Source organism: Flammeovirga pacifica (assembly GCF_000807855.2).
Taxonomy (GTDB): domain Bacteria; phylum Bacteroidota; class Bacteroidia; order Cytophagales; family Flammeovirgaceae; genus Flammeovirga; species Flammeovirga pacifica.
Genome location: NZ_JRYR02000002.1, coordinates 622,770 through 853,455, shown reverse-complemented (window position 1 = coordinate 853,455; position 230,686 = coordinate 622,770). Strand labels below are relative to the sequence as shown.

The window sequence follows — 230,686 nt, the reverse complement described above, 5'->3', positions numbered from 1 at the left end:
ATCCAAAAATGTTGATATCATTATTTCTGATATTATGATGCCTAAAATGGATGGTTTTGAATTATGTAAAAAGGTGAAGACAAACGTGAAAATCAGCCATATTCCATTAATATTATTGACTGCAAAAAATGAACAAGAAGATAAAATCAAAGGAATTAATCTAGGTGCTGACGCTTACATTCAAAAACCATTTGATTTGGAATTACTTCATGTAACAATAAAACAATTATTAAAATCAAGACAAGTTCTTTTTGATCGTTTTATCGGAAAGTATCAAGAAGAAGGGTTCGATCAGTCAAACACTACCAATGTTGATAAGGAATTTTTAAAGACGGTGACAGATTACATCTATGAGAACATATCTGATCCTAATTTAAATGTAGAACAATTATCAGATGTGCTACACATGAGTAGAAGTCAGCTTTATAGAAAAATTAAAGCACTAACAGGTTTGACTGCTACGGTATTTATAAAAAGAATACGCTTAGAACAAGCAAAGAAATTAATATTATCTGGCAATAGTAATATGAGTGAAGTTGGGTATCAAACAGGATTCTCTTCTCCTTCTTATTTTTCAAAATGTTATAAAGAGTATTTTAATATTCTTCCAACACAAGAGTTAAAAGAAATAGAGAATTAAACCTTTTAGTTGAAGGTTAGGCACACAGCTTCCATTAATAGTAGAATCTAGTATAAGGTATTAGTCTTGAATTGAATTATTTTTTTAAATGATGTGAAATGACAAATTAAAGTAAGATCCAAGGGAAGGATATTACAACGACAAATGTAAAAAATGATGCAACAAATGTTGATAATGTTGCAAAATGACCTCTAAACTTCATTTTTATAAGTTTTTGCTTCAATTTTTTTATTTGTAGATAGTACAATTATTCAAATTGCAGTATGAAAAAAAAGTCAAGCGAACGTAATGTTCACTCTAGGAAATTAGCAGTACTAGAGGTCTTGGTTATTACTAGTTTAGTTGGTCTTATTGTATTAATTGTTTCATTAACATAAGCAATAGCCAACAGTTTCGACACAATTATCAGCCATTTTTTGGTATTTTTTTACTATTAGAAATTCTTCAAATATGAAAAAGACTTATACTTAAAACAACATTTCAATTCTTCTAAAATGCTAACTCTTACTAAACACTATAGTTTAATAATAAACATTATTCTGTAGTATCTGATGAATTTAACTTAGATAATGAAATGAATGATTATTTATTTAGGGTAGGTGTATCTAGGAAGGTACATTTATTAATAGCAGCTCTATTTTGCTTTCTACTGTTTCCTAAACTTCTACATGCACAGAACTCCAGAATTATAAAAGGAGTCGTCGTAGATAAAAATTCTGATGTACCTCTGCCTGGAGTGAATGTATATATTGTAGGCACCACTGTTGGTACAATTACAAATTTTGATGGTGAATATCAACTTGATGTGCCTTATGATAAAACAGAACTTGCTTTTAAATATATAGGATACATTGAGAAGATAGTTTCAATAGAAAATCAAACAGAATTAAGTGTATCACTTGATGAAGATGTAAAACAACTAGAAGAAATTGTTGTAGTTGGTTACGGTACACAAGAGAGAGCAAAAGTGACTGGTGCAATTGCAACTGTTGATTCTGAAGCAATTACTTCGACTCCTGTTTATACAGCAGATCAAGCATTGCAAGGTAGAGCAACTGGTGTTTCTGTCACCAATAATGGTTCTCCAGGTAGTGATCCAATTGTTCAGATCCGTGGTGTCATGGGAACAAGTGGTAATACCCCTTTAATTGTTGTAGATGGTATTATCGTACAAGGATTGGGAGATTTAAACCCATCTGATATTGAAACTATGACAGTTTTAAAAGACGCTTCTACCACAGCTATTTATGGTGCACAAGGTGCCAATGGTGTTGTAGTTGTTACTACGAAAAAAGGTAAAGCGGGTGAAATTAAGATTGATGTTGATGGTTACCGTGGTGTACAAATGGTTCAAAAACAACATGATGTAATGGAACGCGATGACTACATCAAATATTCAAAGATGTGGGGAAATGCAGCACAAGGTCGACTTGAGAATGAAAAATATTCAGATATAAGTAAATACAATACTAATTGGCAAGACGAGATTTTTCAACAAGGAATCATTGAAAACTACAATGTAGGTCTTTCTGGAGGTAGTGAGAATACAAATTACAGAATTAGTGGTAATTATATGAATCAAGAAGGTGTTTTAAAGAATACTGGTATCGAACGTTTCATGTTTAGAGCCAACTCTAATTACACTAAAGGTAGACTAAAAGTGGCCCAAACTTTTTCTGTATCAAGTACCGATAAAAAACCAGAACAAACATCAGCAGGACGTTCAGCTTTAGAACATGCGATTAAAATGCCTCCTTATTTAACAGCATATAATGCAAGTAATTTAGGTGGTTATCAAGGAACAGATATTCAATTGGATGGTCAGGATGCGGAAAACCCTTTGAGAGTTTTAGAACATACTGAGATTTCGAACAGAAGAGTAAATCTAATGGGTACTTTGTCAGCAGAAGTGGAATTATTTCAAGGGTTCTCTATTAAAGGACAAGGTGGTATTGACTACTTCAATTATACCAACGAATTATTTTCCCCAGCATACGACGATGGATCAGCTTTAGCTAGACCAAACAGAGCGTTAATTGAAAAAGGTTATGGATCTCATGCAATGATGACATTAATCGGACAGGCAAACTATAACAGGAAAATAGGCAAACACAATATTAATGCTGTAGCTGTTTTGGAGCGTATTGAAAAGAAAAATATGAATGCGGGCACATCTAGTTTTAATGAAATTACTAACGAGATCAAAAATACAACAAATACTGATTTAACTGGTGGTTCATTCGCTGTAGATTATGGTAAACTAGGTTATTTAGGCCGTGTAAACTATGATTATGATGGTAAATATCTATTTGCTGCTTCATATCGTCGTGATGCTTCTTCTAGATTTGGTACAAATAATAGATGGGCAGGGTTTTATTCAGTATCAGTAGGATGGAATGTTTTAGATGAAGCATTTATCCCAGATTCAGAATGGATGTCCCAATTAAAACTTAGAGCAAGTTATGGTTCTGTGGGTAATGATAATATTGGAGATTATAGATATTCAGCATCTATTGTTTCAGGAAATCATAGGTATGTATTTAGTGATGCTAATGGCGTTTATCAAGCGTTTGGTACTACTGCAGGTAATCTACCTAATCCTAATTTGAAATGGGAAACAACTTATATGACCAACGTAGGTATCGATTTAGGTTTCTTTGAAGATCGTTTAACACTATCCGCTGAATATTATAAGAATGAAAGTGATGATTTACTGATTAATGTTCGTCAAGTTTCTTCTATTGGTGGAGTGAACTCTACTCAAGCAAAGAATGCAGGATCAGCACAGGTAAGTGGTTTTGAATTTAATTTGGGAGTGAATAATCAAGAAAAAGCTTTAAAGTGGGCTGCCAATTTGAATATTAGTACCATGCAAAATAGAGTAAACGATTTAGGTGGAGAAACTTTATTTGAAGGGTATTACGAAAACAATGGTTCTATTTTGAGAAGTATTGAAGGCGAACCACTGAGACACTTTTATGGTTACCAAGCTATTGGGATTTTTAGATCATGGGAAGAAATTTACACCTCTCCAGAACAAACTTCGAATACATCCCCTGGCGATGTGAAATTTAAAGATATTTCAGGACCTAATGGAAAGCCTGATGGTGTAATTGATCATCATGATCAAACTATTATTGGTAATCCAACGCCAGATGTAGTATTTGGTTTTAACATGGACTTAAGCTACAGAAATTTTGATTTAAATGTCTTTTTCAATGGTACTTACGGTAACGAAATCTATAACACAACAAAATGGTATTTAGAAGGAGGACAACGTTTCTTCAATGCTAATCCTAAAATGTTGAATGCATGGACGCCTGAAAATAAAGACTCTAATGTTCCTAGACTAAGTGAGTCAGGTGATAACTTAAGAACTTCAGATCGTTTTGTAGAAGACGGATCTTATTTAAGACTTAAGAATGTTACTCTTGGATATACATTACCAAAGAATGTTTTATCTAAATATATATCAAGATGTAGATTTTATGTAAGTGGTCAGAACTTATTTACACTTACTAAATATTCTGGTCTTGATCCTGAAGTAGGAGCAGCTGCTGCAAGTGGAAATAACCCAGCAGAGACAGGAATAGATAGAGGAAATTATCCAACTCCTCTAACAGTAATTGGTGGCTTACAATTAAACTTCTAAACATCATGAAAAGAATTAAATATACATATCTATTAATATTAGTGGTTGTTTTTGGAAGTGGCTGTAGTACAGATTTCCTTAACATCTCTAATCCAAATGAACTTACTGAAGACACTTATTTTAAAAATAAATCTCAGTTACAATCTTCTGTAGATGCAGCTTATGTGAATTTACAATCAAAGGGACTTTATATTCGTCATTTATTTTTCATAAATGATAATATGGGACATGAGGTGGAGATAAATCCTCAACATGAGCCAGATAAACGTCAGTATTATAACTTCACTTTTGATTCAAATCATGAAGGTATTTTTACTTATTGGGATAACTGTTTCAGAGGAATCAACAAAGCAAATTTTGTAATTTCAAATAAAAATAAATTTGAAAACGTGACGCAAGATGATGTTGATAGAGCATTAGGAGAAACTCATTTCATGAGAGCCTTTTATTATCACTTACTTGTTACTCGTTTTGGAGGTGTTCCCATCTATCCAGAGTTAACAGATACACCTAAACCAAGGTCAACTAAAGAAGAAGTCTATCAATTTATTCTTGAAGATTTAGCTTTGGCAGCAGAACTTTTACCATCTCAAGCAAATTCTGATGGAGGTAGAGCAACATCTGGAGCAGCTTATGCTTTGAAAGGGAAAATGCACTTGTACAGACAAGAATGGCAAGAAGCTACAGAGGCATTTAAGAAAGTGACTGGATATGCCTTGGTAGATGATTATATGCACAACTTCTTGGAAGAAACAGAGTATAATACGGAATCAGTTTTTGAAGTAGGTTTTACTAGAGATTTTGGATGGTCTGATCAAGATACATGGTGGGTAGAAGATGCATCAGGTATGCAATTCGTCTCATTAAGAGGTCAGGAATACGGATGGAATGATTGGTTTAACTCATATCCTGGGGATGACCTTTTGGATGAGTACGAAGCAAATGATCCTCGTTATACGGCTAATTTCTATACCGATGGTGAATTGTTTAACAATGATACAGAGGTAGTTAGTCTTCCAGATCATAGAGCAGCATGGAAGAAATATCAAAACTACTATCAACGTCCTAAAGAGGAAATTGCTTCAGGTATAAATCACCGTGTAATTCGTTATTCAGATGTTCTTTTAATGAGAGCTGAAGCAGAAAATGAATTAGGTAATATCTCAACTGCAGTGAGTTTATTAAACGAGGTTCGAGATAGAGTAAATATGCCTCAATATGGATCAGCTGAAATGAACACTGATTATCCTGTAAATAGCAAAGATGATGTATTCAAAGCTATTGTGCATGAAAGAAAAGTAGAATTAGCTGGAGAACAAGTACGATTTAATGATCTATTACGTTGGAATTTGGCTTCAACTTTCTTAGCAGGAACAGGCTTCGTATCAGGAAAGTCAGAATTACTTCCTATTCCACAAAAAGAAATTGATGTGAATCCGGAAATTACTCCTGCAGACCAAAACCCTGGTTATTAATCATCTGTTTTTTGAATTGAAAATGAATGAACTATGAAAAATAAATTTATATATATATATCTTTTAGGAATACTATCTTTTTGGGGTTGTGCTTCAGAAGATTCTACTCCAACTTTAGAATTACCTAAAGCAGCATTTACAGCTTCTCCAACTAGTGAAAATCCGAATTATATCGTACTTGATAACCAATCTACCGGAACTTCAATTATGAGTTCATGGAAGTTTAAGGAGGATGGCCCTTTTGTAAGAGGATCACAAGGACTAGATACTACTTACTATCCTAATGAAGGAACGTATAAAATTACTTTATACACTGGGAATAATTCAGGGGTTGATACGGTGTCACAAGAGATCGTGATTGAACAAAGAGATCCTGATTTACCACCAATTGGTGGAGATGCCTTCTTATTGTTAGGTGATTTTGAAGATGGAAATGTTGGTGATTGGAATGCTTGGGATCAAGACGTTTCAGTGGTGAGTAATCCTGCCGCTTCAGCAGCTAATCCATCAGATTTAGTACTGAAAATGACACAAACGGAACCGTGGCAAAATAGTGCGGTAAGAAATGTTCCTCAAGTAACTCCTTTTGCTACAAAAATTGTTGTGGATGTTTATTTTGAGGTAGCAGGTGAATTAAAGCTTCAAATTGAAAGTGATTTTGCTACAGGATACTTCCAAGCAGTACCTGCTGGCGAATGGGTAACATTAGAGTATAATCTTGAAGGTGAAGTAGATCCAGCAAAAGAGTATCCTTGGATTCTATTCCAAGGAAATACAGCAGGTAGCTACTATATCGATAATATCAAATATTATGCACTTGATATAGGTGGTGATAATGGAACGGTATATGGTGATTTTGAAGATGAACAAGTGGGGGATTGGAACGCTTGGGATCAAGCAGTAACAGTGGCAGCTAACCCAGCAGCAGACGCTGTAAATTCATCTAATTTTGCTTTATTAATGACACAAACAGATCCATTCTCTGTTAACGCAGTAAGAAACGGACAATTTGTAGGTGTGGCAGCTGATAAGATAACAGTTGATGTGTATTTTGAACAAGCAGGCTCTCTAAAATTACAATTAGAAAGTGATTTTGAGACAGGTTATTTTCTCGATGTTGAAGCAGGTAAATGGGTGACACTTGAATATGATCTCAACGGTCAGATTGATGGAAGTAAAGAATATCCATGGGTGGTAATTCAAGGCAATACTGCAGGAAATTACTACATCGATAACATTACCTACTACGAACAGTAAAATTGTTTACAATCTGGGGTGAAAGCCCTGGATTGTTACTCAGCTTCAAAAAAGAAATATCATGAAAAGAATATTAATATATCTATTATCTGCATTAGTGGTAGGACTCACCGGTTGTGTAGAGAATAAAGAACAGGAATTAACACTTTCTTCGCCTACTATTTATAAAATCTCTAACCTGAAAGCCAGTAGCTTTACGGCAGATTGGAATAACATTGTGAATGCACAAAGTTATGAGTTAAATCTTGCTACTGATGAGAATTTTACAAATCTAGTGGCCCCATATGAAAGTGTTTCTACTAAAGAAGATTTCTACCATTTTGAGGAACTTGAAAATGGTCAAACATTTTATGTAAGAGTAAAAGCTTCTCTTAAGGAGAAATCTTCTGAATTTTCTTCTGCAAAATCTATCACAACTCTGCCAGCTGATGGTGTAGAGCCAGATACCCCATTAAAAGATGTTGCTACAACTTTTAGAGTTGGAATGGCCACTATTGTTGATCGTCTGAATGGTACACATGATGAGATTTACAAAAGAGAGTACAATCAGATAACGGCAGAATGGGAAATGAAAATGAATATCATGTACCCTGAAGAAGGGAGATATGATTTTACTTTGGCGGATCAATTGGTTGAATATGCACAGAACAATGGAATGGAAATTCATGGCCATTCTTTAATATGGCATGCAGCCACACCTAGTTGGGTGGAGAATTATTCTGGTACTGATGAAGAGTTTTCTGATATGGTAGAAGATTATATCAAAACAACTGTTTCACGTTACAAAGGAAAAATAATTTCATGGGATGTAGTAAATGAGGCCATTGATGATGCTGGTGGAAATTACAGAAATACAGTGTTTTTAGAGAGAATGGGTGAGGACTATATCAAAAAATGTTTTGAATGGGCTAGAGAGGCAGACCCAGATTGTTTATTATTCTATAATGATTATAATCTATGTTGGGATAGAACAAAATTAGATGGAGTGATCACTAAGATTGTAGATAATTTTCAAGAGAATAATGTACCATTGGATGGTGTAGGCTTCCAAATGCATATTGGTTATAACGGTCCTTCTAAAACTATAATTGCAGAACATACTAAACTAATTACTGATAAGGGTATTCTTATGCACTTCTCCGAGTTAGATGTAAAGATAAATCCTGATAATGATTTATCTGTCCCTACTGAGGAAAGAGAATTTGCTCAAAAGGACAAAGTGAGAGAGGTAGTAGAAGTGTATAATGCAATACCTGAAAGTAGTAAATTTGCACTGACAATTTGGGGATTAAAAGACGATGAGTCTTGGATACCAAGTGTTCAAGGTCATGAAGATTGGCCGTTATTATACGATAAAGATTTTACAATCAAAAAAGCACATACAGGCTTCTTAGAAGGCCTTCAAGAATAGAGTTAGCAATGCGAGGAAGAGGGAATCAGAGTACCTCTTTCTCCTTCTAACATCAATCAATTTATTTATCGGCTTGTCAATAAAAATAATCAACATCTATATGTTGGGGTGGTACGTTATTGCACAATTTTTTATTAGCCATATTTTACAGTGAAATGAAAATAGATGACCAAAAAGTATCGTTAAAAGAGAAAATAGGGTACAGCTTGGGAGATTGTTCTGTTAATTTTGTATTTCAAATTATGTTGGTTTTTCAACTTGGTTTTTATACAGATGTTTTCGGAATAAAAGCAACCGCTGCTGGAGCTATTCTACTATTAGCAAGAGTTATTGATGCCTTTGTGGATCCTGTGGTAGGTATCATGTCGGATAGAACCAATACAAAATGGGGGAAATATAGGCCTTGGGTACTATGGACAGCCTTACCTTTTGGATTATTCTTCTTTTTGGCGTTTACTACTCCAGATTTGACAGAAAGGTATAAAGTAATTTATGCAGGTATTACATATACTCTTTTAATGGCAATTTATTCTTTGAATAATACCCCTTATTCGGCTTTACATGGTGTAATGTCAAGTGATATTGATGAGAGAACAAATATTGGATCAGTAAGATTTGTATTGGCTATGGTAGCCTCACTTATTGTACAAGGGTTTACATTGCCATTAGTAGATAAATTAGGTCAAGGTGATGATCAAAAAGGATGGTCTATGGCCATTGGTATTTTTTCAATTATTGCCATTGTATTTTTTGTAATAACATTTCTCACAACTAAAGAAAGAATTACACCGCCTCCAACTCAAAAAACTTCTATTAAACAAGATTTTAAAGACCTAAGTAAAAATGGACCGTGGTTCTCAATGTTTATTGTCACCCTTTTCATCTTTACAACATTATCATTATGGGGAGGAGGAATGTATTATTTCTTCAGTTATTATATGCAACCTCAGGCCATTTTCTCATTCTTAGAGCAATTCAATTTAGTTCAACAAACCAATAGTCAACCATCATTAATTCATAAAGTCATGGATGCCTTTGGCTTATTGGCTTTGCCAGATCAGAGCAATGCATTTAGTGTTGGTTTTAGCTTTTTTAATATGATAGGACAGTTTTTTACCATCATTGGAGTACTAACATTGTCAGCACCACTTGCAAAAAGATTTGGAAAGAGAAATACGTTTATTGTGTGTTTATTCATGACTTCAGTTTTCACAGGTTTGTTTTTCTTTATTCCTGAAGACAAGGTTGGATGGGCTTTTACTTTAAATATCCTTAAATCAATATTCTATGCACCAACCATTCCATTATTATGGGCAATGATGGGTGATGTAGCTGATTATTCTGAATGGAAATATAAAAGAAGAGCTACAGGATTTGTCTTCTCTGGGATTGTATTTGCGTTGAAAGCGGGTCTTGGATTTGGTGGAGCGTTATGTGGATGGATTGTATCGGTTTATGGTTATATTCCTAATACCGTACAATCCACAGACGCCATTTTTGGTATCCGTTTAACCGCTTCTATAGTACCGGCTGCTACGTTTATGGTATCAGTTATTTCTCTTGTTTTTTATGTAATCACCAAAGATTTTAATATCAAAATGCAGGGTGATTTATCAAATAGAAGAGCAAAACAACAAGAAAGTGAATTTATTGAGGTCGAAAATGTGGCCTTAAATTAAGTATACATCAAAAAGTTTGATCAAATTTAATCAGCATGAGTTTAGTGAAAAATAAACCAAAATATATTGCAGATCATTTATATACTGCAGACCCTTCCGCCCATGTATTTAATGGAAAATTATATATCTATCCTTCCCATGATATTGAATCTGGTGTGGAAGAAAATGACAATGGAGATCATTTCAATATGCAAGATTACCATGTGTTTTCAATGGATAACATTAATGGAGAGGTAACAGATCATGGATGTGTTTTGAAATTAGATGATATTCCTTGGGCAGGAAGACAAATGTGGGCTCCTGATGCTGCTGAAAAAGATGGTAAGTATTATTTGTATTACCCAATGAAAGATAAAAATGACATTTTCAGAATGGGTGTAGCAGTAAGTAATAAACCTGAAGGACCTTTTGTTCCAGAACCAACACCTATGGATGGTAGTTACAGTATTGATCCAGCTGTTTTCCAAGATAATAAAGAAGATTACTATATGTACTTTGGAGGGATTTGGGGAGGTCAATTACAAAGGTACAGAGACAATAAAGCAATAGAGGTGGGACAAGAACCTGCTGATCATGAAGATGCTCTATGTCCAAAAGTTGTCAAACTATCAAAGGATATGAAAGGTTTTGCAGAAGAACCTAAAGATCTAGTGATTCTTGATGAAAATGGTGAGCCATTAAAGGCAGGAGATCATGAAAGAAGATATTTTGAAGGACCATGGATGCATAGATATAAAGACAAATATTATTTTTCATATTCTACGGGTAATACTCACAGAATATGTTATGCAGTTAGTAATTCACCGTATGGACCATTTCATTATACAGGAGTTGTTTTAACCCCTGTGGTTGGATGGACAACTCATCATTCTATTGTAGAATTCAATGGAAAATGGTATTTATTTTACCATGATAGTCAACCCTCGGGAGGTAAAACATGGCTTAGAAGCGTCAAGTTTATAGAAATCGAGTTTAATGAAGATGGAACCATTTCCACTGTAGACGGTGAAATGTAATAACAGTATCATTCATTGTTTGAAAAGCATTCTCAGTTTGAGAATGCTTTTTTTTTATGACAAATGTAGCATCAAAAAGCTTCATTTGTTATGCTACATTTTTACTATTATTTCTATTGTTTTTGACATTCTTTCTTAGCCACGTCATCTACATTTGATATTGAGATCTCAATGAAATGAATTAACTCTTCTACTTTCTATATTGTTCCGGCTACATTATAAAAGTCTGAAAGAGTACTAACTAAATCTACTATATTATTGAAATGGAAAATTATCTAAACGAAAAGGTAAATTTTAGGCACACTCATGTATTACCACCAAACTTTGTAAAAGCAATCACCCTATTATTTTTTTCACTATTATTTTTTAGAGTGGATTGTATTGCCTCTATTTCTAATTCAGAAATTACAATACAAACAGAAACAATGACTCTTGGAGGTGCTTACACAGGTACCACTAGTACTCCTTTTGATGGTATTATCTTATATGCTAATGATGATAATGCGTCCACATCAATTGTAGTTTCCAATGCACCTGGATTATTTGATATCAGTTTAAGGGGAGCATCTACAAATACTAGTGCTGCAGGAATAAGCTTAGAAATTGATGGAACTGAAGTAACTACATTTTCTTTTACAGGAACTTCAGCAAGTATTGATACCAAATCTATTAAGATAGAAGGGAATGCTGGAAATAGAATCATAAAGTTGATCTTGAAAACAGATAATGGATCAAATGATACATTATTGGATTGGATAAGCTTTACTAGAACAGGTGATATTCCACCACCACCAGCTCCTCCAACATTACCTAATCAGGGAGCATTCTATACAGGAAACTATAGAAACTTGTTCAAAGAGGCAGGGTATACACAACAACAAATTGATGATAAAGTTAACAGTGTTTATCAACAATTATTTTATGGAGATAATACATCCGAAAGAGTATATTTTCCAAAAGGATCTGATGAAGCATATATCTTAGATATCGATAATAACGATGTAAGGTCAGAAGGTATGTCTTACGGAATGATGATCGCTGTACAGATGAATAAAAAGGATGAGTTTGATCGTATGTGGAAATTTGCAAAAACACATATGCAACATGGTTCTGGAAACCGCGAAGGGTATTTTCGTTGGATAGTAGATGCAAATGGAGCGGAATTAGACCCAAATACGGCCTCAGATGGTGAAATCTATTTTATTACTGCTTTGTATTTTGCATCTGTAAGATTTGGTGATGGAAATGGTATCTATAATTATAGAGCTGAAGCTGATTATATTTTGGAACAGATTATGAATAAAGGATGGCCTCATAATCAGATAATAGGTTCAGTACCTAATATGTTTAATGACGAGAAAAAGGTCTGTTTTGTACCTTATGCTCAAGCTTCAACATATACGGACCCTTCTTACTTTTTACCATCTTTTTATGAAGTGTGGGGAATAATGGCCAAGACCAATCGTCAATACTGGAAAGATGCTGCAGATGTTGCACGTGATTTCTTTGTAGACGCAGCACATCCTGTTACAGGTTTAATGCCTGATTATTCTAATTATGATGGTTCTCCAACTGGCGGACACAAAGAAGATTTTGTGGTTGATGCATGGCGTTGTGCTATGAATATTGCAATGGATTATGCATGGTTTAAGAAAGACGAACGAGAAAAAGTTATTTCTGATAATATCCAAAACTTTTTCTATAGTGAAGGTATCTATAGTTATTCTAGTGGTTATACTTTAGATGGAAATCCACTACCGGGAACAGATTATCAGGCAGTAGGTTTAGTAGCATGTAATGCTATGACTGCTTTGACCTCAACAGATGCTAAATCATGGGAATTTATTGATGCATTATGGGATCGAGCACCAACAACAGGTCGTTATCGTTATTATGATGGTTTATTACAAATGATGTGTCTATTGCATCTATCAGGTAATTTTAAAGCGTATGTTGATGGTTCTGTTCCTCCTGTAGATCCGGATCCTGTACCTGTAACAGGAATTACTTTGTCACCAACTTCATTAAATTTAGAAATAGGAGAAACAAGTACTCTAACTGCAAATATTTTACCTGCTAATGCGGATGATAAAGGAGTAAATTATTCGTCGTCCAATACTAATATTGCTACAGTTTCATCAGAGGGTGTTGTTTTAGCATTAAATGAAGGTAGTGTTACTATCACGGTTACATCTCAAGATGGTGGTTTTACTGATCAAACTATGGTTGTAATTTCATCAATTCCAACATCAGATCAGACACCTTATTTAGGAAGTCCTCTAGGAATACCGGGTACGATTAATCCTGTGAACTTCGATAATGGTGGTCAGAATGTTGCTTATTACGATACTGATTCGGATAACAATGGGAATGGCGATCGTCAAAACACGGATGTAGATACAGAAAATAGAGTAAATGAAGGTAATATTGGTTGGATAGCTTCAGGTGAATGGTTAGAGTACACAGTAGATATAGCTACAGCTGGTAATTACATCATCTCTGCAGAAATAGCATCACCGTCATCAAATGGTAAATTTTCTATAGCATTTGATGGAATTGATAGAACTGGAATAATCAACATATCTTCAACAGGTGGATGGGGTGAGTTTACAACTGTAACCACTTCAAATGTAAGTTTAACGGCGGGAAAACAAGTCATGAGAATTGTTTTTGAAGCAGGAGGATTTAACCTCAGTAACCTTTTATTCACAGAAGATAATTCTAATGGTGGTGATAATGGAGGTAATAATGGAACATGTTCTTTCGACTTACCAAGTTCTGTTGCTTTCCCAACAACGAATACAAGTTTTACTCACGCTCATGTCTTAGGTAATGGACCTGATCTCTCTCACGTGAATAATATCTCAGTGAATTGGTCAAAAGAGGGTGGACAAATATGGGATTTTTCTATGCGTACTAATAACGGTATTCCTAATTGGTATGTTGATCTTAAAACTTCTATAACACATACTTTAGGCAGTGCTTCTCCTTCTATAAGTTTTACGAATAGCGGTGTCGATGGTCTAGATGGTGATTATTGGATTGGGAAGGATGGTGCAAATGTTGTTTTAGTTTCTAAAACGGCAGGGTTTACTATATATTTTAGTAATTCTTCTACAGCTCCAAGTTGTTCTAATGCTAGATTGACGAATGTTAGATCAGTGGAAACTATTAATCTGAAAGATGAAATAAAACTATATCCCAATCCTGCAAAAGATCAAATTACCATCTTGGGGCTTCAAGGTAATACGACTAAAATCAATATTTATACTATTAGTGGTGTACTCGTTTCCACTTCAAATTTATCTGGTGATCAAAGAAAGTTGAATGTAGATTCTTTACATAAAGGAACCTATGTAGTTCAATTGTTATCAGAAGGCAATTATCAAATTAAAAAGCTGATCATTCAGTAATATATTTGATATAAAATGCAGAATTAACTTTACCATTCAAGAGTCCAATAATCTTTTTTATCCTCGTATAACTCTAACTATTTATTGGGCTCTTGAATATATTATGAAATGAAAACTTAATTAAAATGAATCATCTACAATTCATGAATACACTTCAATTTTTAAGTGGTATTCATATTAATACACAATTAGTTCAACGTTTTTCTAAAAGTGTCTTTGCTATTTCTTTTTTCTTTTTCTTAGTATTTGATGCTAAATCTCAGACCATTTGTAATAATCAAATTGGCAATCAAGGCGGTTACACTTATGAGTATTGGAAAGACTCCGGTAATGGGTGTATGACTTTAAATAATGGAGGTAATTTTTATGTTTCTTGGAGCAATATCGGTAATCTATTAGCTAGAAAAGGTAAGAGACCAGGTGTGAAAAATCAAACAGTTACTTATGGAGCGAATTATCAACCTTCAGGCAATTCGTATTTATGTATTTATGGTTGGACAAAAAGTCCTTTAGTAGAGTATTATATAGTTGAAAGTTGGGGAAGTTGGAGACCTCCTGGAGGAAATGCTAAAGGTACAGTCACTACCGATGGAGGAACTTATGATATATATGAAACAACAAGGGTCCAACAACCATCAATAGAAGGAACAAAAACATTCCAACAGTATTGGAGTGTACGTAGATCTAAAAGAACAAGTGGTACTGTAACTTGTGCTAATCATTTTAACGCATGGGCTTCTTTGGGAATGAATATGGGTAATTTATATGAAGTTTCTTTCACTGTAGAAGGTTATCAAAGTAGCGGAACCTGTAATGTTTACAGTATGACAATGGGAACAAGTAATGGGAATTCTGGAGGAGGAAATACAGGTTCAAACACTATAAAAGTGAGAGCAAAAGGAGTAAGTGGTCAAGAAAAAATTAATGTTCGTCTTGGAAATCAAACAATTCAAACGTTATCACTCACTAATAATTTTAAAGAATTTACAGTAAATACAAATTCTAATGGTGGTGTTAATTTAGAATATTTTAATGATGCCAATGGTAGAGATGTACAAGTGGATTGGGTTGAAATAAATGGAAATAGAAAACAAGCCGAACAGCAATCTTATAATACAGCAGTTTGGCAAAATAATTCATGTGGAGGTCAATATTCTGAATGGATGCATTGTAATGGGATCATTGGTTTTGGTAATACTTCAGGAGCTAGAATAATTGATAGGGAAAGAACACAGATTTCTAAAAATTCCATTTATCCAAATCCAGTAACCAATGGTCAAATCACTATTAATAATGTTGATTTGGGAGAAGTTTATCAAATTATTATCTATGATCAGCAAGGAGCGATATCAAAAAGTTGGGAGATAAATAATGGTAAAGAATTGATCAATTTAGAAATTGATTTGCCTAAAGGTATTTATATTCTACATGCCATTGGATCTATTCAATCACTTCAAGAAAAAATTATTATTTCAAACTAATTTTTTGATGATAAGGGGAGCTAAAAAGCTCCCCTTATTTTTATAAGCTAGGTCCATATAGCTTATCATATAAATTATCTGAAGACATCAAATATGTTTCTTTTTCTAATTCTGCTTCCCATTTCTTCATTAATATTGGATTGGTTTGAATACGAGAATCTATGTATTTAAATGTAGGATTATCAAACCACATTCTATGTGCTTTCCAATTACAATTAATATATGAAATGGCTTTAACGGTCTCTGGGTTTTGATGGATAGTAGCAAAAAATGGAGTAAACCAATTGTCCCAAGCTACTCTTGCTTGATCCTGATTTGATAAAACTGTTTCTTTATTTTCTTCTAAAGCAGGGGTAGCCTCTGCAATAAATACAGGCTTTCCTTTTTGTTTCGCAAAGGCAATCATATTTTGCTTTTTCCAAGCACCGAAAAACGAGAAAGCACACCAATCGACATATTCATCGCCAGGATACCATTTTTCTAATTCTTCTAACGATGACATAAAACCACACGATTGCCACACATACGCTACATTGGTAATTTCCATTTCATCGTAGATATTTTTAATTCTTTTGTAAGCTTTTATATAATTATCTCTATCGTAGTGGTTCCAATCATGGCCATCAAATTCATAACCAATACGTAAGAAAATAGGTCTTGGGGATTGTTCTTTAATGAAATTTCCTAATTCACGAATCAATTGATCTCTTTTTCCATAGGCAACAGCAGAATCGTGATGTACCATACCTAAACCTATCGCTAAGGCCATATTTTTATAATCTTCATCTGCCAACTGAAGACTCATATTACTTTTGTTATCACCCCAATCATCTGTTGTTGTAACACCATCTAATCCTTTATGGATAAATCCAAAAGATTCAGAACCGGGAGTTAACACTGTATATGCTGTAAATCCAGCTGGCCTTTGTTGGAAATGATCTAAGTATCCATCATTATAATCATCTAAGCCGCCTATTGCATTCAGTTCTTGTCCAATAAAGACAAGACATTTTCCATCAGCAGGTTCAAACTTTGCGATTTTTCTTTCAGAATTAGGAAGGGGTTTTGTTGGAAGGCATCCATACATTAAGGAAGTACATAAAAGTCCAAATAATAGATTGTTAAATTTCTTTTTCATACTTAAAAAATTTTTGATTCAAACTCAATGTAAGAGTATTGTACATTCAACAAGTGACTTTGAGTACGTAATCACTACGTCAACAGGATCTAATCTTTTCTATGCAGCATTTCTTTTATTCAATACAACATTTGTAGTATTCTAAGAAGGTCAATTGTATAATTAAAATATTATTTTGGTCTTTATTCTTATCTTTGTTTCTCTATTTAACAAGTCAAATATGAATAAAAAAAGAAACCCTTGGTTCTCGGGTATCGCCAACTTTTTTTGCATTGGAATGGGTCAATTATATAATGGAGAACCTAGAAAAGCGTTTATTTTTTTAATGCTTTATTTTTTGATTCCTACACTATTAAAGTGGACTTCAATCCCAAATTATTTTGCTGGATATATTTTCTCCTATTTTATAATTTATAGTTTTATTATTTATGTCATTAGAGATGCCATCATTGTCTCTAAAAAACTAGTGACTTATCAATTGAAATCTATTAATAGATGGTACTATTATTTTTCTTATGCATTAATGATTATGGTTCTTGGAGGACTATTTCCTTTAACTAAATTAATAGGAGTACAGAGTTTTAAAATAGCATCAGAATCTATGGAACCCAACTTACAAACTACAGATTTTGTGCTGGCTGATTTAACTACATCTATAGATGATATTCAATACGGTGATATTATTGTTTATAAAGATGATAGTAACGAAAATGATGAATCATTGTTTATATGTAGAGTAGTAGCTTTACCAAGAGACAAGGTGATGTTGAATGATAATTTTTTAGTGATAAATAATCAAGAATTAAATCATAAACTTATTGATACATCATCAGAAATATATCATTATAGAGAAGAGTTATCTAATGGTATTAACATAGATATTTTATTAGATCAGAATGTTCCGAAAGGTCATGAGTCTGCGAATACCTATGAATTTTCGATAGCTAAGGATGCCGTTTTTGTAATTGGAGATAATAGGAATAATGCATTGGATAGTCGTTACTTAGGTGAGGTGAATTATGAAAGAATTGTGGGTAAGCTGACTGCAATATCATTTAGTTCTAACTTTAGTCGAATAGGTAATAAATTATAGTTTCTCATAATTTACAATAAAAATTTAAAAAAAAATCTCATTGTATATTTGCTATAGCGAATATTAATAATACGTAATATTACTTATTATTTGTCAATACGAATATATAGTTCTTAGAAGAACATTTGATTTTAATTTGATAGCTACTTGATTAGTGTGTTAAGTATTGGATATGTGATGTTTATGTTGGTTTTGTAGATGGTTATATCAAAATGCGATTTTGATATTAAATTGAATTGTGATTCATTTTTTTATAACAAACGCTCTATTTGTCTATCAATTTGATTAAAAAAAATACGTAGTGTAAATAAATCTATAATCAATTAATTGCAATTAGGAAGATAAAATTAAAATTTATTTGTATTTTTGCAGTACGAAAATTTAAATATGATATTTATCATATAGAATAAACAAGACAGCATTACTTACTCACATGCAGAAGGTAATCAAATAAACTTTCCTTTTTATACACTATACACTAAGAGAATTTTTATGAGCAGATATACTGAATATCTCCAAGAGATCGAAGAACGAAAAGGTCAAGGTCTACATCCAAAGCCGATTGACGATGCAGAATTAACAAGTGAAATCATTGCACAAATTAAAGATGTGAACAATGAGAATAGAAAAGATTCACTTCACTTTTTTATCTACAACACATTACCTGGTACTACTAGTGCAGCAGGCGTCAAAGCTAAGTTTTTAAAAGAAATTATTCTTGGTGAAGTTAAAGTAGAAGAAATTACTGCAGATTTTGCTTTTGAACAATTATCACACATGAAAGGTGGTCCTTCTGTTGAAGTACTTCTTGACCTTGCATTGGGTAATAATGAGTCAATTGCAAAAGCATCAGCAAAAGTATTGAAAACGCAAGTTTTCCTTTATGATGCAGACATGGAGCGTTTAGACGCTGCTTTCAAAGGTGGCAATGCAATCGCGAAAGAAATCTTAGAAAGCTATGCTCAAGCAGAATTCTTTACAAAACTTCCTGAAGTAGAAGAGGAAATTAAAATTGTTACTTTCATTGCAGGAGAAGGTGATATCTCTACAGATTTATTATCTCCTGGTGCTGATGCTCACTCAAGATCAGATCGTGAACTACATGGTCAATGTATCTTTGAACACAATAAAGAGCAGCAAAAAGCATTGACAGCTTTAAAAGAACAACATCCTGATAAACGTGTAATGCTTATTGCAGAAAAAGGCACAATGGGTGTGGGTTCTTCAAGAATGTCAGGTGTTAACAACGTAGCATTATGGACAGGTATTCCTGGTAGCCCATATGTTCCTTTTGTTAATATCGCTCCAATTATTGCTGGTACTAATGGTATCTCTCCAATTTTCTTAACTACAGTAGGTGTAACAGGCGGTATCGGTATCGACCTTCAAAACTGGGTGAAGAAAAAGGATGATAAGGGTAATACTGTTTTAAATGCAGAAGGAGAACCAGTATTAGAAAAAACATATTCTGTTGAGACTGGTACTGTTCTAACTATTAATACAAAAACAAAAAAATTATATAACGGAGACCAAGAATTGATTGATATCTCTGCTTCTTTAACTCCACAGAAAGTAGAGTTTATTAAAGCAGGTGGTTCTTATGCAGTTGTATTTGGTAAGAAATTACAATCATTCGCTGCTAAGGCTTTATCTATCGATGCTCCTGTAGTATTTGCTCCATCAAAAGAAATCTCTATTGACGGACAAGGTTTAACTGCAGTAGAAAAGATCTTTAATAAAAATGCTGTAGGAACTACTCCGGGTGTAACTTTACATTCAGGTTCTGATGTTCGTGTAGAAGTAAACATTGTAGGTTCTCAAGATACTACTGGTTTAATGACTTCTCAGGAACTAGAGTCTATGGCAGCAACCGTAATTTCTCCAATTGTAGATGGTGCTTACCAATCTGGTTGTCATACTGCATCTGTTTGGGATAAGAAAGCGCAAGCTAACATTCCTAAGTTGATGAAATTTATGAACGACTTTGGTTTGATTACTGCTCGTGACCCTAAAGGTGTATACCACGCAATGACAGACGTTATTCATAAAGTATTGAATGACATTACTGTTTCTGATTGGGATATCATTATTGGTGGTGACTCTCATACAAGAATGTCGAAAGGTGTTGCATTTGGTGCCGATTCTGGTACTGTAGCACTAGCTTTAGCTACTGGTGAGGCTACTATGCCTATTCCAGAATCTGTTAAAGTAACATTTAAAGGTGAGATGAAATCTTACATGGACTTCCGTGATGTTGTTCATGCTACTCAGCAACAAATGTTGAAGCAATTTGGTGGTGATAACGTATTCCAAGGTAGAGTAATTGAAGTACATATTGGTACTTTAACAGCTGACCAAGCATTTACTTTCACAGACTGGACTGCTGAGATGAAAGCGAAAGCATCTATCTGTATTTCAGAAGATGAGACATTAATTGAATCATTAGAAATTGCTAAGTCTAGAATCCAAATCATGATTGAGAAGGGTATGGACAATGAAAAAGCAGTTCTTCAAGGTTTAATCGATAAAGCAAACAATAGAATTCAAGAAATCAATACAGGTGTTAAACCTCCATTAACTCCAGATGCTGATGCAAAGTATTTTGCAGAAGTGGAGATAGATCTTGATGAAATTGAAGAGCCAATGATTGCCGATCCTGATGTAAATAACGATGATGTTTCTAAACGTTATACTCACGATACAATTAGACCTTTATCTTTCTATGGTGGCGACAGACAAGTAGACCTAGGTTTTATTGGTTCTTGTATGGTACACAAAGGGGATATGAAAATTTTAGCTCAAATGTTGAAAAACATTGAAGAGTTAAATGGTAAAGTTGAATTCAAAGCTCCTCTAGTAGTAGCTCCTCCAACATACAATATTGTTGATGAGTTAAAAGCGGAAGGAGATTGGGAAGTTCTTCAGAAGTATTCAGGTTTCGAATTTGACGATGATGCTCCTAAAGGTGCTGCTCGTACTAAATACGAAAAAATGCTTTACTTAGAGCGTCCTGGTTGTAACCTTTGTATGGGTAACCAAGAAAAAGCGGAACCTGGTGATACTGTAATGGCTACATCAACTCGTTTATTCCAAGGTAGAGTCGTAAAAGATTCTTCTGAGAAGAAAGGTGAGTCATTATTATCTTCTACTCCAGTAGTAGTACTTTCAACGATTCTTGGTAGAACACCAAATATCGAAGAATATCAAGCTGCAGTAAAAGGAATCAACCTAACGAAGTTCAAGCCTTCTTCTAAGTTGTTGACTTCTTAAGTTAATAAATATATCAACTACTTTTAATAGGTGGTTTTTGAAATAGATATAATCTCAGTAAATTGCGGTGACACGCTTATTTACTGAGATTTTTTTATGACAAAACTAATACTATTCCTCTCAATTATCATTTTAGGAACATCTTGTACGTTGACAACAAATGTCAATTCTGAAGCCTTATCTGCAGAATTAGATAGTATCTATTATTTAGATCAAAAGTACCGAAAACAACTCCTTAATACTTATGAAATTGATTCTTCAGAGATGAAATTTTTGTGGAGTAAGCAAAATGAATTAGATCAGAAAAATTTAAAACGTATTCAAGAAATTATTGATACTATAGGAGGTTACCCAGGGAAAAGTTTAGTAGGAAACACAAGTAGTAAAACTGCTTTTTTTGTACTTCAGCACGCTCCTGATAGTATTCAGAACGAATACTATGAAATGATTATCCAAGCCGGTAAAGATCGTGAACTAAGCCTAAATTTGGTAGCATTGTATCAAGATAGGTATTTAATGCAAACAGGTCAACCTCAAATTTATGGTTCTCAAATTCTTATGACCAAAGAAATAGATTCGGTTAGTGGGAAGATGGTGGAAGTAACTAAATTATGGCCGATAGCAGATACGACTAATATAGATTCTTTACGTTTATGGAATGGTATGGGGCCCCTAGAAGAGTATTTAAATGCTTTTGAATTATCTAGGTGGTAATTTGTATTCTAATAAATTGATAATAAACTTACTATCATCTCAAGAATTGATTAATTCATATTTTTTTCTTTTCGGAACACATTTTGAAAAGAATAAATGAATCACAACAATTTTTATGAATACTTCTGATAAACTAATTAACAAAGCAAAAATCATAGCTATACACCTACATAATTTTTTACTAAAGTATGTATATAGCGATCGTAATATCACATACATCAAAGAGTTATTGATTGATATAAAAAGGAGTTTTATTAATCTTTTAATCGCTTTGACTAAACTAAAAAATCCATCAAAAAAAGATTGGAAAATACTCATTATTGAAGAAATAATTGCCACAGGTACAGGTTGGACTGCAGGTATTTTTGCTTCTGATTGGGTGAGCAGTAACTACAAATTTAAAAGTTCCAAAAACCTATGGGGGTTAACTGGTAGAAGAGATGGAAGAGAAATGCTGAGCAGGGAAGATTATGAATTGTACGATTGGTGGGCAAGCTACCTTATTGGCTTAATCATGATGTTTATTGTAAGATATCTTGTTTTACAATTAATGCACGAGTTCGAAAAAGTGAGAGAGGCACGTCAATCTGATGAAGATGAATCACCAAACTTATCCCTATGAGAAAGTTAATTAAGATTACTGTAATATTATTCATTTCAATTTATTCTATTTCGCTTGGATGGCTTTATTTTAATCAAGAATCACTGATTTTTTTTCCTGAAAAGTTAGCTGAAGATTATCGTTATCATTTTGAAAACCAACATGAAGAAATCAATTTTACTACTAAAGATGGGCATCAAATAAATAGTCTTTTTTTCAAAAGTGATAGTTCTTTTGGATTAGTATTTTTTCTACATGGCAATTCAGGTTCCCTCAAAGATTATGGATACATGGCTCCGATTTATCTAAAGCATCAATACGATGTTTTAATGATAGATTATAGAGGGTTTGGAAAAAGTTCTGGAGAAATTATTAGCCAAGAACAACTTTTTGATGATCATCAAATGATCTATGATGAGATGAAGAAAGAGTATGATGAGAGCAAAATTATTATACTAGGTTACTCTATTGGCACTGGAATGTCCTCTTATTTGGCTTCAAAAAACAAACCGTCAAAACTAATATTACTAGCACCTTATTACGGTTTAGCAAGTATGATGCATAATTACTATCCTTATGTTCCATCATTTTTACTAAAATATAAATTAGCCACTTATGAATATTTAGAAGAGAGTGATTTTCCTATTTATATTTTTCATGGCAGAGTAGATAATGTCATTCCAATTGGACAATCAAATATGTTAAAAGAGAAGTTTCCAACTAAAATTGATTTGATCATTCTTGAAAATCAAGATCATAATAATATTAATAAAAACCCTGTGTATCAGTCTAAAGTGGATAAGATCTTAGAGGATTAATCTGTTTTAACTTTCGATATTAATTATTCTTAAATAATATTCGAACGATCGATTAGTTTGTATTTTGCGACAAACTTAAATTCATTGCAATGTACCTTGTGATACAACGAATACTGATTGTTCTATTAATAATTATTTTACCCACTAAAGTATTTGCCCAAGAAAAAGAAAAAAACTTAAGATTCTCGGCGTTGGGAGGGCCTGCTTATTCCCCTGATTATGGAGTGCTAGTAGGGGGCAGTATGTTGTTTACCTTTAAGACAAATCCTTTAGATATAGATTTAAGAAAATCTATTGTACCGGTCACTTTTTCAATAATGGAGGCTGGATATGATGTGAAAATTCACCCTCAATTATTTTTGAAAGGAGGTGATATTCGTGTTTTCTCTGATTACGAATATTTAAATAACTATGAACATTATTATGGTGTTGGATATGATGATAACAGAACGATAGTAAGAGGTGATGAAACAACGAGATATTTTCAGAATACAGTAATTATTAGAAATGATGTACTATTTAGAATTCAAGATTCCCCTTTTTTTATTGGCCCTTCTCTAGATTATACAGACCGTGAGTTAACAGATGTTGCTGCTGGTATTAGAGACGATTTTATTTATTTTCATCAAGGAGGGACCGATGAAGGAATACATTTTAGAAATGTTGGTTTTGGATTACGACTTACCTATGATACTAGAGATGTGCCTGTTAACGCCTATGAAGGGGTATTTTTTGATATGAAAGCAAGGATGTATCACAAGGAATTAGGTTCAACAAATAATTGGGGCATACTATCTTTTGAATACCGTCAGTATAAAAAAATGAGTAGATGGGGTGAACGAAAAACCCTAGCTTGGACCGCAAAAGTAAGATCCACTATTGGAGATACTCCTTTTACAGATATGTCTATTATCGGTTCCCCTTATGATCTTCGAGGGTATTATAAAGGTCAATTTAGAGATAAAACAATGGCGTATCTCATGGCGGAATACCGTTCAATGTGGAATTCTAAATCAAAGTTTTGTTCAAAATTAGGTTATACGGTATGGGGTGGTGTAGGTATGATTGGTTCTGATATTCTTACCCCCAACGGAGTGCTCCCTAATTTTGGGGTGGGATTAAGATATGAGGTCCAACCGCGAATGAATTTTCGAATTGATATAGGACACGACCCTCTTCAAAAACAGACTTTAATTTATTTTAATATGACGGAAGCTTTTTGAAAAAAATGATTGTTCTTATTTAAAATCATCAATAAATATTTTTTGAAAAAATCTTGAAAAAAAAATATAAAAAAAGATACTTATTTATAAACTAAAATTATATTTGCGCCACCCAAAATTAGCGACTAATTGTAAAGAGAGTATAAATGATAACTAAAGCTTAAAAACGATAATTACTCTAGGTGATCACCTTACTAATAATAATCTACTGACAAAAGAAAAAATATATAATAACACATTAATTTTTATAATATCTCCTTTTTTAAAACCAAAAGAATACTTCATAAGTTATTGTTTATGAGTGTGGTATGTATTCTATTTATTTCATTGATAACAACCCCAATTTCAAACTTTACCATCATTATTAATTACACTTTCGACTTATAAAAAGATGGATCTTAATAGTATTGACAAAATCGAATTGGATTATCTCAAATTCGAAGATTATTTGGAGATTAAGGACGTTATGGTGTCTGCATACTCCTCTATGCCGGATTCTTATTGGAAAGAAGATCAGATAAAAAAACTGCTTGATAAATTTCCAGAAGGACAGGTGGTGATAAAAGTGAACGGACAAATTGCAGGGACTGCGTTATCTATAATTGTGAATTATAACACTTTTGATGATAACCACACTTACCGTGATATTACGGCAGATTATACTTTCACGTCCCATGATGATGATGGAGATACTTTATATGGTATCGATGTTTTTATAAAACCTGATTATAGAGGGTTAAGATTAGGGCGAAGATTATACGATTTTAGAAAAGAACTTTGTGAGCAAAAAAATCTTAGAGGCATCGCTTTTGGAGGAAGAATTCCTAATTATCATAAATTTTCTGCAACCTTATCACCTAAAGAATATTTAGAAAAAGTAAAGCTTAAGGAAATACATGATCCTGTGCTTAACTTTCAGATATCCAATGACTTTCACCCGACTAGAATACTAAAAGGTTACTTAGAAGGAGATGCGAATTCTGGTGAATATGCTGTGCTTTTAGAATGGGATAACATTTATTATGAAAAACCAGATAAGAAAGCGGCAACCCAAAAAAAAGTTGTTCGTTTAGGATTGATACAATGGCAGATGAGACCATACAAAGACATCGATTCTTTGCTTCAGCAAGCTGAATATTTTATTGACGCGGTCTCTGGATATCGCTCTGATTTTGCGGTATTCCCAGAGTTTTTCAACGCCCCGCTCATGGCAAAATACAACGACTTGACTGGTGCAAAAGCAATACGAGAACTAGCAAAATATACAGACCAAATTATTGAGAAATTCTCTAACTATTCTATTGCATACAACATTAACATTATTGCAGGTTCCATGCCCGAAATTAAAGATGGGGATTTATTAAATGTAGGCTATTTGTGTAAAAGGGATGGGACTGTAGAACGATACGAAAAATTACATATTAACCCTGATGAAGTAAAATTATGGGGAATGCAAGGAGGAAAGCAAATCAAGACTTTTGATACAGATTGTGGAAAAATTGGAATTCTGATTTGTAATGACGTAGAGTTTCCCGAGCTCAGCAGATTGCTGGCCGACGAGGAAATGGAATTATTGTTTGTACCATTTTTAACCGATACACAAAATGGATATTCAAGAATTAGGCACTGTGCTCAGGCAAGAGCAATAGAAAATGAATGTTATGTGGCAATAACAGGAAGTGTAGGAAACCTTCCAAAAGTCCATAACATGGATATTCAATTTGCTCAGTCTGTAGTATTTACCCCATGCGACTTTGCTTTTCCAACAAGTGGAGTGAAAGCGGAAGCAACGCCAAATACGGAAATGATACTAATTGCAGATGTAGACTTAGACTTACTTAGAGAATTGCACCAACATGGTAGCGTAAGAAATTTAAAAGACAGAAGGAAAGATGTTTACACTCTAAGTAAAAATTAATTGATAAATAATATATACAACCTCAGCCACTTTAAATAAGATGAAAAACACGTATTTTGATCTAATAGAGCAAAGCTACTATTTCCCACAAGAAGGCTTTGACTTAAGAGACAACTCTCTCACATTCCATGGCGTTTCTCTGAAACACCTAATTGAAAAACACGGTACTCCTTTTCGATTCATTTATTTACCAAAAATTGGAGACCAAATTAAAAAAGCAAGAAATTTATTCAACCGAGTTATTAAAAACAATGCATACAAAGGAGAATATAACTATTGCTACTGTACAAAAGTAAATCACTTTTACCATGTGGTAAATGAAGCTGTAAAACACAATGTAGATTTAGAAACTTCTTCTTCTTTTGATATTGATTTGATCTTATCATTATATCAAAAAGGAAAAATTACAACAGACATAAAAATTATTCATAACGGATATAAAACAGAAGAGTATTTAAGAAAAATAATTGAACTACAAAAAGCGGGTTTTCATAACTCTGTAATTATCCTTGATAGTATCAACGAATACCATCGTCTAACAAGAATAAAAACAAAACATGTAGTGAAAATTGGTGTAAGAATGTCGATTAATGAAGAAGCACAATCGGCATATTATACTTCAAGATTGGGAATACCTCAGAAGGATATTTTGGAATTCTATAGAACCTATATTCATGACAACCCAAAAGTTGAATTTAAAATGTTCCACTTTTTTGTAGACTCAGGTATAAAAGATACACCTTATTACTGGGGTGAGTTCAGAAGAGCATTATCTCTTTACATTGATCTAAAAAAAGAATGTGAGTCTTTAGATTCATTGAACATGGGAGGTGGTTTTCCAATTCGAAATAGTTTAGGATTCGAATACAACTATGAGTATATGATCAATGAGATTGTGGGAACAATAAAATCTGCTTGTGTAGAAAATAAAATTCCTGAACCTCACTTATTCACTGAATATGGTAAATATACAGTGGGCGAAGCAGGGGCAATCATCTTTGAAGTTTTAGATCAGAAGCAACAAAACGATAATGAAACTTGGTACATCATCGACAATAGTTTAATGAATACTATCCCAGATGCTTGGTCAATACAAGAGAAATTCATCTTGTTGCCTGTCAATAAATGGGATCACGAATATGGTAGAGTCAATATCGGTGGTATTAGTTGTGATCATTCTGATTATTATAATTCTGATGATCTCAATCAAGAAGTATTATTACCTACCTACAAGAAAGATGAAGTGAAAGAGCCATTGTATTTAGGTTTTTTCCATACAGGTGCTTATCAAGATTCTGTGAGTGGGTACGGTGGTATCAAACACTGTTTAATTCCATCACCTAAACACGTGATTATTGATAGAGATGAGAAAGGTAATATTATAGACACTGTGTACAGAGAAGAGCAATCTGTATCTGAGATGTTTAAAATTTTAGGCTACAATGAGTAATTCATACATTTTTGCAGGGTTGGAGGAAAAATATTCTGCATTTAGAAACGCCAGTATTCTACTTCAACCTATTCCTTATGACGGGACAAGTACATGGGGAAAAGGAGCAGATAAAGGTTTAGCGGCTTTTATCGAGGCATCGGAAAATATGGAACTCTATGATATAGAAACTGATTCTGAAGTGTACAAAAAAGGAGTATACGTACTTCCTGAAATTTATGAGAAATCATCTCCAGAATTAGTGTATAAGGCGGTATATCAAAAGACAAAAGACCTTTTGGAGTTGGATAAATACCTCACCTTTTTTGGAGGTGAACATGCCATAAGCATCGGAGTTATTGATGCTTTTAAAGAAAAGTTTGAGGATTTAACAGTACTTCAAATTGATGCACATGCTGATTTAAGACCAAGCTATTTAGGTTCTGAATTTAACCATGCTTGTGCATTACATCGAGCATCAAAAAGTACAAACTTAATACAAGTGGGTATAAGAAGTATGGATGTTTCAGAGAAAGATCATATGAATTATGATCAATGTTATTTTGCCGAAGAAATTTATGGGCAAACAGAATGGATGGACAAGTCGATTGAACAAATGACTGACAACGTTTATCTCACCATTGATTTAGATGCTTTTGATCCCGGAATTATGCCTGCAACGGGAACCCCAGAACCAGGTGGTTTTGATTGGAATACTTTAATAATATACCTCAAAAAGGTATTTACAAAAAAGAATGTGGTCGGTTTTGATATCGTGGAGTTTGCTCCAATTGATGGTTTACACGGGCCAGGATTCTTGGTTTCAAAATTATATTACAAGCTATTATCATATAAATACTATGGAAAATAAAGGTCAAGTTTCTCAATTCATATTAGAGCACTTCAAACACTTTAACGCAGCAAGCTTAGTAGATGCAGCTAAAGGTTACGAAGTACAATTATCAAAAGGAAACAAAATGATGGTGACTCTAGCAGGTGCGATGAGTACTGCAGAGTTAGGTAAATCATTGGCAGAAATGATTCGTCAGGATAAGATTCAAATTATCTCTTGTACAGGTGCCAATTTGGAAGAAGATGTAATGAACTTAGTAGCTCATTCATTTTATAAAAGAATTCCAGAATATAGAGATTTAACACCTCAACAAGAAAGAGAATTGTTGGATAATGGTTTAAACAGAGTAACGGATACTTGTATTCCTGAAGAAGAAGCTTTTAGAAGATTACAAGATCATATTTATAAAATTTGGAAAACAGCAGAGGAAGCAGGTAAGCGCTTCTTTCCACACGAGTACATGTACAAAATGTTATTGTCTGGAGAGCTAGAGCAATATTATCAGATAGATCCTAAGAACAGTTGGCTTTTAGCTGCTGCAGAAAAGAATTTACCTATCGTTGTCCCAGGATGGGAAGATTCTACTATGGGAAATATCTTTGCTTCCTACTGTATAAAAGGCGAATTAAAAACGTCTACAGTAAAATCGGGTATAGAATACATGACATGGTTGGCAGATTGGTATACAGAAAATACCAAGGACAATGGTATCGGTTTCTTCCAGATCGGAGGAGGTATTGCGGGCGATTTCCCAATATGTGTAGTGCCAATGTTGTATCAAGATCTTGAAAGAACACAAACACCATTTTGGAGTTATTTCTGTCAGATTTCTGACTCTACAACAAGTTATGGTTCATATTCTGGAGCTGTTCCAAACGAGAAAATTACTTGGGGAAAATTGGACGCTGATACGCCAAAATTTATCGTTGAATCAGACGCTACTATTGTAGCACCTTTGATTTTTGCATACCTATTAGGGTATTAAGAGTTACATATTCAGATGGTTTATTAAAAGTTGATGTTTAAAAACGGACATAAGTATAACTATGGTTTATCAGTTGTATATATAAAGAGTATAATTAAAGCGAGGGGTTTTACTCCTCGTTTTTTTTGTGTCTTTTTTGATAGGTGTCGTAAGTTAAAGGTCTTGGGGAAGGTTTTTATATAAAAAGAGATGGTTTTATTATAAAATAAAACCATCTCTTTATTTTTTGAGTGCTAAGTAAGTATATAATAAACGCCTTATCTAGTTCTCATTAATATAAAATTGATCAATTACTTTGGCGAAAACCTAGTAAATCGAATTTCTTTGTTTAAACTCCTTTGAATAAAGTTACTTCTTGCTCCATTCACCAGATAAACTTCAATTCCTTTTTCGAAGCAGATCTTGGCAGCTGAGATTTTAGAAGTCATTCCTCCTGTACCTAAACCATTTTCTCTTTCTTCAATAAACTGATTAATATTCGAAAGATCATGGACGACAGGGATCAATTCGGCATCTTCATGAAGATTAGGGTTTTTAGTAAACAATCCTTCAATATCAGAAGCAATAATTAATAGATTAGCTTCTACTAAAGATGCAACTAATGCCGATAACTTATCATTATCACCTAAAATGAGTTCCTCAACAGCAACAGTATCATTTTCATTAAAAATGGGGATAAATCCATGATTTAATAATTCATCTACTGTATTTCTGGTATTCTTTCTAGACTCTTCGTTATCAAAGTCTTTGTAGGTCATTAAACATTGAGCCACTTTTAGGTCAAAATCACCAAAACACTCCGCATAAATCTGAAGTAATTTAGGTTGACCAATAGCAGATAGTGCCTGTTTAGAGTGCACCATATTGTTTTTTAAACCATTGATATTGATAAACTGTTTTGCCGTAGCTACAGCACCAGAAGAAACTAAAATGATATCATATTGATCTCTAAGAGCTAATATCTGTCGACCAATATTTTCAATTTTACCTCTTGATATTAATTTAGTACCTGCCGTAAGTGTGGAGGTACCAATTTTTACCACTATTCTTGGTTTCATATTACCCCCTTGTTTGTCCATTTCCAGAAATAAACCATTTGTTGGATACTAATTGAGCTAATCCAACAGGCCCACGGAAATGTAGTTTTTGTGTACTTATCGCTATCTCAGCACCAAATCCAAACTGACCACCATCCGTAAATCTCGAAGATGCGTTATGGTATACAGCAGCACAATCTACTTCATATTGAAACTGAGTAGCCGCCTCTTTATCATTTGTAATGATAACTGCAGAGTGACCTCCAGAATATTTATTGATTGTTTTTACAGCTGTTTCTTGATCGGGAGTAACTGTAAATAATATTTTTTCTGATAAAAACTCTTCTGGCATTAAAGCATCAACATCTGCTTTTTGTGCAATAGAAGTAGATGAAACAACTTGTTCATCACCTAAAACTTCTAAACCAATATCAGTGGCTTTTTGTGCGATCAGAGCTATTTTTTTACCTAGTTCAGGAAGGTCTTTATCGAATAATACTTTATCAATTGCATTACAAACGCTCAAACGACTTTTACCATTTAAAACGATATCGATTGCCATATCAAAATCTACATTTTTATGTATGTAGATAAAGTTATTACCACGCCCACTAATCATTAATGGTACATTAGTAGTTTGTTTAATATAATTGATAAGTCCTTCGCCACCTCTTGGAATAATTAAATCCAATTGATACGTATTTTCAGAAAGCATCTTTTGAGTAGCTACTCTGTCGATATCTAAATATTCAACATAATCTTCACTTACCTCATTTGCTTTTAAAGCTTTTTTCCATAAATCGACTAAAACCAAGTTAGAGTTTCTAGCTTCTTTACCGCCCTTTAATAAAATCTTATTTCCAGATTTAAAAGCACTAACGGCAGCTTCAATAGTAACGTCTGGACGAGATTCATAAATAATAAGAATTCTACCAAAAGGAACCACTCGGTTTTCTACCTTCATTCCGTTGGGGTGATCGTAAGCACTTAATATTTTCCCTTCGGGGTCTTCCAAACCTAAAACTTCAGCAACAGAACCTACCATACCCTTTACTTTTTTGTCATCTACCTTTAAACGGTCGACTAAAGTAGGGTCTAAGTCTCCTGCTTTTTCTAAATCCAACTGGTTGGCCTTGATAATTTCTGAAGCATGATCTTCAATCAGCATCGCCAAATCTTTTAGAACATTGTTCTTCTTCTCTGTGGAAAGTATCATCGTCTTATTAAGTTTATGTTAGTTCTCCCACAATCGCTTTGTGGTTTGGAATTAATTTTAGCAATATACGGCGATATTTTAAAAAATATGATTGAAATCTTAATAAATTATCAATATAACCGTATTTGTATTGATATTTTGGAATTTTTGTTTGCTTTTTATTTTTTACTAAATTGATAGAGCAACTAAATTAAGGATATGTATTTCGAAGGAAACATTAGTATTGACCCGTCACAATTGACTCAGATTGAGAGAGTAAAACCTACAAAAGCATTCAAAAGAATCTTTTATTACCTCACTCTTGGGAATGTATCTGATCAAATAGAAAAAGAAACATTTACAGCGGTTTCAATTTTACAACAAATTAACGATGTACTATTACATTTAGGAATTGATAATATTGTCCGTTTATCTCATGATGGTATCGATTTCTATTTAGATAAGGAAGGGAAAGAAGGAGACTTAAAAGAAGCTTTTGATAAATATGATTTAGAAATTGATCATTCTATGTCTTCTCATTACGATCAGTTAGTCATGGTCATGGAACATGAAGATTCAGGTTTCAAATATTTATTAGAAATAGTGATCAACCGTACCCATAAATTAGGGGAGTATCCTATCGAAATTAAAGTAACCGGACTTCTAAATCAATTTAAAAAGGAGGGGAAAGATAGAGAAAAACTAAGACAAGAAATGTCTTCTGTATTCGAAAATCAAGAAGCCCATAATAAGTTTAAATCTAACAAATTATATGAATTTGAACAGTTTTTAAATGAGCTAAAAATGGCCATAATAAAACTGATGAAGGTAGATGATGTTAGAGCGGAGTCTAAAACTAAAATGGTTGTTCCAAAAGCCAAAGTAACTTCTGAAGAAGATATGAGGCATGATCAATCCTACGGACAATATGGTGTACATTATGGCTATTATGGATTTAACGATTTCCTTTTCTATAGCATGTTGTGGTCTTCTATGAGCCATGATAATCATATTACCGTTTACGATACCCACCTAGAATCTGATATGGGAGAAGATATCGGTTTTTATGAAGAAGTGGATACTACAACAGATTATTTTGATGATGAAGTGGAAACTGATATCGAAGAATTAGGAGAAATGAATAACGAAGCTGACGTAACAGGTTCAGATTTTGATTCTTCTGATTATGATGATGATACCACAAAAAGTGATGGTGGTAGTTGGTTCGATTTCGGTGGAGATGATGGAGGTAGTGATTGGGGAAGCGATGATTTTGGTGATTTTGGTGGAGATGATTGGTAATTATTAAAGATTATAAATGAATTAAGGCATACTAAGTAATTAGAATGCCTTTTTTTATTATTTTTATTCATCTGAAAATACGATAGAACTAAATGAAAGCTCCAGAAACACCAGAAAATGAGTTTGATAGAATAAAGGACTTATATTCTTATAATATTTTAGATACACTAGGCGATATAGATTTTGATTATATCACCAAGATGGCTGCACAAATTTGTCAAACTAAAATTTCTGTGGTAAGCCTTATTGATAGAGATAGACAATGGTTTAAGTCAAAATATGGTCTAGATGCTCCAGAAACACCTCGTGAAGTTTCCTTTTGCGGACATGCTATTTTGGATCCCTTTAATTTATTAGAGGTAAAAGATGCAAGAAAAGATGAGCGTTTTCATGATAACCCATTAGTGACAGGAGCTCCTCATGTGATTTTTTATGCTGGTATACCTTTAATGAGTGAAAAAGGAAATGCACTTGGAACTCTTTGTGTAATTGATGATCATCCTGGAGAGTTAAGTGATGATCAAAAGGAAAGCTTAAAAATACTATCTCATCAAGTAGTTCGATTATTAGATCTAAGAAAACGTACACTTGAAATAGAAGAATCGAATAAAGAACTCACAAAATATTCAAAACATCTGAAGGAGTTTATTCAAATATCTACAGAAGACATGAATGGACCAGTTTTAAGTATGGATAGTATTATTAATATAGCCATATTAAAACAGCCTGATCCTCAAATTGAAGGCTACCTAAAAAGAATATCAAGAGAAATTGATATTTTAAAAGAAATGATGGAAGATTTTAGACGCTATGATGAAATCGTAAAATATGAAATTCATTACGATAATTATTCCATTCAAGACCTATCAGAAGAACTAAAAAGTATTTTGATGGGGTATATGCGTCAATATCCTATAGAAGTCACGTCAGAACTAGAGTGTTTAAGAATAGATAAAAAGTCTTTAATAGAGATTTTTTATCAACTATTTACTTATCTCTTAGGATATGGAGAATACCTCGATATGCAATTTAATTTACAGGTACAAGAAAGCTATTTTAATTATAATTTTTCATTAAGAATTAAAGAATTAGTGATAGCAGAACAGCATATTAAGAACATTTTTGACCCGTTCGTTAGTAAAATTATTGAGCAAAAAAATCAGAATAAATATAAAAAAGACTTATCGATTCTTCAAAAGCAAATTTCCTTATTAGGTGGAAAAATAAAAGTCGTATCCAATTCTGATATCGGTACGGAAGTACATTTCTCTATCGAAAAATAGAAGAAACCTAACAATGGTTAATCTTCCTAAAAAACCTAGAAGAGTGTTGATAATACAATAATTATTCATCACATTTGTTATGTTCAAACATATAAACATAACATGAACATAGCAATAAACCATAATTCAGCATTACCGCTTCACAAACAAATAGAAACAATCCTAAGAGATTTAATCGATTCTGGAGAATACGATAAAGGTAAACTATTTCCTAAGGAAGTTGATATTAGTAACCGTCTTGGAGTGTCTAGAAATACGGTACGTCAGGCGATCAACACTTTAGTGATGGATGGTTTATTGATTCGAAAAAAAGGAGTTGGAACAACTGTCGCTGAGAAAAAAATTCAGACTAAGCTATCTGAGTGGCATAGTTTTACTCAAGAAATGAACAGTAAAGGTATTCCATTCCAAAATTATAAAGTTCAATTATCAACAGTAAAAGCCAACGAAGAGCAAGCACTTCAACTATCTGTAGAAGAAGGGAAGGAGATTATGCAGTTGGAAAGAATTAGAGGAGACAAAGATGCTCCTTTTGTCTATTTTGTTTCTTGGTTTCACCCAAAAATTCAGTTTAGTGATCAAGAAACATTTGAGACACCACTTTATGATATTATTGAAGAACAATCCAATATTGTTTTGACCAAATCATCTGAAGAGTTGGTGGCAATGTTAGCCAACGAAGATTTGGCCATAGACCTCAAAGTGAAAGTGGGGTCACCTATTTTATTTAGAAAAAGAGCAGTTGCCGATCCAGGTGGTAGAGTGATGGAGATCAATCATGGTTATTATAGAGCCGATAGATTTACCTATCAAATAGAAATCAACCGCTAAGATTAGACTAACTGAATTGATATTACTTATGTTTTCTGAACCACAGGAATCTAAAATCATTAGAAATGAAACTACAAACTAACCATCTAAATATTTTAACTGCTGATATCGGCGGTAGCCATATTACCACTTCTATTGTAAATGTAAACGATAGAAAGGTAGTAGAGGAATCTCAGGCACATCAAAAAATTAATAGTCATGCTTCGGCAGATGTTATTTTAAATGATTGGCTTTCAACTTTCGAAAAATCCATTGCACAATCAGGAATAAAAACCATTGATGGTGTTTGCATAGCTATGCCAGGTCCTTTTGATTATGATCAAGGGATATGTTTGATGGAGAATGTAGGAAAGTACGATGCTTTATACGGGTATAACATTAGGTTAGCTGTATATGATAAACTTTCTGATTATTTAACTTCACCAGAACAAGTACAGTTTCTTAACGATGCAGATGCCTTTATTTTAGGTGCTGTTCATCAACAAAACTGGGACAATGATAAAGTAATAGGCATCACTTTAGGCACAGGTTACGGATCTGGTTTTGTCGATCAAGGACAATTGATTACTGAAGGCGATGAAGTACCTGAAGGTGGATATTTATATTGTCAGCCTTATAAAGAGGGTATTTGTGAAGATTACATCTCTACTCGATGGTTTGTCAAAGAATGGGAAACAAGAACAGGAGAAAAGGTAAATGGTGTAAAAGATATTGCTTTATCGAATCTTCCATTATCCGATCAACTATTTGATGAGTTTGGAGAGAATTTATCCAATACTTTATCTCCTTGGAAAAACGCTTTCGGTCCATCAAAATTGATTATCGGAGGGAATATTACAAAAGCATTATCACGCTTTGAAAATAAATTAAATAAAGAACTAAATATAAATGAAATAATCGCTTACCCTTCTACAGAAGAAGCTTCTATGATTGGTGCTGCGGTTCACTTTTCAAAAACTATAACAAACAAAATGACAAGAAATACCAAACAATATCTCATGCCTTCTCAGGTAGAAGGAACGGAGAAGGGAAATTACAATATCTATCCGTCTCATCAACTTACTGAGGGAGAGATTAAAGTGGGATATAACGGTTTAGCTTCTGTTTTAAAAGATAAAAATACGATTCTATTAGATGGTTATGTTGGGGTAGACTGGGAAGCAGTTACCTCTCAATTATTAGAAGAATTAAAGGCGGAGGGTGTTCAAAATGCCTCTTTCTTAACGATAGAATCAGCACTTAAACCTCAAGAAGAAATAGATCAATTAGTAACCCCATTTACAGGTGGTGATGATCCTATTTTTGGTAAGGTCTTCGAACAAGGTTTAGCCTCGTTTTTTGATACTGATAAATTAGAAAAACTTAAAAATCAAACTTCAGAATTAACCGTAATCTATGGTTGTGGAGCTTCTTTATTAAATGATGCGTCTACAACATTGGTTTATTTTGATGTACCTAAAAATGAAATTCAATTCCGTTCAAGAGCGGGTCGTGTCATTAATTTAGGAGCCAAAGAAGCAATTGCACCAAAACCTCAATACAAAAGAATGTATTTTGTAGATTGGATGGCTTTAAACGACCAAAAATCTAAGATTCTTGGTGATATCGACTTTATTGTTGACGAACAAAGAAGCAATGAAATTACTTGGACAGACGGTGATTCTTTTAGAAAAGGATTGGAAGAGATGTCTAAGAATGCTTTCCGTGTGAGACCTTGGTTTGAACCGGGTGCTTGGGGTGGTCAATGGATCAAAGAAAAAATTGGAGGGTTAAATGATGATGTTCCTAATTACGCTTGGTCTTTTGAATTGATTGTACCTGAGAACGGTATTGTTTTCGAACAAAATAAAAATTTATTAGAGGTTTCTTTCGACTTCTTGATGTATTTTAATCATCATAATGTTTTAGGAGAAGCAGCCAACCGTTTTGGTTACGAATTCCCTATTCGTTTTGATTTTCTTGATACTTACGATGGCGGTAACCTTTCGGTACAATGTCATCCAAGAGTACCTTACATGCAAGAGCATTTTGGTCATAAATTTACACAAGATGAAACATATTATATGCTTGATGCAGAAGAAGATGCAGAAGTGTATTTAGGTTTCCAAGAAGATATTCAGCCAAAAGAATTTGAGAAAGCTTTAAAACATGCAATGGATTCTGGTGAAGAAATGGATGTAAAAAAATACGTTCAGGTACACAAAGCCAATAAGCATGATTTATTCCTAATTCCTAACGGTACTATCCACTGTTCTGGTAAAAACGGAATGGTGTTAGAAATTAGTTCTACTCCTTATATTTTCACTTTCAAAATGTACGATTGGCAACGTCTAGATTTAGATGGTAAACCAAGACCAATGAACATCGAAAGAGGTATGGAGAACTTGTTCTTTGATCGTAAAGGTGATAAAGTACAAGAAGAATTGATCTCAAAACAAGTAGTTGTTGAAGAAGGAAACGATTATCAAATCGTCAATTTATCGACACATAAAGAACATTTTTATGCAGTAGATAGATTTGAGTTTGATAGCGAAATTACTGTAGAATTGAATAACCAATGCCATATCATGAGTTTGGTAGAAGGAGAGTCAATTACTGTAGTAACCAACGATAAAACTTTTGATATAAACTACGCAGAAACTTTCGTTGTTCCTGCAGCAAGTGGAAGCTATAAACTAGTAAACACTTCTGGAAAGCGAGTGAAAGTAATAAAGTCTTATGTGAAATCGGAAGAGTGCTAAGCACTTAGAATTATTACTTACTAGGGAGGCGATTTATTTTCGCCTTCCTTTTCTCAAAATTAACTTATCAAACAAAATATTCATTTCCATACGTAGAGCAGTTCTAGTGAACGACTCCAATCGATCAAAAAGGTTTTTCATCTAACTCGATAAACCTTTTAAAAATGAATAATCAACACCTAATAAATAGTCAATAGAAATGAAAAAGTTATTCGCTTTATTAATGGTCGGAGGCATGATGTCTTGTGCTTCTCAAAATGACTCTTTGAAAACTACTATTCAAGAAGACGCTCAGATTCCTCAAATCAAAGAAATGGGATTGAATCTAATTGCTTCTGGTTTTAATGCCGGAGATGGCTATGCCGAAGTTTGGATTAGAGATTTTAATACATTCATTACACAATCGGCAAAAGTGATTGATCACGATGAGATCAAGACCAATCTTTTAAACTTCTTTTACCTTCAAGAAGAAGACGGTAATATTGCTGATGGTTTTATTACAGTTAGACCAGGTTATGATTCAACGTATTACAAAAAAGGAACTTTAAAGCCTGAACTGGCTTACCATAAAAATACGGTGGAAACAGACCAAGAAACTTCTTTAGTGCAAGCAGTCTATAATTACGTGAAAGCAACCAACGATAAATCTATTTTACAAGAAAAGGTAGACGGTGTAACGGTGCTAAAGCGTATGGAGCAATCAATGGATTTCTTAATGAAAGAACGTTTTGATCAAAAATATCAATTACTATGGGGAGCAACAACCGCCGATTGGGGTGATGTTCAACCAGAGCACGATTGGGGTGTAGCCTTAGACGAAAGCTCTCACTTAACCATTGACATTTATGACAATGCAATGTTTGTGATCGCCTTAAATAATATGATTGAATTGGGTGATGCTTCTATTGATCTCCAACGTTGGAAGAAAGTAAAAGAAGATATTACAGCAAATGTAGCGAAGTATCTATGGGACGATAAAAACCAGAAATACATTCCACATATTTATTTAACGAAATCACCTTTCCCTGCCGATTTCAATGAAAATGAAATCATGTATCATGGCGGTACTGCAGTGGCAATTCAGGCAGGGTTCTTAACAAGAGAGCAAATCAAGGTTTCTTTAGATAAAATGATTCAAAATGTAAAAGAATCTGGTGCTCCTTCTATTGGTTTAACATTGTATCCGGTATATCCAGAAGGATATTTCAAAAATACAGGAATGCATCCTTATGGCTACCAAAACGGTGGTGATTGGACTTGGTTTGGTGCCCGTATGATTTCTGCTTTGATTGAAAACGGTTACGAAAAAGAGGCTTGGGAAAGTGCACAACCTATGTTTGATAGAGTACTTAAAAACAAAGGGTTCTATGAGTGGTACACTCGTGATAACCAACCGACTGGATCAGGTATGTTTAGAGGCTCAGCAGGTGTATTACTAGATGTTATCGATGCTTTTAACGAATACGCTGAACAATAGGAAGAAGATGAAAAAGACATTATTTTTTCTATTATTTAGTATTGGGTTAACTGCTTTCGGACAATACATTGATCCATTAGAAGCAGTAGATCCAAACATAGGAACCGTACATTCAAGATGGTTTTTCTACACACCCGCAGCCAATCCTTTTGGTATGGCAAAACCGGCTCCATCTACCAATGGATCTTATGGTAACGAATGGGGGTGGGAAGCTGTGGGTTACGATGGCACACACACTTCTATCGAAGGCTTTGTAAATTTCCATGAATTCCAAGTAGGAGGTATTTCTTTGATGCCTACCAATGGTGAATTAATAACAATTCCTGGGAAATTAGAAAACGTAGAAGAAGGGTACCGTTCTACTTTCCAAAAGGAAAATGAAATGGCTCAACCTGGATATTATTCTGTACTCTTGGATGATTACAACATCAAAGCAGAGCTAACGTCTACGCCTAGAGTTTCTTTCCATAAGTATACTTATCCCAAAGGAGAAAATCATTTGATATTCGACATTGGGAATACACAAGGTGAAAGTGGTCCTGTGGTAGATGCTGCAGTAAGTATGATAGATGATCATACCATAGAAGGGTATGTGATTACACATCCTGGCTACGTGAAATATTACCAACCGGGTGCTTATGTAAAAATGTATTTTGTTGCTAAGTTGGATAAAACCACAAATTCTATCCTTTCTTTTAATAAAGAGGATGTGCATTTTGGAAGTAAAACTGCTTTAGGAAAAGGGGCTGGTTTAGCTTTAACTTTTAAAGGTGATGAGGCTTATCAAGTAGAAGTAAAAATCGGTCAATCGTATACTTCTATTGAGAATGCTCGATTAAACTTGAAAGAAGAAGCCAATGATTTAACCTTTGATCAAGCCAAAGAAAAGGCACAAAATAAATGGAGAGAGATGTTAGGTAAGATCGCTGTAAAAGGTGGATCTAAGGAACATCAAACTAAATTTTATACGGGTCTTTATCATGCCTTATTGGGTAGAGGTTTGAGTAGTGATGTTAACGGTCAATACCCTTCCATCACTGGAGAAGTAGGACAGATAGCCATAGATTCATTAACGAATCAACCTAAATACAATCATTACAATACGGATGCTGTTTGGGGGGCATTTTGGAACCTTACGCAACTATGGGCTTTGGCCTATCCAGAATATTACAATGAGTTTGTACAATGTCAATTGGATATCTACAAAGATGGAGGTTGGTTAGCCGATGGTGTTGCCACCAATAAATTTGTTTCTGGTGTGGGTACCAATTACACCGGTTTACTAATTGCCAGTGCTTTTAATAGAGGAATCGATCAATACGATCATGAAGTGGCATATCAAGCCGTTCGTAAAAACGAATTAGGTTGGATGAACCGTCCTTTAGGAGCAGGAAAAGCAGATACAAAAGTCTTTGTAGAAGAAGGTTTTGTTCCTTTAACTCAGAACAATGAGTATTATTCGGCTTCCAATGCAGAAGGATCTCAATTTTCGGCATCACATACTTTAGAGTATAGTTTTTCTACCAATGCTGCCATGCAAATGGCTAAAAAGTTACATCATAATGATGACGCAAAGATGTTTGCAGCTTATGGCAAAGGATGGGAAAAACTTTTTGATGAGGAAACAGGTTTTATCCGACCAAAAACAACAGACGGTCAATTTGTAAAAGACTTTGATCCTAAAAAAGTATGGACAGGCTTCCAAGAAGGAAATGCTTGGCAATACACATTCTATGTTCCACATGATGTAGAAGGATTGTCTCAAAAAATTGGTCCGAAAGAGTTTGTAGATCGATTGGATGGTGTTTTCGAAACAGCCGCAATTACAAAATTTGGAGGTGGAGAAAAAGTGGATGCCTTTGCTGGTTTACAAAATGTATACAACCACGGAAATCAACCTTCATTACACATTTCTTGGATGTATAATTTTACGGATCAACCCCATAAAACACAATATTGGGTAAGAGAAATTTGTGATGTCTTTTACGGAACTGATGAAACACATGGTTACGGTTATGGTCAGGACGAGGATCAAGGACAATTAGGTGCATGGTATGTATTAGCGGGTATCGGTTTATTTGATGTAGCCGGCGGTACATTAGAAAACCCCACACTACAATTGAGCTTACCTCAATTTGATGAAGTAAAAATCACTCTTGATCAACAATTTTATGAAGGAGAATCTTTTGTCATTAAAACAAAAGGAGATCCAACAAAAAATAGGTATATCAAATCTTCTGCATGGAACGGACAATCTCTCGATAAGGTATTCTTACCATGGTCGGAGTATGTAAAAGGTGGAGTGTTAGAAATGAAATCTTCTGCTAAACCAACGAAATAGATTTGGTTCTCTTCCATTCTAAATCGTGAGCAAATGCGAAAGTGCCTAAAAGCATAAAAAAGGGAAGGTGACTCATTCTATATTGAGCCACCTTCCCTTTTTATTTTTGGGTGAATACTAATAAAAACGTCTAAAATTCTAACGATAAACCATTTTTAGAAAGACACCAAAAATTCTATGTGACTTTTGAAAGGAATGATACACTTTTGTGCCAATGAAGACTAAAAAGCTGTAATATATAGAATATTACGCCACCCTTAGGTAATTGTGATACACTACTTTTGTATACCACTGAATCATCTTAGTTTCTTGATGGGGTTTTGATTTGTAGACATTAAATGAAGGAGTAGATACGATGGATTTTTGCGCTACCACTTCAATCAGTGTTTGTAATAATGGGAGATCTTTGAGATAGTGGTATATTTTTTCAAATTCTAAACGGATTTTATATCGGTGATATTTTGCTCCAAAATGCCAACGTACAAAAATGTAGGACTTTCGGACAGATGGGGAATCAGAATGCCAATAAATGTATCTTCGATCGGCATACAGCTCGTATTTATTTTTTCTTTTGGGTGAGATAAAAGCGGATGTTTTATTTAAGCTACCCACTACTTTTTTACGGGCAAGTGCAAGGTTATGAGCTTTTGTAGCATTGTATTGTCCATCAATACTATTTCTTTTTATTTCTCTATATAAGGTGGAGAGATGTACCCCTAGTACTTCGGCAATGCGCTGTTTACTTCCTCCATGTTGGAGTAAATATGCTAACTGTTCTCTTTGGGCTAAAGTAAAATGGGCCATGATATTAATAATGGAAAAACCTTAAGAACAAAGGCTAACTCTATGTTCTTAAGGATGTTTGTAATTGTGGTGGAGAGGAGTGATACATTACTATTTCAACACCTACATTATAGTTATATTTAAATAACCACCTCTAAATTTTTGATTTGATAATCATTTAAAGTCCATGTATTGCTAGAAGCGTGATCTTTAATCTGATGTAAAAGTTCTAAAAGCAAAGTGGTCTCAACGTCTAACATAATGTTATCAATCTCTTGGAAATAAACTTCCATGCCGTCATTTCTTTCTAACTTTAATTCCAGTTCGCTTACATCCGCAACCAGTTTATTTTTTTCGACAATTTTCTCTTTATATTTTGAATGAGAAGCATCCATATTGCTTAACTCATTCTCAACATAAGTCAATTGATTTTTCTTCTCGTTCAATTCTGAAGTTCTACTTTCAAAACGAGTTTTCTTTTTCTCTGCAGAGATTTCCTTTAGCACGCTAGAGGAATTGTGGTAAATGTATTCTTGGTGAATACCATCAAAGGTTTTTTGGGTATCTTCTTCTGTTGTACACGAAAAAGACAGTACTCTATTGAAGAGTGCAGTTTTGTCTGCTTCTAATAACATGATGAATAGTTTCGTTAAGTCAGTGCAATGAAATAGTTAGCTTATTTACATACACTTGGTATAAAAAATATTTGCTTGCAATGTTAATACATGTAAAATTAAGTTGCAAGTTTTAGAAGATTTTTTTGAATTACACTATATTCAGATCACTATAATTTAAGCCAAAAAAATACAATAGGTATATATATATGAACCATTCTTCCCACAACAAAATCGTATCCTTTATTTGGTCGATTGCAGACGACTGTCTTAGAGATGTTTACGTTTGAGGAAAATATAGAGATGTTATCTTACCCATGACGGTTTTACGCCGTTTGGATGCGATATTGGAAGATTCTAAAGAAGAAGTATTAGAAGAACAGTATGCAGATTTTGGAAGCGAACTTTATGGAATACTTACAGGGGTTCAGTCCTAAGGTTCAAGAGATCATCAAACATTTTATGACGGTTACATTAGGGGTTGGGGGGATATTCCAGAAGAAAGCTGAGTTAGAATGCTTAACCTCAAAAAAAGAGTCACTGAACATCCCGACTTCATCAAGAAATTTTTAAAAAACCCCGATGATCAAAACAAACTTATCGCCTTCCAAAAAATCATGGATGAGGTAATGGCAGAACAACGTCGTAAGGAAATCAATATGTATAAAAGTTACATTAAAGATGACGTTTTTAAGAGTAGTTTGGTGGAGCAGATGATGAGGATTGTGGGGAGATAATTTTCTTAATTTATAATATTATTAATATATCAAAACTTATGAATACAAATACAATTTCTAAAAATGAAAAAACAGATTTTTGGTTTACTATTTTGAAAACATCTCTAAAAATTCCTGGGGCTAAAATTGAAAGAGAATATTTTTTACGTAAACAATTTTCACGGTACCTTAATGATTCTGAACTAAAAAAAGTGATTGAAACATCTCCAAGTATTGCAGGTGTGAGTAACAAAATAATTGGCAAAGTAGCCAATTCATGTATAAATTGGCAGACTGCTCAGATTACTGGACTATCTTTTTTAGCTGGAATACCTGGTGGTTGGGCAATGGCTGCAACTATTCCTGCTGATTTAACACAGTTTTATTTTCAATCTATCCAACTAATACAAAAATTAGCTTATTTGTACGGGTGGTCTGAAATTTTTGATGCGGAAGAGGATGGGACGGTTAGTGACGAATCATTGTTAGTTTTATCATTATTTTTTGGAGTTATGTTTGGCTCTTCACAAGCCAACAAAGCAATTATGGCTCTTTCTGAAAATATGGCTAAGGAAGTTGTAAAAAGATTACCTCAAAAAGCATTAACGAAGTATGGTATATATAATATATCAAAAGAAGTTGGTAAATGGATAGGTTTAAAAGTTACAAAGGATTCATTTGCTCTAAGTGTATCTAAATCTATACCAATCTTAGGAGGTGTTATATCGGGAGGAATTTCTCTGGCAACAATGAAATTGATGTCAAATAAACTTATTATACACTTAAAAGAATTACCACAAGCAACCGTTAATGAAATCGAAAATAGTATTATTATTGAAAATGTTGAAGAAGTATTAGAGGCTGATAATAAAGATTTTCTAGAGCTTGAAAAAATAAAATGTTTAATAAATTTAATGAAGGTAGATAAAGAAATACATCCCCAAGAAGAAAAATTTATTTTAAATATTATTGAAAAAAGTGAAATAGCATTTGAAAAAAAAATAACATTAATTGACGATATGAAATCAGTTCAATTTTTAAATATTGATTTTAAACTTTTAAAATCTGAATCATTTGAAAGCATTTCATTAATTACAATTTTATTGGAATTATCTAAAATTGATGGAAATTTTGATCTAAGAGAAAAATTATACATTAAAGAAATTAGTAAACAGTTAGATATTGAGAATGAAGTAAATGAACTTTTAAATTGATAATGTCACATGTATATTTAAAGACCCAATATTTTTAAATCCAAAAATAAGGAAATCTCTTCTAAATTAGAATAAGAAAACTTTGAATCAGAAGCAACTTTATAAACTTGTAGAAAAACTAAAATCAGGGAAGTCATATAAAGCCAAACAACTATGTGATTACCTAGAAATAAGTGAAAGAACATTAAGGAATTATAAAAAAGAATTATATAAAAATTATGGTCTTGAGATAAACATTGATAAAGAATATTTTTACTCAATTACTAAAGAAACAATTGAAAAAAATGACTTTTATGGTTTCATGACCAGAGGAATAGAGAAAGAAGTCTTAACTAATATTGAGAATAAAAAATTTTTGATGTTAGATTCTTCTCAAAATGATAAAAATAATAATATAGGCTATCTCCCTTTATTTTTTGATGCTTTAAAAAAGGAACAAAAGGTTGAGTTTATTTATGAAAAGTTTGATCAGTCAAATCAATTTAAAGTAATTCTACAACCTTACTTTATCAAGCAATATCAACAGCGTTGGTATTTGATAGGTATTAAAGATAATGATCCTACTAAATATGGTATAAGGTGTTATGGTGTGGATAGGGTACAATCACCAATAGCTATGGAGGAGAGCTATAAAAGAAATATCAATATAGAAAGTGAGATAATTAATTTATATGAGAATTCTATTGGAGTATTTTCAAATGGAGAAATAGAAGAAGTAATATTATCTTTTTCAACAAAGAAAACTCCTTATATAACGAAAGTCCCATTTCATAAGTCTCAAAAATTGAATACTGAAAAAACTAATGAAAAATGGACAACATTTAAGTATCAGTTAAGAATTAATGAAGACCTTATTTATAGAATTCTTTATTATGGAAAAGAAGTAAAAGTAGAGTCACCAGAATCATTAAGAAAGATGATTAATGAGCAAATAAAAAAAATATCAACATATTATTAGGGTAGGAAACATTTTTTCCTACCTCCTAGTATACCTTTGAACTATATCTACAAATTAAACTATTGAATCATGACTGTTAAAGAATTAATGCTTGCTGAAGAAGCAATCCAAAAATCAATTTTTGCTATTACACCTGATGAAGAAGGAACTGAACCTATAAGTGATGGTGTAGTCAATCCTGAATTGTATTTAAACGCTAAGTTTAAAATTTTATGGATTTTGAAGGAACCGCATGATCCCTCTGGAGGTGGATGGAGTTCAAATGAGGCGTTTAACAATTTGGAATCTTGGGCATCTCAACCTTCTACAGGAAAAAATCTTTTAAAAAAAGTTAACTATGCTACATATGGTATATTAAATAATTTTATGGAATGGGGAGATTTACCAGAAATAAATCAAAAGAATGATGTTTGGAAAGCATTGAAAAATATAGCGTACATTAATATTCGAAAACTACCAGGAGAAAGTAGTTCTGATGAAAGAGTCATTAGTACTGCCTATGCAAAACATAAAGACCTTCTTTTACATCAAATCGATACTTATCAACCTGATATAATAATAGGTGGTAATACTTTATGTCATTTTTATAATGATTTGAAGCTTGATGAAATACCTCCTGTGAAAATGGGTGAAAGAATATATTATCCTACTAAAGAAAAAATATTTATTGATGCTTATCATCCATCATATGTAATGAAAGAAGAAGAGTATGTTGATAATATAATTTTAGCAGTAAAAGATTGGTACTACAATTATAAATTAAAATAGATATTAATCTTGAACACGATTTATTATATATACCAATTCAAGGGGTATGTTCTCTTGAATTTAAAATGAATACTGTTAATTTTTATTCTTAAATATATTATTATTTAATAAAGGTGTTAGTATTATGATAAAGACAACACATCAATACATTGATCAGTTTCCCTACAGGCAAAGTAATACTTCTTTGATTTTAGGAACTATTCATCCACATAAAACTGATGATTTTAAAATCAATTTTTTCTATGGTAATAAAGTGACAATTTGGGGAATTTTAGCAGAAGCATTTCCAGACCAAAAGTTTGACAGCCGAACATCCATTGAGAAGACTTTACGAAAAAATAATGTTTGGATTTCAGATATAATCCTTAGTTGTGAAAGAGCGCATGATAGTGTAACTCAAGATGCCCTTTTAGAAAATTTAGAACTGAATTCTGAGATGATTGAAGAAGGAATCAGAAACTCTCTAATCACTGAAATCTTTTTCACAAGTGGCTTTAATAAGAATGGAGCTGCAAAACTTTTTTGTGATGTCTTTTCTATAAAGTCTGAATTAGATTCTAAAAGAGAATTTAAAATTGATGCAAAATATTTTGGTAGAGAGATAGTAGGGAAAGTATTATTTTCTCCATCAGGACAAGCAAATATTGGGATAAGTAACAACAAAGAGTTTATAAAGCAAAGAGATAAATATGTAAACTCAACTCGTGCAGTCCAAGAGTTTAAAGTAGACACATACAGAAAAGCTTTTCATAATCAATTTTCAATTCAAAAAAGTAAAAAGGTAAAATCCTCTCAGTTGTATCTTTCTAAATTATTAATAAAAGAATACCCCAAGGTATGGAATACAATTAAGAGAGTGCTAGATAAATATCAGATATCTCCTTCTTTTTTAGAGGTGACTAATGATATATGGTGTAGAGATTATATGCCAATTAAAACATCAAAAGGAGAATTAGTACAGTTTAGATACGAACCTAGTTACCTAAGAAATAACCCTCAATTACAATCTGATCCAACAGTAGTTAACACAAGTAATAATATTTCAGCAATATATTCAGGTATTAATCTTGATGGAGGTAATATTGAATTACTTGGTGATACTGCTATTTTAACAGAAAGAATCTTTAAAGAAAATCTACCTTTACCAAAGGAAGAAGTCATCAAAAACATTGAAAAGGTTTTAGGTGTAAAATCTTATTTTGTAAGAGATATGACTGAAGATATGACCGGTCATATTGATGGTTACCTTAGAATAATTCGAGAAGGTTTGTTGGTGGTAAATGAGTTGGGAAATGACTTCAAATATATCAGAGATAGCTTTCTTAAAATGAATGATCAACTTGGGTGGGATTATGTTGAAATGCCTTGGTTTGATTATAGAGGGAAAGATAAGACTCCAGAGTGTGCCATTGGTATTTATACCAATTTTTTAGTATTTGATGAGATTGTTCTTTTTCCAATTTTTGAGGTTGAAGGGAATAAAGATAATGAAGCTTTGGAAGTTATATCTAAATTATATCCAGAGAAAAAGATAGAACCTATTAATATAAATGAGGTAGTAATGCAGGGAGGTTTGATTAATTGTATTTCTTGGGTAAACTAAATCAAATTAAAAAATAAGATCAGCCCATGAATTCATCATGGGCTGATGTATTATTTAGAATAAAATTTACTCCATCCCCTCAACCCAAGCACCATTTGCTTGCATTACCATCTTTCCAATTTCATTCAATTCTTTTTTAAGAGGAGTCAATTTAGTGTTCATCCTTTTTTATATAAATGAAGTAGCTTCTAGGGAATATATTCTATTTAGAAATAATATTACTTCATATTAAACAAATCAAAAACGGAATTAAAAATTCTTTTATGAAAAATAAGATGAAATATCCATACTAGTATTAATAATAATGGGTTTAGTAGATAAAGAATTGCGGATACAATTAAAGATAAGATAAGGAATACTTGGATTTTCATGAAGTCTAAATTATCTCAGGTGTTTGCATGGCGATAATTCATATTAGATCAATTATTTTATAATATGTAATCAGTTAGATTTGACAATAAAAATTGAGATAAAAAATATTCTATAGCTCTTGAGCTATTATTTGAGTAGATCTGCTGTAATTGTTCGGTAAATAAAAGAGTTGATGGTAAGTCTTACTTTTGCTACATATGATAACGTTATTACTAAAACAAAAAGAGTACTCGAATTTTAATTATATCATCAAGATATATAAGTATTCTAATTAATTGTCGGTTAGACAATTAATACTAGATTTTTTTTTCCTTATGTAGTGCTATTTCTTTTTGATTTGACTTCTTGAAGTTGTAAATTATTAATAATTATCATTCACCTTAAAACACTCGTGTCTAAAGTCCTTTTTAACTCTACACGAATTCAATTTTCCATTTCAACTTTCTATATAAACATATGTCTTCTAGTAATAATAACGGGATAAGTGATGAATCCTATAATCAAATTTTAAAAGAAAAAGATAAGATCCTGTCACTGATTTATGATACAGTTGGGGATGTAATTTTTGCTTTGAAAGTAAATTCATCAGGTGATTATATATTCAGCTCTGTAAATCAGAGTTTTCTAAATGCCACAGGTCTATTGAAAGATCAAGTGATTGGTAAAAATGTGAAAGAAGTAATTCCAGAGCCTTCTCTTTCCTCAGTGTTAGATTACTATCAACAAGCAATTACTACAAAAACTAGTGTGAGTTGGGAAGAAGTTACACCTTATCCTACAGGTACAAAAGTAGGAGAAGTACGTATTGCTCCCGTTTTTGGTGAAGACGATAATTGTACTATGTTAATTGGTAGTGTTCACGACATTACTGAGAGTAGAAATTATGCAAAAAAATTGGAAGATTCGATGGAGAAAATTGCTCAAAAAAATTATGAATTAGAGCAATTAGGTTATGTAACATCTCATGATTTACAAGAACCACTGAACACAATTCAAAGTTTCTCCATGCTTTTAAATGAAGAATTTAAAAGGATTGACAATAGTGAAAAAATAAATAAGTATTTAAATTATATTTCAAAAGCTACAGGAAGAATGAAAATCCTATTGAAAGGGATTTTAGACTTTAATGTTGTCGGTCGAACAACGGAATTGAAAACTACCAATTTAAAAACTTTAGTAGAAGGAGTATTAAGTGATTTAGCGGGATCTATAATGCAAGAAAATGCGAAGATTACCGTCAGTGACCTACCTACTATGAATGTATATGCATCAGAATTACGTCTTTTGTTTCAGAACTTGATAAGTAATTCAATAAAATACAAAAGACCTGATTATCAACCTTTTATTGAGATAAATGGAAAAGAAAAAGAAGGAAAATGGGAGTTTGAAATAATCGATAATGGAATTGGTATTAGTGAAGAATATTTTGAAAGAATATTCCATGTTTTTCAAAGATTACACAAGAAAAATGAATATGAAGGGGCGGGTATAGGGTTATCCATATGTAAAAAAATAATCGATTTGCATGAGGGTCAAATTTGGGTTGAAAAGAATTCCCCTTATGGAACAAAGTTTTTTTTTACTTTAAGTGATAATTTAGAATGAATAAGAAAATAGATTGTATCATGTGTATTGATGATGATGAAGCTACGAATATATACCACAAAGAGATATTTAAAATGATGGATGTTGTAGATCATCTTTTAATTTTTGATGAAGCTGAAAAAGCAATTCAGTATTTATTAGAACCTTTGGATAAACTGAAAGTACCTAATATTATTCTACTAGACATTAATATGCCTAGAGTGAATGGTTGGGACTTTTTGGATAGTTTTTTAAGAAATGGCTTAGATCAAAAATTAAAGGATACAAAAATAGTAGTTCTTTCTACTTCAGAAAATCCTTTAGATATGGTGAAATTGGAATCTTATCATTGTGTGGACGGGTTTGAAAATAAAGTTCTTGATAAAGATAAAATCAATTCCATTTTGGCGAAATATTAAAAATGGCGGCCTCATAATGTAGACACATTATTAAGACCGCTTTTTGGGTAAAACTCAAAGTTATTAATCGATAATGTGAGGTAATTTATCTTACATTGGATTTGTTGACCATAAAGCGGCACTCTTAAGAAATGCTCTTCTTGGTAATTTTAATCCTGATATAATTAATTCTGCAAAATCTTCTGCTTGTAATACATGGTCGTATGATCCTTCTTTTGCTATACCTAATCCAATAGTCATTTCTGTTTCTATTGTACTAGGAGTAAGGGTAACTACTCGAATATTATTTTTCCTAACTTCTTTCATTAACGATTCTGAAAGTCCAATAACAGCAAACTTAGAGGCTGAATATGCGGATAAGTTAGGGTTGCCATTTAATCCAGCAGTGGAAGCAACATTAAAAATATCACCTTCATTTTTTTCAATTAAATGAGGGAGTACTTCTTTTGTTACATAATACATGCCCATGACATTTACTTGGATAATTTGGCTCCACTCACTCACTTCCATTTCTTCAAAAGAGCCAACACCAGCAATACCAGCATTATTGACCAATATATCTACAGTTCCAAGATCATTGATCAAACTTTTTATACCTTTTTGTACTTCTTCGTAAACACCAACATCAAAAACGGCATAGTAGGCGTTTACACCTAATTTTCTTAATTCTTCGACTACTTGCTTCAATGGTTCTTCAGATCTGCCTGTAATGCCAACATCAATACCTTCTTTAGCAAATGCAATCGCTGTAGCTTTACCTAAACCTTTACTACCGCCAGTAATGATGGCTTTTTTATTTTTTATACTCATTCTCTATAATTTATTTTGTTTTTCTGTCCAGTAATCCATCACAAACACATCTTCTATAATAGGTCCAATTGTTTTTACTAAATCTAGATGGGCAGGGTGGAATAAATATTTTTCTCTTGCAGAAGCATTATTGAATGTAAGTGTGAAACAATAGGTAAACCCTTTACTGTGTCCTTCCATGCTATCATTTTCACCCCATTCTAATGCAGTAATTTCTGGTATTTTATCTTTTAGATCTTCAAATGTTTTTAATGCGTTATCAATTTCTTCTTTTGTTGCCGATGCCTTGTACTTAAGGCTAACAACGTGTTTTAAATTTTTATTTTTGTGATCAGAACCTTTCTCCACTTTGTAACTAATCACTTTGCCTAAATCAAATCGAAATGATCCAGCGACTAAAAAAGGAACATTATTTATTTGTAGTGCATCCAATCCATAATAAATTGAAAAACCAGTTTCTAAATAATGAATTGGCTGTAAAGTACCTTCTTTGTTGAGTGTACAAAGTTGTATACTGCTATCGTCTCTTGTTCCTATTGCTAAGACAGCTTCATTATCGGTTTGTGAGACTAACTCAATTCTTGTTTGTCCTTTTAGTCGTGTATAATCAGAATCTTTTAAAACGGAATGTTGATGTAAACGCCCTTTATTGTCTATTTTAAAAACAGTTAGTGCATCACCATGATAGGTGAAATCTGTGTTTTTAATAAAGCCTTTACGTTTATAATATTTATGATGACGATGACCTACCACCACAAAATGATCTTCACCAAGTTGCACACTACACACAGGGTATGTTCCGGTTAAATATCGGTCGGTCTTATTATCACTTATATTATTGATATTCTTGAAAGAACCATTATCATATACTCTAAAACTACTTATGCCATTGTCTTGAAAACCTCCTGTATATAAATATGTTTTTCCGTTTATTTTATGAGTAGACATTCCAATGATTCCATCCGTATGAATTTTTTCATCATCTTTCATCGATTGAACATGTGATAAGCTACCGTCTTTATTTATTGCAAAACAGCTTAGACCAGGAGTTTCTTCTAAACCACCAATAAACAAGTATGATTTATTTTTCATCTTCACCACTTGTAAAGTGATAGCCACCCCAAGATAAGTATCTTCGGTATCTTCAGTTAATGCCACTCTTTCAATAGAACCATTTTTTTGAATTTGAAATGTTTCAATCACATTTCCATACTTATTGGCTACAAATAGAAAGTCATTACCCAATACGTTGGTAGCAACCATTCCTCTAGCAGGTCCTTTTTGTTTGTATAATTCATGGTTACTTACGGGAGTTAACTGTCCGTTTTCTGATAAACTAAATACATCTATATTACCGAAACCTCCTACATAAACATAATTTTTCCCATCTTTCTCGTAGTGGGTTACTGTCACTGTATTCTTGGCAGAAATATCTTTAATATCTTGTCTATTAATTACTAAATTTTCTTTCTGTTGCGAAAAAGTAAAAGACGTTTGCCCCGTCAAAAGTAGAAGTAAGAGTAGTGTGAATTTGTTTGTTAGTGTCATGATATTTTATTTTTTTAATATAGCTTTAATTCCTGCTAATGCAATGGCTCTGTCTTGTTCGATACTTCCACCACTTACTCCAATTGCCCCAATAATGACGTTATCTTTATTACGGATCGGCATACCTCCGGGAAATGACACTAAACCACCGTTGGATAATTCTATATTGTAAATGATTCCACCCGGTTGTGTTAATTCTCCAAGTGTACCTGTGTCAATATTAAAATAACGAGCAGTTTTTGCTTTTTTGATGGCAACATCAATACTACCTAAATACGATTCATCCATTCGTATGAACGCTTTAAGATGTGCACCAGCATCTGTAACAGCTATGTTAACCAATACATCTGTGGCTTCCGCTTCTTTTTTGGCGGCTAGGATAATTTTCAGTGCTTCCTCATCAGTAATATCATATGCATTTTGGGCATACAAAGAGGTCGAAAGTGAGAGAATAGAAATCAGAATAAAAAATAATGCTTTATACATTTTACAAAGTAATTAAGTAATTAGCTGCAAAATTGATAAAGCAAAAGGAATAAAAAGTTGAACTTGTTCAATTCTTTAAAAAAAGATTATTGTTTTTTGATTTTACTCAAGAATTCATGGCGTATTCCTAAATAACTTGCTAATTGTTTATCTTTTATTTTTGAAGCGATATCAGGGTAAGTCTGAATGAAATGAGTATATCGTTCTTTTGCAGTTTCACAATGGTTTCTTATCAATCTTCTTTGCCACGCTACCAATGCTTTTTGAGACATCACTCTAAATAATTTTTCTACAATGGGCATTTTTTCATAAAGCATCATTTTATCATCTCTCTTAATAAGCAATACAGTACTATCTTCTAGTGCTTGCATGTTTAATTCTGAAGGGAGTTGATTTAAAAAACTATCATTATCCATTAACCACCAATCTTTTGCAGCAAAATAGAGTGTGTTATCATTTCCTTTTTGATCATAAGAAAATATTCTGAAACACCCATCCAATACAAAGCCTTCAAATCGACAAATGTCACCTTGTTGTAAAAGAAATTTTTTTTTATCGACAGATGTAGATTGGAAATAAGGAGATAATTGATCCAATTCGTCATCAGAGATGGAGATATGTTTTCGGATGTTATCAATTAATAGTTTGTCCATGTAGTTTTTTGATGAGCAAAAAAAAAGAAATATTATAAGTTGATGAGTAGAATAGTTCCTTAAATATATGATGTTATCGTAAAGCGGACAAAAATAGAATAAGTTAATTTTAGAAGAAGGATAAACCAACTTCAATCAATTCACTTATTCTATATTCATGTCATAATTATATATGTCTAATTTTTTTTTAGAAATTCTATTGCTGTAATCTTAAGAAATCATCGTATGTTAAATATTCCAATCCTTTTCTAGTATTTGAAAGGTTATTCGCTATAGATTTACCCAGAAGATCCACTTTAATTCCTCTATATTTTCTCATGCCACCATGAAAAATGTAATCCAATTTTGGCCAGACCACTAAAAAGAAACCTTACACTATTCCATATCTATTTTGTGGTGTCATTATCATAGAAGGTTGATAAACGCTGACACTATCAAAGTTTAATTTTACTAATTCATCTACTAGTTCTCCTTTAGCTCTCATATAGTAATTCATAGATTTACTATCAATACCTATGGAGGCTAAAAGATGAAAGTGTTTTACCCCTTTTTCTCTACAATTTTTAGCAAAATTGACGACAGCAGTTTTATCAATAGCAATAAATTCTTCTTTAGATACTTTAGTTGCCTCGCCAACACCTAAAGTACAAATGGCAATGTCACAATCTTTTATATCTTCTTTATATGATTCTGGCTGATGTATATCGATTTTCACCTGTTCTAAATGTGATGGTGTGTTTTCTAATTCAACAGGTCTTCTTCCTAAAGATAAAATACGAGTTACATTATTTAATTGGAATAATTGTTTTAACGCTTGAGTACCAACGGCACCTGTTGCCCCCAAAAAGACGACTCTATAATTTTCTTCCATGGAAAGTATCTAAATTTAAAATGGATTGTATTTCAATTTACAATATGATTAAAAATTTAATTCAATTCCATTATTTATTTATTATTCCACCAATTTATATCTACCTATATGATTGGTTAAATCGCCTCCTAAATATAAATAACCATTATGTTCTTCAACAGAACTAGCTTCAGAAACGATTTCTCCAGATGGTTCATAGTATGTTTTTATTACTTTTCCCTTAGGATCAAGATGCATGATCATACCAAAAGATTCTTGTTTTGGTTGAAGCCACATAGGTGTAGCGTAGATGAGTTTTTTCATAAATGGTTTGGGTTGAAATTTATCTAATGTGTCATCTCTTCTAGTTGTAAAGCCCACCCAAAAACTACCATCAGTTCTTCGTGCTACTCCGTTAGGTAGTCCTGGTAAATTATCAATAAAAACATCTGTAGTCCCTTGTTTATCTCCTTTTAGCCAATATCTAATAATTCTATACTTTGTTAATTCAACCAATAAGACAAACTCATCATTTTGTGATAATGCTACTCCGTTAGCAAAGTAAGCACCATCAATTAAAGTTTCTACCGATTTTGTGTCGGGGTTATATTTATATAAACCACCTTCTGGTTTTACTTCAAAGATTATCTTTCGAGCGTGCTTTCTACTAAATTTTACGTTTGAAGAAGTATTTGAAAAATAGATATTCCCATCTTTGGCAATGTCAACATCATTAAGCATCAAAAAAGGGTTTCCCTTTTCATCTTTTTCAGTAAGAACGGTCATTTCCCCTTTATTATTTATACTCGCCAAACCAATATTGGGGATACAAGCAATCAAATTTTCCTCTTTATCAAATTGCAAACCTGTTACCCAATTATTTGTATTGCAAAATTCTTCGACATTTCCCGCAGTGTCAATTTTTAGAATTCGACCATCAGAAAAATCGGAAGCAGAAACATGGGCACCACAATAGATATTTCCTTCTTTATCTACCGCAATATCTTCAGGTCCGTACCATCCTTTTAAGTCTATCCATTCAGTAGAAGAGAGGAGGTCGTTTTCTTCATAACTGCCTACCAATTCTGGTTTTTTAGGGGGTGTCCATGCAGAAGGAAGAATAGAACATGCTTGAAAACTGAAATTTCCAATAAATAAAACAAATGCGAGAGATACAGAATAAATTACTTTTTTTGTGATCATTTTTTAAAGTTTTAGATGAATGATGCACAAATTAAGTCAGTACTAAATTGTCTCGCATTGACTTTTGTTAAGAAAGAGATATTTGTTTTCTTACCCTACTTAAAGATTCAGGGGCTATTCCTAAATAGGTAGCTATTTGATGTTGTGGAACACTTGTAACAATTTTTTTATCATGACTTTCAATAAAATCAAGATATTTTTGTTTAGCCGTTAAACTCTGCATTTTTCGAGTTCTTTCTATCACACAGAGGTAATTTTTTTCAGCAATTATTCTCCCTAGCTTTTCAAATTTGCTATCAAATTCGTAGAGTTCCTTCATAGTATTATAGGAAATTGAATAGACTATACTATCCTCTATAGCTTCTAAAAATTCAATACTAGGAGTTTGGGTAATAAAACTAGAATAGACAGTAATGAATTGATTTTCACAAGCAAAATAAGTATTGATTTCTTTACTATCCTGTAAATAATACGTTCGTAATAAGCCTTTTTCTATAAAATAGATATGGTTAACTACCTTTTCTTGGTTCACAATAATTGATTTTGTAGCGAAATGATGCCTGACCAATTTGTCTTCAAGAAATTGAAATTCAGTATCAGTTAGTTGAATGAGAGTAGATAACGATTTTTTAAGTGATTGCATTGTATTTAAGAAAGTGAATAAGATACTTTTTTGAAGAACGAATCTTCAAAAGTAAAAAAATATCAATTAATTCGAGACTAGCTTTAACCCAGCAATAGAAGCAATTAAAGTGGATAGAAAAAATATCCTCCAAAAGGTGGCAGGTTCATGAAAGACAAGAATACCAATAATTACCGTACCCACGGCACCTATACCAGTCCAAACAGCATAAGCTGTCCCAATGGGTAGTACTTGTGTGGCTTTCATTAAAAGTAGCATACTTATGGTTAAGCAAACACCAAAACCAATATACCAATAGACGGTTTCTGTTCCAGTAGTCTCTTTCGCTTTACCTAAACAAGTGGCAAATGCCGTTTCGAATAATCCTGCGATAATTAATATGATCCAATGCATAGTGTAGTAAAAATAGTTTTTTATTAAAGTCTATAATTTAAATGTAATTTTTAGTATTGATAACATTCATATTATCTTAATAAATATCAATCTAATCAAAATATACCTGTGTAACTTATACGCTTATATAAATACTTCTAAATTTGTAGTAACATTGATTTATTACTTATCAGAGGTTATAAATTACACCAAAAAACTAAATTAAATCTAAAATTATCAACCTACCTTTCAAACTCTAACGGTACATGAACAAACAACTATCAACTTTTAAAAACTTTTACATGAAGCATTATAGTAATCTATGTGCTTATGCATTTCAATTTCTTAAATCCAAAGATTTAAGTGAAGATGTGGTGCAAGAAGTTTTTATGCAGTTATATGAAAAAAATGAAAAATTAAATGAAATTAATTCCCCCGATCAATACATTTTTAGAGCAGTAAAATTTAAATGTTTGGATGTGGTTCGTCACAATCAATTGGTCCAACAAAAAGCCAATAAGATAGAAACTACTTATTATGGAGATCAACAATACGTGGATTCTACTTTAGAAATGAAAGAATTAAATGCACAAATAGAGAGTTGTTTACATAAAATGCCAGAACAATACAGAGAACCACTTTATCTTTCTAAATTTTTATCAAAAAAAAATAAAGAAATTAGTGAGATAATAAATAAAACACCAAAACAGGTTGAAAATGCGATATATAGAGGTTTGATACAGCTGAAAAAATGCTTGAAAGACCTCAGTTGTGAAATAATTTAAGTGTGAATTAGTGTTAAATAATTAAATGAAGTGAGTGAATTATAAGACTGAATCGATTTAAATGTGAAAATGACAAATAAAACAGAACATATCGAACAATTAATACTGAGAAGTATTCAAGGAAATGCATCGGTTTCGGAAACTCAAGAGTTGAATGAATGGAGAACAGCTGCTCCAGAAAATGAAACTTGGTACCAAGACTTGAATGATACTTGGAATTGTATGAATGATTATGTTCCTGAGTTTGACTCCCAAAAAGGTTGGGATACATTCTTAGTTAAAAAGACAAAGAAAACACCAAGAGCTATTTGGAATGTATGGCTAAAAGTAGCGGCGGTGGCAGCCTGTGTAACTATTGGTATTTTAATGTACGCCAATAATAACTTTAAAGCGCCAGCTCAAATCGAACATGATATTGTTTGGAAAACAGCAGAAGGCGAAATTATTTCTTTAGAGCAATTGAATGAAAATCCTACATCAATTAAAAATGAGGAGGTAGTGATTAATGTCAATCAATATCTCGATGCTCAAAAATCGGATAATGAAATTATTGTTCCTAAAGGGAAAAGAGTAAAGTTACTTCTCGAAGATGGTAGTATCGTTTGGTTATCTGCAGAGACAAAATTTAAATTCCCAGCTTCTTTCCATGGTGAAAATGAAAGGATAGTAGCAGTAGAAGGAGAGGCATTTTTTGATGTAAGCAGAAATGAAAAGCAACCATTTAGGGTGAAAAGTACATCCACAGAAATTGTAGTATTAGGTACGCGATTTAATGTAGATAATACTACTCGTAACATTGATCAAACTACTTTGGTGAGTGGAAAAGTAAATATAGAAATGCAAGGTGAGGTAACTGCAGAATTAACCCCTTCTGAGCAATTTACTTTTAACGGGAATGAGATGATATTAGAAAATGTAAATACTGATACCTACGTTGCTTGGACTCAGGGTAGTTTACTTTTTGATGATATCCCTTTTCCAGAACTAAAGAAGAAGTTAGAAAGATGGTATGGAGTAGTGATTACGAACAACAACACAAAACTACAAAAACAACGATTTAGTGGAGAATTTAATAAAAATGATGATATCGAAAGTGTGATGTCTTTATTAAAAATCTCTAACCAAATTAATTATTCTGTTAAGAATAATATTGTAAATATTTACTAGAAAGTGCTTGCAACACTTGCATAATGGTTTCAAAATAACTGACGTCTAACGATTGAAACCCAATTAAACTTATCTGAGCAAAAATGAGATTATTACTTATCAATTTATGCTCCTAATCATTACCTATTTAGGTATAAATCAACACTTCAGCTAATCATTAAAAAAAAGTGGTTATGAAATGGAACTTTAACAAATTTAGCCAATTCCAATCTTATTGTAGAATTGGTACTAGGAAAGCTATTACCTCAGCTTTAGTAGTTTCCTTATTGGGTGGAAGCCCACTAACAAGTTATGCTATTGGGTACGATACAGTACTAGAGCAAGGACAAACTTTAAAATCAGCTTTTAAAGAAGTCAGAGAAAAAACGGGTTATAAGATTTTTTATAATTCAAGCGATGTAGATACTGCATTACAAACAGATTTCAATTTTCAAGAGGCCTCTATTGAAGATATTATGTCTTCAGTTCTTAGAGAAACAGGGTTGTCTTTTAAAGTGATTGGAGATCAAGTATTAGTTTTTAAATCAGAGGATACGGTTTCTACCAAAGTTGTAGAACAAGAAAAAAGACAAGTTTCAGGTGTTATTACCGATGAGACTGATATGCCTTTACCAGGTGTAAACGTGAAAATTAAAGGGACAGGTCAAGGGGCTATTACAGACATGGATGGTCAATATAAATTATCTGTTACGGATGAGGATGCCTTAATTTTTAGTTTTGTTGGTTATCAAGATCAAGAAGTTGCTGTAGGTAGCCAATCAATTATTAATATCAAATTGCAACCGCAAGTAGACGAATTAGAGGAGGTTGTGGTGACAGCGTTTGGTATTGAAAAAGAAAAGAAATCTATTGGATATTCTGTTCAAGAAGTAAAATCAGATGAACTTACTGATACTAGAACAACCAATGTAGGTTCAAACCTTTCGGGTAAAATTGCAGGTGTACAAGTGAACCCCTCAGGTGGTTTAGGTGGATCTGTCTCAGTTCGTGTACGTGGTTCAAGTTCAATTTCTGGTAATAACGAACCGTTATGGGTAGTAGATGGTGTACCTATCAATAGTCAAACAATGAATCAAATTTCAAACCCTGACGATGGTCCGGAGTGGGGTGGTTCTATTGCAGATGGTGGTGTATCTGATATTAACCCAGAGGATATTGAGAGTATTTCAGTTCTAAAAGGCCCCAATGCAGCAGCCTTATATGGATCTCGTGCTCAGAACGGTGCAATCATTATCACAACTAAGAAAGGTAAATCGCAGAAAGGTGTGAAAGTGGAATACAATGCCAATGTAATGTTTGAGCAGGTACAATCTTTCTATAATATGCAAGATACGTATGGTCAGGGTACTAATGGAAACATTGATACAAACGCTATGGGTAGCTGGGGTGCTCCAATGAATGGACAAATGGTTCAATCTTGGACAGATCCTTCTAAAGAAACACCTTACTCTGTTAATAATCAGTGGGAAGACTTCTTCCAAACGGGAACATCAGTTTCTAATAACGTAGCAGTTTCTGGTGGTAATGAATTGGCTACTTTTAGAGTGTCATTCATGGACCAAAGAACCAATGGTATTTTCCCTTCTCAATCACTAGATAAAAACTCAATTGATTTTCAAGGTGGTTTAAAAACAGATAAATTTACTTTGAATGGTAAATTTAACTATATCAGCCATAGAGAAGAAGGTTCTCCAGCTCAAGGATATAATGGTACTGTAAATCAGTTTGTTCAAATGCCAAAAAGTATTCAAACAAACGACATTAAAAATAATTATATCCATCCTACATACGGTCATCAATTGAACTGGTCTGGGTTGTCATCTCAGTATATTAACCCTTACTGGCAAAATTATAATGCATCAATTAACAATGCAGAAAGAGATCGTTTTGTAACCATGCTTTCAGCTGGATATAAATTCAATGATTGGTTAAGTTTATCTGCAAAATCTGGTTTAGATTATTATGCAGAAAGAAGAGAGACTAGAGATTTGCCTTCCAACTCTACAATGGCTGATAAAAAATACATTCTTGATCAGTACAATGTAATGGAAATGAACTCAGACATCATGTTAAATGCAAATAAGCAATTCGGTGATTGGGGAGTAAGTGCTAGTATAGGTGCAAATAATATGTACCAACAACGTTCTGGTATGGGGAATGAAGGTATTGGTCAAATTGTTCCGGGTTTATGGTCAATTCCTAACTCAATGGCAGTAGTAAACAGACAATCGTTCTACGAGAAACAAATTCAATCCGTATTTGCTTTTGGTCAGTTCAGCTTTAGAAACTATGTATTCTTAGATTGGACAGCACGTAATGATTGGTCGTCTACTTTACCAGCAGAAAATAGATCATATTTCTATCCTTCGATAGCAGGTTCAGTGGTAGTAAGTGATATGCTTGAAGATCTTAATACTCAACTTCCTGATTGGATGACTTACTTAAAAGTTAGAGCAGCCGTTGCAAAAGTGGGTAACGATACAGATCCATATATGTTAGCAGGTACTTACAGAGTACAACAAGGAGCGGGTGGACCACTTGTGGAAGCACCTTTACAAATGCCATTAGAAGGCTTAATGCCGGAAGAAACAGTCTCTAAAGAAGCAGGTGCTGAAATGAGATTCTTTAATAATAAAGTGTACTTAGATTTCACGGTCTACCAATCCAACACTTTCAATCAAATCTTAACAGTTCCTATGACATCATCTTCTGGATACTCACATAAAATTATTAATGCAGGTGATGTAGAAAACAGAGGTTTTGAATTAATGATGAATGTAACGGCTATTGAGAAAGATAATTTCAAATGGGATATCGGTATGAACTTCTCTAAAAATAGAACTTATGTGAATCAATTAGCGGATGGTGTTCAAACCTACGAGATGGCATCAGTAAATGGTGTGACAATTGTAGCACAAGAAGGTCAAGATTATGGAAATATCAGATCGACAAGATCATTTGTATATGATGAAAATGGAAATAAAATGATCGGTAATGATGGTTTGCCTATCACTTCTAACGACCCTGAAGTAATTGGTAACATTCAACCTGATTTTATGGGATCAATCAATACTTCAGTACAATATAAAAATTGGTCTTTCAGAGCACAAATTGATTACAAGAAAGGTGGAGACATTTATTCTTACACAGATGCAATTGGTACGTTACAAGGTACTGGCGAGAGAACTTTGGCAGGACGTGACGGAACAATGGTTGTAGAAGGTGTAAATGCTGAAACAGGTCAGAAAAACACAACTCAAATTTCTTCTGAGCAATATTGGAACCACGTAGGTGGTGCAAATGCAGTGGGATCTGAGTTTATCTATGACGCAAGCTATGTTTCACTTAGAGAATTGTCTATTGGTTATAGCCTTCCTTCAGTTTGGTTAGATAATATGTTCTTGGATAAAGTAAGATTATCGGCTGTAGGTAGAAACTTATTCTACTTCAAAACAAACATGCCAGGTACCTCACCAGAATCTTATGCCGGTCCTACAGATGGATACAGAGGTATTGAAATGGGTGGTTATCCAATGACTAGAAACTTTGGTTTTAATGTGAATGTAGTATTCTAAGCTTAAGAAATCATGACTAAAAATATAAATAAATTAATAGTAGTTTTTCTGGGTTTACTGACCTTCTCTTGTACTCAGAAATTTGATGAAATGAACACCAATCCGGTGGAACCAACTGAGATTCCTCCTAACATGGCGATTGGTAACATGCTAGTAAATGGTAATATTGCAGAGTGGTCTAGATACCAACAAGCATTTACTTTATATTCTAGTTTGTATTCTCAATATTTTGCGAATACAACAAACTACTTCTCTTCTGGTAGATATATCATGAATTTGGGGTGGATTGATTACGGGTACTTCCGTACACAATATTGGGAGTCTACTCGTATGTATGATGATATCAAGAGTTATTCGGAAAAATATCCTGGTTATGATAATCATTATTGGATAGCAAGAATTCAATATGAATTATCATCTGCAAGAACTACCGATCAGATCGGTGATATGCCGTATACTGAAGGTGGTCGTGGTACTGATTATCCTAAGTATGACTCACAAGAATTTATCTACAATAGTGTTTTAGCAGGTTTAGATTCTGCTTATACTATGTTGGGTAATTTCACAGATCAACCTTCATATGGTTCTGAAGATGTGATTTATGGCGGAGATATCCAAAAGTGGAAACAATTGGCCAACTCACTAATGCTGCGTTATGCGATTAGAGTAAGTAAAGTGGATCCTGATTTGGGAAGAAAATACGGAACTATGGCATTACAAAGAGATCTTATTTCTTCTAACACAGACAATGCTTCTGTTCTAACAGATCCACATAGTTATATGAGAGGTCATCCTTTATTTGAAGTGGCTTGGTGGAATGAGTTTAGAATGAGTAGAACAATGCAAAAGCAATTGACAGAAACAAGTTCTAATTTAACTGACCCTAGAATGTATCTTCTTTTTGCGAAAGTAGAACACAATGATGTGAATGAAGAAACGTTACAAAGTTATATCAAATTGAATGAAGAGGGACGCTTGACGGATTTCACATACATGCAAAACCGAAATGATGAAGATTTGTATACAGTATCATTCTACAAAGGAGTTGAAAATGGTTTACCAGCCAATGAAATCCCTGCACTAGGTAATAACCCAGGTGATAATAGTAATATCGGACCAATGTTCAATAATAATTCACGTTATATAGTCATGAATTATGCAGAAGTATGTTTCCTTAAAGCAGAAGCTGCTTACTTAGGTTGGGGTGGAAATGCTGAAGCATCTTATGAAGAAGGTATTCGTGCTTCATGGGATTTCTTAACTTCTCTTAGTGAAACTCAAAACTTCTTATCAGGTGCAGATCCAGCTAAAATGGATATTGATACATATATCAGTGGATTACCGACATTTAGCGGACATGAAATTGAAAATATTCAAACTCAAAAATGGATAGCTAATTATCCTGATGGTTGTGAAGCATGGGCTGAAGTTCGTAGAACAGGTTATCCAGAATTGATGCCTGTTAAACAAAATGATTCGGGTATTAATCTAACCAACGGATTTATCAAAAAATTACCTTACACAGAATCAGAAATTACAATTAACGCTAAAAATGCACTAGACCCTAAGAATAACCAAGGTCAAGGCGATGGTATTGATGTAAGTGTTTGGTGGGATGTAGATTAATATTTATTCAATAAAAGGCCCTTTGGTTCGTGGTTTATTTATACTAGTGTTCGTTTTTTTAATGATTGACGAACTAAGATGAATTATGAATTGAAGGGCTTTTTTTATAAATGTTGTGTTAATTGATATATCGAAAAGTTAAGAAGTATGAATCATCAATTTTTCTACTTTTTTGATGTTAAATTTAGGAATGAATAGGGAGTTGATGACAACTGCTTATCGTAGCATTAAATGACTTAACCTCTAAGTTCTTTGAAGCTTGATACAAATGAAATGGTACGAGAGAATAAATAACTAAATACAATTATCAAAATGAGGTCAATAATTACTTATCTAATCTTTTTTATTAGCATATCTAATGTTGTAATAGCACAAAATCCTATTAAAATTGGGATAGCAGGCATGACTCATGGTCACGTTCATGGTTTATTAGGAGATAAAAATAATAAAGATATTATAATAGTTGGTATCGCCGAATCAGATACTGCTCTAGTCAGCCGTTATCAACAAATGTATCATTTTGATAAAAGTATAGTCTATTCTAACCTGGCAGAAATGCTAGATAAAACACAGCCTGATGCAGTACTTGGATTTGGGAATATCTACGATCATTTATCAATTGTAGAACAATGTGCACCAAGAGGAATCCATGTAATGGTAGAAAAGCCATTAGCGGTAAATAGTACTCAAGCTAAAAAAATGAAAAGTTTAGCCGATAAGTATAAGATTGAGTTACTCACCAATTATGAAACTACATGGTATGGATCTCATGAAAAATTATATGAAGAAGTACAAAAAGGCACTGTAGGTTCTATCAAAAAAGTGATGGTGAATGATGGACATAAAGGGCCAAAGAAAATTGGAGTAGAGAAAGAATTTCTAAGCTGGCTAACCGATCCTAAACTGAATGGAGGAGGAGCAATTATTGATTTCGGATGTTATGGTGCTAATCTTATTACGTGGTTAAATAAGGGAGAAAAACCTATAAGTGTTACAGCAATCACAAGTCAATTACAAAAAGAAAATAACCCTAAAGTGGATGATGAATCCATTATTATTTTAAAATATCAAGATCAAGTAGGGGTAGTTCAAGGTTCTTGGAACTGGCCTATTGGTCGAAAAGATATGGAAGTCTATGGAGAGAAAGGGGTGATTACAGCAGAAAATCATCAAAATGTGAATGTAAAAATAGCTACAGGTTACAACACATACGATCAAGAAGACTATCAAATTAAAAATAGAGAATACCCTTATAACAACCCATTTTCATACTTCGCTGCAGTAATTAATAAAACGATAGAAGTACAACCTTATAACTTATCGTCTTTAGAAAATAATATGATTGTGGTCGAGATATTAGATGCAGCTAGAAAGAGTGCACAGTCACATAAAGAAATAAAACTAAACTAAAATGAATTTACACATTATCGATATCGGAATCATTGTCGGGTATATTATCCTAACGGTAATGATTGGATATTTTATATCAAAACAAGCATCTAAAAATTTAGATAGCTACTTCTTAGGAGGTAAAACAATTCCTTGGTACATATTAGGTTTATCTAATGCTTCTGGTATGTTTGATATTACCGGAACTATGTGGATGGTATCCCTAGGGTTTATCTATGGGGTGAAGTCTGTATTTATTCCTTGGTTATGGCCAGTATGGAACCAGATATTCTTGATGGTCTTTCTAGCCATTTGGTTAAGAAGGTCCAATGTAATGACAGGTGCAGAATGGTTAAAAACTCGATTTGGAAACGGTAGAGGATCAGAGTTATCACATGTAGTAGTTGTCATTTTTGCCATAATTGCTGTGATCGGTTTTATTGCCTATGGGTTTGAAGGTATAGGTAAATTTGCTACTCTTTTCCTTCCATGGGATTTAAGTACATCGGTCTTTGGTTATGAAATTCCATCTTCAAAAATGTATGCCGCTGTAATTATGGGTTTAACCACCATATATGTAGTTAAAGGCGGAATGTATTCTGTAGTGATGACAGAGTTAATACAGTTTATTGTGATGACAATTGCTTGTATTGTGGTAGGTGTTATTGCAATGAATATGGTGTCTCATGAACAAATTATGGCAGCTGTTCCTGAAGGATGGACCTCGGCTATGTTTGAATGGAAAATGAATCTCGATTGGAGTAATATAATTCCAGCGGTGAATGATAAAATTGATGCTGATGGGTATACTTTATTTGGCCCATTAATGATGATGATGATATTCAAAGGGGTATTAGTAAGTATTGCAGGACCTGTTCCAAGTTATGATATGCAACGTATTATGGCGACAGAAAGTCCAAAAGATGCTGCAAAAATGAGTGGTATTGTTTCTCTAGCATTATTTATCCCAAGGTATTTAATGATTATGGGATTAGCCGTTATCGGATTAGTCTACTTGGCACCACAATTTGCTGCTGCAGATGGTCCTATTGATTTTGAATTAGTACTTCCTTATGCTCTACAAAACTTTATTCCTGTGGGTTTAAAAGGTTTACTTTTAGCAGGGTTAATTTCAGCATTTATGTCTACTTTTGCAGCCAATGTAAATGCTGGTCCAGCATATATAGTTAACGATATCATTAAGAAATACTTTAAACCCAATGCCACAGACAAACAATTAGTAAGAATGTCATACATCGCATCATTTGCAGTAGTTGTTGTTGGTATGATGGCGGGATTATTTGTACAAAGTATAGATGGAATTTTAAAGTGGATTGTCGCTGCATTATTTGGAGGTTATACTGCTGCTAACATGTTAAAGTGGGTATGGTGGAGATTTAATGGATTTGGTTATTTTTATGGTATGATTGCAGGAATGTTATCGGCAGTTGTTGTACCCTTAGTATTTAGTGAATTAAGTGAAATAATGGCCTTCCCAATCATTTTCTTTATATCACTTTTTGCTTCTGTTACGGCTTCATTATTAACGCCACCTGAAGATGATGAAACATTAATGAGATTCTATACGACAGTAAGACCATGGGGATTTTGGAAACCAATCATTGAAAAATGTCAAACTTTAAATCCAAATTTTAAAGCCAATAAAGACTTTAAAAGAGATATGTTTAACTGTGCAGTAGGTGCAATTTGGCAATTGAGTTTACATTTGATTCCTGTGTACATCATTATTAGAGATTTTTCTGCAGTTTCTTTCTCATTATTATTGATGTTAGGAACAATGGCTTGGTTAAAATATAAATGGTATGATAAGATGGAGGACTATCCTGAAGATATGGATGAAACTCTGTCATTATTAGACCAGAAATATACTACAGAAAAAGTGGTACATGAGGTGATTAACTAATATAGTTATCCAATTAAATAAAAGTATTATCCACCAGAGGTGATTATAAAATAAATCAATTAAATAAGATGAATAATTTTCCATGGGAAGCCCGTCCAGAAGGATCGAAAGATGTAATGTGGCGATATTCTCAAAATCCAGTGATTCCAAGAAATGCTATTGCCAATTCTAATAGTATCTTTAATAGTGCAGTGGTTGAATTCGAAGGAGCCTATGCCGGGGTTTTTCGTTGCGACGACAAATGCAGAAGAATGAATATCCATGCAGGTTTTAGTGAAGATGGAATTAATTGGAAAATTGAAGAATTACCAATAGAATGGGTGACAGGAAATACCGATATGATTCATTCGGATTACAAATACGATCCAAGAGTTGTATGGATAGAAGATCGTTATTGGGTTACTTGGTGTAATGGATATCATGGGCCAACTATTGGTATTGGTTATACATTTGATTTTAAAACATTCCATCAATGTGAAAATGCATTTTTGCCATATAACAGAAATGGAGTGATGTTCCCTAGAAAAGTGAATGATAAATACATTATGCTTTCTAGACCATCAGATACAGGACATACCCCTTTTGGCGATATTTTCATTTCACAATCACCAGATATGAAATTTTGGGGAGAACATCGTCATGTCATGTCGCCATCACCTTTTGAAGATTCAGCTTGGCAGTGTATGAAGATTGGTGCAGGTCCAATTCCTATTGAAACAAAAGAAGGTTGGTTAATGATTTATCATGGAGTCCTACGCTCTTGCAATGGTTATGTATACGCAATGGGAGCTGCCATCTTAGATATTGACGAACCTTGGAAAGTAAAGTACAGATCTCAACCTTACTTATTGACTCCAGAAACTCAATATGAATGCATGGGTGATGTACCTAATGTTGTATTCCCATGTGCTGCATTACATGATGAAGAGACGGGAAGAATTGCTGTATATTATGGAGCAGCCGATACAGTAACTGGTATGGCTTTTACAGAGAGAGATGAATTATTAGAATGGATTAAAAATAATTCCTTATAGTTTATTGCTTAATAATAATATTGTCTACAACAACCTGAAAAAGAGTGTTTTTAATAATAAAACACTCTTTTTTAATTTATTAACTCATTAGGTCTATTCTTGGAATAATTATCGATGATTTAAATAAGTACTGATTAAAATTGAACCTAATTTCAAAACTTAACGAAAACAAACAAAATGAGAGGACTAATTACCTACTTAGTCAATTGTGTTGTATTTTTAATAATTCTGCTCCCACATCAGATTTACTCGCAAACAAAAAAAGACTTTTATTTAAGTGAAAAAAAAGGAGACACAACAGATTTTATATTTACTTCACTCAAAAATTGGGAATCTCATCAATGGTATGATGATAGAGGAACCCCACTAAATACTTATCCATCCGATTTATCAACGGTAGTTTTAAGAGAATCTGAAAATTTAATCATAAATTTTAGTACTGAGAAAGACAGTTTAATCTTAACGGGAGTACGAAATACTTCCCAGAATAAACCATCATTAGTAAGTATCAATACAAATGATGAATTTACTATTAATATTGGTTCATTTATTTTCTACAATGGAAATTTACATCTTGAAGGTTATACTTTATTATCAACAAATAGTATCACATTCCCCAATAAAGTAGGCCTAGTGAAAGTAGAAAAAAATGCAGAATTAATAGTAGAAGGAAGCTATTCAGCTCAAAATCAGGGATCCAATCATTATTCTATCGAAGTAAAAGGAGAAGCAACTTTTGGAGCTTTAAATGCTCAAACAAAATTTGGAGTACTCGTAGCTGAAACAGGATATTGTGTATTAAAAAATATCATGGAATCTAAAAATAACTTGGATCTTAAAATCTGTGGAACCATGGAAATTAAAAACTTTAAAGCTAAAAATGGATTAAGTGTCGACCTCTGTGGATCCAAAGGTGCAAATTGTATGAAAGATGATGGTAATGGTGGAAGACTTTTAATTGACGGGGAATTTTCATGTAGGAATTCAATATCAGTAAATAATTGTGGTTATATCTCAGCAAACGATTCTAATTGTGATTGTATTATTTGTGATGGTGACATTGATTTACCTGTAGAATTAATATATTTTAAAGGTCAGATTACTCCTACAGGACATTTATTATTATGGGAAACTGTATCTGAACATAATTCATCTCATTTTAATATTCAAGTATCAGATGATAGAAGAAATTGGAGAACTATAGGAACGGTTCAAGGAGCAGGTTATAGTCAAGTTAATCTGAAATATGAATATCATAATGAGAATAACCTTGGAGAATATTATCGTTTAGAACAGGTCGATTTCGATAGTGAAAAAGAATATTTTGGTATTGTTTCTTTTAATAATGTTGGAGAGGAATTTACTGCAAAAGTTTATCCTACAGTAGTTCAACCCTCCCAACAGGTAAATATAGAAATGAGAAATATTAATACAAATTTCCCTGTTGTGGCGGTACTTTATGATGTCGAAGGTGTTGTTATGGATCAGAAAATATTAGTGGATGAACCTTCAAATCATTTGACATCTTTTTATGAAATACCCAAGATTGTAAATTCTGGTGTATACTTATTATTGATATCCAATGCTAGAAAATCTGTTACTGAAAAAATTGTAATTCCCTAACATTACCAATTCACATAAAATACACTTTATAATAAAAAATGTATTTTATGTGAACGTCTTAAAATGTTAACATATTCCTATAAATACTATTACTCAATTATTTAAGCCATACCTTAGAAAATTATTAATCCTTATTTTTAAACCAGGTTTACTAACAAATGAACTTTCAACTTAAGTTAATTATTACTTGCTATTTTTTAGCAGGTTTATTTTTGCATACGAATGCAACTACGTATTACCCAGTCAAATCAAAATTTAATTCCATAAATGAATGGAAAAATCCTGGAAATTGGCGTGTTAATAATTGGGAGCCTAACACGGGATATCCACAAGGGACAGATCAAATTACATTTTCTTGGAATTCAAATATTAGAACCTTAGAAATCAATTTTGACCTTGATACAATATCAGATCAATTAACTTTATACCCTGCTTTAGGGGGGACCAGTCTATTTTTAGAGATTGGTACATTAGGAAATGCTCAGTTATCATTTAAAGAATCTTCCTCTAGTATTTTCACGATAAAAACCCATGAGAACTCTTATTTAAAGATTAAATCAGATTTAACTTTTGGTCAACCTGGTGCTAATAATTATGATTTATTAGATATAAGTGGAACTGTAGATTTAGAAGGTACGCTAAAAGGAACTAACTCTAAACAAGTCATCCAAATAAGAAAACAAGGGATACTAAATGTGAAAAAACATACATTACATACAAATAATGAATTGAAATTTATTGTTTGTGGTATTTTAAATATCGATGGAAATCTAGCCACAGATCAAGGGTTAAAAATTGAACTTTGTGATGGTGGTCAAATAAATGTTGGAGGTGATATGGAGTATAGCTGTACTGGCGAAAGTTGGATTATCGGAGATGGTTCTGTAAGTGTGGGAGGCAGTTGTAAGGTTTGTCCTAACAATAATAATATATGTGATGATGTAGATCTTCCTGTAGAATTAATTTACTTTAAAGGTCAGATAAATCCACAAGGTAATTTATTAATATGGGAAACAGCTTCTGAGTTTAATGCATCACATTTTGATGTTGAAGTATCTTCTGATAGAAAAAATTGGCATGTTCTAGGAACAGTTAATGCAGCAGGAAATAGTACCGTGCCTATCAAATATCAATTCCTAGATAAAAATAGTTTTGGTAAGTATTATCGACTTGCACAATATGATTTTGATGAAAGAATAGAATATTATGGTGTAGTTTCATTTACTGATAAGGACGATCTTTTTTCAGCTAAAGTATATCCAACAGAAGTATTCTCTAATAAAGAATTAAAAGTAGAAGTGAGTAATGCAAATGTAGCTTATCCTATAGTTGGCGTTTTATATAACCAAAATGGAGTAGTTCTCGATCATGAAATAATATTGAATGAACCAGAGCAGTTTAATTCGGCTATTTATACAACTCCAAACGAGTTAACTACGGGGGTATATATATTGATGATATCAAACGGAAGGAATAGTGAAAGCACAAAGTTATTAGTCAGATAACACTAAACACTTTTCTTAGGTCATTGAATGAGATACTTGTCAGTGTTTTATGGGGACTAACGTTCATCTTACGTAAGTTTTTTATTTATTTTATTGGATTAAATATCACAATATCAACAATATGCGCATTTATTAGAATTGGAATTTTTTCTTGTGATTTAAATGTTTTTATATTTGATCAACCAATTTTTAAATGGAAACTTAATTTTTAACCCATGAAACTATTAGCAAGATTAGCTACTTTAATGCTTTTATCAGTGTGTCTATTTTCGTGTAATGATGATGATGATGCAGATCCGAGAGATGTAAATGCAATTTATTTTGAAACCGACTCAATATCATTTGGTGACGTTGGATTTAATAATACCAATTTACAGGTTCAGTTTAATACTGCTTCCAATTCAATAGAAGTAGTTGTTAGAGGCACTTTAGATCTCCCTTCAGGAACAAGAGCAGAAACAACAGTAAGTGTTGTGGTAGAGCATACTCAAACTACTACATCTTATACCAGAAATGGAGATAATTACACTATTCAAATTGATTCTGCATCTAGTTACGATAGAGCATTAAAAGAAGATGCTACTTGTACGGTTATTAATCTAGGCGATGCAGGTTTTACGAATGGTAGAACTGGAGCAGATGTAACATTTGAAGATATTTTAGTTTGGGATAATTCTCAACAAAAGTATTATATGCCTTCTGAAAAGGTAGGAGAACTAATAGGTCTGATAATTGATCCTGGTTTTGGAAATGATGATGGTGCAGGAGGTAACGTTGTCTATCCTAAAATTTGGTCAAGTAGCGGAACAATTAAAAAATGTGGAGAATTCCCTACATTACTCCCTAACTAAAATATCTATCTAAGTTAGACAAAAAGTGATCATCATTTTTTTGATGATCACTTTTTTGTTTTATGTCGATATAGTACACAAAATACACGTTCTAGTTCACAACTTTTTTTTGATAAAAATATCTCCTACTACCTATCTTTGTAATATCGAAAAATAAACGAGGATAGTACACTTAAATAGTAATAGTATTCTTTTTAATATTGGATTTAATGAATGGGATAATAACTAAAATACAACGACTTTCTTTACATGATGGACCTGGAATCCGTTCTGTCATTTTTATGAAAGGCTGTAATATGCGTTGTAAATGGTGTCATAACCCTGAAACTTTCCATAGGAATAAAGAAATCGAAAGAATAGAAAATAAGTGTATACAATGTAAAGCATGTATTGAAGTTTGTGATACTAATGCATTAAATGTTAATAACGGTAAAGTACACTTTAATGTAAATAAATGTAATCATTGTTTAAAGTGTTCTGAAGAATGTTATTCAGGTGCAATGCATGTAGTCGGGGAGGATATGACGAAAGAGAAACTCTTTCAAACTATTGAACAGGATATTCCTTTCTTTAAATCTTCTAATGGAGGAATAACCTTTTCAGGAGGTGAGCCTTTATTACAACATCAATTTATTATTGATGCCGTAAAATACTTGAAGGATAAAGGGCTACATATTACAATAGAGTCCAATTTTTCAATTTCATGGAATATTATCAAAAGAATCATTCCTTTTGTTGATTATTGGATGATCGATTTAAAATTAATGGATGAAGATAATCACCGAATGTGGACCTCAATAGGTAACAAAAAGATAATAAATAATATCCTAGAATTAGATAAAGAAGGGGTGAGTTACGAGTTAAGGACTACATTAGTTCCTTCTGTAAATGATAATGATAAAGAACTAAGTGAATTAAAAAAGTTCTTGAAATCCCTTAAGAATATAAAATCCCATAAGTTGAATCCTTATCATCAATTGGGAGAACAAAAGTATAGAAGTTTGGGCTGGGATTATCCCCTCCAAAATATTAATGAAATGTCTCAGGAAGATATAGAGGTTTACTCTAAGATACTTCAGTAAAGAATATGAAAATGAACGAAACTTACTTACAACGATTAACTGAACTAAAAAGTCGCAAATCTGAACAGACAAAAGAAAAAATTGCCACAGAAGGTCTTTTGGATGAAGATGATTACGGACGAATTGCAGTACCAGAAAATGGTTGGAAAATTATTCCAAATCATTCTGATGGTTCTTTTTATGGTACACAAGGTTGGACTAATAATTTTTGTGATTTGATGGATAATCATCCAACTTATGTAGATGCTAATGATGCCTTTGCAGGAAGATGGATGTATTTTATGTCTAAGATGAGACCGAGTAAATGGAATCCTGATTATCCATATCATCATTTAGAAGAAAATCAGCAGAAATACGATATTATTCATGGTATTGGTGATGATGCCCATTTTGCTCCTGATTTTAATTTAGGATTGCAACTAGGATGGGACGGCTTATTAAATAAGATAAAAATGAGTAATGCCATCAATAATTCTGATGAGCAAAATGAATTTTATGAAGCCCATCATAGAGCCATAATTAGTATTCAAGGTTGGATCCAAAGACATATAATTCAAATTCAACTTCAAATTGAGGAAGAAAATGACATTTCTTTAAAAGAAAATTTAAAAGAAATGCTCTGGACTAACCAAGCTATTCTTCATCATCCTCCTAAAACATTGAGACAGGCTTGTCAGTGGATCATTTGGTATCATTTAGCTTCTAGAACCTACAATAGAGACGGTGCTGGCGGACAAATAGACACATTACTTCAACCATTTTATGAAAATGATATTCGTAATGGAATTATCACTAAAGAGGATGCGATTTATTATTTAGGATGTTTCCTTATTAATGATCCCATTTATTGGCAATTAGGTGGTCCTGATGGTAAGGGTGGTGACGTTGCTTCAGAGGTCTCTTTTTTGATCTTAGAAGCGGCAGATAAAATCAATACTTCTTTAAATATAACAGTAAGAGTTCATGATCATATGAATGAAGAACTCTTTCAAGAATCTTTAAAGTACTTAATTAAGAATAAAAATGCATGGCCTCGTTTCTCTGGTGATAAAGGGCTGATTGCAGGATTTATGAAAAATGGTTACTCAGAAGATTTAGCTAGAAAACGTATTGCTGTGGGTTGTAATTGGATGTCACTTCCTGGATTGGAATACACAATGAACGATCTGGTTAAAGTAAATATGGCTAAGGTTTTTGAAGTAGCTTTTGAGGAAATGCTATCATCAGCAGAAGGAAATTCTACGTCAAACTTGTGGAATAAATTTACTTACCATTTAAGTGAAGCCGTTCAAACTGCAGTTGATGGAATTATTCATCATTTGACGTATCAAAAATACAATGAACCAGAATTGATACTGAACCTTTTATCTTACGGTCCTTTAGAAAAAGGAAAAGATGTAAGTGATGGAGGTGCAATGTATTATAACTTATCAATTGATGGTGCAGGTATAGCAATTGTAGCAGATTCATTTGCCGCTATTCAACAAAGAATTGAGGAGGAAAATCGTTTAGACTGGATGGAATTAAAGCATCATATTACTACAAATTTTGAAGATGAAAATGGTGAACGTATTCGTTTGTTGCTTCAAAATAGTGAGAGATATGGACAGGGTAATACGAAAGGAGATGATTGGGCAAAACAAATCAGTCAATTCTTTAGCGAAGAAGTGAAATCAAAATCTGATGAAGAAAAAAGATATTGTTTTATTCCTGGTTTGTTCTCTTGGGCCAATACAGTAGGTTTGGGTAAAGCTGTAAAAGCTACTCCAAACGGACGTAAATCTGCTGAACCTATTAATCATGGAGCTAATCCAACGCCAGGTTTTGTAGTTGATGGTGGATCTTTAGCTTTGGCTAGAGCAGTTGCTGATGTACAGCCTGCTTATGGAAACACTGCCCCAATGCAATGGGAGTTAGACCCTACTTTAGCAAAACAGGAACATGCAGATGTGATAGGGGCAATTATTAAAACTCACTTCGAAATGGGTGGTACACTCATTAATGTCAATATCATGGACAAAGCTCAAGTTCTAGCAGCCCATGAAAATCCTGAATTATATCCTGATTTAGTGGTTAGAATAACAGGTTTTACGGCCTACTTTGCAATGCTAACTAAGGAATTCAGACAATTAGTAGTGGATAGAATTTTAGAAAATTAAGCCATGGAAATTACAGAGAGATATACACATCAAGCAGAGGGGTACAATCCTTTTTTAATTAGAGAAGGGTGGCAAGTGGCACAACTTAATTTTGAGGAGGCTAGTTTACCAGAAAATATCAAAAGACTTGATATTCATTACCAAACAGACGAAGCTTTTTTATTAATTTCGGGCAAAGCTATTTTAGTTTCTGCTATTATCAATAATGATGAAATTTCTTATGATATGGAAGAAATGAAAGAGGGAGTGACGTATAATATCCCTGTTAATGTTTGGCATACTATCGCTCTAAAAGAGGGAGCGAAAGTTTTGATCATTGAAAAAGATAAAACTCATCTTGGAGATTTTGAATTTTTTGATTTCAATCAAAGTCAACATCAACAATTTCTAAATGAAATTAATCAAATCTGGAAATAAATTACTTATAAATTAACTTAGGAGACAATCCTTTAACTATAAATGAAAATGAGAAAAATAACATTACAATCAATTACTGCATTTATTTTAATTGCCTTTACATCGGTGATATTTGCATCGTGTAGTACTAATGCAAAACAAGATAATACAGAAAAAAAAGAGGATATTTCAACGGAAGAAAAATTGGAATATCAAGGAAGAGTAAAAGCGGCATTCGTCAAAGGATGGAGAGCATATATGGATTATGCTAAAGGTTTGGATGCTGTAAATCCTATTTCACAAAAAGGGCATAACTGGTATGCTGAATCTTTATTAATGACACCGGTAGATGCATTTTCTACGATGTATTTAATGGGCTTAGATAAGGAAATGAAAGAATGTAAAGAGTTAATCTTTACTGAATTAGATTTTGATAAAGACCTTGATGTTCAACAATTTGAAATTGCAATTCGTATTTTAGGTGGCTTGATTTCTTCTTATCAATTAGATGGTGATCAAAGATTTTTAGATCTAGCTATAGATTTGGCAGATAGAATGTTACCTGTATTCGAATCACCAACAGGTATTCCTTATCGTTTGGTTAATCTAAAAACAGGTGCTGTTAGTGGTCAAGGTACTAACCCATGTGAGATTGGTTCAATGATGCTGGAGTATGGTACATTATCAAAAATCACTGGAAATAATAAATACTATGACCTTTGTAAAAGAGGTATTAAAGCTGCTTACGACAGAAGAGGAAAAACAGGTCTTCAAGGTTCTTGGATTGACCAAGATACAGGTAAGTGGGAAGATACAAGAGCGCACATTTCTGGTGGTATCGATGCTTATTATGAGTACCTTTTAAAAGGTTATTTATTATTTGGTGATGAAGACTTCTTAGAGTGGTATAATGTATCAAGAGATGCGGTAAATAAATACTTAGTAGATACTACTTCAGTACCAGGTGAGTATTGGATTGGTTGGGCTGATATGAATACAGGTGAAAGACATTCAACTAGATTTGGAGCATTAGATTGTTTCTGGAACTTATGTTATGTTTTAGACGGATCAACTGATAGAGCAGAAAAATTACAAGCGTCTATTAGTAAAATGTGGTTTAAAAATGGTATAGAGCCAGAAGCGGTAGATTACACTACCATGGAACCATTCTATGAAGGAGCTGAATACTATATGATGCGTCCTGAAGCGATAGAATCGACTTACTATGTATGGAGAGCAACAGGAAATAAAAAATATTACGATCAAGGAAAGAAAATGTTCGAAAGCATCGAGAAATATTGCCAAGTTGAAAATGGTTATGTTCAATTAAAGGATGTGAGAACTAAAGAAAAATGGGATACATTAGAAAGTTTCTTCTTTGCAGAAACAATGAAGTATTGTTATTTATTCTTTGCACCTGCAGAAGTATTTGACTTAGAGAAGTATGTGTTAAATACTGAAGCACATCCTTTGAAAAACACTTGGGATAAAGGTTGGAAAGGAAATAAAATTGGTTTGAAATAAATTGATTTTATAAAAAATATTAAAAGAGGTGAATGTTTTGCATTCATCTCTTTTTTTGTAGTTTTAATATTCATTCGTTTTACTTTCTATTCAATTATAATATGATAATCTCTAGAGCTGTTCCTTTCAAAAATGTGATTCGTTGGTCAGGTGGACATTTAATATGGCTTACTTTACTCATGTCTACTTTTGCATTTTTATATTATAAAGAATACATTACTCTAACTATCCCATGGTTACCAGTATCAATAATAGGTACTTCTGTAGCTTTTTATGTAGGTTTTAAAAATAACCAAGCCTATAATAGAATGTGGGAAGCTAGAAAAATATGGGGAGGGATTATTAATGAAAGTCGCACTTGGGGAATGCACGTTGATAGCTTTATTACCAATTTTTTTTCAGATCAAAAAGTATCTGATCAAGAGATAAAAGCAGTTAAGAAAAGATTGATTTATAGACATATTGGCTGGTTATATGCCCATCGAAGTCAATTATTAACTCCAACACCTTGGGAACATATCAGTCAAAAAGGGGCAATTGGAAGAACAGCGAAGTTTTATCAAGAAAACTTTGGGTTGGGACTCATTTCTGATCAAATGACAAAATCAGAGTTAAGTTATTACTTACCACCGAATGAACATGATCGTTTGGTTGCTTATCAAAATACGGCTACACAAATTATTAATGAGCAATCAAGAGATCTTCATACTTTAAGAGAGAAGGGATTATTAGATGATTTTAGGCACATGGAATTATCTAAACTATTACAAAGTTTCTATGCACTCCAAGGGAAAAATGAACGAATTAAAAAATTCCCATTGCCTCGACAATATGCTAACATGAGTAGATACTTTATTGGAATTTTTATTGTTTTGATGCCATTTAGTATGATGCCATCATTAATGAATTCTGGAGAATGGGGTATGATTATTTCCATTCCCATCACTGTTTTATTAAGTTGGATGTATATCATGATGGAATTAATAGGTGATTATACAGAAAACCCTTTTCAAGGGATGGCTAATGATATACCAATGTTATCTCTTTGTAGAACCATTGAAATTGATTTAAAGGAAATGCTAAATGAAACAGAACTTCCTCCAAATGTAACACCGAATAAAGGCATCTTAATGTAGTATTGTACTCATTCTAAAAACTTGAATTATCATCCCTTGATTTACGTTTAAGAGCTTTTCTACTACATTATAAAGATTTACTAAAGTATGATTTAGCAGTCAACCTGTTATTTTATAAATTGATTCTTATGGCAGAACCGTTAAAAAATATCTATTCTACTGCATTTGTTGATTTAGTAGCCGATTCATTAGAAGAAATAACAACATCCTTTGATAGAACTTCATTTATTACCGAAGTATTTGATACACATTGGGAGAAAAAAGAATTAAAAGAACGTACCTCGCATATGGCAGTTATTGTAAGAGGGCGTTTGGATGAAAATTTTAAAAAGTGTGTCGATCAACTGATAATGATGATTGAATATTATCAAAAAGTAGGTTATCAAGAATTAATGTACGCAAGTCTCGGTTTTATTTTTATTCCTGAAATAATTGAAAAGTACGGTTTAGACGATTTCCCAACATCCATCCAAGCTTTTCCTAAAATCACACCTTTTACCTCTTGTGAGTTTGCCGTTCGACCGTTTATTATTAAAAATCAACAAAAGATGTTAGAGGTGGCTTTTGAATGGTCAAAACATGAAAATGAACATGTCAGAAGACTTTCTTCAGAAGGCACCCGTCCTAGGTTACCTTGGGGGGTTGCATTTCCTGCATTAAAAAAGGACCCTTTACCTCTTATGGCAATTTTAGAGAATTTGAAAAATGATTCATCTGAATATGTAAGAAGAAGTGTTGCCAATAATTTAAATGATATATCAAAAGATCATCCCCAATTCATGATTGATATTGCAAATAAATGGATGGGGGAAACTATAGAAACAGATGCATTGATTAAGCATGCCTGTAGAACGTTACTAAAAGAAGGCAGGTGCGAAGTACTTCAACTTTTTGGATATGCATCACCTAAAACATTTGAAATTAAAGACTTTACAATATTATCGCCCAAAGTAAAATTTGGAGGTGCTTTAGACTTTCAATTTGAAATAATAAATACATCATCAAAGTTAGAAAAGGTAAGAATTGAATATGGTCTCTACTTTTTAAAAAAGAATGGTACCCATTCGAAAAAAGTTTTCAAAATAAGTGAAGGAGAATACAAAGGGAAAAAAACTAGAATAATCCAGCGTCAACAATCCTTTAGACGAATTACGACACGTACTTATTATGCAGGAATACATCAGGTTAGCTTAATCATTAATGGTCAAGAATCTGAAAAATTATCTTTTGAATTATGCGATTAAACTTGACATTTTTTACAATGATTTAAATAATGAGTACATTAGAAAAAACTAACCGAAAATTGATATGTCTACTATTATTAGAGAAATTAAATACATTTCAGCTTACTTAATACCTTTATGTTGCTTGATAGGTTTACATTTCGGAGGGGCTTTATCATGGTTAACGGTAGTTTTTGCCTTTGTAGTTGTACCAATTTTAGACCTTGTATTACCCAAAAGTAAGGAAGTATCGGAGGTAAATAATAAAACCTACAATAGATTATATGATTGGTTTTTATATTTCAATATTGCTTGGGTGTATGGACTTTTAATATATGCTGGAGTACAATGGTCAACCAACGATTATTCTACTTCTGAATTAATAGGTATGCTTATTAGTTTAGGTTTTGTAATGGGAGTGAATGGTATTAATGTCGCTCATGAATTAGGACACAGAAATAAGAAGTTTGAACAAGTATTTGCTCAAATACTTTTACTCCCAGAATTCTATATGCATTTTTATATAGAGCATAATCATGGTCATCATAGAAATGTAGCTACACCTTTAGATCCTGCATCTGCAAAGAAAGGAGATTTCTTATATATATTCTGGTTGAAGAGTGTCATCTTATCTTATGTTGATGCATGGAAAATTCAATCCAAAATTCTTCAAGGTAAACTTATGAGCGTTAAGAATAACATGTTATGGTATGTAGTATTTACAGCTATTTATCTGTCGCTTCTATTCTTCTTTTTTGATGTGAAAACAATGTTATTTATTTCTCTATCTGGAGTAGTAGGCATGTTACTTTTAGAAACCATCAATTACATCGAACATTATGGCCTTTCTAGAAACAAATTGGATAACGGACGTTATGAAAGGGTATCACCAAAACATTCTTGGAATGCGAATTATACTTTTGGAAGAATCATATTATTTGAATTAACAAGACATTCTGATCATCACTATAGAGCGTCAAAAAAGTATCATACATTAGAACATAAAGAAGAGGCGCCTGAGTTGCCATTTGGGTATCCTGCAGCTATTATATGTTCACTTTTTCCATGGATTTGGTTTTCAATTATGCATAAAAGGCTAAGTAAATAATGTATAACGGATTTTATTTTTTTGGAGGTAAGACCTATATGGTTTTATTGTTATTATTTGTACTCATATCCTTACTACTTCATTCATATGTCAAGAATTCAAGACTTCGTCTGTTATTTGGTTTAATCTCTTCAAGTTTTATTATTGCACAAGGGTTTTCTCTATTTTTTACTCAAGGTTTTATAGGGTATCAATATTATGTTCATTTTACATTAAGAGGTATTTTTGATGTAGGGGCATTATTTTGGATTGAAGTTATTATTGCCACAGTTTCTTTTGTGTTATTAAATGTCATCTTTTTTTATTCTTATTCATTCAATAAATTCCTTGAGAAGAAAAATAATAATGAAAGAGGTCAGCAGTTTTTACAATATTCAAAAATAGTTTTACTCTTATTAGCCTCTTCAATTATATTATTTCAAGGAAATTTTTTAAGGGATTCTAAGACATTAGCACAATTATTTTTACCTAAAGGTGCACAAAAGTTTGATGAAGTTTTAGAGGAAAATAATATGGCTGATTATGTTAGGCCTTCATCAATTGTAGCTAAAAAGGGAAAAAATATTCTGATAATTTCAATGGAATCATTGGAAAGAGGACTTTTATCTAAAAAATATGAACATTTGACTCCCAACTTAAATCGTTTAAAAAAGAAATGGAATGCGATTGACATTTATCAAAATGAAGGAAGCTCTTGGACCAGTGGCTCTTTATATACAATGATGACAGGATTTCCTGCTTTTTTTGGTTTAGACCCAAATGAAAGTTTCAATGATAGTTATTATTCTAATATTTCAAGTTTAGGACATGTATTCAAACTGTGTGGTTATCAATCCTCTTTTATTATTGGAATGGCAGATTTTTCAGGAACACTAGATATGGTGAATTCTTTTAAAATTGATGAAGTTTATGATATCAGAAATACAAAAAGAACTGGTTATGAAAGTTGGTTTGGTTTAAGAGATAAAGACCTATTTGACATTGCTAAAAGAGAGTTAAAGAAAGTTCATGATGAAAGTTTCGCAATGATCATATCTACTTCTGACACCCATTTTCCAGATGGTTTTTATGATGATAGAATGGAAGGAAAAGTGGCTAAAAGAGAAAATAAGTTAGAGTTTATGATTTCTGCTCTAGATTATCAAGTAGGTTCTTTAGTGACTTTTCTAGAGGAGAATAATTTATTAAAGTCAACGACTGTATATATTTTACCTGATCATCTAAAAATGGGTGATCCTAGTATGTTTGAGGGAACCGGTGAGAGAAAGTTATTTGTAATCACTAATGGTGAAATAGATGAAAGGACTGATAAATTATATCAAATTGATTTACCTAAAATTATCCTTGAAGGAGCAAAAATAGAACATAATCTAATTTTCCTAACAGATTATATTAATGGAGATGCTCAAAAATTCATTAATAATCATATCAACGAAATAACTGAAATTAATACCCATGGATTAAGAAATAAGAATATACCTATACATACTAAATAAGGTATACAATAAAACTCATTATCTTTATTTTTTCAATTATATAATATGTATGACGGATAAATAGTGATTTTTTTATAATTTATTACTTCTTTTCTAATTTAAACAAACTTTCAAAATACTATGGCATCAGGATTTTTTGCTTTATTAGACGACATCGCTGTTATCATGGACGATGTTGCTGTAACTACCAAAATAGCCACTCAAAAAGCAGGTGGAATATTGGGTGATGATTTAGCTGTAACAGCAGAAAAGGCTTCGGGTTTTCAAGCCTCAAGAGAGATTCCAGTTTTATGGGCGATATGCAAAGGCTCATTTATCAATAAGCTTATTATTTTACCGCTAGCATTTTTATTAAGTGCATTTGTGCCTTGGTCTATTATACCAATATTAGTAATAGGAGGTATTTATTTGGCATATGAAGGAGCAGAAAAAGTATATCATTATTTCTTTGATAAGGGACATGCAAAAGCGGCTCAAGCAAAAGAAAACCGTTCAGAAGAAGAACAATTAGCCCATGAGAAACAAAAAGTGAAATCGGCCATCATAGTAGATTTTATTCTTTCTGTTGAAATAGTTATTGTAGCATTAAGTGCTGTTATCGATCAAGAACTTTCTATTCAAATTGCATCGGTGTCTTTAGCAGCTATCATTGCAACATTAGGTGTTTATGGTTTGGTTGCATTGATTGTCCGTATGGATGATTTTGGGATTAAGTTAATTCAATCAGCCAATGGAAAAAATAACTTTGTAGCTAAAGTGGGCCTTTTGTTAGTCAATGCTTTGCCATGGGTGATAAAGAGTTTATCTGTCATTGGTACCCTAGCTATGTTATTAGTAGCAGGTGGTATTTTTGTACATAACATTCATCAAATACATGATGCTTTACATGCTATACCATCAATTTTAGCTGAATTTTTAGTGGGGAGTATTGTAGGTTCTTTAGCCCTGATTATCGTAAAGGTAGTGGGAAGTACAATGAAAAGAAATGCAGTGTAAGGTATAGGACCTTCGAATATTCTTAAAAAGCAAAATGAATCAGTTTAGGGGTAAAATACATTATATATACCGTTAAATAATTGATTAATTTTGTTTTTATTTTTTTATAAAACTACACGACTTACTTAACTTTTTTGAAGAATGAAATTATTACAACTTATATTTTTTATCTTTTTGATAAGCCATATTTCTATGGCTCAGAATAAGAAGACCTCGAGTACAAAAAGTAGTGCGACTTTACGTTTGGAAGAATATGCTAAAAATGGTAATTGTGATGTGTCAATACCGAATAACCCCGAATGGAATATTGCTTTTAAAAGGTCAAATTTAAAAGGTGATTTAGCGCCAAATGTAAACTACATAAGACGCGATCCAAGTTCTGTTATTAAAGTAGAAGGGAAATATTATGTATGGTATTCTTACAGTCTTACAGATGCACCGGGTAAAAAAGCACCTTGGGATTATAATGATTTATATTATGCTACATCAACAGATGGATGGACTTGGGAAGAAAAAGGTGTTGCTGTAGCAAGAGGACCAGAAGGATCTTTTGATCATCGTTCCGCTTTTACAACCGAAATTTTTTATCATGAGAAGAAATTCTACTTGGTATATCAAGCAGCCGAAGATTTAGAAGGAATATATGATAAAAATACGATTGCAATGGCTTACTCTGATTCGCCAGACGGTCCTTGGACAAAAGTACCTGAACCGTTAATAGCCCCGACAACAGATCATGACGGCCCTTTCTTTGATGATAATGCAGTTCACGATCCTTGTATTCTTCATTTTAACGGTAAGTTTTATTTGTATTACAAAGGCGAAGGATCAGACGAACCCGTTTGTGGAGTGGGTGTATGGGGTTTAAACAAACAAGTGAAATGGGGGGTAGCTATAGCAGATAATCCAACAGGTCCTTACGTAAAATCACCGCAAAACCCTATCACTAATACAGGACATGAAGTTTGTGTTTGGAATGCTGAGGATGGAATTGCATTAATGTTACATCAAGACGGACCAGAGTACGGTACAATTCAGTATGCTGCAGACGGTGTGAACTTTGAAATCAAAGGAAAAGTAAACGATTTTGTACTTCAAGATTATAGTTCTGAATATCCAGAAGCAGCTGGTTTATATAGACCAGTTACAGTGGATAAATCTCCAGTTACAGGTGTTTCATGGGGAATATGCCATACATTAACTCGTTCTCAGGGTAAATTTTGGATGTACCTACGAAGATTTGAAAACAAAGATAAAACGGTAATGGTAGATGATGCAGACAATGAAGGAATCATTTTAACAGATGAAACACCTGTTGAACCTGAAGAACCAGAAACACCCGAAGAGCCGGAAGAACCAGAAGAGCCTAACACACCTGATACTCCAGGGGAAAGCGAAACGCCAACATCTACAAATAATACGTCCTATTCTAACTTTAATATATATCCTAATCCAGTAAATAATGATTTGTATTTTAAAGGTTTAGTCGCTGGGATTTATAATTATGAAATAAGATCAATAGTAGGACAAGTTGTAAAACAAAATCTTTTTAATGCCAATAGACCAAAAGTAAATGTTTCAAATTTATCTTCAGGTTTATACTTTTTCTCATTGATAAATCAAAATACGAATGAGTTCTATAAATCTAGTTTTCTAAAAAACTAAAGAGCTTTCTAAACTGTTCAGGGTGATAAATGCGACTATCACTCTGAATAGTTTTTTATTACGTTTTTTTGTGATTTTATTCCAATCATTTTTAGGGTTTCTGTATTGTATTTCGCTATTCATTAAATGAAGTTTTGAATTATTTTGAGTAACTTAAATAGTCAAAAATTAAATAATAACTCAAATGAAATTTGCAATAACAACAGCAAGTGGTAACCTTGGTTCAACTATTATCAAACATCTTAAATCAGTCACTGATAATTCCAATATTATTGGCATTGCTAGAACACCAGAAAAAGCCGCTTTCCTTGATGTAGAAATCAGGAAAGGAGATTACAATAGTAAAGAACAATTTCTTGAAGCGTTAAAAGGAGTTGACATTTTAATTCTCATTTCTGGAATGGACCACCCCGATAAACGTATTCAACAACATAGAAATGTGATTGAAGCAGCTGTAGAAAATGGAGTAAGCAAGATTGTTTATACAAGTATTATGGGTGCCGAAAAAGGAAATGGGTTTAGTCCAGTGGTAGCAAGTAACCGACAAACGGAAGAGGATATTAAGCAATCTGGTATGCAATGGGCCATAGGAAGAAATGGTATATACCTAGAACCAGATGTCGAATATATCGAAACCTATATTAAAGAAGGAGGAATCATCAATTCAGCAGGAGAAGGGAAATGTGGGTATACTTCACGACCAGAATTGGCAGCAGCCTATTTTAATTTGGCTATTAAAGAAGAGATGAACGGTAGAACAGTCAACCTTTTTGGTACAGCTATCACACAACAAGAATTAGTGGAAGCTTTGAATAAGGCTTACAATACAAATATGACTTATACATCTATAGGTGTACAAGAATATACAGAATTAAGAAAGAAAGCATTAGGAGATTTTATAGGATCTGTTATTGGTGGTATTTACGAAGGAATTAAGTCAGGTGTATTTAGTGGGGATTCACATTATGAGGAAGTTACAGGAAGACCGCATAAAAATATTGATGAATTAATTTCATTAATGAAATAGAATAATATCTATTTAGTATTATAAAAAACTCAGGGATTGTTTGTTAGAACAGTTCCTGAGTTTTTTTGTTTTTTGAAGTCTATATAAAGCTCGTAATTAGTTCAATGTTAAACTATTTAAATTTGTAAATATGATTTAAGTTTTTTTCACGCAAATAGATGTTAAGTAACTTTGATTAAGTGAGGGTTTTACCCTTATTGCCCGACATAAATACGAAATTAAGTACTACTACCGTAACCGATTGAAAATTAAATAGAAATGAACTTGAGGAAATTCTACTCTATAGCGATTGCTTGTTTGATATCATCGATTGTATCTGCACAAGACTATACAAATTATGTCAACCCATTTATTGGGACAACAAATTATGGAGCCACTAACCCAGGAGCTATTGCTCCAAGAGGAATGGTATCAGTAGTTCCATTTAACACCTCTGGAGGTGAAACTTCTTTTGAAAAAGATAGCGGTTGGTTATCTCAAGTCTATGAGTATACCAATACCTTTTTTACAGGATTCTCTCATGTAAATTTAAGTGGTGTGGGATGTCCTGATTTGGGTGCGGTGATTGTGATGCCAACTACAGGAGATGTAAATATTCATCCTATGGAATATGGGTCATCACTTTCAGATCAAAAGGCACAGGCTGGACTATATGAAGCACATATTGATAAATATGATGTAGATGCTAAAGTGACAGCCACACAAAGAGCAGGTATCTCAAAATTCTCTTTTCCAGCAGGTAAAGCCAATCTTTTATTGAATCTAGGTCAGGCACTTTCTAATGAGAGTGGTGCTATGGTAAAAGTAGTCAATAATCAAGAAATTGAAGGGATGAGAATGGTAGGTTCATTCTGTTATAATAATCCTAAAACAGTTTATCCTGTTTACTTTGTGATGAAAGTAAACAAGAAAGCGGATCAAACGGCAGTTTGGCAACAACATAAATTAAATGAAGGACCAGAAGCCGCTTGGATGGAAGCGTATAATGGTCAACAAAGAATAATTGAAGATGCTTATTACCCAATTATTGGTGATTCTTTAGGAACGATCTTCTCTTATGATTTTGCAGAACCTACAGAGGTAGAGGTTAAAGTAGGTATCTCTTATGTGAGTATCGAAAATGCAAGAAAAAATCTAGATGCTGAAGTAGCCAATATCTCATTTGATGAGGTAGCAAAAAGAGCAAAAGATAACTGGAATGATGTTTTATCGACGATTCAAGTAGAAGGTGGAACAGAAGATGAAAAAACAGTTTTCTATACAGCTTTATATCATACAATGATTCACCCTAACATTATGAGTGATGTTAATGGTGAATATCCAGAAGCAAAAACAAGAAAAACTAGACATACAGACGGAGATCGCTATACAGTATTTTCATTATGGGATACTTATAGAAACCTTCACCAATTAATGACATTGGCTTATCCTGAGCAGCAATTAAATATGGTCAATACTATGTTGGATATTTATGATGAGACGGGATGGTTACCAAAATGGGAATTAAATGGAACAGAAACTTTTACTATGGTAGGTGATCCAGCAGCTATAGTTGTTGCAGACACTTATTTAAGAGGATTAAATCAATTTGATGAAAATAAAGCTTTTGAAGCAATCATGAAATCGGCTTACCCTGTAGAAAGTGGTAATCCTTTTAGACCAAGTATCGAGTCTTATATCGAGAATGGTTATGTAGCAGTAGATGAAGAGCTTGAAGGTAAACTTTGGGCATCGGTATCGACTTCTCAAGAATATTATGTGGCAGATTTTGGTATTGCACAGTTTGCTAAATCATTAGGTAAAGATGAAATTTATAAAGAGTTCACCAATAGAGCGAATGGTTATAAAAAATTAGTCGATCCAGAAACAAAATTCTTAAGACCAAGACACGCAGATGGTAAATGGTATGCTGATTTTAATCCTTTATCAGGTGCTAATTTTGAACATACTGTAGGTTATGCTGAAGGGAATGCCTACCAATACAATTTAATGGTAGCTCAAGATATCCCAGGTTTAATTAAATCATTTGGCGGTAAGAAAGCTTTTGTCAATCGTTTAGATGAAATCTTTGAAAAGGATCAATTTGATATGGCAAATGAACCGGATATGAATTATCCTTTTATTTATAATTATATCAAAGGGCAAGAGCACAAAGCCACAGAAAAAGTACACGAGCTAAGAAAGAAATACTTTACAAATCAACCTGACGGTATAGCAGGTAATGATGATACAGGTACTATGTCTGCTTGGGTGGTATTTTCTATGATGGGAATTTATCCAGATGCTCCTGCAGTGCCTCAATACACGATTACAGTCCCAGAATTTGATGAAGTAACAATTCACCTAGATAAAAAATTCTGGAACAATGATCAATTGGTGATTAAGAAAACAGGTGGTAAGACCAATAAAATAAAAGCGATTAAAGTAGATGGAAAAACACATAAAGGGTATTTCATCTCTCATAAAGATTTAGTGTCAGCTAAGACACTAGAAATCGTGACTTACTAATTTATAAGCATACTCAATTCACGTACATAAGTAATCAAACTTTTGTACGTGAAATGATGAACAAGCCTTTCGAACAAAGACAAAAAACATCATGAAAAATCTAAAATATATTGTTGGAATTTTATCCGTTTTATTCATCGGATGTCAAGAAAAACCAACACAAACAACCTCAGCTAAAGAAGCCATAGATTATGTAGATCCATTTATTGGAACTGGAGGGATTGTCCATACTTTCCCTGGTGCAACGACACCATTTTCAATGATTCAATTATCACCTGATGGTGATAATACTGGATGGAATTGGTGTGCAGGTTATCATTATTCAGATACCAATTTAAAAGGCTTTAGCCATACCCATTTGAGCGGTACGGGTTGGTCTGGTTTAGGTGATATTGCTGTGATGCCTACAACAGGAGAGATTAAACCTCAGGCAGGGTCGAAACAAAACCCTGATGAAGGGTGGAGATCAAGGTTTTCTCATGAAGAGGAAACAGCTACTCCGGGGTACTATCAAGTGAAATTACAAGATTACGATATTAATGTAGAGCTCACTACAGGGAAACGTGTAGGTTTTCATAAGTATACTTTTCCTGAGTCGATGGAATCACATATCATCTTTGATCCTTCGAATAAGATATTTGAGCAAGTATTGAATACTTCAGTCAACGTTGTTTCTCCTACAGAAATTGAAGGATTTTGCCAATCTAACGGTTGGGGTGGTAATCGTTATGTGTATTTCGTAGCAGAGTTATCTAGACCTTTTGATTCGTTCCAAGTATTTAAAGATCAAAAAGCGACAAAAACGTCAACTGCTGAAGGAAAAAATGTAATTGGTGTTGCTAACTTTAAAACAGTTGAAGGTGAGCAAATTGAAATGAAAGTTGCTATCTCTGCTGTATCATTAGAGGGTGCTAGAAAAAATTTAGCTTCTGAAGGAAAGCAATCATTTGATCAAGCTTTAGCCAATGCACAGACAGAATGGTCTGAAGTCTTGAATAAATTTGAGGTGAAAGGTGGAACAGAAGAACAAAAGAAAATTTTCTATACAGGAGTTTATCATAACTTTATTGCTCCAAATTTATCTATGGATGTTGATGGACAATATGTTGCTTTAGGAAAGACAATGAAAGCAGATGGCTTCACAAACTATTCTTCTTTCTCTGTATGGGATACCTTTAGAGCAACAAAACCACTTATTAGTTTCTTAGCACCGAATTATTCTACTGATTTTGCGAATTCTCTAATCAGCAGATATAGTGATGCAAATGATCATTTACCACTTTGGGAATTGTGTGGTGTAGACAATACTTGTATGATTGGTTACCCATCTGTTCCAGTAATATATGATGCTATCATCAAGAAAACGGGGAATATTGATGAAAAAGTAGCTTTAGCTGCTATGGACGATATTGCGCATACCAACAAAATCTCTAGTTCAGATGGAGATGGTGGTTTAGACGAGTATATCAAACTTGGTTATGTACCTGCCGAAATTCCGAAAAACGTTTCGAAAACGTTAGAGTATGCTTATGAAGATTGGGTGATTGCTCAATTGGCCAAAAAGCAGGGTGATGAGAAGAAATACAAAGAGTACATGAAACGCTCTGAGAATTATAAAAATCTTTTCCATCCAGAAAGAAATATGTTCTGGCCTAAAAAAGCCAACGGAGAATGGTTTGGTGATATTGAAACAGATCAATGGGAACCACTTCAAAAGCATTGGATTTCAGGTAATTTATGGGCGTATGAATATTTTGTGCCTCATGCTATGAAAGATTTCATCGAGTTGAAAGGTGGTCAGACGGCTTTCCAAAAAGATTTGGATAAGTTGTTTACTGAAGAGCTAAACATGCAAGGTGAAGAACATGTAGACATCTCTGGTTTTGTAGGAGGTTATGCACATGGTGATGAGCCAGGACATGCCAATCCATATTTATACAATTATGTTGGACAACCTTGGAAGTCTCAAGCAATGGTTCGTCGTTTGATGGATGAAATGTATTCTGATAAGCCAGATGGTATGATCAATAATGAAGATTGTGGTCAGATGTCTGCTTGGTATATATTCTCAGCAATGGGCTTCTATCCAGTATGTCCGGGAGATCAGAAATATGTGATCGGTTCACCATTATTTGAGGAAGTAACAATGAAATTAGCCAATGGTAATGCTTTAAAAGTAGTGGCTGAGAATCAATCAGAGAAAAACATTTATGTGCAATCTGTAACTTTAAATGGTAAAGCCTTAACAGATCCATTTATTACGCAAGACGCTATTAATATTGGAGGCGTATTACATTTTGTGATGGGTGATCAACCTAATAAATCATGGGGTGCAAATCCTGAAAATTTATTGAAATAATTGAATGTAAATCAAAAGGTTATCTCATCATAAATGAGGTAACCTTTTATTATATAGCACTGTTTATCACTATGTCTTATAGAATTACAAAAAAACAACTTAAGACATTCTATTATACTTTTTTACCCATTTATTCATCCTCTTCCTAGTAAGAAGAAAACTACCTAATAAACACAATTATCAAATAATAAAGTAAAATGAAACATTACATTACCATCTTATTAATGCTTCTAATTTTAGGGTGTAATAAGAAAGAAAATATAGATTATGTTGATCCAATGATTGGTACAAATGGTATTGGTCATACTTTTCCAGGAGCAACAACGCCATTTGGTATGGTGCAATTAAGTCCTAGTAACGAATTTAAAAATTGGAATTGGTGTTCAGGATATCATTATTCTGATCAGATTATCAAAGGTTTTGCTCATACACATTTTAGTGGGGCAGGGTTAGCTGGTTTGGGAGATATTTTAGTGATGCCAACTATGGGTGATCCTACTACTAATTCAGGAACAGAAGAGGCACCAGAAACAGGGTACAGGTCTCGATTTTCTCACGATAAAGAAGACGCTAAAGCAGGATATTATTCAGTGACTCTTTTAGATGATAATATTGATGTTGAATTAACAGCTTCTCCGAGAGTAGGTTTTCATAAATATACTTTTCACAATTCTGGTGAAGCAAATGTTGTTTTTGATCCTACACATCACCTAATGGAAACCATTTTCGGTACAAGTGTAGAAATTATTGGAGACAATGCAATTAGAGGGTATAAAAAAGCGAATGGAGAAGCAGGCAAAAGAACAGTTTATTTTTACGCAGAATTTTCTAAACCTTTCAATCAATATTTAATTACCAATGAGGATCAACCCAAAAAGGGGATTTCTAAATTTGAAGAGGAAAGAGCTAAAGCGGTTGTTACTTTTGATGTGAAAAGTGATGAACAATTAGAATTAAAAGTTGCCATCTCCAATGTGAGTTTCGAAGGTGCTAAAAAGAACTTTGATGCAGAAGCTAAAACAACATCTTTTGATCAGGCTTTGGTGGCTGCACAAAATGCATGGAGAGAGAAGTTAAATAAAATTGAAATCGAAACGATTGATGAAGATGATAAAGTAGTATTCATGACGGGTATGTATCATTCTTTTATCTCTCCGAACCTTCTTTCTGATGTTGACGGTAATTTTGTAGTGGAGGGTAAAAAATACCATACTGATTACCCACAATACAGTAATTATTCTACATGGGATACGTTTAGAGCACTACATCCTTTATTTACAATAATTGAAAAGGAAAAAACAGCAGAGTTTGTCAATTCATTAGTCTCTCGTAAAACGGTATCTGATGTTGAGTTACCTATTTGGGAAGCTGTAGGGCATGATAATATTTGTATGATAGGGTACAATACAGTGTCTCCGATAGCGGATGCTATATTAAAAGATATTCCGGGAATTAATCAGCAAGAAGCCTATCAGACCATGTTGTCGGCTTCAAATTACTTAGGAAAACATTCTCCAAATTATGATGTCAATGGGATGGATGATTACCTGAAGTTCTATTATGTTCCTGGTGAAATTGGCTCATCAGTCTCAAAAACAACAGAACAAAATTATTATGATTGGACGATTGCTCAGGTGGCCCATAAGTTGGGTGATTCAAAAAATGAGCAATTGTATTTAGATAGATCGAAAGGGTACAGAGCGCTATTTGATAAAAAATCAGGTTACTTATTACCTAAAATGAGTGATGGTACTGTGCCTAATGTATCCACAGATACATGGGATGATTTAGTGAAAAATTACGTTTCCGGAAATATTTGGGCTTACAGTATGTATGTGCCTCATGATGTAAAAGCTTATATGCAAATGTTTGGAGGGCCAAAGAAATTTGCACAAAAAATTGATTCAATTTTAGCCGATACAACCACCTTAGGAGGAGCACAACATGTAGATATTTCAGGATTTATTGGGAAATATGGACATGGTGATGAACCGGGACATCAGATTCCTTATTTCTATGTTTTTGCTCAAGAACCATGGAAAACACAAGAGTTGGTGCATCAAGTAATGGATGAGTTTTACCATAATGACCCCGATGGTTTAGTAAATAACGAAGACCTTGGCCAAATGTCTGCATGGTATATTTTCTCAGCCATGGGATTTTATCCAGTGACTCCGGGTGATATGAATTATATCATAGGATCACCGAAGGTAAAAGCGGCAAAAATCAAATTAGAAAATGGGAAGACATTCTCTGTCAAAGTAAATAACGCTTCTGATAAAAATGTATACATCCAATCGGTTTCATTAAATGGAAAACAATTGGATAGAGCATACATCCAACATCATGAAATAATGGATGGAGGAGAGTTAGTTTTTGAAATGCAGGCTACACCAAATAAAACTTGGGCGACATCGAATGAGGCAACTCCAGGCGAAAAGATAACCTCAGTTCCTGAAGTAGCACAAAGAGTAACGAATACTCCTTATTCATCTAATGCCGAAAACTTCTTTGGAGCATCATTACCTATCAAATTATTCTGTAATAATACGGATGCTATTATTAGATATACTTTAGATGGTTCTGAGCCTAATGCAAAGTCGAAAAAATACACAAATGGTATTCAGATTTATAAATCGACAACATTAAAGGCTAAGGCTTTTAAAGAAGGATTGATTGAGAGTAAAACATTTGAACATCAATATATTAAAACACAGTCTGCAAGGTTAGGAAAAGGATATCCTAAAATTAACCTATCACATGAGACAGAGGATTATGGTAAAACAGATGGTAGTCAGTTAATTGATCAAAAATTGGCGTCTGATGCTTTTGCTGATGGACATTGGAATGGCTTCATCAAAAACAATCTAGAAGCAGTAATTGATTTAGGTAAGACGACAAATATCAAACAAGTTAAATACAATACTCTATCGAATACTTATGTGTGGATTTTCCCTCCAAAAGCAACAACTGTTTGGGTAAGTACCAATAAGAAAAATTGGAAAAAAGTGGGTTATGCTAAATATGAAAATGTATTAGAACATGAACATAAAATCATAACAAACTCTGTAAATATTGGCCATCAAAATGCACGTTACATAAAAATTGAAATCGAAAATTATGGTGGAATGCCGAAGTGGCATGGCGGTGCAGGTCAAACACCTTTCCTAATGATTGATGAAATCTATTTGAACGAATAACGTATCGAATGATGTAAAAAATCAAAAATGAAGTAAAATCAGGTGATTATGTACTCTACATGATCACCTGTTATTATTAAAAAGAATGAGATGACATGAAAAGGCTATTATTGAAGAATCCAGTATCGATAATTTTCTTTTTGTTGAATGCTTAATATCTTTATAAGAATAATATCAATTATAAATCGAATGACAAAAATAACATTTACTTTTTTCCTTTCTTTATTGATGACAACTTGCCTTCAGGCTCAATTATTACAAGGACATTCTCACGTGTATTCAGAACAAGATACACTAAGAGGAACAATTACATCTGAAAGGGCTTGGTGGGACTTACAAAAGTACTATTTAGAAGTAGAGGTACATTCAGAAGAAAAGTTTATAAAAGGGACTAATACGGTTGTTTTTAAAGTAATTGATCAACCCCAACAACTACAAATTGACTTACAAGAGCCTATGGAGATTCTTGAAGTAAAACACCATAAAATCAATTTAAATTTTACCCGTAATGGTAATGCTTTTTTTATTGATATTCCTCAGAAATATTCAGTAGGTGAAATAGATAGTATTGAGATATTTTTTGAAGGACACCCTAAAGAAGCAGTAAATGCACCTTGGGACGGAGGGTTTACTTGGGGAAAAGATGAGGAAGGAAATGATTTTATCGCTACTTCTTGTCAAGGTCTAGGTGCATCTGTGTGGTGGCCTAACAAAGATCATATGTACGATGAGCCCGATCTAGGTATGGAAATAAAAGTGGAAGTACCAGAACACTTGATGGATGTATCTAATGGTCGTTTGGTTGGAGTGAAGAAAAATAGAAAAAAGAAAACGAAGACCTATCACTGGAAAGTAGTGAACCCAATTAATAATTATGGAGTGAACATCAATATTGGTAATTATGTCCATTTTGGCGAGCAATATAAAGGAGAAAAAGGAAAACTAGACATGAACTATTATGTCTTAGAACATAATTTAGAGAAAGCAAAGAAGCAGTTTACTCAAGCCAAAGACATGATGGAAGCGTTCGAACACTGGTTTGGTCACTATCCATTTTATGAAGATGGATTTAAGTTAGTAGAAGTACCATATTTGGGGATGGAACATCAAAGTTCTGTTACTTATGGCAATAAATTTCAGAATGGTTATTTAGGAAGTGATTTAAGTAACACCGGCTGGGGACTAAAGTTTGATTTTATCATTATACACGAAGCAGGTCACGAATGGTTTGCTAATAATATCACCGATAAAGACATTGCTGATATGTGGATTCATGAGAGTTTTACAGCTTATTCAGAATGTTTATTTGTGGAGTATTACTATGGGAAAGAGGCCGGCTTGCAATATGTTAGAGGAACAAGGTCAGCAATTCAGAATGATCGACCTATTATTGGAGAATACAATGTTAATTCTGAAGGATCAGGTGACATGTATTACAAAGGAAGTAATATGATCAATATGATCAGAAAAATCCAAGATGATGATGAAAAGTGGAGATCGTTATTGAGAGGGATGAATGAACAATATTATCATCAAACTGTAGATACAAAACAAATTGAAGACTATATAAGTAAAGAAGTAGGAATAGACCTTTCTAAAGTGTTTGATCAATACTTAAGAACAACATCAATACCTGTTATGGAATATAGAAAAGTAGATGGAGGGTTTGCTTATAGATACATTAATGTAGTTGAAGGTTTTATGATGCCCCTTGATATTCTTATTAATAATGAGACTAAACGAATAGTGCCTATACAAAAATGGCAGATGTTGGAATGTAATGAATTTGAATCACTAGAAATTGATCCTAATTATTATGTTGGGTTAATGGAAATCAAAATATAGTGATGACCTAAAAGTCATAATCATTGAGCCTATTTTCCAAAAGTTTTCATCACTGATATAAGACATTTGTAATAGTTCAAAACATAAAATATATCAATAATTATGGAAACTATTACTCTTCAAAATCCAATGAAAAAGCCGGTGGCATTACGTATCATCATGGTATCATTTTTACTAAAAGTATTTATAGCTTTTGGTTTATACTATGCTATTTCCAGTGGGAAATTAGAAATACCGAATGCTAACCCTGAATACATATTATATACAGCAGGCTTCTATATTATTAATTTGATTGGGATGATTATCACCGCTTTAAATGGAAAGTTGCAACTCTTTAGGGCAATTATACTTTTTGATTTTATGGTATCTATTCCAGCAAAAGCTGTGATTGGGTTTGTGATGGCAGTGTATTCTTTTGGATTAACGTTTCATCCGAAATTGAAAGAGTATTTTGAGTCAAAGAATTAAATATATACAATCAAAAAAGGAGACTTTATACACATATGAAGCCTCCTTTTTTATTTCTATATATAGTATCTCTATGTTAAACTAAATTCGATCATAAGAAATATAAGATCTTATCTAAATAGTTCACATTTACTATTGTCTTCTGAGAAATCAAAATTGGGTAATGTTGGAATATTATCTTTGAATCCTTCAGTTAGTTTATAAAACCCACCAATCATTAAAAAAATACTGCCTATGGTTGTACGTACACGAAACCTACCACCCGATGACATAGCCATAACTGATAAACTAAGTAATATTATACCCCCTATAACACCAAAGAAACCCATTAATTTGTCTCTATTTTTTAAAGATTTAATTCTATCTATTTCCATTTCAATAGCATTATAAACCCATTTTTTTAAATCGTTTTCAGAGTATAAATCATTGGAATATTGTTTTATGATATTATTATAGTTTTCTCCTTTAAGGACTCTTTTTTTTACCTCAGCTTTTAGTTTTAAGCCATTTTGTTTTAAGAAAGTATTCACTCCATCGTTGTACAAATCGTTAGGGTATTTATCTAAGGCCTTTTTGATGGTTTGGATATCCTTTCCATCTTCTAACATAGATTTGATCTCTGTCCTGATGTCTTTTCTAAACTCTTTTTTTGTGTTTTTTATTAGTGTTTCAGCCGCTAATGCACTTTTTTTTACTTCAAGAATTTTTTGTTTAATAAATTCATCAGGGCGACCTTCTAAAATAAGTGCCTGACATTCGGATTTAATATCTCTTTCGACTAGCATAAAAGTAATAAGTTAATTAAAAAAAATGTTTGCTTTGATATATAATTAATCAAATATAAAAAGCGATAAATGTTAAATTAAAATAGGGGGGATTTCACAGAGAAATCTATACTTCATAAAAAATGTTTGAACTACCCTCTGTAATCAAAAAGCATTTATTTATGATTTTCTTTTTCTATTTTAAGTTTTGATAGCATTAAAATCATGTCGCTTTCTAAACTATCTCCAATATGATTTAATGAATAAATAGACTTTATTTTTCCATTCTTATTGGTATAAAATAGTTTTACAAAATTTCCCATACCATAAACATCATTGGCATTTAATTTAAAATCTGAAGAGGCCAATGTATTGATATCATCTAAGTTGATCACCTCTTCTTTTCCAAAAATACGATTTGAAATAATGACATTTTCACCATCATAAGCAATAGTATTTAAAGACAAAGTAAAGAACATGAACACTGTAATTATGATGAGTATAGCACCACAAGCAAATAATGCCGCTGGTAAATTACTTATGACAGAGTACAAATCATACATTTTTAATATACTCCACAAAAACAAAATAATAAATATGAATTTTAGGAATGGAATTCTGGAGGAAGAAAAGTTTATCATAATCTATAAAGTTTACATTTGTTGTTTTCTGAAATCTCAAATTCAGGTCTCTTTGGAATCTTTTTAGTAAGTCCCATAAAGAGTTTATACAAACTACTTGCAAATAAAAATATACTCAATAAGAATAAATAGGAGCTTTTTCTAACTTTAGTACCTGTTTGTAATATAAATAAACCTGGAAGAAAAAGAAGAATAGACCCAATAATACCAAAAAAACCAAATAGAAAATTTTTCTTTTTTATAGCATTAATTCTTTGAATTTCAATGTCAAAAGAGTTTTGAATCCACTTTTTAATTTCATTTTCAGGAAATAAATCACTTGAGTATCGCTTGATAATATTTTCATTATCATCTTTCTCTTGGACATATCTATAGATCTGTGCTTTTATTTGTAGACTTTGTTTGTCTAAAAATCTACTAACTCCATCATGATACAAATCCGTTGGAAACTCTATTAAAGCACTTTTAATTGTCATAAGATCTTTTCCTTCTTCTAACATGGATTTGATCTTTAATGAAATACTATTAATGAGTTCTTTTTTAGTTTTTTTGATGAGTGAATCAGCGGCAGATGCACTTTTTTTTACTTCAAGAATTTTTTGTTTAATATATCCATCAGGGCGGCCTTCTAATATAAGTGCCTTGCATTCTGTTTGAATATCTCTTTGGACCAGCATAAAAAGTTGTTAGTTAAAAAAATAAAAAATCAGTCTAATATAATAAGATAGATCCTTAAATTGAAAATTTATCTTAAAAAATGGTTGGATGTGAGTTTTATGATGAAGGATAAAAATCTATAACTGACCAATTATTTTAAATGAAATTTCTTAATAAAAAAAGAGGTTGACCCATTTGATGATGAGACAACCTCCTTTTTTATGTATATTTTCTTTATTCATTAAATTGATGGTAATCAATAATTTTTTGTGAACCATCGTCTTTTAGTACATATAAATACTTAAGTTTTCTTTCTTTATTAAAACCTGTGATATATTTATTATCATCATTGAATGGAACAGTATATAAAATTTCAGTTTTACTCTCAATCATGATGTCACCATCTTTATAAACACATTTAAGTTCTTTTTGATCGTTATCTACTAATCTTTGATTGATTTTATACACAACACTTTGTGGTGTGGAATCATCTTTAATCTCTGTTTTTACAGGATCATTTGAATTTTCTTTTGTGATATGAAAACTCATTGATAAGATGGATAGACAAACAAACAAAACTAAAGGTGTTAATTTTTTCATAGTTCGGTAATGGTTTACTTAGTTGATGTTGCTTCTTACTGCATTTTAATATATAGACGTATTAATTCAAAGCAGGTAAAGTCAAAATTACACTTGTTAAGGGTCTTCTTAGCTAAATACAATAAAATAGTTGGATAAATTCAAGCCTTTTACATTTATTTAGGCTTTGTGTGAGGGTGAAATATAATTTTTAGAATATGTATGCTAAGAGAGTGACTTCTCTATTTTAGATAAGCCACTCTCATATAACATAACTTTTTATCTAATTGTTCCTTTCGATCTTATTTTTTAAAAGATTTCTCATTTCTTCCAAAGCATTTTTGTATTGACCTTTTTTAGCAACATTAGTCCATTCGTTAGGATCATTATCATGATCATAAAGTTCTTCAAAACCATCTTTATAAATGGTATATCTAAATTGATTCGATCGGATAGAATGCATGCCCTTATCTTTAGAAGTTATAACAGCTTTATTCATCTTTTTAGTAGGCTTTTTAAGAAGAGCAGCAATACTTTCTCCTTCATTACTAGCATTTGATGGTAAATCACACATTTCAGTAAGAGTAGGGTAAACATCCAATAATGACACCACCTCATTGACTACTTTACCACCTTTTTGTCTAGGATCTAAAATGATTAATGGAGTTTTTGCTGATCTTTCCCATAATGTGTTTTTACCCCAAAAGTCTTTTTCTCCCAAATGCCAACCATGGTCACCCATGATTACAATAATTGTATTTTTCTTGTATTTAGAATCGTACAATGCATTTAATACTTCTCCCACACATTCATCAGCAAAAGTAAGATTGGCTAAATAGGCAGCAACAGCTTCTTTCCAAAGTCCTTTTTCAACCAATTCTTTATGAAGATTTGTACCCATTTTTTTACCAAAATTACCTGTATCTTCTAAATCGTTTTCTAAAACTTTAGGAAGTTGAATATTTTCAACATCATACATGTCAAAATACTTTTTAGGAGCATACCAAGGTAAATGAGGTCTAAAGATACCACAAGCTAAAAAGAATGGTTTATCATGCTCTTCTTTTAAGAATTTAGCACAGTATTCTGCATTTTGCCAGTCATTTGTTTCTTCTAACTCATCTTCAATCGGGTACCAATCGAATGCCTTTTTGAAATTTGCTTTGATTCCTTTTTGATTGAAGTTGATTCCGTGTTGTCTTCTTAAAGAAGGGTCTGGAAATTTCGTCCCCAATTTAGAATACTTTTCTACTTGAAATGAGCCAGGGTCACTACCTGGTTTTGGTGTAGGTTTAGTACCTCTAGGACTATGAAAGATTTTTCCAGAAGCAACAGTTTGATATCCATTAGCTGAAAAATGTTGTGGAAGTGTTACAACATTTTTAAATTCTTCTTTATCTCTAAAATGTTCCGAATTCCCATAGACACCTGTAGTCGAAGGACGTAATCCAGTTAATAAACTTGTTCTTGAAGGATTACATAATGGTGCAGAACAATACGCATTTTTGAACATCACACCTTCTTTTGCTACTTGATCAATATTTGGTGTGATCGCTTGTGGATGTCCTCCGAAAGCGTTAACCCAATCATTCATATCATCCACCATAATGAATAATACATTTGGTTGCTCTGTTTGGGCAAATGTTGCTGTATTAAAGACAACACCAAGTAGAATTAATAATATTCCTTTTTTCATTTTAAAAAATTTCATTTCCGTTTGATGGTATCAAAGTTCCCATTTCTACACATTACTTTATTGGTTGTAGGTATGAATTATGTAGTCCTAAGTTATTATTGACAACTAAAAAATGAAGTAATAGTATCTATTGGTTAGTAATGTGTATCCCAAAATATCAGATACTTATCATTACTTCAATTTATTTATATCTCTATTAGCTTTAATTGTCGGATCTGATGGAGCATCTACATAATTTTTTGGTTTTTTATAGTGTATCCTTTGCGCTTTGGTTCTTTGCTTAGGCACCCATTGGTGTAAAGATTTTACTATTTTTTCATATTGAGGCTCTTCAATTAAATTGTGCCATTCCATGGGATCTTTTTGTATATCATATAACTCACTTACTCCAGAGAGGTAATGTATGTAATGCCACTCTTCAGTCATAACAGATGTACCATCAACAGAAACAGTTACTCCAGGGTATTCCCAATTGTTGGAAGGGTTCTCTAATAAACTAGAAAAATCATGACCATCAATTTCCTTTTTCTGAGGTAATCCACATAAGGCATTTAAGGTGGGGTACATATCAATTAAACTGACAGTTCTTGAGCAATAAAGCATTTCTTTTTGTTGAGGTGTGCGTACTATAAAAGGTGTTTTAGTTACTTCAGACCATAATGTACTTTTAAGGTAGCGTTGTTTCTCACCTAAATGCCAACCATGGTCACCCCAAATAACAATAATGGTATTGTCAGCATGCCCACTTTTTTCTAAAGCATCAAATATAATTCCCAAGCATGCATCAGCATATGTTAAATTGGCTAAATAAGCTCTGGTGGCTTCTTTTTCTAAACCATGTTTTTTAATCCATTGATATTCTTTAGTAGGATGAAATAAAGGTGTTCCGTCTTTTTTAGTAATATCCATTAAATCATCTTCCTTTACTTCAGGAGTTTGAATTGTATCTAAATCATATTTATCAAAAAATTCCTGAGGCACAAACCATGGTAAATGAGGTTTAATTAACCCGACCGCCATAAAGAAAGGTTGATCAAACTCTTTTTGTAATTGTTCTTTCGTCCATTGGGCTACTTTATAATCAACCGTTTCATTAAAGTCTTTTTTAGTAGGACCCCAACTTAGTTTAGCTTTACTTTTATAGGCCTCGTCTTTTACTCCATCTATTACTCCGCCTTTAGCACTGTATAGTTTCTTTTGGTTGGGTGAGTCTTTCACATATCTTCTAGCTCTAGCGTGTTCATCAAACGCCCAATGTCCAAAATCAACTCCATTTTCAGTGGCATGTTTATGGAAAATCTTACCATTAGAAAGAGTGTGATAGCCATTTTTAGAAAAATATTCTGGTAAAGTAGCATTTTCCTTCACAAGATCGGTGTAGATCATATTCGTTGCATTCCCATAAACACCTGTTCTATTCGGCATAAATCCAGATAAGTTTGCTGATCTAGACGGACCACAAATAGGGGCAGCGCATACTGCATTATTAAAAATCACAGCACCTTCATTACAAAACTTATCAATATTAGGAGTAATTGCTTGAGGATGTCCTCCTAAAGGACCAATCCAATCATTGATATCATCTATAGCAATAAAAAGAACGTTTGGTCTTTTGTCTTCTTGAGCCATTACACTAAATGGAATAATGAAAAGAAGGATAATTAAAACTAAGTGAGTGGAAAGATTATTTGTACATTTCATTTCTTAACATTTAAATATTTTATCTACTGTAAATCTTCTAAATTATTCTAATACATATGTATGGTTTAATTCATTATTTGAAGCTGTAAGTTTAGATTCTTTATTTTTGTAAATTTAAGGGTAGACATACACCATAAATACAATTGTAATATCATTTGAATTCTAGTTTAAGGTGTGCTTTTTCAGATATAAAATGAAACTATCAATACTTTTTTGGTTTGATTTATGTCAATAATTTATTTTTAACTTCTATAAACATCTTATACTATTTTTTTATTAAACAGTGATTTCATCTCAAAAAAACCTATTTAATTATCCTAAACCACATACTTCAGATTGTGAAGTACATTATTAGAACATCCTGCAACTACTTTTGTAATATCATTTAACTCCTTTTTATGATTTCTGAGGTGCACCGGATAATTAAAAAAGTGAATCATTTTACAATCTTGAAAAAGTTCAACAAATGGAATTATTAAAACTCTTTAAGACATGATTAGACATCAATAAAACTATTGAGATCAGAATTTTTTGAAATGAATTAAATCAACAATTACAATACAATGAATATGGAACAGAACAATACTGTTTTCAGAAAATTGATAAATCCCGTTTTTTCAATTTTCCTATTTTCGCTAATACTATTTCTTTCTATTGATATTAAAGCACAAACTCTTAAAATTAAAGGAACAGTAACAAGTCAGGATGATCAACTAAGTTTACCTGGAGTAAATATTAGAATACTAGGTACAACACAAGGAACCGTTACTAACTTTGACGGTAAATATGAAATATTGACTGAAGCAGGTGAAAGTCTTGAGTTTAGTTTTATAGGAATGGAAACTAAAGTAATAAAAATTACAACTCAAACAATCATTGATGTGGCGCTTAAAGGTGATGTAAAATTACTAGATGAAGTAGTTGCTATTGGTTATGGAGAACAAAAGAAAAAAGAAGTATCCGGAGCCGTTTCTCATGTAACTAGTGAAGCTTTAGAAAATTTTGTAACCAATGACGTTGGTACGGCATTACAAGGGCAAGTAGCTGGTGTGAATGTAACCACATCAGGATCTCCTGGTGCAGATGCTGTAATACAGATTAGAGGTGTGAGTACTGTTTCTGATATGGCAGGAGCAACAGAACCTTTGTATGTAGTAGATGGAATTCCTCAAAATGAAAATCCACGTTTAGCCTCTTCAGAGATTGCTTCGATGGATATTTTAAAAGATTTGGCTTCTTGTGCAATTTATGGTACTAGAGGAGCAAATGGAGTAATTTTAATAACCACCAAAAAAGGTAATGAAGGTAAACTTAGTGTTAGTCTTGATGGGTCTTTTGGTGTAAAAAATATTGTGTCAAATATCGACTTGATGAATACTCAGCAACAAGTTTATTTCGATATGGTGAAAGAAAGGAATCGTGGTGCTAATGATTGGGATAACTCCACTAACTTACCAATTCCTAGAAATCCTAGTTTTTTCGGAAACGACACAGACTTAGCTGATGTAGTTATTTTAAATAATCAACCTACTCAGAGTTATAACCTTGGTGTAAACGGTGGATCAAAAGGTTTAACTTATAACCTAACGGCAGGTTTTTATGATGATCAAGGAGCATTAATTAATTCTGGATTTACACGTTTTAATGGACGTGGAGGTATGAATTACAAAAAGGATAAATGGCATATTAGCTCTTCTATTGGTATTACTTCTGAAGAATTAGCAAGAACATCTAATAACCTTTTAACGCAAACTATTAGATATGCACCTTACAAACCTGTATTGGATTTAACTTCTGATGTAGTTGTTGATGACGGTAATTGGAATACAACCAATAATGTATTGGAAGCAATGAGACAAGAAGATGTTACCAATAGAGAAAAAGCACAAGGTAATTTAAGTTTAGCATATGAAATTATTGATGGGTTAAAAATCCAATCAAATGTGGGTTTAACTACAATAAATGAATTTAGAGTACAGTTTAAACCATTTATCGAAAACTATGACGAGAATGGTATACTTCAATCTGATCCTTCTCTTTCTTTTGTAAGTAACGAGTCGAGTAGAAGAACAAGTATATCAGCTGATGCAAGACTTTCATATGTCAAAAAGTTTGGTAATCATAAAATCTCAGCTATTCTAGGTGTTTCCAATGAATCTCATTCAAGAGAAAGTTTCAGAGCTCTTAGAACAGGTATTATTGATAATTCTATAAGAGTTCTTAATGGAGCAACTCTAGCTGCTGCGGCAACTTCTGGCTATAATTATACATATAATATAATCGGTACATTAGGTAGATTATCTTATGATTATAAGAGTAGATATATGGTATCTGTAAGTGGTAATTATAATGGTAATTCAAAGTTTGCTAGTGGTAAAAAATGGAAATTCTTTCCTTCAGCGTCTGTAGCTTGGAACGTTTCAGAAGAAGCATTCTGGGAATCGATATCTAAAGTAAATAACGGATTTAAGATCAGAGCTTCTCATGGTCAAGTGGGAGGTCAAAGTTTCCTGCCTTATACTGATAAAGCAACAATACAAAACGGAATGGATTATCCTTTTGGATCAGGAGGATTCCCAACTTTATATTATGGTGCTGCTCAACAGAGTTTTGCTAACGGAAATGTACAATGGGAAACATCTATACAAAATAACGTCGGTATTGATTTAGCCTTTTTGGGAAACAAATTTATATTGAATGCAGATCTATACCATACAGAGAAATCTGATATGTTATTCCCAGTTCAATTACCAACTTCTGGAGGAGCTGGAACAGGTGCTGATTCTAAATTGACTATGAATATTGGTAATATGGTCAATAAAGGTATTGAATTAGCAGGTACTCTTAAAGGAAGAAAAGGAGACTTTAACTGGAGTGCTACGGGTACTTTCACCAAAAACATCAATGAGATTACTAGTATGAATACTGATGAATTTATCTATACAACAGATAACGGTTTAATCTCAGGTGCTGCATCAACTTCAAAAGTGACTGTTTTTGCTGAAGGTTATGAGGCAGGTGCTTTCTTCTTGTATAAAACTGATGGTGTAGTTCAATCTGATGAACAATTAAGAGAGTATCAAAAAATTAAACCCGATGCTAGAATTGGCGATTTAATTTATATGGACACAGATAATGATGGTGTCATAACAGATCAGGATAGAGTATATATGGGTTCAGGTTTTTCAGATTTTGAAGCTGGTATTGTTTTCAGTCTTGGATGGAAAAACTTTGATTTTATGATGCATTGGTATGCTGCTATAGGTCATGAAGTTATGAATGGTTCTAAAGCTATGGCTTATTCTGAAGGTAGACATATAGATCAAGTGAATACTTGGAATAGAGCACATACAACTTCTAATATACCTGCATATAGAGGTACTACTAAAGAACATGATAATTTCAGAGGATATACTGATCTGTGGTTAGAAGATGGTAGCTATATAAGACTTAAAAATATTCAGCTTGGCTATTCGTTACCAAAATCTGTTCTTCAAAAAGTCAATATCAACAATTGTAGATTTTTTGTATCAGCTCAAAACCCACTCACATTTACTAATTACTCTGGTTATGATCCAGAAGCAGCGGGTAATGGAGTTTCTTCAAGAGGTTTAGATAAAGGAAATTATCCAATATCTGCCTTGTATTTAATGGGCTTTAAGTTGAATATCTAAACAACACTGAAATGAATATTATAACAATAAATAATTTAAAAAAGGTAGTTGTCGGGATGGTTCTTTCCTTCCTAATCATTGGTTGTGATAGTACACTACATGAAACAAACCCCAATGCAAAACCTGTAGAGGATTATTTCCAGAATCTGTCAGAATCTGAGAAAGTATTAACTGCTGCCTATTCTTCACTTTTAAATCATTACAATCTAAATGTTTTAGAAGAAGCTTGGAGGTCAGATGAAGGTTACCCATCATTTTCACAAGGTAGACCTCAAGTATATAAACAAGCAGAACCTTGGTACTTTAAAACTTTTACAAATTCACAACCTGAATTAAATAAAAAGTGGAGTGCTTTATACATTGGTATTTTCAGATGTAATCAATTAATTGAAGGCCTAACAGGTCCGTTAGCTTCTGAAGAGGAAAACCCACAATGGGTGTCACAAATGGCGCAAGTACGTTTACTTAGAGGGATATTCCATTTTTATTTGTATCAGTCTTTTAATAACGGTAGAGTTATAATTAGAGATAAGGTACCTGTAACATTAGAAGACTTTAATATTCCTGTTTCTTCTAAAGGTGAAGTTCGAGATTTTATCTTAAAAGATTTTACCTATGCATATGAGAATTTGACTGCAAATAATGATTCTGATTCTCAAAGAGAAATGAATGCAGGTAGAATGAATAAAGGTATTGCAACAATGTTCTTAGGTAATTTCTATTTATTAGAATCTCCAGCAAGAGTTGACGGTGATGAATTTGAGCCAGATTATGATATGGCTAGAAAATATTATGAAGAATTAATTTTTTCTGGTGAGTATCCATATGAGCTTGAATCGGATGTAACTAAATTCTTTACTAGAGATGGTCAATTTAACAAAGAATCAATATTTGAAATTGTTTATGATGATCATTTAAGACCTGAATTAGATAGATGGGATGAGCAATCTCCAAGTAATCGTTATGCACGTTATACAGCTCCATCATCTCAAGGTGGCCAAAGATCTTTAACTCCTACAGCTTGGTTAACCTACAAGTATAAAACAGAAGTAAAAGACACGAAAGACTTAAGAAATTTCACTGTTGTAATCGATAATGATGGTAATGAGGTATTAGAAGAAAAAACAGTTTCTTTGAGATCTTCTGCCATGATTACAATTGTAAACGATATTTACTCAAATTATTATAAGAACGAGTTAATACCAGAAGCACTGTCATTTTCTAAATACGAATTTGCTTATTATAAAAAATACACAAATCATGATATTGTAACAACAGAAAATAATTTACCAAAAGGGTCATTTTATTCTGGTAAAAATGTTTGTGTGAATAGATTGTCAGAAGCGTATATAAATTTAGCAGAGTGTTATTTAGCAATGGGTAATAACGCTAAAGCGATTGAATTATTTAATGAAATCAGACAAAGATGGGGCTTAAGATTATTAGGTACATCTAATGGAGATTCATCACATGATTATGATGAAAAAAAATACACAAATGAAGAACTTTGGAATCAATTGATGTATGTAGAAAAACCATTAGAGCTTTCTATCGAAGGACATGCAATTAGATGGATTGATTTAAGAAGATGGGGAATTGCAGCATCTAATTTTAATAGAATAGCTAATGATCCTTATGTAGCAGATGTATTCCAATTCACAAATTCACAAGGGAAAATACAAAGAAGATGGAAATCAAATTTATTTAAGTACGATCCAAATAACGAAATAAATAGTTTGATAATCATTGATTGTGAAGATGCAGCATTAAACTATAATTCGGCACTGTACGATTATCTTCCATTACCACTTGAGGAGATTATTTCTAACCCTAATCTTGGAAAATAGACATGAAACTAATAAATAAAATATCATTAATGTTTATTACTGCCTTAGTTTTAATAGGGTGTAGTAATGACATAGAAGAAAAACCAGCTTGGTCAGATGTATCTTGGTATACAGAATCTGGAGGTTTTGCCCATTATAATTTGATGAGAAGAACTGGAGAAGCCATGTCTTTTATGGATTTGTCTCAAGGTGTGTATTCTCACGAATGGGTGTTGGATAGCGGTAATTATTTTATAGAAAGTGAATATCCAAGAGGAGAAGACCTTACAAAATATATCATTCCGGAATTAGATAGATCTACTACTAATACTACAATTAATGTTTTATTTACTGAAAGTGGTCCTCAAGGTGTACGTTTAAATAATGCCTTTTATCATCCAGTAAAATATATAGGATTGGGAAGTGATAATTCTGCTGATACTATCGAATCTTATTTAAGAGAAGATGGAATGTGGGTAATTGATACTACTTTTTATGTTGATGTTTTCGCAGAACTTCAACCTGTAGTTCAAATTGAAAATGCAGGTGATGTAATTGCTAAAATCACACAAGACCTTCTTTATATTGGGGATGATACCGTAGGTATTCCTTACGATGCCACTGATAATTCAACTTGGAAAGAGGTAAATGTTCCTCTTGGTGAAGAAGTTATTTATAAGGATTTGACAACAATTGGACGTCCAGAAACTAGAACTTGGACATTCCCTGATAACGCCCAAATCATAGATTTCTATTATGATGAAGCATACACAGAAGCAGAAACTTCTTCAGAGGTTACATTAAAGTTTGTATCTACTAAAAGAGTTTCAGCAGGGGCGATTTTATCAGAAAGATTAAAGCCAGATGTAATTGCAGAAAGTAGTAATTTAAGATTGCCATTGTATTTAGTGCCTCAGGCAGCAGATGTAGAAGCAAGTTATGTAGTATATCATAATGATGTTGCAGTATTAACTATTAATGAAAAGGACATTCCTAGTGATGATCAAACTACATGGCAAGAAATTGAAGTAGAAAAAGGTGATCAACTTAAATTGGTGGATATGACTACTAAAGGAGTAGTTGATTATTCTACTATTCAAAGAGATTGGGCTTTTGATGATGGAACTTCTTCATCTGATTCAGTTGCTTATGCAGTATATAATACGTTAACTAGTGGAGAGGAGTATTTTACAGTAGGATCTTTCACCATCAACAGAGATAAAGATGGTTCTATTCCTGCAAGTAAAAGTAGTAAGTTGATCCCTTTAAAGGTTAAAGTGCAGTTAGAAAGTAGACCAACTTTTAAAGAGGGTGAAATCATTGCAGAACGCAATGAGTTGACAGAAACATCTGGGACTTATGATAAGGTGATTGCAGTATATGTTTCTGAAAACTTACAAGACATTACAGATCAAACTTTAGCAAAAAATAGCTTTACCGTAATGGTAAGTAATGCTGAGTCTGGATTAGCATCAACTTCATTCCAAATTGAAGAAGTGAAAGTGAATGAAACAGACAGAAAAAGAGTAGAAATTAGATTGACTGAAGAATTTTATAATTCTGATGAAATCACTGTAGCATACAATGGAGAAAGCAATGCTGCAATCCAATCTGAAGCGGGTGTGAGTTTAGAAAACTTTGCAGAAGAAAATATAGTATTATACAGAAAACAAAACGTATTTAATACTGATTTAGCCGGTTTTGAAGTGGGCAATGAAAGAGTAGCTCCTTTTGCCGATGGATGGTTTAATCAGAAAGTGACTACTTGGTTAAGAAATGATACTCAAGCTCACACAGGAACTCATTCACTTAGATTCTTTGCTGCAAATCAGGCAGAGTTAAATAATGCTGGTAGAGATAGAATTCAGTCTACAGACTCTCATCTTCCTTTAGGAACATCGTTTAAAAAAGGAGATCAGGTTAGAGTGAAATATTATTTATATGTTCCAAGTGCTACACTTATGACGGATGGTTTGACACTTCAATTCCAGAATCCAAATATGAACTTAACGCCTATTTCTACTGATATTACAAAAGATCAATGGGTAGAGCAAACAGTTGATATGGTTATAGGATCTGATTTTGGTAGTGCAGCAAAAGGTACAACATTTACTTTTGCATTAGTGAAAGCTTCTGTTGAAGGAGGTGAAACTTCTGATGCGATAGAATTCTTTATAGATGATATTAGTATTGAGTATTATGAGGTGAGACCTTAGTACAAATAAATTCTCTTATTTAAATCACTCTTTATGTAAAAATAAAGAGTGATTTTTTTGTTTTAAGCTTATCTACGACATTTTTAAATGTGATTACCAACTCAATTACAATGTTACAGTAAAAATTTATCCTTGGAGACACTACAGATACATGGAAATACAATTAATAAGTGTTTTTATGTCACTTTTGGCTAAGTAAATTTTATAATTAAACTACCTTAAGAACGTAGTAAACTATCAATTTAAGACTGTATGAAACTTTTTAAATTACCATTACTTATCCTTTTAAGTCTTTTAGTTGCATTAGCAAGCTGTACTAAAGATGATCAAGAGAATGTAGAGAATGAAATCCCTGAATTAACTCCAGTGTATGAGGTATATCATAATGGAGAGAGAATTTTAGAAATGAATTTAGAGGATATTTTAAATCCTTCAGATCAAGACAACTGGGAAAAAATAGAACTAGTTTATGGTGACTCTTTAACATTTAAAGATGTTACTACTGTAGGAGAACCAACCGGAAGAACATGGAACTTTAATGGTTCTGAAACAACAACATCTACTGAAAAAGAGGTAATAGTTGTATATACAGAAGAAGGAACACATACAGCAGGTGATGTTACTTTTGTACGTGAAGGAAGTGATTTTCCTGATGCAAGTATTACAAGTGAAATCCCTTTAAATATTCAAGTATCAGTACCTGAAATGAAGGCTGCTTTTAAAGTAATGAAAGGAGACGAGGTGATTCTTACTATTACTGAAGAAGATGAGATTGAAGAGGACGATAGTAAATGGACCTCTATCCAACTTAACAAAGGAGAGGTTTTGACTTTTATCGACCTTTCAAAAGAAGGAATGCCGACGGAAAGAACTTGGAGCTTAAATGGTGTTGATTTAGACGATGCCACTGTTGAAGAAGCAGCTGCAGTTTATGCTACAGTAGGAGAATTTAAAGCAGGTATGTTAAAGTTAATGCGTAGTGACACTGACTACCCAGATGCTTCATTGGAAATTACAATTCCTTTGCATGTTGAAGTAATTATACCAGAATTGAAAGCAGGTATTCATGTATTTAAAGGTGATGATCTAGATACACCAATTTATGAAATTATTGCTGGTGAAGATGGAAAAGCATCTACTTTCACTATTGAAAATGGGGAAAAGTTGACGTATAAAGTTACATCAAATGATGAAACTGTAACTTACACATGGAGCATTAATAACGGTAGTGATTTAACATCTAACGATAAAACATTCCCAGTTGTTTATGCAACTGATGGTGAATTTGAGAGCCAATCATTAACGCTTAAAAGAGATGGGCAAGATGATGAAACTGTTCTTATTCCTTTAACGATTAAGGTAGTTACCTCACCAGAAATTACTCCAATCGTAAAAGTATACTTAAATGATAAAATGGACGCTCCTGTTTATGAGTATACAGATGAAGCTACAGCAGCATCAATTATGATTGAGAAAGGTGATAAACTAACATTTAAAGAAACGTCTACAGGTGAAGTATCAGAAAGAACTTGGTCTGTTGATAATGGTGAAGAATCTTCTTCAGATGTAGCATCTTTTGAGGTAAACTTTAATACTGTTGGTGAATTCACTTCACATTCTTTAGAATTAAAAAGAATGGATCATGTAGATTATGTGGATGCAGAAGTAACTATTCAACTACCTTTAACTGTAAAAGTAATTGAAACTCCTGATTTAGCATTAGGTATTTCTGTTTACAAAAATGATGATATGGATGCAGCAGTTTATGAAGTATTCGCAGGTAATACTCCTTCTGCTCAAACTATTGAAATTAAGAATGGAGATAAATTAACTTTTGTAGATCGTTCTAATGGAGCAGCCAACGCTAGATTATGGACTTTAAATAACGGAACTGAAGTAACATCTTCTGAAGAATCATATCAAGTTAAGTATTCTACAGATGGTGAATTTACTGGAGCAATGTTAAAACTAACTCGTAGTGGTCATGTAGATTATGAAGATGCAGAAGAAACATTTGATATTCCATTAACTGTGAAAGTATCTACTGATATTGTAGAGATTTCTAAAGAGGGAGGGATTTCAGTAGAAAAAACAGTTACTGAAAAAGTGATTTCATTCTCAGTAGAAGAGGAATTAGCTGATATTGCTGATGCTGATGTAGCTAAGAGTGCCTTCACAGTAATGATAGAAAATCAAGAGTCAGGTTTAGCTGCTACATCTTTTGATGTTGCATCAGTGGTAATTAATTCATCAGATAGAAAGATTGTAGAGTTACGTTTAACGGAAGAAATCTATAATTCTGATGTGATCACAGTGGAATACAAAGGAGCCGAAGACTTTGCTCTTGTAACAGCAGAAGGAGCGAGACTTGCTAATTTTAATGCTGAAGAAGCTACAACTTATAATAGAGGAAATATTTTACAAGATGAATATACTGGGTTTGAAGTTGAGAAAACTCAAAATTTACCGTATGCAGAAGGTTGGTATAATCAACAACAAGTGACCACTTGGAATAGAACGGATGAAAATGTTAATACTGGTAATTATAGTATTAAATTTTATGCAGAAAACAAAGATATTTTACATGACCAAAGAGATAGAGTACAAACAGTAGGTACTATACAGCCAATCTCTGATAAAATAAATAAAGGAGATAAGATTAGAGTTAGTTTCTATATTTATGTTCCTACATCAAATACTATCCAAGAAGGATTAAGTATTATCTTTATTTCGCCTCAATTAAATAGTACCAAGATATCTTTGGAAAATGTTCCAAGAGATCAATGGTATCAAATCAATACAGACATTGAGATGTCGGATGATGTAACTAATGCTGATCCTAATAAACCTAGTTTTGGAATCTTTATTAATAAAAATAATGTAACAGGTGTTTCAGATACAGATCCTATAGAATTCTTTGTGGATGATGTGAAAATTGAACACTATGAAGTAAGACCATAGGTAATAATTTTATCAAAAAATCTATATTAGGAGAGAACGTAAAGTTCTCTCCTTTTTTGTTTATGTATTTCTCGGTTTTACTAAGATTTTACTTAAACTGTTAAAAAAACAATGTTTTTTAACCCCTGAATTCAATTTGTATTTACCTATAACTACATTTCTCATACTTTTGAGTACATAATAAATTCGAACCCCACATACTTTTGTATAACATCGAAACAAATAAATTATACTTAATTAGTTTCTCTATTTATTGAGGGACACAGTAAACTACATTTATTACACTTTTAGTAATAGATATACTTCTAAATATTTCTGTAGAAACAAGCTTAATAAGCATATTAATGAATGAAATGAATAGAATTTTTTCAATTTACTTATACTTACTTTTCTTCCTGATTACAATTCCAATCCAAGCACAAAAAGAGGGGATGGATTATCATTATATCAAGAGTTTTTCTATGGCGGAAGGAATGTCTCATTATGGGGTTACTTCCATATTAGAAGATCATCTAGGGAAAATATGGGTAGGTACATTCGATGGTTTAAATACCTTTGATGGTTATGATTTTAAATATTATCGTAACAATAAGCACGAAAAATTATTGACAAGTACTCGAGTGAGGTCTTTAGCTCAAGATAAATATCATTCTATATGGGTGGGCACAGATAATGGAATAAATATATTTGATTACGAACAGGAGACTATTGAAAAGTTTTTTGTGAATGAAATTGATAAAAATTTCTTTTCAGGACCTATCATAATACAAATCTTAATTTTAAATGATAGAGTTTACTGTCTATCTCAAAATGATGGAGTGTATATTTTTGATGAAAAGACAAGAGAATTATTATCTCATTTACCCTCAACTTCCAATTTAAGAATACATCATCTCTGTGAGGTAGGTAGTGAAGTTTTCGTTGGAAGTAATAAAGGGGTATATAAAATTAACGTAAAGACAAATGAACTAATTAATGTTTTCGGTAAAATAGGCTTAAGAGTTTTAGATTTCACTGCCAATAAGCAGGGAACATTATTTTGTCTTACAAATAACGGTATTACTATAATTGAAACACCCAATGGGAAGGACTATAAATTAAAAGGGAAGTATTTTATTCATCGTAAATTTTTATGTTTAGATATTAGAAATGATTCTGAACTTTGGATTGGAGACAGAGAAAGAGGTGTTTATGTAATAAATATTGATGAACTATTAAGTCATGAAACAAAATACAGTGATATTTCTATTGCAAATAAAATTGATATAAGTAGAGTAAGTTACCTATTACCAAATTCTAAAAGTGGTTCTTGGGTAGGCTCTTTTGATGATGGTCTATTTCATTTAAAAAATTATCAACAAGTATTTAAAAATGCCAGTCTCATTAGTCATGATCAACAAATAAGTTCATCAAATCAAATTTTAAATGTTAATGTATATGATAGCTCACATGTATTATTGAACGTTCATTTTAGAGGGATCATTAATTATGACATTAAAAATGAGAAGATGTGTGAACTCCCTCAATTTATTCAGAATTATAAAAACATTATTCAGTATTCGATCTTTGTTGATAAAAAAGGCGGGTCTTATGTAAAGTACAATTCTAAAGAGAACTATTATAAGTACCAATCAAAAGAAGGGAACACTTTTAAACCAGTTTTATTTAAAGATCTTCCTGAGCTTGGGAAGATGAAAATTAGAGCCTTGGCTTTAGATAAATTTGGGTATCATTGGATAGCTGCTAATGAAGGTCTTTACCGAATAAGAATAGGAAATAATGGTAAGGTGAGACAAGCGGAATTCTTAAAATCCCTAGACAATAAACATTCTTTTAAAGAACTTAGGTCAATTTATATAGACCCCAAATATAATTTTATTTGGGTGGGGTCTAAACAAGATGGATTGATTAGGATTGATAACGCACCAAAGAAAAAATTAAACGAAATGAAAATTGCTCATTTCGTACATAACGTTAATAATAATTATTCCTTACCTAGTAATTTTGTATCAAGTATAGTAAGGTTACCAAATGGAGATCTATGGCTGGGTACTGAAACAGGTGGTATTTGTAAAGTCGAAAATTCTCAATTAGCCAGTACTTTTAAATCATTTTCTGAAGAGGATGGTTTAGATAATAATTCGGTAAAATCAATCCAATATGATGAACAAAATAATTTATGGATTACTACAAATAAGGGAATAAACCAATTTGATTTAGATACTTATCAGTTTAGAAACTATTCTGAAGATGATGGTGTTCTAGCAGCTCCATTTATTTCAACAAGTGGAAAGCTTGATAATGGAACATTAGTATTTGGTGGATTAAATGGTTTGTGTTTTTTCGATCCTAAAGAAATTACTGAAGTGGTCACTTTACCTGATTTTGTATTTGGTGAGTTGAAGATATTCAATCAAGAAATTCACCCCTCAGAAGAGGTTAACGGTAAAACCATACTTCAAAAGACACTCAATCATACAGACCAAATTGAATTGGATTATGAACAGAATGTATTTTCAATCGAATTGACTTCACTTCATTTTAAGAATCCAAAGAATAACCTTATTAAATATAGACTTTTACCACAAGATACAGAGTGGGTAGTAAGAGCTTCTGATTCTAAAGAAGCATCATTCAATGGTTTGCCTCCAGGAAAATACACTTTCCAAGCAGCAGCTTCCAATTCTAAAAAAGAATGGACGCCAGTAAAAGAATTGACTATTATTATTCACCCTCCATTATGGAAAACGGTTGGAGCATATATATTCTATTTATTTGTGATTATAGTAGTAATCATAATTATCAACCGTTTTATAATTCGTTTAAATACCTTAAAGCACGATTTGCAATTAGAACATTTAGAACGTGATAGAGTGGTTGAATTAAATAAAACAAGGACTCAGATGTTCATGAATATATCACATGAATTTAGAACGCCCTTAACTTTGATTTCCGGACCATTACAATTATTAATTCGAATGTTCAAAGAGAATATTGATGCTTTTGAACATCTAAATCTTATTGATCGTCAATCGAAAAAAATGTTCCAACTGGTAAATCAAGTACAAGATTTTCAAAAAGCTGAACAAAGTTTGTTACAGCTTGATATGCAAAGTTTTGAATTTGTTGAATTGATCTCAGAAATAAAAACAGATTTTGATCAATTGGCTAGTCAGACCAATAAGAAACTAAAATTTGAAGGGGAAGCCAATCAGTTATTTATAATAGCTGATAGAAATAAACTTGAGATTATCATCAACAACCTATTGAATAATGCCTTTAAATTCACAAAAGAACGTGATGAAATCACTTTTTCATATGGTATTAGAGATGAAAAAATATTTTTCCAAGTAAAAGATTCTGGGAAAGGTATTTCTGAAGATGATATTCCAAACATATTTGATCGTTATTTCCAATCAAAAAATTACAATACCACCACTATTGGTTCAGGGATTGGTTTAGCTTTTTCGAAAAAGCTTGTTGAGTTGCATTATGGTAAAATAACTGTAGAAAGTGTTGTTAACCAAAATACAATTTTTGAAGTGATCTTACCAGTGAAGTTCAGTTTAAAAGACGAGTTTAATGAAAACCGTTATCAAGAGCTGCTGTCTGATGAAACAGACGATGACAAACAAAAAGTACTTCCTGAAGGAATTGATCTTCCTGCCCACATGAAGGATGAATCTTTAAAAAGTTTGAATGTCTTTTTTGTGGAAGATAATGATGACCTTAGAAAGTTTATCACGACTTCATTGTCAGAATATTTCAATGTTAAACAATTTGAGAACGGAAAGAAATGTCTTGATCAAATAGAAGAAGAGTGGCCTGATCTCATTATAAGTGATATTTTAATGCCTGAGGTAAATGGGTTAGAATTGGCAAATAAATTAAAAAATGATGTAAGAACGAGTCATATACCTATTATTCTATTGACCTCTCGTTCGTCTATTGATGATAGAGTGCTTGGATTAGAAACCGGAGCGGACGCCTATATTACTAAACCTTTTGATTTGAAACACTTAGTAGCTACTGCTCAAATGCTATTAAAGAATAGACAAAAATTAAGAGAGCGTTTTAGTATCGATTTCCCTATGGAAGTAGAGAAGAAATCTATAGATAAAACAGATAGAGTTTTTATGGAAAAACTCTATGAATTGATGGAGGATAACTTAGATAATGAAGATTTGGATATCAGTGATTTCATTGATGTATTGCATCTAAATAGAACACACTTCTATCAAAAAGTAAAAGCAATTACAAATCATACTCCTTATGAATTATTGAAGAAATATCGCCTTAAAAAGGCTGCAGAATTATTAGTGAAAGAGAAGTTATCTGTGTCTGAGGTCTTCTTTAAAACAGGTTTCAAGAGTAGAACTCACTTTAGTAAAATGTTTAAAGAATACTACGGTATTCCTCCTGGGAAATACGGAAAACAAGCTAAATTGGAAGATAAATAAATATGAAAGCATCCTAATATATAGGATGCTTTTTTTTGTGTCTATTCAAATTTATACCCAAACATAGAACGACAGAATTAGAACCTACCAATACACCATTTCCCTGTGTAAATAGCAATTTGCTTATGAAATGTATGGAATTTATTTTTTATGAATATGAAGACAAACTTTACAATATTATCTTTTCAACCAGTGAAGCAATTTGAATTTATCCTTATTTGGATATGTTGTTCTTTACTTTACAATTCAACAAATGCGCAATCGACATTCGAATATCAATTTGATCAAAATGAGTCTCAATGGACGTCCGATCAAAGTGAAGCTTGGTCTATAAAAAGCGACCCAAGAAATTCTAAAGATGCTTTACAGATCAATACAGTTTTTCAGCAAGAGTTTCAACATTTATACAGTATTGAAACGGGTAAAACAATACTTCTTGTTCGTGTAGCAAAAGTAGTTGATCAATCTTATATAGTAGCAAGTGACTACAATGGCATGTTGATGGGCATTGATTATAATGGCCAAATTAAATGGAAGAATGAGCTTTCAGGTTTTGTTAATCATGATGTTTGGTGTGAAGATATAACCGGAGATGGTCATGAAGAAATCTTGGTAGCTAATGCAGATGGAACTTTATATTGTGTAGATTCTTCAGGAGAATTATTGTGGACATACAAGCACTCAGAGGTTCCATTATTTTCAGTAACTGTAGTACATAACAACCGTGAACCTTATGTTGTGGTAGGAGGGTTTGAACTAAGTACTTTATATCTGGATAAAAATGGGGAACTAGTAAAAGAGATAAAGAATACCTCTTATTCTGTAGAAAAAGCATGGGGTAGTGGTGACATACCACAAGGTAGAAAACACGTGAATAACTTCATTCGTAAGTTTTATGATGCGAATGGAAACGAGAAGCTTGCAATACAAGGTGCCCATAATGGTAATTCAGCTGATGGTACTTTGTATTTATTTAATCCTTTTGAGGAACAGCCATATCAAATTATTGACCCTAAATTAAGAAAGCCTGTAGGTGGTCTTAATATAGTAAATGTAGAGGGTAGTATTAAGGTGATGATGGGTACTTCTACTGCTATAAATGATTCTCAATTAATGGTTTACGATATTGACAATGAAACGTATAGTGAAATATTTTTCCCGGATTTCGGTAGAGAAATAGACCGTTTTGGTTATCGTATAGTGACTCCAGATCTAATCACTTACAATAATAAATCAACTTATCTTTCTATGTTTGGTTCTAGATTGTTTTTATTCTCTAAAGACTATTGGAGTAATGGTGAATATAAAATCTTAGCCAATAAATATGCATATAATGATATGTGGCAAGATAAACAAAAGAATACTTTACTTCTTGCTAGTACCCAAAGTGGTGGCACATGTATACATGTAATAGATTTATCAGATGATAAATGGGTGGAAGATTTCGAGCAATTTACCCCTCCAGGTAATATGGAAAAGATATTAAGTGCATCTCAAAAGATAAAGACACAAGTAGAGGCTTTTCAGAAACCAGAATATGAAAGAACACCATTAGAAGTTTTCTTTTTATCAGAGTCTAAGGATGAAATCACACAACCTTATTTTGAAAAAATGAATGCTAATAATTATGGGACACAATTTTTTGCCAACGTTCATATGCCAAGAATAGAAAATTGGGATAGAAGTGAAATGGAAAATGATTTTTATAAGAATAAACGTGATGGTCGTAAAAACTATAGTCTTACTCAGCAAGAAGTTTTGGATATTTTGGTTCCTAATTATCAAGAAGGTATAGGGCTTAATTCTTGGGGTGGTCATGGAAATGATCCTTATTATTATAGTGTAGAAACTAAGAAAAAAATCATTGATGCAGCAAATGGTAAGAAAATCAATTTTATCTATCCTGAATTAGAAAGTACAAGTGATGAGTTTAGTTTTGTTTTAAATGATTTACTTTTCCCATTAGCTGATTATGGAAAGGATAAGAATTTAACAATTTCACTTCGTAATAAACATATATTTTGGTCGGGTGTAATCCATAAAGATATTTGGAAAAAAGTATTAAATGGAGAGTATAAATCAGTATTTGTACCTTCTATGGAAGAAACTACCGATAAAACAATGGAACTATCTGTGGCTTCAAGATTAGGACTTTGGGCTTCTGGAGTATTTGATAATTGGGGAACTAGAAGTGCACGAGATAACCCAAGTTATTTAAGACTAAGACAACGTTCACATCAAATGTTACCCAATCATTTCTTAAGACAAATGGTGTATAATATTTCTAGTGGAGCAAGGTATATTAATAATTTTGCAGTAGATCAGGAGTACATTAGTATCTTATGGGATATGGTCGAAAAAGGAGTGATTTATGTTCCCAAAAGAGAGGAAATTGTAAGTTTTTCTCCAGTTCATGTAAGTATTGTTAATCCTACAGATTATTATATCCAATCTGGAAATAAAGTAAAATGGCTAACATGGTTTGATGAAGGTAGAGGAGATGAAAGTAACATGCTTTTTGATAGACTAAATGGTTCATGGCCAGGTGCACCAACCAATGAGTGGGATTTTTCTAATTTTGCTGCAGGAGTAAAAGACAGAAGATTAAACTTCTTGCCCAATTACAAAAATGGTACAGTATTAATAACACCTCCTCAGAATGATCATTTTGTTCCTGAGAAATTACCAAGAGGGTCATTAGTAGATCATTTACATCCCATGTATAAAAATATAATGACAGAATTTATTTCAAATGGGGAAGTAATTATTTCTGCCGATGGTGCTACTACCTATAGTGCTCCCGATTATTATACCAACATAAAAGATCTTATTGAAGAAAAATCTAGATTAATCCCTTTAACTGTTGAAGGAGAGGTAGCATGGGTAGCAGCTCAATCTGCTCCTAAGCATATTCGAGTAACTCTTATTGATGGTGGTTATCTTAACCCTAGTGATAAAACAGCTATTTTGAAATTTGGGTCTGTAACTCCCAAAAAAGTAACTGATATTTTATCAGGAAAAACGATTCCTTTAACCGAGGAAGGTATCCTTGTTGATATTCCATCAGGCACATTTAAATTTTTAGACATTGAATTACAAAACGAACTATAAAATGAAACTAATAAAGAATTTGAAAGCTATTTTAGTGGTCCTTTTCTCTCTATTTGGTTTCTACAGTAAGGCAGAAATTCAAATTTATTCAGATACACTAAAAATAAAGACAAAATCCACTATAGTCAGAAGTGATAATGAACTGATTCCTTTTTTAGAAAATGGAGACTATCAAGTAACTATTGAAGTATTTATACCATCAGATAATGAGGTAGAGAAAATCTTTTTACAAATCAGTAATCCATATAAATCAATTCCATTTGTGTTAAATGATATTGATAATGGACAATGGGTGACCTTGTCTTCTGAAGTGACATTTAAAGAAAATATTACCAATGCTCATCTTGATTTTTTTATGCCTTTCAATAATAAAAATAGAGCCCATATTTACATTGGTAATATCAGTTTAAATAGAAAAGATGATGTGAATGAAATACCTAAACCTTTACAGCAAAAGATAGTAGTTTACCCTAATCCAAACAATGGGGAATTCTCAATTGAAGGTAAGGGGGTTCAAGAAATTATTTTGATGAATACAACAGGATCTACGCTTAAAAAAGTTAAGTTAAAAGAGCCAACAATAAATGTTTCTAATCTTCAAAATGGAGTTTATATTTTAAAGTGTTTAATGTCGGATCATAGTATACAAATACAGAAAATTATAATTCAAAAATAAAAAAAAGATGACCTTAAAAAGATTGAGTTTTTAAGGTCATCTTTTTTCTACCCAAAAAATATAAATAATTGAAATGTGATTTACAATTATGATCAATTTACTTATTGATACATTGGAATCTTTAAAAACACCTCTATTTCACTTAAAACGTAGGTTTATACTTGTCTCTTTAGATATACTTTATGGATACATACATCTATATGACTTAAGCAGACATAAAAAAAACAGCAATGGTCTACTTTTGTACTATCGAAATGGATCAAAAAAGTACCAAGTGTGCTTCAAAAAATTTAAATGAATTATTAAAATGAATAATAAACTTAAAACTCTATTTTTTATCCTATTCATTTGTCTGATAACTCCACTACATCTTGTAGCAGCAGACAAGGAGAATTTCAACCAAGGGTGGAAGTTTATAAAAGAAATATCACCGGTTGTTATTAATCAAAATGAGGTGATAAAACCTAATTATAATGATAAGGATTGGACTAAGGTTTCTCTACCTCATACTACCAATATTGAGGCACTGCCAGTAAACGATCAATGGCAAGGAATAGCTTGGTACCGAAAGGAATTTACTCTAGATAAATCAGAAGCTAACAAACAATTATTGATTGAATTAGAAGCAGCCATGAACTACTCTCAAGTGTGGGTCAATGGTCAATTACTAAAAGAACATCAAGGAGGTTATCTACCAGTTATTTTAGACTTTACTGCAGTAGCGAAGTTAGGAGAGAAAAATACAATTGTTGTTAGATTAGATAATACAGATAATTTAGTGACCGGCCCTAAACCGTTAAAGAGATTAGACTTTAATATGTATGGTGGTCTGTATAGAAATGCTTGGTTGATTAAGAAAAACCAAATTCATATTACCAATGCTATTCTAGAAGATAAAGTAGCTAGTGGAGGCATCTTTGTAACATACCCAGAAGCAACAGCGAAGAAAGCAAGAGTAGAAGTGAAGACGCATATACGTAATCAAAAGAATTCTACTGAAGACATATTTGTAGTTCAAGAATTAAAATTAGGAAACAAGACTGTTGCTAAGAATAAAAGTCAAGTTGTTCAATTTAAAAACGGACAAGACAAAAGTATTCAGCAATTTGTAGAGGTCAAAAAGCCTAAATTGTGGTCAACTCATTCTCCTAATTTATATCAGTTAATTACGAAAGTTTATCAGGGTAAAACTGTAGTTGATCAAGAAGTGACTACAATTGGTATCCGTAGAATGGAATTTAAAGGGACTAAATTCTATTTAAATGGAGAGCAAATGTATTTAAGAGGAGTAAACAGACATCAGGAATACCCTTATGTAGGTTATGCGTTGTCTGATAATGCTCAAGTACGTGATGCTATAAAAATCAAAAAAGCAGGCTTTGATTATGTTCGCTTGTCACATTACCCACATTCTCCAGCATTTATGGAGGCTTGTGATTCTTTAGGCTTAGTTGTATTAGATGCAATTTTAGGATGGCAGTTTTACGATGATACAGAAGCATTTAGAAATCAAATGTTTAACGCATCAAGAGACCTAGTAAGAAGAGATAGAAATCATGCTTGTGTAATGGCTTGGGAAGTTTCTTTAAACGAAACACAAATGCCATTAGAGTTTAGAGAGAAATTATCTGCAGTGGCACATGAAGAATATCCAGGTGATCAATGCTTTACAGCAGGTTGGATGGAAGATGGTTGGGATATCTTTTTACAAGCTAGACAACATAAGATCAAACATCATAATACAGGTATAACAGAAAAACCGTATTTGGTTTCTGAATATGGCGATTGGGAATATTACTCTAACAATGCTGGTTTAAACCAAGATAAAATGCCTAGGCAACAACGCTTAGAAACAAGTAGTAGACAATTGAGAGCATTTGGAGAAAAGCGTCTTATAAAACAAGCGTTTAACTTGCAAGAATCTCACAATGATAATAAAACTACTTCTGCTTTTGCTGATAGTTACTGGGTGATGTATGATTATACGAGAGGATACCATCCCGATATCGAATCGTCTGGTTTGATGGATATTTACAGGTTACCAAAATTTGGATATTACTTCTATCAAAGTCAAAGATCACCTACAAAGGCTTATCCTGCAATGGTGAAAATGGCTACCTACTGGCAAGAAGACTCTCCTTTAGATCTTAAAGTTTTTAGTAACTGCGAAGAGGTGAGTATCTATGTAAACGATAAGCTAGTAGAAACAAGAAAGCCAGATCAAGACGAAATTTCTGAACATTTAAATCACCCTCCATTCACTTTTAAATTAAATGAATTTGAAGCGGGTACAATTAAAGCTATCGGTTTGATTGATGGTAAAGAAAAAGTAGTTGAAGAAATTAAGACTCCAAAAACAGCAAAAAGAATTCAAGTTGCTTTGGATGAAAGTGGTGTAGCTGTAGCTTCAGGTCAGAATGATATTGTTTTTGTTTACTTAAAAATAGTAGATGAAATGGGCACAGTTATCGAAAAGTACTATAAGAAAGTTCAAGTAGAATTGGAAGGTGATATTCAAATTATGAATAATCAAGATATTGTTGCAGAAGCTGGTATAGCCACTGTTGTTGTTCGAGTAAATTCTTTAGATAAAGGCTTTAAAGTGAAAGCAATTTCTGAGGATAAACTTAAAGGAGAATTCAACTTAATAGAAACAAAATAAATAACTTACCCCTTTCTTATTAAAAAAGTAAGGGGTATCAATACTAGAATGATGAAAATAAAATTCAAATCTATCATTATGTTATTAGGGATTACCTTAATGACATTGACTACTCAAGCAGAAGAAGTAATTCGTTTCTCCCCCAAAAAAGGTGATAGAACACTTGAGATAAGAACTGCTATAGAAAATGCAAAAGACAAAGAAATTAAATTAGTTTTTGATAAAGGGTCTTATTTATTTAAACCTAATTCTGCTTATGAAGCTTATAATGCAATTACCAATCATGGTAACGGTCTGAAAAGAATTGCATTCCATATGGATGGTTTCAAAAAAGTAACTATCGAAGGAAATAACTCTGAATTTATTTTTCATGGTCAAATCATTCCATTTCAATTTGATAACTGTGAAAATGTAAGTGTAGATGGAGTTGTTATTGATTGGGATATTCCTTTTTCATTTCAAGGTGAAGTAGTTGCTAATAATAAAGAAGAAGGTTGGAGAGAATTACGTCCTTTTACAGAAGGTTTTTCATGGAAAGTGAAAAAAGGTAAGTTGTGTTTTCCTGTTATTGATGGTTTCGAATACCAATATATGGGATCTACATTACCGTTCAATGCGGAAACAAAGGCAGTAGCACACGCTGCATGTGATCAAACTTCAAAGCCTACAAAAGTTGAAGTGTTGCCTAATGGTAATCTTCGTTTTTATGAGAAAGCAAAATATTATGCACCTGTAGGTTCTATCTTACACTCAAAAGGACAAAAAGGAGACAACCGTTACGGTCCAGCATTCCACATTATTCGTTCTAAAGATATTGTCATTACAAATACAGTAGTTCATCATGCTTTAGGTATGGGATATTTAGCTGAAAAATCAGAAAATATCACCATAAAAAATAGTGGTGTTTACTTAAGAGAAGGAACAGATAGAGTTGTTTCAGCAACTGCAGATGCTACTCACTTTTGTAATGTAAAAGGTGATGTATTGGTAGAAGATTGTCGTTTTGAAAATATGTTAGATGATGGTACTAACGTTCATGGTACATATGTAGAAGTAGATCAAGTGATTGACGCTCATACTGTAAGAGTTAAACTTGTACATTTTCAACAAACAGGTTTTGAGTTTACAGGTAAAGGAGATGAGATTTGGTTTATCAAAGCACCATCACCAGCTCGAAAAGAGATCAATACAGTTAAAGAAGTGAAATACCTTAACTCAACTTATTCAGAAATTACTTTTGAAGAAGAGTTACCTAAAGATTTATCACCTAAAGATCTTTTAGAAAATAAAACATACAATCCTGTTTTTACAATGAGAGGTTGTGTGATCAAGAATCATAGAGCAAGAAACATCGTTTTAAAATCACCATTAAAAACAGTGATTGAAAATAACAAATTATCATCTATGATGTCTTCTATTTTATTTAGAGGAGAATCGTTTTATTGGTACGAATCAGGAGCGGTAGAAGATGTAGTTATTCAAAATAACGAATTTACTAATTGTGCTACATCAGGAAAAGAACATGCTGTAATGTGGATTACTCCTAGATTAGGAAAAGATTATTCAGTAGAAGAAGGGTATGACCATGGTATCAAATTCATTAATAATACCATCAATACTTTTGACTCAAGAATTGTTAGAGCAGATAGAGCAGTAAAACTCTTGATCAAAGGTAATGTGATTACACAGACAAAAGATATGAAACCAATTTTCCCAGATAGACCAATGTTTGATCTATTAAATTGCGAAGATGTTGAAATTTCTAATAACACCTATAAAGGTGATGAAAAAACAGGAATTGTTGCAGATGAAAAATCAGCAAAAACATTAAAAGTGAAAGGGAATAAAGGTTTTAAAAGCTCAATTTAAATTTAGCTAAAACTAACTCATTGGCCATTAGTAAAAGGAAGTAATTCTTTTTTATTAATGGCCTTTTTTTTAATTAGAATGAAATAGAATTGGAATTACATGTAAAGAATGAACATCTTTTCCATTACACTGTGCAGAACTCCAATTTCCTTCAGTGACTATTTCAAATATTTCATCTAAATTTTTAATAGATTGATTATAATTAATCATTCTTTGCCCTGTAATTTCTCCAGTTTTTGTTACTACAAAGGCAAAATAAAATTTTGGAATCTCGATTCCCAATTGTTTATAATCCATAGAAAATCGCGTTGTTTTTCCTATTTCTTTTAACTTCTCTGATAGATGTATATCTACACAAGCAGGGGTGTCAACATCAGTATATACACGTAAATTGGTGATAGAATCAATTTCGTAAATGCATAGATCATTTGGGTTTTGTGCATTTATTTCAAGAGTAAAAAATAGTAAGATTAAGGGTAGAATAGTTTTCATAAGTATTGTTTGAGTAACAGCATATTGAAGGTACGATAATTATCATAAATTTTAAAAATTTGAATAACTAATAATACTGATTCAGTAAATGTGATATCATTTTTTACTATAAAATATCTCGGTTTAATAAGTGAATGTCTTCGGTTTTTAAATAAAGTAATATTTATGATAATATTAGGTTTAGATACCCATCAGAATAGTTTTTTAATAAATATAACTACAAAATTGTTACCCACAGACCCATAATTTCATCATTATAAACGGAATTTTATATTATGATTCAATGAAAAATACAATAGACGAATTAGTCAACCAAAGAAACCTGTTTGACATACCTATTCTGTAAAGAATCAATGTTTTACCACGAATTTTTAATCTATGAATGAAATGAAAAATTATTTATTAGTGTTTTTATGTTTTTTGGGGTTCAACTCAATGGCACAAAAAGAGAAAGATTTTTATAAAGATAAAATCAATGAAGTGACTAAAACAGTTGATCTTGTAGTTGATTATAATGTAAACAATCAAGACAACGAAGACGATAGTAAAAAACTACAAAAAGCTATTAATGATTTATCGTCCTTAAAAAATGGTGGTGTAATCAATATTCCAGCGGGTCAATATTACATCAATGATATTGTATTAAAGTCAAATGTACACCTTGTTATTGATAAGGGAGTAACTCTATATGCAACTAATCCTGAGGTAAATAAAAACTTCATAATGATCTCTTTTGGAAATAATAGACACAGAGCAAAAAATGTAAGTATTAGATCAAAGGAGGGGATGTATACAGCAGATTTAAGTGTATCTCAGAATAAAAATGTGAGAGTGATTAATGTGGCAAATGCAGAAAACTTTTTGATTGAAGGGTTGAGAGTAGCAGATGATAATACCATTTTTAGTGCTATTACACTTAACTATAGTAGTTTTAAAGGTAATTATTCAATGCCAGAAAATGGTGTAATAAAGAATTGTCGTATTGAGAAGTCGCACTATGGATATGGTTTAATACAAGCTCAAGCCTCAAAAAATATTTATTATGAAAATATTTGGGGAGATGGTGGAGTCACTCTTCGTTTGGAAACTTCTTTGACTAAAATGAATGATTTACAAATAGGGGGTAATCATGATACTTTCGCCAAAAATGTGTACTGTGAAAATGGTAATGCAGCAGTGATGTTATCACCACATAATATCCAAAATGGACATGTGGAAATTGATGGTATTGAAACTGTAAATTGTGGTTTTACAGTGAGAATATCAAAAGGATATATAGCAGGGAAACAAACGGGTGAAAACTTGATGCCAGGAACATATGCCAATACTTCAAAACTTAGTAATATTAAAAGTACTTATGGAACAACAGCCCAAGTTAAGTCAAAACATTTTAAATACATGACTTGTAAAGATCGTAAGTTAATTAATGGTCATAGTCCAGATGGTATTAGCTACGTCGCTCCATCTGTTGCACCAATTATCAATACAGCAAAAGGAATTGGAGGAAAAGAAAAAGGATATTGGGAAATTAAAATTAAGAATATAAGTACTTCTGGATATGTAAATCAAAAGAAAGAAATTTTACATGAAGAAGACGCTGGGCTATGTCAATCAAAGAATAATAAATAAATATAGATCATCAACTCTTCAATAAAAAAACTGATTTTTTACCCATTATCAGTTATAAAAAAGGCTATCTTATTAATAAATAAGATAGCCTTTTTTATTTCAATATAGTTGTTGTATTAGAAGCTCATCTTCAATCCAACAGAATAGGTTCTTCCAAGACCCATGTAATATCCACTCATGCCCATATTACCTGCGTCATCAAGACCACCCTGTAGACCTTGAACAGCATAATCAGTATCAAATACGTTATTGACTCTGAAATTAAATATACCGTCGAAGCCACCCATCTTAAATCCATAGTTAAAACCAAGATCAACTAAAGTATAAGAAGGCATTTCGTAAGCTCCTTTACCTTTGTATTCTTCTGAATCTCTTCTTAGAGGATCATAATCGGCAAATAAGTTACCAAAGTAGTTCCAATCAGCTGTTAATTTTAACTTAGGGAACACTTCATATTCAACTCCTATTGCAGCTGTTGTTTGTGCAGAGTTTCCAACTTCAGCACCAGCAATATAAACGTTTACAGTATCGATAGCGTTTTGTTGGTCGTCAAAGATTTGAACATCTTCTAAGTCATTTAACCATTTCCAATCACCTAAAGAGGCCATTGCAGTCACTGTTAATTTAGGATTAATACGGTAAGTCATATCAAACTCAATACCTTTATGTAAGGCATTAACACCTAACAAGTTGGCAGTGTAAGGAACACCATCTTCCCAAACAGTTTTCACGAAAGATTTATCTTGCCAATATGTATAGTAACCGTTCACGTTCATTTTAAAACCTCTGTTACGGTAACCATATCCAACTTCACCAGACATAATTTTCTCGTTCACAGCATTAGGGTTGATATCATTTTGGTAGTTCAAGAAAACAGCATTAAAGAAAGGTTGTCTTGAGATGTATCCACCATTGATAAATACATTATGATGTGCATTAATATTATAGTTAGCACCTGCTTTAGCAGAACCACCTAAGAAACTTTGCCAATCTGTAGTTTCTGTACCAGATTCATAGCTAAAGTAATCAATTCTTTGATACGCTTGATGTGATACGGCACCTGAGAAGAAGGCTGAAAGTTTATCCTTATTATATTCAATTTGTCCAAATAGACCTTGCCATTGTACTCTACCGTCGTTATGGTAACCCACTTTGTCACCCACTTGAGTTTGACGTGCTGGCATAGATTTCATTTGGTTGTCTACATAGTAATCACCACCTAAAAGATCTTCTACTTGTTGGTAGTGTTCACCTAAATAGTAACGTAAATCTAAACCACCTGTAACAGTCCAATTATCATTCATTTGATGCGTTAAAGTAGATAAAGCACCTGTCCATAGGTGGTTATTGTATCCAGCTCTATAAGCACCTTTTGAAGAACCGTCTTCATTTCTGTTGTTAGCAACATAAGCGTCCCAATCGATGATACCACCTGTAGAATTATCTCTATAAGCACTTTCGTAGTGTCTGTCTTCAGAAATAATACCTGTTCCGCCACCTTGACCCACAGATACATAAGCTGATGTCGATAGGTCAGTTTTTTCGTTGATAGTCCAATAGTGGTTCAACGACATTTGAGGTTTGTGGTAGAAGTTTTCGTTGGTATTGAATTCTTGACCATTTCTATAACCCCAGTCTTTATTGTAACGTTTACCATTACGCTCATATTCCTCCTCAGTTAAGTAAGATCTTCTTTGACCGTGAGTTTGAGGAGCACCAAATGTAGTAAACGCTAAAGTATGTTTATCATTAATTTTCTTAGAGATGTTTAAGAAGTATGAGTAAGCCTCGAAAGCAGTACCATCTACATAACCATTACCCGTAGTTTTTGATAAGGCTGTTGACACTGCCCAACCATTATCCATCATACCTGTAGATAAAGTAACACCAGTTTTTAAGTAACCATCGTTACCCATACCCATAAATACACTACCACCTTTTTCAGCGTCTGTAGTCTTTGTTAAGATGTTGATTGTACCACCAACAGAAGGAACAGCTAATTTAGAAGCACCTAATCCTCTTTGTACTTGCATTGTCTTAGTTACATCACCAAGACCTGCCCAGTTAGACCAGTATACCTTACCATTTTCCATGTCGTTTACTGGCACACCATTAATCATAACGGCAACGTTCTCTGAATCAAAACCACGTAATGAAATACGAGAATCACCATATCCACCACCTGCATCAGAAACATAAACACCTGGAGAAGATTTTAATACTTGTGGGAATTCAGAATTACCCAATTTCATGTCAATTTTTTCGGCCGATACTGTAGATACAGCTACTGGCGTTTTTCTATCAACAGCAATAGAAGCCATTACTTCTACTTCTTGTAGACCAATTGCATCAGAAGCCATTTCCACTTGACCAATATCAATAGAATTTCCGTTAAGATTAACGTTCTGTTTGATACTTTGCATTCCTACAAATGAAATCACCAATGTTTTGTCGCCTTCACCTTTGGCTTCAAAAGCAAAATCACCGTTAAAGTCCGTGATCGCACCAACAGTTGTACCCTCAATAGATACATTCGCACCAATAACTGCTTCATTAGAAGCTTCATCGATTACTTTACCTTTAATAAGAGTTTGAGCGAATAACGTACTAGTTAGGCACATTAAGGCTATAACAAGAGACAGTAGTTTGTTAAACATCCTGTAAGATTTTTAAATTGATTAGTTTTTTTAATTGATTATGCTGCAAAACAACACTATCAATGTTAACTTATTGTTTCTATTTAACCTTGTTGTAGTTAATTACGCCCTCTTAACTTTTTAAAGAAATTATAAGACCTAATTCGGTTTTATGTTATAAAAAAATTAACACTAGTAGGTGGAAATAAAGCTGTTTTTAAAGTGTAAAAACATCGCTTATAATTCGTAATATTAATTTAATATGAACAATAATTAAATGTTGTATATTGTTAGCATCTGCCTTAACTCTTTGTTAAGGATTATATGATGAAGTGTTTAAAGAAGTTTAGATTTAAAAGTTTAAATGAGTCTACTTATTCCCACTTTACTAAGAACAACTCTACGCTTCAATGATTAAATACCATCCATTATCGTCAAAAAACACTTATATTTATGATGTATTTACAAGATAACTAACAATAATGGCTAAGGTATACACGATACATGACATCGCAATCCGCTTAAATATTTCTAAATCAACTGTTTCTAGAGCATTGAGAAATCATCCCGATGTGAGTAAGGATACGAAAGCAGCGGTTTTTGAAATGGCTGAAAAGTTGAATTACCAAAAAAATATCTTGGCATCTAATTTAGCATCAAAAAGTACAAACTTAATTGGTGTCGTTATTCCCGAAATAGCACGTCAACATTTTTTTGCACAAGCTTTAAGTGGTATTCAAAAAGTGGCTAAGGAAAAAGGCTATATTGTAATGGTTTGTCAATCTAATGAAGAACTTCAAGAAGAAATTAATCAGGTACGAGCATTAGTTAATAGTAGGGTGGCAGGGTTACTTATTTCTTTATCTAAAGAAACCGATACATTTGGTCATCTTCAAGAAGCATTAGATAGAGATATTCCTGTAGTTCTTTTCGATAGAGGAACGGATCAAATCGAAGTATCTCAAGTAACAGTAGACGACTATAAAGGAGCTTTTGACATTACCAATCACTTGATTCACGAAGGTTATGATAACTTAGCTCATTTATCAGGTCCGATGTCTTTATCCATAAGTCAAAAACGTTATCAAGGATTTATTGATGCTTTAAAAAGTAGTGGCAAAAATACTGCTGAAGCCATCGTTTATCAATGTGATAATTTGAGTCTAGATGCTTGTGAAGCTGTTGATCGATTATTATCACAAAAGAAGAAGCCTGATGCTGTTTTTTGTATGAGTGATTATATGGCGATTCAAGTGATCAAACATTTAAAAGATCGAGGAATAAAGATTCCAGAAGACATGGCGGTTGCCGGATTTGCCGGAGACCCAATCACAGAGTTGATGGACCCTCAGATATCAACCGTAGAACAGCCAGCTTATGATATTGGAGTTCAAGCAGCAAAACGTTTGATTATGGAAGCAGAATCAGATGATAGGGAAACGCTTGGATTCATTAATAGAGTATTGCCCACTGCAATTATTCCAAGATCATCTACTGTCAAAAAACATTCAAATTAATTCAAGTATGCATTATTTATCAGTTGATGAGGTCAAAGAACTTTGTCAAACGTCTACATATTCTCTTAAAAATTTCATTTCAAACCCTAAAACATTATTTCCTTATCACTTAGAAAAACTATTTGATGAGGCTGAAAAGGGACGGATTTCAAGTGATGATATACAATCTTATTTCAGATTAAATCAGACTAAAAAATCAACTATAAGTAAGGAAGTCAATCAATTAAGTAATCTATCAGAAGGTTTTCCAATAAAAATACCAAAGTTCCCTCATTTTAGAACGGCAGAACATCTCTATCAATGTTTAAAATTAGACCTTTCTAAAGGACAAGAGGTTTTTGAAAAGCAATTAATTATTATAGATCAAACATCCGGTGAGGGTGCTAAATTAATTGGAGATAGAAAGGAAGAAATGCGTTCTTATTGGTATCCTTCGTGGTTAATGAACGATTGGGAAATGAGAGATTTACCATTTAACTCTTATAAGGAAAAACATTGGGAGGCAAAAACTGAAATAGTAAATACGATGTGGTTTGTGCTATTACATAAGTTAGGCAGTAACCGAAAAGAATTTGCTAGAGTTTTATTAAAGAGTGGTGCGGTGCATCAATCACCAATTGTAGAAATAGCGAATAACAAAAGAAACCCTGATCTTTTTTGGGGAACAAAGCTTGAAAGAAACAATACTTTAAGAGGGGTAAATATGATGGGAAAACTTTTAGGAAGACTAAGAGATATGTACCGCTTGGAACTTCTTCTTAAAAAACCTTCTATGGATATCTTAAAAGTGGCTCCTCCAAAAACATATACTTTAATTGGGAGTGAGGTGGCATTTGTAGATTATAATGATTAATACTAAAATTCTGAATGTTGATTGTTTTAGAAAGGATTCAATAGTATTAATTGATAATAATACCTTGCTTTTTCGGAAAACTACTTTCTAAATGCTTAATTTCGCCGAACTATACATTTCATACTTTTAGAATGCAAGATATTAAAGTCATAGCTTTTGATGCAGATGATACTCTGTGGATCAATGAACCTTATTTTAGAGAATTCGAAGAAAATTACTTTAAAGTTTTATCACCTTATCTAAATGAAGAAGAACTGAAACATAAATTGTTTGATTTAGTGATTCATAACTTATCACTTTATGGGTATGGAACAAGAGGTTTATCTTTATCAATGATAGAAGGTGCGATTACATTCACAAATGGTCAAGTTACATCCAATGAAATTATGCAAATCATCCGTTTAGGACAGAAAATGCTTAAAAATCCTATTGAATTATTAGGAGGTGTGATTGACTCACTAGAATATCTAAAAGGAAAATATAGATTGGTTGTTGCTACTAAAGGTGATTTGTTAGAGCAAGAAAGTAAGGTGCAAAAATCTGGATTAGAGAAATATTTTCATCATATTGAGATAGTATCTGAAAAAACCACTTCCGAATACAAGAAATTAATTAAGCATTTGGATATTCAACCCTCTGAATTTCTAATGATAGGAAATTCTTTAAAATCAGATATAGTACCTGTTTTAGAATTAGGTGGAAATGCATTTCATGTTCCTTTTTATTCTACATGGGCACACGAAATGATTGATCATGAAATTGAAGCTACTGATCGTTTTAAAGTTTTAAAAACGATTGATGAAATTAAGGATATATTATAATGAAAGGCTTTTTTCGTCAGATAATAAAAAAAATATTATTACTCTTTGTTGCTGCATTTGAGACTTTCTTTATGCTTTTTTTTATGGGAAGTATGTTTGTGAGTAGTTCCTTTTATTATGTAATAAGAATAGTCACTTGGCCTTTCAGGTTTATGAAAAACATGTATTTAAAATTGACGGGCAAACCTAAAAAGTCTATATATAAAAATCAGAAAGACGTATAAATAGACACATTATCATTCCACTAATTTAAATAACCCTTCTACTAATGAAAGCATTACTTTTTCTACCTGATATTTCAGGATTCACTGACTTCATTCAAAACACAGAAATAGAACATAGTCAGCATGTGATTCAAGAATTATTGGATGTTCTGATACAATCCAATATAGAGAATATGGAACTTGCTGAAGTGGAAGGAGATGCTTTATTCTTTTACAAAGAAGAATTACCAAGCTATGAAAATCTTTTAGCACAAGTAGAACATATGTATACTGCCTTTTATTCTCATTTAGAATTACTGAGGAAAAATAGGGTATGCCCTTGTAATGCATGTTCAAAAGCACCTCAATTAGAATTAAAAATAATAATTCATTGTGGTGAAATTAAATACTTGACACTCCAAAATAAACGAAAACCTTTTGGTAAAGAAGTGATACAGTTGCATCGTTTATTAAAAAATTCGGTGGAAAGTGACAATTATGTGATTATGACTTCAAGTTTGATTGAAGCTTACCAAATAAACAAAGAGGAATCGTCTTCATTATTTGATTTTCAAGATGGGGTAGACACCTATGATAATCAAGAAATAGACTATTTATACACTAAAATTAATAAGCAAAACCTAACGCTGAAGCCTTATGCTTTTGCATATAAAGTTGACCTAAAATCTTCTCCTACATTTAAAGTTACATTACCAATTAATGCACCTTTAATTGATGTTATGGAACATATTACAAATTACAAATATAGACACGAATGGGCTGAAGGAGTAGATAAATATGAATACAACGAAGATGAAGTTACTCGTTTGGGTACAAAACATGTTTGTGTAATCAATGGAGATCATCTAAATTTTACAACGATAACAAAAGATGTCAATGAAGAAGGTGTAGAGGTATATGGAGAAATGACAGATACAGCTCCCGTGGCAAAAAAAATCTATACGTTCTACCTTTTTAAAAAATTATCTGATTTTAAGACTCATTTAACCATAGAAGTGCATTTACAACCCAAGAATTTCTTGAATAAACTAGCTATATTTTTCCTTATCAAAAGAATCTTTAAAAGAAACACCTTTAAAAACTTAGGAAAATTGAAATTGCTACTTGAGTCAATAGATAAATAGGTTATAGTTTTTCTATTTATGGTGATTTTATCTCATTTCATAAATCAATAGTAATATGATATAGACTGAAGCATAATAGTGATGAGATTGCTGTTTATTTGTTTTATACACAAAATAAAAACGCAATTATTGAAAGAATGAAGTTCACTCTTAATTTATCAGTTCTATTTTTATTCTTCCTAAGCTCATGTCAAGTTAGTAATTCCAAGCAGGAAGTTTCAGATTCTAAAAATCCTGTTTTTCCTGGTTGGTATGCTGATCCAGAAGGAGTTGTGTTTGGAAATGAATATTGGATATATCCAACCTATTCGGCCAAATACACTAACCAAGTATATTTTGATGCATTCTCTTCTAAAGATCTTGTTCACTGGACAAAACATGAACATGTATTAGACACTTCTAATGTTCAATGGGCAAAACAAGCTTTATGGGCTCCATCAATCATTCAAAAAGAGGATAAGTATTTCTTTTTTTTTTCGGCTAATGATGTTCAAAAGAAAGGAGGGCCGAATTGGAATGAAGAGAACACAATCAATCATTACGGAGGTATAGGTATTTCTGTAGCGGATTCACCAGCCGGTCCATTTAAGGATTATATAGGTCAACCTCTAATTAATGAATTTCATAACGATGCACAACCTATAGATCAATTTGTATATGAAGATAATGGAACATACTATATGTTTTATGGAGGTTGGAAGCGTTGTAATTTAGTGATTTTGAATAAGGATTTTAAAAGCCTACAGCCCTGGGAGGACGGAAGTTTATACAAAGAAGTGACACCCGAAGGTTATGTAGAAGGCCCATTTATGTTTAAAAGAAATGGGAAATATTATTTTATGTGGTCTGAAGGATTTTGGGGGCAAGATTCGTATAAAGTAGCTTATTCAATTTCTGATAAAGTAACGGGGCCTTTTAAAAGAATAGGTACCATATTATCATCTAATAAAAATATAGCAACAGGAGCGGGGCATCACTCAATAATTAATGTTCCTAACACTGATGATTGGTACATTATATACCATAGAAGACCTATACCTAATGAAGGTCGAGATCATAGGGTTACTTGTATTGATAGAATGTACTTTAATGAAGATGGAACCATTAAAAATATCAAAATGACATTTGATGGGGTGTTACCTCAGTTAATTGATTCTTCTGGAATGGAAAGCAAATAAGATTATTTTATGTCTAATACTTCTATATCAAGGTATTTTGATCTAGATACACCACCAGGATTTAATCCCGGTTCATCTTGAGGAATAGTAGTATTTAGTTGTTTAAAATAGTCAACCCATATTGGAAAGTATTCCTTTGTATCAGGATCTTTATAGGTCATAGGGTACAAATGGAATATTTCTTTATTATTATTAGCTTCTTTATAGGTCTCGTATATTAATTCAGAGCAATAATACTGATCGTTATTAATATCAAATACATCATCATAAGATTTACCTAAATATTGGAAAGCATTTTTAGCTGCAAGAGGAGCTAAGTCTGAGTATTCTGCTTTCATACGTCCTCTTACATTCCCTCCTTTACCAGTGTGTTTATTAAAAAAGTCTTTCAGTGATGTTCTTTTTACACCTTGTCCAACTGCCTCAATAATCAATAAAGAATCGGCTTCTTTTACTACAATGGCACAATGAGAAAAATCTCGTCCGTCCCAACCCTCAGTTACTTTATTTATGGCGATACAGAAATCCCCACAATCTAAATCTTGGAAGATTATATCACCTTCTTTAAGATCGTAATGAAATGAATTTTCAGCTACTCTAGAATTGCAACTACTAAATGCAAAGATTGAAATTATTAATATGATGTATTTCATATTGCAAATCTAGAAAAATTATCCTTAAAAACGTTCCTAAAAAGTAGAGAAACGTTTTTAAGGATACGACTAATATTAATGGGGTAATCTATGTTTTGTCAAGCCATATGTGAAAGTACCAAATAAGGCAAACACAAAAACAATGACCATACTATACTCACCATATCCCATTAAAATAAATAGAGGAGCAGTACAACCACCCACTAAAGCCCATCCTAAGCCAAATAAGATGCCTCCTAATAAATATCTCCAAATACTTTTTTGTTTATCGGCAAGAATAATGTCTTTACCATCAAAATCTTTAACATGTAGACGTTTAATTACCTGTACACAAATTGCACCTACAACAACTGCAGACCCAATAAAACCGTACATGTGAAAGGATTCGAAACGGAACATTTCTTGAATTCTAAACCATGATATTGCTTCACCCTTTGAAAGGGCAATACCAAAGAAAATTCCTAAAATTAAATATATAATAACTCTTTGAGGTTTCATTTTTTTATTGGTTTAGTGTTAAAGGATGTACGGTATGATTAACCAAGTCATGATTAATCCACCAATGAAATAACCAATAACGGCTATAAGTGACGGTAACTGTAAATTAGATAATCCGCTTATGGCATGTCCTGAAGTACAACCACCAGCATATCTAGAACCATATCCAATTAAAAAACCTCCAAACGAAAGCATTAAGATACCTTTTAAAGAGAAGATAGCATCAGCATTAAAAAGTTCTGTTGGTAATACGTAATGGTTATCGCTATTGATGCCTAATTCACTTAAATGTTGTGATGTTGCCTCAGAAATACCTGCTAAATGATCTCCTCCTAAATAGTTATGGCTTATGAATCCACCAATAATACAACCTACGGCAAATATTAAATTCCACGATTCTTTTTTCCAATCAAAATTGAAAAAGGAATTTTTTTTACCCGCACCACAAGCAGAACAAATGATTCTGAAATTTGATGAGAGACCTAGATTTTTACCATAAAGTAGTAAAAGAGCCATTGTGGCACCAACAATCGGACCTGTAATAAACCAAGGCCACGGTGCTATTAATTTTTCCATCTTAAAATATGTCGTTGAATGAAAGTTTGTAAGTGTGTTAATCATAGAAAGTAGAGGGAGTTTCGTGATATTCCCTCTACATAGATGGTAAGATGATTACCCATTGATTTTTTTCCAAGCAGTAAAACCGCCTGCTATATTATGTATATTATTAAAACCATTATGTGCTAATATTAAAGAAGCAAGATATCCTCTAAGTCCTTTGGCACAAGTCACATAAAGTGGTTTATTTCTATCGATTTGATCTAAATTTTCTCTTAAAGAATCTAATGGGAGATTTAAAGCCCTAGTATCAATTTTACCTGCATTTTCTAATTCCAATGGATTTCTTACGTCAAGAATAGTAATGTCCTCATTACTTTCAAAAGCAGCTTTTGCTACAGCCACATTTACTTCCTTGAATAATCCTTTTTGGGCATTCTGTGCTACAAAACCGGCCACAATCACTGGATCTTTAGCTGGAGAGAATGGGGGAGCGTATGCTAAATCTAGATTAGGTAAATCTTCAATAGTAAGTTTAGCATAAATAGCCGTTGCTAATACATCAGTGCGTTTATCAACACCTTTTTCACCAAATAACTCAGCCCCAAGAATAACATGAGTATCTTTAGTGTAGTAAATTTCAATAAACATATCTTTACCGCCAGGGTAGAATCCAGGATGAGAATTAGCAATAATAAAGGTAGATTCAAACGGAATACCTTCTCTTTCTAATACTTTAGGACCTGCTCCAGTACGTGCTATAGTATGATCAAACATTTCCATAATTGCAGTACCGTAACCACCAGGGAATACTTCATTTCCTCCAACAGCATTTGCACCAGCTACACGTCCGCCTTTATTAGAGTGAGTACCCATAGGGAACCAACCTTCTGCATTGGTTACTATATGTGGAATAGAAGCACAATCACCAGCAGCATAAATATCTGGCAAATTGGTTTCCATTTTATCATTTACTATCAAAGCACCATTAGGAAGATGAGCAGCACCTTTTGAAGTTAGCATCTCAGTAATAGGCTTAACTCCAATTGACATAATTAAAAACTCAGAGTCAATTGTTGTGTCATCACTTAAAATTAGGCTACCATCTTTATTAATTTGTTTAATAGACTTACCTAATTGTAGATTAACTCCATTTTCAGATAAGACTTTTTCACCCATTGTAGCAAACTTATCATCCCATGGTCCTAAAATATGTTGTCCTAACTCTACAATGGTCACTTTCTTACCAATTTGAACAAGGTTTTCAGCTGTTTCAAGTCCAATTAGTCCTGCACCAACAATAGTAATATTGTTAGCACTAGAAAGAATGTCAGATTTCACTATTCTATCAAAGTCCTCTATTGTCTTTGCATGGGCCCATTCTTTATATTCTGCTAAACCATCAATAGGAGGTGTTATTGCAGTACCTCCAGTTGCATAAACAAGTTTATCATATTTGTATTCACCTTTAGCAGTATATACAATATGACTTTCAGGATCTATGTTTGTAACAGGTTCTTCTAAATGAACATCTATATTAAATCTTTGGCGAAGTAAATCAGGTTTTACCACCAATAGTTTGTTTCTATCTTTTATTTTTCCGGAAAAGGCATAAGGAATACCACATGTAGCGTAACTAATGTTAGCTGTCTTCTCAAATAATATGATTTCAGCATTTTCATCAGTTCTTCTTGCTTTAGCAGCAGCTGAAGGGCCGGCAGATAATCCGCCAATTACGATGATTCTTTTTTTGTTATCCATTTCCAAATTGATGTCTATTATTTAATTGATGATACAAACATATAAGAGGAGAAATATTAAAAGTGTAACTTTTGTCACATAAACGTGCTGATCTAATTGCAAAATCGAATAATTGGTTTTTGTTAACATATCATGAAGTAAATGATACATCTTTTATGATTATTGATATTAAAACATAAAAAATTTATAATTTTTCTTGTTTAGTCCTTATATTGAACAAACAAAATAATTAGTGTTCTGATTTACTTTGACAAAATTGCTAGCACATAAAAAATATTATATACTTCTATTTTTATCATTATTACTATTGTCTTCCAATGCTTACAGTAATGAGACTAATATACACACCCAAAAAAAATTAGAAGAATATAAATCTAAGTGTAGATATTTTGCAAGAACTACTTCTGATTCAACATTAATATATGCCAATAAAATATTATTAATTGCCCAAGAAATTAAAAGTATAGAGTGGGAGAGTATGGCCTATCAGTATATGGGTTCTTATCATTTAAGAAAAGGCCATATGGATGTTGGTTTTGATTATGAAATTAAAGCCTTATCTCTTTCAGAATCTATTAATGATTGGTCTGATATTGCAAATATCTCCAATAACTTGGGTGTATTTTATTTTCGATCTAAAGAATACGAAAAGTGTATTCGTTTTTATCGAAAAGCAATCTATTCAATGAATAATCTGATTGAAGATTCAGAAAACATCACTATCAGACAAAGAAGCAATTTAGTTTCCATGATTTTTAATATGGGAGAGGTTTTTAGTGTTATGAATCAAAATGATTCTGCATTATACTATTTGGATCAAGCCTATTTAGAATCGATTAAACATAATTTTGAAGAGCAAGAAGCATATGTTATTGCTATTAGATCAAGAGTATTTTTCAATCAAAATAAACTACAACTAGCCATCAATGAAGTAAAATCTCCTATTCAATATTTTAAAACTAATAATATTATGGATGGGTGCAATGAATATAGCTTGTGGTTAATTGAGTATTATATTCGTCAAAAAGAGTTTAATAAGGCAACAAAAATTGCTTTAGATATTTATAATGGAGAAGGGTTAGGTAATACTAAATATTGGAAAAAGGAAGCTTCAAGAATGCTTCACTTGATAGAAGTTGAAAGAAAAAATTGGAAGAACGCTTATCGATATAACAATGAATACCACTTTTTAGAACAACAATTAGAAAGTACCGATATAAAAGAAAGGATTGAAAGAATAAAACAAAATTATTTATCAAAAAAGAAAGAAGCTGAAATTGTTCTCTTAAAAGAAAAGAATGAACTAGATAATAAAATACTAAAGCAACAGACTTATTTTATTTATGCAATGGTATTTTTATTTATCGCTTTAGCAATAGGAATTTATCTATTGCTCAAATTCTATTTAAGATTAAGAACTGCTTATGCTAACATTAGAGAGAAGAACAATGAAATTGAAGCACAGCAAGAAGAAATTTTAGCTCAAAAAGATCATCTTCAAAATTATGTACACCTTCTTGATGATAAAAATAAACAAGTAGAAGCAGGTATTTCATATGCTAATAGAATACAAGCAGCTACACTTCCAGTAAAGAACAAAATGGAGGCTATTTTGGGCAATATCACTCTGTTCTATCAACCTTGTGGAATGGTTTCTGGTGATTTTTATTATTGCTCTGGTAAATTATACAAGAATAACGAGAGAATTTGTATTGTTGCCACTGTAGATTGTACAGGTCATGGTGTCCCTGGTGCTTTTATGTCTTTGATAGGTAATGGTATATTAAACGAAATCATTAAAGTAAAACATATTGTTCAACCCTCGGATATTTTAGAGGGATTACATCAAAGATTACAAACAACCTTGAGTCAATATGAAGAATATGGTGTACAAGATGGGATGGATATCACTATTGCTTGTATAAACTACTCACAACAAAATGTAACTGTAAGTAGTGCTAAAAATTCTTGGGTGTATTTTCAAAACGATCAACTTAACTATATTAAAGGGGATAGAAGATCTATCGGAGGAATGGACCTTAATACTAATAGATTTGTAGATCATGAAATTGATGTATCTCGTGAGAAAGCAACTTTCTATTTTTACTCCGATGGATACCAAGATCAGTTAGGCGGTGAAAAAAATAGAAAATACTTAGTTAAAAATTTCAGGAATTTACTCTCACATATTGTTCATCTCTCTAATTGGGAACAAGAACAAGTGTTAAAGACAACCCATGAAAAATGGAAAAAACAACAAAATGAACCTCAAACAGATGATATTTTGGTATTAGGTTTTTCTGTTGGATAACGAATGATTTTTAAGATGATTCTTCCATTCTATTTCAAATAATAACATTCATATAATTACAATTTTATTGGGTTACTTTTGTGTTATTTAATTTGTATTGCAATTAAATGCGTAAATAACGCTATGTCATCTATTTTCAATCTCAACCGGTTTAACATTAAAATTTCATGTGTTTTCATTATGATGAATCATTTTCAATTACTGAAATAGTGCATTGTATTTCATAAAATTTTTAAAAATACCTAATAATGGTTATTGATAAATTAATAATTGTTCCATTAATTTGTAAACATCAAAATTGATATAAAACTTAAGTCAAATAAGTAGTTATATAATCCTCTAGTCGTAGGAGGATTCTAAAAAATCCACGTTTTACGTGGATTTTTTTATTGATACTACTTAACATGTGTAGCGAAACTAAATATTTTAAATACCCGTTGTAATTGTTGTGGTTCAAACAAATAAATATAACAATGTATAAATTATTAACGATTCTATTTTATTTATTACCCTTCTTTACTTTTGCCCAAAATATTGATGGTATTAAAATTGGTCAGAAAGATCAAAGTGATAAAATTATTCATCATGATAACTTACACTTTCAGGTAATGCCCGTTGTTTCTGAAGCTAATGGAAAATGTTATGGTGTTATGTATATGCCAATTGATAGTGAATCAAATATCCCAACAACACTTACTCAAAATGAACAAGATTCTTTTGAAAGTTATATAGAGGATAAATTTAAAGTAGAATTTGATTCAACAATTAATTATCAAAACGAATATTTAAAATTTGCTTTTGATGATGGCATAGAATATGAAATTAATGTCGAAAATATAAACGGTGAATTAGATACCTATTTTGTAGTTTGGTATGAAAAAATTGCTGTAAAGGTTGAGGACTTTTATCAAGATGTTCGTTAGATTTGTTTTTTAATCTAAAACATAAGTTATGGGTGCATTAATGAATTTTGCTATTTTCCCTATTGATAAAGGTGATCACATAGGTGAATATGTAAGTAAAGTGGTAAAACATATCAAAGAATCAGGGTTAACTTATCAGTTTGGCCCTATGGGAACAATTATAGAAGCTGAAACGGTAACTGAACTTCTTAAAATAGTAGATGAAGCCTATAAGATAATGGATCCAATTTCTGATAGAATTTATTGTGTGATGAATATGGATTACAATAAAAACAAATCAGGAATGATAAAAGCTAAAACTGAATCTGTTGAGAAACGGATTGGAAAAGTAGCAAAGTAATCAATATGATAATTAGAAGGAGTTCTTGAAGAACTCCTTTTTTGTTTAACTATTTTATTTCATTATTAAACATTTCATGCAGGAATGAGGTTGTTTGTAAAGAATAGAATAAAATAACATGAAAAATATATTGATAATTGGAGGAAGTTCTGGAATAGGTAAATCTTTAGTGGATCTACTTTCAGAAGATCCTAAAAATAAAATTTACGCAACCTATAATCATACATCACCAACTTCCCAAAACGGTGTAGTATATTATCATTACGATGTTTTATCAGATGATATCTCAAATTTAGACTTACCCAAAGAATTACATGGTTTGGTATATTGTCCAGGTAGTATCAATTTAAAGCCATTTCAAAGAATAAGTGATTCAGATTTTATAGATGATTTTCAGTTACAAGTAATTGGAGCTATCAGAATTGTACGTGAAAACATAAACGCTTTGAGAAAGGGGAAAGGATCAATTGTTTTCTTTTCAACTATAGCAGTTCAATCTGGATTTAAATTTCATGCATCAGTAGCAACATCAAAAGGTGCAATCGAAGGATTAACTAAATCATTAGCATCAGAATTTGCACCCCATATAAGAGTAAATGCAATTGCTCCTTCACTAACTGATACTCCATTAGCTGCTAAATTATTAAGTGACGATACAAAGAAAGAAGCAAATGCTAAAAATCACCCATTAAAAAAAATTGGTGAAGCAAAAGACATTGCACATATGGCTGATTTTTTACTATCAGATAAAGCACAATGGATGACAGGACAGATTATACACATAGACGGAGGATTATCAACCTTAAAATTATAACTGATATGTTTGGATTATTTAAAAAGAAATCACCCAAAGAAAAATTAGAAGCTAAGTATAAAAAACTTATTGAGGAAGCTCATAAACTATCTCATACAAATCGGAAAGAAAGCGATTTAAAAACTTATGAAGCAGATCAAGTATTAAAGGAAATTGAAAAATTATAATTATGGCATTTTATCAATTTAAAAGAGACCAAAGAATCGCAGCTAGCTTAGATGAAGTATGGGATTTTATTTCATCACCTAGAAATTTAAAAGAAATTACTCCAGACTATATGGGGTTTGACATTACTAATGGTGATCTTCCAGAAAAAATGTATGAGGGTATGATGATTACTTATAAAGTAAGCCCCTTATTAGGATTGAAAATGGATTGGATGACAGAAATTACTCATGTCCGCGATCGTGAGTATTTTGTTGACGAACAAAGAGTTGGACCTTATTCATTGTGGCATCATCAACATATTGTAAAAGAAATACATGATGGTGTACTCATGGAAGATATTGTGACATATTCACCACCTTTTGGGCCATTAGGAGCCATAGCAAATTCATTAATTATAGAGAACAAATTAAAGGAGATATTTGCATATAGAAAGAAAGTAATACAAAAAAAATGGGGAGAATTACCAGATGTTAGATCAGTTGATGGACTAGCAGGATAATTTGTAAACCTAATAAATGGGCAAGTGTAATTAAAAATGCAATTATACTTGCCCATTTTTATTTGTCTCTGCATCTTTTTGCCCATATACCAACTTTAATGTAAATGTATTTAAAGTAATATCATAATTGTACATTAACTTATCTAATTTTAGGTACAAACAAACTGCTTTTATAAATTAATGTACTACCGCATAAACAAAATATTACTATTTTTCATCTTGATTCAAGGAGGTTGTAAATCAATCGAAAATAAAAATGAGACACCTTTATTTTCGGATTATACAATTCGTCAAGAAAAACCTTTATTAAGTGATTTAGAACAAATCACTGGGATTGTAAAATCAGGTAATAAAGGTAAAGTTTGGATTCATGAGAATACTCAAAACGATCCTTATATTTATTTGTATGATATACCTACAGGGAAACAAATCAAAAAAGTCTTTGTTAGAGGTACCTCTTTTTCATGGGAAGATTTAAGATCAAGCAATAAAGATGGAGTGTATAGTATCCATATCGCTGATACTGGAAATGCTAATAAATCAAGAAACACTCTACAGGTTTATACTTTCGATGAAGATCTAGTGGAAGATGATTTTGTCGCTCCATATATTAAAAATTATAGTTTTCCAGATGAACCCAAAGATATTAGAGCTATGCTTGTTAATTCAAAATCAGAAGAATATTATTTTTTTACTTACTCGATGAAGAATGCTGAAATATTTAAAATTTCTATGCACCAACAGGAGGGAGTATTAAAAAAAGTAGGATGTTTTGGATTAAAAAATATAAAGTCTGCTGACTTATCAGAAGATAATTCATCAATAGTATTCTTAACAGACTTAGGTGTTTATGTTTATCCTTTAAGCAGGGGAAAACTAATAGAAGAATCATTGAAGAATAAAAAAACTGTTTTTGAATATCCAATTAATAATACCTTAGAAACTAAAGGGGTCTGTTATACAAATAAAAAAGAGATTTATTTAATTAGTAATGATAAACAAGCCACAACCCCAATAGTATCAATTTTTGAAAATGGAAAGATGAATACAGAATTGAACAATTAATTCATTATAGATATATAAAAAAGGCGATCTCAAAGTTATTGAGATCGCCTTTTTGCCTCTTATCGAATTTATTATTGGCCAGATCGTCTTTTTATCGGATCTAAATTTTGTTTTATTTTATTGATAAGTTTAGTATCCATTTTTTGTGATTGCAATTGATAAATAAATTGATTGGTTCTTGATAGTACACTTTTTTCTGTCCTCATTCCTATACTATTTCTTAAATAATTATAGGGAAAGAAAATATCACCCGTTTCTTGAACCTTTGGTAAATAAGACAAAGTAATCGGAATATACTCTATTGTTTCTTTGGCTTGTAATGGATGATTAATATAATATAATCCATATTCAACCCATGTTTCATTTTCTCTTTCCTTTTGTAATCCTAAATTTATAACATACCCTCTTTTTAATAATTCAATATCAGAAGTTGTAGGAAGGAGGTAAGCAAAAAGATCTTTATAATAGGTGGATGAAATACTTTCAGAAACTGTTTTTTGAATACCTTTATCTCGTAGACCTTGCATTCTTAAGTAATGAAATAAATGTACCTTTTCCTTATCACTAAGCTTAATATCTTTAGATTTCCCGGTAAGATATGGAATGAAAAAGGACAGAGTGGTCTCATTTTGTTGAAAATTACTTACCACTTTAAAATAGAAAGATTTTAAGGGTTTAGTCTTCGCTTTTGCCATCAATCGAATAAAGTCTGATTGATACTCATTGGTAAAATTAATTCTTTGCTCTTCATTAAAATAAAACCAATACACTTCTTTAAATTGTGATAGTAACATATTATGTAATAAACTATTTTGTTCTATCGAGAGCTGTTGGATAAGAAAGGGCATATAATCTTTAGGATACAGAACATTTTTATTAAGGAAATTTTCATATAATGTGCCATATGCTATTCCTCTTTCTGCATCTGTATACTTGTTGATGTTCTTTTGTATTGTTGATGTTATATCATACCCTAATTTAAAATAGCCATAACCTTTACATGACTGGTCTAAAGGAAAACTCCCTTCGGGTAAATCAATAAGAAGATCTTTATCATCTAACAAATACCATTGATTATTGATTTGTATTTTTTGTTGAAGAGCAGGGTTAAAGTATTTAATTTTGAGCATTTTATTCTCATAAGAAAAAGATACTCTTGGCATCCTCTTCTTCTTTACCCATTCATTTGCCCAACTCTTTAAATTAATATTAGAAGCTTTTGCTATTTCATCAATAAGATTATCGAAAGTGGCATTACCATAAGAGTAATTTTTAAGATAACTTCTTAAACCCATTTTCAACTGTTCTTCTCCAACCATTAATTCAAGCTGTGACATAACCACTGGAGCTTTAGAATAAATTATAGCACCATACAAAGTGCCCGCTAGATTTAGGTTATCTAAGCCTTGTTGGATGGCATGTCTTCCATCAGTTCTATCAACTACATAGGCTTTATTTTGATGAGCTAAATAGAATTGTAAGTCATGATTGATTTCAGGATACTCAGGGGCAACAGCTTTTGCGGCAATAAAATTAGCAAAGACTTCTTTTAACCAAACATCATCAAACCATTTCATAGTAACTAAATTACCAAACCACATATGAGCCACCTCATGAGCAATAAGTTTTGCTCTTTGCATTTTCTGGGTGTCATTCGCATTTTCATCAAGTATTAAAGATGATGCTCTATACTGTATGGCTCCAACGTGTTCCATTCCACCATATTGGAAAGGTGGTATTAAGGCAAAATCAAGTTTATTAAAAGGAAGAGGTATATTGGTATATTCCGTTAACCATGCTAGTGATTTTTTATGAAGATGAAAAATAGCGTCTTTATTGGCTTTAATTTTAGAGTCTTCTTCCATATGGAGCATATGAAACTCTAATCCATTTTCTTTAAAAATTTCTTCTTTAAATTCACCGGCTACAAATGAAAACAAATAGGTACTTATTTTTTTTGTCTTTCCGAATTGAATGATCTTTCTATCTTCATTTTCCACTTCTTTACCATATTCACCAGCTATTGCTTTCCAATCTTTAGGAAGGTCTAAACTTAATTGATAAGTGGCTTTTAAATCTGGCTGGTCAAAACAAGGAAATAATGTTCTTGCCCTATCAGGTACTAATAGAGTGTACATATAGTTCTCCTTTCTATTTAGAGATTGATCTCCTGCAATAAATTGATAAGAAATCTTATTCTCACCTTCTTTTAGGTGTTCCTTATCAATTATAATATGTTCATTCTTAACTGTAACTTCAATTTTTTGATTATTGACAATTACATTATTAATGCGAGGTTGATCAACTTTAAAATCTAAGATAAGAGGGTAGTTATTAGTATTCTTATGTAGTGTAATTAAAGAAGTGGCTTGTATTTCTTTGGCCTTATCTTTAGGAAGAATAAAATGTAGCTCATAATTAATATTACCTAATTCTTGGAAACGCATTTCCGCTAACTCTTTAGTAATACCATCAGAAGTTAATTGGTCCATATCATATATTTTATGCGTTGTACAGCCTACAAACAAGAGTAATACACAGATAATGCTAATGATCCTTTTCATATAGTAATGAATGATGTTACGAGTTTAAATTATTGATTATGACTTGATTAATTCATCCTTTAATTGTAATAAACGAAGGTAATCAAAAAGTATAAAAGACGATTATTGAAAAAAAATTACATCACTTTTTCAATTTTTGTTATAATATTAATCAAATTTTTGATGAGTTAGTACGCCTTCATAAGTTTCATCAAAAATAAATATAAGAAAGATAGAGATTAGGTACATCAAAGAGCTGAACGAAATTCACATTCCAAATGTTTGATAGTTAAACCCAATTTTAAATGAATTATGAAAAAGAATATTCTTTTCTTGGAGAATAATGCTTTTATGAAAAACCTTGTTAAAGCAGTATTCAAAACACAACATAATGTGATTACCTCAGATTGTATTTCAGATGCAATTCAGATATTCAGTAATGTAAGACAAGATTTAATTATTACAGATTTGAATTTAGATGGAGAAAACGGAATTGACTTTGTCAATAAAATCAAGGATTTAGATAATGATGTACCGATTATAATTTTATCAGGTGAAACAGATGCTAAGATACAATGTTATTTATTAGGAGTAGACGATTTCATTGCCAAACCATTTCTTATAAAAGAATTAGATTTGAGAGTAAATAACCTTTTAAAAAGATCACTAGAGTATTACTGTAAAGAATATAATCATTAATTATCCTTTTGTTTTTTTTTCGTCACTTTAAACGAATACAAATTCTGAGAGATATAACTGTAAATAATAGAGACAAAAATAGTTAATATCTTAGATATAGTAGGGTAGAAGTGAAGGACATCTACAAATACTTTCATTAAAATGTAATTAATAAAAATTGCTCCAATACTCACTTGCACATATCTAAAAAACTGAACACGACCTCTTAAGTCTGATTCTTGAAATGTAATATATTTTTGTAGTAAAAAACCAGATGTAAGCGTGATTGGATAAACAATAAATAACGCAGCAATATGAGAACTTAGAGTAATTATTCCTAAGTCTAAATTCTTTTGAAAAAGTACATAATGATATATCGTAAAATATAAAAGGATATCAAATACTAGATTCCCCCCTCCACAAACAGCATATCTGTAAGTTTTAAGCGGCATAAAAGGCTTGAATAACCCATAAAATAGGTCAATAAAATTAATTAACTTGTTTTTCATATTAATGCAAAAATCAAATATAATTTATTTTCGTTGGAACCCATTTTTTATAATATTAATTATACTTTTATTTAAATTTTATTAGAGATTATTGAGATTTATCTAAAAATGATTTAATTTTATATCGCTGTACAAAATAGACTAACTTTTTCTGAACCTGAAGTACATGAACAACTATATTAAGAATGTAAGATTCTCTAAAGGTCTTTCCCAAGAAACTCTATCGCAAAAATCTGCCTTACCATTATGGCATATTCAATTAATTGAGAATAATGTTATCTATCCTTCAGATAATGATTTACAAAAATTATCTATTGTATTGAATGTAGATAAAGACTCTTTAATTTATAGTAAAAGCCTTGATAGTAAACAACTCTTGATTATTTACTTTTCAATATTTACTATGTTTTTTATACCCTATGGTAATATAATAGGACCGTCTTACTATCTATCAACTCATTTCAATTTATCAAGTTTTGTGCGAAATGAAGGGAATAAATTCATAAACTTTCAATTGGGTTGGTCTATATTTTTGACAGTATTTATTGTGTTTTTAACTATTGATCATTTACATTTAGATGTTTCTTATATTCCTCCCTACTCTCTCTGGTTTTCTTTAATTGTATTAATTTTGTTTAATATTTTTTATACTATTAATAAAGTAATACGTTTATACATCAAAAAATAGCATTGATTTATACGACTGATACATTTATAGTAATATAATGACATGCAATTAAAGTCCTAACAATTTTTAACAAGATGATTTTTTTTCAACTATCAATGTTGATAAAACGTTAAAAAATAATGTAAATTTATAACAAATCAACAATCTCATGAAAGCTGTACAAATATTCACTCTAACATTATTAATATTCTCTGGTATAGTTAATGCTAATGAGCGTAATAATCACAAGAAATCAAACGATGAAAATGTGATGATAACTGATCTAATTGGTAAAGACCTTACCAATCAAAAAGAAATTAATGATGCTTTGAATGTTTATTTAGATATTGAGAAAGAGGGGGATACACAATATATTTTTAACCCTCAAAATGATCAATTGGTTATGTATTTTAAAGAAGGAGTGAAAGAACTTCAATTAACAGCCATAAAAAAGACTTCCCAATTAACCAATGTGTATTATAAAGTAAATAATGATTTCACTTTACATGTTGTCATGTATAATGGGACTAAAAATATAGTAGATGTTAGAACAAGAAAGTATTTTCCTGAATATGAAAAAAACTTTAGAGTAATAACAAGTGAAAAAAATAATTAGATGTTATCAATTATAAAGTGATGACCCTAATATGAAAAAAGGTATTGAGTGATCAATACCTTTTTTTATATTCGCATTTAATATTCAATAGAAATAATGTAACTTTTTTAAAAGTTATAAAAATAATCTTCAGATGCACCATAAAAATCCACATAAGTCAGGGTACGATATAGATAAGTTGTGTTCTCAAATGCCTCAACTTAAATCTCATATAATACTTACAAAAGGGAATACTAAAAGTATTAATTTTCATGATGCAGAATCTGTAAAATTATTAAACAAAGCATTATTAAAGGCCCACTATAAAATCAAATTTTGGGATATTCCAAAAGGCTATCTTTGTCCACCAGTTCCAGGCCGATTAGATTATTTACTTGGTATTAATGATTTAATAAAAGAAACCACCAATTTATCCTACAGAGAAATAAAGGGTTTTGATGTAGGTACAGGTGCTAATTTAATCTACCCATTACTAGGTTATAGTTTTCTTGGTTGGAAATTTTCAGCTTCAGAAATAGATGATGTAGCAATCAATAATGGTATCAATATTCTAAGAGAGAATAAGATAACACCCAAACAAATTCACATTAAGAAACAAAACGATGTGAATTCAATATTGAAGGGCTTAATCGTAGCTTCTGATAGAATTGCTTTTACTATGTGTAATCCTCCTTTTTATAAAAATGAAAAGGAAGCTTTAGATGCTTCTAGACGTAAGAATAAAAACTTGAAGCAAAAAAATGGAGAAAACAGAAATTTTGGCGGTCTTAATAATGAACTTTGGGTAGAAGGTGGTGAACTTGAATTCATCATAAAAATGATTGATGAAAGCACATCTCTTAAAAATGAGGTGATTTGGTTTACAAGTTTAGTATCCAATCAAGATCATATTTTACCACTTCAAAAAAAATTGAAAAAAGCCAAAGCTCACTATAGAATTATAGATATGGGTCAAGGACAAAAGAAAAGTAGATTTATAGCTTGGTCTTATATAAAAAAATAAGCAGGTTTTTACACCTGCTTTTTTCTTATTCTTCTTTTTGGACCATTGCTAATGGTGTTTGATACATCAAAGCAATATCTTTTAGCAATGATTTATTTTGTGCATATTGAACATCCAAACGGATTCTTCTTTCCTCTGTCATAAATGGATCTTTTGATTTCTTTATTTGCCATAAACCTGTTATACCAGCAGCTCCGGCAAATCTGCCTACAGAATAATCTTTAGTTAACTGTTCAGCTTCATAGATTGGCAGAGGCCTATTTCCAACGATAGACATATGACCTAAAAGTACATTCACAAGTTGTGGTAATTCATCTATACTTGTTTTTCTAATGAGTGCTCCAACTTTCGTTACCCTAGGATCATTTTCAAGTTTAAAGAAAGTAGACGTGGAGTTTTCATGTTTATGTTGATTTTCGCAAATTTTAAATCCATTATCTCCATGTAAGAGATTACCTTCAGGTATTGTAGTGGGATCTAATTTTTCTTCATCACCATAAGAATTTTCCACTTGAAGGTCTTTTACTAAATGATCAGCATTTACCTTCATCGATCTGAATTTCAAAAATGGTATTTCTTTATAATTTTTTCCAATTCTTCTAGAAATATAAAATATAGGTCCTTTTGATTCTAATTTGATCGCAATAGCAACTATAAGAAACACAGGTGATAGAACAGTGAGTAGTACAACACTTCCAATTATATCTATAGACCTTTTAGAAAAGAGATAAAATTTTTTTTTTAAGTCGAATTTATTTTTTGGTAAATCGACAGTTTTGGTGTTATCCTTTACTAACCATTTGTCATACTTCCTTAAAATATTTTTTACTCTAAGCATTAATTCTTTTGGTAAGAAAGGCTTCACAACATAATCATCGACACCTAACTCTAAAATTTCAAATTTCTTTTCAGAAGAATCTTCACCTGATAAGGTTATTATTGGTAAATGAGAATATTTGGGTTGTTTTTTTATTTCCTTAATAAAGCTTTCACCGCTTTCGTTACTTAAATTTAGATCAGTAATTACTAAGTGTAATTCATTTTTATCTAAAAATTCTGTTGCTTCAGTTATAGAACTAAAACAATAAACCTCATAAGTTGTAGAAAGTAGTGTTTTGACAAAATTTTGCATGAATTTGTCATCATCTAAAAGTAATATTCTTTTGGTCATATCGATTGAATGTGGGTTTGAATCCTGGTATTTGTTATCATAACAGAGATTACTAAAATTCAGTTCCTATAAAAATTAATTCTAAACAATTCGTTCCAACCATTAACAAATTATTGTATTATTATAATCTATCATGGTAATTATAGGCTGATAGTGTTTCTTTTAAAGAATTTTCTTTGGTGTATTGTTTCACCCATTCATGCCCTTTATGAGCCAATTCCTTTCTTGCACTATCATTTTCAATGTAATAACTTATCTTATCAATTAAATCCATTACATCATAATCAATTAATTGTCCTCCTTCTCCTACAATTTCGGTTAACGATCCGCCGTTGGTACTAATTACTGGTGTTTTTGTGGCCATGGCTTCAAGTGGAGTATAACCAAATCCTTCATAGAGAGATGTAAAAACAAACAAGTCAGAAGCATTGTAGAAGTTATTTAGATCATCATCCGGTATGAAACCACTAAACTCTACATTTTCAATCCCGAGATCTCTAGCCATTTCTGGATATTTCGTGTACTCTGGATGGGCTCCTGCAATCTTTAAATAAGTATGTGGATATTTTTTTTCTATTACCTTCATCGCTTGCAGAAGTAAACCTACATTTTTACGTTCTCCTAATCCTCCAGTATATATTATAGTAAAGCGGTTTTCATCTTTCGTGACATTTTTATCATAATAGAATTGATTAAAATCGATGAAACCCTTACTTACATAAATTAATTCTTCTGGATAATCAGCGTACTTAATGGTATCTAACTTCGCATTATTAGAAACCACTATAATAGGTATTTTGTTTTTCTTGAACCTATTAATTGCCCATTTATAATAACCTGTAAACCAAGCGTCTGCTTCTGAAACATGTAATAGTGAGACATCATGCATTGTTACCACTGTGGGGTTCGGTAGATAGGAACTTGCCAAACCTGAGATAAACCAATGCCCGTGAACAATCTGATCCTTTGGAGTGTTTTTAATTTTTTGATGAATAAAATAGGGAAGTATATAAGGATGTAAACCTTTAAATGATCTATAGGGAATTTTTTTTATCCAATTCTGCTCATGGTAAGTTATATCACTATGGTCTGGTTTAAATACTTTGTACAATTTTACATTTGTATTCATTTCTCTTAAACTTTCACCTAACATGTAACTATACCTACCAATCCCAGAATTAAAATGTTGGCAACAGGCTAGTGTTATATTCTTAGGAATTAACATTGAATTTTTCATGATATTTTGCGAGTTTTATCTTCCTTTTTTCTTCTATGATTCTCTGTTTTTCATTTTCTTCTTCTTGTAGCTTCTTATTTTTATCTTCAAAATACTTTTCGATGTGTTCTATTGTTCGCATTAACATAGCAATCCAAATCCACATCAAAATATTAAATGGTAAAATACCATTAACGTCTTGAGCTTGTTCAACTACTACAATTGAAGCAAGAGTAGCATATACGGATAGTAATAACACTTTTAGTTCTGTGTTATCAAGCCGCCAAAATTGAGTTCTTGTCAAAAAATAATAGATGAAAGTGATGAAAATTGTAGAATATACGATGAGCCCCAACCAACCCGCTTCTACCATAATTCTTAGGTGTCCTGAGTCTGGTGCAAAATTAGCAAGCATAGTTCCTGGTGAGAAACGTACCCCCCAAACTCCTGTACTGCCCAAGCCTCCTCCGAGTGGATGAGCAAAAATCCATGGGTACATTGCATGACGGTTTTCTTCTCTTTCTTTATAAGAGGTATCTTTTGAACCTGCAAAAGTTGATTGTATTCTTTGAATGTGATAATTATCTGTAGGTGTATTGATTAATATGATAAAGAAAACAGCAAATACGGCTCCTGCCATATAAACTTTAGTATTTCCCCATAAAGCCACAACAATAGCAACTATAACCACTACCAATGCAATACCGGACCTTGTTCCTGACCAAACTAAAGCAGGTAAACAAATGAGGGTACCAATAATAATAAAGATTTTTTTTCGCCAATTATAAAGGGGTAATAAAAACACACCCATGACAATGATAATGGCCATGAGCATACCAAAATGGGCGGGTGAAGCAAGTGTTCCAAAAACTCTCCATCGACCTGAGATATATACTAAGTGCTTCGCATCATTTGCGTATACCCAAGCCATTTCAAAAGGGAAATAGCCATTTAAATTTTGTATATCTCCCCATAAACCACTAAAATAACAACATCCAAACATAAAAAATATAAGTGATTTTAAGTCTTCAATGGTTTTGAAATAATAGTATACTATAAAATATAAAAGGGGATATAATACATAAGGACGCATCACAAAAAACCACGCCACTCTTGATGCTGCACTTGGATTACCTACTTGAATAATATTCCAACAAATCCATCCGACAATAGGATACATCATAGGAATTTGAAAAGTTGATGCATAATCTTTATTCTCACCACACTTATATAAATGTCCGAGAATGGTGAACATTATTGCAAAATCGAATCCTAATCCAATTGGTGCAGGAATATTCATTTTAAGTGGAATACCTATAAAAATACACAAGAAAATATAGAAGTAGATACTCATTCTTGTATAAAAGAAAAGAGATAATAAGAAGGGTACAGCAATACTCATGATAGCAATAGCTACCCCTAACCCCCAATTTACATTGTTAGCTAAGTGTGCTACTCCTAAAGATAGAAGTAGTGCAATTACAATACTGAATATCCCTATTAGTACACCTCTACTCATCTGAATTCTTTCTTTCTGTATGAATGAAATTTCCTTTAGCTTTCCCTTGAAAGATGCTAAATAAACTTTTTAAATTACTCCCAATTACAGCTGGTAAACGTTGTAGCAATTGAAAAAAAGCTGATGTTAGGCCATTAAAGGTTAAGAAACAAAATGCCCCAAAACCAAGACATAAAAATGCTATGGTAAATAGATATTGATTAGGTATAAAAACCAATTCTATTACACAAAGTATTGGGGTAAGAAGCATTAAAATACTTCTAGGCGGACGGAGAACTGAAATAGTATAATCAAAAGCTTCAATACTAAGTCCTAAAAATATTCTTTTTAAAAGTCTTGGTAAGAACGCAAATGCAGTCATATATTGTTCAGCAAACCACCTAGACCGTTGTTGCTGTAATACTTCTATATCATCAGTTTTCTCCTCATATACAATTGCTTCTTCGGCATAAATGCCTTTTAATTTTTGATCATCCAAAAGCCATTCAAGAAATAAGTTTTTATCCATACCTGGATTTTTTAAACATAGTTTTCTAATTCCTTTTAAAAACCATTTCATATCTACTAGAAAAGCAGAACCAGTTAATTCTGGATTCCATCCCATAGCAGATTTATAATTTCTTAGAGATACATTATTTAAGTTTTCAGAAATCAAATCATAACTAGCAACAGCATTCTGACTGTTTAAAGCAGCTCTTTTTCCTTGAATATATTCAAAACCCTCAGATCTAAATTTTAATATTTCATCAAAGAAAGTAGGAGAGACCACATTATCCTTATCTAATAAAATTATTTTATTAGGTTGGAAGGCTAAAATCTCATCATTACTTTCTATAATATCACATGTATATTTTAATGCTTGTATGTAGGTGTTACCTAAATCAGCAGAGAATGTCTTAGAAACAGAAATAATATTCAATTTTTCCGCTTTATCAATAATTTCTTGATCACAATGCTGGAATAATACCAATGTTCTAAATGGTACTTTAGGAGAGTGATTTTGAATGGCTATTAATGCATCTATTAAAGTATGATTTGCTTTGTATGCAGGAATAAAGATAAGCCACTTATCATTATTATTGATATCCCCTTCTTTTCCTTTCCTATGATAGAAAGAACCAATAATGAGTGTAATCATTAGATAAGCACAATAGAACAATAAATATGCTCCAAAGAAATAATATATATAGGATAATACTTCCATGTTATTTTACATTTGAGGTAAGAAAACCACCAAAAACATTACAATGAGTTTCCAATAAATACTCTTGATGTTTTACATCATCATCATCAAAAGTTTCATGTAATTCATAAACATAAAAAACATCAGAGGTTAGATTTAACCACTCATGCCATATAGTAGATTGATGTGTCGGAGGTGTAATTAATAATATATACTGATACTTTTGCCTTAGTTTTACTAATAACGAAAACCAATCATCTGGTAGTAGTAAATCATAAGGAGAACACTCTTCTTGAGATAAATCAAGGACACCACTATCATTTATTGTTTCTCTATCTTTAAATTCAAATCGTTTATATTCTTTTTGATTTACATCTAAAGGCGAAAACCAATCATTATATATAATTAGTGATTTGATATTTGTTTTATTAAACATTTTTTGGAGTTCAAGCAGAGTATGTAATGTTATGTGATTAGATCTAGCTCCCATAAATGTGATGATGTTTTTACCATCTTTATCCAAATCTAAAATAAGTCGTCTTAAATACTTTCTTGAATCAGTATTCCCACCCGCTACAAGTTTTCTTTTATAATTCTGTCTCCACCTTTGTAATTTACTTATAATTCTAGGTTTGAATTTGTGTTTATAATCATGCACAGGAAGGAGATAAATAGAGGCTATGATTGGAATTTTCGATTCTTTATCAATCTGAAAAGGTAAGTGATGTTTTGCATCAAAAATGATTCTTAGAACAACTATAACAAGAATTAGAATCATACTACCCATAGAGGCACCGACTATAATTAATCCTCTTTTTGAACTTTTAGGTTTGATTGGGAAATTTGCAGTTTCAATAATGAAGAAATTATTTCCAGATTCTTTTTCTAATAATTCAGCGAAATGTTTTTTCTCTAATAAATTTAGATAGTATTTTTCCTTTGTTTCAATTTGCCCCTCTAACTTTACAATATTTGAAATGACATCAATATTTTGTCTAGAACGATAGGTTAACTGATTTAACTCGTCTTCTAAAGTTGAAACTTGGGCTTCTAGCTTTACATAATTAATTTGATCCTGTATATATTTATTGACAATCGACTGTTTTGTTAAACTAGGATCGTATGTAGTACTTGATATAGATTTAGATAAATTATTTTTTATTTTATTTTCAATACTTCGAATTTTCGCATCTAGTTTGGTGGTATAATCTGAAGGTAATTTTTCTAAATTATAAGCATTATACTCACGCTCTTGTTGTAATTTTCTAAGAGAGTCTTTCAAATGCATGATACTTAAATGGATATCATCAGATTCTGATTTAAAACCAAAATCTTTTTTATTCTCAAGTGTATTTCCAAGAAAATCTATACTTGATTTATCTGAAGCCAATTCTTTTTTCCCTTTAGAAATTTCTTTTTGCAATTCTGAACTTCTATCGATGATGAATTTTTTAGTCGCATCAATATCAATGATATTATGCTTCCTTTTGAATACTTTTAGAGAATCATATAAATCGCTTAACTCAACTCTAGCTCTATCACAAGAATTTGCAATACTTTCTGATTTATCTTTATAGCGTTGTTTAATTTCATACCTATATTCTTTTATCCATGCTTTGGTTAAAATATCAATTATAAATTTTGCTGCAAATGGGTCTTTATCCTCAATAGATACATTAATATATTTACTACTACCAATTCTACTGATGGAAAAACGTTTACTGATATCTTCAATACCAAGACCATTTTTAATCATGGTATTATTGATCACTACATCAATAGGTCTTTGCATGTTTAAATTTTCAAAATTATCAAGAAGGTAATTTGCTCTATTAATTATTTCAGTTTCTGAGTATAAATCATTATCCAATTTTATATCATATAATTTATTTGTATTTAATGATTTGATTAAGATGTTTAATTGGATATTTTCTAGGACTCTTTTAATTCTAGCGATTTCTAATAAATCTGTAAACATCAATCCAATTTCGAATAATTGTAATGACTTTGATGTTAGTGATAAGCTTCCATCTGTATTTAATTCAAATTGTAGTTTAGCTTTAGATTCATACATTTTAAAATCACTCATATTAAAATATAAAATGATGCACACGATAATTGGAACACCCATCCAAAGGTGAATGTTCTTTATTGTCGTTTTTAATATGTATATAAGATTTTGCAATATGTTTATTCGTTAATAAGAAGTCCCATTTCATGTTGGGCTAATGCTGCACTCACTTCGGCTTCAATTTTGGCTACTTTTGTTTCGTGTAATCTTTGTTCCACAAGTAGGTATTCCTCAATTTTTGCTTCTCCTCTTAATAATTTGTCTTTTACAATTTGTAATAATTCTTTTTGACTGATTTCTTGTTCAGTAAATACCTTTAATTGTTCTGTTGCTTTTAAATAAGCAGAGTAAATTTGAATGTATTCTCTTTTAACAATCTTCAATTGATTTTGGTATTGCATTTCATTTTTCACTACTTCTAATTCAGCCTTTTTTATTCTATTATTCAATGAAGTTATCGTGAATAAATCTATAGAAAGTCCAACTCCTAAATCATTAAATGCCGATACCTGAGTGACCGTCCCTGTATTAGAATATCTAAAGGTACTTACCTGAAAACTGAATGTTGACATCCAGCTTTTCTTAGTTGAAGCTAAATTTTGTTTTGCAATTCCCACTTCCATCTCTTTGGCCTTTAATAAGTAGTTATTTTCTAAACCTATGACTGTAAGAGAATCTATTTGACTATCCTGATAAATAGGTTGTGTTTGTGAATGACAAACCAAGTGGGTTATGCTCAGCAAAAAGATTGTAAAAGCAATTTTTTGGATCATATTGAGCTGTTGTTTTCATTAAATTAATAAATAAGTTCTCTTATTACTTGCTTATCGTTTCCTTTTTTAAATAGTGATATAAGATTATTAGTATAGTACAATTTTCATTTTTATAGTTTCCTCAATACTTTAACTATTCAAATAAGTTGTTTAAATATTGGGTTTTATTCGAGTGTAATTAAAAATATCTGATTAAATTTTAATGAACTTAATTTATACTATGAAATCAATCGAGTGGTTGTCTTGTGTGAAAAGGGGTTGTGGAATTGGTCAGTACTCCGATTTAATTGCACAAAAACTACGAGCCAAAGACATAAATATACAATTACATAGAAAAGGAAATCCTAACGATTATGCTACGGCATTTCCACACCGTTCATTAAGAAATTTACGTGATTATGTTGCACCTTATTACTTAAAAAAACACCTAGACCAATTAGAAACATCTAGTGATATTTACCATGCAGATAACATTGATGCTTTTACTGCATTGGTTTTTTCTAAGAAGTCTGAAGTACAAAAAAAATATGTAACAATACATGATGTAATCCCTATTGCTTGTGCACATTTAAATTGGTTTCAGGATCGTTATTATCGTTTTCAATTAAAGCAAGGGATTGAGAAATCAGAAAAAATATTTACTGTATCTCATTTTTCAAAAAGGGATATTATTAAACATACAGGAGTACATGAGAAGAAGGTAAATGTAGTATATAATGGTATTAACCATAATGTTCTTTACCCTAATGATCAACAAGTAGAGAATAATATATTTACGATAAGATACATCGGTGGATTAGGTGTATCACATAAAAATGCTACTGCACTTATAGAAGTGGCTCGTATTTTAGAGGATCAAAATATCAGTTATAAAATGCAAATAGGAAGTGGTAATGCAGATTTAACACTTTTACCTGTCCTAGTTGAAAAATATAAAATTAAAAATGTTGAGTTTGTAGGTTTTGTACCTGATGATCAAAAAAGATCTTTTTTAGCTGAAGCAGATTGTTTCCTTTTCCCTTCATTATATGAAGGGTTTGGTTTTCCTCCACTTGAGGCTATGGCTTGTGGTACTGCTGTTGTAGCATCAAATTGTGCATCCTTACCCGAAGTATTAGGTGATGCAGCTTTATTGTCTGATCCTAAACCAGATGAAATGGCAAAAAATATTATCAAAATTTTGAAAAATAAAGAGCTACAGAAAGAGTTAGAAGAGAAAGGTATTAGACAGTCCCAAAAGTTTACTTGGGAAAACACAGTAAATGAATTATTAACCCATTACCAATCATAAAAAATGAAATTGCAAGTTCCTAAAGATCGATTCAGTTTAAATATAGACCCCAATTGGTCAGTATTAGAAATTGGAGGAGGTCATAACCCACACCCAAGAGCTAATCTTATTGTAGATAAATACGACAATGATAATAATGGACATAGAGCAGGGGACATTGTTGTTCGTAAAGGACAAAAATTCTTATTAGCCGATGGTGAAAATTTACCTTTTGAAGATAATGAATTTGATTATGTTATATGTTGCCATGTATTAGAACATGTGGATGACCCTGTCAAATTTATTAAGGAAATGACTAGAGTAGCTAAAAGGGGGTACCTCGAAATGCCATCTTTAATGGGGGAATATTTAGTTCCTAAAGGATCACACGAGTGGACCTTTTTAGATATTGATGATACAATTGTTGGTAAAAAGATTAAAGATATTGGTCCTATCGGAAAACATATAGATTTTGGCGATTTCTTTTTGTACTACTTATCAAGGGAAAGTGTCGCATTTAAGTTATTAATGGCTACTTATCCTGATATCTTGACAGTGAGGTACGAATGGGAAGATACTTTACCCATCGTTATGGACCCAGAAGATGAATATTATAATTCGTTTTTTGAAGGAGCATTAACTCAAGAGCAAATGTTGAAATTATTCCCAAAACGTTCTTTAAAAGAAGAGCTATCTACTTTCTTTGCCGCATTCTTTGCTTTGAGTCGATCTATGTTTTCAAAAATTCTCACTGGAAGTAGGCTAAGAAAATTAGATAAATCTATTGGTTTAAATACTCAAAAAGTCTCATAATGATTGAAGTTAGTGTTATAATACCCACTCATAATCGTGAAGATTTGGTCGTCGATTTAGCCGCTTCAATTTTACATCAAGAATTTGATGCTTCTAAATTCGAGGTCATCATTGTGTGTGATGGATGTGTAGATAACACTGTTCACATACTAAATGATAAATTTGGTAATCTTCCAAATTGGACGATCATAGAAACACAACAAGCTGGTCCTGCGAAAGCAAGAAATACAGGTGCGAATAAAGCAAAAGGAAAGTATTTTGCTTTTACCGATGATGACTGTTTAGCAGACAAAGATTGGCTATTGAATATTTACCAAACATTTGAAGAAGACAAAAATATTCTTGGTATTGAAGGGTTGACGTATACTGATAAAAAAAATGTAACCCCACTTACTCATCAGATAGAAAATTTAAATGGTAACCCTGCGTTACCTACTTGTAATGCTGCATTTAGAGCCGATATTTTTAAAGAATTAGGCGGTTTTGATGAGTCATTTCCATTTGCACATAATGAAGATGCTGATTTTGCTTGGCGACTGAAAGAAAAGGGAAAAGTTGTTTTCTTGTCTTCAATGAAAATTTACCATCCTCCTCGTCAAGAAAAGTTATCTAAACTGAAGAAAAGAATGAAAATATTGGAAAGTGAATTTCCATTATATTATAAAAATAAGCAGTTATATAAAAAACATAGAAATACCTCCCCATGGAGAACTATTTATGTGGAAGTATTTTTATACCATCAAGTTCTCTTTTTAAAACACGTATTGGGCTTTTTTAAAAGACCCAAAGTATGTATTCAAGGAGTAGCCCTGGTCTTTTCTTGGTGGATTAATTTAGTGACTTTATTTCCATCCTTTTTAAGAAAAAATCAATATTATAAAAAAACATTATCATCATGAGTAACCTCCCTATAGTAATGCAGGGATTAACACGCTTTGATGAAAAGTATGGTGCAACATCCCTGGCCTTAGCCAAAGAATGGGCTAGGGACCGAAAGGTATTTTATTTAGATCATCCTTATACGTTCAAGGACAAATATGCTAAAACGTACCAAAAAGAACTTGAGTTTAGAAAAAATGCCTTTCAAAATGGAATTCGTGTTTGTCAACCTTACAAAGAATTGCCAAACTTTATTAATGTGACCCCTAAAACAGTTTTTCCTATTAATTTTTTATCTGAAGGGGTGCTCTACGATACACTAAAAAAAATTAATCATAGTATCATTAAAGGTACTCTGTTTAAAGTCCTTTCCTATTATGATGTGTCTGACTACTATTACATTAATTCATTTAACCCCGTTTATCATTTAAATTTAAAAAAATACCCACCGTTAAAATATTTATATCATTGTGTAGACTTAATGTCTGGTGAAAGATATATAGCTAAACATGGAGTGAAAGCAGAAAAAGAAGTCTCAAAAGTGGTTGATCAAATTGTAACTACTTCAGATCAACTAAAAGAGAACCTTAAAAAAATCAACCCAAATACCGAAGTAGTTCATAATGGAGCAGACTATTCTCAGTTCCAATTGGACCATTATATAGTTCCGAAAGAATATTTAAAAATTAATGGTAAAAAAGTCGTTTATGTAGGTAATTTAGGATTAAGAATTGATTACCCATTATTGAAAAAAGTGGCTCAACAAGATAGGTCAATCCAATATATTTTTATCGGTCCTATCAATGAAAGAGAATTTGCAGGTAAAGAGCTAAGAGAAGAAGAAAATGTGTTTTTTCTTGGCCCAAAAACAGCAGAAGAGGTACCACATTATTTATTTTATGCAGATGTATGTATGATTCCTTTTGTCAAAAATGAATTGACAAAATGTATTTATCCTTTAAAAATCAATGAATATCTAACTTTAGGAAAACCTGTAATTACATCTGAGTTTACAGATCTTAGGACCTTCAAAGGTAAGGTCGTTTCTTATCAAAATAGTACAACCTTTTTACAAGGAATTCATCGAAGTTCTGCAACCGAAACAGAAATTGAAGAAAGAAGGTTATTTGCACAATCCAATGATTGGTCGCATCGTGCAAAGGATTTTATTTCAATAATAGAACAATGATTCAAACACTTAAAAATGCACTTCAAGATAATCCGGTATTAAAGAAATTTATACATGGATTAATAGTTCATCAATATCAACCTCGCTTATGGGTGAAGTTGTTGTGGAATCCTTTTGTCCATAAAGTTGCTTGGTCATCAGTTATTAGAAATGGTAGTCGAAAAGATATCTTCCCATTCAACAAGTTTGAGGTAGGAAATAAGACGATTATTGAATCTTTCGCTACTGTGAACAATGCTGTTGGCGATGTAGTCATAGGAGAGGGCTGTGTGATTGGAATAGGTGATACCCTGATTGGCCCTGTAACCATTGAGGATAAAGTAATATTAGCTCAAAACATTGTAATGTCTGGCTTGAATCATAATTATGAAGATGTTTCCAAACCTATAGTTGATCAAGGAGTTTCTGTTGCACCTATCCTTATAAAATCTAATAGTTGGATTGGTGCTAATAGTACAATTGTAGCAGGAGTGACAATAGGTAAACATTGTATTATTGGAGGAGGTTCTGTAGTAACTAAGTCTATACCTGATTATCATATTGCCATAGGTAACCCTGCAAGATTAGTAAAAAAATATAATTTTGAAACACAACAATGGGAGAAGATATAAGATGAAAATGCAAAAAGGATTGATATCGATTATTACAATTAATTTCTTTAATCTAGAAATTACACTAGATATGTTGAGGTCAATCAAAACCTTAAATCGTAATGATTTAGAAGTTATTGTAGTGGAGCTTGGAAGTGATCATTGCGACCCAAGTCGTTATCAAGAGGTCTTGCATGATGTTGTCGTTATACACAATGAAGAAAATATAGGATTTTCGGCGGGGAATAACCTTGGAATTGAAAAAGCTACGGGAGAATTTTTGTATCTTGTTAATAACGATACGGAGTTGTTAGAAACAAGTATCGATCCTTTAGTAAATGCTTTGCAAGACCATACGATAGGTATTGTAAGCCCCAAAATTAAATATTATGATCAGAAAAACATTATTCAATATGCGGGTTATACCCTAGTAAGTCCCATAACAGGTAGAAATGCAACGATTGGAAACCTAGAAGTGGATGAACATCAATATGACACATCTTATGAAACAGGATATATACATGGTGCAGCCATGATGACAAAAAGAGAACATATTGATAAAGTAGGGTTAATGCCATTAGAGTTTTTTTTATACTATGAAGAACTTGACTGGACAGCCTCTTTTCATAAACATCAACTAAAATCAATGTTTATCGGTACAGCTGAGATTTTTCATAAAGAGTCTATGAGTGTAGGAAAAGATAGTCCTTTAAAGGAATACTTTATTGCACGTAATCGTATTATATTCATGAAAAAATCTACTAGAAATCTCTACTTTTTATTATTCATTTCTTTTTGCTTATTATTCTCTTTACCAAAAAGATATGTCACGTTATTTTTTAGTTCTAATAAAAGAAATTTAATACCACCATTACTTTCGGGGTATCGTGATGCACTAAATTACATCAAGAACCCAAATACTTTAGAACCTGATAAAGGATTACAATTCAGGTAGTTTTTATATTCTTATTTCAACCTACTACTACTTTTAAAATGATTGACCTAATTGTATTAAAATATATTTTTTGGATTAGCTTATTTATTGTTTTCTATTCGGTGATTGGCTATCCAATTGTGTTGTTTTGCATTGTTAAAATCAAAAACATCATTAAAGGTAAAAGGTCTTTAGATAAAAAGACTTTATTGACCTCCAGAGTATCTTTAGTAATTCCCTGTTATAATGAAGCTGATATTCTAAAAAATAAAATTACTAATTCTTTAAACTTAGATTACCCTAAGGAATTGCTTGATATTGTGATAGTAGCAGATGGAAGTACAGATAATACTCCTCAAGTAATCAAAGCATTTCAAAAAGCAGGACATTCTATTCGACTTTTCCATAATAATGAAAGAGCGGGTAAATCCGCGGCAATCAATAGAGTTATCGATCAAATAGAAACTTCCATAACAATATGCACAGATGCAAATACTATTTTAAATGATCAAGCTATAAAACAGATTGTGTGTCAATTTTTAGACCCCAAAGTTGGATGTGTTTGCGGAGAAAAACGTGTATTGCAAGAAGATGGAGATTTAGCTTCATCAGGTGAAGGTGCTTATTGGAAATATGAATCTTTTTTAAAGAAATTAGATTCAGAACTCACTTCTGTAATGGGAGGTGCAGGAGAACTGATTGCCTTTAGAACTAAATTATACCCGAAGATTCCTCAAAATATGATTTTAGATGATTTTTATATCTCTATGAAAATTTTGATGAAAGGTTATCGTGTAGCTTATGAACCGAATGCTTATGCTTCTGAAGACTCTTCTGCTAGTGTTACAGAAGAAATGAAAAGAAAAATAAGAATAGCGGCAGGAGGTTTTCAAATCATATTTACTTTACTCCCTTTACTAAATATATTCAAGTGGGGTTGGGTGACATTCCAATATGTCTCACATCGAGTGCTTAGATGGTTATTTGTACCATTTGCGTTACCCGTAATTTATGCTATTTCTTTGTATTTATCTCTTAACGATCACCTCATATATTCCTTATTATTTATAGCCCAAAGTATATTGTATGCGATTGCAATTGGTGTTCACATCGTAAAAAAATACTGGACCCCATCAAAATTAATCATGTTACCATATTATTATGCACTAATGAACTATTGTGCTTTACTCGGTTTCTGGAGGTACCTATTTGGAAACCAATCAGCTGTTTGGGAGAAAGCAATTAGAAAATAATATGAACATGAAAAGAAATAAATATATATATATAGTAGGTATCGCCATCATCTGTTCCGTTCTAACTGGGTTTGGGATTATGGCGGCCTATACTTATAAGGTACTAGGAGATAATCCTAATGCTTCAGAATCATGGAATGATGGTGGCCGTCCAGAAGGTACTTATGTAAAAAGTACAGCCCTAATACCAATTGCAGAAACTATTGCATTACAGACTCTAGTTCAAGATACAATGGCTAATGGAGGAACATCTTTCTTGCAAGAAAATAATAATAATTTTATTGTATTGGAAGATGGTGATGTATTTGTTACGTTAATGTATGAAGATGCGGAATGGTTTAATACTTTAGGATATTATACCTACAATTATCTAAATCCACCTACATTACCTTCAGATATTGAGAGCACTAAGACAATAATTTTCCCAAAACTTGATACAGAAAATACTATAAATAACGGTTTTAAATTACACATCGGTTACTTTACGAAAGGTACCGTAATTGCTTTTTTTATCGTATCACAAGGGTGGGATCCATTTGCTGCTAATAAAATTGATGCAATAACATCAGGTCGGTATACATTACATTCAAATGAAAATTTAAATGCAAATGTAGTTTCACCTGGCGGATTGCAAATTAATTTCTTACAACATTTTGTGATATTCGATTACGATCAAACTCCTGAAAACGATTTTTTACTTTGTGTAGAAGATAATATGGAGGTGACCGATTATGATTACAATGATGCTGTATTTTATGTTAAAGCAGATCCAATACCTAATATTACAACCTGGAATGGAATAGTAAATACACCTGTTGTAGCCAATGATACTGTTATAGGAGCGAATGAAAATACAACATTACCTTTTGATCTTAGAAATTTAATTGTAGATGAAAGACCAGATGAAGTAACTTTTACGATCTTAGAAAAAACCAACAATAATTTCACTGTTGTTGAGGGTTTTCCTAATATTAATATTACCACTCCTTCATTAGTTTGGGTGATGGATACCGTTAAGTACACTGTTTGTGATACAGGTTTTCCATCTTCTTGTGATACAGCGAATATTGTTATTCAGTATTCAAATACTAATGTACCACCAATTGCAGTAGAGAATTACGCAATACCTCTTACACAAGATGTAATAGATAATGGTATTCCTATTTCAACTTTGGGTGTTGACCCTGATAATAATTTAAATCCAACAAGTATTACGATTACTTCTACACCAGATCCTGATTTAAATATTACTACAGATGGTGGAAGTATCAATGTTAATCCTACCTCTACTTGGATAGGAAGCGAAACGGTATCTTTCCAAATATGTGATACAGAAGGTTTGTGTGATCAAGGTAGTATTGTGATTAATAGAGCTGAAATTAATGAACAGATTGTAGCTAGAGATACAATAATAAATGTACAGCCCAATATTGTTTCTAATTTTCAAGTAATTGATCTCATAGAAGACGATGAAGATGTTTCAAATGTGACCATTCGTGTTGATTCCCTCTCAAACCCAAATATGTTTATTAATACATTCAACCTCCCAACCATAAAGGCAATGGGAATATTAGGGTATGTAGAGCTCGATACAATCTATTATACAGCATGTGATAATGGATCTCCTCAAACATGTGATAACGGTATAGTTGTCATAAGAACACAAACCGATAATAATAACCCACCTGTAGCGCAAGATAATCTAGAAATACCACTTACTGCTGATGTATTATTGAATGGCATACCAGTAACTACCCTGGGTACAGATCCTGATGGAAATTTAAACATCAGAAATATAGAATTACTAAATACACCAGATCCTGATCTGAATTTAGTAAATAATCTTGGCGTAATTAATTTATCACCTGATCCTGATTTTATTGGTGTAGATACAATAGAATTTAGAATTTGTGATAATGGATCACCTGCGTTATGTGATGAAGGTTCATTTATTATTGATACAAGAGAAACACCACCCACTGCCAATGGTGATCAAATGAATACCTTTCCAGGTGAGGGTGTAATTCTAGATCCTTTATTAAATGATACTGAAGGAAGTAACCCTATTCAACCGTCCACTTTAACCATTATTGAAAAACCATTATCGGACACTGCAACTGTTCGGTTAGTAGATGGTAAAATTGAAAATATACCGGATCCAGATTTTATAGGAACATATGATGTTATTTATCAGATATGTGATAATTCTATTCCTGCACTTTGTGATACATCTATTGTTACTGTAAATGTACAAGATCCTGCAGGTCCAAATACAATAACAGGGTCTAATGAACCGCCATTAGCATTAAATGATACCGTAGATGTTCCTTTTAATACAACCGTCAATATTTTGATACTACCTAATGATAGTGATTCTGACGGAACTATTGACAGTGTAAGAACTAGTTTTGTTGTGCCTCCTCAGTCAGGTACTGCTTCAATAAACTTCTTTGAAAATGCTCCGATTATTACATATACCCCTAACCAAGATTTTACAGGGTTAGATGTACTTACATATAGAATATATGATAAAGATAATCCTCAATTATCGGATATAGCACTGGTAATCATCCACGTGGAGGATCAAACAGGTGTTGTCACATCTGTAAATACAGATTTTTGGATTGATACGGTGACTGTAAACAAGGGAACAGATTATTGTATGCTCATCCAAGATAGGTTGGATGAAAGCGGTTTGAATTGGAATCCAGTGAATGGTGATCCTCTAGTGAAAGGAAAAGTAACCGGAGCTTTGACTTCTGTAGATAATACCAATGTATGTTATACTGCTCCTGATAACCTTTCCGAAAATGATACAATAGACCATGTGTATTATACAGTTTGTAATCCGAACGGTGATTGCCGAAATGGTCTTTTAGTGATCAAGTTAAATGATTGTGGAGACTGTGAAAATTTAGAAGAACCAAACTTGATTTTCTATTCAGGTTTTTCTCCTAATGGGGATGATGCCAATGAAACTTTTGTTATCGAAGGTATTAGAGAATACACCAATAATACTCTAACCATTTATAATAGATGGGGACAACCTGTATATACAAAAACAGAATATTTAAATACTTGGGACGGAAGTAATGATAGCGGCCAACCTCTACCGGACGGTACTTATTATTACATTCTAAAAGTCAGATTATCTAAAGAATATAGTTACAACGGCTTTGTAGTCATTAAAAGATAAAACCGATGAAAAAAATAATCTTTCTATACTTCATATTGGGAATGACATCTTTTTCATTTGCTCAACAGATGCCAATGTTTTCTCAGTATGCTTATAATACCTTAGCTATTAACCCTGCTTTTGCTGGCACAAAAGAAGGTATAGATTGTCTTATGCTTTTTAGAAAGCAATGGACAAATTATGAAGGAGCACCTACTACTATAAATTTTTCTGCTCACTCTCCTATAATGAAAGGAAAAATGGGAGTAGGATTAAATTTTGTGAATGATAAAATTGGCATTAGTACTAATAACACTGTTCAAGGAGCTTTTGCTTATCATCTACCAGTAAATGATAACGGCTTAACTTTATCATTTGGACTATATTTAACGATGTTAAATTTCAAGCATAATTGGGCTGATTTAAGACTACAAAATACCAATGATCCTGTATTTAATTCTGGTAATGAATCACTTTCTAAGTTTAACACAGGATTCGGATTGTATTTATATAATGATAAATACTATGTAAGTTTCTCCATTCCAACAATGCTAGAAACAGAAATGACACAAACTACTGCTAATGAAAGTCTGTATAGAAGACATATTTTTGTAAAAGCAGGTGTCCATTTCTTCTTATCTGAACATGTTGATTTTGTACCATCTGTACTATTGAAAAAGGTATCCAATGCAAATTTACAAGCTGATATCACTGCTACATTTATTTTCCAAAAAATGTTGTGGTTGGGTGCTTCTTACAGATCTGAAGATGGTATCGCATTAATGTCACAAATAGTTTTAAAAGAAAGATTCAGGATAGGATATGCTTATGATTATCCATTCACCGAAATCAGTAACCACACCTCTGGAACACATGAAATTCTGTTAGGTATTAATTTACCTACTAAAGGAAGATCTAATATTGTTACAAGTCCAAGATATTTTTAATGATGAGCACCTTAAAAAAAGAATTGTTATTTATAGCGGCATTCTGCTTTCTGTTAAGTACGCTATCTTTTGCTCAGAAAAAAGAAACCCTTTTGGCTAGAGCAGATAAGTATTACAAAAATAAAGAATATGTCTTAGCCATAGAAAATTTTGAAAAAGTGAATAGTCTCGATGTGGTAGCCAGGTTCAAGCTTGGAATGTGCTACCAACAGACAAACAAATACCGTAAAGCATTAAATGCCTATCAGGGGCTTTTAAATAAGAAATGGGAAGGAAGCGATTACGTTTATTTAAATTATGGATTAATGGCAAAATGTCTTGGTCTTTATGGTAAAGCAGGGAATGCATTTGAGAAATATTTATTTAATAATGCAGATGATGAAGATGTCAGGGATTTATTTTTATCATGCCAATCAGATTACCTTACAGCTTTACAAAAAAATAAGCATGCTTATAAGATAGATAACCTTGTCTTTAATTCTGAATTTAAAGACATGAATCCTTTGGTATTTTTTGATGGGTTGATCTTCTCTTCTTCAAGGAGAGATCATGTCAAAAATAACATTCACAATAGAGATGGTGAACAATTTTTAGATTTACATTATGTAGAGAAAAATGATTTAGGAGTATATGAAGAAAGTGAAATATTACATACCCAAGTATTAAGAGATTTTCATGTTGGACAATCTGTTCTAGATACACTCACAAATAAGATGTACATGACCGTTAACATCCCAAATCAAAATATTAGAGATGAGAATAATCAAGCAATACATCATTTACAAATTGATGAATCTATATATAATCCAGAAACACATGAATTTACTAAACCAAGTCCAATAAATATCAATAACCCCAATTATTCGGTGGGTCATCCCACATTACTCAATTATGGTCAAACAATGATTTTTGCCTCAGACAAACCAGGAGGTTATGGAGGTGTTGATTTATATAAATCAGAAATTCAAGACAATGGTTCATGGTCTGAGCCTGAAAATTTGGGAGACATCATCAATACCTCAGGTAATGATATGTTCCCTTATGTCTATGATGAGAACACATTATATTTTTCATCAGATAGGCACATTGGTTTAGGTGGATTAGATATTTTTAAAGCTGTATTAAAAGAAGGAGAAATAATAAGTATTGAAAATTTAGGGGCTCCTATAAATTCTCCAACAGATGATTTTGGAATTACATTTATACCAGAAAAAAAATCAAAAGGTTATATCGAAGGCTTTTTTACATCCAATCGATTTGGAGGTAGAGGCTCTGATGATATTTATCATTTTAAATCTCGTCCATCAGATTTTATCGTTTTTGTAATTGATAGTATAACTCGTAAACCTATTGAAAATGTTATTGTTGAATGTTATGATAAGCAGTATATGGCAATACATCAGTTTATTACAGATGAAACAGGATATGTAAAATTTAATAGTAGAGAAAAACAAGAATTACTAAGTGTGGCTGCAATGTCACAAATATATAAATACAAAGAAGTACCCGTTGGATCCATCAAAAAAACCAATAATATTATAATCATTGAATTGGTGAAAGGACAAAATTTACAATTGGTGGGTGATGTCTTAAATGCACATACAAATGAAAGAATCATGAATTCTGAAGTATTCCTTTTTGATAATGATTCTACAAGAATTCGTTCTATTGGTCAAACAGAAGGGGGGCATTATAGTATGATTCTCACAAAATTACCTGATGATAATTATTTAATTGGTAGTGCGGATGAATATGGTACAGCCAATGTAAAAATAACAAATCCTACACCAGATAGATACGGAATTATATATCAAGATATTTATCTAAGACCTAATTCAAAACAAAATATTGTCAACATAGAAAATATATATTATCCTTTCGATTCACCAAGACTTACCTCAGATGCAAAGATGACGCTAAATGAAGTCTATGATTATTTAGATCAGAATCAAAATCTTAGAGCCGAGTTACATGCCCATTGCGATATACGTGGAACCGAAGGTTATAATATGCAACTTTCCTTAAGAAGAGTGGAATCGGCTATGAATTATTTAGTACAAAGAGGAATTCATAAAGATCGACTCGTATTAGGATATTTTGGTGAAGATGACACAGCAATAGATTGTATTGAATGTACAGAGTATCAACATCAAAAAAATAGACGTACAGAAATTAGAATTTTGAAATAAGAATAATTTAACATTTTAAAACCTACAATCAGTGATTTCACTTCGATTGTAGGCTTTTTTAATTTTTATAATTCACCATAATATATACCTTTGTTGAATATATGAACATACTTTCATAAGTTTATTTATTAAATGAAAAAAGATTTAACTCAAGGACCTGTTTTAAAAGGTATTCTGGGATTATCATTACCTATAATAGGTGCATCCTTTTTACAAATAGCCAATAATGTGATTGATATGTTTTGGGTAGGAAAATTAGGAAGTGACGCTGTTGCATCTGTGGGAACAGCTGGGTTCTACCTACAATTATTTTGGGCATTAACTTCTGTATTTTATATGGGAGTAGGAATTAATACATCAAGATTAATAGGAGAGAAGAAAGAGGGAGAGGCTTTAAGATGGGGTAGAGAAGGATTATTTCTTTTACTAATAGCATCCATCATTTTATTTATTTTTGTACAGCTTTTTCAAGTTCCTCTAATTTCATTTTTCGGATTAAATGAAGAAGTACAAATTGGAGCAATATCCTATTTAACATGGATGTCACTTTCTTTTTTTATTACACCTATCATCTTTTTATTTACAGCAATTAGTCAAGCTAGGGGTGATACTAAGACACCTTTGTATTATACAGGTTTTGGTTTAGTTATTAATATTATCCTAGATCCAATTTTTATTTTGTTATTAGATTGGGGAATTGAAGGAGCAGCATGGGCAACAATTATTGCTCAAGTGGTATCTAGTCTATTATTTATTGTAAAAAGAGGAGAGGTATTTTTAGGAGGGAAAGAGCATTGGGAACTACAATTATCTCATGCAAAAAAAATTATTAATACGGGATTCCCTGCTTCTATGCAACGTATCTTGTTTACAATTGTAGGTATAATGATAGCTAAAATCATCGCCGATTGGGGAAGTGAAGCTATAGCAGCTCAAAAAATTGGGATACAAATTGAATCAATCACTTTTATGTGTATTGGTGGGTTATCAAGTGGAATGATGTCTTTTACAGGTCAAAACTTAGGTGCGAAAAGACCTGATAGAATACTCGATGGGTATACAAATGCCCTTAAAATTGGTATCAGTATAGGTATCATCAATGGAATATTTTTTATTTATGGTGGACCATTTTTGATGTCTTTGTTTGTTACAGATGCAGGCACAATAGAAATTGGTGCTAATTATCTATTTATGATGGGTATTGCTCAAGTATTTATGTGCATTGAAATGCTAACTTCAGGTATTATCAATGGATTAGGAAAAACTAAAATACCTGCGAGTATTAATATAGCATTTACGATAATAAGAATTCCAATGGCCTTATTTTTTGCTTATATTTTAGAATTAGGCATTAATGGAGTATGGTTATCCATTGCTTGTAGTATGTTTTTAAGATCAATTGCATTATCAGTTGCTTTTCAATATTTGAAAAAGAAATTTATAAATAAGTTAACCCATGAAATCATTTAAAGAATTATATCAAACAAATCCATCCAATCGTTGGTTTGATGGGGAATTCGGTTTTGAAAAAGAAAACGTAAGAATAAATCAATCGGGGAAGATGGCTACTACACCACATCCTCAAAAGTTAGGTAATAAATTAACCCATCCTTACATTACTACCGATTTTTCAGAAAGTCAGTTAGAAATGATAACGCCTGTATTACCTTCCATAAAAGAAGCGTTAGGCTTTTTAGAAACAATACACGATATAGTTTCCATTCATTTACCTAAGGATGAATTATTATGGCCTCAAAGTACTCCACCAGAATTACCTGATAATGATTGTGAGATCAATATTGCTCAATATGGTGAAGGGGGAAAAGAGAATGAAGAATATAGAGATCACCTCGCACATAAATATGGAAGAAAGAAACAGTTACTTTCAGGTATACATTTTAATTTTTCATTTGATGAAAAAACATTAAAATGGTTATATCAATTAACCTCTTCGACCATTCCATTTGATAATTTTAAAGAAGAAATCTACTTAACCATTACAAGAAACTTCCTTAAGAATAGATGGTTTTTGATTACACTTTTAGGCAACAGTCCTGCGTTTCATAATTCGTATTTAAAAGAATGCATTGATGTACTTCCAAAAGCATCAAAAGACGCTCATCATTTTGATAATGCAACGTCTATGCGTTCGAGTATTTGTGGTTATAAAAATAAAGAAGATTTAATTCTTGATTATAAAAGTCTTGATCATTATAAAAGCAGCCTTAAAGAAAAAGTTGAGCAGGGTGAGATAATCAATGAAAAAGAAAATTACAGTCCAATTCGACTTAAAGAGGTCAATGGAAAGTTGTCTTATTTAGAAATAAGATTCCTTGATTTGAACCCTAGTGTAAAATATGGCATTGATATTCATCATACTCAAATAATTCATGCTTTTCTATTGTATTGTTTATTAAAAGGTAATGATGAATTATCTCAATTAAATCAAAAAATAGCTAATACTAACCAAGAAGTGGCGGCCACTAAAGGTATGGACGGTAATGCTATACTACAGGTAGATAATGAGCCAATTGCTTTAGAAGAAGCGATTCAAATGTTAGCCAAAGATATATTGAAAATACTAGGTGATGGCTTCTTAAATAAATATCCTGAGGCATCAGAGGTGTTTCATCATTTATTAAAAAATAAAGAAAAAAGACCTGCCAATCATACGCTTAGAAGAATTCAGAATACTAATTATATAGATTGGCATTTAAATAAAGCCTTAGTTTATAAAGAGGAATCGATTCAGCAATCTTTCAAATTTTATGGTAAGGAAGATATGGAACTTTCTACTCAATTAATGTTGAGAGAAGCCGTTTTAAGAGGCGTGAAATTTGATATTATGGACAGAAATGAAAATTTTGTCCAGTTTGAAAAAGAGGGGAATACGCAATATGTCATGCAAGCCACAAAAACATCACTAGATAACTATTCAAGTATCTTGATGATGGAAAATAAAGTGATGACTAAAAAGTTACTTGAGAAGGCCAACATCAGAACACCAAAAGGGGAACAATATTCTGATAATGAAATTGCGAAAGCGGATTACGATTTCTTCAAAGGACAATCTGTTGTGATTAAACCGAAGTCAACCAATTTTGGATTAGGTATCACAATAATTAAAGAAAATAATGATGAAGCATTTTATCATAAAGCCATTGATATCGCATTTGAACATGATAATAGTATTCTTGTAGAAGAGTTTGTAGACGGTAAAGAATATCGAATTTTCATTATTGATGATGAAGTGGTAGGAATATTACACCGTGTCCCTGCAAATGTAAAAGGAGACGGTAAATCGTCTGTGAGAGAATTAGTGATCGAAAAGAATAAAGATCCGTTAAGAGGTAAAGGATATAAAACGCCTTTGGAGAAAATTGCTCTTGGTGAGGCTGAAGAAATGTTTCTATCTACTCAAGGATATACATTTGATACTGTCCCTAAAAAAGATGAAATCATTTATTTAAGAGAAAATTCGAATATATCTACTGGCGGAGATAGTATTGATGTGACCGATGATATTAAGGATTCTTATAAAGAGATTGCAGTGAAAGCGGCAAAAGCCTTAGATGTAAAAGTAACCGGATTAGATATGATGATTCCACATTTAGATCAAGATGCAAATGATACTAATTATGCAATTATCGAGATGAATTTTAATCCAGCAATTCATATTCATTGTCATCCTTATATAGGAAAAAATAGACGTCTTAACAGTAAAATGATGGACGCATTGGGATATTAATTTACGAATAAAGAAATTATTTAGAATTATTCTAAAAAAGGATGTAATATATTTGCTTGCTATTTGTAATCATTCTAAATTAGAATCATCGAGTTACAGTAATGGGAATTACTGACGTTCCATAAGATTCAAATTTGTTACACAACAAATAACAAAAAGTGTATAAAATAATTCCGAATATACAGAGGCTTTACTATGTAAGGCCTCTGTTTTTTTTAATATATTATTCGATTGGCCAATCAGAAGCTCCCCATTCTGTCCAAGAACCATCATAGATTTTCAATTCGTTTTCTATTATATCAGATGCACCTAGAAGATCAACACAAGCCGTAATGCCTGATCCACAACTAAATACAATTGGTTTATTTTTGTCTAATTGAAGCGAATCAAATACTTCTTTTCTTTCTTCTTTGGATTTATACTGTCCATCAATCAATAAGTTTTTGAAAGGAATATTCTTGGCTCCAGGGATATGCCCACTTCTCATTCCTACTCTTGGTTCTTCTATGCTACCATCAAATCGACCTTTACCTCTCGCATCTATTATTTGATGTGAAAAAGTATGAATGTCTTCACGTATAAAATCTGCATCTACAATATTTTTATCTTTCTTTTTACCTTTAAAGTCTCCTTTTTCAAATGTGTGCTGTAAACGAGCTTCAGTAGGATAACCAGCAGAAATCCAAGCATCCAATCCTCCATTTATCACTGATACTTGATCATGACTCATCACATTAAACATCCACCATGCTCTCGGTGAGGTGAAAATTCCTAGATTATCATAAATGAGGATATGATCCTTATTATTTATACCTAAGTCCTGAGCGTTTTTATTAAAATGTTCTTCAGAAGGAAACATATTTGGTAGAGGAGAGGTGGTATCACTAAAAACATCTTTAATATCAAATAGTCTAGCTCCTTCAATCATTAGGTCAGGATGTTGAGCGGTCATTCCTACTTTTGATCCGTCTTGACTAGCATCTAAAATAATGACATTATCTTTTTGACTTAATTCAAAAGCTTCCTGAACTGTTAGTATATTTTTCATTAAAATGTGAGTATAAAAGTTTATATTGATAATTGGTTTAATTTACAAGCTTTAAATAACTCACCAAAACAATCGAAATGAAAAAGAAAGATTTACCATTTATGCCAGAATATTTTGATCGTTATATTGATCTATGTGAAGATAAAGACATTGTTGATGTTTTATCAGAAACACTGGTCAACATTAATGAAGATAGCGTTGAAAAAATGAGGGCTTTAGGCACAAAAGTTTACGAAACAGGTAAATGGACAATTTCTGATATCATTCAGCACATTATAGATACAGAACGTATTTTGTCTTACAGAGCATTACGTTTCGCTAGAGAGGATAAATCCGAAATAAACGGGTTTGAGGAAAATGATTACGCTGTGACAGCACAAGGTTATCAAAGAGATTTTGATGAATTAGTAGCAGAGTTTCAAGCGGTACGAATGGGAACTATAGCCTTATTTAAAAGTTTCACAGACGAAATGAAACAACAAGAAGGGGTTGCTAGTGGATTAAAAACAAATGTATTAGCTCTTGGTTTCACCATTGCAGGTCATCAATTACACCATGCAAACGTGATTCGTGAAAGGTATTTTCCGATTTTGGAGAAGTAGGGCAAACCCTATAAAATTATAAAAAGTGACTAAATCTATAATCTTGATTTAGTCACTTTTTCTTTTCAAGTCAAAATCGTATTAAAGGCCTCAAATTCCTTATATAAACTAACTTAAATTATGTACCTTGAAATACACATTAAATGAGAATTAAAAAAACAAGGTTATTAATATTGATTATTATTTTTTTATAAATAAGACTTTACAATTTCTAATATTTGGTCTTCGTAGTTATATATTTCTGTTAAATCTGAAATTGGATTACGAGTTTCGTTTTTCTCAGAATCAAAAGTACCAATATAATTTTGTTTTGCATTAAAATGTAAACGACAAATTGGTTTTCTATTATTATCTTCAAATAAAACACCAAAATAGGATTTTGTATCTCGATATGATATCTTATCTAAATCAACAACTCTACGAACTATAGCTTGAATAATTCTATAACCTTCTAATTCTTCATCAGTTGTTATAATACCTTTCTTTTCAGCTTCTGTTAATTCAGGCTCTGCAACAACTACTTCGGCAGCAACTACATCAGTACTTGTATTAGTTGATATACTAACAGGAGATGATGAAGTTCTAATTGTTGAATCATAATCATTTCCCATTACAGACTTTAGCCTTTCATTTAGTGAATCATTAATAAAGTTTTTAGCTGCATGTTGAACTAAAACTTTAAATTGATCTTTTACTTGTTGAGTCATTCGACCTGCATATACATCATTTGCAAGTAATTTCACAAATTCCTCTGAAGGTTCTGACAGTTCTTTCTTGATAACTGATTTTAATTGTTTAGAGTATTTAAGATCTGAAGCTGCACTTAAAATATTATCAACATCGAATTTATCTTTCGTGAATTTTTTTAACTCAGCAATATCACCTTCAGTGTAATTCTCTAAATTTATGGTTAAAAAAGGAGTATCATCCATTTTATTTGGAGACTCAATATCTGTAAAGAATCTATATTCAATACCATTGGTTAATAAACCAAATTTACCTTCAGTTACATGAAAATATCTATGTAATTGGGTTTTATGGACATCTAATTTCTCTTTCCAATGTTTACACTCAATAATAATAATTGGTTTGTCCTCTTTTAGAATAGCATAGTCTACTTTTTCACCTTTTTTGGTACCTATATCAGCTGTAAACTCAGGTACTACTTCCATTGGATTGAAAACATCATATCCTAATGCTGAAATCATAGGCATGACAAATGCATTTTTAGCTGCTTCTTCAGTTTGAACAGATTCCTTCATCTTACTGATGCGGTCTGCTATTTCTTCAATTCTGTCTATTAAATCCATTGATAATAAATTAAAATACTTAAACATTAACAGTATTGTAAAAATAACACTCATTCTAATATTACCAAGAAATGATTCATTAAAAAAATTATATTTGTAACATGAAAAATCTTTTACTCAATAATAAATTTATCCTAGCATTAATTATTATAAATGCGATTGTAATTTTTTTGACAGGATTTAATTTTGAAAATCAAACACTTAAAATACTTAATTGGATTGATGTCATAATAACTGGTGTATTTGTTGCTGAAATTACAACTAAAATATCAGTGAATGGGACAAAAAAATATTTCTCATCAAGATGGAATATTTTTGATTTTACTTTAGTTATTCTTTCTTTACCAACTTTAGCAGAATTTATATTTGATGCTGATCTACATGATATATCATTCTTGTTAGTTTTTAGGGTCGCTAGAATATTTAAATCATTCAGATTCTTAAAATTTATACCTGGAATAGAGCAATTATTGAAAGGAATTGAAAGGGCATTAAGATCTTCTATTATTGTATTAATGGGGTTTGTGATTTATGTTTTCATAGTTGGGGTGTTATCTTTTCAATTTTTTGGAAACGCATCTCCTGAACATTTTGGAAACCCCTTAATATCTTTATATTCTATTTTTAAAATATTTACAGTTGAAGGGTGGTATGAAATCCCTGAATCTGTTGTTGAAAATTATACACCTTTTCAAATTTATCTAACATATTCTTATTTCATTTTTGTTGTATTAAGTGGTGGAATCTTAGGTATGTCTTTAGTTAATTCAATATTTGTTGATGCAATGGTAGCTGATAACAATGATGATCTTGAAAAGAAAGTAGAAGACTTAACTTGTGAAATTAAAGATCTAAAAAAAATCCTTTTAAATAAATGAAATTTCCTTGAATGAAAGTGATTTTAGAAGGATAATTATTCCTCTAAATCATCCTCATCTTCATCAAAATCAGTGGTACTATTATCTTCTTCGATTTCATCACTTTCTTGGTCAAAGGCAAGAATCTGATCAGCAGAAATATAGTTACCTTGTTTTTGCATAATAGCATCAGTCATTAACTGATACATACTAAGGAACTCTGGAAAATCTTTCTGGAGTTCTTTTTCATGTCTATGAATTGTTTTAACATCACCTCTTACAGCAGGTCCTGTTTGTCCATCTTTAGGCGTAGGTAAACTGAAGGCTTTGTCTACTGTTTCATTAACTAAATGTTTTAAATCATTTAATTCTAGACCAGCATTTTTAACTAATTGAGAGGATACTTCTAATAAATGATTGGTAAAATTACAGGCAAATACTGCAGATATATGTAGCTTCTTTCGCTCTTCACTATTAATATGATACACTTTTGGAGTGATCCTCACGGCTAAAGAAGCCAACACATCTAAAACACTTTTAGATGTACCATCGATACAAAGTGGAACTTGTTTAAAATCAACTTTTTTCTCCATTGAGAAAGTTTGAAGCGGATAGAATACACCGGTAAGCACATGGTAATTAGCTAAAACTTCCATAGGTGTTGCACCTGAAGTATGTACTAAAATACATCTATGCTTTGGTAAGATGATGTCTTTAGCAACCTCTTCAATGGCTGTATCACTTACAGCAATTATGAAAATTTCAGCTTCAGATTTAGAGAAATCTAGGTGATCAACGCTTACTGCATCATAGAATTTCTTTGCGAGAACTTTAGCATTTTTGAGATGACGACTGTACACTTCATGTATAATTGCCCCTTTGTCTTCTAAAGCTATCCCCAAGTGAGTTGCCACTCTTCCGGATCCAATAATAGTAACGTTTTTCATTAGATTATAAATTCATGTCCTTTTGTTGGAATGACCACATTAGGGTATCCTAAATCTTCTAAAGTATTTTTGAAAGTGACCATACTTTCCTCTTCTCCATGGTTTAAGAAAATCTGTTTGGTCTTTGTTTTATCTTGTTGTTGTATAAAACGAATTAAATCATTTTTATCGCCATGCCCACTAAATGAATCTGTTTGTTCTACTTTTATATGCACTTTATGTTCTTCTTTCCCTAAACGAAGCGTACCTTCATTATCTCTTAATCGTGCACCCATTGTCCCTTCTGCAGAATATCCTACCATAAGAACAGTGGCATAAGGATTTTCCATATTGGCTTGAATGTGATGTTGTATTCGACCACCTTCCATCATACCAGAAGACGAGATAATAATACAAGGCTCATTGTAATTTGAAATGGCTTTAGAATCCGACTGTTTTAAGACGTATTCCATGTTCTCAAAGTTAAATAAGCTATCGTAATCTTCAATAAAATCTCTAGCATCTTGATTTAGATGATTAGAAAACTGATCATAGATACGGTTACTTTGAATACCGAGTGGGCTATCAGAGAAAATTTTGATAGGGGGTAATTTACCTTCCACAAAAAGTTTATGTAATTCAAACAAAACTGCTTGAGTTCTGCCTATACTAAATGCAGGGATAATCAAACGGCCCGGAATATCTACGCAAGTACGTTTGATCACATCTAACATTTCAAGTGCAGAATCTTGAATATGTTGGTGTTCTCTATTTCCATAGGTTGTTTCACAAACAACATAATCGGCCTGTGGCACTTCTGAAGGATCTTTAAGTAAAGGATAATTTTCCCTTCCAATATCACCCGAAAACAAGAGCGTTTTTCTCTCACCGTTGTCATCGGCTTCAATGTAAACGTGTGCTGCTCCTAATAGGTGGCCTGCAGGAATAAAAGTAACCCAAAGACCTGGTTTGATATTAAATCTTCTACCGAACTGAATAGGCACTACTTCTTGCATAGTGTTAGCTACATCACCTTCAGTATAAAGGTTTTCAGGAAGAAAATTGAATTGATCTAACGAATGACCTTTTGATTTTTTCTTATTATATGTTTTCAGCTTACGCTGATTAATTCGAGCAGAATCTTCTAACAAAATTTGACTTAGAGAAGCTGTAGGAGAAGTACAAAGAATTTGTCCTTCATAACCCTCTTTATATAAATTGGGTAGTTTGCCAGAATGATCAAGATGAGCGTGTGTTAAACAAACTACATTCACTAAAGATGCATCAAAAGGAAATGATGAATTTGGGTAAATTGGGTCATCTTCTGAGAAGTTTCCCATATCCACACCACAATCAATTAATACTTGATAACCATCTTCCAAAGTCAGTAAAGCCATACTTCCAGTTACCTTCTGTGCCGCACCCCAAAACGTGAGTTTCATAAATTCAATACCTGTTGATGAAAATTGTGTCTTAAAGTTAAACAGTATTGTACTTTTATTTTATCTTTTTTAGAAAAATATTATCAAAATTATTGATGTTTAATTTCCATTCAGATACCACAATATGGTATAAACCAAAATAGAAGTTTTCTATCTCACTGTCTTTTATAATTTTACACTAAAAATAATTACAAAGAGCTAGGGTTATCATATTATTATTTTTTATTCCCAATTCTCTAAGAGTGATCTGTTATAGAATACGAAATTAATTACAGCTTCTAGGCAGTTGATATTTTTACCACATCCTATTAATTCAACTAAAAATCTGATTTAATCATTTATCCTTTTAATCTCTTGATACACTTCATCAGATTTTCTGTACCCATTTTCATCATCAAACCAATTGGGATATGAATTTCCTCCTGATTCTACCCAAGATCGAAAATGGTTAAAAACTTTTGTGATATCACTTTCTTCTTTCGGATATTCGAATTCAGGAGCTACAACTACAATCCCCCAAGGGTGATTATTTGTTGTTTTATAGAAATTGTTTTTTGAAGGATCTGTGTTATCATCCCCTTGTTTAAAGTAGTCCTCATTCACTTTCGAAGTAGGGGTATATCCTGGTAAATGTAATTCTCTACCTCTATCTCCATCAATAAAAATAAATGCATTTGGCAAATCTACAAAGTCACTATTTTCTAATGCTCCAGAAGTGAATGTTACCACCACATTAAACTCATAAGGTTCGATATAAGTCGAAAAAGGTCTGACATTAACAAGATCATCATCGTCGACAGATTGCATTAGAGAATAAGCGTCTTCAAATAAAATGATGGTAGCATTATTGTTCCCACTTTCTGTACCATTGGCATTAAGAACTACAATATTCTGATCTAAAATTTGACCTGTTACACTTTCAACTAAAGTATTATTAAATGGTAATTCAACACCAAAACCATTATGCCTGTAACCTCCAATACAGAATAATTTACCTTCCATCTCAATTTGCTTGAGGTTGTAATTAGAATCCAATATTTTTTTGTATTTCACACCAACAACCAAATCATTAAAATCATAATCGCCTTTTTCAGGCCATAAATCTTCAAAAGAATAATTAAAATAATCATCTTCTAATTGAATATAGGAATGATACGCCTTATTAGGATCATTCGGATATTGATCCATATGATCAGGAGATCCATCATTATCACTGTCTTCAACTTCTGTTAATAACGACATTTCTGCTGTATTGACACCGTTTTCTTGTGCCTCGGGGGTTAAGTAAAATAAGAGGTCATTAAAATCTTTATCGCCACTAGGTCTAGACCAATCTTCAATACCCAAAAACATAATATCTCTCTGTTCATCCCAAATAGTCACCATGTGTTGTCTATTGTTCTGATCTGTAAATGTATTAAAAGTGGAATTACTAAATTTAATATTCGGCTTGTTACCTACTTGTTGATTATAACTTTGCCAACCATTAGGAATTAAAGCAAAACCAATTGCAGTTGTCGCATTGTAACTACCTATAAAAATTTTATCGCCTTGGTGAAGGCCACCATCAACACCACTGTATGTGATATTTGGGAAAAGAATATGTAAAGAATCAATATCTGCAGTAGAAGAAGGAGGGTTTCTTATATCGTAAGTATAATAACACAAAGAATTTTTCCATCCAGCCCCTTCATGTACAAATGTTATCCATAAATCACATGGGCCATCAAAGGTAATATCGGAACTACCGTTTGTAATTAAATGTGGTGAATGCTCTAATACAGAAACCTCATTAGGTAAATAGGAATTTATATCATCCATTAAATCTTGATGTATAGTATCAGGGGTTGTTAAATAATGAGGTACACCAAGTGAGTCATAACTTCCTTTTGAAGCTGTAATTATGCCATTAAAATTAAATGTATTTGTATTAGCATTTCTTGAACTCGAACTAGTTTCTATTGGATCATTAATTTTATGATGTTCATTTAAAGTGAGATAGGAGGTATTTGCTCTAATATCAAACTCGTGGCACATTGGGGTACCAAAAGAAGAAGATTTAGTATATAACCTTTTGTATTTTTCTGGTAATGAAACGGTAGTGGTATAAGTAGTATTTTTTTTTAGAACTATTTCTCCTAAATATGAGCCACTTGAAAAACTTGAATCGGCATAAATTCCTACAGTTGTGTGTTGTACATCATATGCAAAATTGATATTTAATGTCACTTTTCTGTAGGCCTCAAAATTAAAATTATTGGGAACCTCTAAAGACAGAAAACCTTCAGATAGGTTTTTTGGTTCATTGTATGAAACTTCGTTATGTTTTTGACAAGAATAAAAAAAAATGGCTAATATGTAGAGGAACAGGAAGCGTTTCATAATACAGTGATCTTATTTTGGGTTGTCCCGTAATAACAACAACTTACCATCCTAAGTTTCATGTTATTAGTCATTTTTTTCAAACTGTTAAAATATCAAGTTTTGTATATAACTATACCATTAATTAAGTTAATTAAAGGTTTGCAATTGTATTTATTAAAGGCTAGAGATTTTTATATCTCCGGATATTTTATATATTGTTGGTGATTACAAAAAGAAGATTTGATGAAAAAATTATTGTTCATTGTTATATTAATATACACGTCTTCTTGCTCTGTTAAACCTGAAGAGAATAACTCGTTTCCTCTTGGTGTACATCAAGTAAAAGGTGTAAATGAGATTAGAGTAGAATTTACAGACAAGACAAGGTGTTATGTAGAAGAATTTATTGATGGTGTAAAGACCATGTACAAATGCGAATATGTTGTTATCTCTGATAATGATAAGATGGTGTACAAAGTAAATTTTAGACAAAAAATTATGAGTGGGTGTAGTACCGAAAAAGCCAGTAACATTATTGGTAACGTTGGGGTATTATTTCATCACTCACAGCTATCTGTTTCTGATTGGCAACTTGATTGTTCTCAAGAAACATTAACACTACTTAATAATAAATAAAAACACCTCACATTTAAAAAATGGAGGTGTCATTGTCACTAGACCTTTCTTGTCAATTCCTTTTCTTTCAATTTCATAAAAGAAAGAAGACAGTCAGCAAGTCCCTGATCAGATAATTCTTCTCTGTCAATCACCAAGTCATATTTAACAGGTACTTGTTCTGAAATGTATGCATTAAATTTCCTTCTCTTTTTGTCCTTTTGTTTTACTCTTTCTTTTGCATACCTAAAATCTAGCTGATTTGCATTGGCAAATTGTTGTACTCTAAAATCTTCAGACGCTCTTACTTTTACTTTTAGAACATTTGGAATTCCAGCAGCAAAGTGTACTGCACCTCTACCTAAAAAAATCACATTTCCTCTTTCAAAATAAGATAATATTACCGTTTTAAGTGCAGTATATAATGTATCGTCTAAAGTATTTCGATTAAAATCTAGACCATGCATTATTTGGTCAAAAAGACCTTTATATTCAATAGGTGTAAATTCATTAATTTCAGTGATTCCTACTTTTAGCTCTTTAGATAAATTATGTAGTACAGTATTATCTACTAATTTCCAAGGTCTTTTATGCATCTTATACCCAACTTCATCTTTATTGAGTTTATCAATTAAAATTTCAGCAGCTTTTCGTGTTTGGGATCCAAATTGTCTGCTTATGGTAAGAATCAGTCCGTTGGCTTTATTTGCTTCTTTTTTTCTTACCTCGGATTCAATCAAATAGTTATAAATATATTCTTCCATGATATTGAGGTTTTAGGTTATTTTTATTAATGTCAATTTAACACTTATTACATGTTTTTACGGTGATTTGTATTACCATTTTAAGATGATAAAAATCGTTATAAATAGGATTTTGTCAATGAGTTTATATGAAATAGTATAATTAAATGCTTAATTACATCTTTAATTAATTTTTAAATTATCAATTCAAAAATAGAAGAAATAAGTCTATTTAGATAGCACAATTAACATGATTGAATCAATAGCGATACTTGTATTTATTTTTCTCCTTTGGGTATTAAATCAAATGTCTAATAGAAAAATCAAATTCCATTATAGAAACATCACAGCCATTTTTCTAGGGGTATTATTGGGATGGGGCTTATATTCATTTTTACCTAAAGAATCTTATTCTGATTTAAAATTTTATATTAAAACTATTTCAAATATCTATATAAGAAGTTTGAAATTTATGATCGTACCCATTGTTTTTATTAGTATTGCTCATACGTTAGTGCATTTAAGCAAAGACAGTGATGTAGGTAAAAAATTTGGGAAAGTTATCGCTTACTTTATAGTTTCTGTTACACTTGCTGCAGGTATTGCATTAGTGATGGCAAGTATTTTTGATTTTCAAAATATTATTGATGTCACTAAAATATCAACAGAAAATATTGCTCAGGGTTATGCCAATAGGATAGATGCATTAAGTGATGCATCTCTTGGTAAAGTTATCTATGGCTTTACACAAAATATTCCAACATCTATATTCAATGCTTTTTCAGAAAATAATATCATAGGTACGCTTATTATTGCTCTTTTAATTGGAAGTTCTGTTAGAAGAATGAAAAAGAAAAAGGAAGAAGAGATGAATCTAATTATAAGAGGGTTAGATGCTGCCAAATTAGTTATAAACTCAATGACTATGACGATAATAAAGCTTACTCCTTATGGCGTATTAGCTTTAATGACGATGGCCATTGCAGAAAAAGGTCCTTCATTATTTAGTGATCTAGCCAAATTCATAATGGTAGCTTACCTCACAATGGGTGTAATAATATTGATGCACTTACTTGTACAATTTTTAAATGGGGTGAATCCCGTCAAGCATTATAATAATTTACTACCTGCGTTAATTACCGGATTTTCAACACAATCCAGTGGAGCTACTTTACCAGTAACTATTAATTCATTAGAAAAAAGAAATGGAGTAGATGCCGAAACAGCTAACATTACGGCGTCGTTAGGAACAACGATGGGTATGAATGCTTGTGGAGCGATGTGGCCTGTTTTTATGATTGTCCTTTCTGTAGGTGTTACAAATGCCTTAGGAGGTGAGATGAATTTATATTCTCCAACTGTATTAATTACAATGTTTATTTCTGTTGTAATATCGTCTTTTGGTATCGCAGGTCTACCAGGCACTGCATCATTTGCTGCAATTACTGCAATGACTATAATGGGAATATCAGCAGAAGTAATGGGTATTGTGCTTACGTTTGTATTGTCTGTAGATTCTTTAATTGATATGGGGAGAACAGCAACTAATATTTTTGGCGTTTCTTCTGCAGCTACTTTTGTTTCTAAAAGAGATGGAGAAATGAATATGGAAACATTCAATGCACATAATCAATAGGACTTTTTTGAAAAAATAATAAAAGGGATTGTTGTTTATTTATTGAATTACAATCTCTTTTTTTATGTTCTTAATTTTTGAGATGATTGATTTATTACAAATAAACATTTGAACTTTTGTTTAGGGAAAACCGTTATGAAAAAAACACCCTAAATAACTTATGTCAAAATTTTATCAATGCTCAACAGCTACATTCGATTTGACTCGTTTTCCAATAATAACTATAACATGCACTAAAGAACAACCTAATGTTCAAGACATCATCGAGTACAAGGAAATGCGTGAGAAAGTCTTTAAAAACATAAAATCCGAATTCATTCTAGTTTGTGATATATCAAAAATTAAATGGATGGATTCTGAAGCAAGAATTGCCTACGGTAAAAACCTAAAAGAATCAGATAAATTATACGGACCTTGGATAAAAGAAGTCTACCTAGTTGTTCCTAATCTTATTGTAAGTATTATCTTGAAAGGAATAAACCTAGTTGCAAAACCTAATTTTGAAGAAATCATCTGTAGTCATTTACATTCAGCACATTCAAAAGCTGAATTATCAAAAGAAGAAATGTTAAGTGACACGCTTATATAGAGAATATCAAATCATTAATATTCTGCTTACACCTCAATTTGAGGTGTTTTTTTTTGTGCTAAATTTTTCAAACTTAATAAAATTATATTCTGACTAGAAGAATATCTCTTTTTTAGATAGTATTACTTACGTAAGCTTTGTTCTTGTAGTTATCAAAATATTATTTTTTGATAACTTTCAATTATGATAAAACCATCATAGGACATCATATAATAGGTTTTTTCATTAAGAAAGCATCAAATACACCTATTATTTATTAAAACATACGAAGTGATAAAATGTATAAAAATCCATTTTTTTGAACTCATTTTTAAAATTAACGGTTATTTAGTTAGTTCAACCTTTAAAACACTATGAAACCTATTGCTGTAAGTTTAAAATGAAATGCACTAAGCATTATAATATCAAAGAAAACTAGAATGTGTCCGTCCTCTCAGATTTAATCACAGATATAGACCTTAATCAATATTTTTCTTTTTTCATTATTTCATAAAATCAAGTAGTCTAAATTTCTTGAAACTTAAAAAACAACATTAACCAAATCATACTCAACCAAAAAACTATCTATGAAAAAAATTTATACTAATAATATTGCTGTTATAGATACAGGAGAATTCCCAATCGTTAAGATGACATGTATCAAAGCATCTCTAACATCAATTGATGTTTTAGAATTTAAAAAGTTCAAAGAACAAATTTTCGATATGTTTACAGAACCTTTTATTTTAATCGATGATGGAACACAGATCGAATGGTTAAGTAATGATGCTAAATTAGAATATGGAAGATTAATTTGTGAACATGATCGTAGGTACAAAGATTTAATGATCTCATATTATTTAGTTATACCCAATACCTATTTAAAACTAATAATTAGAGCAATTAATAAAGTGTTTAAACCTAAAATTAAGCAGTTAGCTTACAATAGTTTTAAAACAGCCCATCGATTTGCTTTAATCGAAAAAGAAGTAATGTTAAACCTTCCTCAAGTATCCTAAATCAATACTATTTTGAATACATTTTTACCAAAGAAAACTCTAGTAAACAGTTTTAGCTGTCAAGATTTTACATTCGAAATAAAGGATGATACAATCATTGTAACATTTAATATGTCGGATTTTACAAAAGAACATTATGATTTGCTTTTTAGACGAATTACTTTATTTCTTAAAAGTATAACTACAAAGCATTACTTTATTTATGATGTTTCAAAAGTAAAAGTGATGCATACTAATCTTCGTTTAGATTTTGGCAAACAAGTTCAAAAAATTCTAGAAGATTATGAACATGTTATCCATTTATATATCATAATTTTAGATTCACCGTTGACTAAAATATTATTATATGGTATCAACCTAATAATTAAGTCCCCGGTGAAACAATATGTGAAAAAATCTAGATCAGAAGCCCTTCATTTTTTAAAATTATTGAAGCTTACACCTACCTATTATTAGTTTATTTTAATATTTCTGGCTTCCCATACATCTTTTAATGCATGGTACATTCCTATATTATGATGGGATACATTGTGATTTATATTGATGTAAACTTGCTTTAATTCCTGATCATTGAAAGAAGCAAAATGATCTAAGAAATGTATGTAAATATCTTGTTGTAATTCCATGATTTTGTATTTTTATTTTTGTATTATTAAATAAAACATAACTTTCCGTGAAGTAGTTGAATATGTTTTTTTAAGGAAATTTTCCCATTTATAAACACAGATGAGGAATCAAACTCTCTGGATCGGAACTCAGAATGTAAAGTTGAGAGGTATTTGCCTCTACTTTCACTCCATTGGAAATTACCAACTTCTAAATTGAATTTTTCAATTAATTCATCATCTGAAAGTAAATCTAAATGATTTACGATGAGATGTTTATCATTCATTATTAATGTCATAAATGTAAATTAAAGTGATACATTATTTTACTATGACATCAAGAATTTTAAGAAAAGGGGGGATGTTTTTTGTCGATCCGACCTCATCTATTTTGCCACCGTGGCTAAAGCTCGGTTGGCATCCATTAAAGGATTCTTGATGATGTTACAAAGTAAAAGACAATTTTTTAAATGAACAAATAAATCTTTTAAAAAATGACCAATTCAGATTTTATTATACTGATTTTTTAAATTTTGAATAATACAGCTGTCTTGCTCTTCTATAATATACCTTATAAAGATATGGAGTGATAACCATAAGATAGATAATATTGATTTTTTCATATTTCTGATAATAATGAAATATAAAAAAGAATCCTATAATTTCTGTTACGAGTAGGGGCAATACTGTTCCTATTTCTCCAAAGTATCTCACAAAGAAATAAGAAGATAAAATAAGAATACAACTATTTATAATAACAACATTTGTTGAATATTGTGGTTTCCCTATGGCATTGGTATAGCTCCCAAAGAATGCTCCAAGAGGAGAGAATTGAGCAGAAATAATAAGAATAACTAACAAATGAAATGAATCCCCATATCCTTCTCCATGGAGTATATTTAATAATGGTTTTATGATAATTAAAAAGCCTATTGATATAGGTACTATTAAAGTGTAAACTCTTTTAATAGTTTTGATAAACTCAAGTTTGAAATGTTTAAAATTACCTTCCTCAAAAAGTAATACTATTTTGGGATAAAATATAAGTTGAATTGCATTGCTTAAAGATAAAATCAATACAAGATATCGTTGTGCTACACCTAATAATGCAGTAACTTCTAAGGAAAGTATTCCAGCAGAAATAAATAAAGTCATTCTTGAGGCCAAGGTTCCAAAAATTGCTTTTAACGTACCCTGCTTAGCATAGTGCATAATATTTTTGAAGGTTTTTTTATCAAAAGAACTTTTAAATATCTTAGAAGTGGATATAGAAAAAAGTCCAATAAGAAATCCAAAAACATAAAGTAGACTTAATACAATAATTAAATCAGGTAATCCTATAGGATTGTATTTTATATAGATAAACGCTGAAAATAACAAACACAAAGTAGTCAGATTTATTATGACGGCTTTATATAATTCTCCCTTACTTTTATGAATATTTTCTATCCATTTTAAGCAGTTATTTGAGATCGAATAGATAGGATAAAATATTAATAATGCAGAGACTTCTGGAAATATATCAGCATAGCCTATTCCAAGAACAACAACACCTATAATGCTTTCTATAAGTAATAATGCGAATAAAACTGTTTTATAGGTAGAATGGGCAGTTTTATCATTTTTACCACTTGAAAATTTAACCAATGCAACATATAAAACACCTTCTCTTACATTTATAGATAGATTAAATACCGCAAAGAAAATAAACCAACGTCCTACATCCTCAGCAGAATACATTTGAGTGACAAAAAGAAGAAGTGAGTAGTTGTATAACAACTCACTGAATGTTAAAGAAATGGATGATATAAAAGGTTTTTCCTTAAAGAGTTTAATTAACCTTTGCATTAGGTGTTTTTTGGGTGAATGATGTACATAATAATTTAATCATTAATTAGATAATAACATTATATAAGGTTGCAACTTGCAATTAAATATTATTAATGAATTCTATTTTTATATTTAAACTTAAAATATTTAAGTAAGAGCCAATGATTTATTTTAATGTAAGTAAACAGAGTAGGGGAATAAATCTCACTTTATTAATTTTAATCATTCTTTCATCAAGAGTTAATCTGAAATTATGCGTCGTATCTTACTTTACCTATTAATTTTCACTTCAATTATTCTCACCTTTACAAATTGTGATTATGCAGTAGCTGGTGATATTACTTCAAAACCTAAAGTTTTTATTGTAACCCAACAATGGAAGGCAGATATTATTGTCAGTACCGTAGGATATAGTTATCAAGCAGATATCATTGTATCATCTAAGAGTTGGGATACTACTGCAGATTGGATATTAGTTGATAAACAGTATCAAGCTGACCATACCATGTATATTACTGGAAAAAAATGGGAAGCTGAAAAACTAATTTATCTAAAATAAAAATATGTACATTTTTATATGAAATATTACATTAAAGTGAATACACATTCAATCATTAAACTTAATTAACATATAATGAGTCGTTTTTGTTAAGGAAGTGTAAATTTGACATTGATAATTATCGATCAATTTTAGCATATTTGCATCGTGATTTTGATGTATTGGCGATTACCATCAAAACACCCATTTGGAAAGGCTCCAAATGCAATAAAAAACGTCTTAATTTTATTATCCTCATGGTTTCTAAGAAACTTTTAATCACTTTACTGTGTATCATTGGTTTGTACTCAACCTCAGTACAAGCCCAAAATTTCTCAAGCACTTTTATCGAATATGCCTACGGCTGGAATAATACGGATTATATCACTGGTGCTAATCCTAAAAATGAAGGCATGAACCTATTTACTTTAGACCATACTACAGTTACAAAGTGGGGTGGTGTTTATGGTTTTGTTAACTTCATGACAGCTCCTGATGGTTTTTATACTACCGGTTTTTATAATCAAGATTTAGACGCTTCTGCTGGTCAATATAGATTGTATTCAGAAGTTTCACCTTGGGTAAGTTTATCGGGTGTTACAGGTAAAGATTTCTCATTTGGTCCTGTAGCTGATGTATCATTAGATGGTCAGTTAAACATTGGTAATGGCTTCTTTGCTACTTTAGCAGGTGCAGGCTTAACCTTTAAAGCTCCTAAAGGTGGTTTCTTAAAATTATCAACTTATTGGAGAAGAGATAATATTAGAGAAGATGCCGTGCAATTTACAGGTGTTTTTGATGTACCTGTATGGAAAAAAGCTGGATTCAGAATTCAAGGTTTCTTCGATTTAATTCCTAACGCTACAAATAAAGTTGAATTTGGTCGTACAGACATGGGTACTGACTTTTTATCACAAACTCGTTTCTTATTTGATGTAGGAAGAAATACAATCTTTAAAAACGATGCTAATTCTAAATTAGAATTAGGATGTGACATATATATGCACTTCAATAAGAACTTAGCAGAAAATAATTCTAATGCTTTTGTTCCACAACCTTGTGTTCGATTAACATTCTAATTGGTTGTATTATTAAAAAAAAATGTGACTACTATATTTAGGTTTCGATTGATACCTATTTATACATAAAATATATCAAAATGGAGTTTTTAGATAAAATATTTAAACTAAAAGATAACAATACTACAGTAAGTAAAGAATTCATTGGAGGTTTAACCACTTTTCTTACTATGGCCTATATCATATTCGTTAACCCTGATATCCTAAGTCAGGCTGGAATGGATAAACCCGCTTTATTTTCTGTAACATTAATTGCAGGTATAGTAGGTACTTTATTAGCAGCCTTCTGGGGAAAAATGCCATTCGCCATGGCGCCAGGTATGGGACTTAATGCCTTTTTTACTTATACAATTGTTCTTGGAGCAGGAGTACCTTGGGAAACCGCTTTAGGTATTGTATTTATTTCAGGTGTTGCTTTTGTCATCTTAACATTCTTAGGGGTAAGAGAAAAAGTAGCTAACGCAATTCCTCTATTTCTAAGAATTAGTGTAACTGCCGGTATTGGTTTGTTTATTACTTTTATTGGGATGAGAAATATGGGACTAATTGTAGCTAACCAAGCCACATTAGTTTCTTTAGGTGAATTTACGCCCACTTTAATTATATCTTTAATAGGCTTTTTTGTAATTGCTTATTTGGAACATAAAAAAGTAACAGGTGGTATTTTAATTGGTATTTTATTTATTACCATAACAAGTATCCTTTTTGGTTATGTAAAATTACCAGAAACAATTATCGATACACCTCCATCAATTGCTCCAGTATTCATGAAATTGGATATAATGAGTGCATTGAAATGGACGTTTATTGGTCCAATATTCTCTTTCATGTTTGTTGATTTGTTTGATTCATTATCAACAATCATTGCTTGTTCAAATCAAGCAGGTTTAACTAAGAAAGATGGTTCTGTTCCTCGTTTAGATAAAATATTAGAAGCTGATGCGGCTTCTACAGTAGTAGGTTCTGTTTTGGGTACATCAACTACAACAATATATATAGAATCTGCCTCTGGAATTGCATCTGGTGCAAGAACTGGTTTGGCATCAGTATTTACAGCCTTATTAATGTTTGGTTGTTTATTCTTTGCTCCTGTAGCAGGTATTGTCCCTGCCTACGCTACTGCTCCAGCATTATTAATGGTAGGTGTTTACATGTTCATGAATATCAAAGAAGTAAAATTTGATAGTATGATTACAGCTGTACCCGCCTTTTTAACGATCATTTTAATGCCACTAACCTATTCAATTTCAATGGGGATTACATTTGGATTTATTTCTTATGTACTTTTGATGGTTGTAGGTGGTAAAGGAAAAGAATTACCAGTTACAATGTATGTAATTGGTGCTTTATCAGTACTGAATTTAATTGCAGGTTAATCTGTAAGATTGAATTAAATATATATGTATCACTGAATTACTTGGTGAAAAAAAGCTCAGGTCTTAATTGATCTGAGCTTTTTATTTTTAATCATCTGTTCTTAATTCTTTCCACTTGCTATTACTCTCGTGAACAACTTCTTTATACTGTTGATAAAACTTATTTAAAATTTTATCATTTTCACGATCTTCCTCATTCAACATCTTTAATTCAAATAAGAGTGTACGTAAATGATTTCTAGTTTCGCTGTAATTTACCCACAGTTCTTTATGATTAAAAAAACCATCCCATGCAGCTAATAAGGCACTTAGTGCACTAAAAATAAGTGTTGTACATTTTGCGAATAGATGATAACTTTCTGCTATATCATCTCCAATAGCTACTAAAAAAGTAATACAAGAAGAAGAGAATGCAATACCCATGTAAATCCAAAATGACTTTTGTTTATGTCCATCGCTCCAAACTGCCGTTTTTTCAGACATTTCAAAAATTTCTTGTTTTAGTAATTCGTATTTACTCGAAGAGTCTTTGGTGTTTGCCATTATAAAAAATGAATGTTATAGTAAGTTTTTTCGAAGATAATAATTAATATGAATTCAACTATCAGTTACATCTAAAATTATTATCCCTTTCCGAGGTTATTATTTAAGTACTTTTAAAAAAATAAATGATACATTTAACTCATTTTGTTACTATATTAGTATCATAATTAAATTTTAGTATCATTTTGAAAGTAAAAGAGAAATTAATTCAATCGGCATATTCATTATTTCTACAAAATGGAATTAAGAAAATCAGTATTACTGATATCATTGAAAATGCTGGTGTTTCTAAAATGTCTTTTTACAGGCAGTTCAAAAATAAAGATGCAATTCTATTAGAAGTGCTAATACAATTTTTTGATAGTGGTTTGATGGAATATCAAAAACTTGTTGATAAAAAATTGAGTTTTGTTGATTTTCTGAATGAGATTATTGTCATGAAAATCTATTTCAGTAGGCAAATGAGTAAAGCATTTATGGAAGAAATAATGACAACAGACGATCAAACGGAAGAAATTCAAGACTTCATATTAAATTATCAACAAAAGAGTACTGCTTTATTTATTGACGAAATCTTAAAAGCGAAGGCAAATGGGGAAATTGGAGATGATTATAGTATTGAGTTCCTCATGTATATGATGGGGAAAGCACAAGAGTCGGCATCTGATACTTTCTTTCTAAATACATTTGATAGTTTAGAGGAAGCTGTGAGACAGGTAACAAAATTTTACTTTTTCGGTATTTACGGTCAAAGAAAATAAAATGAAGAAACAACTTACCTTTCTATGCATGATAATTTCATTTTCCGCGTTGGGGCAATCTTCTTTAGATTTTAATGGAATGTTCCAAGGGTTTACAACATATACCAATGAAAGCGACTTAAAGCTTTGGAGTGGTGGACGTTATATACCAGAATTAAAATATGAATATAAAATTGATTCTGTTCAATCCTTTTCTGCGTATGGTTCAGCCAACTTATATGCTGATATTCAATATGCAGGAGGTACAACTATAAATAACGCTTACATTAATCCATATAGAGCATGGGTACGTTATGCTTACCAAAATAGTGAAATTAGAATAGGGCTTCAAAAAATTGATTTTGGCTCAGCTTCAATACTGCGTCCATTACAATGGTTTAATCAAATTGACCCGAGAGACCCATTAGGTTTAACAAATGGGGTATATTCTGCTCTAGGTAAATATTACTTTAAGAATAATGCTAATATTTGGTTGTGGGTACTTTATGGTAATGAAGACAGAAGAGGGTTTGATGTTTTACCATCCGATAAAAAAACTCCTGAATATGGAGGACGTATTCAACTTCCAACACCTAAAGGTGAAATTGCTTTTTCATATCATCACAGAAATGCTATTTATGATAATAGAGATGTGACCCAACCTGAAATAATTAATACAATCGAAAATAAATATGGAATTGATGGTAAATGGGATGTTGGGGTAGGTCTTTGGTTTGAAGGTAGTTATACAAAAACACAAGATCCAATAAGTTTCTTTACACATCAATCATTATTAAATATTGGTACAGATTATACTATACATGGGGTAAATGTTGTGTTAGAACACTTATTTACAAGGTATGGAGAAGAAATTAATAGAGCAGATTACCAAGGTAATACAACTGCTTTATCGTTGAATTATCCTATCTCGTTTTTCGATGGTATTTCTTTAATGGTCTATCAAGATTGGACCAATAACGGTACAGGAGCTTTTGCTTCTTATAATCACGATTTCAACTTATGGACAGGTTATTTTATGATGTATTATAATCCTACCACACAAATCACATCACCAATTGTTAATAACGATCTGAACCAATTTACATCGGGCTTTGGTATACGTTTGATGGCAATTATAAATCATTAAAAAATGAGCACAAACAACTTAATTGAATTACACCAAGTCACTAAAAGGTTCCCAGTTGGAGATGGGGAATTCACAGCTTTAAGTGATATTAATTTATCGTTTTCAAAAGGGGAATTTGCAGGTTTAATAGGTCCTAGTGGTTCTGGAAAAACAACCCTCTTAAACCTTATTGGAGCATTAGATGATTCTACTGAAGGTGAAATTAAAATAAATGGAAAAAACATTGCTAATAATTCGGATGAAGCTTCGGCTCTTTTAAGAAACGAACATATAGGGTTTATTTTCCAGTCCTATAATTTATTACCTGTCTATACTATATATGAGAACGTCGAATTTCCTTTAATTCTTCAAAAAATACCTAAAGAGGATCGAAAGATAATGGTGCTTCAAGCACTTGAATGGGTTGGTTTAAAAGATATTGCCAATAAAAAACCTTCTCAGATTTCAGGTGGTCAAGCACAAAGAGTTGCTATAGCAAGATCAATAGTCAAAAAGCCAGAAATTATCTTAGCCGATGAGCCAACAGCTAATTTGGACTCAGAAAATGCCTATAAAATTATGGATATCCTGAAAAACTTGAATGAAGAATTGGGTATTACCTTTCTCTTTTCATCACATGATTCTAAAGTAATTAAATATCTGAAAAGAGTGATTTCTTTAGAAGATGGAAAAATAATTAATGATGAAGTTAAATAAGTAAGCTATGATACAAGATTTATTACTCAATTTTAAATTGGCTTATAAAAATATCATTAGCGCTGGCTTAAGAACTTGGTTAACAATTACAACTCTAGCTTTTGCCTTTTTATTGATATTATTTTTCAATAGTCTTTATACGGGATGGGAGTACCAAGGTGTAAAAGATCAAATTGATTGGGAATTTGCCGACGGACAAATCATTTACAAAGAATTTGATAAAAACGACCCTTTTACTATTGAAAGTGGGCATCATCAAATGATTAAAAATGAAAATATTGCTCCTGTATTAATCAGACAAGGAAATTTATATCCACAGGGAAGAATGTTACCCATTGCTATCAAAGGTATTCCTGCCAATCAATCCATTGTAAAATTACCTACTCATTTATTTCATGAAAGTAAGGAAGAATTTCCGGTAATCATTGGTGAAGCGATGGCTACAAATAATCATCTTAAAAAAGGTGACAAAATACTTTTACGATGGAAAGATAAAAATGGAACTTTTGATGCAAAACAGATCACAATAGTAGGTATTTTTCATACAAATGTTCCTACTATAGATATGGGACAAATATGGATGGATATTGATTTGTTATGGAAAATGACTGGACTCGAAAAAGAGGCTTCCTATCACATAGTCAAAGGAAATTATAACCACGAATTAAAGAGTCAATGGAGGTTTGAAAGTCAGCAAGATCTTCTTAAAGATTTTATCTCTATGGTAGAAATGAAAAAAGGGTCTTCAGCTTTTTTATATATCATTTTAATGTTCATTGCCTTGATAGCCATTTTTGATTCTCAAGTATTTTCTGTTTTCAAAAGACAGAAAGAAATAGGGACTTATATAGCCTTAGGTTTTACTAAAAAAAGAGTCACTTTATTATTAACCATAGAAGGGGCAATGTATGCTATTCTAGCAACAATTATAGGATCACTCATTAGTATCCCATTAATTTCTTGGTTAGGGGTTGAAGGAGTAACACTATCGAGTAAAGAACAATCTCAACAAATGGGAATTACAATTGGAGAAAAGCTATATCCAATGTTAACTTCTAAACTTTTATTCAGTTCAATATTTTGGATTATTCTATTATCCACAATCGTGAGCTATCTACCTGTTAGAAAAATAGCAAAAATGAATACTGTTGATGCACTAAAAGGGAAAAAATAATGTTAGAATTTTTATTTAAAGGATTAATCCGTGATAAAAGTAGAAGTGTCCTTCCTGTAATTGTTGTGGCACTCGGAGTATCCCTTTCCGTTTTCTTTGTAGGATATATGAAAGGTATGATAGGGGATGTGGTCGATCAAAATGCAAGGTTTAATACAGGGCATGTTAAAGTGATGAGTAGAGCATATGTTCAAAATATCTCTCAAAAACCACTTGATTTATCCTTATTAGATGCTGAGGTATTGATAAAAGATCTCAAACATCAATATCCTGAAATGAATTGGGTGAAACGTATCAATTTTGGAGGAATACTTGATGTACCTGATGAAAATGGACAAACAAAAACACAAGGTATTGCAGGAGGTATAGCCCTTGATTTATCAGAAAATAGTATTGATAAAGAAAGAATGAAATTAGGGAATAACCTTATAAGAGGTACTTTACCTAAAGGAGCTTATCAAATAATTTTGGGTGAAGGCTTAGCTAAAAGGATGAATGTAAACATTGGAGATAAAATCACCTTCTTCGGTTCTACCATGGATGGTGCGATGTCTTTTCAAAATTTCACTTTGGCAGGAACCGTTTCATTTGGTACAAGTGTCTTAGATGATAGAACTTTCATTATTGATATTAATGATGCAGAGCAAGTGCTAGATATGGTGGATGCTGCACAAGAAATTCTAGGTTTTTTACCAAATGATGTTTACGATGAATCAAAAATAGAAACGATAAAAAATGATTTTAATACCAAAATGTCTGTTGAAACAGATGAGTTTACTCCAGAAATTTTAGCATTAAAAGATCAAGCAGGATTACGCTATATGTTGGATATCGCTAATATCTCGACAAGTCTTTTTTCTACGCTATTTATTATTGCTATGTCTATCGTATTATGGAATACCGGTCTTCTTGGAGGTCTTCGCAGGTATACAGAATTTGGGATTCGTATTGCCATGGGAGAATCAAAAAAGGCTATTTATAAGTCGTTAATTTTAGAATCAATAATAATAGGGTTAATAGGTGCTGTGATAGGAACTCTACTCGGACTTGGTCTTACGTATTATTTACAGGAAGTGGGTATTGACATTTCAGATATGATGTCGCAAAACAGTATGATTATTTCAAATGTGATACGCGCAAAAGTGGTCCCTCAACAATTATGGATTGGTTTTATCCCTGGAGTTGTAGCCACACTTTTAGGGGCATTACTTTCTGGTAGAGGTATTTTCAAAAGACAAACCTCTCAATTATTTAATGAATTAGGTGTTTAATTTTTCCGGAAGTTGAAATTATAATGAATCAAAGAGCAAAAATGAAAAATATATTATATATCCTGTCATTATTGGTGTGTACTATTGGATACGCACAAGATCCCAATGCTTTATTGAAAAAAATCGATCAGAATATGTACACCAAAACAAAGGTGTCTACTACAAAAATGATCGTTTACGGTAAACGTAAGACTAAAGAAATTGTCTCAAAGGGATACACAAGAGGCACAAAAGATTCTTTTTCTGAATATTTATCTCCTGCTCGTGAGAAAGGCACAAAAATGTTGAAATTAGATGATAAACTATGGATTTATTCTCCATCATCAGACCGAACTATTCAAATTTCAGGTCACATGCTTCGACAATCAGTGAATGGTTCTGATATGTCTTATGAGGACATGATGCAAGAAAAAAAATTAGTGGATATGTATACCCCAAAGATTACAGGGCAAGAAGAAATGAACGGTGAACAATGCTATATTTTGGAATTAAATGCAAAGACAGAGAATGTGACTTATCAAAAAATAAAAATGTGGGTTGATATCAATCATACTGTTCCCATGAGGCAAGATTTATTCGCAAAGAGTGGTCAGTTACTGAAAACCATAAATATGTCTGACATACGCAAAGTGGGAGATCGATATTACCCATTTAAAATGAACTATAAAGATGTATTGAAAGATGGTAAAGGAACTGATTTTGTTGTTTTAGAAATGGAAAATAATGTCGAAATACCTGATCATATTTTTAATAAAAGCAATCTTAAAAAATAACGTGAATTGAGTATTAACAGTAAGATAACAACAAAGGGTACTTCCTTACCAAAAATTTGAATAACTTGTCATTCAAACGAAACTTTGACTGATATGAATACACTAGAACAAATTCAAATTCTAAATAGTAATGAACAAGAAGTAGACAAAGAATACTTCTTAAAAGAAAGCCATTACGATCTTTTAATGGACCTTTCGGAAGCAGAAACAGACGATGAAGAGGAAGAGTTGTTCGGTAAAATGAAAGAAATACCTCATATCGCGTTAATTTCTTCTATCATTGAACTTTGGGAAAATACAGTAGGAGCCATTGTTATTTCTCAAAATATTAATGAAGGTACTGTTGTTTCAATGGAAGACAAAATGGAATTAGAAGAAGAAGCTTGTGCAGATTTATCTTTCGATTTCACAAGGTTTACCGTGATTATAAACGGTGAGGTTTACAGAGTAAAAATTATTGATCAAGAATAAGTCATTTTCTTAGACTTTTTGATTTTTATAGATTAATAAGCATGTTTGATAAGTAAATTATTAAACATGCTTTTTTTATGATAAAATTAGAAGGGGTTATACAAAAATTTGAAGGTAAAGGAGGTTGGTCGTATGTACTTATCCCAGACATTAAACAAGATAAAACAACACATTTTGGATGGGTTACAGTAAGCGGATCAATTGATGATTACCCATTAAATAAAGTGAAACTAATGCCTCATAAGAATGATGGTTTATTTTTACCCGTTAAAAAAGAGATAAGAAAAAAAATCAAGAAAGAAGAAGGTGATAAGGTATTTATAAAACTATATCTTGATAATAATGAAAAAACAGACCCTTCGTTTTTATTCAATATACTGAATGATATTTCCAATAAGGCTAGTTATAATTTCCAAAACTTACATTACAATAAGCAAAAAGATTATATGCAATGGATATTTGACAGTAGAGATGAAAGTACTCAAGAACAGCGTATTAACCAATTGACCACTATATTAGAATCCTAATTTGTATGTCGAAAATGATATATTTTGATATTTTTTTTTGATAATATTTTTAATTAAATTGTTTTTGAACAACAACATTACATAATGATACGATCCAGAATTTGGCAACCAAAGACCAATGTAACATCACAAACAATTTACAAAGACCACTATTATCTTTCTAATCTAATTGAGAAGAAATGGTTACATAAACTTATTGGTACTTGGGGAAATACGAAGTACATATTTAAGTATACTATCAATTTAAATACTAACATTAAAATTTTTAATGACGAGTATAAAGATATAGGAAAGATCAATATTAATTTTTTAGGAACTGAAGCCAAAATATTTATTGATAATGAAGTATATTATTGGAAAGCTAAAAACATGATTCAAAAAAAATGGCAAATCAGATCCACGAAAGAAGATAAAATTTTAAACGAAAAAGGTCAGTTTTATTCAAATGACCTTCCAAAAGGACATAGAGGTATATTAAATTTATCAGGCCATGCTATACAGCATTTTAATAATTACTATTTATTAAGTGCTTCCAGTTTTGTACTTACCTCCTTACTGTTTTTTTACTTTGTGTAAGCATTGTTAAAAGCCTTTTATACAACTCTTAAAAAAATAAAATTAACCTATCTAATCATTTTTATTGTATCCTTTGAATTAAAAATTGTACGATTCTTGTGAAATGTACTTTATTCTACAAATTATTCTTGTTATAGGTTAACTTTATGACTGTACTTTAAATGTCATTCCCCTTAAAACTTTTTTCTTTAAATGTACCAACTAATATTTCTGTTTTTGATATTAACATTAAGTAATTCTGTTTTAGCAAATTCACAAAAACAATCTATAGATGATTATAGATTATGGGCCTTAAATATTGAACAAGCCAATGTTAATGCCATGTATTTAACAAGTTCAGATGATAATGTCTACTTGGAAAAAGTGGATGGAACCATTGTTAAATACCCTATTTACCACTTTTCTTACCAAGACATACAACTAATCAGAGCAAAAAGTAAGTTGATGGCAGAAAAGAAGGCTAAAATGTTTAATCACATCATACAATCTAAGTGGTTATTGATTTTTGCAATTAGTATAATGTTGTTATCGATGGTTTTTATGTATCATAGTAGCCAAAAATATGACCGATATTTTAAAGTTATTTTTGCCATAAGTACCATAATTTTATTTGTTGGAAGCACATCATCATATGTCAATAATTTTGACACAATATTTAATTACCATACTAATATTTCCAACAAATCAACTATTAATAAAGAACTGCAAGAAATCTTTAAACCTAAGACTAAAGTCAGAGAGACCACTAAATCAAACGACGAAGATATTTACCCATTTAAACTTGAATCGGCCACAAGTATATTTACTACCGTGAATAATAAATAATCCATTAATCTTCGAAATCATAGAACAATTTAATAAGGAATGTGTTATTTTGAGTATATCTTAAAACCACATTGCTCTTATGATAGGCTATAGATTTACAGACTATACACCCCCAAAAAAAACAACTGAAGGTGATGTTTTTTCAGAACTCCTAAAAATTTTCATGGAGTTAATTAACATCACAGGAGGTAATGTTTCCGAAACCATGATTTGGATGAATAATATTGATAAAAAATACAATATTACTTCAGACAAATATGGAATGGGTGATTTTTACAATGACCTTAAAGAAAAGGGCTACATTCAAGAAAACAATCAGGATGGAAAACCTAGTATCACCGCCAAAAGTGAACAAAAAATTCGTCAATCAGCTTTAGAAGAAATTTTCGGAAAACTTAAAAGAGGTAGTAAAGGAAACCACAAAACTAAGTTTACAGGCACACAAGGTGATGAAATGACCTCTGATAAAAGATCTTTTGAGTTTGGTGATGCTCTAGGTCAGATTTCTATGACTGATTCCTTAAGAAATGCTCAAATAAATCATGGTATTGATACATTTAATATCAGAGAGAGTGATTTAGAAGTAATCGAAAAGGAGCATAGAACACAAACTTCTACCGTTCTCATGATCGATATATCTCATTCAATGATATTGTATGGAGAGGATAGAATAACACCTGCCAAAAAAGTGGCTATGGCTCTGGCCGAAATGATAAAAAGAAAGTACAAAAAAGACACCCTAGATATCATTGTTTTTGGTAACGATGCATGGCAGATAAAAATCAAGGATTTACCCTATTTACAAGTCGGACCTTATCATACCAATACAGTTGCAGGTTTAGAACTTGCGATGGATTTATTACGTCGAAGAAAAAATGCAAACAAACAGATATTTATGATTACAGATGGAAAACCATCGTGTCTTAAAGAAGCTGGAGGGTATTATAAAAACAGTTTTGGTTTAGATAGAAAAATTGTAAATAAGTGTCTAACGTTAGCCGCTCAATGCAAAAGACTACGTATTCCTATTACCACATTTATGATTGCCTCAGACCCATATTTACAAGAATTCATTCAAGAATTTACTGAAACTAATAACGGCAATGCCTATTTCAGTGGTTTACAAGGGCTAGGTGATATGATTTTTGAAGATTACTCAAGAAATAAAAAGAAACGATTATAACAACTATGAATTATTCTCAACTTTCAAAAGAAGAAAAATTAAACATTCAAAACTTAGGTCAGCTGAAAGCATCAGGGTATGTTTCGCGCTCTGTTAAAGACGAATTAAGAGATAATTTAATTCAAAAACTTAAAAATAAAGAAAACCCTTTTCCAGAAATATGGGGTTATGAAGACACTGTCATACCAGAATTAGAAAGAGCCATTTTGTCTAAACATAATATTAATTTATTAGGTTTAAGAGGTCAAGCAAAAACTAGAATTGCTCGATTAATGATTCATCTTTTAGATGATATTATTCCAGTCATTAAAGGTTCTGAATTAAATGATGATCCCTTATCACCTTTATCATATTATGGAAAAAATCTCATTGAAAATAAAGGAGATGAAACACCTATTGAGTGGTGGTCAAAAGAGGATAGATTTACAGAAAAATTAGCAACACCAGATGTTTCAGTAGCAGATTTAGTAGGTGATATTGATCCAATTAAAGCCGCTACTAATAAATTAAGTTATTCTGATGAAAGGGTAATACATTATGGTTTAATACCAAGATCTCATAGGTCTATATTTGTCATCAATGAATTGCCAGATTTACAACCTAGAATACAAGTTGCTCTATTCAATATTTTACAAGAAGGAGATATCCAAATTAGAGGTTTTAAATTAAGGTTACCACTAGATATTCAATTTGTATTTACAGCAAACCCAGAAGATTACACCAATAGGGGCAGTATCGTAACTCCACTTAAAGATAGAATTGAATCGCAAATCATCACTCATTATCCAAAGGAAATTGAAGTGGCGAAAAAAATCACTCTACAAGAAGCTAATATTAAAGAAGAACAATCAGCTGCCATAGTATCAAATACGCTGGCTGATAACCTTATTGAGCAAGTAGCATTTGAAGCAAGAGAAAGTGAATTTGTAGACGAGAAAAGTGGTGTTTCAGCTCGTCTGACAATTTCTGCAATGGAAAATCTATATTCTTCTGCTGAACGAAGAATGTTAGTCAACCAAGAAGAGAAAACTTACATAAGAGTTTCTGATTTAATGGGTACTATTCCTGCTATAACAGGTAAAATAGAATTGGTTTATGAAGGTGAACAAGAAGGAGCTGGAGAAGTTGCTCAAAGTTTAATAAGTAAAGCCATTCGAAGTCAGTTTATCAAGATATACCCATCACCAGAGAAAGTAAGAAAGGATGATGACAACCCTTATCAATATATTCTGGAATGGTTTGGAAATGGTCATAACATAGATCTATTAAATGATGCTTCTATTAAAATATACCAAAATACTTTAGACCAAATCCCTACATTAAGGGCTTTAGTAGAAAAGTTAAATACAGATTTGATGGAAGAAGAAATCTTCTATCATATGGAATTTGTATTGCATGGGTTAGCTGAATTTAGTCAGTTAAGTAAACATGCTATCGCTTCTAAAACATCTTTTTCTGATCTATTGTCTGGCATGATGAATTTTAGTGCTTCAGATTTTGATGATGATGAAGAATAATAACTTCACTTAGAAATAAATTCAAAAAATAGGTGTCAAGAGGATAAATTCTCTTGACACCTATTTTATTTATATTCACACAATAATTAAGTGATTAATGAGTTTTTTATAAGATAAATACATGACTTTCACAGTTGTTGAAAAATTTTAGTATTCTTTAAACGTTATTCTGTCACATAAATCTATATTTGCGTGTTATAAAACTGTTGATTCATGTCTTCAATATAAATAGAAACAAACAACTTAATATATATTTAATGTCACATACATCACACTTAGTACATAATTTAAGAAACCAAGTTCAGAAACAAGGTAATAAAGATGCTGCTAGATTTCGTGTTGCCGATAATCTGTGGGAGAGTATCTCATGGACTGATTTTGGTCATGAGATCGATCTTGTATCAAAGTCGTTATTAGCTAACGGAATTGGTGTTCAGGATAAAGTAGGTATCTATGCTCAAAATATGCCTTTCTGGACTGTTGCAGATTTTGCAACGCAACAAATTAGAGGTGTGGCAGTCTCAATCTATGCAACAAGTACATCACATCAAGCTGCTTACATCATTAATGATGCTCAAATAAAGGTATTATTTGTTGGTGATCAAGAACAATATGATAATGCTATAGAAGTGTTCGATAGATGTGAATCTCTAACAACTATCGTAGCGATGAAAAAAGAGCTACACCTTCGTCATCACAAAGCAGGTATTCATTGGATTGACTTTACCGAACAAGGTGGTAAAGCTGAAAAAGAGGAGATGATGCAAAGAATTGAAGATGCTAACATGGAAGATTTAGTAACTTTAATTTATACCTCTGGTACTACAGGTGAACCTAAAGGAGTGATGCTAGATTATGTGAACTTCATTTCACAATTTGAAGCACATTCAGAATTAGTAGACTTCACAGAAAAGGATGTCAACCTAAGCTTTTTACCATTATCCCATGTTTTCGAAAGAACTTGGTCGATGTATGTTTTTTATAACGGTGCTACTAACTGTTATTTGGAAGATGTAAAATTGATTAAAGAAGCATTAGTAGAAGCAAAACCACATGTTATGTGTGCTGTTCCTCGTTTCTATGAAAAAATATTTTCTGCAATCCATGATAAAGTTGCGAAAGCAAGTCCATCTAAAAAGAAATTATTCCATTGGGCAGTAGGTATGGGCAAAAAAGCCTTTGATGCAAAACAAGAAGGAAAAACTCTAGGTGGATTTGATAAGATGAAATTTAATCTTGCTACAAAATTAGTTTTAGGTAAATTCCAAAAACTATTAGGTGGAAATATTAAATTCATGCCTGCAGGTGGAGCTAAATTAGATCCAGAAATTGGTGCTTTTTTCCATTCAATAGGTATTCCTATCATTCTTGGTTATGGTTTAACAGAAACAAATGCCACTGTTTCAGCATGGCACATCAATCAAAAATTTTATACTGAAACAATCGGTACAACAATGCCGGGTTGTGAAATTAAAATTGATGATAAAACAGGAGAAATTCTTGTTAAATCTAAAGTTGTGATGAAAGGTTATTACAACAAACCTGAAGAAACAGCAAAATCATTTGATGAGAACGGGTTCTTTAAAACAGGAGACAAAGGAGAATTCGATGAAAAAGGTAATTTATTGATTACTGACCGTATCAAAGAATTAATGAAAACGTCTAATGGTAAATACATTGCACCTCAACTTGTTGAAGGAAAAATTGGTAAAGACCATTTTGTGGAACAAATAGCAACAATTGCTGATGCTAGAAATTTTGTGTCTGCTCTAATCGTTCCAACTTTTGAAACGTTAGAAGTGTATGCACAAGAAAACGATATAGCTTATTCTTCAAAAGAAGATTTGATTAAAAACTCTCAAATCATCAGAATGTATGAAGCTCGTATTGAAAAAGCACAGCACGATTTAGCTAATTTTGAAAAGGTGAAAAAATTCACTTTACTTTCTAAGGAGTTCTCACAAGAACTTGGTGAGATGACGCCAACTCTTAAGTTGAAAAGAAAGGTAATCAATAAAAATTATGAAGCTGAAATCAATGAGATGTATTCAGTTGCTCATAAATAATTAGTCAAAAATTGGTGATTTAGTTTGAAATTAATTTTAAACTAAATCACTATATAATATTGAAGAGACCATCACGAAAATTCTATATCCATAGATAAAACAATTTTTAAAATGGTCATTATAAAAAAAGAGGTTGTCTCACTAAATGATGAGACAACCTCTTTTTCTTTATGAACTCTATAGTGTTCTTATCGAATATCTAATAAGCTATTGATCTCTTCTTGACCAAGATTAGCTTCTGATTCTAATTTTTTTCTTAGATCTTCTTTCACAATTCTTTCTGCTTCAGCAATAGGGTATTTAAGAGATAGAGTAACATAAGTCAATTTATCTACTTTCTTAAGCATAACGATTTGTTGTGTTCTTCCTAAACGAGCTGATACATTATTTTGATAAGAAGCTATTACTTGAGTAGCAGATGTAGCATCAGACATTCCTTCTGAATTCGATACTGTAGATTTTATTCTACCCAAAATTTCTGATCCAATTTGACTTGCAATATCTGCTAAACATAATTGATATGCTGCTTGTTTTGCTGCTGCAAAAGTTTCACCTTTTGATTGTTGATAAGCAACAAAGAATTTCGGATCACCGTTATCATCTGTTGCTAAACGTGCAAAAAATGAATTTTCAATTTGCATATCCATTGGAAGGTCACCTGGAATAACTGTATATCCTTCCTTTTTTAATGCTTTTGCTTGCTTTTTAGCATCCTTAACTGCTTTACCTTTTAACTCTTTAAGAGTTTGTTTTTTTTCTTTTTTTGTTTGTGCTTCGGAAGTAAAGTTGGCAAATAAAAGAGTAATAGTAAATAGAGTAATGAATAAAGAAAGTCTCTGTTTCATGTTTTTTTAAATCAATATTATTATAAAAAATATTCGTAATATATATCAAAAATCATTCAAAAGTAATTTTACCCAAAAATAAATGTAATATTCTAGTGCTAAGAATTCATGATAGGAGTAGGTAACCATTATAAAATAATCCAAGATAGTGTCTAGATATTTTTTTTAAAGTAATTTGGTTATATCTAATAAAGTCAAGAATGTAACCGATTTAAAAAGTCATTATTCTCATAAAAACCATTCAAAAAAATCAATTGAAAAAATTACTATCGTAGTAATAGTTATTAGAATAATTCAAAATTTCACATATATTTATAAATAATCTTAAATATTAACTATATTTACGTCGATTCTTTCTAATGCTCTATTAAAACTCTTACGAATAAAATAATGTTTGCTATATCAAAGTATAGTTTATTAATTCTATTACTACTTTCTACTTTACCTCTAACTTCTTCTATTGTTATTTATAAAGGGGAACCCAATTGGATTAAAGCAGAAAATAGACTTGTAGAATTCAATGATGATAATTATCTAAAAGGTTTTCAGGTAGCATTAAATGTGGCTCCTGATAAAAAAAGTGATCGACTACAACAATTACAGCAAGAGGTAAAAAATAATCTTGCTGAAAGTGTTTCAGTTAAAATTGAAAGCTCTAGCAAATTAGATATTGCTAATGCTTCTGGTGCTTCTTATGAAAATTTTAAGCAGAATAGTACGTCTTTCTCTAATGTTAATTTAAGTGGAGTCACTCAACTAAATTATTATGACGAAAAAAAACAAACTCTATATTGTTTTGCTTACGTCAAAATAGATGAATTACTTTCATCAAACAGGCAACGTATTCAGGAAGCCAATAAAAAAATCAGTGCTCTAAAAGATCAAATTGAAAATTATGTTTCTAGTGAAAATATAATTGCTGCAAAAAAATCTATTCGTAAAGTCATTCCAGTATTTAGAGAAGTAGAAGAACTTTATTCTGTTTCCATTATTCTAGGTGATAAAGTGGATCTTAATTATGATGAGTTTTTAAAGAATCAAACACAAATAGAGCAATTAACTATTGAATTATCGAATAATCAAATTGCTAGTATTAATGATTTAGCCACTGATATTTCAGCCACTATAAATGATCAAATAGAGATTTCTAAGCAGACACTTACCATTGATAACTTCACTTTTGAAGACACAAAAATGGGGAGTAAGTTCTCTCGAAAATTGAATCAATTGTTATTATCAAAATTTAGTACCTCATCAAAATTTAAGATTTTAACGGGTGCTGATACCCAAACTAAATATACCCTAGAAGGTACAGTTTGGGAAGAAGATCACACACTTAGGGTAGTATCAATTTTAAGAAATAAAAGTAACGGAGCGATTGAAGGTGGATCTGAAAGCATTATTGCAAAGGATAACTTAAACACCACTACATATAAACCAGATAATTTAGAGCAAGCTAAATTAGTGCAAGAATTGATGAGCACTGATCAAAAATTATCTTCTGGTCTTTCTCTTGATGTTATCACTAACAAAGGGAATAAAAGTCCTATTTATGAAGGTGGTGAAATAATGACATTATATGTAAAAGTGAATCGCCCTTGTAAAGTTAGATTTATCTATCACATGGCAGATGGCACAAAAGTGCTTTTATTAGATAACTTTTCTATTCACCCTGATGAGGTCAACCAAATGGTAAAAGTCTCTCAGCAGTTTGAATGTTATCCTCCCTTTGGCGTTGAAACATTACAAGTTTTTGCTAAAACCGGAGTGAATTTCAATCCTTTAAACACCACTGAAGATCAAGGTTATTATTTTATAAATGATGATATACAAACTATTAATTCAAATAATAGATCTACATCTAATTTAGATGATTCAGAAGTGGCTTTTTCTGAAAAGAGGGTAGTTATCACGACGCTACCTTCTAATTAAAAAATTACAAACTAGATATAAAAACCCAGTACCTTTTTATGTGTTGTTACAGATTTAAAATACAAAAGTTCTTTTACTTTCTATATTTACTTCCAATGCTCTTTTTATCTGATCACTTATTTGCTCAGGTGAATGTTAAAGCAAAAAAATTACCTGATAATGTAAGTTCTGCTTCTTACAGGGAATATGCTCCATCTCTAAATGCTGATGGAACAGTCCTTATTTTCCAAGCAAACAGAAAAGAAGGTTTCAATTGGGGTATTTATGAAACTACTACGCAAGACGGCGGTGAAACATGGTCCGACCCCGTAGGAATTGATAGTATCAATAACTACACAAAAACAAATGATTTAATTGGTGGCCCCATGATTTCTTATGATGGTAACACCTTGTTCTTTTTTGCAAACCTTGATGAAGGTTTGGGATCTGAAGACATTTATTATAGTAAACGAATTGGAAAAGAATGGAGTGCGCCAATTAACATAGGCGAACCTATCAATTCTAAAGAACATGAAAGTTTCCCATCTATATCTGCAGATGGAACTCATTTATATTTTCAAAGGTTTGATACAACATTAGTAGAAGGAGGATCCAATTGTTTTGAGATATATGTATCTAAAAAACAATCTAATGGGGAATGGGGTGAACCTGAAGCACTTCCCGCACCTATTAATATAGGTTGTGAAAAAGCACCTAGAATCTTATCTGATGGTAGAACATTAATATTCTCTTCTATACGTGCAGGGGGTAAAGGTGATTATGATTTATGGATGTCTAAATTAGGTTTTAACGGCGAATGGTCTGAACCTGTGAACATGCACTTTGTGAATACACCTGGTCCGGATACTTTTGCGTCGATTTCAGCTTCTGGTGAAACACTTTATTATTTAAACTCACAAGAGCTAGATCCAAAAGTACTGAAGAAATTCCCTGATGAAACAGGTCAGGAAGATATATTTACCATTGAAATAACTGAAGAGTTCAAACAATATAAAAACAAGACGATACAAGGACAGATCAAAGATCTTAATAGTGAAAGTCCTGTACAAGCATCATTCTTTGTTCGTGACCGTTCAACCACAGAATACCTTTTTGATATGGCTGTTGCCGATGATGGTAAATATGCTTTAGTACTTACTGAGGGGGTAGATTATGAGATTCTAGCCACTAAAGAAGGATATTCTACTTTTATTTTTCAAGAAGACCTTTCTTCTTTATCAGAGTATAAAAGGGAAATAAAAGATATCAATTTATTTAATCATGCACTTCTTAACCTCGAAATATTTGATGCTGATTTAATGCAAAAAATAAAAGGTAATATCACTGTTTACGATCAAGAAACTAATTTATTACTGGATAGCATTGCTGTTACTTACAATACTACTTCAAAATCATATCAATTAGAATTACCTATTGGAAAAAAGTATGAGGTAAAAGTCAATAAAGAAAATTTTATAGATCAATCATTTCATTTTGATTTAAGTACAATGATACTTTATCAAAAATTTGAAAAATCTGTAGACCTCATGCCGAAGAAAATTGAAATGGAATTTAATGTCTCAGACGCATCAACAGAAGAGGGTATCCTTGCAAAAATTACATTGATAAATACGGATACAGATGAACGTATTGAAGTGGATGCTGAAGTTGGTGAGGACGGAAAATATAAAATTGAAGTAAGAGATGGTGCTAATTATAGTATCGAAGTGAGGAGCCCAAGAGGGTACTCTTTCTTCTCATCAAAATTAAAAGCTGATAATAAAAAAGAGTTTAAGGTGTCGCTTACAGAGCTGAAACCTAACAGTAAACTACCATTAAAGGATATCTTATTTGAATCTAATTCTGCTGACATTATCGAGAGTAGTTTTAAGGAATTGAAGCGTTTAGTTAAGCTAATGAAAGACAATCCAAATATTGTTGTTGAATTAGCTGCACATACAGATGATCTTGGTTCTGATAAGTATAATATCCGTTTATCAGAAAATAGAGCAAAATCTGTGGCAATGTATGTGATGGAATTTGGTATACCTAAAAATAGATTAGTACCCAAAGGCTATGGAGAAACACAACCTACCGTTGTGAATGACACCGATGAGAATAGAGCCAAAAACAGAAGAGTTGAATTGATGGTATTAGAAATTAATAACTAAGTCCTAATTACAAAGAAAATGAAATATCATATTTATAAAATAGTAGTATTCTTATTTGTATTTGGGGGAGTTTTTGTTCCAAATACGTTTGCTCAAGATGAAGACGAAGCAACGAAAAGAGAAAGAGAGCAGTTTGAAAATGTTGATTACAAAAAATATTTTCCGATCATAAAACCGAATGCAGATTTTAAAATCACTGAACCTGCATTACATAAGTTAAAAAAGATCATCCGTTACCAACCTTTGGAAGTGAATCCATTATTCCAAGTAAGTGAATATTACTTTCAAAGAATTAATGATTTTGATGTATTACAACAATATCAAGCTTTACATTCGACGTGTGACTCTGCTTTAAGATATATTGATTTATTCGAAAATCAACTAACTGAAAAAGAAGTAAAAAAGAAGTGGAAGAAGTACTACATGGAATTTCTTCAATTTCCGGCCAATAAAGATTTAGTATTGGAAAAAGTTACCTTAATCGAGATTAAGAATGAGCTAAATAGAAGAAGAGAAGTACTGACAAAACAAAAAACGGAGGTAGATAGCATTTATATCAACTTTAAAGAGTGTATTAATGAGTACCTTATTGCTAATAAATATTTTAGAGAAGTTTGTGGTACATATCCCACTATTAAAGAACTTTATATTCTAGCAGAAAATGATGCTGTTTTTGATAAAATGCTTCCAATAAAAGAGCATTATCTTAAAAGTTTAGAAGCTTTTGAAAGATATAATCAAGCCCTAAAAGTTCACCCAATGAAGGGGTATACTACAGAAGTAATTGAAGAAGATATCTTGAATTATAGAATTCACGGTCTGACCACTAATAGTTTCTTAGAAGGGGATATTAAATTATGGAATTATGCAGATTGGTATGATCAAACTCTAGATTATTACAGAAAAGAAATCTTGCCAATGAGGGAGCTTGTTATCAATTATGATCACTATTTAAATAGTGTATTGAAAGAAAAAGAAAACAGCACCATTCCTAGTGAAGATCAGTTTTATCTAGATATTCGTAAAATTGGAAAAATAAAAAAGTATGATCCAAATGCATATCCAGTAAATATATTTGAATACAAAGAGCAAAAAATCAACCTATTAAACCAGATTTCTTATTCAAACATTCTTAATTCTGGCCAAAAAGGTGATTTAAAGTATATTAGATCTCAAGCTGATATATGGACTGAATGTAGAAAAGCTATTGATAAATTAGATCATATCAATACTAATAAGGAAAGCTTAGGTTATAAAAAACATGCACAATTTTTTACTCAAGAATATAATGATGAGCTATCAAATTATGTGGGTAACCAAAGAGCCGAAATTGATATTACACAGACCAATGCTGAAGTATTACTTAAGAATATTATTGTAGATTATTTTTCTACCAATCCTTCAGATTCGGTTCAATTTATTCCTTATCAAAAAGATTCAATTAGTTTAGAAGTTATACAAGAAACAGATTCATTAGTGGTTAGGAAAATTAATACGCTGTATACTCGTCCTAATAAAAATAACCACACCTTATTAATTGGTACAATCAAAGATAAAAATCAAGTAAATATCTTTGTTGCTGACATAGATTCTGCCAATGAAATCAATTGGTTAACAAAGCACCCATTAAACACTAAGGATTATCAAGGTAATGCTAGTATTGATATACCTAGTATTACAGTAAAAGGGGGAGCAATACATCTTATGGTTTCTCTACAAGGAATTAAGAAAGAGAAGACCTCTATTGAAATTGACAATCAAGTAATTCTTGTGGATACACGTAATGGGAATTTAATGAATGAAATCCCAATGTTAAGTAAGAAATACCCTAGAGTATTTGAATACTTACAAGAGTCTAAAAGTTACTTAATTGGCTTTAAAGGAGATTCTAAACTGAATATTCAAGAATATGATACTTTGACAATTCAAAATATCAAAATCGACGGTGAAATTTTATGGAATACCAATTTATTGATGCAAGGTATGCTTACAGAAATTATTGCGTTACCAACTCAATACCTAATTGTGGCAAATATCAATAAACTGTCTAACATGACTGGGTCTAACACTTTAATTGCTGAAAACAGTGAGTTTGGAAACTTCAATACAGCGATATTAAAATTAGACACATTTGGTAAAGCAGTGAATGGTACTGTATTAAAATCGTCACAACCTTACGAAACAATATTTGCATTATCAGATTATGATAACACTCTAAATCTTATAGGTGTTAAGGGAAATTTCTCTACAACTAAAGATTATAACACTAGAGAGTTGATGCTAATCAACATGCGTATCAATAATTTTAAAGTGGAAGAGAAAAATATTCAATAATGAAAAAACTATCTTATATATTTCTGATTTTCATTTTATTATGTCAATCAGCACAAGCTCAAACAGTGGAAGAGATTTGGGGGAAGCATATGAAAAATGCTCGTGAGTGGTTTGAACTTGATGACTTTCCAAACGCTGTTAATGACTACCTGAAAGCCAAAGAAACTTTACCGACTGATTCTGTGGCCTATTTAGAAGGTGCCATGAGTGCTGCCTATGCACTTGATGATACAAATTTCAATAAATTTAAATCTGAATTTACATCAGTATTTAAATACACTTCGCCTAGTTTCCATGAATATGCTGAAATTATGTTGCAATCACGTATTCAAAAAGGCGAAGAAAACCCTGAAACTCTTTATCAATTAGGCATTGATAAATATCCAAATAATGCGGAGATGTATGCTGCTCCATTATTGGGGATGTACTTTGAACAAAATAAAATTGAAGAGGCTAAAAATTTACTTATCAATGTTGTTCCTTTAGTAAAAAATGCAGAATTCCCATATACACTTGGGGTAATGTATCAACAAGAAGGGGATATTGATAATGCATTAATTATGTATGATAAAGCCTTATCATTAAACCCAAAACACTTAGATTCAAATTATAATATTGGTACTATTTACTACAATAAAGCCGTAAATAATATCAACAAATTAAATAATCTTAGTTTAGAAAACTTTGAAAGTGAAGCAACAGAACTGAATAAATTATCTCTTGCGCATTTACAAAAAGCAAAACCTTATATTGAAAAAGCCGCTGCTGATACAGATAATCCTACGGATGCTTTTGAGTTTTTACAAACTACTTTAGTTTTAATGGATCACGTTCATTATATAAATGAGACAATTGAAGAATCTGCGGCAAAAGATAATAGTATTATTGCTTTTTCTGATGAAACTAATACAGATTCAAAACCAGAAGATGCAACTATTGCCATCAATACAGTCACTCCTTCAGTGAATGAAAATGCTAACCTTTCTGAAACAGAAAAGGAGAAACCTAATCCACTTTTACCCCCAAAATTATTGATTTCTGATATTCATTTTGAATACGCAGATGGTGCAACTGCTCTTGCTAAAGGTAGTTCAGGGAAATTAAAACTTAGAGTAGAAAACTGGGGGGATGGTACTTCTTATGCACCCACAATTAGATTAAACTCATTAATGCATGTTACAGGACTTAATTTTAATCGTGAAGTAAAACTTCAAAATATTGCTCCTGATGCTTCTGTTGATGTGGAAATCGATATTAATTATGTGAATGCGGCTTCTAGAGGGTTTAAGGCTATTAAATCGCCTCAAAACAAATTCATTTTAATGATCAAAGATTCATTAAATTACAAAACAGAACAACAAGAATTTGTATTGAACCTTAATCAATCAGAAAACAAAACCGTACAAAAAGCCGCTCCTGTTGTAGCTAAAAAAGACACGAATACAAGTACCAACTTTTTGATATTAATTGCAGCCAATGAATACACATCTTGGTCTCCACTTGTCAACGCAGTTAATGACGCGAACAATTTTAAAGATGTGTTATTAGATAAATATCAATATGAGGCGGAAAATGTATATGAATTATATAATGAGAAAGTAACTAAGTCTGAAATTGACAAATTAATTAGAAGTTTGAGTAGTAAAATAGGTCCTGAAGATAAATTAGTGATCTATTACTCGGGGCATGGTTATTACGATACTTTTATGAAAAAAGGATTTTGGGTACCTGTAAATGCTAAGTTATCAGGAGATGACACTTCAGACTATTTATCCAATCAAACAATTCTTGATTACATTAAAGTGCTTAATACTAAACACACTTTATTGATTTCAGATGCTTGTTATTCTGGTTCAATTTTCTCAAGTGAATCACGTGGTATGAAATATGCTGATCCTATAGAAACTCTTCCTTCAAGATGGGGGTTAGCTTCTGGTGGGTTAACTGAAGTTTCTGATGGAGAGGAAGGAGGTCATAGTCCATTTAATATGTGTTTGACTACCTATTTAAGAAGTAATACGACTGCCAAACTACCAATTAGTGATGTAGCAAGGAGCGTACGATATTCTGTTAGTTTTAACTCTACACAAGAACCACAAGGTAAACCTCTAAGAGACGTTGGCCATATGGGTGGTGAATTTGTCTTTAAACTTAGAAACTATCAATAAAAAAAATGAAACTATACTATCAAGCACTTATTCTTTTTCTGTTGTCCTTACCAATATTTGGACAAAACCTAATAATTGACTCTAAAGGCCACTCTTCTTTAGTTAGAGGAATTAGCTTTACTAATGATAATTCTAAGATCATTTCTGTTTCTGAAGATAAAACGATAAGAATCTGGGATGTCAAAAAAAATCAATTGAGTCAAACTTTATGGGGCGAATATTATGAAGGAAAAGAGGGAAGGTACAATGCTTTAGCTATTCATCCTACAAAAAATATTATTGCTGTTGCCGGTTTTTTACATCAAAATGAAATAAGAATTATTGATATAGAAACCTCGACACAAATTGCTTCTTTAAAGGGACATCAAAATATAATTACAGAGTTACACTTTAGTAATGATGGACAATGGCTGTGTAGTGGTAGCGCTGATAAAACAGCTAGAATATGGTTTATTCCACAAAATGGAAATACATCACCAAAACAAACCATCAAAATTGATGGCTTCTCAGAAATTGTTTATTCAGTCGACTTTTCTGAAGATGGAAATCAATTGGTGTGCGGAACTTTTGATGGTGCTATTAAACTTTATGATTTATCCATGTCAAAAGATAAGGCTACGCTCAAAAATGAGTGGAATACTATGGATAAGATCACTAAAGTGAAATTTTCTTCTGATAAACTGATCGTAGGTGGAGCAAAAGGCAATGTGTACGTTTATACGCTTGAAGGAGTACAGGAAGCACAACTTACCGATGCTAGTGGATATATCACTAATATTGAATTACCTAATAGTGAAAAGGAATGCTTAATTGTAGATTCTAAAGGTAATTTGATGATATACAATACAGAAAATTGGCTTAAAAATCGTTTTATATCTTCTTCAAAAGGAATCATCTCTGCTGCAAAATTTGCCAATAACAACGATAACTATGTTGTATATGCAAAAGGTGTAGAAGGACATATTTCTATATATGATATTAAAAATAAAAAGACTATCCGTCAATTTGAAAGTGAAGGAATGTCTAATAAACGTATTGGTAGAGGTGAAAACCTTAACTTTTCGTTGTCAATAAATAAAGCCTCTAGAAAGCCTTACAACAAAGTTTTTGATTTCGAAAACTTGGAAATGCACTTGACAGTAGACGATCAATCAAAATATACAATGCCTGATATTACTTATCAAGGAAGTAATTTGAAACGATTAAATAACTACACTCTTCAAACAGGTAATGCATCTCATAAAATCACCAATGACAAACAAAGAGATAAAGGAATCAATGCTTATAATTTCACCAAATCAGGCGATGTTGTTGTATGTAGTGGTAATTCATTAAAACTGTATTCCAATGAGGGTACGCTTATACGTGAATTCAAAGGTCATCATGCTTCAGTTTTAACTGCTAATGTATCGGATGACGGTAAGTACCTTATTTCATCTAGTGATGATCAAACTACAAAATTATGGAATATCTCTTCTGGGGAATTATTGGCTTCGCTTTTTGTGAGTGCACATAATGAGTGGGTTTGTTGGTCGCCAAAAGGGTATTATCATGCATCTGCTGGTGGTGAAAAATATATTGGATGGATACAGAATAATGGCCTTGGGAATTTAGCCAATTTCCAACCTGTTAGTTTTGCAGATAAACGTTATCACAAAAAGGAAGTATTACAAGAAATTATTAAGGAAGCATCACACAAGAATGCATTCCAAAAATTAAATATTAAGGAACTTGATCCGAAAGAATTAGTAAAAGAACAACCCAATATCGAATGGGTTTCACCTAAATCATATCATAATTTAAATGGTGAGGAAAAGGTACAATTAACCGCCACTGTTAAATCAAAAACAAAATTAAAATCTTTAAAATTGTTAGTGGACGGTAGACCTAAATCTGTAGAGATAATGGGGACTGAAAATTCTGTAGGTCAAACAATCTATGCTATTAATGAAACTTTGGATATCAATAATTCGGAAACTAAAATTCAAATTTTTGCAGAAAACGAATTCACCAAAGTAACATCAAATGCAAGAAGCGTAATTAAATCAAAAAGCAGTTCTTCTTCTCTTGATGTTGGATTCGATTTAGCGGCTTTGACAAGTGCTTCATCATCTAACGAGAAAAGTAAACAAAATATTTACCTTCTAAGTATTGGTATTTCAGATTATCAGAATAAAACCTTGAACTTAAATTATGCAGATAAAGATGCACTTTCAATCGCTGATATTTATAAGAAACAATCCAATGGTAAATTATTTAACCAAGTTCATATTAAAGAATTGACCAATGAGGCTGCTAATAAACAAAATATATTGGAGGGCTTTAAATGGTTATCTGAAAATGCTACATCTAAAGATTTAGCCATTGTCTTTATTGCTTCACATGGTGTAAACTGGGAAAATAATTTTTATATCATTCCTCATGATATCGATCTTGAAAATGTAGATAAAACAGGAGTAAAGTGGAATGAATGTGCTAGTGTGATGACTAATTTACCATCACAAGTTTTATTATTTGTAGATGCTTGTAACAGTGGCCAATTAGGTGTTGATATCTCACACTCCGACAATACGGAATCGATAAGACAGTTATCGAGTGATGAGAATGGTGTAATTATTATGTCAGGATCTACCGGTGTAGAGAGTTCTTTAGAATCTTCTGAATGGCAACACGGAGCATTTACTGCTGCTATATTAGATGGTTTAGGGGAAGGTAAAGCGGATTATTCTGGTGATCAAGTGATTACATTAAGAGAATTAGATTTATTTATTGCTATGAAAGTAGAGGAATTGACAAAAGGAAAACAACATCCAACAACTCAAAAGCCTAGTACAATTAGTGTTGTAAATGTAGGGGAGATGGTACAACAGTAACAAAAAAGTGTTTTTATAAATATTCGATTACAATATTTTAAATTCTTTAAACTTCTTGAAATTCTTACATGCTTTTTTAAAGTGAGATATTTTACTTAGTTTATTTAAAAAGTGGCCTGATTATCATTTTATGCATGAAATCAGGCCACTTTTTATTGTTTACTAGCATTACCACCACTATATAATAGATGTTATCGACAGATTATAAGTGTTAATAAAGTGAATCTTTGTTCAATTAATGGAGTTAATAAGATAAAGGCAATCAGAAACTTACAATGTAAGATATGCCAAATTAAAGTGAAACTTATTCTGTAAACTCTCCATTCTATGAAAAAGCTACTAATCACTATCATCGCTGGAACATCAATATTATTTGCATCTTGTACACCACAAGCTGATCCACTTCCATTTATACCAAAAAAACAGATCAATGATTTGTTTGTTCAACATGACATTCAATTAGATTCTTCGTCTGTAAACATTCCAGTAACAGAATAAAACAGACCAAGAAATTCTAGTATAAAATAAAAGGCGACCGATATGGTCGCCTATTTTTATTTCCAATTTTTCTTAGTGCTCATGCTTTGGGTTTTTAATACCAGCTTCAATTTTTGTGTCAAGATAATTTTCACTTGGTGGTATTGGACAAGAATACCCGTCTGAATACGCACAATAAGGATTATAGGCCTTATTAAAGTCTATCACTATCGTTTTTCCGTCTTCAGGAATTCTTAAATCTAAGTAACGTCCAGCTCCATATGAAGTTGTGCCGTTCGTTTGATCCATAAACGGTAAAAATAAGTAATCCTTATATTCGGGCATAGTACGTAGACGATGGCTTTGGTATATAGATAGTTTATACTTTTTACCATCAATTTTAAAAGTAGCTATACCGTATGTTTCATACGTCTTTAATTTAGTTGAGGAAGTTTTCATTCCGAAAGGTTTACCCTTCACTCTTTTGAACTTGGCTTTTACACTATATTTTTTATCAATAGGGAAGTATTCATGCCCTTTGAATTCTTTTAGCATTTCTCCTTTTAAAGGAGAGGTTTTAGGATCTTTATATTCTTCTGTTAAATGAACTTGATATTTTTGTATTTCATCAGTATAATTTTGAGCTATACAAAAGTGAAGTGACAGAAGTGTCACAATTATGGTGAAGTTTAATTTCATTTTATAGTTTATTCAATAATTGATTGTTCAATTTAATTCATCCATGCAAAATAATGAAAATGCATGAATCAATTTATAATTATAAAGGGAAATTAAACCCAAAAACAGCTGCATATTGAGAATAAAAAAAGTGCTGATTAGCTCTATTTCCAACTTCATGAGAGGTTTTAATATCAGGCATATGTACAAACCCACCTTTCAAATCTCCTTCAATAAAAAAGTAATCATAGAAAGTAAAATTAAGACCTAAATTTAAATCTAATCCATAGCCTGCTAAATGAAATTCATCATTTCGATTTTTCCCAAACATTCTAGCATTTGTTTTTGGTAAATGTACTCCAGCACTACAACCTTCTGTAAGATTGATAGAAATATTAGGTCCATTCATTTTAGTGAAATTGTATAATTCATCAAAACGATTTATACCTAGGTATAGATAATTTAGACCATCAGTATGTTCAAAGGTTAAAAAATCATCTGTAAGAATTATATCATTAGAATTGTATACTCGGTCATACGGACTTCCTTCATTAATAATACCATCAATTTTTACCTTTTGATTTTGAATCATGACATATTTCATATGATCAACTCCAAAAGAAACATTCCAATTGTCATTAAAAAAATAGGCTAATTTAAAATTATATTGAGGCGTAGTGAAATGAACAAAATAGCTATTAAAATCAAATTGAGTTGGGCGATGAGAAGCCTCTACATTATGAAGAGTGAAATTATGATTATTACCTTTAAAATGAATATCAGAGGAAGAGTAATCAGACCAATTCCATCCCCAAGTAATAGATATAGATTTTTTTCGAGAAGTTATTTCTTTTTCTAAATTTTGAGCGAAAACACCAGTTACTAAAAAAAAGCAAAATAAGTTTAAGGTTATTCTTTTAAGCATATATCAATTTATCAATGTCTGTAACCACGGTATGAAGTTCTATAAACTATACTGTGACTACAAACAATTGATATTAAATAGGAGTGTTATCATATTCTAATACTATCATGTGTTAGTATTATTATAATTTAAGATTAGTTACCCCTTTTGTTTTATCTCCTGACGTTGCTTTATCTAAAGCCGATTGCCTTTTATATTCTTCTTTTGAAATGTTTTTAGCATGAGGATCTTGCCATAAAGCATCAACATTTTGTGCATCCCATTTATCGTATAAAAGCTGCATTTCTTTTAGCTTTTCGGGGTATTTTTTAGCTAGATTATGATGTTCGTAGGGATCATTTTCGATATCAAATAAAAAATATTCGTTGTTTTTAAAGCCCGACATTATCATTTTATATTTACCTAATCTCATCGCTTTTCCGGCTCCATCTGAGTATCTCCAATATAATTCGTTATGTGGCTTTAATTCATTTTCACCCTTTAAATAAGGAGTTAGATTAATGCCATCTAATTTTTCAGCATCGGGGTGTTTAATGTTAGTAGTCGCTAAAATTGTAGGATATATGTCAAGAGCAGATATCATTTTTTCATATGTTTGACCTCCTTTTATGTGTCCAGGATAGGTCATTAAAAATGGTACTCTTATACCACCTTCAAAAAGCATCCCTTTATATCCTCGGAAAGGTTGGTTGTTTGCTCTATATCTTGTCCCTCCATTATCACTGTAAAAAAAGATTAAGGTATTTTCATATTCTCCTATATCTTTTAATTTTTGTATTACTTTTCCTATTCCTACATCCATACCATAAACCATTGCTGCATAAGCAGCCCTATCACCATCTTCTATATGATCCACAGCTTTGGTATATTCATTCGTTACTTGAATTGGAGTATGAGGTGCATTATATGCTAGGTACATAAAAAAAGATTTTTCTTCTTTCTTGTATTGATCAATATAGTTCACTGCCGCATTAGAAAAATCATCAGTAAGATAAGTGATTTCTGATTTTGGAACCGGAACTCCATTTTTTAAAAGTCCGCCATATTCATTCCTACCTTTTTTAATATCGCCCCAGTAATTCATTCCACCACCCCAGAAGCCATACCAATCATCGAATCCTCTTTTATTAGGCCAATAATTTATAGAATCACCCAAATGCCATTTACCAATAGCACAAGTTTTATAATCATTCTTTTGTAATAATTCAGATATTAATAATTGATCTAATGGCAGACCATCATCCGCTTTCGCATCATTGTAAGGTAAATTATTTTCATGACCAAAACGTTGTTGATTTCTACCTGATAATAAACCGGCTCTGCTTGGACTACAATAAGGATGTGCGGCATATCCTTGAGAAAACACAATACCCTCCTTGGCCAATTGATCTAAATTTGGAGTTGGGATATCAGTACATCCATTAAAACCTACATCACCCCATCCTTGATCATCTGATAATATAATCAGTACATTTGGTTGTTTAGTTTTTAGTTTGTTTACTTTCGAACTTGAGCACCCCGTAATAAAGGCACAAAGTAAAATTACTTTAATAATAGTTGTTTTATTCATGATTCAATTAAAATTTCATTTCATCATAAAAGTAATTGTCTGATAGGAATAATAAAGGAATAATACTGACATAAATAGGGGAGTAATTTTTTTTCTGATTTCTAATGATTATTCCCCATTTTTACTTTATGAAAATATCAATAGATGGAATTTTATATGACAAACATGATAGAGATAAAACTCTCTTAGATGTTATAAAAAGAAATAAATTAAGTGTAACTGCACCATGTTATAAGACAATGAGGAAATACGGAACTTGTAACTCATGTCTAATTGAAGTGGAAGGTGAAGTGAAATTATCTTGTGGAATTCCACCAGAAGAAGGGATGAATTATGTATTGAAAAGAGATGATCTATTAGAAGAAAGAAAAAACAAGGTGAAAGAATTCAAAACTCACTTCGATAGAATGAAAAAATTATTCGGAGAATAGATTTAACGATTTCATATAAATAAGCTACGATTTTGTATAACTGATTATAATGGAATACTACCACCTTTGTAAAGTAAGATTTAAAAACATCTTTTTGTTTCACTTCAATACTTTCAAAATTATGGAAATCTATTTTCAAGGAATATTAACCATTATCTCATTAGTAAACCCTATGATTTGTGCTCAAATATTTAATAGCATTGAAAAAGGGAAAAAACACGAAGAAAAATTAAAAGACCTTACCGAAACAATATTTACAGTTGGGATTATACTAAGTTTATCGGCTTTTCTAGGATCAAAAATATTACACTTATTAGGTATAAGCTTAGATGCTTTCCAAGTAGCAGGTGGTATAGTCTTAGTTTCAATTGGCTTTCAAATGCTAAATAAGAAAGAAAAAAACAATGAGAATTCAGAGAAGGAAAAAAGTTTAACTCCTTTGGTCTTGTTTGCAGCAAGTCCTGGGACAATCACTGGTGTAATTACTCTTTCCATTACTCAATCAGAAAATAGTATTCCAATAGTGGCTTTAATTTCTATAGCAGTAGTTCTTATTATTATGTGGGTTATTATAGCCTTAATGTCTAAAAGGTCATCCAAAAGAAATTCAAAATCAAGTCAGTTAGCCACAAGGTTTATGGGATTAATTATCCTAGCCATGGGGATAGAATTTATCCTAACAGGTGTAACTACATTTTGCGAAACATTTACGATACATTGAATTAGTTTAAGATTATATTAAAGTAAAAAGGCGGTTTTTATAAAACCGCCTTTTCTTATTATTAGAATTCTTTTGAACCAAATTCAGATTTCACTTTCTTCGATTTATTCTTAGAACTATTGAAATTATAGGTCACGTTAATAATCAATTGATCTACTTCATAAACATAATTGGTAGTGGTATAAAACTGTTGTCTCTGAACAGTACCATCTGCTAACACAGCATTATAATCACCATTTGTTGTAATTCTTTGTTCATTGGTATTCATCAATCCCATATCCATATTGAGCCATTGGAAGTTGACTGCCAATCGGTTATCCAAGAATGTTTTCTTCACAGATAAATTCGGAGAGTAGAACCTAGAATCTTTACCTTGAGCTGTTACTCTTTCTGATAGGTAATTGAATCCGAAATTGGTAGATAGGGTAGAAGTAATATCAAATGTTGTATTGATATTAAAACTGTATTGCCATGCTTTGGTATCTACAGGAATAGAAATCATCCAATCATTATCTGTATCATCGTAATCAAATTTACCAGTAATATGCTGATGATATACGTTGCCACCTGCATAAAAATCCCACCACTTCGTTAATTTTAAAGAAGTACCTAATTCAAAACCGAATACTTTACTATTACCTACATTAGTGTAAATTCTGTTCAGTACAGAATCACTATCCACCGTATTGGTTCTATTAATAAGGTTCTCTGTATTTCTAAAATAGGCAGTAGCAAAAATAGAATGGTCACCAATTTCTTGAGAAGCCCCTAATTCTACTAAATCGATAAATTCTGGTAGTAAGTCTGCGTCACCTTGTTCTAGAGTTTCTGAATGTTCCTTTTCTTTAAAAGGATTCATTTTAAAGGTCGTCGTTCTCTCTACACGTTTACTGTAGGCAGTTTTCAAAGCCAAGCCATCATTTATTTGATATTGTAAATTTGCTGATGGGAATAGCTTTAAATAGTCATATTTCTTCACTTCCCTTTGACTTTCAGGAAGTAGTTGACCATTTTCAAAACCTAAGAAATCAACTTGACGATCCATGTATTCTGCTCTTACACCAACACCGTACGTCCAATCACCTTTCTTACCTGCTAATTGACCGTAAGCTGAATGAATATTTCTCTTCAAGTTTAAGTTTGAAGAATAATTATCAACTACTTGCCAATTTCCAGAAGGTATTCCTTCATTCAAATCTTCTCTTTCGTACAAGAAATCACCTTGATGATCTAACGTTCTGAATTGATAACCCACTTCAAATTGTCCTAATTTTGAGGGCTTGAAGTTATAATCAATATTTGCTCTAAAACCATTCAAAGGATTTTCATTCGTATTTCTTTCTCTTAAGTAGAAATATTGTTGACTTTCTGGAGTAGAGAAGTTTTCTCTTTGGTTATCGTTGTAGGTTGGGCCACCCAATAAAGTATATTCATACAAAACAGAAGCACTTAACTTAGATTCGTTCTCAAAAGTATGATTGAAATCAAAACTTGTAACGAAAAAGTCGGATTGTCTGTTTCTTGAGTTATGGTTATAATATTGGAATGGAGTCGTTTCATCCTCAAAACGATTGTCGTTATAATATATATCTGCCAATCTCGTTTTATCACGAATACCCCCCATAGCAGCAAAGTTGAAATTGGTATTTTCAGTAGCTTGAAATCCTAAAGAAAGGTTACCTGAATAATTCTCTTCTACATACGATCTCTCACCATCAGAAGGGAAACCGAATTTTGGATCATCATCAATTTTTGTCCAAACATCGCCTTCTCTACGACCCGTTTTGTCGTTTCTTTGGTACGAACCTCCAACAGCCCAATTCCATTTGTTTTTTTGTTGAGCCACTGTAAAATCGCCTCCATATCTTAAAGGCATTTTTGCATTATCATATGGTTCAACACTTGGTAAACCATAGCGAACATTTACCTGTGCATACAAATTATCTGTTGCTCCTTTGGTAGTGATAATATTAATAATACCCGCTTTACCCTCTGAATCATATTTTGCAGATGGGGCAGTAATTACTTCAACATTCTTGACTGAATTAGCCGGTAGTTGATTTAATATAGTCGCAGCATCAGTTTGTACAGGTTTGCCATTTACTAATACCACAAATCCTGATGTACCTCTAACAGATAAATCGCCTTCAGCATTTATACTAACAGAAGGCATATTTTTAAGTACATCTGTAGCAGTACCCCCTGCTGCAGCTTCAAATTTAGTAGCATCATACACTTGACGGTCTACCTTCGTCACCGCCGTCAATTGTTCACCTTTTACTTCAATTTCCTGAAGCATTTGATGATCTTCCTTTAAAGTAAGTGTTCCTAAGTCTAAAGAACTACCAGAAATAGTGATATTTTCCTTCGCGAAATTTTCAAAACCCATAAAAGCAATGGTCAGCTTATAAGTTCCTTTTTTTAGTTTAGCGATAGTAAAATCACCTTTTGCATCAGTAACTACACCCGTAATTAAACTATTATCCGTTTGATCGTACAATGCCACGGTTGCATATTCAATAGGAGTTTTGTTACTGCTTTCTACCACATGTCCCGATAGTTTATTTTGTCCAAAGAGGGTGGTAGTAGTAATGATTGTTAGTGTCACACAAGAAACAATATGTTTCCAACAGATTGTCATTCGATTCATTTTTCTTGGTTATGTAATGAATAAGATTGTTAATTATAGTATGGCTGCAAAATTAGATAAGATTATTTAAAATCGATGGTATATTTGAAAGAAATGTTAAGTATGGTTGGGATATTTAATTAGCATTATACCCATTCTAAACCGTGATTAGATCTAATATTTCATAATCTATTTTTAAAATACCGTTTTATTAAGGATGTTTTTTATATTGAGTTATGAAAAACACAAAAAAAACAGTCAGTAAAACAAACGATCTGAAGTTTCTTAAAAAGGAAGAACTACAAAGGTTACATAAAAAATTAAAAATGGAACTAAAGTTTGATCCTGAAAATAAAAAATTAAAGAAAGAATTTGATAGGGTAAATTATCTTGTAAAGCCTAAAATGAAACCAAATAATATGAAAGGTTTTCCAAAGAAGAAGTATTAAGGTGATGGTTGAAACAAGATAAAACTTTACCTACTCAAATTACATCAAATGAATAAGTGGTTATAGTATTAACGTCATTCAAAACACCCAAAAAGTGAAAGTATTAAACCTATAACCACAAAATCCCACAAGCTCATACATCTTGTGGGATTTTTTTATTTCACCTCAATATCAAATAGGAATTAAGTAACCAACAATGTCTCACAACTTACTTACTATCAAAAGCACTCTCAACATAAGGTGCGTTTTTTGCAATTCATCGAAAACAGATAAATACCTTCTCTACCCTTAACAATTAAAGTAAGTATCATCCTTTTAAATCATTTTGATTTAAGTTTTGAACTAAAATCAACTGAACAAAATATAGACAACAGTATAAAATGATCATATAATATGGGTTATTT

Annotated in this window: 174 protein-coding genes, 1 pseudogene and 1 riboswitch (1 of these 176 running past the window's edge); of the genes and pseudogenes, 128 read left to right on the top strand and 47 right to left on the bottom strand. The window is 32.0% G+C overall.

From position 1 onward, the window contains the following. The 9 genes from NH26_RS22420 to NH26_RS22380 all read left to right on the top strand — a co-directional run. Positions 1 to 640, top strand: partial view of a hybrid sensor histidine kinase/response regulator transcription factor gene (locus NH26_RS22420; RefSeq protein WP_071397266.1) — the 3' portion only. The gene continues 3,380 nt to the left of window position 1, outside the view; 640 of the gene's 4,020 nt are visible here — the last part of the coding sequence; the start codon falls outside the window, past its left edge; the stop codon is at positions 638 to 640. Positions 641 to 1,214: 574 nt separating this feature from the next. After that, positions 1,215 to 4,292, top strand: a complete 3,078-nt coding sequence (locus NH26_RS22415) for a SusC/RagA family TonB-linked outer membrane protein (RefSeq protein WP_044220633.1) — start codon at positions 1,215 to 1,217, stop codon at positions 4,290 to 4,292. 5 nt (positions 4,293 to 4,297) lie between these two features. Continuing rightward, complete coding sequence (locus tag NH26_RS22410) at positions 4,298 to 5,767, top strand: RagB/SusD family nutrient uptake outer membrane protein (protein WP_044220636.1); 1,470 nt, start codon at positions 4,298 to 4,300, stop codon at positions 5,765 to 5,767. Positions 5,768 to 5,800: 33 nt separating this feature from the next. Further along, positions 5,801 to 7,024 (top strand): hypothetical protein, encoded by a 1,224-nt coding sequence (locus tag NH26_RS22405; protein WP_044220639.1) that lies wholly within the window; start codon positions 5,801 to 5,803, stop codon positions 7,022 to 7,024. Positions 7,025 to 7,085: 61 nt separating this feature from the next. Then, positions 7,086 to 8,435, top strand: a complete 1,350-nt coding sequence (locus tag NH26_RS22400; RefSeq protein WP_044220642.1) for an endo-1,4-beta-xylanase — start codon at positions 7,086 to 7,088, stop codon at positions 8,433 to 8,435. 155 nt (positions 8,436 to 8,590) lie between these two features. After that, positions 8,591 to 10,114: an MFS transporter gene (locus NH26_RS22395; protein ID WP_044220645.1), complete on the top strand. Its 1,524-nt coding sequence runs from the start codon at positions 8,591 to 8,593 to the stop codon at positions 10,112 to 10,114. 35 nt (positions 10,115 to 10,149) lie between these two features. After that, on the top strand, positions 10,150 to 11,130 hold the full coding sequence (locus NH26_RS22390; protein ID WP_084812330.1) for a glycoside hydrolase family 43 protein: 981 nt from the start codon (positions 10,150 to 10,152) through the stop codon (positions 11,128 to 11,130). Between the two features lie 263 nt (positions 11,131 to 11,393). Beyond that, the gene (locus NH26_RS22385; RefSeq protein WP_052431875.1) at positions 11,394 to 14,543 is read left to right on the top strand and encodes a glycosyl hydrolase family 8; all 3,150 of its coding nucleotides are present in this window, start codon (positions 11,394 to 11,396) and stop codon (positions 14,541 to 14,543) included. A 125-nt stretch (positions 14,544 to 14,668) separates the two neighbouring features. Next, positions 14,669 to 16,024: a glycoside hydrolase family 11 protein gene (locus tag NH26_RS22380; RefSeq protein WP_052431876.1), complete on the top strand. Its 1,356-nt coding sequence runs from the start codon at positions 14,669 to 14,671 to the stop codon at positions 16,022 to 16,024. A 40-nt stretch (positions 16,025 to 16,064) separates the two neighbouring features. Here NH26_RS22380 and NH26_RS22375 read toward each other — a convergent pair whose 3' ends face one another. Further along, the gene (locus tag NH26_RS22375) at positions 16,065 to 17,162 is read right to left on the bottom strand and encodes a glycoside hydrolase family 26 protein (RefSeq protein ID WP_052431877.1); all 1,098 of its coding nucleotides are present in this window, start codon (positions 17,160 to 17,162) and stop codon (positions 16,065 to 16,067) included. A gap of 220 nt (positions 17,163 to 17,382) precedes the next feature. On the opposite strand from NH26_RS22375, the gene lepB reads away from it, so the two are divergent. From lepB to NH26_RS22325, 10 genes are all read left to right on the top strand, one after another. After that, entirely contained in the window at positions 17,383 to 18,255 is an 873-nt protein-coding gene (lepB, locus tag NH26_RS22370) for a signal peptidase I (RefSeq protein ID WP_044220651.1), read from the top strand. Between the two features lie 492 nt (positions 18,256 to 18,747). Then, on the top strand, positions 18,748 to 21,525 hold the full coding sequence (locus NH26_RS22365) for a bifunctional aconitate hydratase 2/2-methylisocitrate dehydratase (RefSeq protein ID WP_044220655.1): 2,778 nt from the start codon (positions 18,748 to 18,750) through the stop codon (positions 21,523 to 21,525). A gap of 96 nt (positions 21,526 to 21,621) precedes the next feature. After that, positions 21,622 to 22,239, top strand: coding sequence for a DUF6624 domain-containing protein (locus NH26_RS22360; RefSeq protein ID WP_071397265.1), 618 nt, complete (start codon positions 21,622 to 21,624; stop codon positions 22,237 to 22,239). A 271-nt stretch (positions 22,240 to 22,510) separates the two neighbouring features. Further along, positions 22,511 to 22,861, top strand: a complete 351-nt coding sequence (locus NH26_RS22355; RefSeq protein ID WP_139263237.1) for a hypothetical protein — start codon at positions 22,511 to 22,513, stop codon at positions 22,859 to 22,861. Next, positions 22,858 to 23,658: an alpha/beta hydrolase gene (locus NH26_RS22350; protein ID WP_044220665.1), complete on the top strand. Its 801-nt coding sequence runs from the start codon at positions 22,858 to 22,860 to the stop codon at positions 23,656 to 23,658. The genes NH26_RS22355 and NH26_RS22350 overlap by 4 nt, the downstream gene beginning before the upstream one ends. Positions 23,659 to 23,756: 98 nt before the next feature. Then, positions 23,757 to 24,881, top strand: a complete 1,125-nt coding sequence (locus NH26_RS22345; protein WP_044221078.1) for a BamA/TamA family outer membrane protein — start codon at positions 23,757 to 23,759, stop codon at positions 24,879 to 24,881. A 391-nt stretch (positions 24,882 to 25,272) separates the two neighbouring features. Next, positions 25,273 to 26,799: a carbon-nitrogen hydrolase family protein gene (locus tag NH26_RS22340; protein WP_044220668.1), complete on the top strand. Its 1,527-nt coding sequence runs from the start codon at positions 25,273 to 25,275 to the stop codon at positions 26,797 to 26,799. Between the two features lie 40 nt (positions 26,800 to 26,839). After that, positions 26,840 to 28,249: a type III PLP-dependent enzyme domain-containing protein gene (locus NH26_RS22335; RefSeq protein WP_044220672.1), complete on the top strand. Its 1,410-nt coding sequence runs from the start codon at positions 26,840 to 26,842 to the stop codon at positions 28,247 to 28,249. Beyond that, a complete protein-coding gene (gene speB, locus NH26_RS22330) occupies positions 28,242 to 29,099 on the top strand; it encodes an agmatinase (protein WP_044220675.1) in 858 nt (285 codons plus the stop codon). The genes NH26_RS22335 and speB overlap by 8 nt, the downstream gene beginning before the upstream one ends. Then, positions 29,089 to 30,066: a deoxyhypusine synthase family protein gene (locus NH26_RS22325; protein ID WP_044220677.1), complete on the top strand. Its 978-nt coding sequence runs from the start codon at positions 29,089 to 29,091 to the stop codon at positions 30,064 to 30,066. The genes speB and NH26_RS22325 overlap by 11 nt, the downstream gene beginning before the upstream one ends. Before the next feature lie 290 nt (positions 30,067 to 30,356). Here NH26_RS22325 and proB read toward each other — a convergent pair whose 3' ends face one another. Further along, positions 30,357 to 31,124 carry a glutamate 5-kinase gene (proB, locus tag NH26_RS22320; RefSeq protein ID WP_044221081.1) on the bottom strand — a complete coding sequence of 256 codons (768 nt, stop codon included), beginning with the start codon at positions 31,122 to 31,124 and terminating at the stop codon, positions 30,357 to 30,359. A gap of 1 nt (position 31,125) precedes the next feature. Beyond that, entirely contained in the window at positions 31,126 to 32,319 is a 1,194-nt protein-coding gene (locus tag NH26_RS22315; protein WP_044220680.1) for a glutamate-5-semialdehyde dehydrogenase, read from the bottom strand. A gap of 198 nt (positions 32,320 to 32,517) precedes the next feature. Here NH26_RS22315 and NH26_RS22310 point away from each other — a divergent pair, with 198 nt between their 5' ends. The 6 genes from NH26_RS22310 (at position 32,518) to NH26_RS22285 (ending at position 42,273) form a co-directional block, all read left to right on the top strand. Next, on the top strand, positions 32,518 to 33,600 hold the full coding sequence (locus tag NH26_RS22310; protein ID WP_044220683.1) for a hypothetical protein: 1,083 nt from the start codon (positions 32,518 to 32,520) through the stop codon (positions 33,598 to 33,600). Positions 33,601 to 33,692: 92 nt separating this feature from the next. Next, positions 33,693 to 34,883, top strand: coding sequence for a sensor histidine kinase (locus NH26_RS22305; protein WP_044220686.1), 1,191 nt, complete (start codon positions 33,693 to 33,695; stop codon positions 34,881 to 34,883). A 102-nt stretch (positions 34,884 to 34,985) separates the two neighbouring features. Next, on the top strand, positions 34,986 to 35,714 hold the full coding sequence (locus NH26_RS22300; RefSeq protein ID WP_044220689.1) for a GntR family transcriptional regulator: 729 nt from the start codon (positions 34,986 to 34,988) through the stop codon (positions 35,712 to 35,714). A gap of 65 nt (positions 35,715 to 35,779) precedes the next feature. Beyond that, on the top strand, positions 35,780 to 38,455 hold the full coding sequence (locus NH26_RS22295) for an ROK family protein (RefSeq protein ID WP_084812329.1): 2,676 nt from the start codon (positions 35,780 to 35,782) through the stop codon (positions 38,453 to 38,455). A 199-nt stretch (positions 38,456 to 38,654) separates the two neighbouring features. Further along, entirely contained in the window at positions 38,655 to 39,932 is a 1,278-nt protein-coding gene (locus NH26_RS22290) for a glucosidase family protein (protein WP_044220692.1), read from the top strand. Between the two features lie 7 nt (positions 39,933 to 39,939). After that, positions 39,940 to 42,273 carry a GH92 family glycosyl hydrolase gene (locus NH26_RS22285; protein WP_052431880.1) on the top strand — a complete coding sequence of 778 codons (2,334 nt, stop codon included), beginning with the start codon at positions 39,940 to 39,942 and terminating at the stop codon, positions 42,271 to 42,273. 246 nt (positions 42,274 to 42,519) lie between these two features. On the opposite strand, the gene NH26_RS22280 is transcribed toward NH26_RS22285, so the two are convergent. Together NH26_RS22280 and NH26_RS22275 are read right to left on the bottom strand one after the other, a co-directional pair. Further along, positions 42,520 to 43,077, bottom strand: coding sequence for a helix-turn-helix domain-containing protein (locus tag NH26_RS22280; protein ID WP_044220696.1), 558 nt, complete (start codon positions 43,075 to 43,077; stop codon positions 42,520 to 42,522). A gap of 119 nt (positions 43,078 to 43,196) precedes the next feature. Then, positions 43,197 to 43,691, bottom strand: a complete 495-nt coding sequence (locus NH26_RS22275) for a hypothetical protein (RefSeq protein ID WP_044220699.1) — start codon at positions 43,689 to 43,691, stop codon at positions 43,197 to 43,199. Positions 43,692 to 43,987: 296 nt separating this feature from the next. Between NH26_RS22275 and NH26_RS25890 the strand changes: the two genes are divergently transcribed. The 8 genes from NH26_RS25890 to NH26_RS22240 all read left to right on the top strand — a co-directional run bounded on the left by NH26_RS25890 (position 43,988) and on the right by NH26_RS22240 (position 51,304). Further along, the gene (locus NH26_RS25890) at positions 43,988 to 44,107 is read left to right on the top strand and encodes a hypothetical protein (protein WP_394331101.1); all 120 of its coding nucleotides are present in this window, start codon (positions 43,988 to 43,990) and stop codon (positions 44,105 to 44,107) included. A 78-nt stretch (positions 44,108 to 44,185) separates the two neighbouring features. Next, on the top strand, positions 44,186 to 44,407 hold the full coding sequence (locus NH26_RS25595; RefSeq protein WP_044220702.1) for a hypothetical protein: 222 nt from the start codon (positions 44,186 to 44,188) through the stop codon (positions 44,405 to 44,407). 38 nt (positions 44,408 to 44,445) lie between these two features. Next, complete coding sequence (locus NH26_RS22265) at positions 44,446 to 45,600, top strand: tellurite resistance TerB family protein (protein WP_052431881.1); 1,155 nt, start codon at positions 44,446 to 44,448, stop codon at positions 45,598 to 45,600. Between the two features lie 82 nt (positions 45,601 to 45,682). Then, positions 45,683 to 46,558 (top strand): helix-turn-helix transcriptional regulator, encoded by an 876-nt coding sequence (locus tag NH26_RS22260; protein WP_044220705.1) that lies wholly within the window; start codon positions 45,683 to 45,685, stop codon positions 46,556 to 46,558. A 69-nt stretch (positions 46,559 to 46,627) separates the two neighbouring features. After that, positions 46,628 to 47,326 carry a hypothetical protein gene (locus NH26_RS22255; protein ID WP_044220708.1) on the top strand — a complete coding sequence of 233 codons (699 nt, stop codon included), beginning with the start codon at positions 46,628 to 46,630 and terminating at the stop codon, positions 47,324 to 47,326. 124 nt (positions 47,327 to 47,450) lie between these two features. Then, complete coding sequence (locus NH26_RS22250) at positions 47,451 to 48,929, top strand: agmatine deiminase family protein (RefSeq protein ID WP_052431882.1); 1,479 nt, start codon at positions 47,451 to 47,453, stop codon at positions 48,927 to 48,929. Between the two features lie 828 nt (positions 48,930 to 49,757). Then, positions 49,758 to 50,906 carry an ATP-binding protein gene (locus tag NH26_RS22245; protein WP_052431883.1) on the top strand — a complete coding sequence of 383 codons (1,149 nt, stop codon included), beginning with the start codon at positions 49,758 to 49,760 and terminating at the stop codon, positions 50,904 to 50,906. Beyond that, positions 50,903 to 51,304, top strand: a complete 402-nt coding sequence (locus NH26_RS22240; RefSeq protein ID WP_044220710.1) for a response regulator — start codon at positions 50,903 to 50,905, stop codon at positions 51,302 to 51,304. Before NH26_RS22245 ends, NH26_RS22240 begins: the two co-directional genes overlap by 4 nt. A 90-nt stretch (positions 51,305 to 51,394) precedes the next feature. Here the strand turns inward: NH26_RS22240 and NH26_RS22235 are convergent, their stop codons facing one another. The 8 genes from NH26_RS22235 to NH26_RS22200 form a co-directional block, all read right to left on the bottom strand. Further along, positions 51,395 to 52,114, bottom strand: a complete 720-nt coding sequence (locus NH26_RS22235; RefSeq protein ID WP_044220714.1) for a 3-ketoacyl-ACP reductase — start codon at positions 52,112 to 52,114, stop codon at positions 51,395 to 51,397. 3 nt (positions 52,115 to 52,117) lie between these two features. Continuing rightward, complete coding sequence (locus tag NH26_RS22230) at positions 52,118 to 53,662, bottom strand: Dabb family protein (protein WP_044220718.1); 1,545 nt, start codon at positions 53,660 to 53,662, stop codon at positions 52,118 to 52,120. Positions 53,663 to 53,668: 6 nt separating this feature from the next. Further along, the gene (locus NH26_RS22225; protein ID WP_044220721.1) at positions 53,669 to 54,148 is read right to left on the bottom strand and encodes a GlcG/HbpS family heme-binding protein; all 480 of its coding nucleotides are present in this window, start codon (positions 54,146 to 54,148) and stop codon (positions 53,669 to 53,671) included. A gap of 86 nt (positions 54,149 to 54,234) precedes the next feature. Beyond that, positions 54,235 to 54,801, bottom strand: coding sequence for a Crp/Fnr family transcriptional regulator (locus NH26_RS22220; RefSeq protein ID WP_044220724.1), 567 nt, complete (start codon positions 54,799 to 54,801; stop codon positions 54,235 to 54,237). Between the two features lie 370 nt (positions 54,802 to 55,171). Then, positions 55,172 to 55,672, bottom strand: coding sequence for an NAD(P)H-binding protein (locus NH26_RS22215; protein WP_052431884.1), 501 nt, complete (start codon positions 55,670 to 55,672; stop codon positions 55,172 to 55,174). Positions 55,673 to 55,753: 81 nt separating this feature from the next. Next, a complete protein-coding gene (locus NH26_RS22210) occupies positions 55,754 to 56,854 on the bottom strand; it encodes an SMP-30/gluconolactonase/LRE family protein (protein WP_052431885.1) in 1,101 nt (366 codons plus the stop codon). A 67-nt stretch (positions 56,855 to 56,921) separates the two neighbouring features. Then, the gene (locus NH26_RS22205; RefSeq protein ID WP_044220726.1) at positions 56,922 to 57,497 is read right to left on the bottom strand and encodes a Crp/Fnr family transcriptional regulator; all 576 of its coding nucleotides are present in this window, start codon (positions 57,495 to 57,497) and stop codon (positions 56,922 to 56,924) included. A gap of 66 nt (positions 57,498 to 57,563) precedes the next feature. Beyond that, on the bottom strand, positions 57,564 to 57,890 hold the full coding sequence (locus tag NH26_RS22200) for a DMT family transporter (RefSeq protein ID WP_044220730.1): 327 nt from the start codon (positions 57,888 to 57,890) through the stop codon (positions 57,564 to 57,566). A gap of 245 nt (positions 57,891 to 58,135) precedes the next feature. Here NH26_RS22200 and NH26_RS22195 point away from each other — a divergent pair, with 245 nt between their 5' ends. The 26 genes and pseudogenes from NH26_RS22195 (at position 58,136) to NH26_RS22070 (ending at position 97,540) form a co-directional block, all read left to right on the top strand. Next, positions 58,136 to 58,654 (top strand): RNA polymerase sigma factor, encoded by a 519-nt coding sequence (locus tag NH26_RS22195; RefSeq protein WP_044220732.1) that lies wholly within the window; start codon positions 58,136 to 58,138, stop codon positions 58,652 to 58,654. A 69-nt stretch (positions 58,655 to 58,723) separates the two neighbouring features. After that, positions 58,724 to 59,821 (top strand): FecR family protein, encoded by a 1,098-nt coding sequence (locus tag NH26_RS22190; RefSeq protein ID WP_044220735.1) that lies wholly within the window; start codon positions 58,724 to 58,726, stop codon positions 59,819 to 59,821. A gap of 173 nt (positions 59,822 to 59,994) precedes the next feature. Further along, positions 59,995 to 63,396 carry a SusC/RagA family TonB-linked outer membrane protein gene (locus NH26_RS22185; RefSeq protein ID WP_052431886.1) on the top strand — a complete coding sequence of 1,134 codons (3,402 nt, stop codon included), beginning with the start codon at positions 59,995 to 59,997 and terminating at the stop codon, positions 63,394 to 63,396. 12 nt (positions 63,397 to 63,408) lie between these two features. Then, a complete protein-coding gene (locus tag NH26_RS22180) occupies positions 63,409 to 65,022 on the top strand; it encodes a SusD/RagB family nutrient-binding outer membrane lipoprotein (protein ID WP_044220738.1) in 1,614 nt (537 codons plus the stop codon). Positions 65,023 to 65,334: 312 nt separating this feature from the next. After that, positions 65,335 to 66,432 (top strand): Gfo/Idh/MocA family protein, encoded by a 1,098-nt coding sequence (locus NH26_RS22175; RefSeq protein ID WP_044220740.1) that lies wholly within the window; start codon positions 65,335 to 65,337, stop codon positions 66,430 to 66,432. Position 66,433: 1 nt separating this feature from the next. Then, a complete protein-coding gene (locus NH26_RS22170; protein ID WP_044220743.1) occupies positions 66,434 to 68,335 on the top strand; it encodes a sodium:solute symporter family protein in 1,902 nt (633 codons plus the stop codon). Between the two features lie 68 nt (positions 68,336 to 68,403). Next, positions 68,404 to 69,369, top strand: a complete 966-nt coding sequence (locus NH26_RS22165; protein ID WP_044220745.1) for a glycoside hydrolase family 130 protein — start codon at positions 68,404 to 68,406, stop codon at positions 69,367 to 69,369. Between the two features lie 177 nt (positions 69,370 to 69,546). After that, positions 69,547 to 70,992: a hypothetical protein gene (locus NH26_RS22160; RefSeq protein ID WP_052431887.1), complete on the top strand. Its 1,446-nt coding sequence runs from the start codon at positions 69,547 to 69,549 to the stop codon at positions 70,990 to 70,992. Positions 70,993 to 71,150: 158 nt separating this feature from the next. Further along, a complete protein-coding gene (locus tag NH26_RS22155) occupies positions 71,151 to 72,497 on the top strand; it encodes a hypothetical protein (RefSeq protein WP_052431888.1) in 1,347 nt (448 codons plus the stop codon). 215 nt (positions 72,498 to 72,712) lie between these two features. Continuing rightward, a complete protein-coding gene (locus tag NH26_RS22150; protein ID WP_044220748.1) occupies positions 72,713 to 73,348 on the top strand; it encodes a hypothetical protein in 636 nt (211 codons plus the stop codon). 209 nt (positions 73,349 to 73,557) lie between these two features. Continuing rightward, positions 73,558 to 74,430: a glycyl-radical enzyme activating protein gene (locus NH26_RS22145; protein ID WP_044220752.1), complete on the top strand. Its 873-nt coding sequence runs from the start codon at positions 73,558 to 73,560 to the stop codon at positions 74,428 to 74,430. Between the two features lie 11 nt (positions 74,431 to 74,441). Continuing rightward, positions 74,442 to 76,589, top strand: coding sequence for a pyruvate formate lyase family protein (locus tag NH26_RS22140; RefSeq protein ID WP_044221109.1), 2,148 nt, complete (start codon positions 74,442 to 74,444; stop codon positions 76,587 to 76,589). Positions 76,590 to 76,592: 3 nt separating this feature from the next. Beyond that, positions 76,593 to 77,006 (top strand): hypothetical protein, encoded by a 414-nt coding sequence (locus NH26_RS22135; RefSeq protein ID WP_044220755.1) that lies wholly within the window; start codon positions 76,593 to 76,595, stop codon positions 77,004 to 77,006. 48 nt (positions 77,007 to 77,054) lie between these two features. Beyond that, positions 77,055 to 78,509 (top strand): glycoside hydrolase family 47 protein, encoded by a 1,455-nt coding sequence (locus tag NH26_RS22130; RefSeq protein ID WP_158022007.1) that lies wholly within the window; start codon positions 77,055 to 77,057, stop codon positions 78,507 to 78,509. A gap of 101 nt (positions 78,510 to 78,610) precedes the next feature. Then, a complete protein-coding gene (locus NH26_RS22125; protein ID WP_044220757.1) occupies positions 78,611 to 79,645 on the top strand; it encodes a bestrophin family protein in 1,035 nt (344 codons plus the stop codon). 128 nt (positions 79,646 to 79,773) lie between these two features. Next, positions 79,774 to 80,889: a DNA alkylation repair protein gene (locus tag NH26_RS22120; RefSeq protein ID WP_044220760.1), complete on the top strand. Its 1,116-nt coding sequence runs from the start codon at positions 79,774 to 79,776 to the stop codon at positions 80,887 to 80,889. A gap of 64 nt (positions 80,890 to 80,953) precedes the next feature. Continuing rightward, the gene (locus NH26_RS22115; protein ID WP_242427365.1) at positions 80,954 to 81,976 is read left to right on the top strand and encodes an alkane 1-monooxygenase; all 1,023 of its coding nucleotides are present in this window, start codon (positions 80,954 to 80,956) and stop codon (positions 81,974 to 81,976) included. Continuing rightward, on the top strand, positions 81,976 to 83,472 hold the full coding sequence (locus tag NH26_RS22110) for a sulfatase-like hydrolase/transferase (protein WP_044220763.1): 1,497 nt from the start codon (positions 81,976 to 81,978) through the stop codon (positions 83,470 to 83,472). The genes NH26_RS22115 and NH26_RS22110 overlap by 1 nt, the downstream gene beginning before the upstream one ends. A gap of 120 nt (positions 83,473 to 83,592) precedes the next feature. Then, positions 83,593 to 84,468: a DUF808 domain-containing protein gene (locus NH26_RS22105; protein WP_044220766.1), complete on the top strand. Its 876-nt coding sequence runs from the start codon at positions 83,593 to 83,595 to the stop codon at positions 84,466 to 84,468. A gap of 141 nt (positions 84,469 to 84,609) precedes the next feature. After that, on the top strand, positions 84,610 to 86,133 hold the full coding sequence (locus NH26_RS22100; RefSeq protein ID WP_084812328.1) for a family 43 glycosylhydrolase: 1,524 nt from the start codon (positions 84,610 to 84,612) through the stop codon (positions 86,131 to 86,133). Between the two features lie 184 nt (positions 86,134 to 86,317). Then, the gene (locus NH26_RS22095) at positions 86,318 to 87,160 is read left to right on the top strand and encodes an NAD(P)H-binding protein (RefSeq protein WP_044220769.1); all 843 of its coding nucleotides are present in this window, start codon (positions 86,318 to 86,320) and stop codon (positions 87,158 to 87,160) included. Positions 87,161 to 87,418: 258 nt separating this feature from the next. Continuing rightward, positions 87,419 to 89,668 (top strand): GH92 family glycosyl hydrolase, encoded by a 2,250-nt coding sequence (locus NH26_RS22090; protein WP_044220772.1) that lies wholly within the window; start codon positions 87,419 to 87,421, stop codon positions 89,666 to 89,668. A gap of 85 nt (positions 89,669 to 89,753) precedes the next feature. Further along, positions 89,754 to 92,027 (top strand): annotated as a pseudogene (locus NH26_RS22085) (GH92 family glycosyl hydrolase); the annotation flags it as partial. A gap of 197 nt (positions 92,028 to 92,224) precedes the next feature. Next, entirely contained in the window at positions 92,225 to 95,227 is a 3,003-nt protein-coding gene (locus tag NH26_RS22080; protein WP_052431891.1) for a GH92 family glycosyl hydrolase, read from the top strand. 189 nt (positions 95,228 to 95,416) lie between these two features. Continuing rightward, complete coding sequence (locus NH26_RS22075; RefSeq protein ID WP_084812327.1) at positions 95,417 to 97,072, top strand: M1 family metallopeptidase; 1,656 nt, start codon at positions 95,417 to 95,419, stop codon at positions 97,070 to 97,072. A gap of 102 nt (positions 97,073 to 97,174) precedes the next feature. Continuing rightward, positions 97,175 to 97,540 (top strand): hypothetical protein, encoded by a 366-nt coding sequence (locus NH26_RS22070; RefSeq protein ID WP_044220781.1) that lies wholly within the window; start codon positions 97,175 to 97,177, stop codon positions 97,538 to 97,540. A gap of 110 nt (positions 97,541 to 97,650) precedes the next feature. On the opposite strand, the gene NH26_RS22065 is transcribed toward NH26_RS22070, so the two are convergent. The 6 genes from NH26_RS22065 to NH26_RS22040 all read right to left on the bottom strand — a co-directional run bounded on the left by NH26_RS22065 (position 97,651) and on the right by NH26_RS22040 (position 103,578). Continuing rightward, on the bottom strand, positions 97,651 to 98,325 hold the full coding sequence (locus NH26_RS22065) for a hypothetical protein (protein ID WP_044220784.1): 675 nt from the start codon (positions 98,323 to 98,325) through the stop codon (positions 97,651 to 97,653). 155 nt (positions 98,326 to 98,480) lie between these two features. Beyond that, complete coding sequence (locus tag NH26_RS22060) at positions 98,481 to 98,867, bottom strand: hypothetical protein (RefSeq protein WP_044220787.1); 387 nt, start codon at positions 98,865 to 98,867, stop codon at positions 98,481 to 98,483. A gap of 74 nt (positions 98,868 to 98,941) precedes the next feature. Next, complete coding sequence (locus tag NH26_RS22055; RefSeq protein WP_044220790.1) at positions 98,942 to 99,622, bottom strand: hypothetical protein; 681 nt, start codon at positions 99,620 to 99,622, stop codon at positions 98,942 to 98,944. Positions 99,623 to 99,836: 214 nt separating this feature from the next. Continuing rightward, positions 99,837 to 100,202: a hypothetical protein gene (locus tag NH26_RS22050; protein ID WP_139263235.1), complete on the bottom strand. Its 366-nt coding sequence runs from the start codon at positions 100,200 to 100,202 to the stop codon at positions 99,837 to 99,839. Between the two features lie 262 nt (positions 100,203 to 100,464). Beyond that, positions 100,465 to 101,877 (bottom strand): sulfatase, encoded by a 1,413-nt coding sequence (locus NH26_RS22045; RefSeq protein ID WP_044221124.1) that lies wholly within the window; start codon positions 101,875 to 101,877, stop codon positions 100,465 to 100,467. A gap of 171 nt (positions 101,878 to 102,048) precedes the next feature. Next, the gene (locus NH26_RS22040; protein WP_084812326.1) at positions 102,049 to 103,578 is read right to left on the bottom strand and encodes a sulfatase; all 1,530 of its coding nucleotides are present in this window, start codon (positions 103,576 to 103,578) and stop codon (positions 102,049 to 102,051) included. A gap of 569 nt (positions 103,579 to 104,147) precedes the next feature. On the opposite strand from NH26_RS22040, the gene NH26_RS22035 reads away from it, so the two are divergent. From NH26_RS22035 to NH26_RS21995, 9 genes are all read left to right on the top strand, one after another. Then, positions 104,148 to 107,252, top strand: a complete 3,105-nt coding sequence (locus NH26_RS22035; protein WP_044221131.1) for a SusC/RagA family TonB-linked outer membrane protein — start codon at positions 104,148 to 104,150, stop codon at positions 107,250 to 107,252. An 11-nt stretch (positions 107,253 to 107,263) separates the two neighbouring features. Continuing rightward, entirely contained in the window at positions 107,264 to 109,099 is a 1,836-nt protein-coding gene (locus NH26_RS22030; RefSeq protein WP_084812325.1) for a RagB/SusD family nutrient uptake outer membrane protein, read from the top strand. A 2-nt stretch (positions 109,100 to 109,101) separates the two neighbouring features. Further along, positions 109,102 to 111,294, top strand: coding sequence for a hypothetical protein (locus NH26_RS22025; protein WP_044220800.1), 2,193 nt, complete (start codon positions 109,102 to 109,104; stop codon positions 111,292 to 111,294). A 252-nt stretch (positions 111,295 to 111,546) separates the two neighbouring features. Then, the gene (locus tag NH26_RS22020; protein ID WP_044220802.1) at positions 111,547 to 114,255 is read left to right on the top strand and encodes a hypothetical protein; all 2,709 of its coding nucleotides are present in this window, start codon (positions 111,547 to 111,549) and stop codon (positions 114,253 to 114,255) included. Positions 114,256 to 114,608: 353 nt separating this feature from the next. Continuing rightward, a complete protein-coding gene (locus NH26_RS22015) occupies positions 114,609 to 118,715 on the top strand; it encodes a hybrid sensor histidine kinase/response regulator transcription factor (protein WP_158022006.1) in 4,107 nt (1,368 codons plus the stop codon). A gap of 156 nt (positions 118,716 to 118,871) precedes the next feature. Continuing rightward, positions 118,872 to 121,826: a PQQ-binding-like beta-propeller repeat protein gene (locus NH26_RS22010; protein ID WP_139263234.1), complete on the top strand. Its 2,955-nt coding sequence runs from the start codon at positions 118,872 to 118,874 to the stop codon at positions 121,824 to 121,826. Between the two features lies 1 nt (position 121,827). After that, complete coding sequence (locus NH26_RS22005; RefSeq protein WP_044220807.1) at positions 121,828 to 122,502, top strand: T9SS type A sorting domain-containing protein; 675 nt, start codon at positions 121,828 to 121,830, stop codon at positions 122,500 to 122,502. A gap of 307 nt (positions 122,503 to 122,809) precedes the next feature. Then, positions 122,810 to 125,164, top strand: a complete 2,355-nt coding sequence (locus NH26_RS22000; RefSeq protein ID WP_044220809.1) for a glycoside hydrolase family 2 protein — start codon at positions 122,810 to 122,812, stop codon at positions 125,162 to 125,164. 51 nt (positions 125,165 to 125,215) lie between these two features. Beyond that, positions 125,216 to 127,033 carry a right-handed parallel beta-helix repeat-containing protein gene (locus NH26_RS21995; protein WP_052431904.1) on the top strand — a complete coding sequence of 606 codons (1,818 nt, stop codon included), beginning with the start codon at positions 125,216 to 125,218 and terminating at the stop codon, positions 127,031 to 127,033. 69 nt (positions 127,034 to 127,102) lie between these two features. Here NH26_RS21995 and NH26_RS21990 read toward each other — a convergent pair whose 3' ends face one another. Next, positions 127,103 to 127,525 carry a hypothetical protein gene (locus NH26_RS21990; protein ID WP_044220813.1) on the bottom strand — a complete coding sequence of 141 codons (423 nt, stop codon included), beginning with the start codon at positions 127,523 to 127,525 and terminating at the stop codon, positions 127,103 to 127,105. Between the two features lie 435 nt (positions 127,526 to 127,960). Here NH26_RS21990 and NH26_RS21985 point away from each other — a divergent pair, with 435 nt between their 5' ends. Then, entirely contained in the window at positions 127,961 to 129,154 is a 1,194-nt protein-coding gene (locus NH26_RS21985; RefSeq protein WP_158022005.1) for a glycosyl hydrolase family 28-related protein, read from the top strand. A 116-nt stretch (positions 129,155 to 129,270) separates the two neighbouring features. Here the strand turns inward: NH26_RS21985 and NH26_RS21980 are convergent, their stop codons facing one another. Continuing rightward, positions 129,271 to 131,811, bottom strand: coding sequence for a TonB-dependent receptor (locus NH26_RS21980; RefSeq protein ID WP_044220816.1), 2,541 nt, complete (start codon positions 131,809 to 131,811; stop codon positions 129,271 to 129,273). 461 nt (positions 131,812 to 132,272) lie between these two features. Between NH26_RS21980 and NH26_RS21975 the strand changes: the two genes are divergently transcribed. From NH26_RS21975 to NH26_RS21950, 5 genes are all read left to right on the top strand, one after another. Beyond that, the gene (locus NH26_RS21975) at positions 132,273 to 133,307 is read left to right on the top strand and encodes a LacI family DNA-binding transcriptional regulator (protein ID WP_044220819.1); all 1,035 of its coding nucleotides are present in this window, start codon (positions 132,273 to 132,275) and stop codon (positions 133,305 to 133,307) included. Positions 133,308 to 133,314: 7 nt separating this feature from the next. Beyond that, positions 133,315 to 134,160 carry an NADAR family protein gene (locus NH26_RS21970; protein WP_044220821.1) on the top strand — a complete coding sequence of 282 codons (846 nt, stop codon included), beginning with the start codon at positions 133,315 to 133,317 and terminating at the stop codon, positions 134,158 to 134,160. 131 nt (positions 134,161 to 134,291) lie between these two features. Next, positions 134,292 to 134,981, top strand: coding sequence for an HAD family hydrolase (locus NH26_RS21965; protein ID WP_044220823.1), 690 nt, complete (start codon positions 134,292 to 134,294; stop codon positions 134,979 to 134,981). A 268-nt stretch (positions 134,982 to 135,249) separates the two neighbouring features. Continuing rightward, a complete protein-coding gene (locus NH26_RS21955) occupies positions 135,250 to 136,329 on the top strand; it encodes a DUF2652 domain-containing protein (RefSeq protein WP_044220826.1) in 1,080 nt (359 codons plus the stop codon). 137 nt (positions 136,330 to 136,466) lie between these two features. Beyond that, positions 136,467 to 137,507 (top strand): glycoside hydrolase family 43 protein, encoded by a 1,041-nt coding sequence (locus NH26_RS21950; RefSeq protein WP_044220828.1) that lies wholly within the window; start codon positions 136,467 to 136,469, stop codon positions 137,505 to 137,507. A 2-nt stretch (positions 137,508 to 137,509) separates the two neighbouring features. Here NH26_RS21950 and NH26_RS21945 read toward each other — a convergent pair whose 3' ends face one another. From NH26_RS21945 to NH26_RS21930, 4 genes are all read right to left on the bottom strand, one after another. Continuing rightward, the gene (locus tag NH26_RS21945; protein ID WP_044220831.1) at positions 137,510 to 138,160 is read right to left on the bottom strand and encodes a YiiX/YebB-like N1pC/P60 family cysteine hydrolase; all 651 of its coding nucleotides are present in this window, start codon (positions 138,158 to 138,160) and stop codon (positions 137,510 to 137,512) included. 75 nt (positions 138,161 to 138,235) lie between these two features. Further along, a complete protein-coding gene (locus NH26_RS21940) occupies positions 138,236 to 138,658 on the bottom strand; it encodes a YeeE/YedE thiosulfate transporter family protein (protein WP_044220835.1) in 423 nt (140 codons plus the stop codon). Between the two features lie 18 nt (positions 138,659 to 138,676). Continuing rightward, positions 138,677 to 139,234, bottom strand: coding sequence for a YeeE/YedE family protein (locus NH26_RS21935; RefSeq protein WP_044220838.1), 558 nt, complete (start codon positions 139,232 to 139,234; stop codon positions 138,677 to 138,679). Between the two features lie 96 nt (positions 139,235 to 139,330). After that, a complete protein-coding gene (locus NH26_RS21930; RefSeq protein ID WP_044220842.1) occupies positions 139,331 to 140,977 on the bottom strand; it encodes an FAD-dependent oxidoreductase in 1,647 nt (548 codons plus the stop codon). A 256-nt stretch (positions 140,978 to 141,233) separates the two neighbouring features. On the opposite strand from NH26_RS21930, the gene NH26_RS21925 reads away from it, so the two are divergent. The 7 genes from NH26_RS21925 (at position 141,234) to NH26_RS21900 (ending at position 147,097) form a co-directional block, all read left to right on the top strand. Next, positions 141,234 to 143,288, top strand: coding sequence for a SpoIIE family protein phosphatase (locus tag NH26_RS21925; protein ID WP_139263233.1), 2,055 nt, complete (start codon positions 141,234 to 141,236; stop codon positions 143,286 to 143,288). 473 nt (positions 143,289 to 143,761) lie between these two features. Further along, the gene (locus NH26_RS21920) at positions 143,762 to 144,211 is read left to right on the top strand and encodes a hypothetical protein (RefSeq protein ID WP_044220848.1); all 450 of its coding nucleotides are present in this window, start codon (positions 143,762 to 143,764) and stop codon (positions 144,209 to 144,211) included. A 28-nt stretch (positions 144,212 to 144,239) separates the two neighbouring features. Continuing rightward, positions 144,240 to 144,551, top strand: coding sequence for an MTH1187 family thiamine-binding protein (locus NH26_RS21915; RefSeq protein ID WP_044220850.1), 312 nt, complete (start codon positions 144,240 to 144,242; stop codon positions 144,549 to 144,551). Positions 144,552 to 144,669: 118 nt separating this feature from the next. Then, entirely contained in the window at positions 144,670 to 145,365 is a 696-nt protein-coding gene (locus NH26_RS21910; RefSeq protein ID WP_044220853.1) for an SDR family NAD(P)-dependent oxidoreductase, read from the top strand. Positions 145,366 to 145,370: 5 nt separating this feature from the next. Next, the gene (locus tag NH26_RS25315) at positions 145,371 to 145,532 is read left to right on the top strand and encodes a Lacal_2735 family protein (protein WP_044220857.1); all 162 of its coding nucleotides are present in this window, start codon (positions 145,371 to 145,373) and stop codon (positions 145,530 to 145,532) included. Between the two features lie 2 nt (positions 145,533 to 145,534). Continuing rightward, complete coding sequence (locus NH26_RS21905) at positions 145,535 to 146,032, top strand: SRPBCC family protein (RefSeq protein ID WP_044220860.1); 498 nt, start codon at positions 145,535 to 145,537, stop codon at positions 146,030 to 146,032. 180 nt (positions 146,033 to 146,212) lie between these two features. After that, entirely contained in the window at positions 146,213 to 147,097 is an 885-nt protein-coding gene (locus tag NH26_RS21900; protein ID WP_139263232.1) for a hypothetical protein, read from the top strand. A gap of 71 nt (positions 147,098 to 147,168) precedes the next feature. Here NH26_RS21900 and NH26_RS21895 read toward each other — a convergent pair whose 3' ends face one another. Continuing rightward, positions 147,169 to 149,661, bottom strand: coding sequence for a M1 family metallopeptidase (locus NH26_RS21895; RefSeq protein WP_084812323.1), 2,493 nt, complete (start codon positions 149,659 to 149,661; stop codon positions 147,169 to 147,171). Between the two features lie 291 nt (positions 149,662 to 149,952). On the opposite strand from NH26_RS21895, the gene NH26_RS21890 reads away from it, so the two are divergent. After that, positions 149,953 to 150,339, top strand: coding sequence for a response regulator transcription factor (locus tag NH26_RS21890; RefSeq protein WP_044220870.1), 387 nt, complete (start codon positions 149,953 to 149,955; stop codon positions 150,337 to 150,339). Here NH26_RS21890 and NH26_RS21885 read toward each other — a convergent pair. Further along, complete coding sequence (locus tag NH26_RS21885) at positions 150,336 to 150,827, bottom strand: GtrA family protein (protein ID WP_044220872.1); 492 nt, start codon at positions 150,825 to 150,827, stop codon at positions 150,336 to 150,338. The two genes, NH26_RS21890 and NH26_RS21885, sit on opposite strands and share 4 nt — an antisense overlap. A 166-nt stretch (positions 150,828 to 150,993) precedes the next feature. Between NH26_RS21885 and NH26_RS21880 the strand changes: the two genes are divergently transcribed. The 3 genes from NH26_RS21880 to rlmF all read left to right on the top strand — a co-directional run bounded on the left by NH26_RS21880 (position 150,994) and on the right by rlmF (position 153,113). Further along, positions 150,994 to 151,515 carry a DUF4870 domain-containing protein gene (locus tag NH26_RS21880; RefSeq protein WP_044220876.1) on the top strand — a complete coding sequence of 174 codons (522 nt, stop codon included), beginning with the start codon at positions 150,994 to 150,996 and terminating at the stop codon, positions 151,513 to 151,515. A gap of 148 nt (positions 151,516 to 151,663) precedes the next feature. Further along, positions 151,664 to 152,110 (top strand): hypothetical protein, encoded by a 447-nt coding sequence (locus tag NH26_RS21875; protein ID WP_044220879.1) that lies wholly within the window; start codon positions 151,664 to 151,666, stop codon positions 152,108 to 152,110. A gap of 133 nt (positions 152,111 to 152,243) precedes the next feature. Next, positions 152,244 to 153,113 (top strand): 23S rRNA (adenine(1618)-N(6))-methyltransferase RlmF, encoded by an 870-nt coding sequence (rlmF, locus tag NH26_RS21870; protein WP_044220881.1) that lies wholly within the window; start codon positions 152,244 to 152,246, stop codon positions 153,111 to 153,113. A 25-nt stretch (positions 153,114 to 153,138) separates the two neighbouring features. Here rlmF and NH26_RS21865 read toward each other — a convergent pair whose 3' ends face one another. The 6 genes from NH26_RS21865 to NH26_RS21840 all read right to left on the bottom strand — a co-directional run bounded on the left by NH26_RS21865 (position 153,139) and on the right by NH26_RS21840 (position 161,046). After that, positions 153,139 to 154,284, bottom strand: a complete 1,146-nt coding sequence (locus NH26_RS21865; RefSeq protein ID WP_052431897.1) for a sugar transferase — start codon at positions 154,282 to 154,284, stop codon at positions 153,139 to 153,141. Positions 154,285 to 154,405: 121 nt separating this feature from the next. Next, a complete protein-coding gene (locus NH26_RS21860) occupies positions 154,406 to 155,521 on the bottom strand; it encodes a glycosyltransferase family 4 protein (RefSeq protein WP_199880283.1) in 1,116 nt (371 codons plus the stop codon). Then, on the bottom strand, positions 155,496 to 157,019 hold the full coding sequence (locus NH26_RS21855; protein WP_052431898.1) for an O-antigen ligase family protein: 1,524 nt from the start codon (positions 157,017 to 157,019) through the stop codon (positions 155,496 to 155,498). The genes NH26_RS21860 and NH26_RS21855 overlap by 26 nt, the downstream gene beginning before the upstream one ends. Then, on the bottom strand, positions 157,012 to 158,223 hold the full coding sequence (locus NH26_RS21850; protein WP_044220884.1) for a glycosyltransferase: 1,212 nt from the start codon (positions 158,221 to 158,223) through the stop codon (positions 157,012 to 157,014). Before NH26_RS21850 ends, NH26_RS21855 begins: the two co-directional genes overlap by 8 nt. A gap of 1 nt (position 158,224) precedes the next feature. Next, positions 158,225 to 160,291, bottom strand: a complete 2,067-nt coding sequence (locus tag NH26_RS21845) for a GumC family protein (protein WP_044220887.1) — start codon at positions 160,289 to 160,291, stop codon at positions 158,225 to 158,227. A gap of 101 nt (positions 160,292 to 160,392) precedes the next feature. Then, positions 160,393 to 161,046: a TolC family protein gene (locus tag NH26_RS21840; RefSeq protein ID WP_071397260.1), complete on the bottom strand. Its 654-nt coding sequence runs from the start codon at positions 161,044 to 161,046 to the stop codon at positions 160,393 to 160,395. A 220-nt stretch (positions 161,047 to 161,266) separates the two neighbouring features. On the opposite strand from NH26_RS21840, the gene NH26_RS21835 reads away from it, so the two are divergent. The 12 genes from NH26_RS21835 to gshAB all read left to right on the top strand — a co-directional run bounded on the left by NH26_RS21835 (position 161,267) and on the right by gshAB (position 178,033). Then, a complete protein-coding gene (locus tag NH26_RS21835) occupies positions 161,267 to 162,337 on the top strand; it encodes a glycosyltransferase family 4 protein (protein WP_044221154.1) in 1,071 nt (356 codons plus the stop codon). 3 nt (positions 162,338 to 162,340) lie between these two features. After that, positions 162,341 to 163,129 carry a class I SAM-dependent methyltransferase gene (locus tag NH26_RS21830; RefSeq protein ID WP_071397259.1) on the top strand — a complete coding sequence of 263 codons (789 nt, stop codon included), beginning with the start codon at positions 162,341 to 162,343 and terminating at the stop codon, positions 163,127 to 163,129. Then, the gene (locus NH26_RS21825) at positions 163,129 to 164,028 is read left to right on the top strand and encodes a glycosyltransferase (protein WP_044220892.1); all 900 of its coding nucleotides are present in this window, start codon (positions 163,129 to 163,131) and stop codon (positions 164,026 to 164,028) included. The genes NH26_RS21830 and NH26_RS21825 overlap by 1 nt, the downstream gene beginning before the upstream one ends. Continuing rightward, positions 164,025 to 165,197, top strand: coding sequence for a glycosyltransferase (locus tag NH26_RS21820; protein WP_044220895.1), 1,173 nt, complete (start codon positions 164,025 to 164,027; stop codon positions 165,195 to 165,197). The genes NH26_RS21825 and NH26_RS21820 overlap by 4 nt, the downstream gene beginning before the upstream one ends. Further along, positions 165,194 to 165,808 carry an acyltransferase gene (locus NH26_RS21815; protein ID WP_044220899.1) on the top strand — a complete coding sequence of 205 codons (615 nt, stop codon included), beginning with the start codon at positions 165,194 to 165,196 and terminating at the stop codon, positions 165,806 to 165,808. Before NH26_RS21820 ends, NH26_RS21815 begins: the two co-directional genes overlap by 4 nt. A gap of 1 nt (position 165,809) precedes the next feature. Continuing rightward, entirely contained in the window at positions 165,810 to 166,742 is a 933-nt protein-coding gene (locus NH26_RS21810; protein WP_052431900.1) for a glycosyltransferase family 2 protein, read from the top strand. 38 nt (positions 166,743 to 166,780) lie between these two features. Next, positions 166,781 to 167,974, top strand: coding sequence for a glycosyltransferase family 2 protein (locus NH26_RS21805; protein ID WP_044220902.1), 1,194 nt, complete (start codon positions 166,781 to 166,783; stop codon positions 167,972 to 167,974). Positions 167,975 to 167,981: 7 nt separating this feature from the next. Further along, positions 167,982 to 171,170 (top strand): Ig-like domain-containing protein, encoded by a 3,189-nt coding sequence (locus tag NH26_RS21800; RefSeq protein WP_158022003.1) that lies wholly within the window; start codon positions 167,982 to 167,984, stop codon positions 171,168 to 171,170. A gap of 5 nt (positions 171,171 to 171,175) precedes the next feature. Beyond that, positions 171,176 to 172,096, top strand: coding sequence for a PorP/SprF family type IX secretion system membrane protein (locus NH26_RS21795; protein ID WP_084812322.1), 921 nt, complete (start codon positions 171,176 to 171,178; stop codon positions 172,094 to 172,096). Positions 172,097 to 172,098: 2 nt separating this feature from the next. Then, positions 172,099 to 174,285 carry an OmpA family protein gene (locus tag NH26_RS21790; protein WP_158022002.1) on the top strand — a complete coding sequence of 729 codons (2,187 nt, stop codon included), beginning with the start codon at positions 172,099 to 172,101 and terminating at the stop codon, positions 174,283 to 174,285. Positions 174,286 to 174,417: 132 nt separating this feature from the next. Next, entirely contained in the window at positions 174,418 to 175,755 is a 1,338-nt protein-coding gene (locus tag NH26_RS21785; RefSeq protein ID WP_044220913.1) for an MATE family efflux transporter, read from the top strand. Further along, the gene (gene gshAB / locus NH26_RS21780) at positions 175,742 to 178,033 is read left to right on the top strand and encodes a bifunctional glutamate--cysteine ligase GshA/glutathione synthetase GshB (protein ID WP_044220916.1); all 2,292 of its coding nucleotides are present in this window, start codon (positions 175,742 to 175,744) and stop codon (positions 178,031 to 178,033) included. The genes NH26_RS21785 and gshAB overlap by 14 nt, the downstream gene beginning before the upstream one ends. A gap of 223 nt (positions 178,034 to 178,256) precedes the next feature. Here gshAB and NH26_RS21775 read toward each other — a convergent pair whose 3' ends face one another. Continuing rightward, the gene (locus NH26_RS21775) at positions 178,257 to 179,081 is read right to left on the bottom strand and encodes a sulfurtransferase (protein WP_044220918.1); all 825 of its coding nucleotides are present in this window, start codon (positions 179,079 to 179,081) and stop codon (positions 178,257 to 178,259) included. 77 nt (positions 179,082 to 179,158) lie between these two features. Between NH26_RS21775 and NH26_RS21770 the strand changes: the two genes are divergently transcribed. After that, a complete protein-coding gene (locus NH26_RS21770; protein ID WP_044220920.1) occupies positions 179,159 to 179,683 on the top strand; it encodes a DinB family protein in 525 nt (174 codons plus the stop codon). Positions 179,684 to 179,871: 188 nt separating this feature from the next. On the opposite strand, the gene NH26_RS21765 is transcribed toward NH26_RS21770, so the two are convergent. Further along, a complete protein-coding gene (locus NH26_RS21765) occupies positions 179,872 to 180,993 on the bottom strand; it encodes a type I restriction endonuclease (protein ID WP_044220922.1) in 1,122 nt (373 codons plus the stop codon). A gap of 101 nt (positions 180,994 to 181,094) precedes the next feature. On the opposite strand from NH26_RS21765, the gene NH26_RS21760 reads away from it, so the two are divergent. Further along, entirely contained in the window at positions 181,095 to 181,871 is a 777-nt protein-coding gene (locus NH26_RS21760) for an ion transporter (protein WP_044220926.1), read from the top strand. A 35-nt stretch (positions 181,872 to 181,906) separates the two neighbouring features. Here the strand turns inward: NH26_RS21760 and NH26_RS21755 are convergent, their stop codons facing one another. The 3 genes from NH26_RS21755 to NH26_RS21745 form a co-directional block, all read right to left on the bottom strand. After that, positions 181,907 to 182,797 carry a Rossmann-like and DUF2520 domain-containing protein gene (locus tag NH26_RS21755; RefSeq protein ID WP_052431901.1) on the bottom strand — a complete coding sequence of 297 codons (891 nt, stop codon included), beginning with the start codon at positions 182,795 to 182,797 and terminating at the stop codon, positions 181,907 to 181,909. Next, the gene (locus NH26_RS21750; protein ID WP_044220929.1) at positions 182,797 to 184,218 is read right to left on the bottom strand and encodes an MBL fold metallo-hydrolase RNA specificity domain-containing protein; all 1,422 of its coding nucleotides are present in this window, start codon (positions 184,216 to 184,218) and stop codon (positions 182,797 to 182,799) included. Before NH26_RS21750 ends, NH26_RS21755 begins: the two co-directional genes overlap by 1 nt. 330 nt (positions 184,219 to 184,548) lie before the next feature. Then, complete coding sequence (locus tag NH26_RS21745) at positions 184,549 to 186,600, bottom strand: LruC domain-containing protein (protein ID WP_044220932.1); 2,052 nt, start codon at positions 186,598 to 186,600, stop codon at positions 184,549 to 184,551. Between the two features lie 225 nt (positions 186,601 to 186,825). On the opposite strand from NH26_RS21745, the gene NH26_RS21740 reads away from it, so the two are divergent. Then, the gene (locus NH26_RS21740; protein ID WP_044220935.1) at positions 186,826 to 187,218 is read left to right on the top strand and encodes a hypothetical protein; all 393 of its coding nucleotides are present in this window, start codon (positions 186,826 to 186,828) and stop codon (positions 187,216 to 187,218) included. A gap of 38 nt (positions 187,219 to 187,256) precedes the next feature. On the opposite strand, the gene NH26_RS21735 is transcribed toward NH26_RS21740, so the two are convergent. Then, on the bottom strand, positions 187,257 to 187,961 hold the full coding sequence (locus NH26_RS21735) for a cytidylate kinase-like family protein (protein ID WP_044220938.1): 705 nt from the start codon (positions 187,959 to 187,961) through the stop codon (positions 187,257 to 187,259). Positions 187,962 to 188,247: 286 nt separating this feature from the next. Between NH26_RS21735 and NH26_RS21730 the strand changes: the two genes are divergently transcribed. From NH26_RS21730 to NH26_RS21720, 3 genes are all read left to right on the top strand, one after another. After that, positions 188,248 to 189,576, top strand: coding sequence for a dicarboxylate/amino acid:cation symporter (locus tag NH26_RS21730; RefSeq protein WP_199880282.1), 1,329 nt, complete (start codon positions 188,248 to 188,250; stop codon positions 189,574 to 189,576). A gap of 160 nt (positions 189,577 to 189,736) precedes the next feature. Next, positions 189,737 to 190,165, top strand: a complete 429-nt coding sequence (locus NH26_RS25310) for a hypothetical protein (protein ID WP_139263230.1) — start codon at positions 189,737 to 189,739, stop codon at positions 190,163 to 190,165. A 566-nt stretch (positions 190,166 to 190,731) separates the two neighbouring features. Further along, complete coding sequence (locus NH26_RS21720; protein WP_044220948.1) at positions 190,732 to 191,163, top strand: hypothetical protein; 432 nt, start codon at positions 190,732 to 190,734, stop codon at positions 191,161 to 191,163. A gap of 452 nt (positions 191,164 to 191,615) precedes the next feature. Here NH26_RS21720 and NH26_RS25545 read toward each other — a convergent pair whose 3' ends face one another. Further along, a complete protein-coding gene (locus NH26_RS25545) occupies positions 191,616 to 191,789 on the bottom strand; it encodes a hypothetical protein (protein ID WP_158022001.1) in 174 nt (57 codons plus the stop codon). Positions 191,790 to 192,122: 333 nt separating this feature from the next. Further along, positions 192,123 to 192,215, bottom strand: a riboswitch (SAM-I-IV-variant riboswitch). Positions 192,216 to 192,281: 66 nt separating this feature from the next. Beyond that, positions 192,282 to 193,616: an MATE family efflux transporter gene (locus NH26_RS21705; RefSeq protein ID WP_139263229.1), complete on the bottom strand. Its 1,335-nt coding sequence runs from the start codon at positions 193,614 to 193,616 to the stop codon at positions 192,282 to 192,284. A 235-nt stretch (positions 193,617 to 193,851) separates the two neighbouring features. Between NH26_RS21705 and NH26_RS21700 the strand changes: the two genes are divergently transcribed. From NH26_RS21700 to NH26_RS21690, 3 genes are all read left to right on the top strand, one after another. Next, positions 193,852 to 194,157 (top strand): DUF6150 family protein, encoded by a 306-nt coding sequence (locus tag NH26_RS21700; RefSeq protein ID WP_044220957.1) that lies wholly within the window; start codon positions 193,852 to 193,854, stop codon positions 194,155 to 194,157. 236 nt (positions 194,158 to 194,393) lie between these two features. Further along, positions 194,394 to 195,215 carry a hypothetical protein gene (locus NH26_RS21695; RefSeq protein ID WP_044220959.1) on the top strand — a complete coding sequence of 274 codons (822 nt, stop codon included), beginning with the start codon at positions 194,394 to 194,396 and terminating at the stop codon, positions 195,213 to 195,215. 80 nt (positions 195,216 to 195,295) lie between these two features. Continuing rightward, a complete protein-coding gene (locus NH26_RS21690) occupies positions 195,296 to 196,591 on the top strand; it encodes an NCS2 family permease (RefSeq protein ID WP_044220962.1) in 1,296 nt (431 codons plus the stop codon). An 87-nt stretch (positions 196,592 to 196,678) separates the two neighbouring features. Here the strand turns inward: NH26_RS21690 and NH26_RS21685 are convergent, their stop codons facing one another. After that, positions 196,679 to 197,134, bottom strand: a complete 456-nt coding sequence (locus NH26_RS21685; protein ID WP_044220965.1) for a DUF4231 domain-containing protein — start codon at positions 197,132 to 197,134, stop codon at positions 196,679 to 196,681. Between the two features lie 185 nt (positions 197,135 to 197,319). On the opposite strand from NH26_RS21685, the gene NH26_RS21680 reads away from it, so the two are divergent. From NH26_RS21680 to NH26_RS21620, 13 genes are all read left to right on the top strand, one after another. Continuing rightward, entirely contained in the window at positions 197,320 to 197,895 is a 576-nt protein-coding gene (locus NH26_RS21680) for a TetR/AcrR family transcriptional regulator (protein WP_044220967.1), read from the top strand. A gap of 28 nt (positions 197,896 to 197,923) precedes the next feature. Next, complete coding sequence (locus NH26_RS21675) at positions 197,924 to 199,021, top strand: hypothetical protein (protein ID WP_199880281.1); 1,098 nt, start codon at positions 197,924 to 197,926, stop codon at positions 199,019 to 199,021. A 3-nt stretch (positions 199,022 to 199,024) separates the two neighbouring features. Next, positions 199,025 to 199,717: an ABC transporter ATP-binding protein gene (locus NH26_RS21670; RefSeq protein WP_044220973.1), complete on the top strand. Its 693-nt coding sequence runs from the start codon at positions 199,025 to 199,027 to the stop codon at positions 199,715 to 199,717. A gap of 7 nt (positions 199,718 to 199,724) precedes the next feature. After that, complete coding sequence (locus tag NH26_RS21665; RefSeq protein ID WP_044220976.1) at positions 199,725 to 200,891, top strand: ABC transporter permease; 1,167 nt, start codon at positions 199,725 to 199,727, stop codon at positions 200,889 to 200,891. Continuing rightward, the gene (locus NH26_RS21660) at positions 200,891 to 202,162 is read left to right on the top strand and encodes an ABC transporter permease (RefSeq protein ID WP_044220981.1); all 1,272 of its coding nucleotides are present in this window, start codon (positions 200,891 to 200,893) and stop codon (positions 202,160 to 202,162) included. Before NH26_RS21665 ends, NH26_RS21660 begins: the two co-directional genes overlap by 1 nt. 41 nt (positions 202,163 to 202,203) lie before the next feature. Beyond that, complete coding sequence (locus NH26_RS21655; RefSeq protein WP_044221166.1) at positions 202,204 to 202,935, top strand: outer membrane lipoprotein-sorting protein; 732 nt, start codon at positions 202,204 to 202,206, stop codon at positions 202,933 to 202,935. 93 nt (positions 202,936 to 203,028) lie between these two features. Continuing rightward, a complete protein-coding gene (locus NH26_RS21650; RefSeq protein ID WP_044220984.1) occupies positions 203,029 to 203,406 on the top strand; it encodes a hypothetical protein in 378 nt (125 codons plus the stop codon). Positions 203,407 to 203,483: 77 nt separating this feature from the next. After that, positions 203,484 to 203,933, top strand: a complete 450-nt coding sequence (locus tag NH26_RS21645) for a DUF1905 domain-containing protein (protein ID WP_044220986.1) — start codon at positions 203,484 to 203,486, stop codon at positions 203,931 to 203,933. An 84-nt stretch (positions 203,934 to 204,017) separates the two neighbouring features. After that, the gene (locus tag NH26_RS21640) at positions 204,018 to 204,509 is read left to right on the top strand and encodes a hypothetical protein (RefSeq protein WP_044220989.1); all 492 of its coding nucleotides are present in this window, start codon (positions 204,018 to 204,020) and stop codon (positions 204,507 to 204,509) included. Between the two features lie 216 nt (positions 204,510 to 204,725). Next, entirely contained in the window at positions 204,726 to 205,334 is a 609-nt protein-coding gene (locus NH26_RS21635) for an SHD1 domain-containing protein (protein ID WP_206780205.1), read from the top strand. A 79-nt stretch (positions 205,335 to 205,413) separates the two neighbouring features. Beyond that, positions 205,414 to 206,517, top strand: coding sequence for a vWA domain-containing protein (locus NH26_RS21630; protein ID WP_044220994.1), 1,104 nt, complete (start codon positions 205,414 to 205,416; stop codon positions 206,515 to 206,517). Positions 206,518 to 206,522: 5 nt separating this feature from the next. Further along, positions 206,523 to 208,034, top strand: a complete 1,512-nt coding sequence (locus tag NH26_RS21625) for a P-loop NTPase family protein (RefSeq protein ID WP_044220997.1) — start codon at positions 206,523 to 206,525, stop codon at positions 208,032 to 208,034. 257 nt (positions 208,035 to 208,291) lie between these two features. Beyond that, the gene (locus tag NH26_RS21620) at positions 208,292 to 210,100 is read left to right on the top strand and encodes an AMP-dependent synthetase/ligase (RefSeq protein WP_044221000.1); all 1,809 of its coding nucleotides are present in this window, start codon (positions 208,292 to 208,294) and stop codon (positions 210,098 to 210,100) included. A gap of 188 nt (positions 210,101 to 210,288) precedes the next feature. Here NH26_RS21620 and NH26_RS21615 read toward each other — a convergent pair whose 3' ends face one another. Beyond that, complete coding sequence (locus NH26_RS21615) at positions 210,289 to 210,945, bottom strand: hypothetical protein (RefSeq protein WP_044221002.1); 657 nt, start codon at positions 210,943 to 210,945, stop codon at positions 210,289 to 210,291. 390 nt (positions 210,946 to 211,335) lie between these two features. On the opposite strand from NH26_RS21615, the gene NH26_RS21610 reads away from it, so the two are divergent. The 6 genes from NH26_RS21610 to NH26_RS25540 all read left to right on the top strand — a co-directional run bounded on the left by NH26_RS21610 (position 211,336) and on the right by NH26_RS25540 (position 222,900). Beyond that, on the top strand, positions 211,336 to 212,877 hold the full coding sequence (locus NH26_RS21610) for a hypothetical protein (RefSeq protein ID WP_044221005.1): 1,542 nt from the start codon (positions 211,336 to 211,338) through the stop codon (positions 212,875 to 212,877). A gap of 95 nt (positions 212,878 to 212,972) precedes the next feature. Continuing rightward, a complete protein-coding gene (locus NH26_RS21605; protein WP_044221007.1) occupies positions 212,973 to 215,027 on the top strand; it encodes an OmpA family protein in 2,055 nt (684 codons plus the stop codon). A gap of 18 nt (positions 215,028 to 215,045) precedes the next feature. Further along, positions 215,046 to 217,361, top strand: a complete 2,316-nt coding sequence (locus NH26_RS21600; RefSeq protein WP_044221010.1) for a hypothetical protein — start codon at positions 215,046 to 215,048, stop codon at positions 217,359 to 217,361. Beyond that, complete coding sequence (locus NH26_RS21595) at positions 217,361 to 219,529, top strand: caspase family protein (protein WP_044221013.1); 2,169 nt, start codon at positions 217,361 to 217,363, stop codon at positions 219,527 to 219,529. The genes NH26_RS21600 and NH26_RS21595 overlap by 1 nt, the downstream gene beginning before the upstream one ends. 5 nt (positions 219,530 to 219,534) lie before the next feature. Beyond that, positions 219,535 to 222,402, top strand: a complete 2,868-nt coding sequence (locus NH26_RS21590) for a caspase family protein (protein WP_044221016.1) — start codon at positions 219,535 to 219,537, stop codon at positions 222,400 to 222,402. 327 nt (positions 222,403 to 222,729) lie between these two features. Further along, the gene (locus NH26_RS25540; protein WP_158022000.1) at positions 222,730 to 222,900 is read left to right on the top strand and encodes a hypothetical protein; all 171 of its coding nucleotides are present in this window, start codon (positions 222,730 to 222,732) and stop codon (positions 222,898 to 222,900) included. 72 nt (positions 222,901 to 222,972) lie between these two features. On the opposite strand, the gene NH26_RS21585 is transcribed toward NH26_RS25540, so the two are convergent. From NH26_RS21585 to NH26_RS21575, 3 genes are all read right to left on the bottom strand, one after another. Then, on the bottom strand, positions 222,973 to 223,578 hold the full coding sequence (locus tag NH26_RS21585) for a DUF1684 domain-containing protein (protein ID WP_044221019.1): 606 nt from the start codon (positions 223,576 to 223,578) through the stop codon (positions 222,973 to 222,975). A 79-nt stretch (positions 223,579 to 223,657) separates the two neighbouring features. Continuing rightward, positions 223,658 to 224,482, bottom strand: coding sequence for a hypothetical protein (locus tag NH26_RS21580; RefSeq protein ID WP_052431902.1), 825 nt, complete (start codon positions 224,480 to 224,482; stop codon positions 223,658 to 223,660). 121 nt (positions 224,483 to 224,603) lie between these two features. Next, entirely contained in the window at positions 224,604 to 226,052 is a 1,449-nt protein-coding gene (locus tag NH26_RS21575) for a sulfatase family protein (RefSeq protein ID WP_044221022.1), read from the bottom strand. Between the two features lie 128 nt (positions 226,053 to 226,180). Between NH26_RS21575 and NH26_RS21570 the strand changes: the two genes are divergently transcribed. Both NH26_RS21570 and NH26_RS21565 read left to right on the top strand, forming a co-directional pair. Continuing rightward, on the top strand, positions 226,181 to 226,483 hold the full coding sequence (locus NH26_RS21570; RefSeq protein WP_044221026.1) for a 2Fe-2S iron-sulfur cluster-binding protein: 303 nt from the start codon (positions 226,181 to 226,183) through the stop codon (positions 226,481 to 226,483). Positions 226,484 to 226,604: 121 nt separating this feature from the next. After that, a complete protein-coding gene (locus tag NH26_RS21565; RefSeq protein ID WP_044221028.1) occupies positions 226,605 to 227,204 on the top strand; it encodes a MarC family protein in 600 nt (199 codons plus the stop codon). A 61-nt stretch (positions 227,205 to 227,265) separates the two neighbouring features. On the opposite strand, the gene NH26_RS21560 is transcribed toward NH26_RS21565, so the two are convergent. Then, positions 227,266 to 229,854: a TonB-dependent receptor domain-containing protein gene (locus tag NH26_RS21560; RefSeq protein WP_242427364.1), complete on the bottom strand. Its 2,589-nt coding sequence runs from the start codon at positions 229,852 to 229,854 to the stop codon at positions 227,266 to 227,268. Between the two features lie 215 nt (positions 229,855 to 230,069). Between NH26_RS21560 and NH26_RS21555 the strand changes: the two genes are divergently transcribed. Continuing rightward, positions 230,070 to 230,282, top strand: a complete 213-nt coding sequence (locus NH26_RS21555) for a hypothetical protein (protein ID WP_044221032.1) — start codon at positions 230,070 to 230,072, stop codon at positions 230,280 to 230,282. Positions 230,283 to 230,686 lie beyond the last annotated feature (404 nt).

Excerpts from the sequence above, each read along its gene's own strand:
- NH26_RS22415 (WP_044220633.1), top strand. The coding sequence starts at position 1,215 with ATGAATGATTATTTATTTAGGGTAGGTGTATCTAGGAAGGTACATTTA.
- NH26_RS22410 (WP_044220636.1), top strand. The coding sequence starts at position 4,298 with ATGAAAAGAATTAAATATACATATCTATTAATATTAGTGGTTGTTTTT.
- NH26_RS22405 (WP_044220639.1), top strand. The coding sequence starts at position 5,801 with ATGAAAAATAAATTTATATATATATATCTTTTAGGAATACTATCTTTT.
- NH26_RS22400 (WP_044220642.1), top strand. The coding sequence starts at position 7,086 with ATGAAAAGAATATTAATATATCTATTATCTGCATTAGTGGTAGGACTC.
- NH26_RS22395 (WP_044220645.1), top strand. The coding sequence starts at position 8,591 with ATGAAAATAGATGACCAAAAAGTATCGTTAAAAGAGAAAATAGGGTAC.
- NH26_RS22390 (WP_084812330.1), top strand. The coding sequence starts at position 10,150 with ATGAGTTTAGTGAAAAATAAACCAAAATATATTGCAGATCATTTATAT.
- NH26_RS22385 (WP_052431875.1), top strand. The coding sequence starts at position 11,394 with ATGGAAAATTATCTAAACGAAAAGGTAAATTTTAGGCACACTCATGTA.
- NH26_RS22380 (WP_052431876.1), top strand. The coding sequence starts at position 14,669 with ATGAATCATCTACAATTCATGAATACACTTCAATTTTTAAGTGGTATT.
- NH26_RS22375 (WP_052431877.1), bottom strand. The coding sequence starts at position 17,162 with ATGAAAAAGAAATTTAACAATCTATTATTTGGACTTTTATGTACTTCC.
- lepB (WP_044220651.1), top strand. The coding sequence starts at position 17,383 with ATGAATAAAAAAAGAAACCCTTGGTTCTCGGGTATCGCCAACTTTTTT.
- NH26_RS22365 (WP_044220655.1), top strand. The coding sequence starts at position 18,748 with ATGAGCAGATATACTGAATATCTCCAAGAGATCGAAGAACGAAAAGGT.
- NH26_RS22360 (WP_071397265.1), top strand. The coding sequence starts at position 21,622 with ATGACAAAACTAATACTATTCCTCTCAATTATCATTTTAGGAACATCT.
- NH26_RS22350 (WP_044220665.1), top strand. The coding sequence starts at position 22,858 with ATGAGAAAGTTAATTAAGATTACTGTAATATTATTCATTTCAATTTAT.
- NH26_RS22340 (WP_044220668.1), top strand. The coding sequence starts at position 25,273 with ATGGATCTTAATAGTATTGACAAAATCGAATTGGATTATCTCAAATTC.
- NH26_RS22335 (WP_044220672.1), top strand. The coding sequence starts at position 26,840 with ATGAAAAACACGTATTTTGATCTAATAGAGCAAAGCTACTATTTCCCA.
- speB (WP_044220675.1), top strand. The coding sequence starts at position 28,242 with ATGAGTAATTCATACATTTTTGCAGGGTTGGAGGAAAAATATTCTGCA.
- NH26_RS22325 (WP_044220677.1), top strand. The coding sequence starts at position 29,089 with ATGGAAAATAAAGGTCAAGTTTCTCAATTCATATTAGAGCACTTCAAA.
- proB (WP_044221081.1), bottom strand. The coding sequence starts at position 31,124 with ATGAAACCAAGAATAGTGGTAAAAATTGGTACCTCCACACTTACGGCA.
- NH26_RS22315 (WP_044220680.1), bottom strand. The coding sequence starts at position 32,319 with ATGATACTTTCCACAGAGAAGAAGAACAATGTTCTAAAAGATTTGGCG.
- NH26_RS22310 (WP_044220683.1), top strand. The coding sequence starts at position 32,518 with ATGTATTTCGAAGGAAACATTAGTATTGACCCGTCACAATTGACTCAG.
- NH26_RS22305 (WP_044220686.1), top strand. The coding sequence starts at position 33,693 with ATGAAAGCTCCAGAAACACCAGAAAATGAGTTTGATAGAATAAAGGAC.
- NH26_RS22300 (WP_044220689.1), top strand. The coding sequence starts at position 34,986 with ATGAACATAGCAATAAACCATAATTCAGCATTACCGCTTCACAAACAA.
- NH26_RS22295 (WP_084812329.1), top strand. The coding sequence starts at position 35,780 with ATGAAACTACAAACTAACCATCTAAATATTTTAACTGCTGATATCGGC.
- NH26_RS22290 (WP_044220692.1), top strand. The coding sequence starts at position 38,655 with ATGAAAAAGTTATTCGCTTTATTAATGGTCGGAGGCATGATGTCTTGT.
- NH26_RS22285 (WP_052431880.1), top strand. The coding sequence starts at position 39,940 with ATGAAAAAGACATTATTTTTTCTATTATTTAGTATTGGGTTAACTGCT.
- NH26_RS22280 (WP_044220696.1), bottom strand. The coding sequence starts at position 43,077 with ATGGCCCATTTTACTTTAGCCCAAAGAGAACAGTTAGCATATTTACTC.
- NH26_RS22275 (WP_044220699.1), bottom strand. The coding sequence starts at position 43,691 with ATGTTATTAGAAGCAGACAAAACTGCACTCTTCAATAGAGTACTGTCT.
- NH26_RS25890 (WP_394331101.1), top strand. The coding sequence starts at position 43,988 with ATGACGGTTTTACGCCGTTTGGATGCGATATTGGAAGATTCTAAAGAA.
- NH26_RS25595 (WP_044220702.1), top strand. The coding sequence starts at position 44,186 with ATGCTTAACCTCAAAAAAAGAGTCACTGAACATCCCGACTTCATCAAG.
- NH26_RS22265 (WP_052431881.1), top strand. The coding sequence starts at position 44,446 with ATGAATACAAATACAATTTCTAAAAATGAAAAAACAGATTTTTGGTTT.
- NH26_RS22255 (WP_044220708.1), top strand. The coding sequence starts at position 46,628 with ATGACTGTTAAAGAATTAATGCTTGCTGAAGAAGCAATCCAAAAATCA.
- NH26_RS22250 (WP_052431882.1), top strand. The coding sequence starts at position 47,451 with ATGATAAAGACAACACATCAATACATTGATCAGTTTCCCTACAGGCAA.
- NH26_RS22245 (WP_052431883.1), top strand. The coding sequence starts at position 49,758 with ATGTCTTCTAGTAATAATAACGGGATAAGTGATGAATCCTATAATCAA.
- NH26_RS22240 (WP_044220710.1), top strand. The coding sequence starts at position 50,903 with ATGAATAAGAAAATAGATTGTATCATGTGTATTGATGATGATGAAGCT.
- NH26_RS22235 (WP_044220714.1), bottom strand. The coding sequence starts at position 52,114 with ATGAGTATAAAAAATAAAAAAGCCATCATTACTGGCGGTAGTAAAGGT.
- NH26_RS22230 (WP_044220718.1), bottom strand. The coding sequence starts at position 53,662 with ATGACACTAACAAACAAATTCACACTACTCTTACTTCTACTTTTGACG.
- NH26_RS22225 (WP_044220721.1), bottom strand. The coding sequence starts at position 54,148 with ATGTATAAAGCATTATTTTTTATTCTGATTTCTATTCTCTCACTTTCG.
- NH26_RS22220 (WP_044220724.1), bottom strand. The coding sequence starts at position 54,801 with ATGGACAAACTATTAATTGATAACATCCGAAAACATATCTCCATCTCT.
- NH26_RS22215 (WP_052431884.1), bottom strand. The coding sequence starts at position 55,672 with ATGGAAGAAAATTATAGAGTCGTCTTTTTGGGGGCAACAGGTGCCGTT.
- NH26_RS22210 (WP_052431885.1), bottom strand. The coding sequence starts at position 56,854 with ATGATCACAAAAAAAGTAATTTATTCTGTATCTCTCGCATTTGTTTTA.
- NH26_RS22205 (WP_044220726.1), bottom strand. The coding sequence starts at position 57,497 with ATGCAATCACTTAAAAAATCGTTATCTACTCTCATTCAACTAACTGAT.
- NH26_RS22200 (WP_044220730.1), bottom strand. The coding sequence starts at position 57,890 with ATGCATTGGATCATATTAATTATCGCAGGATTATTCGAAACGGCATTT.
- NH26_RS22195 (WP_044220732.1), top strand. The coding sequence starts at position 58,136 with ATGAACAAACAACTATCAACTTTTAAAAACTTTTACATGAAGCATTAT.
- NH26_RS22190 (WP_044220735.1), top strand. The coding sequence starts at position 58,724 with ATGACAAATAAAACAGAACATATCGAACAATTAATACTGAGAAGTATT.
- NH26_RS22185 (WP_052431886.1), top strand. The coding sequence starts at position 59,995 with ATGAAATGGAACTTTAACAAATTTAGCCAATTCCAATCTTATTGTAGA.
- NH26_RS22180 (WP_044220738.1), top strand. The coding sequence starts at position 63,409 with ATGACTAAAAATATAAATAAATTAATAGTAGTTTTTCTGGGTTTACTG.
- NH26_RS22175 (WP_044220740.1), top strand. The coding sequence starts at position 65,335 with ATGAGGTCAATAATTACTTATCTAATCTTTTTTATTAGCATATCTAAT.
- NH26_RS22170 (WP_044220743.1), top strand. The coding sequence starts at position 66,434 with ATGAATTTACACATTATCGATATCGGAATCATTGTCGGGTATATTATC.
- NH26_RS22165 (WP_044220745.1), top strand. The coding sequence starts at position 68,404 with ATGAATAATTTTCCATGGGAAGCCCGTCCAGAAGGATCGAAAGATGTA.
- NH26_RS22160 (WP_052431887.1), top strand. The coding sequence starts at position 69,547 with ATGAGAGGACTAATTACCTACTTAGTCAATTGTGTTGTATTTTTAATA.
- NH26_RS22155 (WP_052431888.1), top strand. The coding sequence starts at position 71,151 with ATGAACTTTCAACTTAAGTTAATTATTACTTGCTATTTTTTAGCAGGT.
- NH26_RS22150 (WP_044220748.1), top strand. The coding sequence starts at position 72,713 with ATGAAACTATTAGCAAGATTAGCTACTTTAATGCTTTTATCAGTGTGT.
- NH26_RS22145 (WP_044220752.1), top strand. The coding sequence starts at position 73,558 with ATGAATGGGATAATAACTAAAATACAACGACTTTCTTTACATGATGGA.
- NH26_RS22140 (WP_044221109.1), top strand. The coding sequence starts at position 74,442 with ATGAACGAAACTTACTTACAACGATTAACTGAACTAAAAAGTCGCAAA.
- NH26_RS22135 (WP_044220755.1), top strand. The coding sequence starts at position 76,593 with ATGGAAATTACAGAGAGATATACACATCAAGCAGAGGGGTACAATCCT.
- NH26_RS22130 (WP_158022007.1), top strand. The coding sequence starts at position 77,055 with ATGAGAAAAATAACATTACAATCAATTACTGCATTTATTTTAATTGCC.
- NH26_RS22125 (WP_044220757.1), top strand. The coding sequence starts at position 78,611 with ATGATAATCTCTAGAGCTGTTCCTTTCAAAAATGTGATTCGTTGGTCA.
- NH26_RS22120 (WP_044220760.1), top strand. The coding sequence starts at position 79,774 with ATGGCAGAACCGTTAAAAAATATCTATTCTACTGCATTTGTTGATTTA.
- NH26_RS22115 (WP_242427365.1), top strand. The coding sequence starts at position 80,954 with ATGTCTACTATTATTAGAGAAATTAAATACATTTCAGCTTACTTAATA.
- NH26_RS22110 (WP_044220763.1), top strand. The coding sequence starts at position 81,976 with ATGTATAACGGATTTTATTTTTTTGGAGGTAAGACCTATATGGTTTTA.
- NH26_RS22105 (WP_044220766.1), top strand. The coding sequence starts at position 83,593 with ATGGCATCAGGATTTTTTGCTTTATTAGACGACATCGCTGTTATCATG.
- NH26_RS22100 (WP_084812328.1), top strand. The coding sequence starts at position 84,610 with ATGAAATTATTACAACTTATATTTTTTATCTTTTTGATAAGCCATATT.
- NH26_RS22095 (WP_044220769.1), top strand. The coding sequence starts at position 86,318 with ATGAAATTTGCAATAACAACAGCAAGTGGTAACCTTGGTTCAACTATT.
- NH26_RS22090 (WP_044220772.1), top strand. The coding sequence starts at position 87,419 with ATGAACTTGAGGAAATTCTACTCTATAGCGATTGCTTGTTTGATATCA.
- NH26_RS22080 (WP_052431891.1), top strand. The coding sequence starts at position 92,225 with ATGAAACATTACATTACCATCTTATTAATGCTTCTAATTTTAGGGTGT.
- NH26_RS22075 (WP_084812327.1), top strand. The coding sequence starts at position 95,417 with ATGACAAAAATAACATTTACTTTTTTCCTTTCTTTATTGATGACAACT.
- NH26_RS22070 (WP_044220781.1), top strand. The coding sequence starts at position 97,175 with ATGGAAACTATTACTCTTCAAAATCCAATGAAAAAGCCGGTGGCATTA.
- NH26_RS22065 (WP_044220784.1), bottom strand. The coding sequence starts at position 98,325 with ATGCTAGTCGAAAGAGATATTAAATCCGAATGTCAGGCACTTATTTTA.
- NH26_RS22060 (WP_044220787.1), bottom strand. The coding sequence starts at position 98,867 with ATGTATGATTTGTACTCTGTCATAAGTAATTTACCAGCGGCATTATTT.
- NH26_RS22055 (WP_044220790.1), bottom strand. The coding sequence starts at position 99,622 with ATGCTGGTCCAAAGAGATATTCAAACAGAATGCAAGGCACTTATATTA.
- NH26_RS22050 (WP_139263235.1), bottom strand. The coding sequence starts at position 100,202 with ATGAAAAAATTAACACCTTTAGTTTTGTTTGTTTGTCTATCCATCTTA.
- NH26_RS22045 (WP_044221124.1), bottom strand. The coding sequence starts at position 101,877 with ATGAAAAAAGGAATATTATTAATTCTACTTGGTGTTGTCTTTAATACA.
- NH26_RS22040 (WP_084812326.1), bottom strand. The coding sequence starts at position 103,578 with ATGAAATGTACAAATAATCTTTCCACTCACTTAGTTTTAATTATCCTT.
- NH26_RS22035 (WP_044221131.1), top strand. The coding sequence starts at position 104,148 with ATGGAACAGAACAATACTGTTTTCAGAAAATTGATAAATCCCGTTTTT.
- NH26_RS22030 (WP_084812325.1), top strand. The coding sequence starts at position 107,264 with ATGAATATTATAACAATAAATAATTTAAAAAAGGTAGTTGTCGGGATG.
- NH26_RS22025 (WP_044220800.1), top strand. The coding sequence starts at position 109,102 with ATGAAACTAATAAATAAAATATCATTAATGTTTATTACTGCCTTAGTT.
- NH26_RS22020 (WP_044220802.1), top strand. The coding sequence starts at position 111,547 with ATGAAACTTTTTAAATTACCATTACTTATCCTTTTAAGTCTTTTAGTT.
- NH26_RS22015 (WP_158022006.1), top strand. The coding sequence starts at position 114,609 with ATGAATAGAATTTTTTCAATTTACTTATACTTACTTTTCTTCCTGATT.
- NH26_RS22010 (WP_139263234.1), top strand. The coding sequence starts at position 118,872 with ATGAAGACAAACTTTACAATATTATCTTTTCAACCAGTGAAGCAATTT.
- NH26_RS22005 (WP_044220807.1), top strand. The coding sequence starts at position 121,828 with ATGAAACTAATAAAGAATTTGAAAGCTATTTTAGTGGTCCTTTTCTCT.
- NH26_RS22000 (WP_044220809.1), top strand. The coding sequence starts at position 122,810 with ATGAATAATAAACTTAAAACTCTATTTTTTATCCTATTCATTTGTCTG.
- NH26_RS21995 (WP_052431904.1), top strand. The coding sequence starts at position 125,216 with ATGAAAATAAAATTCAAATCTATCATTATGTTATTAGGGATTACCTTA.
- NH26_RS21990 (WP_044220813.1), bottom strand. The coding sequence starts at position 127,525 with ATGAAAACTATTCTACCCTTAATCTTACTATTTTTTACTCTTGAAATA.
- NH26_RS21985 (WP_158022005.1), top strand. The coding sequence starts at position 127,961 with ATGGCACAAAAAGAGAAAGATTTTTATAAAGATAAAATCAATGAAGTG.
- NH26_RS21980 (WP_044220816.1), bottom strand. The coding sequence starts at position 131,811 with ATGTTTAACAAACTACTGTCTCTTGTTATAGCCTTAATGTGCCTAACT.
- NH26_RS21975 (WP_044220819.1), top strand. The coding sequence starts at position 132,273 with ATGGCTAAGGTATACACGATACATGACATCGCAATCCGCTTAAATATT.
- NH26_RS21970 (WP_044220821.1), top strand. The coding sequence starts at position 133,315 with ATGCATTATTTATCAGTTGATGAGGTCAAAGAACTTTGTCAAACGTCT.
- NH26_RS21965 (WP_044220823.1), top strand. The coding sequence starts at position 134,292 with ATGCAAGATATTAAAGTCATAGCTTTTGATGCAGATGATACTCTGTGG.
- NH26_RS21955 (WP_044220826.1), top strand. The coding sequence starts at position 135,250 with ATGAAAGCATTACTTTTTCTACCTGATATTTCAGGATTCACTGACTTC.
- NH26_RS21950 (WP_044220828.1), top strand. The coding sequence starts at position 136,467 with ATGAAGTTCACTCTTAATTTATCAGTTCTATTTTTATTCTTCCTAAGC.
- NH26_RS21945 (WP_044220831.1), bottom strand. The coding sequence starts at position 138,160 with ATGAAATACATCATATTAATAATTTCAATCTTTGCATTTAGTAGTTGC.
- NH26_RS21940 (WP_044220835.1), bottom strand. The coding sequence starts at position 138,658 with ATGAAACCTCAAAGAGTTATTATATATTTAATTTTAGGAATTTTCTTT.
- NH26_RS21935 (WP_044220838.1), bottom strand. The coding sequence starts at position 139,234 with ATGGAAAAATTAATAGCACCGTGGCCTTGGTTTATTACAGGTCCGATT.
- NH26_RS21930 (WP_044220842.1), bottom strand. The coding sequence starts at position 140,977 with ATGGATAACAAAAAAAGAATCATCGTAATTGGCGGATTATCTGCCGGC.
- NH26_RS21920 (WP_044220848.1), top strand. The coding sequence starts at position 143,762 with ATGTATAAATTATTAACGATTCTATTTTATTTATTACCCTTCTTTACT.
- NH26_RS21915 (WP_044220850.1), top strand. The coding sequence starts at position 144,240 with ATGGGTGCATTAATGAATTTTGCTATTTTCCCTATTGATAAAGGTGAT.
- NH26_RS21910 (WP_044220853.1), top strand. The coding sequence starts at position 144,670 with ATGAAAAATATATTGATAATTGGAGGAAGTTCTGGAATAGGTAAATCT.
- NH26_RS25315 (WP_044220857.1), top strand. The coding sequence starts at position 145,371 with ATGTTTGGATTATTTAAAAAGAAATCACCCAAAGAAAAATTAGAAGCT.
- NH26_RS21905 (WP_044220860.1), top strand. The coding sequence starts at position 145,535 with ATGGCATTTTATCAATTTAAAAGAGACCAAAGAATCGCAGCTAGCTTA.
- NH26_RS21900 (WP_139263232.1), top strand. The coding sequence starts at position 146,213 with ATGTACTACCGCATAAACAAAATATTACTATTTTTCATCTTGATTCAA.
- NH26_RS21895 (WP_084812323.1), bottom strand. The coding sequence starts at position 149,661 with ATGAAAAGGATCATTAGCATTATCTGTGTATTACTCTTGTTTGTAGGC.
- NH26_RS21890 (WP_044220870.1), top strand. The coding sequence starts at position 149,953 with ATGAAAAAGAATATTCTTTTCTTGGAGAATAATGCTTTTATGAAAAAC.
- NH26_RS21885 (WP_044220872.1), bottom strand. The coding sequence starts at position 150,827 with ATGAAAAACAAGTTAATTAATTTTATTGACCTATTTTATGGGTTATTC.
- NH26_RS21880 (WP_044220876.1), top strand. The coding sequence starts at position 150,994 with ATGAACAACTATATTAAGAATGTAAGATTCTCTAAAGGTCTTTCCCAA.
- NH26_RS21875 (WP_044220879.1), top strand. The coding sequence starts at position 151,664 with ATGAAAGCTGTACAAATATTCACTCTAACATTATTAATATTCTCTGGT.
- rlmF (WP_044220881.1), top strand. The coding sequence starts at position 152,244 with ATGCACCATAAAAATCCACATAAGTCAGGGTACGATATAGATAAGTTG.
- NH26_RS21865 (WP_052431897.1), bottom strand. The coding sequence starts at position 154,284 with ATGACCAAAAGAATATTACTTTTAGATGATGACAAATTCATGCAAAAT.
- NH26_RS21860 (WP_199880283.1), bottom strand. The coding sequence starts at position 155,521 with ATGAAAAATTCAATGTTAATTCCTAAGAATATAACACTAGCCTGTTGC.
- NH26_RS21855 (WP_052431898.1), bottom strand. The coding sequence starts at position 157,019 with ATGAGTAGAGGTGTACTAATAGGGATATTCAGTATTGTAATTGCACTA.
- NH26_RS21850 (WP_044220884.1), bottom strand. The coding sequence starts at position 158,223 with ATGGAAGTATTATCCTATATATATTATTTCTTTGGAGCATATTTATTG.
- NH26_RS21845 (WP_044220887.1), bottom strand. The coding sequence starts at position 160,291 with ATGAGTGATTTTAAAATGTATGAATCTAAAGCTAAACTACAATTTGAA.
- NH26_RS21840 (WP_071397260.1), bottom strand. The coding sequence starts at position 161,046 with ATGATCCAAAAAATTGCTTTTACAATCTTTTTGCTGAGCATAACCCAC.
- NH26_RS21835 (WP_044221154.1), top strand. The coding sequence starts at position 161,267 with ATGAAATCAATCGAGTGGTTGTCTTGTGTGAAAAGGGGTTGTGGAATT.
- NH26_RS21830 (WP_071397259.1), top strand. The coding sequence starts at position 162,341 with ATGAAATTGCAAGTTCCTAAAGATCGATTCAGTTTAAATATAGACCCC.
- NH26_RS21825 (WP_044220892.1), top strand. The coding sequence starts at position 163,129 with ATGATTGAAGTTAGTGTTATAATACCCACTCATAATCGTGAAGATTTG.
- NH26_RS21820 (WP_044220895.1), top strand. The coding sequence starts at position 164,025 with ATGAGTAACCTCCCTATAGTAATGCAGGGATTAACACGCTTTGATGAA.
- NH26_RS21815 (WP_044220899.1), top strand. The coding sequence starts at position 165,194 with ATGATTCAAACACTTAAAAATGCACTTCAAGATAATCCGGTATTAAAG.
- NH26_RS21810 (WP_052431900.1), top strand. The coding sequence starts at position 165,810 with ATGAAAATGCAAAAAGGATTGATATCGATTATTACAATTAATTTCTTT.
- NH26_RS21805 (WP_044220902.1), top strand. The coding sequence starts at position 166,781 with ATGATTGACCTAATTGTATTAAAATATATTTTTTGGATTAGCTTATTT.
- NH26_RS21800 (WP_158022003.1), top strand. The coding sequence starts at position 167,982 with ATGAAAAGAAATAAATATATATATATAGTAGGTATCGCCATCATCTGT.
- NH26_RS21795 (WP_084812322.1), top strand. The coding sequence starts at position 171,176 with ATGAAAAAAATAATCTTTCTATACTTCATATTGGGAATGACATCTTTT.
- NH26_RS21790 (WP_158022002.1), top strand. The coding sequence starts at position 172,099 with ATGAGCACCTTAAAAAAAGAATTGTTATTTATAGCGGCATTCTGCTTT.
- NH26_RS21785 (WP_044220913.1), top strand. The coding sequence starts at position 174,418 with ATGAAAAAAGATTTAACTCAAGGACCTGTTTTAAAAGGTATTCTGGGA.
- gshAB (WP_044220916.1), top strand. The coding sequence starts at position 175,742 with ATGAAATCATTTAAAGAATTATATCAAACAAATCCATCCAATCGTTGG.
- NH26_RS21775 (WP_044220918.1), bottom strand. The coding sequence starts at position 179,081 with ATGAAAAATATACTAACAGTTCAGGAAGCTTTTGAATTAAGTCAAAAA.
- NH26_RS21770 (WP_044220920.1), top strand. The coding sequence starts at position 179,159 with ATGAAAAAGAAAGATTTACCATTTATGCCAGAATATTTTGATCGTTAT.
- NH26_RS21765 (WP_044220922.1), bottom strand. The coding sequence starts at position 180,993 with ATGGATTTAATAGACAGAATTGAAGAAATAGCAGACCGCATCAGTAAG.
- NH26_RS21760 (WP_044220926.1), top strand. The coding sequence starts at position 181,095 with ATGAAAAATCTTTTACTCAATAATAAATTTATCCTAGCATTAATTATT.
- NH26_RS21755 (WP_052431901.1), bottom strand. The coding sequence starts at position 182,797 with ATGAAAAACGTTACTATTATTGGATCCGGAAGAGTGGCAACTCACTTG.
- NH26_RS21750 (WP_044220929.1), bottom strand. The coding sequence starts at position 184,218 with ATGAAACTCACGTTTTGGGGTGCGGCACAGAAGGTAACTGGAAGTATG.
- NH26_RS21745 (WP_044220932.1), bottom strand. The coding sequence starts at position 186,600 with ATGAAACGCTTCCTGTTCCTCTACATATTAGCCATTTTTTTTTATTCT.
- NH26_RS21740 (WP_044220935.1), top strand. The coding sequence starts at position 186,826 with ATGAAAAAATTATTGTTCATTGTTATATTAATATACACGTCTTCTTGC.
- NH26_RS21735 (WP_044220938.1), bottom strand. The coding sequence starts at position 187,961 with ATGGAAGAATATATTTATAACTATTTGATTGAATCCGAGGTAAGAAAA.
- NH26_RS21730 (WP_199880282.1), top strand. The coding sequence starts at position 188,248 with ATGTCTAATAGAAAAATCAAATTCCATTATAGAAACATCACAGCCATT.
- NH26_RS25310 (WP_139263230.1), top strand. The coding sequence starts at position 189,737 with ATGTCAAAATTTTATCAATGCTCAACAGCTACATTCGATTTGACTCGT.
- NH26_RS21720 (WP_044220948.1), top strand. The coding sequence starts at position 190,732 with ATGAAAAAAATTTATACTAATAATATTGCTGTTATAGATACAGGAGAA.
- NH26_RS25545 (WP_158022001.1), bottom strand. The coding sequence starts at position 191,789 with ATGGAATTACAACAAGATATTTACATACATTTCTTAGATCATTTTGCT.
- NH26_RS21705 (WP_139263229.1), bottom strand. The coding sequence starts at position 193,616 with ATGCAAAGGTTAATTAAACTCTTTAAGGAAAAACCTTTTATATCATCC.
- NH26_RS21700 (WP_044220957.1), top strand. The coding sequence starts at position 193,852 with ATGCGTCGTATCTTACTTTACCTATTAATTTTCACTTCAATTATTCTC.
- NH26_RS21695 (WP_044220959.1), top strand. The coding sequence starts at position 194,394 with ATGGTTTCTAAGAAACTTTTAATCACTTTACTGTGTATCATTGGTTTG.
- NH26_RS21690 (WP_044220962.1), top strand. The coding sequence starts at position 195,296 with ATGGAGTTTTTAGATAAAATATTTAAACTAAAAGATAACAATACTACA.
- NH26_RS21685 (WP_044220965.1), bottom strand. The coding sequence starts at position 197,134 with ATGGCAAACACCAAAGACTCTTCGAGTAAATACGAATTACTAAAACAA.
- NH26_RS21675 (WP_199880281.1), top strand. The coding sequence starts at position 197,924 with ATGATAATTTCATTTTCCGCGTTGGGGCAATCTTCTTTAGATTTTAAT.
- NH26_RS21670 (WP_044220973.1), top strand. The coding sequence starts at position 199,025 with ATGAGCACAAACAACTTAATTGAATTACACCAAGTCACTAAAAGGTTC.
- NH26_RS21665 (WP_044220976.1), top strand. The coding sequence starts at position 199,725 with ATGATACAAGATTTATTACTCAATTTTAAATTGGCTTATAAAAATATC.
- NH26_RS21660 (WP_044220981.1), top strand. The coding sequence starts at position 200,891 with ATGTTAGAATTTTTATTTAAAGGATTAATCCGTGATAAAAGTAGAAGT.
- NH26_RS21655 (WP_044221166.1), top strand. The coding sequence starts at position 202,204 with ATGAAAAATATATTATATATCCTGTCATTATTGGTGTGTACTATTGGA.
- NH26_RS21650 (WP_044220984.1), top strand. The coding sequence starts at position 203,029 with ATGAATACACTAGAACAAATTCAAATTCTAAATAGTAATGAACAAGAA.
- NH26_RS21645 (WP_044220986.1), top strand. The coding sequence starts at position 203,484 with ATGATAAAATTAGAAGGGGTTATACAAAAATTTGAAGGTAAAGGAGGT.
- NH26_RS21640 (WP_044220989.1), top strand. The coding sequence starts at position 204,018 with ATGATACGATCCAGAATTTGGCAACCAAAGACCAATGTAACATCACAA.
- NH26_RS21630 (WP_044220994.1), top strand. The coding sequence starts at position 205,414 with ATGATAGGCTATAGATTTACAGACTATACACCCCCAAAAAAAACAACT.
- NH26_RS21625 (WP_044220997.1), top strand. The coding sequence starts at position 206,523 with ATGAATTATTCTCAACTTTCAAAAGAAGAAAAATTAAACATTCAAAAC.
- NH26_RS21620 (WP_044221000.1), top strand. The coding sequence starts at position 208,292 with ATGTCACATACATCACACTTAGTACATAATTTAAGAAACCAAGTTCAG.
- NH26_RS21615 (WP_044221002.1), bottom strand. The coding sequence starts at position 210,945 with ATGAAACAGAGACTTTCTTTATTCATTACTCTATTTACTATTACTCTT.
- NH26_RS21610 (WP_044221005.1), top strand. The coding sequence starts at position 211,336 with ATGTTTGCTATATCAAAGTATAGTTTATTAATTCTATTACTACTTTCT.
- NH26_RS21605 (WP_044221007.1), top strand. The coding sequence starts at position 212,973 with ATGCTCTTTTTATCTGATCACTTATTTGCTCAGGTGAATGTTAAAGCA.
- NH26_RS21600 (WP_044221010.1), top strand. The coding sequence starts at position 215,046 with ATGAAATATCATATTTATAAAATAGTAGTATTCTTATTTGTATTTGGG.
- NH26_RS21595 (WP_044221013.1), top strand. The coding sequence starts at position 217,361 with ATGAAAAAACTATCTTATATATTTCTGATTTTCATTTTATTATGTCAA.
- NH26_RS21590 (WP_044221016.1), top strand. The coding sequence starts at position 219,535 with ATGAAACTATACTATCAAGCACTTATTCTTTTTCTGTTGTCCTTACCA.
- NH26_RS25540 (WP_158022000.1), top strand. The coding sequence starts at position 222,730 with ATGAAAAAGCTACTAATCACTATCATCGCTGGAACATCAATATTATTT.
- NH26_RS21585 (WP_044221019.1), bottom strand. The coding sequence starts at position 223,578 with ATGAAATTAAACTTCACCATAATTGTGACACTTCTGTCACTTCACTTT.
- NH26_RS21580 (WP_052431902.1), bottom strand. The coding sequence starts at position 224,482 with ATGCTTAAAAGAATAACCTTAAACTTATTTTGCTTTTTTTTAGTAACT.
- NH26_RS21575 (WP_044221022.1), bottom strand. The coding sequence starts at position 226,052 with ATGAATAAAACAACTATTATTAAAGTAATTTTACTTTGTGCCTTTATT.
- NH26_RS21570 (WP_044221026.1), top strand. The coding sequence starts at position 226,181 with ATGAAAATATCAATAGATGGAATTTTATATGACAAACATGATAGAGAT.
- NH26_RS21565 (WP_044221028.1), top strand. The coding sequence starts at position 226,605 with ATGGAAATCTATTTTCAAGGAATATTAACCATTATCTCATTAGTAAAC.
- NH26_RS21560 (WP_242427364.1), bottom strand. The coding sequence starts at position 229,854 with ATGAATCGAATGACAATCTGTTGGAAACATATTGTTTCTTGTGTGACA.
- NH26_RS21555 (WP_044221032.1), top strand. The coding sequence starts at position 230,070 with ATGAAAAACACAAAAAAAACAGTCAGTAAAACAAACGATCTGAAGTTT.